The 230,686-nt window shown below is 58.0% G+C and carries 209 protein-coding genes, 2 tRNA genes and 1 pseudogene (2 of these 212 only partly in view); 139 read left to right on the top strand and 73 right to left on the bottom strand.

Annotation, left to right across the window (positions count from 1 at the left end; all coding sequences use genetic code 11):
* The 31 genes from AVI_RS03000 to AVI_RS03155 form a co-directional block, all read left to right on the top strand.
* Positions 1-1,027, top strand: the 3' portion of a protein-coding gene (locus tag AVI_RS03000) for a flagellar basal body P-ring protein FlgI (protein WP_015914949.1). Its footprint begins 89 nt before the window's first position; only the last 1,027 of its 1,116 coding nucleotides appear in the window; the start codon falls outside the window, past its left edge; it ends in the stop codon at positions 1,025-1,027.
* Positions 1,024-1,593, top strand: coding sequence for a MotE family protein (locus tag AVI_RS03005; RefSeq protein ID WP_015914950.1), 570 nt, complete (start codon positions 1,024-1,026; stop codon positions 1,591-1,593). Before AVI_RS03000 ends, AVI_RS03005 begins: the two co-directional genes overlap by 4 nt.
* Complete coding sequence (gene flgH / locus AVI_RS03010; protein WP_015914951.1) at positions 1,590-2,303, top strand: flagellar basal body L-ring protein FlgH; 714 nt, start codon at positions 1,590-1,592, stop codon at positions 2,301-2,303. The genes AVI_RS03005 and flgH overlap by 4 nt, the downstream gene beginning before the upstream one ends.
* A gap of 165 nt (positions 2,304-2,468) precedes the next feature.
* Complete coding sequence (locus AVI_RS03015) at positions 2,469-2,987, top strand: flagellar basal body-associated FliL family protein (RefSeq protein ID WP_015914952.1); 519 nt, start codon at positions 2,469-2,471, stop codon at positions 2,985-2,987.
* On the top strand, positions 2,984-3,721 hold the full coding sequence (gene fliP / locus AVI_RS03020) for a flagellar type III secretion system pore protein FliP (RefSeq protein ID WP_015914953.1): 738 nt from the start codon (positions 2,984-2,986) through the stop codon (positions 3,719-3,721). The genes AVI_RS03015 and fliP overlap by 4 nt, the downstream gene beginning before the upstream one ends.
* A gap of 264 nt (positions 3,722-3,985) precedes the next feature.
* A complete protein-coding gene (locus AVI_RS03025; RefSeq protein WP_015914954.1) occupies positions 3,986-4,948 on the top strand; it encodes a flagellin N-terminal helical domain-containing protein in 963 nt (320 codons plus the stop codon).
* Positions 4,949-5,234: 286 nt separating this feature from the next.
* Positions 5,235-6,197, top strand: coding sequence for a flagellin N-terminal helical domain-containing protein (locus AVI_RS03030; protein WP_015914955.1), 963 nt, complete (start codon positions 5,235-5,237; stop codon positions 6,195-6,197).
* 388 nt (positions 6,198-6,585) lie between these two features.
* Positions 6,586-7,548, top strand: a complete 963-nt coding sequence (locus tag AVI_RS03035; protein WP_015914956.1) for a flagellin N-terminal helical domain-containing protein — start codon at positions 6,586-6,588, stop codon at positions 7,546-7,548.
* Positions 7,549-7,961: 413 nt separating this feature from the next.
* On the top strand, positions 7,962-8,924 hold the full coding sequence (locus AVI_RS03040; protein WP_015914957.1) for a flagellin N-terminal helical domain-containing protein: 963 nt from the start codon (positions 7,962-7,964) through the stop codon (positions 8,922-8,924).
* 405 nt (positions 8,925-9,329) lie between these two features.
* Complete coding sequence (locus tag AVI_RS03045; RefSeq protein WP_015914958.1) at positions 9,330-10,292, top strand: flagellin N-terminal helical domain-containing protein; 963 nt, start codon at positions 9,330-9,332, stop codon at positions 10,290-10,292.
* 475 nt (positions 10,293-10,767) lie between these two features.
* Positions 10,768-11,418, top strand: a complete 651-nt coding sequence (locus AVI_RS03050) for a FliH/SctL family protein (protein ID WP_015914959.1) — start codon at positions 10,768-10,770, stop codon at positions 11,416-11,418.
* The gene (locus AVI_RS03055) at positions 11,415-12,749 is read left to right on the top strand and encodes a MotB family protein (protein WP_015914960.1); all 1,335 of its coding nucleotides are present in this window, start codon (positions 11,415-11,417) and stop codon (positions 12,747-12,749) included. The genes AVI_RS03050 and AVI_RS03055 overlap by 4 nt, the downstream gene beginning before the upstream one ends.
* Positions 12,750-12,753: 4 nt before the next feature.
* Entirely contained in the window at positions 12,754-14,205 is a 1,452-nt protein-coding gene (gene motC / locus AVI_RS03060; RefSeq protein WP_015914961.1) for a chemotaxis protein MotC, read from the top strand.
* Positions 14,202-16,061 (top strand): flagellar hook-length control protein FliK, encoded by a 1,860-nt coding sequence (gene fliK / locus AVI_RS28945; RefSeq protein WP_015914962.1) that lies wholly within the window; start codon positions 14,202-14,204, stop codon positions 16,059-16,061. The genes motC and fliK overlap by 4 nt, the downstream gene beginning before the upstream one ends.
* Entirely contained in the window at positions 16,027-16,575 is a 549-nt protein-coding gene (locus AVI_RS03075) for a transglycosylase SLT domain-containing protein (RefSeq protein ID WP_015914963.1), read from the top strand. The genes fliK and AVI_RS03075 overlap by 35 nt, the downstream gene beginning before the upstream one ends.
* Positions 16,576-16,911: 336 nt before the next feature.
* Positions 16,912-17,583, top strand: coding sequence for a transcriptional activator Rem (gene rem / locus AVI_RS03080; RefSeq protein WP_015914964.1), 672 nt, complete (start codon positions 16,912-16,914; stop codon positions 17,581-17,583).
* 130 nt (positions 17,584-17,713) lie between these two features.
* Entirely contained in the window at positions 17,714-18,970 is a 1,257-nt protein-coding gene (locus AVI_RS03085) for a flagellar hook protein FlgE (protein WP_015914965.1), read from the top strand.
* 24 nt (positions 18,971-18,994) lie between these two features.
* Entirely contained in the window at positions 18,995-20,449 is a 1,455-nt protein-coding gene (gene flgK, locus AVI_RS03090) for a flagellar hook-associated protein FlgK (protein WP_015914966.1), read from the top strand.
* Between the two features lie 3 nt (positions 20,450-20,452).
* The gene (locus AVI_RS03095) at positions 20,453-21,520 is read left to right on the top strand and encodes a flagellar hook-associated family protein (RefSeq protein ID WP_015914967.1); all 1,068 of its coding nucleotides are present in this window, start codon (positions 20,453-20,455) and stop codon (positions 21,518-21,520) included.
* Positions 21,521-21,554: 34 nt separating this feature from the next.
* Complete coding sequence (gene flaF / locus AVI_RS03100) at positions 21,555-21,902, top strand: flagellar biosynthesis regulator FlaF (protein WP_015914968.1); 348 nt, start codon at positions 21,555-21,557, stop codon at positions 21,900-21,902.
* A complete protein-coding gene (gene flbT / locus AVI_RS03105; RefSeq protein WP_015914969.1) occupies positions 21,899-22,348 on the top strand; it encodes a flagellar biosynthesis repressor FlbT in 450 nt (149 codons plus the stop codon). Before flaF ends, flbT begins: the two co-directional genes overlap by 4 nt.
* Positions 22,339-22,794, top strand: coding sequence for a flagellar hook assembly protein FlgD (gene flgD / locus AVI_RS03110; RefSeq protein ID WP_015914970.1), 456 nt, complete (start codon positions 22,339-22,341; stop codon positions 22,792-22,794). The genes flbT and flgD overlap by 10 nt, the downstream gene beginning before the upstream one ends.
* A 151-nt stretch (positions 22,795-22,945) precedes the next feature.
* Positions 22,946-23,212 (top strand): flagellar biosynthesis protein FliQ, encoded by a 267-nt coding sequence (fliQ, locus tag AVI_RS03115; RefSeq protein ID WP_015914971.1) that lies wholly within the window; start codon positions 22,946-22,948, stop codon positions 23,210-23,212.
* Positions 23,213-23,335: 123 nt separating this feature from the next.
* Positions 23,336-25,426, top strand: coding sequence for a flagellar biosynthesis protein FlhA (gene flhA, locus AVI_RS03120; RefSeq protein WP_015914972.1), 2,091 nt, complete (start codon positions 23,336-23,338; stop codon positions 25,424-25,426).
* Positions 25,423-26,175, top strand: coding sequence for a flagellar biosynthetic protein FliR (gene fliR / locus AVI_RS03125; protein WP_015914973.1), 753 nt, complete (start codon positions 25,423-25,425; stop codon positions 26,173-26,175). Before flhA ends, fliR begins: the two co-directional genes overlap by 4 nt.
* Positions 26,176-26,238: 63 nt before the next feature.
* On the top strand, positions 26,239-26,652 hold the full coding sequence (locus AVI_RS03130; RefSeq protein ID WP_015914974.1) for a hypothetical protein: 414 nt from the start codon (positions 26,239-26,241) through the stop codon (positions 26,650-26,652).
* Positions 26,653-26,684: 32 nt separating this feature from the next.
* The gene (locus tag AVI_RS03135; RefSeq protein WP_041697512.1) at positions 26,685-27,284 is read left to right on the top strand and encodes a rod-binding protein; all 600 of its coding nucleotides are present in this window, start codon (positions 26,685-26,687) and stop codon (positions 27,282-27,284) included.
* 174 nt (positions 27,285-27,458) lie between these two features.
* Entirely contained in the window at positions 27,459-27,824 is a 366-nt protein-coding gene (locus AVI_RS03140) for a hypothetical protein (RefSeq protein ID WP_015914976.1), read from the top strand.
* Positions 27,824-28,354 (top strand): flagellar basal body-associated FliL family protein, encoded by a 531-nt coding sequence (locus AVI_RS03145; RefSeq protein WP_015914977.1) that lies wholly within the window; start codon positions 27,824-27,826, stop codon positions 28,352-28,354. The genes AVI_RS03140 and AVI_RS03145 overlap by 1 nt, the downstream gene beginning before the upstream one ends.
* Before the next feature lie 257 nt (positions 28,355-28,611).
* Positions 28,612-29,541, top strand: a complete 930-nt coding sequence (locus tag AVI_RS03150; protein WP_234618000.1) for a WecB/TagA/CpsF family glycosyltransferase — start codon at positions 28,612-28,614, stop codon at positions 29,539-29,541.
* A gap of 153 nt (positions 29,542-29,694) precedes the next feature.
* Positions 29,695-30,594 (top strand): bifunctional methylenetetrahydrofolate dehydrogenase/methenyltetrahydrofolate cyclohydrolase, encoded by a 900-nt coding sequence (locus AVI_RS03155; protein WP_041696219.1) that lies wholly within the window; start codon positions 29,695-29,697, stop codon positions 30,592-30,594.
* A 1-nt stretch (position 30,595) separates the two neighbouring features.
* On the opposite strand, the gene AVI_RS03160 is transcribed toward AVI_RS03155, so the two are convergent.
* Positions 30,596-31,624 carry a LacI family DNA-binding transcriptional regulator gene (locus AVI_RS03160; protein WP_015914980.1) on the bottom strand — a complete coding sequence of 343 codons (1,029 nt, stop codon included), beginning with the start codon at positions 31,622-31,624 and terminating at the stop codon, positions 30,596-30,598.
* A gap of 290 nt (positions 31,625-31,914) precedes the next feature.
* On the opposite strand from AVI_RS03160, the gene AVI_RS03165 reads away from it, so the two are divergent.
* The 7 genes from AVI_RS03165 (at position 31,915) to AVI_RS28950 (ending at position 40,950) form a co-directional block, all read left to right on the top strand.
* Complete coding sequence (locus tag AVI_RS03165) at positions 31,915-33,273, top strand: ABC transporter substrate-binding protein (RefSeq protein WP_015914981.1); 1,359 nt, start codon at positions 31,915-31,917, stop codon at positions 33,271-33,273.
* 84 nt (positions 33,274-33,357) lie between these two features.
* Complete coding sequence (locus tag AVI_RS03170; RefSeq protein ID WP_041697515.1) at positions 33,358-34,368, top strand: carbohydrate ABC transporter permease; 1,011 nt, start codon at positions 33,358-33,360, stop codon at positions 34,366-34,368.
* A gap of 1 nt (position 34,369) precedes the next feature.
* Positions 34,370-35,515 carry a carbohydrate ABC transporter permease gene (locus AVI_RS03175; RefSeq protein WP_015914983.1) on the top strand — a complete coding sequence of 382 codons (1,146 nt, stop codon included), beginning with the start codon at positions 34,370-34,372 and terminating at the stop codon, positions 35,513-35,515.
* Positions 35,516-35,591: 76 nt separating this feature from the next.
* Entirely contained in the window at positions 35,592-37,244 is a 1,653-nt protein-coding gene (gene bglA / locus AVI_RS03180; protein ID WP_015914984.1) for a beta-galactosidase BglA, read from the top strand.
* Positions 37,245-37,321: 77 nt separating this feature from the next.
* Positions 37,322-38,410 (top strand): ABC transporter ATP-binding protein, encoded by a 1,089-nt coding sequence (locus tag AVI_RS03185; protein ID WP_015914985.1) that lies wholly within the window; start codon positions 37,322-37,324, stop codon positions 38,408-38,410.
* A gap of 138 nt (positions 38,411-38,548) precedes the next feature.
* Positions 38,549-38,956 (top strand): hypothetical protein, encoded by a 408-nt coding sequence (locus AVI_RS03190; protein WP_015914986.1) that lies wholly within the window; start codon positions 38,549-38,551, stop codon positions 38,954-38,956.
* Between the two features lie 608 nt (positions 38,957-39,564).
* Entirely contained in the window at positions 39,565-40,950 is a 1,386-nt protein-coding gene (locus tag AVI_RS28950) for a tlde1 domain-containing protein (RefSeq protein WP_015914987.1), read from the top strand.
* A 57-nt stretch (positions 40,951-41,007) separates the two neighbouring features.
* On the opposite strand, the gene AVI_RS03200 is transcribed toward AVI_RS28950, so the two are convergent.
* The 7 genes from AVI_RS03200 to AVI_RS03230 form a co-directional block, all read right to left on the bottom strand.
* Positions 41,008-42,339: a 2-hydroxycarboxylate transporter family protein gene (locus tag AVI_RS03200; RefSeq protein ID WP_139191383.1), complete on the bottom strand. Its 1,332-nt coding sequence runs from the start codon at positions 42,337-42,339 to the stop codon at positions 41,008-41,010.
* A 319-nt stretch (positions 42,340-42,658) separates the two neighbouring features.
* The gene (locus tag AVI_RS03205) at positions 42,659-44,881 is read right to left on the bottom strand and encodes a methyl-accepting chemotaxis protein (RefSeq protein WP_015914989.1); all 2,223 of its coding nucleotides are present in this window, start codon (positions 44,879-44,881) and stop codon (positions 42,659-42,661) included.
* A gap of 847 nt (positions 44,882-45,728) precedes the next feature.
* Entirely contained in the window at positions 45,729-47,546 is a 1,818-nt protein-coding gene (edd, locus tag AVI_RS03210) for a phosphogluconate dehydratase (RefSeq protein WP_015914990.1), read from the bottom strand.
* A gap of 143 nt (positions 47,547-47,689) precedes the next feature.
* Entirely contained in the window at positions 47,690-48,388 is a 699-nt protein-coding gene (pgl, locus tag AVI_RS03215) for a 6-phosphogluconolactonase (RefSeq protein WP_041697519.1), read from the bottom strand.
* A 13-nt stretch (positions 48,389-48,401) separates the two neighbouring features.
* Positions 48,402-49,871 carry a glucose-6-phosphate dehydrogenase gene (gene zwf, locus AVI_RS03220; protein WP_015914992.1) on the bottom strand — a complete coding sequence of 490 codons (1,470 nt, stop codon included), beginning with the start codon at positions 49,869-49,871 and terminating at the stop codon, positions 48,402-48,404.
* Positions 49,872-50,016: 145 nt separating this feature from the next.
* The gene (locus tag AVI_RS03225) at positions 50,017-51,300 is read right to left on the bottom strand and encodes an NAD(P)/FAD-dependent oxidoreductase (protein ID WP_015914993.1); all 1,284 of its coding nucleotides are present in this window, start codon (positions 51,298-51,300) and stop codon (positions 50,017-50,019) included.
* Between the two features lie 70 nt (positions 51,301-51,370).
* Positions 51,371-52,789 carry a glutamine synthetase family protein gene (locus tag AVI_RS03230; RefSeq protein WP_409065467.1) on the bottom strand — a complete coding sequence of 473 codons (1,419 nt, stop codon included), beginning with the start codon at positions 52,787-52,789 and terminating at the stop codon, positions 51,371-51,373.
* 146 nt (positions 52,790-52,935) lie between these two features.
* Here AVI_RS03230 and AVI_RS03235 point away from each other — a divergent pair, with 146 nt between their 5' ends.
* The 7 genes from AVI_RS03235 (at position 52,936) to AVI_RS03260 (ending at position 63,034) form a co-directional block, all read left to right on the top strand.
* On the top strand, positions 52,936-54,123 hold the full coding sequence (locus tag AVI_RS03235; RefSeq protein ID WP_015914995.1) for a BaiN/RdsA family NAD(P)/FAD-dependent oxidoreductase: 1,188 nt from the start codon (positions 52,936-52,938) through the stop codon (positions 54,121-54,123).
* A gap of 223 nt (positions 54,124-54,346) precedes the next feature.
* Positions 54,347-54,493, top strand: coding sequence for a hypothetical protein (locus AVI_RS30970; protein ID WP_156531447.1), 147 nt, complete (start codon positions 54,347-54,349; stop codon positions 54,491-54,493).
* A 332-nt stretch (positions 54,494-54,825) separates the two neighbouring features.
* Positions 54,826-55,686 (top strand): LysR family transcriptional regulator, encoded by an 861-nt coding sequence (locus AVI_RS03240; RefSeq protein ID WP_041697522.1) that lies wholly within the window; start codon positions 54,826-54,828, stop codon positions 55,684-55,686.
* A 258-nt stretch (positions 55,687-55,944) separates the two neighbouring features.
* The gene (locus AVI_RS03245; protein WP_015914997.1) at positions 55,945-58,473 is read left to right on the top strand and encodes a methyl-accepting chemotaxis protein; all 2,529 of its coding nucleotides are present in this window, start codon (positions 55,945-55,947) and stop codon (positions 58,471-58,473) included.
* Between the two features lie 429 nt (positions 58,474-58,902).
* The gene (locus AVI_RS03250) at positions 58,903-59,427 is read left to right on the top strand and encodes an HAD family hydrolase (RefSeq protein ID WP_187152374.1); all 525 of its coding nucleotides are present in this window, start codon (positions 58,903-58,905) and stop codon (positions 59,425-59,427) included.
* Positions 59,428-59,913: 486 nt separating this feature from the next.
* On the top strand, positions 59,914-61,569 hold the full coding sequence (locus AVI_RS03255) for an ABC transporter ATP-binding protein (protein ID WP_015914999.1): 1,656 nt from the start codon (positions 59,914-59,916) through the stop codon (positions 61,567-61,569).
* Positions 61,570-61,840: 271 nt separating this feature from the next.
* Positions 61,841-63,034, top strand: a complete 1,194-nt coding sequence (locus tag AVI_RS03260; protein WP_015915000.1) for a TCR/Tet family MFS transporter — start codon at positions 61,841-61,843, stop codon at positions 63,032-63,034.
* Between the two features lie 42 nt (positions 63,035-63,076).
* Here the strand turns inward: AVI_RS03260 and AVI_RS03265 are convergent, their stop codons facing one another.
* Genes AVI_RS03265 through aceA form a run of 3 tightly spaced genes read right to left on the bottom strand, consistent with a single transcriptional unit; the run spans position 63,077 to position 64,779 of the window.
* Entirely contained in the window at positions 63,077-63,337 is a 261-nt protein-coding gene (locus AVI_RS03265) for an SMc00767 family acetate metabolism repressor (RefSeq protein WP_015915001.1), read from the bottom strand.
* Between the two features lie 13 nt (positions 63,338-63,350).
* Positions 63,351-63,518 (bottom strand): hypothetical protein, encoded by a 168-nt coding sequence (locus AVI_RS30975; protein ID WP_156597001.1) that lies wholly within the window; start codon positions 63,516-63,518, stop codon positions 63,351-63,353.
* Positions 63,490-64,779 (bottom strand): isocitrate lyase, encoded by a 1,290-nt coding sequence (gene aceA / locus AVI_RS03270; protein ID WP_015915002.1) that lies wholly within the window; start codon positions 64,777-64,779, stop codon positions 63,490-63,492. The genes AVI_RS30975 and aceA overlap by 29 nt, the downstream gene beginning before the upstream one ends.
* A 248-nt stretch (positions 64,780-65,027) precedes the next feature.
* Here aceA and AVI_RS03275 point away from each other — a divergent pair, with 248 nt between their 5' ends.
* From AVI_RS03275 to AVI_RS03295, 5 genes are all read left to right on the top strand, one after another.
* Positions 65,028-66,437 (top strand): helix-turn-helix domain-containing protein, encoded by a 1,410-nt coding sequence (locus AVI_RS03275; RefSeq protein WP_015915003.1) that lies wholly within the window; start codon positions 65,028-65,030, stop codon positions 66,435-66,437.
* Between the two features lie 167 nt (positions 66,438-66,604).
* The gene (locus AVI_RS03280) at positions 66,605-67,675 is read left to right on the top strand and encodes a polyamine ABC transporter substrate-binding protein (protein WP_049777269.1); all 1,071 of its coding nucleotides are present in this window, start codon (positions 66,605-66,607) and stop codon (positions 67,673-67,675) included.
* Positions 67,676-67,777: 102 nt separating this feature from the next.
* Positions 67,778-68,926, top strand: coding sequence for an ABC transporter ATP-binding protein (locus AVI_RS03285; RefSeq protein ID WP_015915005.1), 1,149 nt, complete (start codon positions 67,778-67,780; stop codon positions 68,924-68,926).
* A 4-nt stretch (positions 68,927-68,930) separates the two neighbouring features.
* A complete protein-coding gene (locus AVI_RS03290; protein WP_049777130.1) occupies positions 68,931-69,860 on the top strand; it encodes an ABC transporter permease subunit in 930 nt (309 codons plus the stop codon).
* Between the two features lie 9 nt (positions 69,861-69,869).
* Entirely contained in the window at positions 69,870-70,685 is an 816-nt protein-coding gene (locus tag AVI_RS03295; RefSeq protein ID WP_015915007.1) for an ABC transporter permease, read from the top strand.
* Between the two features lie 9 nt (positions 70,686-70,694).
* Here AVI_RS03295 and AVI_RS03300 read toward each other — a convergent pair whose 3' ends face one another.
* Together AVI_RS03300 and AVI_RS03305 are read right to left on the bottom strand one after the other, a co-directional pair.
* The gene (locus AVI_RS03300) at positions 70,695-72,590 is read right to left on the bottom strand and encodes an AsmA family protein (protein ID WP_041696226.1); all 1,896 of its coding nucleotides are present in this window, start codon (positions 72,588-72,590) and stop codon (positions 70,695-70,697) included.
* 157 nt (positions 72,591-72,747) lie between these two features.
* Complete coding sequence (locus AVI_RS03305; protein ID WP_015915009.1) at positions 72,748-76,980, bottom strand: ATP-binding protein; 4,233 nt, start codon at positions 76,978-76,980, stop codon at positions 72,748-72,750.
* 234 nt (positions 76,981-77,214) lie between these two features.
* Here AVI_RS03305 and AVI_RS03310 point away from each other — a divergent pair, with 234 nt between their 5' ends.
* Entirely contained in the window at positions 77,215-77,664 is a 450-nt protein-coding gene (locus tag AVI_RS03310; protein WP_015915010.1) for a phasin, read from the top strand.
* A gap of 165 nt (positions 77,665-77,829) precedes the next feature.
* A tRNA-His gene (locus AVI_RS03315) sits at positions 77,830-77,906 on the top strand.
* A 63-nt stretch (positions 77,907-77,969) separates the two neighbouring features.
* Here the strand turns inward: AVI_RS03315 and AVI_RS03320 are convergent.
* The gene (locus AVI_RS03320; RefSeq protein WP_015915011.1) at positions 77,970-78,638 is read right to left on the bottom strand and encodes a HupE/UreJ family protein; all 669 of its coding nucleotides are present in this window, start codon (positions 78,636-78,638) and stop codon (positions 77,970-77,972) included.
* 242 nt (positions 78,639-78,880) lie between these two features.
* Between AVI_RS03320 and AVI_RS03325 the strand changes: the two genes are divergently transcribed.
* Genes AVI_RS03325 through AVI_RS03335 form a run of 3 tightly spaced genes read left to right on the top strand, consistent with a single transcriptional unit; the run spans position 78,881 to position 80,897 of the window.
* Positions 78,881-79,489: a HupE/UreJ family protein gene (locus tag AVI_RS03325; RefSeq protein ID WP_015915012.1), complete on the top strand. Its 609-nt coding sequence runs from the start codon at positions 78,881-78,883 to the stop codon at positions 79,487-79,489.
* Positions 79,489-80,280, top strand: a complete 792-nt coding sequence (locus tag AVI_RS03330) for a hypothetical protein (protein ID WP_041696231.1) — start codon at positions 79,489-79,491, stop codon at positions 80,278-80,280. Before AVI_RS03325 ends, AVI_RS03330 begins: the two co-directional genes overlap by 1 nt.
* Positions 80,277-80,897: a DUF1007 family protein gene (locus AVI_RS03335; protein WP_015915013.1), complete on the top strand. Its 621-nt coding sequence runs from the start codon at positions 80,277-80,279 to the stop codon at positions 80,895-80,897. Before AVI_RS03330 ends, AVI_RS03335 begins: the two co-directional genes overlap by 4 nt.
* Here AVI_RS03335 and AVI_RS03340 read toward each other — a convergent pair.
* Together AVI_RS03340 and AVI_RS03345 are read right to left on the bottom strand one after the other, a co-directional pair.
* The gene (locus AVI_RS03340) at positions 80,892-81,323 is read right to left on the bottom strand and encodes an OsmC family protein (RefSeq protein ID WP_015915014.1); all 432 of its coding nucleotides are present in this window, start codon (positions 81,321-81,323) and stop codon (positions 80,892-80,894) included. The two genes, AVI_RS03335 and AVI_RS03340, sit on opposite strands and share 6 nt — an antisense overlap.
* Positions 81,324-81,337: 14 nt before the next feature.
* On the bottom strand, positions 81,338-82,219 hold the full coding sequence (locus AVI_RS03345; RefSeq protein ID WP_015915015.1) for a LysR family transcriptional regulator: 882 nt from the start codon (positions 82,217-82,219) through the stop codon (positions 81,338-81,340).
* A 102-nt stretch (positions 82,220-82,321) separates the two neighbouring features.
* Here AVI_RS03345 and AVI_RS03350 point away from each other — a divergent pair, with 102 nt between their 5' ends.
* The 3 genes from AVI_RS03350 to AVI_RS03360 all read left to right on the top strand — a co-directional run bounded on the left by AVI_RS03350 (position 82,322) and on the right by AVI_RS03360 (position 85,346).
* Entirely contained in the window at positions 82,322-83,818 is a 1,497-nt protein-coding gene (locus tag AVI_RS03350; protein WP_015915016.1) for a CoA-acylating methylmalonate-semialdehyde dehydrogenase, read from the top strand.
* Between the two features lie 362 nt (positions 83,819-84,180).
* Positions 84,181-84,651 carry an iron-responsive transcriptional regulator RirA gene (gene rirA, locus AVI_RS03355; RefSeq protein ID WP_015915017.1) on the top strand — a complete coding sequence of 157 codons (471 nt, stop codon included), beginning with the start codon at positions 84,181-84,183 and terminating at the stop codon, positions 84,649-84,651.
* Between the two features lie 149 nt (positions 84,652-84,800).
* Positions 84,801-85,346: a gluconokinase gene (locus AVI_RS03360; protein ID WP_015915018.1), complete on the top strand. Its 546-nt coding sequence runs from the start codon at positions 84,801-84,803 to the stop codon at positions 85,344-85,346.
* Between the two features lie 16 nt (positions 85,347-85,362).
* Here AVI_RS03360 and AVI_RS03365 read toward each other — a convergent pair whose 3' ends face one another.
* The 3 genes from AVI_RS03365 to bglB form a co-directional block, all read right to left on the bottom strand.
* Positions 85,363-86,100, bottom strand: a complete 738-nt coding sequence (locus AVI_RS03365) for a CDP-diacylglycerol diphosphatase (RefSeq protein WP_015915019.1) — start codon at positions 86,098-86,100, stop codon at positions 85,363-85,365.
* A 108-nt stretch (positions 86,101-86,208) separates the two neighbouring features.
* Positions 86,209-87,456 carry an NAD(P)/FAD-dependent oxidoreductase gene (locus AVI_RS03370; RefSeq protein ID WP_015915020.1) on the bottom strand — a complete coding sequence of 416 codons (1,248 nt, stop codon included), beginning with the start codon at positions 87,454-87,456 and terminating at the stop codon, positions 86,209-86,211.
* A 133-nt stretch (positions 87,457-87,589) separates the two neighbouring features.
* Positions 87,590-88,714: a beta-galactosidase BglB gene (gene bglB, locus AVI_RS03375; RefSeq protein ID WP_015915021.1), complete on the bottom strand. Its 1,125-nt coding sequence runs from the start codon at positions 88,712-88,714 to the stop codon at positions 87,590-87,592.
* 229 nt (positions 88,715-88,943) lie between these two features.
* On the opposite strand from bglB, the gene AVI_RS03380 reads away from it, so the two are divergent.
* Positions 88,944-89,342 (top strand): (R)-mandelonitrile lyase, encoded by a 399-nt coding sequence (locus AVI_RS03380; protein ID WP_015915022.1) that lies wholly within the window; start codon positions 88,944-88,946, stop codon positions 89,340-89,342.
* Between the two features lie 70 nt (positions 89,343-89,412).
* Here the strand turns inward: AVI_RS03380 and AVI_RS03385 are convergent, their stop codons facing one another.
* Together AVI_RS03385 and AVI_RS03390 are read right to left on the bottom strand one after the other, a co-directional pair.
* Positions 89,413-90,801, bottom strand: a complete 1,389-nt coding sequence (locus tag AVI_RS03385) for a sensor histidine kinase (RefSeq protein ID WP_234895243.1) — start codon at positions 90,799-90,801, stop codon at positions 89,413-89,415.
* Positions 90,779-91,456, bottom strand: a complete 678-nt coding sequence (locus AVI_RS03390; protein WP_015915024.1) for a response regulator transcription factor — start codon at positions 91,454-91,456, stop codon at positions 90,779-90,781. Before AVI_RS03390 ends, AVI_RS03385 begins: the two co-directional genes overlap by 23 nt.
* A 345-nt stretch (positions 91,457-91,801) precedes the next feature.
* On the opposite strand from AVI_RS03390, the gene mqo reads away from it, so the two are divergent.
* Entirely contained in the window at positions 91,802-93,514 is a 1,713-nt protein-coding gene (mqo, locus tag AVI_RS03395) for a malate dehydrogenase (quinone) (protein ID WP_041696234.1), read from the top strand.
* Positions 93,515-93,632: 118 nt separating this feature from the next.
* Here mqo and AVI_RS31695 read toward each other — a convergent pair whose 3' ends face one another.
* On the bottom strand, positions 93,633-93,758 hold the full coding sequence (locus AVI_RS31695; protein WP_272481457.1) for a hypothetical protein: 126 nt from the start codon (positions 93,756-93,758) through the stop codon (positions 93,633-93,635).
* On the opposite strand from AVI_RS31695, the gene AVI_RS03400 reads away from it, so the two are divergent.
* The gene (locus AVI_RS03400) at positions 93,757-95,034 is read left to right on the top strand and encodes an NAD(P)/FAD-dependent oxidoreductase (RefSeq protein WP_015915026.1); all 1,278 of its coding nucleotides are present in this window, start codon (positions 93,757-93,759) and stop codon (positions 95,032-95,034) included. The two genes, AVI_RS31695 and AVI_RS03400, sit on opposite strands and share 2 nt — an antisense overlap.
* 63 nt (positions 95,035-95,097) lie before the next feature.
* A pseudogene (locus tag AVI_RS29490) lies at positions 95,098-95,250 on the top strand (IS3 family transposase); the annotation flags it as partial.
* 242 nt (positions 95,251-95,492) lie between these two features.
* On the opposite strand, the gene AVI_RS03410 reads toward AVI_RS29490, so the two are convergent.
* Complete coding sequence (locus AVI_RS03410) at positions 95,493-95,924, bottom strand: hypothetical protein (RefSeq protein WP_015915028.1); 432 nt, start codon at positions 95,922-95,924, stop codon at positions 95,493-95,495.
* Between the two features lie 476 nt (positions 95,925-96,400).
* Between AVI_RS03410 and AVI_RS03420 the strand changes: the two genes are divergently transcribed.
* From AVI_RS03420 to AVI_RS03515, 18 genes are all read left to right on the top strand, one after another.
* Positions 96,401-96,607, top strand: coding sequence for a hypothetical protein (locus AVI_RS03420; RefSeq protein ID WP_041696239.1), 207 nt, complete (start codon positions 96,401-96,403; stop codon positions 96,605-96,607).
* Complete coding sequence (locus AVI_RS03425) at positions 96,604-97,569, top strand: helix-turn-helix domain-containing protein (protein WP_049777132.1); 966 nt, start codon at positions 96,604-96,606, stop codon at positions 97,567-97,569. The genes AVI_RS03420 and AVI_RS03425 overlap by 4 nt, the downstream gene beginning before the upstream one ends.
* A gap of 297 nt (positions 97,570-97,866) precedes the next feature.
* Positions 97,867-99,003 carry a phage portal protein gene (locus AVI_RS03430; protein ID WP_234895242.1) on the top strand — a complete coding sequence of 379 codons (1,137 nt, stop codon included), beginning with the start codon at positions 97,867-97,869 and terminating at the stop codon, positions 99,001-99,003.
* Positions 98,993-99,397: a hypothetical protein gene (locus AVI_RS03435; RefSeq protein ID WP_041696241.1), complete on the top strand. Its 405-nt coding sequence runs from the start codon at positions 98,993-98,995 to the stop codon at positions 99,395-99,397. The genes AVI_RS03430 and AVI_RS03435 overlap by 11 nt, the downstream gene beginning before the upstream one ends.
* A complete protein-coding gene (locus tag AVI_RS03440) occupies positions 99,397-99,948 on the top strand; it encodes an HK97 family phage prohead protease (protein ID WP_015915031.1) in 552 nt (183 codons plus the stop codon). The genes AVI_RS03435 and AVI_RS03440 overlap by 1 nt, the downstream gene beginning before the upstream one ends.
* Position 99,949: 1 nt before the next feature.
* A complete protein-coding gene (locus tag AVI_RS03445) occupies positions 99,950-101,161 on the top strand; it encodes a phage major capsid protein (RefSeq protein WP_015915032.1) in 1,212 nt (403 codons plus the stop codon).
* 34 nt (positions 101,162-101,195) lie between these two features.
* Positions 101,196-101,582, top strand: coding sequence for a hypothetical protein (locus AVI_RS03450; RefSeq protein ID WP_015915033.1), 387 nt, complete (start codon positions 101,196-101,198; stop codon positions 101,580-101,582).
* A 2-nt stretch (positions 101,583-101,584) separates the two neighbouring features.
* Positions 101,585-101,947, top strand: coding sequence for a hypothetical protein (locus AVI_RS03455; protein WP_015915034.1), 363 nt, complete (start codon positions 101,585-101,587; stop codon positions 101,945-101,947).
* Positions 101,944-102,432 carry a hypothetical protein gene (locus AVI_RS03460; protein WP_015915035.1) on the top strand — a complete coding sequence of 163 codons (489 nt, stop codon included), beginning with the start codon at positions 101,944-101,946 and terminating at the stop codon, positions 102,430-102,432. Before AVI_RS03455 ends, AVI_RS03460 begins: the two co-directional genes overlap by 4 nt.
* Positions 102,433-102,435: 3 nt before the next feature.
* Positions 102,436-102,906, top strand: a complete 471-nt coding sequence (locus tag AVI_RS28955; protein ID WP_015915036.1) for a hypothetical protein — start codon at positions 102,436-102,438, stop codon at positions 102,904-102,906.
* On the top strand, positions 102,903-103,214 hold the full coding sequence (locus tag AVI_RS03475) for a head-tail connector protein (protein ID WP_015915037.1): 312 nt from the start codon (positions 102,903-102,905) through the stop codon (positions 103,212-103,214). The genes AVI_RS28955 and AVI_RS03475 overlap by 4 nt, the downstream gene beginning before the upstream one ends.
* A gap of 1 nt (position 103,215) precedes the next feature.
* Positions 103,216-104,133 (top strand): HK97-gp10 family putative phage morphogenesis protein, encoded by a 918-nt coding sequence (locus AVI_RS31385; RefSeq protein WP_015915038.1) that lies wholly within the window; start codon positions 103,216-103,218, stop codon positions 104,131-104,133.
* Positions 104,130-104,441, top strand: coding sequence for a phage head closure protein (locus AVI_RS03490; RefSeq protein ID WP_015915039.1), 312 nt, complete (start codon positions 104,130-104,132; stop codon positions 104,439-104,441). Before AVI_RS31385 ends, AVI_RS03490 begins: the two co-directional genes overlap by 4 nt.
* Positions 104,438-104,875: a phage terminase small subunit P27 family gene (locus AVI_RS03495; RefSeq protein WP_015915040.1), complete on the top strand. Its 438-nt coding sequence runs from the start codon at positions 104,438-104,440 to the stop codon at positions 104,873-104,875. The genes AVI_RS03490 and AVI_RS03495 overlap by 4 nt, the downstream gene beginning before the upstream one ends.
* Positions 104,856-106,448 (top strand): terminase large subunit, encoded by a 1,593-nt coding sequence (locus tag AVI_RS03500; RefSeq protein ID WP_015915041.1) that lies wholly within the window; start codon positions 104,856-104,858, stop codon positions 106,446-106,448. The genes AVI_RS03495 and AVI_RS03500 overlap by 20 nt, the downstream gene beginning before the upstream one ends.
* Positions 106,448-108,553, top strand: a complete 2,106-nt coding sequence (locus AVI_RS28960) for a methyl-accepting chemotaxis protein (protein WP_015915042.1) — start codon at positions 106,448-106,450, stop codon at positions 108,551-108,553. The genes AVI_RS03500 and AVI_RS28960 overlap by 1 nt, the downstream gene beginning before the upstream one ends.
* Positions 108,553-108,912, top strand: a complete 360-nt coding sequence (locus AVI_RS03510) for a phage tail assembly chaperone (RefSeq protein ID WP_015915043.1) — start codon at positions 108,553-108,555, stop codon at positions 108,910-108,912. The genes AVI_RS28960 and AVI_RS03510 overlap by 1 nt, the downstream gene beginning before the upstream one ends.
* 5 nt (positions 108,913-108,917) lie before the next feature.
* Positions 108,918-109,847 (top strand): hypothetical protein, encoded by a 930-nt coding sequence (locus AVI_RS03515; RefSeq protein WP_015915044.1) that lies wholly within the window; start codon positions 108,918-108,920, stop codon positions 109,845-109,847.
* 454 nt (positions 109,848-110,301) lie between these two features.
* Here AVI_RS03515 and AVI_RS03525 read toward each other — a convergent pair whose 3' ends face one another.
* On the bottom strand, positions 110,302-110,601 hold the full coding sequence (locus tag AVI_RS03525) for a zinc ribbon domain-containing protein (protein ID WP_015915045.1): 300 nt from the start codon (positions 110,599-110,601) through the stop codon (positions 110,302-110,304).
* Between the two features lie 76 nt (positions 110,602-110,677).
* Positions 110,678-111,202, bottom strand: a complete 525-nt coding sequence (locus AVI_RS03530) for an Arc family DNA-binding protein (RefSeq protein ID WP_015915046.1) — start codon at positions 111,200-111,202, stop codon at positions 110,678-110,680.
* Positions 111,203-111,304: 102 nt separating this feature from the next.
* On the opposite strand from AVI_RS03530, the gene AVI_RS03535 reads away from it, so the two are divergent.
* The 6 genes from AVI_RS03535 (at position 111,305) to AVI_RS03560 (ending at position 113,589) form a co-directional block, all read left to right on the top strand.
* The gene (locus AVI_RS03535; RefSeq protein ID WP_234895241.1) at positions 111,305-111,478 is read left to right on the top strand and encodes an Arc domain-containing protein; all 174 of its coding nucleotides are present in this window, start codon (positions 111,305-111,307) and stop codon (positions 111,476-111,478) included.
* A 43-nt stretch (positions 111,479-111,521) separates the two neighbouring features.
* Positions 111,522-111,872, top strand: coding sequence for a hypothetical protein (locus AVI_RS03540; protein ID WP_015915047.1), 351 nt, complete (start codon positions 111,522-111,524; stop codon positions 111,870-111,872).
* On the top strand, positions 111,869-112,126 hold the full coding sequence (locus tag AVI_RS03545) for a hypothetical protein (protein WP_041696250.1): 258 nt from the start codon (positions 111,869-111,871) through the stop codon (positions 112,124-112,126). Before AVI_RS03540 ends, AVI_RS03545 begins: the two co-directional genes overlap by 4 nt.
* Before the next feature lie 62 nt (positions 112,127-112,188).
* Positions 112,189-112,383, top strand: a complete 195-nt coding sequence (locus AVI_RS03550; RefSeq protein ID WP_041696252.1) for a helix-turn-helix domain-containing protein — start codon at positions 112,189-112,191, stop codon at positions 112,381-112,383.
* Positions 112,383-112,574, top strand: coding sequence for a hypothetical protein (locus AVI_RS03555; protein WP_041696254.1), 192 nt, complete (start codon positions 112,383-112,385; stop codon positions 112,572-112,574). Before AVI_RS03550 ends, AVI_RS03555 begins: the two co-directional genes overlap by 1 nt.
* Positions 112,540-113,589: a site-specific integrase gene (locus AVI_RS03560; RefSeq protein WP_015915048.1), complete on the top strand. Its 1,050-nt coding sequence runs from the start codon at positions 112,540-112,542 to the stop codon at positions 113,587-113,589. The genes AVI_RS03555 and AVI_RS03560 overlap by 35 nt, the downstream gene beginning before the upstream one ends.
* Before the next feature lie 59 nt (positions 113,590-113,648).
* On the opposite strand, the gene AVI_RS03565 is transcribed toward AVI_RS03560, so the two are convergent.
* A tRNA-Gln gene (locus AVI_RS03565) sits at positions 113,649-113,722 on the bottom strand.
* 305 nt (positions 113,723-114,027) lie between these two features.
* Between AVI_RS03565 and AVI_RS03570 the strand changes: the two genes are divergently transcribed.
* The 3 genes from AVI_RS03570 (at position 114,028) to AVI_RS03580 (ending at position 117,104) form a co-directional block, all read left to right on the top strand.
* Positions 114,028-115,839 (top strand): Ppx/GppA phosphatase family protein, encoded by a 1,812-nt coding sequence (locus tag AVI_RS03570; RefSeq protein ID WP_015915049.1) that lies wholly within the window; start codon positions 114,028-114,030, stop codon positions 115,837-115,839.
* 84 nt (positions 115,840-115,923) lie between these two features.
* Positions 115,924-116,709, top strand: coding sequence for an RlmE family RNA methyltransferase (locus AVI_RS03575; RefSeq protein WP_015915050.1), 786 nt, complete (start codon positions 115,924-115,926; stop codon positions 116,707-116,709).
* Positions 116,710-116,720: 11 nt separating this feature from the next.
* Positions 116,721-117,104 carry a VOC family protein gene (locus tag AVI_RS03580; protein ID WP_015915051.1) on the top strand — a complete coding sequence of 128 codons (384 nt, stop codon included), beginning with the start codon at positions 116,721-116,723 and terminating at the stop codon, positions 117,102-117,104.
* Between the two features lie 27 nt (positions 117,105-117,131).
* Here AVI_RS03580 and AVI_RS03585 read toward each other — a convergent pair whose 3' ends face one another.
* Both AVI_RS03585 and AVI_RS03590 read right to left on the bottom strand, forming a co-directional pair.
* Positions 117,132-118,499: a putative bifunctional diguanylate cyclase/phosphodiesterase gene (locus AVI_RS03585; RefSeq protein ID WP_041696256.1), complete on the bottom strand. Its 1,368-nt coding sequence runs from the start codon at positions 118,497-118,499 to the stop codon at positions 117,132-117,134.
* Between the two features lie 261 nt (positions 118,500-118,760).
* Positions 118,761-120,425 carry a response regulator gene (locus AVI_RS03590; protein WP_015915053.1) on the bottom strand — a complete coding sequence of 555 codons (1,665 nt, stop codon included), beginning with the start codon at positions 120,423-120,425 and terminating at the stop codon, positions 118,761-118,763.
* Between the two features lie 363 nt (positions 120,426-120,788).
* On the opposite strand from AVI_RS03590, the gene mutL reads away from it, so the two are divergent.
* Both mutL and AVI_RS03600 read left to right on the top strand, forming a co-directional pair.
* Positions 120,789-122,642 carry a DNA mismatch repair endonuclease MutL gene (mutL, locus tag AVI_RS03595; RefSeq protein WP_015915054.1) on the top strand — a complete coding sequence of 618 codons (1,854 nt, stop codon included), beginning with the start codon at positions 120,789-120,791 and terminating at the stop codon, positions 122,640-122,642.
* A gap of 116 nt (positions 122,643-122,758) precedes the next feature.
* Positions 122,759-122,989, top strand: coding sequence for a DUF2093 domain-containing protein (locus AVI_RS03600; RefSeq protein ID WP_015915055.1), 231 nt, complete (start codon positions 122,759-122,761; stop codon positions 122,987-122,989).
* A 17-nt stretch (positions 122,990-123,006) separates the two neighbouring features.
* On the opposite strand, the gene lpxK is transcribed toward AVI_RS03600, so the two are convergent.
* From lpxK to AVI_RS03630, 6 genes are all read right to left on the bottom strand, one after another.
* Positions 123,007-124,044 (bottom strand): tetraacyldisaccharide 4'-kinase, encoded by a 1,038-nt coding sequence (gene lpxK / locus AVI_RS03605; RefSeq protein WP_015915056.1) that lies wholly within the window; start codon positions 124,042-124,044, stop codon positions 123,007-123,009.
* 10 nt (positions 124,045-124,054) lie between these two features.
* Positions 124,055-124,795: an HAD family hydrolase gene (locus AVI_RS03610; RefSeq protein ID WP_015915057.1), complete on the bottom strand. Its 741-nt coding sequence runs from the start codon at positions 124,793-124,795 to the stop codon at positions 124,055-124,057.
* Positions 124,792-126,111: a lipid IV(A) 3-deoxy-D-manno-octulosonic acid transferase gene (gene waaA / locus AVI_RS03615; RefSeq protein ID WP_015915058.1), complete on the bottom strand. Its 1,320-nt coding sequence runs from the start codon at positions 126,109-126,111 to the stop codon at positions 124,792-124,794. Before waaA ends, AVI_RS03610 begins: the two co-directional genes overlap by 4 nt.
* Before the next feature lie 166 nt (positions 126,112-126,277).
* Positions 126,278-126,514: a DUF4170 domain-containing protein gene (locus tag AVI_RS03620; RefSeq protein ID WP_015915059.1), complete on the bottom strand. Its 237-nt coding sequence runs from the start codon at positions 126,512-126,514 to the stop codon at positions 126,278-126,280.
* 114 nt (positions 126,515-126,628) lie between these two features.
* On the bottom strand, positions 126,629-127,441 hold the full coding sequence (locus AVI_RS03625; protein WP_015915060.1) for a 3'(2'),5'-bisphosphate nucleotidase CysQ: 813 nt from the start codon (positions 127,439-127,441) through the stop codon (positions 126,629-126,631).
* A gap of 42 nt (positions 127,442-127,483) precedes the next feature.
* A complete protein-coding gene (locus tag AVI_RS03630) occupies positions 127,484-128,830 on the bottom strand; it encodes a TldD/PmbA family protein (RefSeq protein WP_015915061.1) in 1,347 nt (448 codons plus the stop codon).
* 211 nt (positions 128,831-129,041) lie between these two features.
* Here AVI_RS03630 and AVI_RS03635 point away from each other — a divergent pair, with 211 nt between their 5' ends.
* On the top strand, positions 129,042-130,868 hold the full coding sequence (locus AVI_RS03635; protein ID WP_015915062.1) for a monovalent cation:proton antiporter-2 (CPA2) family protein: 1,827 nt from the start codon (positions 129,042-129,044) through the stop codon (positions 130,866-130,868).
* A 150-nt stretch (positions 130,869-131,018) separates the two neighbouring features.
* Here AVI_RS03635 and AVI_RS03640 read toward each other — a convergent pair whose 3' ends face one another.
* The 3 genes from AVI_RS03640 to AVI_RS03650 all read right to left on the bottom strand — a co-directional run bounded on the left by AVI_RS03640 (position 131,019) and on the right by AVI_RS03650 (position 134,748).
* The gene (locus AVI_RS03640; RefSeq protein WP_015915063.1) at positions 131,019-131,897 is read right to left on the bottom strand and encodes a patatin-like phospholipase family protein; all 879 of its coding nucleotides are present in this window, start codon (positions 131,895-131,897) and stop codon (positions 131,019-131,021) included.
* A 169-nt stretch (positions 131,898-132,066) separates the two neighbouring features.
* Positions 132,067-132,627 carry a 16S rRNA (guanine(966)-N(2))-methyltransferase RsmD gene (gene rsmD, locus AVI_RS03645; RefSeq protein ID WP_015915064.1) on the bottom strand — a complete coding sequence of 187 codons (561 nt, stop codon included), beginning with the start codon at positions 132,625-132,627 and terminating at the stop codon, positions 132,067-132,069.
* A 6-nt stretch (positions 132,628-132,633) separates the two neighbouring features.
* Complete coding sequence (locus tag AVI_RS03650; RefSeq protein ID WP_015915065.1) at positions 132,634-134,748, bottom strand: pseudouridine synthase; 2,115 nt, start codon at positions 134,746-134,748, stop codon at positions 132,634-132,636.
* 72 nt (positions 134,749-134,820) lie between these two features.
* On the opposite strand from AVI_RS03650, the gene AVI_RS03655 reads away from it, so the two are divergent.
* Positions 134,821-135,270: a nucleoside deaminase gene (locus AVI_RS03655; protein WP_015915066.1), complete on the top strand. Its 450-nt coding sequence runs from the start codon at positions 134,821-134,823 to the stop codon at positions 135,268-135,270.
* Positions 135,271-135,325: 55 nt separating this feature from the next.
* On the opposite strand, the gene AVI_RS03660 is transcribed toward AVI_RS03655, so the two are convergent.
* On the bottom strand, positions 135,326-136,303 hold the full coding sequence (locus tag AVI_RS03660; RefSeq protein ID WP_041696258.1) for an MBL fold metallo-hydrolase: 978 nt from the start codon (positions 136,301-136,303) through the stop codon (positions 135,326-135,328).
* A gap of 398 nt (positions 136,304-136,701) precedes the next feature.
* On the opposite strand from AVI_RS03660, the gene AVI_RS03665 reads away from it, so the two are divergent.
* Positions 136,702-138,123: a DHA2 family efflux MFS transporter permease subunit gene (locus AVI_RS03665; RefSeq protein ID WP_015915068.1), complete on the top strand. Its 1,422-nt coding sequence runs from the start codon at positions 136,702-136,704 to the stop codon at positions 138,121-138,123.
* Between the two features lie 83 nt (positions 138,124-138,206).
* Here the strand turns inward: AVI_RS03665 and AVI_RS03670 are convergent, their stop codons facing one another.
* Positions 138,207-138,740 carry a PRC-barrel domain-containing protein gene (locus AVI_RS03670; protein WP_015915069.1) on the bottom strand — a complete coding sequence of 178 codons (534 nt, stop codon included), beginning with the start codon at positions 138,738-138,740 and terminating at the stop codon, positions 138,207-138,209.
* A gap of 249 nt (positions 138,741-138,989) precedes the next feature.
* A complete protein-coding gene (locus AVI_RS03675; RefSeq protein WP_041696260.1) occupies positions 138,990-139,886 on the bottom strand; it encodes an SMP-30/gluconolactonase/LRE family protein in 897 nt (298 codons plus the stop codon).
* Positions 139,887-140,645: 759 nt separating this feature from the next.
* On the opposite strand from AVI_RS03675, the gene AVI_RS03680 reads away from it, so the two are divergent.
* From AVI_RS03680 to AVI_RS03730, 11 genes are all read left to right on the top strand, one after another.
* Positions 140,646-141,386, top strand: a complete 741-nt coding sequence (locus tag AVI_RS03680) for a LuxR family transcriptional regulator (RefSeq protein ID WP_409050064.1) — start codon at positions 140,646-140,648, stop codon at positions 141,384-141,386.
* 93 nt (positions 141,387-141,479) lie between these two features.
* Positions 141,480-142,727, top strand: a complete 1,248-nt coding sequence (locus AVI_RS03685; protein WP_234895240.1) for a CmpA/NrtA family ABC transporter substrate-binding protein — start codon at positions 141,480-141,482, stop codon at positions 142,725-142,727.
* 586 nt (positions 142,728-143,313) lie between these two features.
* The gene (gene apbC / locus AVI_RS03690; RefSeq protein WP_015915073.1) at positions 143,314-144,474 is read left to right on the top strand and encodes an iron-sulfur cluster carrier protein ApbC; all 1,161 of its coding nucleotides are present in this window, start codon (positions 143,314-143,316) and stop codon (positions 144,472-144,474) included.
* A gap of 77 nt (positions 144,475-144,551) precedes the next feature.
* Entirely contained in the window at positions 144,552-144,839 is a 288-nt protein-coding gene (locus AVI_RS03695) for a hypothetical protein (RefSeq protein ID WP_041696262.1), read from the top strand.
* Positions 144,836-145,813 (top strand): magnesium transporter CorA family protein, encoded by a 978-nt coding sequence (locus AVI_RS03700; protein WP_041696265.1) that lies wholly within the window; start codon positions 144,836-144,838, stop codon positions 145,811-145,813. Before AVI_RS03695 ends, AVI_RS03700 begins: the two co-directional genes overlap by 4 nt.
* A gap of 15 nt (positions 145,814-145,828) precedes the next feature.
* Complete coding sequence (locus AVI_RS03705) at positions 145,829-147,733, top strand: potassium transporter Kup (protein ID WP_015915075.1); 1,905 nt, start codon at positions 145,829-145,831, stop codon at positions 147,731-147,733.
* A gap of 308 nt (positions 147,734-148,041) precedes the next feature.
* On the top strand, positions 148,042-148,389 hold the full coding sequence (locus AVI_RS03710) for an AtpZ/AtpI family protein (RefSeq protein WP_015915076.1): 348 nt from the start codon (positions 148,042-148,044) through the stop codon (positions 148,387-148,389).
* Positions 148,390-148,465: 76 nt separating this feature from the next.
* The gene (locus AVI_RS03715) at positions 148,466-149,218 is read left to right on the top strand and encodes a F0F1 ATP synthase subunit A (RefSeq protein ID WP_015915077.1); all 753 of its coding nucleotides are present in this window, start codon (positions 148,466-148,468) and stop codon (positions 149,216-149,218) included.
* A gap of 67 nt (positions 149,219-149,285) precedes the next feature.
* The gene (locus tag AVI_RS03720; protein WP_003588243.1) at positions 149,286-149,513 is read left to right on the top strand and encodes a F0F1 ATP synthase subunit C; all 228 of its coding nucleotides are present in this window, start codon (positions 149,286-149,288) and stop codon (positions 149,511-149,513) included.
* A gap of 79 nt (positions 149,514-149,592) precedes the next feature.
* Positions 149,593-150,177, top strand: coding sequence for a F0F1 ATP synthase subunit B (locus AVI_RS03725; protein ID WP_015915078.1), 585 nt, complete (start codon positions 149,593-149,595; stop codon positions 150,175-150,177).
* A 4-nt stretch (positions 150,178-150,181) separates the two neighbouring features.
* Entirely contained in the window at positions 150,182-150,667 is a 486-nt protein-coding gene (locus AVI_RS03730; RefSeq protein WP_015915079.1) for a F0F1 ATP synthase subunit B, read from the top strand.
* Positions 150,668-150,823: 156 nt separating this feature from the next.
* Here the strand turns inward: AVI_RS03730 and AVI_RS03735 are convergent, their stop codons facing one another.
* Both AVI_RS03735 and AVI_RS03740 read right to left on the bottom strand, forming a co-directional pair.
* Complete coding sequence (locus AVI_RS03735; RefSeq protein ID WP_417883371.1) at positions 150,824-151,486, bottom strand: ribonuclease HII; 663 nt, start codon at positions 151,484-151,486, stop codon at positions 150,824-150,826.
* Between the two features lie 575 nt (positions 151,487-152,061).
* Positions 152,062-153,219 (bottom strand): PA0069 family radical SAM protein, encoded by a 1,158-nt coding sequence (locus AVI_RS03740; RefSeq protein WP_015915081.1) that lies wholly within the window; start codon positions 153,217-153,219, stop codon positions 152,062-152,064.
* A 270-nt stretch (positions 153,220-153,489) separates the two neighbouring features.
* Between AVI_RS03740 and AVI_RS03745 the strand changes: the two genes are divergently transcribed.
* Positions 153,490-154,011, top strand: coding sequence for a glycosyltransferase family 2 protein (locus tag AVI_RS03745; RefSeq protein WP_015915082.1), 522 nt, complete (start codon positions 153,490-153,492; stop codon positions 154,009-154,011).
* Positions 154,012-154,090: 79 nt separating this feature from the next.
* Here AVI_RS03745 and moaB read toward each other — a convergent pair whose 3' ends face one another.
* From moaB to AVI_RS03765, 4 genes are all read right to left on the bottom strand, one after another.
* Positions 154,091-154,639, bottom strand: a complete 549-nt coding sequence (moaB, locus tag AVI_RS03750) for a molybdenum cofactor biosynthesis protein B (RefSeq protein WP_015915083.1) — start codon at positions 154,637-154,639, stop codon at positions 154,091-154,093.
* A 111-nt stretch (positions 154,640-154,750) separates the two neighbouring features.
* Positions 154,751-155,623, bottom strand: coding sequence for a 4-(cytidine 5'-diphospho)-2-C-methyl-D-erythritol kinase (locus tag AVI_RS03755; RefSeq protein WP_015915084.1), 873 nt, complete (start codon positions 155,621-155,623; stop codon positions 154,751-154,753).
* A gap of 47 nt (positions 155,624-155,670) precedes the next feature.
* Positions 155,671-157,530, bottom strand: coding sequence for a tetratricopeptide repeat protein (locus AVI_RS03760; RefSeq protein WP_015915085.1), 1,860 nt, complete (start codon positions 157,528-157,530; stop codon positions 155,671-155,673).
* 374 nt (positions 157,531-157,904) lie between these two features.
* A complete protein-coding gene (locus AVI_RS03765) occupies positions 157,905-158,921 on the bottom strand; it encodes a polyprenyl synthetase family protein (RefSeq protein ID WP_015915086.1) in 1,017 nt (338 codons plus the stop codon).
* A 326-nt stretch (positions 158,922-159,247) separates the two neighbouring features.
* On the opposite strand from AVI_RS03765, the gene AVI_RS03770 reads away from it, so the two are divergent.
* From AVI_RS03770 to AVI_RS03815, 10 genes are all read left to right on the top strand, one after another.
* Positions 159,248-159,478 carry a putative signal transducing protein gene (locus tag AVI_RS03770; protein ID WP_041696271.1) on the top strand — a complete coding sequence of 77 codons (231 nt, stop codon included), beginning with the start codon at positions 159,248-159,250 and terminating at the stop codon, positions 159,476-159,478.
* A 16-nt stretch (positions 159,479-159,494) separates the two neighbouring features.
* Positions 159,495-160,298 (top strand): tRNA1(Val) (adenine(37)-N6)-methyltransferase, encoded by an 804-nt coding sequence (locus AVI_RS03775; protein ID WP_049777133.1) that lies wholly within the window; start codon positions 159,495-159,497, stop codon positions 160,296-160,298.
* A 106-nt stretch (positions 160,299-160,404) separates the two neighbouring features.
* On the top strand, positions 160,405-161,271 hold the full coding sequence (locus tag AVI_RS03780) for a S49 family peptidase (RefSeq protein ID WP_015915089.1): 867 nt from the start codon (positions 160,405-160,407) through the stop codon (positions 161,269-161,271).
* A gap of 126 nt (positions 161,272-161,397) precedes the next feature.
* The gene (locus tag AVI_RS03785; protein WP_041696273.1) at positions 161,398-161,586 is read left to right on the top strand and encodes a hypothetical protein; all 189 of its coding nucleotides are present in this window, start codon (positions 161,398-161,400) and stop codon (positions 161,584-161,586) included.
* A gap of 356 nt (positions 161,587-161,942) precedes the next feature.
* Positions 161,943-163,127, top strand: a complete 1,185-nt coding sequence (locus tag AVI_RS03790; RefSeq protein WP_234617838.1) for a PAS domain-containing sensor histidine kinase — start codon at positions 161,943-161,945, stop codon at positions 163,125-163,127.
* 149 nt (positions 163,128-163,276) lie between these two features.
* Entirely contained in the window at positions 163,277-164,209 is a 933-nt protein-coding gene (locus AVI_RS03795) for a glycine--tRNA ligase subunit alpha (RefSeq protein WP_041697566.1), read from the top strand.
* 33 nt (positions 164,210-164,242) lie between these two features.
* Positions 164,243-164,983, top strand: coding sequence for a DUF4328 domain-containing protein (locus tag AVI_RS03800; RefSeq protein WP_041696275.1), 741 nt, complete (start codon positions 164,243-164,245; stop codon positions 164,981-164,983).
* Between the two features lie 123 nt (positions 164,984-165,106).
* Positions 165,107-166,378 (top strand): 3-phosphoshikimate 1-carboxyvinyltransferase, encoded by a 1,272-nt coding sequence (aroA, locus tag AVI_RS03805; RefSeq protein ID WP_015915093.1) that lies wholly within the window; start codon positions 165,107-165,109, stop codon positions 166,376-166,378.
* A 107-nt stretch (positions 166,379-166,485) separates the two neighbouring features.
* The gene (glyS, locus tag AVI_RS03810; protein WP_015915094.1) at positions 166,486-168,780 is read left to right on the top strand and encodes a glycine--tRNA ligase subunit beta; all 2,295 of its coding nucleotides are present in this window, start codon (positions 166,486-166,488) and stop codon (positions 168,778-168,780) included.
* 17 nt (positions 168,781-168,797) lie between these two features.
* Positions 168,798-169,289, top strand: a complete 492-nt coding sequence (locus AVI_RS03815; RefSeq protein ID WP_015915095.1) for a 2-thiouracil desulfurase family protein — start codon at positions 168,798-168,800, stop codon at positions 169,287-169,289.
* Positions 169,290-169,342: 53 nt separating this feature from the next.
* Here the strand turns inward: AVI_RS03815 and AVI_RS03820 are convergent, their stop codons facing one another.
* The 4 genes from AVI_RS03820 to AVI_RS03835 form a co-directional block, all read right to left on the bottom strand.
* Entirely contained in the window at positions 169,343-171,175 is a 1,833-nt protein-coding gene (locus AVI_RS03820; protein ID WP_015915096.1) for a methyl-accepting chemotaxis protein, read from the bottom strand.
* A gap of 209 nt (positions 171,176-171,384) precedes the next feature.
* Complete coding sequence (locus AVI_RS03825) at positions 171,385-171,804, bottom strand: plant virulence effector HPE1-like domain-containing protein (protein WP_049777134.1); 420 nt, start codon at positions 171,802-171,804, stop codon at positions 171,385-171,387.
* Positions 171,805-171,900: 96 nt separating this feature from the next.
* Entirely contained in the window at positions 171,901-173,181 is a 1,281-nt protein-coding gene (gene purD, locus AVI_RS03830; protein ID WP_015915098.1) for a phosphoribosylamine--glycine ligase, read from the bottom strand.
* Between the two features lie 53 nt (positions 173,182-173,234).
* Entirely contained in the window at positions 173,235-174,302 is a 1,068-nt protein-coding gene (locus AVI_RS03835; RefSeq protein WP_015915099.1) for an acyltransferase family protein, read from the bottom strand.
* 232 nt (positions 174,303-174,534) lie between these two features.
* Here AVI_RS03835 and AVI_RS03840 point away from each other — a divergent pair, with 232 nt between their 5' ends.
* From AVI_RS03840 to dmeF, 5 genes are all read left to right on the top strand, one after another.
* A complete protein-coding gene (locus AVI_RS03840; protein ID WP_015915100.1) occupies positions 174,535-176,847 on the top strand; it encodes a Tex family protein in 2,313 nt (770 codons plus the stop codon).
* Positions 176,848-177,081: 234 nt separating this feature from the next.
* Positions 177,082-178,338, top strand: coding sequence for an SAM-dependent methyltransferase (locus AVI_RS03845; protein ID WP_015915101.1), 1,257 nt, complete (start codon positions 177,082-177,084; stop codon positions 178,336-178,338).
* 72 nt (positions 178,339-178,410) lie between these two features.
* Complete coding sequence (gene ubiA, locus AVI_RS03850; RefSeq protein WP_015915102.1) at positions 178,411-179,364, top strand: 4-hydroxybenzoate octaprenyltransferase; 954 nt, start codon at positions 178,411-178,413, stop codon at positions 179,362-179,364.
* Positions 179,365-179,438: 74 nt separating this feature from the next.
* Positions 179,439-179,714, top strand: a complete 276-nt coding sequence (locus AVI_RS03855) for a metal/formaldehyde-sensitive transcriptional repressor (protein WP_015915103.1) — start codon at positions 179,439-179,441, stop codon at positions 179,712-179,714.
* Positions 179,711-180,778, top strand: coding sequence for a CDF family Co(II)/Ni(II) efflux transporter DmeF (gene dmeF, locus AVI_RS03860; protein WP_015915104.1), 1,068 nt, complete (start codon positions 179,711-179,713; stop codon positions 180,776-180,778). Before AVI_RS03855 ends, dmeF begins: the two co-directional genes overlap by 4 nt.
* Positions 180,779-180,899: 121 nt before the next feature.
* Here the strand turns inward: dmeF and AVI_RS03865 are convergent, their stop codons facing one another.
* Positions 180,900-181,481: a DUF6101 family protein gene (locus tag AVI_RS03865; RefSeq protein ID WP_015915105.1), complete on the bottom strand. Its 582-nt coding sequence runs from the start codon at positions 181,479-181,481 to the stop codon at positions 180,900-180,902.
* Between the two features lie 606 nt (positions 181,482-182,087).
* Between AVI_RS03865 and AVI_RS03870 the strand changes: the two genes are divergently transcribed.
* From AVI_RS03870 to modC, 4 genes are all read left to right on the top strand, one after another.
* Positions 182,088-184,271, top strand: a complete 2,184-nt coding sequence (locus AVI_RS03870; protein WP_015915106.1) for a DUF1217 domain-containing protein — start codon at positions 182,088-182,090, stop codon at positions 184,269-184,271.
* A 132-nt stretch (positions 184,272-184,403) separates the two neighbouring features.
* Entirely contained in the window at positions 184,404-185,222 is an 819-nt protein-coding gene (gene modA / locus AVI_RS03875; protein ID WP_015915107.1) for a molybdate ABC transporter substrate-binding protein, read from the top strand.
* 31 nt (positions 185,223-185,253) lie between these two features.
* The gene (gene modB, locus AVI_RS03880; protein ID WP_015915108.1) at positions 185,254-185,949 is read left to right on the top strand and encodes a molybdate ABC transporter permease subunit; all 696 of its coding nucleotides are present in this window, start codon (positions 185,254-185,256) and stop codon (positions 185,947-185,949) included.
* Entirely contained in the window at positions 185,949-187,043 is a 1,095-nt protein-coding gene (modC, locus tag AVI_RS03885) for a molybdenum ABC transporter ATP-binding protein (RefSeq protein ID WP_187152375.1), read from the top strand. The genes modB and modC overlap by 1 nt, the downstream gene beginning before the upstream one ends.
* A gap of 31 nt (positions 187,044-187,074) precedes the next feature.
* Here the strand turns inward: modC and AVI_RS03890 are convergent, their stop codons facing one another.
* Genes AVI_RS03890 through AVI_RS03900 form a run of 3 tightly spaced genes read right to left on the bottom strand, consistent with a single transcriptional unit; the run spans position 187,075 to position 189,930 of the window.
* Entirely contained in the window at positions 187,075-187,473 is a 399-nt protein-coding gene (locus AVI_RS03890) for a winged helix-turn-helix domain-containing protein (protein ID WP_015915110.1), read from the bottom strand.
* On the bottom strand, positions 187,473-188,903 hold the full coding sequence (locus AVI_RS03895; RefSeq protein WP_015915111.1) for an FAD-binding oxidoreductase: 1,431 nt from the start codon (positions 188,901-188,903) through the stop codon (positions 187,473-187,475). The genes AVI_RS03890 and AVI_RS03895 overlap by 1 nt, the downstream gene beginning before the upstream one ends.
* Positions 188,904-188,958: 55 nt before the next feature.
* Entirely contained in the window at positions 188,959-189,930 is a 972-nt protein-coding gene (locus AVI_RS03900) for an L-threonylcarbamoyladenylate synthase (RefSeq protein WP_015915112.1), read from the bottom strand.
* 208 nt (positions 189,931-190,138) lie between these two features.
* On the opposite strand from AVI_RS03900, the gene AVI_RS03905 reads away from it, so the two are divergent.
* From AVI_RS03905 to AVI_RS03920, 4 genes are all read left to right on the top strand, one after another.
* A complete protein-coding gene (locus AVI_RS03905) occupies positions 190,139-191,209 on the top strand; it encodes a GGDEF domain-containing protein (protein ID WP_015915113.1) in 1,071 nt (356 codons plus the stop codon).
* Positions 191,210-192,085: 876 nt separating this feature from the next.
* Positions 192,086-193,921 carry a methyl-accepting chemotaxis protein gene (locus AVI_RS03910; RefSeq protein WP_015915114.1) on the top strand — a complete coding sequence of 612 codons (1,836 nt, stop codon included), beginning with the start codon at positions 192,086-192,088 and terminating at the stop codon, positions 193,919-193,921.
* Positions 193,922-194,419: 498 nt separating this feature from the next.
* Positions 194,420-195,676, top strand: coding sequence for an aromatic ring-hydroxylating oxygenase subunit alpha (locus AVI_RS03915; protein ID WP_041696278.1), 1,257 nt, complete (start codon positions 194,420-194,422; stop codon positions 195,674-195,676).
* 2 nt (positions 195,677-195,678) lie between these two features.
* Positions 195,679-196,761 carry an FAD-binding oxidoreductase gene (locus tag AVI_RS03920; protein WP_041696280.1) on the top strand — a complete coding sequence of 361 codons (1,083 nt, stop codon included), beginning with the start codon at positions 195,679-195,681 and terminating at the stop codon, positions 196,759-196,761.
* Positions 196,762-196,929: 168 nt separating this feature from the next.
* Here AVI_RS03920 and AVI_RS03925 read toward each other — a convergent pair whose 3' ends face one another.
* Positions 196,930-197,535: a DUF6656 family protein gene (locus AVI_RS03925; protein ID WP_015915117.1), complete on the bottom strand. Its 606-nt coding sequence runs from the start codon at positions 197,533-197,535 to the stop codon at positions 196,930-196,932.
* A gap of 325 nt (positions 197,536-197,860) precedes the next feature.
* On the opposite strand from AVI_RS03925, the gene AVI_RS03930 reads away from it, so the two are divergent.
* The gene (locus AVI_RS03930; protein ID WP_015915118.1) at positions 197,861-198,319 is read left to right on the top strand and encodes a BA14K family protein; all 459 of its coding nucleotides are present in this window, start codon (positions 197,861-197,863) and stop codon (positions 198,317-198,319) included.
* A gap of 57 nt (positions 198,320-198,376) precedes the next feature.
* On the opposite strand, the gene AVI_RS03935 is transcribed toward AVI_RS03930, so the two are convergent.
* Complete coding sequence (locus AVI_RS03935; RefSeq protein WP_015915119.1) at positions 198,377-199,372, bottom strand: transporter; 996 nt, start codon at positions 199,370-199,372, stop codon at positions 198,377-198,379.
* A gap of 218 nt (positions 199,373-199,590) precedes the next feature.
* Here AVI_RS03935 and AVI_RS03940 point away from each other — a divergent pair, with 218 nt between their 5' ends.
* Both AVI_RS03940 and AVI_RS03945 read left to right on the top strand, forming a co-directional pair.
* Positions 199,591-201,366: an acyl-CoA dehydrogenase gene (locus AVI_RS03940; protein WP_015915120.1), complete on the top strand. Its 1,776-nt coding sequence runs from the start codon at positions 199,591-199,593 to the stop codon at positions 201,364-201,366.
* A 3-nt stretch (positions 201,367-201,369) separates the two neighbouring features.
* On the top strand, positions 201,370-202,128 hold the full coding sequence (locus AVI_RS03945; RefSeq protein WP_015915121.1) for a crotonase/enoyl-CoA hydratase family protein: 759 nt from the start codon (positions 201,370-201,372) through the stop codon (positions 202,126-202,128).
* Between the two features lie 108 nt (positions 202,129-202,236).
* Here AVI_RS03945 and AVI_RS03950 read toward each other — a convergent pair whose 3' ends face one another.
* A complete protein-coding gene (locus AVI_RS03950) occupies positions 202,237-204,324 on the bottom strand; it encodes a methyl-accepting chemotaxis protein (protein ID WP_015915122.1) in 2,088 nt (695 codons plus the stop codon).
* Positions 204,325-204,998: 674 nt separating this feature from the next.
* Here AVI_RS03950 and AVI_RS03955 point away from each other — a divergent pair.
* Positions 204,999-205,310: a hypothetical protein gene (locus AVI_RS03955; protein WP_015915123.1), complete on the top strand. Its 312-nt coding sequence runs from the start codon at positions 204,999-205,001 to the stop codon at positions 205,308-205,310.
* Positions 205,311-205,312: 2 nt separating this feature from the next.
* Here AVI_RS03955 and AVI_RS03960 read toward each other — a convergent pair whose 3' ends face one another.
* Both AVI_RS03960 and AVI_RS03965 read right to left on the bottom strand, forming a co-directional pair.
* A complete protein-coding gene (locus AVI_RS03960) occupies positions 205,313-206,569 on the bottom strand; it encodes a class I SAM-dependent RNA methyltransferase (RefSeq protein WP_015915124.1) in 1,257 nt (418 codons plus the stop codon).
* A complete protein-coding gene (locus AVI_RS03965) occupies positions 206,566-207,357 on the bottom strand; it encodes a TlyA family RNA methyltransferase (RefSeq protein ID WP_015915125.1) in 792 nt (263 codons plus the stop codon). The genes AVI_RS03960 and AVI_RS03965 overlap by 4 nt, the downstream gene beginning before the upstream one ends.
* Positions 207,358-207,853: 496 nt before the next feature.
* Between AVI_RS03965 and AVI_RS03975 the strand changes: the two genes are divergently transcribed.
* On the top strand, positions 207,854-209,803 hold the full coding sequence (locus tag AVI_RS03975) for a methyl-accepting chemotaxis protein (RefSeq protein ID WP_015915127.1): 1,950 nt from the start codon (positions 207,854-207,856) through the stop codon (positions 209,801-209,803).
* Positions 209,804-211,088: 1,285 nt separating this feature from the next.
* Complete coding sequence (locus tag AVI_RS03980; protein ID WP_015915128.1) at positions 211,089-213,032, top strand: methyl-accepting chemotaxis protein; 1,944 nt, start codon at positions 211,089-211,091, stop codon at positions 213,030-213,032.
* A gap of 124 nt (positions 213,033-213,156) precedes the next feature.
* On the opposite strand, the gene dxs is transcribed toward AVI_RS03980, so the two are convergent.
* The 3 genes from dxs to AVI_RS03995 all read right to left on the bottom strand — a co-directional run bounded on the left by dxs (position 213,157) and on the right by AVI_RS03995 (position 216,558).
* Positions 213,157-215,076 (bottom strand): 1-deoxy-D-xylulose-5-phosphate synthase, encoded by a 1,920-nt coding sequence (gene dxs, locus AVI_RS03985; protein WP_015915129.1) that lies wholly within the window; start codon positions 215,074-215,076, stop codon positions 213,157-213,159.
* A 292-nt stretch (positions 215,077-215,368) separates the two neighbouring features.
* Complete coding sequence (locus AVI_RS03990) at positions 215,369-215,620, bottom strand: exodeoxyribonuclease VII small subunit (RefSeq protein ID WP_015915130.1); 252 nt, start codon at positions 215,618-215,620, stop codon at positions 215,369-215,371.
* Between the two features lie 2 nt (positions 215,621-215,622).
* A complete protein-coding gene (locus AVI_RS03995; protein ID WP_015915131.1) occupies positions 215,623-216,558 on the bottom strand; it encodes a histone deacetylase family protein in 936 nt (311 codons plus the stop codon).
* 83 nt (positions 216,559-216,641) lie between these two features.
* Here AVI_RS03995 and AVI_RS04000 point away from each other — a divergent pair, with 83 nt between their 5' ends.
* The gene (locus AVI_RS04000) at positions 216,642-217,043 is read left to right on the top strand and encodes an acyl-CoA thioesterase (RefSeq protein WP_015915132.1); all 402 of its coding nucleotides are present in this window, start codon (positions 216,642-216,644) and stop codon (positions 217,041-217,043) included.
* Positions 217,044-217,045: 2 nt separating this feature from the next.
* Here AVI_RS04000 and AVI_RS04005 read toward each other — a convergent pair whose 3' ends face one another.
* From AVI_RS04005 to AVI_RS04020, 4 genes are read right to left on the bottom strand one after another with little or no spacing between them, the layout of a single operon-like run.
* Complete coding sequence (locus AVI_RS04005) at positions 217,046-217,921, bottom strand: aminoglycoside phosphotransferase family protein (protein WP_015915133.1); 876 nt, start codon at positions 217,919-217,921, stop codon at positions 217,046-217,048.
* 56 nt (positions 217,922-217,977) lie between these two features.
* The gene (locus AVI_RS04010; RefSeq protein WP_015915134.1) at positions 217,978-218,541 is read right to left on the bottom strand and encodes a biotin transporter BioY; all 564 of its coding nucleotides are present in this window, start codon (positions 218,539-218,541) and stop codon (positions 217,978-217,980) included.
* Between the two features lie 13 nt (positions 218,542-218,554).
* A complete protein-coding gene (locus AVI_RS04015; RefSeq protein WP_015915135.1) occupies positions 218,555-219,175 on the bottom strand; it encodes an energy-coupling factor transporter transmembrane component T family protein in 621 nt (206 codons plus the stop codon).
* Complete coding sequence (locus tag AVI_RS04020; RefSeq protein WP_015915136.1) at positions 219,169-219,849, bottom strand: energy-coupling factor ABC transporter ATP-binding protein; 681 nt, start codon at positions 219,847-219,849, stop codon at positions 219,169-219,171. The genes AVI_RS04015 and AVI_RS04020 overlap by 7 nt, the downstream gene beginning before the upstream one ends.
* Positions 219,850-219,985: 136 nt before the next feature.
* Here AVI_RS04020 and speB point away from each other — a divergent pair, with 136 nt between their 5' ends.
* The gene (speB, locus tag AVI_RS04025) at positions 219,986-220,942 is read left to right on the top strand and encodes an agmatinase (protein WP_015915137.1); all 957 of its coding nucleotides are present in this window, start codon (positions 219,986-219,988) and stop codon (positions 220,940-220,942) included.
* 60 nt (positions 220,943-221,002) lie between these two features.
* Complete coding sequence (locus AVI_RS04030; RefSeq protein WP_015915138.1) at positions 221,003-222,196, top strand: winged helix-turn-helix domain-containing protein; 1,194 nt, start codon at positions 221,003-221,005, stop codon at positions 222,194-222,196.
* On the opposite strand, the gene AVI_RS04035 is transcribed toward AVI_RS04030, so the two are convergent.
* From AVI_RS04035 to AVI_RS04060, 6 genes are all read right to left on the bottom strand, one after another.
* Positions 222,186-222,644, bottom strand: a complete 459-nt coding sequence (locus tag AVI_RS04035) for a cupin domain-containing protein (RefSeq protein WP_015915139.1) — start codon at positions 222,642-222,644, stop codon at positions 222,186-222,188. The two genes, AVI_RS04030 and AVI_RS04035, sit on opposite strands and share 11 nt — an antisense overlap.
* Positions 222,645-222,746: 102 nt before the next feature.
* Positions 222,747-223,052: a hypothetical protein gene (locus AVI_RS04040; RefSeq protein WP_015915140.1), complete on the bottom strand. Its 306-nt coding sequence runs from the start codon at positions 223,050-223,052 to the stop codon at positions 222,747-222,749.
* 238 nt (positions 223,053-223,290) lie between these two features.
* The gene (locus AVI_RS04045) at positions 223,291-223,869 is read right to left on the bottom strand and encodes a nucleoside 2-deoxyribosyltransferase (protein WP_015915141.1); all 579 of its coding nucleotides are present in this window, start codon (positions 223,867-223,869) and stop codon (positions 223,291-223,293) included.
* 89 nt (positions 223,870-223,958) lie between these two features.
* A complete protein-coding gene (ribB, locus tag AVI_RS04050) occupies positions 223,959-225,059 on the bottom strand; it encodes a 3,4-dihydroxy-2-butanone-4-phosphate synthase (RefSeq protein ID WP_015915142.1) in 1,101 nt (366 codons plus the stop codon).
* Between the two features lie 11 nt (positions 225,060-225,070).
* The gene (gene aroC / locus AVI_RS04055; protein ID WP_015915143.1) at positions 225,071-226,165 is read right to left on the bottom strand and encodes a chorismate synthase; all 1,095 of its coding nucleotides are present in this window, start codon (positions 226,163-226,165) and stop codon (positions 225,071-225,073) included.
* A 142-nt stretch (positions 226,166-226,307) separates the two neighbouring features.
* Positions 226,308-229,433: a bifunctional diguanylate cyclase/phosphodiesterase gene (locus AVI_RS04060; protein WP_234617837.1), complete on the bottom strand. Its 3,126-nt coding sequence runs from the start codon at positions 229,431-229,433 to the stop codon at positions 226,308-226,310.
* A 716-nt stretch (positions 229,434-230,149) separates the two neighbouring features.
* Between AVI_RS04060 and AVI_RS04065 the strand changes: the two genes are divergently transcribed.
* Entirely contained in the window at positions 230,150-230,410 is a 261-nt protein-coding gene (locus AVI_RS04065; protein ID WP_015915145.1) for a DUF1344 domain-containing protein, read from the top strand.
* A 10-nt stretch (positions 230,411-230,420) separates the two neighbouring features.
* Here AVI_RS04065 and AVI_RS04070 read toward each other — a convergent pair whose 3' ends face one another.
* Positions 230,421-230,686: the final stretch of a histidine phosphatase family protein gene (locus tag AVI_RS04070; RefSeq protein ID WP_015915146.1), read on the bottom strand. The gene runs 325 nt beyond the window's last position; 266 of the gene's 591 nt are visible here — the last part of the coding sequence; its start codon lies off the right edge, out of view; the stop codon is at positions 230,421-230,423.

Genomic DNA, 230,686 nt, shown 5'->3' on the forward strand with positions numbered 1-230,686 from the left:
GGACGTTGCCTCCCTCCAGGCCGGCCGTGATAACCAGTTGATCGGTTACGGTCTCGTCGTCGGTCTGCAAAGCACCGGCGACAGTCTTCGTTCCTCGCCTTTCACCGACCAGTCCATGCGCGCCATGCTCCAGAATCTGGGGATTTCCACCCAAGGCGGTCAGTCCTCGGCCAAGAATGTTGCTGCCGTCATGGTGACCGCCACTCTTCCACCCTTCGGCAGTCCTGGCAGTCGTATCGATGCCACGGTCAGTTCATTGGGGGATGCCACGTCGCTGCGCGGCGGTACGCTGATCATGACCTCGCTTTCAGGCGCCGATGGCCAGATCTACGCCGTTGCCCAAGGGTCGGTGGTTGTTTCCGGCTTTACTGCCCAGGGGCAGGCGGCCACGGTGACCGAAGGCGTCACCACCTCCGGCCGCGTCCCGAACGGCGCGATCATCGAGCGCGAACTTCCGTCCAAATTCAAGGATTCGGTCAATCTCGTGCTGCAATTGCGCAATCCGGATTTTTCGACGTCGCTCGGCATGGCTCGGCGTATCAACAATTATGCCACCGCCACCTACGGCGCTCCGATTGCCGAGGCACGCGACAGCCAGGAAGTGGTGATCCAGAAACCGCGCACGGCGGATCTGGCCCAATTGATGGCCGATATCGAAAACCTTGTCGTGGAGACCGACACACCGGCCAAGGTGGTGATCAACGAGCGCACAGGAACCATCGTCATCGGCGCTGACGTGCGTGTGTCCAAGGTTGCTGTCAGCTACGGCACGCTGACGGTGCAGGTTAATGAGACCCCTCAGGTCATTCAACCGCAGCCCTTTTCCAGCGGCACGACGGCGACGCAGCCGCAGACGGATATTTCCGCGCAGAAGACTGGTGACAAGGTTGCCATCGTTGATGGACCTGACCTGCGCACGCTGGTGGCTGGCCTGAATAATATCGGCGTGAAGCCGGACGGTATCATCGCCATCCTGCAAGGCATTAAGTCGGCAGGGGCACTTCAAGCGGAGCTTGTCCTGCAATGAGATCAACAGCCTCCCTCGCAAACTATGCCGCTTCAAGATATTCTGGTCTTGGCGCTCTGGCCCTGGCCTGCGCTGTTCTTGCTGTTTCGGCCCTGCCAGGCAGCGCCCAGCAGGCGGCTCCGGCGCGTGCCGCCAATAGCGGCTCCACCGGCACGACCAGCGCCGATGATATCCAGCGTTTTTGCACCAACATTGCCGATCCGGCCCGCGACCAGCGCTATCTGCTGCAAAAGCAGGATCTGGAAAAACTGCAATCGGATGTCAATGACCGCATTGCCGTGCTGGAAGCGCGCAAGAGCGAATATCAGGACTGGTTGGCGCGCCGAAACGAGTTTCTGCAAAAGGCAGAAGCCGGTTTGACCGATGTCTACAAGAATATGAAGCCCGATGCCGCTGCCCCGCAGCTGGAGAAGGTCAATCCTCTCTTGGCCGCAGCGATCATCATGAAGCTTCCGGCCAAGCAATCCAGTTTGATTCTCAGCGAGATGGACCCCGAAAAAGCCGCGCTCGTCGCTGGCATCATGTCCAATGCCGCTGATCCCAATACCTCGAAGGAACCCACATGATAAAGCGTAGCGCTGTGGTTCTCATGGCCGTTATCCTCACCGGCTGTGGGAACAAGACATTGGAAGAAGTCGGCAATGCTCCGGCCATGAGCCCGGTGGGCAGCGGCTTGCGTTACAATCAGGCGCCGCAGCTTGCCAGCTATCCGAAGCAGACCAAGGCTGTCAGCAACGGCTACTCCCTCTGGAACGACAGCCAGGCGGCGCTTTTCAAGGATTCGCGCGCCATCAATGTCGGGGATCTGCTGACGGTCAATATCTCGATTGCCGACAAGGCGAAGTTCAAGAACGACACATCACGCAGCCGTAAGAACTCGACATCGCTGACATGGTCGACGGTGATCAACCTGTTCGGCATCACACCGCCAGATTCGTCCGGCGACATGAGCACCGATTCGAATTCGAGTTCCGATGGCAAGGGATCGGTCGATCGGTCTGAAACGCTGACCTTGATGGTGGCGGCTGTGGTGACCAGCATTCTTGAAAACGGCAATCTGCTGATCAGCGGTTCCCAGGAAGTGCGCGTCAACCATGAAGTCCGCATTCTGAATGTCGCGGGTATTGTGCGCCCGCAGGATGTCGATGCCAAGAACACCATTTCCTATGAGAAGATCGCAGAGGCCCGCATTTCTTACGGCGGCAAGGGACGTTTGACGGAGGTGCAGCAGCCGCCGGTTGGCCAGCAGGTCGTCGACATGTTCTCCCCATTCTGATGATGTGACAAGATACTGCCTTTTACCAACGGCCTGTTTCTGTGGCCGTTGGTATGATGCGTTCCGGCTGATTACGATTGGCCGGCGAAATATGCCGATTTGTTTTTTGCATGCCCCTTCAGATCCAAGGCGATCGAAGGGCGATGCTGCAGGATGGAGACCACCATGGCAGATGCACCGGCGCTGGAAGGCCCTTCGAAAAAGGCTTCCCCCATTCTGCTCATTGCTGCACTTGCGGGACTGACCGTTGTCGGTGCCGGTGCCGGCTGGCTGGTCGGCACCATGGTAGCGCCCAAGGTGAAGGTGGCGAAGGAAGAACAAAAGGCGGCTGAAGAGGCCGGGGGCAAAAAAAAAGAAGGCGAAAAAGAAGAGACCGGCTTGCCGAAATTGCCAGCAGAGGCCAATGGTATCGTCCAGCTTGATCCTGTCACCACCAACCTTGCCTATCCCTCTGAAAGCTGGGTCCGGCTGGAAGTGGCTCTGGTCTTCAACGGTCCGGTCGATGCAAAACTGGCTGAGGATATTCATCAGGATTTGATGGCCTATATGCGCACGGTATCCCTGCAACAGATCGAAGGCCCACGCGGTTTCGATTATTTGAAGGACGATCTGCGCGAGCGAGTTGACGTGCGGTCTGAAGGACGGGTATCGAAGCTTTTGTTTAGGACGTTTGTCATCGAATGATTCGAACCCTTATCTTGATCGCCGCGATGATAGCGGCCCCGGAACTGGCCCAGGCGCAGCAGCTTCCGTCAAACTTCCTGACGGCGCCGGTCGACGGCTCCGTCGCGGCCTGGATTATCCGCACCTTCGGTCTGCTGACAGTTCTTTCGGTTGCTCCCGGCATCCTGATCATGGTGACGAGCTTTCCGCGCTTCGTGATCGCGTTTTCCATTCTGCGCTCCGGCATGGGTCTATCCAGCACGCCGTCCAACATGATCCTGACCAGTCTTGCCCTGTTCATGACCTTTTATGTCATGACGCCGGTCATGGATCAGGCCTGGCGTGACGGTGTGCGCCCGCTTCTGGACAACCAGATTACCGAGGCCGAGGCTGTTCCCAGGATTGCGGAGCCTTTCCGGGGCTTCATGTCCAACAATACCCGCGAGAAAGACCTCCGGCTGTTCATCGATCTGGCCAACGAGCGCGGGCAGACGACGGTCGTTGAAGGCAAGGTCGATTACCGGGTATTGATCCCGGCTTTCATGCTGTCAGAGATCCGGCGCGGCTTTGAAATCGGCTTCCTGATCATCCTGCCTTTTCTGGTCATCGACATGATCGTCTCGACCATCACCATGGCCATGGGCATGATGATGTTGCCGCCGACGTCGATTTCCCTGCCGTTCAAGATCCTGTTCTTCGTGCTCATCGATGGCTGGAACCTTCTGGTCGGTAGTTTGGTGCGCTCATTTTCCTGAAGCCAGACTATCCCCTAGAAATAGAGGGTTTATAAACCATAGAACAGCGTGTTCGCGCCTTGCGCCCCATCCTGGGCGTTTTTGGCGTTGTTAATGGTTCTTTTACCACTCCTGTTGAGCTAACCTTAAAGCGGTGCGTGGTTATGTGCTGATTAGAGGCGAGTTAAACAAACTCTAGTTAATTGACATGATGTCGATCGCTTCTGCCGGTATATAGTCCGGCATGTCCCTCTTTTGTATTGTGTAACCACAGGGACAGATCTGATGACAAGCATCATGACCAACAATTCGGCCATTTCGGCACTTTCCACGCTGCGCACTATCAGCTCGCAGATGGAAACCACGCAGAGCGCCATTTCTTCAGGCTACAAGGTCAAGGACGCATCCGATAATGCGGCTTACTGGTCGATTGCCACGACCATGCGCTCCGATAACAAGGCGATGTCTGCCGTGCAGGACGCACTCGGCGTCGGCGCTGCCAAGACGGATACGGCCTATACCGGCATGGAAGCCGCTATCGGTGTCGTCTCCGACATCAAGGCCAAGCTGGTTGCCGCCCGTGAACCAGGCGTGGACAAGGACAAGATCAACAAGGAACTGACCGAGCTGAAGAACCAGCTGAGTTCTGTTGCCAAGTCCGCGTCGTTCAATGGCGAGAACTGGCTGTATGACAACAGCGATTCCACTGGCACGACCCAGGAAATGGTTGGCTCCTTCGTTCGTGGGAATGATGGCAATGTCTCGATCAAGACGATCACCTTCGATACGACCAACTCGATCCTGATCAATGACGAGGCGGGTGACGGCGGTCTTCTGACAAAGGGAACGGTCGCAACCTATGCCTATGGTACAACGACGACGACGGCATCCTATTACCTGATTTCCTCTGTCGCGGGTAATACCAGTAGTGCGAGCGAAGTGACGCTGACCTCGTCCACCACCGACGACGAGATTGATGGCATGGTTGCCTCGGTTGACAAGATGTTGTCCAGCATGACGGATGCTGCTGCCACCATCGGTGCGACTAAGAGCCGGATCGAATCTCAGTCCAGCTTTGCGAAAGACCTCAGCGATACGATCGATGTCGGCATCGGCAAGCTCGTGGATGCGGACATGAACGAGGAATCGACCAAGCTGAAGGCGTTGCAGACGCAGCAGCAGCTGGGCATCCAGGCGCTGTCAATCGCCAATTCCAGCACAGAGAATGTTTTGTCGTTGTTCCGTTAATAGCCGACATAGGCATACGAAACCAAGAGGCCGGGCATTCAGTCCGGCCTTTTTAATTTTTCATTAATTTAACAATGTATTAACCAAGTAAAATATGGATATTTTTATATAAATTAATCACGTAATTCTCCATTAGGAGATTTTTAACTGTGTCTGAGTTAAAACGGGCTATCGAAATCGGCAGGTTAACCTGTTAATTGAATGTTAATCGCATGACGCGAGCCGAATTTCACCGGGGAATAGCCCGGAATGTCCCTTCCTATGTGTCATTCAAGGGGCAAGGCCTATGACGAGTATCATGACGAACACTGCTGCGATTTCAGCACTTTCCACGCTGCGGTCGATCAGCTCCGATATGGAGACCACCCAGAGCCGGATTTCGTCCGGTTACAAGGTCGAGAGCGCGTCGGACAATGCGGCCTATTGGTCGATTGCCACGACGATGCGCTCGGACAACAAAGCGCTCGGTGCCGTTGAGGACGCCATCGGCCTTGGTGCAGCCAAGACGGATACGGCCTATACCGGCATGGAATCGGCAATCAGTGTCGTCTCCGATATCAAGGCCAAGCTGGTTGCCGCCCGTGAACCAGGCGTGGACAAGGAAAAGATCAACAAGGAACTGGCCGAACTCAAGAACCAGCTGAGTTCTGTTGCCAAGTCCGCGTCGTTCAATGGCCAGAACTGGCTGTATGACAACAGCGATTCCACTGGCACGACCCAGGAAATGGTTGGCTCCTTCGTTCGTGGGAATGATGGCAATGTCTCGATCAAGACGATCTCCTTCGATACGACCAACTCGATCCTGATCAATGACGAGGCGGGTGACGGCGGTCTTCTGACAAAGGGAACGGTCGCAACCTATGCCTATGGTACAACGACGACGACGGCATCCTATTACCTGATTTCCTCTGTCGCGGGTAATACCAGTAGTGCGAGCGAAGTGACGCTGACCTCGACGACCACTGACGATGAGATCGATGGCATGGTTGCCTCGGTTGACAAGATGCTGACCAGCATGACGGATGCGGCCTCGACTATCGGTGCGACCACATCACGTCTGAAGTTGCAGGATAGCTTCATCAAGGACCTGAGCGACACGATCGACACGGGTGTGGGCCGTCTGGTAGATGCGGACATGAACGAGGAATCGACCAAGCTGAAGGCGTTGCAGACGCAGCAGCAGCTGGGTATCCAGTCTCTGTCGATCGCCAACTCCAGCTCCGAAAACGTTATGTCGCTATTCCGCTAACATTCAAGTTCCACAGCATCGAAACATCTATAGCCGGGTGATGAGCCCGGCTATTTTGTTTTTCGTATCTGGAATGTGCCGTTCTACAATTCTGGACTGCTCCCGTTTCCGATCATATGAGCACATGACGGCTTCGGTTTTGGTTATCCTTTTGAATAAAACTCAAGTTGCTCGTTATCGATCAACGAATCACCATTTCATAAAATTTTTTGAATAATTTTCTCTCCTGATTTAGCAAGAATTAACCTAACTGGGTTTAAATAAAAACATCAAAACGACGGATTAATCTCTTGTTTAAAAAGATTAATGGCATGAAGCGGAGCCGTCGTTCGCCGGGAAGGAGCCCGGGATGTCCCTTCCGTTTCCAGTTCCATAAGGGGCAACGCCTATGACGAGTATTATGACGAACAATGCTGCGATTTCAGCACTTTCCACGCTGCGGTCGATCAGCTCCGATATGGAGACCACCCAGAGCCGGATTTCGTCCGGTTACAAGGTCGAGAGCGCGTCGGACAATGCGGCCTATTGGTCGATTGCCACGACGATGCGCTCGGACAACAAAGCGCTCGGTGCCGTTGAGGACGCCATCGGCCTTGGTGCAGCCAAGACGGACACGGCCTATACCGGTATGGAATCGGCTATCAGTGTCGTCTCCGATATCAAGGCCAAGCTGGTTGCCGCCCGCGAACCGGGTGTGGACAAGGACAAGATCAACAAGGAACTGACCGAGCTGAAGAACCAGCTGGGCTCTGTTGCCAAGTCCGCGTCGTTCAACGGCGAGAACTGGCTGTATGACAACAGCGATTCCACTGGAACGACCCAGGAAATGGTTGGCTCCTTCGTTCGTGGGAATGATGGCAATGTCTCGATCAAGACGATCTCCTTCGATACGACCAACTCGATCCTGATCAATGACGAGGCGGGTGACGGCGGTCTTCTGACAAAGGGAACCGTCGCAACCTATGCCTATGGTACAACGACGACGACGGCATCCTATTACCTGATTTCCTCTGTCGCGGGTAATACCAGTAGTGCGAGCGAAGTGACGCTGACCTCGACGACCACTGACGATGAGATCGATGGTATGGTTGCCTCGGTTGACAAGATGCTGACCAGCATGACGGATGCGGCTGCCACCATCGGTGCGACCACATCACGTCTGAAGTTGCAGGATAGCTTCATCAAGGACCTGAGCGACACGATCGACACGGGTGTGGGCCGTCTGGTAGATGCGGACATGAACGAGGAATCGACCAAGCTGAAGGCGTTGCAGACGCAGCAGCAGCTGGGTATCCAGTCTCTGTCGATCGCCAACTCCAGCTCCGAAAACGTGCTGTCGTTGTTCCGTTAAGCCTAAGGGCATCGAGAATCACCAAATGCATAGCCGGGCGAAAGCCCGGCTATTTTTTTATCTTGTTAGCAAAAAGCACCTTGGCGGACGTCTTATCGATTGTGCTGGTTCAGGGAATGGCGAAGTTTCATTCATCGTGGGAATAATCCAACCGTATTTCAAGTGGTTGATAAATAAGGAAAATTAAATTTCCCTATGATGGGAATGGAAGGCGCAAGCCTGCATACATCCTCGTTGTATGGTTAATATTTTTTCAAATTTATGTTTCGTTAACCATGCTGGTGTTTTCTGTGTTCACGAAAGCACTGGGCCGGACGAGCAGATACAGATCCGGCGGGCATGAAGCCGACCAATGTTACCGGTCTTAATCCGGTCTGTCCCTTTCCAAAACAGTCACCTCAAGGGGCACTTTTATGACGAGCTTGATGACAAATACCGCTGCAATTTCAGCACTTTCGACCCTGCGGTCGATTTCCGACGATATGAATTCGACACAGAACAGGGTTTCGTCCGGCTACAAGGTTGAAAATGCATCCGATAATGCGGCCTATTGGTCGATTGCCACGACGATGCGCTCGGACAACAAAGCGCTCGGTGCCGTTGAGGACGCCATCGGCCTTGGTTCCGCCAAGACGGACACGGCCTATACCGGCATGAAATCGGCGATCGATGTGGTTACCGACATCAAGGCCAAGCTGGTTGCCGCCCGCGAACCGGGCGTGGACAAGGAAAAGATCAACAAGGAGCTGGTTGAGCTGAAGAACCAGCTGAGTTCTGTTGCCAAGTCCGCGTCGTTCAATGGCGAGAACTGGCTGTATGACAACAGCGATTCCACTGGCACGACCCAGGAAATGGTTGGCTCCTTCGTTCGTGGGAATGATGGCAATGTCTCGATCAAGACGATCACCTTCGATACGACTAACTCGATCCTGATCAATGACGAGGCGGGTGACGGCGGTCTTCTGACAAAGGGAACGGTCGCAACCTATGCCTATGGTACAACGACGACGACGGCATCCTATTACCTGATTTCCTCTGTCGCGGGTAATACCAGTAGTGCGAGCGAAGTGACGCTGACCTCGTCCACCACCGACGACGAGATTGATGGCATGGTCTCAGCCGTTGACAAGATGCTGTCCAACATGACGGATGCCGCCTCGACCATCGGTGCGACGACCTCGCGCCTGGAGTTGCAGGATACCTTCATCAAGAACCTGAGCGACACGATCGACACGGGTGTGGGTCGTCTGGTGGATGCGGACATGAACGAGGAATCGACCAAGCTGAAGGCGCTGCAGACGCAGCAGCAACTGGGTATCCAGTCTCTTTCGATTGCCAATTCCAATTCCGAAAGCATTCTGTCGTTGTTCAAATAAGACGAGGGTTCGAAGGCGTTTACGCCTTTCTCCTGAAAATGAAAAAAACAAGCCACAGCAATGGCTTGTAGGGTTCACAAAGCCAGAGACGACTACCGTTGGGAGGCCAGAAATGGTCCTTGCCCGATGTGGTGGACCGACGATGTTTATCAAAGCCGCAGCACCCGCTGCGGCTTTTTTCATGCGTGCTTTTGTTTGGTCTTGAAAAAATTAGGAATTCGTTTACCTCTATTAAAAGTTTGATAACCCCGTTAACCATTTGTTAACTAATTAAGGGTTAATAATCTGTGAACAACGTTGGGTTGGCTACCAGGGCAAGAGCGTAGCCAACGTGCATGAAGCAGACCAGCGTTGCCGGTGTCTTCCATAAATCCGGCATGTCCCTTCACCTTCATGGGGCACTCTATGACCAGCATTATGACCAATACCTCCGCTATGGCGGCTCTGCAGACTCTCCGTGGCATCGACCAGAACATGGAGACGACGCAGAACAGAATCTCGTCCGGCTATAAAGTCGACAGCGCCAAAGACAATGCCGCCTATTGGTCGATTGCGACCACGATGCGCTCCGATAACAAGGCGCTTTCCACGGTTCAGGATGCTCTGGGGCTTGCTGCTTCCAAAGCAGATACCGCTTATACTGGTCTGGATTCCAGTATTGACGTGCTCAGCTCTATCAAATCCAAACTGGTTGCGGCGCGCGAACCAGGCGTGGACAAGGACAAGATCAACCAGGAAATCAACGAGCTGAAGAACCAGCTCGCCTCCATTGCCGAATCCGCTTCATTCTCCGGTGAAAACTGGCTGTATAACGAATCGACCAATCCTCCCACCACCAAGGAAATGGTTGCTTCCTTCAACCGCGCCAGCGACGGTACGGTGTCGGTTACCACATTGAAGTTCAACACGTCCGAATCGACCTTGATCGATACTCAGAATGCTGAAAACGGCATCCTGACACGGACCACGACTGCGACCTGGGCCTACGGTACGACCACCACGACAGGCACCTATTACTTGCTGGACGCGGAGTCTGCGACGCCTGCCACCGGCACCGAAATCACCCTGACCACCGACATGTCCAACGACGATCTCGATGGCATGATTTCGGCCGTCGATAAAATGCTTCAGGATCTGACCGATTCTGCTTCGACCTTGGGTGCGATCAGCAGTCGTATCGATTCCCAGGATACGTTCGTTAAAAACCTCAGCGATACGATCGACAAGGGCGTCGGACGTCTGGTGGATGCGGATATGAACGAGGAGTCAACCAAGATCAAGGCGCTGCAAACGCAGCAGCAACTTGGCATCCAGGCGCTGTCGATTGCCAATACCAATGCCGAAAACATCCTGACGCTCTTCAAGTAGTTTTTCGACAACGGGCCGGAGTTACAATTTTCCCTTTCTGCCGTGCCGCCGGTCATCGGCATCTGGTGGAATCGTTGGACCGCGCAACTGCCCTGGCGCGGTCCAACATATTTTCAGGGGATGCAGCCGATATGACTGCAAAATCCGCCGGGGCATTTTCGTCCTAAACCTGCCCAATCTCGTTAAATTATGCAGGGTGAGTGCCAATCGGCATGCCTGACCGCCTTGAGAAAATCCTCGCGCAAGTTTGGCCGCCTAGCTTCGACATCATGAAACAGGTGTTTGTGTTTGCCGTCATGCGGGAGATCGGGCCGCCTGTGACATCCTGCATGTCCTGAAAGGGGCCTGGAAATGATCCCGGGTATCAGGTTGATGATTTAAGCTTTGGGCCTTACCCGGCCGAAGGTATTGTGCGTCGATAACGCCATAGGCGCGGTCTCGACGATAAGGGCCGTAAGGTCCGGGAGAAAATGACATGACGATGCCGCTCGCTCATTATCTGAAGGATTTTTCTGCACCGCGGCCAGCGCCGATGGCGGCGGAGCCTGTGAGTTTCAACGATGACGCGTTGATGTTCCCGGATATGCCGATGCTTGAGCTTCCTCAGCCAGACCCCGTGGATGTGGAAAAAGAGCGGCAGGACGCTTATGCGGAAGGCCATGAGGCAGCCGTCAAGGCGGCGGATGAACGTCACGCCGAAGCGCTCAGCATTCTCGAAAAGGCCCATGCCGAAGCGCTTCAGGAACTGACGGAAAAGCATCAGGCGGAGCTGGCGCGTGTGATTGCCGAAGGGCTTCAGCAGATTGCCTCGGATCTGTCGCGCATTGTGGGTAGCCAGACGGTCGAGACATTGGCGCCCCTGCTATCGGATCTGCTTGTCGACAAAGCCCTGGAGGACATTTCCAGCCTGTTGAAGGCTGCCGTCCTGGAGGGAGCCGCAGGTCAGATCACCGTGACCGGGCCTGCCGCGCTGTTCAAGCAGCTAGCCGAGCTGATGGAAGGAAAAGACCTGTTGCTTAAACATGTCGAGGCTGATGATCTCGACCTGACGGTCGATGTCGGTGGCGCGGCATTGGTCACCCGGATTTCCGCCTGGACGGCCAGTCTGAAGAAAGTTCTGGCATGAGTGACGCTGAAAATCACCACCACGGCAAGAACGAGATCATCGTTATCAAGCGGCATGGCGGCGGCGATCACGATGGCGCCCATGGCGGCGCCTGGAAGATTGCCTATGCCGACTTCATGACCGCGATGATGGCCTTCTTCCTGGTCATGTGGCTGGTCAATGCTGCCAATGAGAAGACGACCGCTTCAGTTGCCAGCTATTTCAATCCGATCAAGCTGGCCGATGAAAAGCCGACCGAGAAGGGCGTGAAAAAGCCGGTCGATCAGGCTGAAGGCGAGGAAAGCAAGGAACGCTCGAAAATCAAAGCCGAAGAGGAAACGCTCGGCAAGGCGGCGGCAACCGGCGAGGACATGACCTCGACCTCGGGTGATAAGCCTGTCTATTCGGAAGCGGACCTGTTCGAAAATCCCTATTCCGTCTTGGCCGAAATTGCCCAGGAAGTTGGCCAACAGGCCAATGTCAGCGCCAAGGGTGAAGGCGGAGCCAGCGAATCTGGCCCATCCACCGGCGCGTCGGGCGGCGAGGCTTACCGCGACCCGTTCGATCCGGATTTCTGGAGCCAGCAGATGCAGACGGCGCAGGGCAAGCCCGGCAAAGCAAAGCCTGACGAGCAGCAAACCGTGGCCGAGGCGGCGGCAAAGCCCGATCCATTCGCGCAAAAACCGGTCGATCAGCAGGCTTCTGCGGCGGCGGCCGCAGCCGCACCGGATGGAGCGCAGGGCACTCCCCCATCGAAGTCTCAGCCTGAGGCAAAGCCGCAGGTCGAAATCGACGGTCAGCAGGTAGCCATCGCCGTTCCCAAGGCGCGGCCTGATCCCAAGCAGGTTGCCCGTGAAGAGCAGAATGCATCGGCTGATAGCGATCAGACACAGCAGGCGGACCAGCTTAAGCAGCAGATCGCCTCTGAAATCGGCGGTGTCGCGGGTAAATTGGCCGAGGGGTTGATTGTGCAGCCGGCTGAAGGTGGACTGCTGATAACACTGACCGACCAATCCCAGGCTCCGATGTTCGATGTCGGCTCCGCCGTGCCTCGCAAGGAAATGGTTTTGGCGATGGAAAAGATCGGCAAGTTGCTGGCGGAGCGCCAGGGTGCCGTGGTTATCAGGGGCCACACCGACGCACGCCAATATAAAGGCCCTGATAACGACAACTGGGGCCTGTCGATGTCACGCGCCCATTCGGCCTATTACATGCTGGTGCGCGGCGGGCTCGCACAAAACCGGATCACCCAGGTGTCCGGCTTTGCCGATCGCCGGCTGTTGAAGCCGGAGGACCCGCTGGCCGCTGCAAACCGACGGATCGAGATCCTTGTTCAGGGAGACCAGAAGTAAGGTGATGACCGCGCGCAGATCCCTGGGTGCCAGATCTGGATTTTCCAGCTTCGCCTTCTATGGCGTGCTGCTGACCCTGGCTGTCGGCGGCCCTGTTGCCTGTGCGGGTCAGGCATATGCGGCAGGATCAACTCCCCCTGCAAGCAACGGGTCGGCTCCGGTTCCTGCTGCTGGCGCAACGGGGCCTGTTGGCAGCGCTGCCGTAGGCGGCGACAGTGATAACCTACCGCCTTATCTGATGTTGCGCTCTCTGCAATTTGTGCAGGATTCGGTTGTTCGCGGGGACCATTCAGCAGCCGATATGCAGCGTTTTCTTCTGACCCGGATCGACAAGCGGCTGCGGACGGCTGCGCCTTCGGATTTCGAAGACCCACGCAATGTCGATGCGGCGCTGATCTACACGATGAGCGGGGGGAATCCGGCGACGCTGGACTATCTCGTTGCCCGCGACGTTGATGGTCATTTCGATAACCGCGTCAGCGATATGTTGAGAAAATACTTGAGTGGTAAAGGCGTGCTGGTGGCAAGCTCGCTTGGCGAGATGGTACCGCTCTATCAGAACGGTCGGGTCGGGCCTTATATCGCGTTGGTGGCTGGGAATGTCACCCTCGTGAAAGACCCGGCAGGAGCCCTTAAATTCTTCGATATCGCCCGCCTTGTTGCGCCCGGCACCATCGTCGAGGAAGCGGCCCTGCGGCGGTCCTTCCAGATCGCCATGGATACCGGCCAGAATGGTCGGGCCATGGCCTATGCCAATCGCTATGCCCGCCGCTTTCTCTATTCGCCCTATGCCAGCCAATTTGCCGATCTGCTGGTGCAATTGGTTGTCGATCATTTCTCGGAGCTGGATAAGAACGATATTCTGGCGACATTGGCGACCATGGATCCGGATCGTCAGCGCGAAGTCTATCTGCGCATTGCGCGCCGCGCGACGATCAACGGCAATCAGGCTTTGGCCAGTCTTGCCTCCAGCCAGGCGCAAAGCCTGGCGGGCCTGCCAGATAAAAACGACCCTCAGGCGCTGCTTTATGGCGGCGCGGCGTTGATTTCGACCACCGACGTCAAAAACGCGCTCAACACGATCTCACAATTGCCAAAAGATCAACTGTCGGCTTCCGACAACGCCTTGCTGGAAGCTGCCCGGGCCGTCGCGCAGGAGATTATTACCCTGCCTACCGCGCCGCAAAGCCCATCGGCTTCGCCAAGCACGCCACCGCCGTCTGGAGACAATACTGCCCCAGAGAGTGTGGCCAATGTGTCCGATCAGCAGGACCCCGGCGTTCCAGCCAAGGCGACTGCAATGCCCGATGCTGGCAGTGGCACGGCGCCGGTTACTCCGGCCTCGGCAGATGCAAAGCAGAAGCCAGATCCGGAATTCCAGACATTCATGAGCGGTGGCCGATCTAAACTTGAAGAAATAGATAAAATGTTGAAGGGGGAGGGCGTAACGAAATGATCGATGCCACTATCACAGCAGGTTCTGCCGCTTCGCCAGCCTATAGCAGCAGCCGTTCCGACCAAGGCAAGGGCGCGGGCAAGGGGTTTCTGGACGCTCTGGCCGATACGGCTGACCGTAGCCAAGCGCAGGAGCAAAAAGCAGACGATGACGATGCTCCTGTCGATCAGGACCAGACACAGACCCGTTCGACTGCGTCTTCGTCGCCATCGGCCAAATCAACCACGTCCACAGCGACATCTGCTACAGCATATCAGGAGCGTTCGGCTCAGGCGGAGCAGTCGCAGCTTGGTAATGTGGCTGATGATGAAGCCACTGGCGCCAGCGATGACGGCAAAGCACCGTCGCAAACCGTCGGCAATGCGCCGATAGCTGCTGGCGACTCCAAGGCGGCTGCTTTGATTGCCAAGGCTTTGGCGAGCCAGACCAAGACACAAGCTCAAACCCAAGCTGAGGGCCAGACACAAGGGCAAACAGACACCGCATCTTCCTCCGGGGAGAAGACGGATGAGAGCCGGATGCTCGCAAAGCTTGTTGCGGCCCTGACCCAGCAGGATGATGCCACGACTGAGGCTGCTACTGCTGGCGCAAATGCAGAAGAAGCGACCGCTGCCGAAACTGACGGCGCTGGAGATGATACCGGCAAGATCGCCATCAAGGGCCGGCAGGAAAACAGTGCGCCTTTGCTCGCAGCCCTGGCAGCCCTCAAGTCGACAGCGACCGATGAGGAAGCCGCTACGGCGGCGGCTCAGTCAGACATGCCGGGGGTTACGAAAACCCAGACCAAGGACAGTTCCAAGACGGCAAAGCCTGCCGCAGAGGATACAAAAGACACTGCTGCAGAGCCAAAGGCAGCGACGGGCGCCCAGGATGCCTTGACATTATTGGGCGATTTGAGCGCCGGACAATTGCAGCACGCTGCCCGTCAAGCAGGCAGCCAGACAGCCGCCGGGTCGGCCACCAGTAACGGCGATACGGCATTGACTGCCGTCGCCGGCCAGGTTGCGTCGCAGGATGACAAGACGGGTAAGATCGGCCAGGGTACCGCAGCGGTTGATTTTGCCAAGCAGGCCAAGTCCGTCCAGTCGGGGCAGCAGGATGCCGTTTCACCGGCGAGCAAGGAAACGGTCAAAGATAGCAGTGTTGCGGATGCCCTGCATATGGTCACCAGCAGCGATGCCTCGGCGGCGTCGCCTGCCGATGATACCGCAAGCCAGCCAGCAACGACAGGTATCGATCCGTTGCAGAATGTCAGCGTGCTCGACAGCCGACGCATTATTGCCCCGGTCAACACCAGCAATGGCGCCAATATTGCCGCATCCATGGCTGGTGACAGTTCCTGGGCGCAGGCGATGCACAGTCATGCTTCCGATAAGCTCAGCGCCAGCGAACAGATCAGCACCGATCGAACGATGAACACGCTCAAACTGAAGATGACGCCGGAAAATCTTGGAGGTGTCACGGCGACATTGAAGCTGACGAATGGCGAATTGACGGTCAGCCTGGTTGTTGAAAACAGCGCGGCTTATCGAAAGCTGAACGAAGACCAGAACGGTCTTGTGGCGGCGCTGAAAAGCCACGGCTTCTCCGTGGACAACGTCCAGATCAGCATAGCCAGCACTGAAAAGCCCAGTAATGACGCCAACCAGACCAATTCCCAGAGCCAGAGCAGCAATCAGCAGAGCATGCAGCAGGGCGGTGGCAGTTCCAGCCAGGGCGGCAACCGCTCACAAGCGCAGCCGATTTTTGATGTTTATGGACAGACATCCGGAGGTCCAGTCGATGATGCGGCACGTTCTGCGACGGTGGGCACCGGCGGCAATGCTTCTGGCGGTAGCGGTCAGCTTTACCTGTAACGAGGGCTACGCTTCGGCTTCAGCGGGATTATGCGAGCGCGAAATTAGCAACGCTGCGGCCAAATACGGGATCCCTGAAGGGATCCTCTATTCGGTCGGCCTGACGGAAACCGGACGCAAAGGGTCACTTCAGCCTTACGCTCTCAATGTGGAGGGCAAGGCGCTGTTCCCCGATTCCATGACAGATGCCATGCAAACCTTCGCGCTCGCCAAGCAACAGGGCGCGAAATTGATCGATATTGGTTGCATGCAGATCAACCACTATTTCCATCACGAGAATTTCCACTCGCTCGAAGAGATGTTCGACCCGAAACGGAACGTCGAATACGCCGCAAAATTCCTGGTCGCGTTGCATGGAAGACACGAAACCTGGACAATGGCAGTGGCGCGCTATCATGCAGGTCCTAACAACGATCCAGCGCAAAAACGCTATGTTTGCAGGGTCATCGCCAATCTCGTTGCAACCGGATACGGCAACTGGACCGCGAATGCGCGGCAATTTTGTCAGCAATAACAACCTGGCACGCCGGAAATGATGGCTTCTCTGTCAGAGATCACAATGCCGTTCTGTCAGCAAAAACAATCTTTGGTTGATTGCCTGCCCCGATCTTGCCCACATTAGTATCGAATAATTTTTTCATGTGCTCACGGCTTTGCAAGCGTTTTGTTAACCTTTTTCACAGAAAAATAGTATGTGGTTAACGGCAGTGACACAAGATGTAGGTCAAATCACCCCTAAAATCTTAATCAACTATTAATAACTATCATTAACTTTCTACAGTTGTCGTTTTAGCCCCCGATTCGTACCCATTGTCGTGTTGAAACACCACACTGATTCGGAGGCGGACGAATGATCGTAGTGGTTGATGAGCGCGAGCTCGTTAAGAATGGATACACGTCTTTATTTGGACGTGAAGGAATACCTTCGACCGGGTTTGACCCGATCGAATTTGGTGAATGGGTTGCCTCGGCAGCCGATAGCGATGTTGCAGCCGTGGAAGCGTTTCTGCTTGGTCAGGGAGATCGCACAGGCGATCTGCCACGGGCCATCAGGGATCGTACGACGGCTCCGGTGATTGCGGTCAGTGACCAGCCATCGTTGGAAGCAACACTTGCCCTGTTTGACAGTGGCGTGGATGACGTGGTGCGCAAGCCGGTCCACCCTCGTGAAATCCTGGCGAGAGCTGCGGCTATTCGGCGGCGCCTGAAGGCTGTGGCCAACTATACCGAAATCGGCGCGATCCGCGTTTATTCGGATGGCCGCGATCCCGAGATCGGTGGAGAGATTTTCCCCTTGCCGCGCCGCGAGCGCCGCATTCTGGAATATCTAGTCGCCAATCGCGGCCGGCGAGTGTCCAAGTCTCAAATCTTCAATGCGATCTACGGCATCTTCGACGAGGAAGTCGAAGAGAACGTGGTCGAAAGCCATATCAGCAAGCTGCGCAAGAAACTGCGCAAGAAGCTTGGTGTCGACCCGGTCGATTCCAAGCGGTTCCTTGGATATTGTATTGATTGGAAATAACAATCTGGCGGCCACGCCGCCAGATTCTCAGGGCCTTGCAGCCAAATGTGCTCTTAAGCGTTTTTTCAAACAGCTTCACGCAAGGCCCACTTCATAATCTTCTCACACGACGATCGAATGGGGACGTGGTATGAGCCTTTCAGGCAGCATGAATACAGCCGTATCCGGTTTGCAGGCCCAGGCCAGCAAACTGAGCACGGTCGGCGACAACGTCGCAAACTCGGATACGACAGGCTACAAGCGGGTATCAACCGCATTTTCCAGCCTGGTTGTCGGTTCCTCGGGCAGTGGAACCTATAATTCCGGCGGCGTGCAAACGACGACGGTCAACAGCATTTCCGAGGAAGGCTCTTATCAGTCGAGCACGTCGGAAACCGATCTGGCGATCAAGGGCGATGGCTATTTCGTCGTTCAGGACGAAGCAGGCAGCGTTTTCCTGACGCGAGCTGGCGATTTCAAGGCCGATGACAATGGGTATATGGTCAATTCGGCTGGCTACACTCTGCTGGGCTACTCCTACGAAAATGGCGAACCGGCCTCGGTTATCAATGGTTTCGAAGGTCTCGAACCCGTCAAGATCCAGGATAACAGCATTTCGGCCAATGCCACGACCAATGCATTGATCGAAGGCAACCTCAAGTCAAGTGAGCCCATTGTCAGCGGAGATTTACCCGATAGCAACAGCGCTAGTGCGACATGGAGCTTCAAGAGTTCCATGGTTGCCTATGACAGCCTTGGTAACGCCAATCAGTATGACATTTACTATACCAAGACCGCTGACAACGAATGGCAGGCGGATATCTTCCGCACTAGCGAGGCAACCGACGAGACCAATTTCCCCTACACCAATGGTGTTCTTGGTAGCACGACCCTGACCTTCGATTCCGATGGCACGGTCTCCAGCGGCGGGACATTTACATTTACCGACAGCACGACCAGTGCGCCTCAAACGATTGAGGTGGATATGTCGACGATGACGCAGTTGAACTCAGCAAACTCCTCGGAAGGCGACGTCGACGGCAACGGCGCCAGCGCGGCATCCTCCGTCACGGTCAACAGCAGCGGTAATATCGTTGCGACCTATCAGGATGGCTCGACCGCCAATCTTTACAAGGTGGCACTGGCAACGGTTGCCAGCCCCGACAATATGAAATCGGTTAACGGCACGGCCTATCAGGTCACGGCGGATGCAGGCACGGTCGTGGTTGGTTTTGCCAATACTGGCAGCTTCGGCAGCATTAATTCTAAGACGCTTGAAACCTCCAATGTCGATCTCGCGACTGAACTGACCAACATGATCCAGTCCCAACGCAGTTATAGCGCCAATTCCAAGGTGTTCCAGACTGCGGCGGATATGCTGGATACGCTGATCAGTCTGAAGCGGTAATCCTATTCTTTTAAAGGCAGTGTCATGTCTCTTTCGTCAACGATGAATACGGCAACAACTTCTCTCGGCAATTCCAGCACCCAGTCGCAGGTTCTGTCGAAGAATATTGCCAACTCCCAGACGGAAGGTTACGTCAAGCGTGACGCTGCCACTATTTCGACCAGCACCGGAGGGGCGCAGGTCGTTACGACCCGCTCCGAAGATGCTGTCTTGCAAAAACAGATGCTTTCAGGCCAGTCCCAGGCGGAAGGGCAGGATACGCTCAATACCGGCCTGGACCAGTTGAAGGCACTTCTCGGCGGCAACGACTACGAGTCATCACCGTCGACCTATATCAACAAGCTTCGGGATGCGATGCAATCCTATGCCGCGCAGCCCAGCGAATTGTCCCTGGCGGAAACGGCGGTCAGCGCAGCCCAGGATGTCGCCACCTCGATTAACAATACTGCCGAGGGCATCAGTAACGTCCGGGCCCAGGCCGACGACGCCATCAAGGACGATGTCAGCAAGCTCAACGATCTTCTGTCGCAGTTTGAGACCGTCAATCAGTCTGTCGTCAAGGCGACAGCCACAGGGAACGATCCAAACGACGCCCTCGACCAGCGCGACAAACTCGTCTCGGATATTTCGAAGATTGTCGGTGTTTCGTCGGTCAAGCGCGATAACAACGACATGGCGCTCTACACCAATGATGGCACCGTGCTGTTCGATAAGCAGCCGAGAACGGTGACATTCGACTCCACCGGTGCTTATGGTGCTTCGACCGAGGGAAACTCGGTCTATATCGATGGCGTTCCCGTCAAGGCTGGTACGGGGGGGAACACCACGGCGGAAGGGTCGATCGCCGCCAATCTGCAGATCCGCGATTCGATTGCGCCGCAGATGCAGCAGCAGTTGGACGAGACCTCACGGTCGCTAATCAAGATGTTTTCGGAAACGGAGCCATCGACGAAAGACAATGACATGCCGGGCCTCTTCACATGGGAAGAGGGAACGACGCCGGAAGATGGAACGCTTGTTTCCGGTATTTCGGAATCATTCAAGGTCAACAGTGCTTACGTGACCGCGGAAGATGGCGATCCAACCCTTTTGCGCGACGGTGGCGCCAATGGCTCGAATTATACCTGGAATACAACGGAAGGTGTCAGCTATTCGGAACTGCTCGACGACTTTGTCACAGGTTTCGAAGATAAAATGGACTTCGATTCATCGGCAGGCCTCGGGGATACCTCCAATGTCCTTGACTATGCCTCGAACTCCGTCGGCTGGCTCGAAAGCTATCGTTCGACGGCGGATTCAGCCAATGAAACCAAATCCGCCCTGTCGCAGCGGGCCACGGAAGCCTATCAGAACAAGACCGGCGTCAATCTCGACGAAGAATTGTCGAAGATGCTCGATATCGAGCAATCCTACAAGGCTTCGACCAAGCTGATGAACGCTGTCGATGAGATGCTGAAATCCCTCTTGGAGATCGCATAAGCCATGAAGACATCGAGCATATCCAGTCTTACCATCCAGAACGCCATGCGTCTCACGATCAGTGATGCGCAAAAGCAGATGTCGGATGCTCAGACAGAAGTGACGACCGGCAAATACGCAGATGTCGGAACAGAGCTTGGCGCCAAGACCTCTTCGGCCGTGGATCTCAATCGGGATTCTCTGCGCTTGCAGTCACTGATGGACACCAATTCCATCGTTTCGACCCGTCTTGATGCATCTCAGACGGCGTTGGATACGATTGCGTCGGCAGCAACGACAATGCAGTCAACGCTGGTTGGTCTTGGTACCAGCACTGACAGTACGACGCTGGACTCAGCGCAAAAGACCATGAAAAGCGCAATGGACAGTTTCATTGACGCGGCAAATACCTCTGTGAACGGTGAATATCTGTTTTCTGGCATCAATACCGACGTGAAGCCGATTACCGATTACTATTATATCGATGACGACGGCAATGAAACGGACGCCAAGCAGAATTTCGACAATCTGTTTTCCGGATATTTCGGCATGTCGCCTGACGATGATGGCGTCAGTGGCATCAGCGCTGACCAGATGGACGATTTCATGGAGAACGTCCTTGAGCCATCCTTTGACGGGGCGGACTGGACGGACAATTGGTCGGCGGCCACCGATGAGACAATGACGAGCCGGATCAGCAAAAACGAAGTTATTCAAAGCTCATCCAGCGCCAACTCCGATGGCTTCCGCTATACGGGCCTTGTTTCGGTGATCGGCAGCGAAATGCTGAATGGCAATTACTCGACCGAAACCCGCAATGCGATGATCTCCAAGGCGATCGAATATTCCGGTCTTGCCGTTTCCGGCATCAATGACGAGCGCACACAATTGGGCCTTTCTCAGGAACGGGTCACCAATGCAAACGATTCCTTAACGTCCCAGAAGGACATTATTGAAAACCAAATAAGCGATTTGACCGGTGTGGATGCCTATGAAGCATCGACCCGTTTGAACAACCTGCAATCCTTGGTCGAGACATCATACACCTTGACCGCACGCTTGCAGAAGCTCAGCCTTGTGGATTACCTTTGATGATCAAGGGTGGGGTGGAGTAGAGGAAATCTAGATGTACCAGTTTTCCTACAATGAGATTATGGAGGATGGGGTTGCCGACGCTAAGGAGCGTGAGCGCCAGGTTCTCGACAGATCGATAGACTTGCTGAGCCAGGCCAAGACTGCCGGAAAATACGGTCGTGAAGGCATTGAGGCTCTGTACTATACGCGCCGCGTCTGGATCCGCTTCATTGAGGATCTCAAGCAGCCGGACAACCAGCTTGGCACGGAACTTCGAGCCAATCTCATTTCAATTGCCCTTTGGATATTGAAGGAATGTGACCGCATCAGAAAGCGGGAATCCGACAATTACCAAGGCATAATCGATGTAACCACCATCATCAGGGATGGACTTAAATGAAGAGCACCTTGCGAATCTCGCTGAAATCCGGGGAACGAATCTTTATCAATGGTGCCGTTTTGCGCGTCGATCGGAAGGTTGCCCTGGAATTCTTGAACGATGTGACATTTCTGCTGGAAAACCACGTGCTCCAGCCGGAAGACGCCAATACCCCGCTACGCCAGCTCTATTTCATCGCCCAGATGATCCTCATCAATCCGGAAGGCAAGGAACAGACGCTGACCATGTTCCGCAAGTCGATCGTGATGTTGCTGTCCTGCTTCCAGGATGATGAGATCCTGGCCGAATTGAAGCGGATCGATGCTCAGGTCGTATCGGGGCGCGCCTTCGATGCATTGAAGGCCATTCGCGGTCTTTATCCGCTCGAGGATAGAATCCTGAACAACCAGGAAATGGCACCGGCAACGATCGAACAGATCCGCAAGGAGATTGCGCCATGGCGGTAGACGCAACGACTTCAGCGACATCAACAAGTTCCTCGTCCTCTTCGAGTTCGGCGACTTATACCAATCCGTTCGCCAACGCATCGGCCAACTCGGATGCGGCAGACGCATCCATGGACTATAACAGCTTCCTTCAGCTTCTGATCGCGCAGTTGCAGAATCAGGACCCGACGGATCCGATGTCTGCCACGGAGCAAGTGTCTCAGCTTGCAACCTATTCGCAGGTCGAGCAATCCATTAAGACCAATACCTTGCTGCGCAGCATGTTGCAGGCGGAAGCCTTGACACGGGCTGGCGATATCGTCGGCAAGACGGTGACAAGCTCGGACGGCGAAACGACCGGTGTTGTCTCCAACGTCAAGGTCGCCGACGACGCCGTGACACTCACCACCAGCAGCGGTGGCACAGTAGAGTTGCAGACCGGCGTCAACTTCTCGAGCGGCTCCTGATCGGTCATTTCCATTCCGCCGTAACCGGTCGAGATGGAAAATGCAAAAGGCTTTAACGACTGTGAAATTCCTCAAATCGATTGGGATTTGAGGAATTTTGCTTTATCAATTGAGTCGTGTCAGGTGGCATGATGCCGCTGGAGGAATGCCGATGAATGAAGCAGATGCCCTCGATATCATGCGCGCCGCTGTATGGACCGTGCTGATTGCCTCGGGGCCAGCCGTTCTGGCCGCGATGATCGTCGGCGTCGTGGTCGCCTTGATCCAGGCATTGACCCAGATCCAGGAAATGACCCTGACATTCGTCCCAAAAATCGTTGCGATCATGGTGACGATCGGTATTTCCGCTCCCTTTGTCGGGTCTCAAATTTCGATTTTTGCCAATCTGGTGTTTTCCCGGGTCCAATCCGGCTTTTAAATCACTGTGCAGCCGTTCGTCCTGAGATAAGGGCATCCTCGCGCAAGCTTTGTCCGCTAGTCCTGTCGCCATAATGGCGGATTCTCGTTCCGCCAGCCTTCTCATGAAGAGATGGAACAGGACATGGCGCAAGCACCGACGACCTCACTTCCGACAATTGCCAATAATCGCGGCCGAGAAATCGGCTTTGCCATGGGCATTGTCGCTATTCTCTGCATTCTCTTTCTGCCGATCCCACCCTTCCTGATCGATATGGGGCTGGCGTTTTCCATTGCCCTTTCCGTTCTGATCCTGATGGTATCGCTCTGGATACAACGGCCGCTGGATTTCTCCTCTTTCCCGACCATTCTGCTGATTTCGACCATGGTGCGCTTGTCGCTGAATATCGCGACGACACGGGTTATCCTGTCGCATGGTCATCAGGGTCACGATGCGGCCGGCAGTGTCATTGCCGGCTTTGCCAACCTGGTTATGTCCGGCGATTTCGTGATCGGTCTGATCGTGTTTGCGATCCTGGTCACCGTCAACTTCATCGTCATCACCAAGGGTGCCACCCGTATCGCGGAAGTGGGCGCCCGCTTCACGCTGGATGCCATTCCCGGCAAGCAGATGGCGATCGATGCCGATCTCTCGGCGGGGATTATCGAGGAAAGCGAAGCTCAACGCCGGCGCAAGGAACTGGAGCAGGAAAGCTCCTTTTTCGGCGCGATGGACGGTGCCTCGAAATTCGTGCGCGGCGATGCGGTCGCTGGTCTGATCATCACCGCCATCAATATCGTCGGTGGCATTATCATCGGTTACTTCCGCCATGGCATGCCGATCAGCGAAGCAGCCGATGTGTTCGTCAAGCTCTCGGTGGGCGATGGCCTGGTCTCGCAGATCCCCGCTCTGATCGTCTCGCTCGCCGCCGGCCTGCTCGTCACCCGTGGCGGCAATGCCGGGTCCACGGACGAAGCGGTCATCAACCAGCTGAGCGGCTATCCGCGTGCGTTGTCGGTCGCTTCTGGCCTGATGTTCCTTCTGGCGATCATTCCGGGCCTGCCCTTGCTGCCCTTCGTGATCCTGGGTGGTCTCATGGCGTTCGGCAGCTGGTACATTCCCCGCCAGGTGGAAGCCGTGAACCTTGCCAAGCGCCAGGTCGAGGAAAAGAAGGTTATTCAGAACAAGGAAGCCGAAAAGGATTCGGTCAAGAGCGTGCTGAAAACCTCCGAGATCGAGCTGGCGCTCGGCAAGCTGGTTTCGACCCGCCTGCTTGGCTCGCATCAGGAACTGGCTTTCCGCGTCGGCAAGATGCGCAAGAAATTCGCCAGCCAATATGGTTTTGTCGTGCCTGAAATCAAGGTGACGGACGATATCGCCATCCCGGACAAGTCCTATCATATTCGGGTCCATGGCACGACCATCGCCTCGAACCTGTTGCGGGTTGGCGAAGTGCTTGTTGTCACCGGCAATGGCCGCAAGCCGCGCATTCCCGGTGACGAAATTCGCGAACCCGCATTCGGCATGCCAGCCGTCTCGATCATGGAAGCCTTTACCGAAGACTTGAAGCGCGAAGGCTTTCATCCGATCGACAATGTCTCTGTCGTGCTAACCCATTTGAGCGAGGTGATCCGCAACAATCTGCCTCAGCTCTTGTCCTATAAGGACGTGAAAATCCTGATCGATCGGCTCGATCCTGAATATAAGAAGCTGGCAGACGAAATCTGCTCCTCGCATATGTCCTATTCAGGTTTGCAAGCCGTGTTGAAACTGTTGTTGGCCGAACGGGTGTCGATCCGTAACCTGCATCTGATCCTCGAGGCCGTGGCCGAACTGGCGCCGCATGTGCGCAAGACCGAGCAGATCGTTGAACATGTGCGTGTGCGCATGGCTCAGCAATTGTGCGGCGATCTGACCGACAATGGCGTGCTGCGGGTTCTGCGATTGGGCAGCAAATGGGATCTGGTCTTCCATCAGGCCCTGAAGCGCGACAACAAGGGTGAGGTTGTCGAATTCGATATCGACCCGCGTTCGCTGGAAGAGTTCAGCGAGCAGGCAAGCCGGGTTATCCGTGAATTCATGGACCGCGGCCTGCCTTTCGTGCTTGTCACGTCGCCGGAAACGCGGTCTTATGTGCGCATGATTATTGAACGCTTGTTTGCAACCCTGCCGGTGCTGTCACATGTCGAATTGGCCAAAGGCATCGAAATCAAGATCCTGGGATCGATTTCATGATCACTGATCCGCAAGGATCGGTACTGGCGCTGTTTCTGGTGTTTTGCCGTATCGGTTCCTGTTTCATGACCATGCCGGGTTTTGCGTCCTCGCGCATTCCCACCCAGATCCGCCTGTTGCTCGCTGTCGCGGTCTCCATGGCCTGCACGCCGCTTGTCTGGGACACCGTGTATCCCAAGGTGAGCAGCGGCGGTTCGATTTTTGTCGCGTTGATCTTTACGGAAACGCTGATCGGCGCCGTCTTTGGGCTGATTACCCGATTTTTCACGCTTGGCCTGCAATTTGCCGGTGCTATCTTGACGATGATGATCGGTTTCAACAGCACGGCCACGGCGGATGTTCTGGAAGACGGTGCCGAAAACCAGATGACCAACATGATCAGCTTTTGCGGGCTGATGATGCTGTTCATGATGGATTTTCACCATGTCGTCTTCCGGGCGCTGATAGACAGCTATACCGTCATGCCGATGGGCGGCGTGCCCGATACCCAGAAGATGCTGATAACGCTGACGGATACCGCCTCGCGGACCTATATGCTGATGCTGCGGCTTTCCAGCCCCTTCATCATCTATGGCCTGATGTTCAATCTCGGCGTCGGCCTGGTCAACAAGCTGGCACCGCAGATCCCGGTCTACTACATCTCCACCCCCTATCTTATCACCGGGGGAATGCTGCTGGTTTATTGGTCGATCGGGGTGATGATGCGCCAGTTCGCCGATGCTTTCATACCGATCTTCCTGGGGCATTGACATGAGGGGCAACTGACATGACAGAGCCAGGGGTGAGTGCGATGCTCTCGAAGAGGCCGTGTCATGGGACCCGATAAGAAATCCAAGAAATTGAAGCGGCTGGTGGCCGTGCAGCGGCATTTGGAAAAGATCGCTGAATACGATCTCGTCGAGACCGCGCGCCAGCGCCAGGAAATCGCCGCTGGCCTCGAACGGGTGATCGAGGCGCTGGGGTCGATGGACCCGGTGCATAGGCTGTTTGCCCAATCCTATGCGGATCGCTTCGATCGGCTTTCCGGCGATGACCGGCGCATGGCCGATGTGCAGCGGGTGCAGGAAAACAAGGTTTTGCGCCAGCGCACCAAGGCGGAACGGCTGCAAGAAAAGATGCTCGAGGCGCGCGGACACGAGGATCGCGAGGCCGAGGACGAAACGCTTCAGGATCTGATCGACCTGACATTTGCCACACCAGCCTCCAGCAAGCTTCACGAGAGATAGTGGTTCCAGTTGATTTTCAGGGAACGAACACCGTGGCTATTTCTCCTCCAAGCGATCTTGTTATGGATGTTGTGCGGGCGGCCGAACCGTCTGCCATGGCAGAGGCCCAGCAAAGGCTGCAATCGGCACGCGCCAGTGTCCAGGCTGCCAGCCTGAACGAAAAAAGCGCCGGTTTCGAAGTGGCGATGAACACTTTGAACGACGGGGCTTCCACCAAGGCGGGGCTGGCCAATCGCGCCACCAATACGATCAAGGCGAGCGATATTCCCAAGCCTTACCGGCAATATGAAGGTATCGTGTTGCAGAATTTCATTTCCAACATGCTGCCCAAGGATAGTGAAGCTGTTTTTGGCAAGGGCAATGCTGGTGAAATCTGGAAAAGCATGATGGCCGAGCAGATCGGCAATACCATTTCCGAGCGTGGTGGTGTTGGCATTGCCAAGCAGATGTATGCCGATGAAATGGCAAAACTGCGCAACAAGGGCGCCCAGAACGCCACGACAGACCCCGCTCAGCAGAACATGGCGCAGATGCGGCTTGACGAGATCGAGCGCAAGTCACTCGGCCTTTCGGGTTCCGAAGAGGCAACTGACACGGTAAAGGCGCCCTTCTCTGGCGCAGCCACAGTCTGATCTTATCGCCGTGAGGCACGCAGTTTGTAGCAGTGCACGATTATCCCACATCCCTTGGGGTGCCTGCCTACCGACTGGGCTCAACATAAAAATATGCGCAGATTAAAAAGTGACATCAGCCCCAGCGCCACAGCGCAGGCGCTTGGCGGTCGGAATTCAAGGAACAGATTTTTCATGGAACATGTGTCCAACGACTACCGGATCAAGACCGTTCTCGGTCGTCTCGAAATGATTGTCGACAACGAAAATCATCGAATCGGCAATGATCCGCAGTTTGATTTCAAGGTCTCGAACGCCCACAAAAGTCGCTGCCTTTACGAACTGACAATGTTGTTTCGCGATACCGATCCCAAGGAAATTGCCATCAATTATGTCGAGCAGATGCATGGGCTGAAGAAAAAGCTGGCCTTGAACGCAAGACGGGTCGAGGCGCATCTGGATGCCGTGCGCGCGGTGGCCGATATTCTGCGCAGCGCCGTTCAGGATGCCGATAACGATGGTACCTATTCCCAGGAACAGTTTCTCTACAGAGAAAATTAATGGTCAAGATTGTCATTGCCGGCGTATGGGCCTGCATCGTCGCTCTCGTCGCCGTCTACTTTTCGATCCAGGTGGCCACCGCGCCACCACCGGTCGAAGAGGCCAAGGCGCCGCCGACTGAAGTGGTGCGCGGGGAAGCCATCACTGTGCCATTTCTTGAGAATGGTAAGGTGAAAGGCTATTTCATTGGCCGGTTCTCCTTCATGGTCGACAAGGAAAAAGCTGGCGCCATGCAAATGCCGATGACGGCGCTGATGACGGACCAATTGTTTACCCTGCTGGTTGGCAACTCGATGGTTGATCTGTCGAAATCGACCAAGCTCGATGTCGACGGTTTCAAGCAGGCCATCAAGACCGGCATCAACAAACGCCTCGGCAGCGATGTCATCAATGACGTGCTGATCGAGCAGTTGGACTTCCTCGGCAAGGACGATATCCGCGAAGGTGGTGGCGGCAAGCCGAAGCTGCTGCCAGCGGTCAAGATCGTTGAAGGAGAGAAGGCCCCGGAAGGTGCGGCGCCTGCGCATTGATACGAACGGCCATTGAAGAGGCGGTTGGTACTCCGGTTTCGAATATTTCAAGCGTTTGATGCATTTGAAATATTCGAAATCCTTTGAAGGGCGAGGATGCGGTTCACATCTTTGCGCCTTCTTATGAGAGGCATGGCTGGAACGATCACGGTAAACGAAGTATAAACGAAAAGCCTGTATTTCTAGCGGGCTACTTAAGTCGGATTTTATGCCTGCCTGCTAGTCTGGGCTTGGTTTCAATCTGGCTCGTCATATTTATGAACACCGTTAACAAGCGCAAAGCCCCCGTCGCAGATGCTGATGAGCAGATCAGCACGGCGCGCCTTATTCATAGGGTTCGCCAGGATCTGGCCGGAGACTGGGGTCGCCTCCATCATGATGATGAGTTCCACCCAATGAACCTGATTTCAACAGCAGAGCAGATTGCCCCAAAAAAGATCCTGTTCGGCATGCCGATCTTTGATCTCTCCTGGGTTTCAGGCCTCAGCCTGATCGCCCAATATGCGGCAACGCCTGGTGCGCATGCGCAGGTCTCCTTCCTCAATGCCAATAATATCAATATCATGCTCAAGGACTCAGCCTATCGCGATGTCCTTAAAGGACATATCGTCCTGCCGGATGGGATTGGCATGGATCTGGCGGCGAGCATCATCGACGGCGAGCCCTTTGCGGCCAATCTGAACGGTACGGATTTCGTGCCAGCGCTCTTTACCTATATGGAAGAGCCGCGCCGCATCGGCCTGATCGGCGCAAAGCCCGGTGTGCTGGCAGGTGCTGTCGCCCGCTTCCGCAAACATGCGCCATGGCACGAATTCGTACCGGTGGCCGACGGCTTTTTCGATAGCGAGGAGCTGCCGATCATTCTCGAACGGCTTGAGGACGCCAAGATCGACGTGCTGCTGGTCGGCATGGGCACCCCCTTGCAGGAAAAATGGATTGCCCAGCATATCAAGCCGCAGCATGCGCGTGTGGTGTTCGGCGTCGGCGCTCTGTTCGATTTTGTCTCCGGCACCATGCCACGCGCACCGCAATGGATGCGCAAGATCCGCTGTGAGTGGCTCTACCGTTTGACACGGGAGCCGAGCCGGTTGTGGCGCCGCTATCTGATCGGTATTCCGGTTTTTCTCTTTTATGTGCTGCGCTTCAAGCTGTCGGCCCGCCGCGACAAGGCGGACGCGCAACAATAACGGCCCCTCAACCCGCCTTCACGGATCACGATGATTTTTTAATGCCAGCCCGTGTTTTTACGTTTGAAAGCGCTGATGGCAGTGGTAGCTACCGTTGTCCCATGAGCCAGATTTGAGATGGCTCGTAAGCCTTTCAGCGAGAGGAAATCCAGCGTGGCAACGGTGATTGACGGAAAACAGGTTGCGGCATCGGTTCTTGACAGGGTCAAGGCATGTTCGGCGACATTTGAGGCGGACACCGGCGGCAAGATTGGTCTTGTCGTGGTGATTGTTGGTGATGATCCGGCCAGCCATGTTTATGTCAGTTCCAAAGGCAAGATGGCCAAGGAATGCGGTTTCAATTCCGTTCAGTATAAACTGCCTGAAGAGACATCGCAGCAGGAGCTTTTAGCGCTTGTTCAGACGCTGAATGGTGATTCATCTATTCATGGGATTCTGGTGCAACTGCCTTTGCCCAAGCATATTGATAGTGAACTCGTCATCCAATCCATTCTGCCAGAAAAGGATGTGGACGGGTTGCATGTCGTCAACGCGGGCAAGCTGGCGACCGGCGATTTGGAAACGGGAATGATTTCCTGCACCCCGGCTGGTTCCATGCTGCTGGTACGGCAAATTCATGGTACCGATCTCTCCGGCCTCAATGCGCTGGTCATTGGCCGCTCCAACCTGTTCGGTAAGCCAATGGCGCAGCTCCTGCTCAATGCCAATGCCACCGTCACCATTGCTCATTCCCGCAGCCGGAACGTATCGGTGCTGGCCCGCCAGGCGGACATTCTGGTGGCGGCTGTTGGCCGCGCAGAGATGGTGAAGTCCGATTGGATCAAGGATGGTGCTACGGTGATTGACGTTGGTGTCAATCGTGTTCCGGCCCCTGAGAAAGGCGAGGGCAAGACCAAGCTGGTCGGAGATGTGGCCTATGGGGAATGTGCTGTCAAAGCCGCTGCCATCACCCCCGTTCCCGGTGGTGTCGGCCCGATGACCATCGCCATGCTGATGGCCAATACGGTGATTGCGGCCTATCGCAGCGCAGGCAAGCAGCCGCCGAAATTCTGAGTCATTTTCCAGGTGCCGGGCCGGTCGAGGCCCGGATCACCAGTTCGGCCTGCCAGATTTCCTGGAGGGGAGGCCCGTTCGGGGGCTGGGCAATGTCGGCGATCAGCCGTTGCGCCACCCGCCTTCCAGCGTCTCGGAGCGATGAGCGTGTCGTGGTGAGCGGCACCCGGAAATGCTCCGGCTTTAGCAGCGGCAGGTCGTCGTCATGGGCGACCAGCGAAATATCCTGACCCACCGTCAGCCCGGCATCGTTGATGGCCCGCACAGCCCCCAGCGCCAGCACTGTACTGGCGCAGAGGACGGCGGTTGGACGCTCTGGCTGATGGAGCAGGGCGCTCATTTTCCGGTAGCCCCACTCATCAGTCATGAGTGTATGGCTGATTGCCTCCGGCGGCAGGACAAGGCCTGCGGCTGCAAGCGCCTTTTGCGTGCCTTGCAATCGGCGCAGGGCGAAATCGAGGTCTGCCGGGCCGTTCAAAAGCGCAAATCGGCGGTGGCCAAGCCCGATCATCAGATCCGTCGCCTGCCGGAAAGCGCCTTCATTGTCGATATCAAGATAGGGATAGTCCTCGGCAATGCCTTGAGAGCGGCCATGCACGATGAAGGGCACCGAAAGCGATTTCGCCATGGCAATGCGCGGATCATTGGCCCTGAGATAGGCGAGGTAAAAGGCATCCACCGCGCCGCTGCCGACCAGGCCGCGAATGGCCTGCTCTTCCGCCTGGGGATGGGCCGGAATGATGACGAAGTGAAATTCATGCTGAAGACAGGTCTCGGCAAGCCCACTCTGGAATTCCGCGAAATGGATGTCGGAGCTATGATCCGGGGAAATCGGCATGACCAGTCCTAGCGAACCGGCCTTGCCGGTTGCCAGCCGCAGGGCTGCGCGGTTTGGCCGGTAGCCGGTCTCAGCAGCGGCCTTGGCAACGCGCTGGCGGGTCTCTTCGTTGACCTCCGGATAGCCGTTCAATGCCCGGCTGATCGTCGTCTGCGACAGGCCGAGCATCTGCGACAATTGCTTCAAATTCACGAGGCTTCTCTCTCCCTATGCCTGGGTCTCCCGCGCCCAAAGCGCTTGCAAATTATCAGCAGGGGCGGGCGGTGCAAATCGAAAATCTATTTTTAAAGCTGATCCCTTTCCCAAACCGGTCGCTGCTCCATTTTGAACGGGACAGAATGGCTCGGTCTTTTTTGAAAAGGCTTGACTCTGTCGCGAGCAATAGAGATGTTTGCCCACCAAAGCGCTTTGGACGCTGGATAAAGGTGATGGCAGGATCGCCCCAGCGCGGGAAACAGGCATTGGATAAAGGGAGGAATTTTGTGAAAAAACATCTGCTTATGGGAGTGGCCGCTCTGTGCTTGATCGCAGGCGTGGCAAATGGCGCCGAATTGAAGTTCAAGCCCGGCGAAGATTCCAAGTTCAACTGGAAGAGCTATGAGGAGTTTTCCAAGTCTCACCAATTGAAGGGCCAGACGATTACGATTTTCGGGCCTTGGCGTGGTGAAGACCAGGCGCTGTTTGAAAGCGTGCTTGAGTATTTCCGCCAGGCGACTGGCGCAGACGTGAAATATTCCTCCTCGGAAAATTACGAGCAGCAAATCGTTATCGACACCCAGGCCGGCAGCCCTCCCAATGTCGCCATTCTCGCCCAGCCCGGTCTGGTCGCCGATCTCGCCTCCAAGGGTGCTTTGACGCCGTTGGGTGAGGAGAATGGACAATGGTTGAAGGACAATTTCTCCGCCGGTCAGTCCTGGGTCGATCTTTCCACCTTCAAGGGCAAGGACGGCAAGCCGCTGATCTATGGCTTTCCCTACAAGATCGATATCAAATCGCTGATCTGGTATGTGCCTGAGAATTTCGAGGATGCGGGCTATGATGTGCCCAAGTCGATGGAAGAGCTGAAGGCGCTGACCGAAAAGATCGCTGCTGATGGCGGCACGCCCTGGTGCATCGGGCTTGGCTCCGGTGGTGCGACAGGTTGGCCCGCGACCGATTGGGTCGAGGATATGATGCTCCGGCTCTATCCAGCTGATGTCTACGATAAGTGGGTGAAGAACGAGATCAAGTTTGACGATCCGCAAGTTGTCAAGGCCATCGAGGATTATGGCTGGTTCTCGCGCAATCCGAAATTCGTCGATGGCGGCGCAGCGGGCGTGGCCTCCACCGATTTCCGTGACAGCACTAAGGGTCTGTTTACCTCACCGCCGAAATGCTACCTGCATCATCAGGCATCCTTCATTCCGTCCTTCTTCCCGCAAGGAACGGTCGTTGGCCAGGATGTCGATTTCTTCCCAACCCCGAATTACGCCAGCAAGCCTGAACTCGGAAATCCGGTCGAAGGGGCAGGTACCCTGGCGATGATCACCAAGGATTCGCCCGGTGCGCGCGCCTTTATCGACTTCATCAAAACCCCGATCGCCCATGAGGTCTGGATGGCGCAATCCGGCTTCCTGACCGCCTTTAAGGCGGCCAACCAGGAAACCTATGCCAACGACCCCTTGAAGAAACAGGGCAAGATCCTGCTCGACGCCACGACGTTCCGGTTTGATGGTTCCGACCTGATGCCGGGCAAGATCGGTGCAGGTGCCTTCTGGACCGCCATGGTCGATTATGCCGGCGGCAAATCCGCCGACGAAGTCGCCAAGGGAGTCCAGAAATCCTGGGACGGCCTGAAATAACACCGCAATAGCCAGGTATCGCAGCCTCAATTTGCTGCGATGCCTGGCATGCATATCGATAAGATGGGTTGGGAGGCCGGGTCCGTGGAACAGCTTTTATACGCATTGATCACCATCGTTATCGGCGTGGGTGCGGCGCTGGCCTATTTCTTTGGGTCAAACTTCATTCTCGACCGGCTGTTTCCCTCCAATATCCCGGATCTCTCCCGCGCCTCGCGCAATCTGCGGATCGCAGGCCAGATCAGGCCTTGGCTGTTTTTAGGTCCGGCGCTGCTGTCTCTTGGTATTTACCTGGTCTATCCGCTGTTTTCGTCGATTGCCTATTCGTTCTACGACCGCACTGGCACCCAGTTCGTCGGTCTGGACAATTACCGCTGGATGATTTTCGACGGGGAGTTTCATCTGTCGATCTTCAACAATATCCTCTGGCTGATCGTGGTGCCGACCGGTGCCACTCTGTTTGGGTTGATCATCGCGGCGCTGACCGACCGGATCTGGTGGGGCAATATCGCCAAGTCGCTGATTTTCATGCCGATGGCGATTTCCTTTGTCGGCGCCTCGGTGATCTGGAAATTCGTCTATGATTACCGTGACGCGAATGCCGAGCAGATCGGCCTGCTCAATGCTGTTGTCGTCTGGTTCGGCGGCACGCCGCAGGTATGGATTTCTCTGCCGTTCTGGAACAATTTCTTCCTGATGGTCATCCTGATCTGGATCCAGACCGGTTTTGCTATGGTTCTGCTGTCGGCGGCACTGCGTGGTATTCCTGAGGAAACCATCGAGGCTGCGGTGATCGATGGCGCCAATCCCTGGCAGATTTTCATGAAGATTAAGGTGCCGCAGATCTGGAGCACGATTGCCGTGGTCTGGACGACGATTACCATCCTAGTGCTGAAGGTCTTCGATATCGTGCTGGCCATGACCAATGGCCAATGGCAGACTCAGGTTTTAGCCAATCTAATGTTCAACTGGATGTTCCGAGGCGGTGAAGATTACGGGCGAGGCGCGGTGATTGCCGTGGTGATCATGCTGATGGTGGTGCCGATCATGATTTGGAATATCCGCAATGCACGCCGCGAAATGGGAGGCAATTGAGATGCGCACACGGGCTCTCTCGCCACTGAATATCGCGGTCAATCTGACGGTGCTGCTGCTGGTCGTGATATGGACGATCCCAACGGTGGGTCTGTTGGTGACGTCCGTGCGCGACAAGAACCAGATTGTCGCCTCCGGCTGGTGGACAGCCCTGACCAGTTCAAGCCAGAAGGGGATCTACCGGGCGCCGGGACCTGAAGCGCAAAAGCAGGAGGGCGCGCTCTACGTGATATCAGGCAATGTGCTTGATGAGCCCCAAGGCAAGGTCAGCGCTTTCGGCACGTCCAGCCTCAAGGCGGAAGAGTTTGAAGCGGGTACAACGGCGAGCCTGAAGGATGGTCAGACGTTGACGGTCGCCGAAGATGGCACATTCAAGTTGACCTCGACGACCTCCTTTGACGGCTCGCGCGGCCAGCGTATTTTCTTCACCGCCAAACTGCCGCCACGCTTCAGCCTCGACAATTACCGAACCGTGCTGAATGCCGAGGGCATCGGCAAATCCTTCATCAATTCGCTGACGGTTTCCATTCCCGCCACCATTATTCCCATTCTGGTGGCCGCCTTTGCCGCCTATGCGCTGGCCTGGATGCCCTTTCCCGGACGCTCTCTCTTGCTTGCGGGTATTGTCGGCCTGCTGGTCGTGCCGCTGCAAATGTCGCTGATCCCGCTACTGCAGATCTATAATGATGTCGGGGAGTTTTTTGGGGTGCCGTCCAAGACCTATCTTGGCATCTGGCTGGCGCATATGGGTTTTGGCCTGCCGCTCGCCATCTATCTGCTGCGCAATTACATCGCTGGACTGCCGCGTGAAATCATGGAATCCGCGCGGGTCGACGGCGCTAGCGATTTTGAGATCTTCATCAAGATCGTGCTGCCACTGTCCTATCCGGCGCTGGCGTCCTTTGCGATCTTCCAGTTTCTGTGGACCTGGAACGACCTGCTGGTTGCTATGGTGTTTCTGGGGACTGGCAATGAGGAACTGGTGCTGACCGGCCGCCTCGTCAACCTGCTCGGCTCGCGTGGTGCCAATTGGGAAATTCTCACGGCATCCGCCTTCATCACCATTATCGTGCCGCTTTTGGTGTTTTTCGTGCTGCAACGCTATCTGGTGCGCGGCTTGCTGGCCGGCTCCGTCAAGGGTGGCTGATCGCGTTTTCGACGGCTTGTTTTTCCTTCCTCCCTCAATCTCCAACAGGCCAAAATTTCCAAGAGGACAGATATTCATGACTGCTGCTTCCGATAGTGTCGCAATGCCGGACAAGGACTGGTGGCGCGGCGCGGTCATCTATCAGATTTATCCCCGCTCGTTCCAGGATTCCAACGGCGATGGCATTGGCGACCTGAAGGGCATCACCGCCCGCCTGCCGCATGTGGCAGGCCTCGGTGCCGATGCAATCTGGATTTCGCCGTTCTTTACCTCGCCGATGAAGGACTTTGGCTATGATGTTTCCAATTACGTCGATGTCGATCCAATGTTCGGAACGCTCAACGATTTCGACGCGCTGATTGCCGAAGCCCATCGCCTCGGCATCAAGGTGATGATCGACCTGGTGATCTCCCACACGTCAGACCAGCATGCGTGGTTTGTCGAAAGCCGCTCGAGCCGCATCAATGCCAGATCCGACTGGTATGTCTGGTCCGATCCAAAGCCGGATGGCACGCCGCCGAACAATTGGCTGTCGATTTTCGGCGGGTCCGCCTGGCAATGGGACCCGAGCCGGATGCAATATTACCTGCACAACTTCCTGACCTCGCAGCCCGATCTCAACATGCATAATCCGCATGTGCAGGAGGCGGTGCTGGATGCTGTCCGGTTCTGGTTGAAGCGTGGCGTTGACGGGTTCCGTTTGGACACCATCAATTTCTACTTTCACGATCTGGCCTTGCGCGACAATCCGGCCCTGGACCCGGAACGGCGCAATGCGGCCACGGCACCGGCGGTCAATCCCTATAATTTCCAGGAGCATATCTACGACAAGAACCAGGCGGAAAACCTGGAATTCCTCAAGCGCTTTCGCTCCGTGCTGGATGAGTTTCCAGCGATTGCCGCCGTTGGCGAAGTCGGGGACAGCCAATACGGGTTGCAAATCGCCGGGCAGTACACGTCCGGCGGCGACAAGATGCAGATGTGCTATGCCTTCGAATTCCTTGCGCCTGACCCTGTGACACCGGCGCTGGTCGCCAATACCCAGAAGGCCTTCCAGGATGCCGCCCCTGAGGGCTGGGCTTGCTGGGCGTTTTCCAACCATGATGTTGTGCGCCATGTCAGCCGCTGGGGCGCCAACGTTGCCGACCGTGCTGCCTTCGCCAAGCAGATGGCCGCACTGCTGATGACCCAGCGTGGCTCGGTCTGCATCTATCAGGGCGAGGAACTGGGGCTGACCGAAGCCGATATCTCCTTCGAGGATCTGCAGGACCCCTATGGCATCCAGTTCTGGCCGGAATTCAAGGGGCGCGACGGCTGCCGCACGCCGATGGTCTGGGATACGCTGGCCAAGCAGGCCGGTTTCAGCGCCGCCGACAAGACCTGGTTGCCAATCCCGGTCGAACACAGCCTCAACGCTGTCCATGTCCAGGAAGGGCATGACGATAGCGTGCTGGAACACTATCGGCGTTTCCTGCATTTCCGCCGCACGCTGCCAGCGCTGATCAAGGGCGAGATCGCCTTCCATACGGTGACGGAGACCGACCTCGTCTATTCCCGCAGCCTGGACGGCGAGACAATATTGTGCGGCTTCAACATGTCTGCCGAACCGGCAGAACTGTCTTTGCCGGATGGAAATTGGCAGGCTCTGGAGGGCCATGGTTTTGCCGGGAGTGTCACAGGTGGCAAGATCAGCCTTCCAGCCTGGGGCGCCTGGTTCGGTCGCGGTTAAACGCTGAAACTAACAAACGGTTATCTGTCCGGCTCATGGCGAGCCGGACAGATCCAAAAACGAGGAGGGGGAGGACAATGGCAAGCTTGGTCCTGAAAGACATTCGCAAGGCCTATGGACAGGTCAAGGTGCTGCACGGCATCGACCTAGACATCGCCAAGGGCGAGTTCGTGGTGTTTGTCGGTCCGTCCGGCTGCGGCAAATCCACGCTTTTGCGGATGATTGCCGGACTGGAAGATATTACCAGCGGCGAGATGCGCATTGACGACCAGATTGTCAATGACGTGCCGCCCTCCAAGCGCGGCATTGCCATGGTCTTCCAGTCCTATGCGCTCTACCCGCATATGACCGTCTATGACAACATGGCTTTCGGCATGCGGATCGCCGGTGAAAACAAACAGGAAATCGAGCGGCGGGTGCGCGCCGCCGCCGCTATCCTGCAATTGGAGCCCTATCTCGACCGCTTGCCCAAGGCCTTGTCGGGCGGCCAGCGCCAGCGTGTGGCCATCGGACGGGCGATCTGCCGCGATCCGAAAGTCTTTCTGTTCGACGAACCGCTCTCCAATCTCGATGCAGCCCTTCGCGTCGCCACCCGGATTGAAATCGCCCGTCTGCACGAACAGATGTCCGATACCACGATGATCTATGTCACCCATGATCAGGTCGAGGCGATGACGCTGGCCGACCGGATTGTCGTGTTGTCGGCGGGCCGGATCGAACAGGTCGGCGCGCCGCTGGAGCTTTACGAGCGCCCCGCCAATCTGTTCGTTGCCCAGTTCATCGGCTCGCCCGCCATGAACATCCTGCCGGCCACTATCGTCGAGGCCGGGTCTGAAACGCGCATTGCGCTCAAGGATCGCTCAACCCTGTCGGTGCCGATTGCTGTGCCTACAGAAGATGCAGGCAAGGCGGCCAGTTTCGGGGTAAGGCCGGAGGATTTGACCATTGCCGCCGAAGGTCCGGCGCTGTTTGAAGGCACCGTCTCCCTGGTCGAGGCCCTGGGCGAGGTGACAATGCTCTATGTCGACGGCCCGGTCGAGGGGCAGCCGGTGGTGGTGAAACTGCCGGGCATTGCCAAGGTTGCCAGGGGCGACCGGCTGCGCTTTGCCGCAGAGGGTGAAAAGCTACATCTTTTTGATGCGCAGGGGCAAAGCTACAAGCGTTGATCGGGTTTGATTTCCCATGCATTAACTATGGTAAAAAAGGCAGGCTCGCCAAGGGGGCGGGCAGGCCGGTTTATCCATTTTCTGTTAAGTTCGTTCCCCTAGCCTGTGTCCAGTGAGGGCGTGAATGGGGTAAGCGTTATGAATACGGCAGCTGGTCAATCAAATTACCTGCGCAGGGAAGAGTCCTTCATGTATGACCGGGAAGGCCGGTTTCGCATGGAAGACACCATGAATTCCGGGCGCCTGGAATATACCGAAAAAGGCATGAGCCATATGGCGTCGCGCCGATGCGACATCATCCGTATTTCTCAGAGTGGCGCCGTCATTTCCCTGCTGACGCAGTTCAACCTTCCCAAGCAATTCTATCTTGACATTCCCGATGCCCGCATCAACAAGGTGGGCGGGTTGTTGATGAAGACCTTCCCCAACAATACTGCCGAGATTCGTTTCTTGCGGTTGTTGACCCAGAAGGAACTGGATCGGATCTTCGTGTTCAGCACCCATCCGGCCCATCGTGACCGCGTTCTGGATGTCCGCACCTGGTAATGACAGCAGGCGAGGCAGTTTTGGCCAGCCAGCGCTTTGTACGGTAGCGTACCAAACATTAAATATCAGACGCATTGGCGGGGAGCATCAAGCTCCCCGTTTTGCTGTTCGCCGGGGAGCTGCTTTGGGCCGCGGGATGGTGTATCCCTTCCTTTTCTTATCTTGCAAATATTTGATAATATTGAAGATCAGGCGCAGGTCCATGTCGATGCGCTGGGCGTCCTGACGTTTTGGTCCTACGCCTTATCCGGTAGTTTCGCGCAGTTCCGTCTGAAAGGCTTGCGCCTGCGCGCAGTGCTAAAAATGCCGTAAATCCGTGGCGTTTCCTCTATTCGCGTGAATATGAGACATTGCGATGATAAAAACCGGGTTTTGTAAACCCTTTGGTTACCAAGTTTCTTCATCCTTTAAAGACAGTCGGCGCTTGTTGCCGATGGACTGGGTCTTCTGGACCGGATCTTCAGGGCAATTGTCTCAGGCGCGGCATGCATTTGGGACAGTTGCACTCTCTTGAAGGCGGGGATGCTTGGATATCCTCCAGCCTTGGTAAAAAGTTGCGGCGTTGAGCCGCCAGCCGCTGACCGGCTGTTTGGGTACGAGTTGTGAGTATGGCGTTCGCGGTCGATTTCTTTCCCAGCACTGGCAGAACCGTTACTGGTAGGCCCGGGCGCGCAAAATCCGTCCTGGTTCCCAGGCTGATGTCCGGCGCGGCGCTCGTCGGCGGTAGCCTTGCCGCCGGTCTTTGGGTCGCCGTCACATTCAGCACTCTGCACGGTGTCGGGTTTTCACAAGCCTCTGTCTCCTCTCCCTTTTCGAGGGATATGGCCGCGGAATTCCGCAACAGCCTGGTCTTGCCAAAGCCGCCTGTCGCGGCTGTAAGGCGGGACGAAGTCCGATCTGCCCAGGTGGTGAAGGAAAAGATGGCGCAGGTCCGCCACGAGATCGCGGCCCTTTCCACTCCGGTTTCCAGGCCGCTTGACCTCGCAGGACGCGCTATCCTCGAACAGGCGCTGGCCGTCTCCATTGCCGAGCGGGCGTTGGCACAGCGCTGGAGCAACGATACCGGCAGCCAGGTCGCCGAAGCCGTGGCGGCAAAGCCGCAACCAATTCAAGCAACCGCAATGCCGCCACAGCAGGTTGCCGAGGCGATCCTGAAGACGGCGCCGCCCCTTGGACAGATAAACCAGCCGTTGTCTGCACAATTGCAGCCGGTCGCTACCGCCCTGGTCGCCGACCGCGGTCGCGATCCCGTCGCTCCGCCACAAGCTGGCCCCGTGACGATTGCTTCGGTTGAACCGCCAGCCGCCGCCAAGTCAATGCAGGTGGCCATGCTGCCGGATGTGGTGCCAGCGCCGATCAACCGGCCCAAGAGCGATCCTTTCCGCGAAGTCCTGGTTGCGCCCAAGCCTGAAACAGAAGCCGACACAGACACCTCTGCCCGGCCGCAACCGAAGACCATTCCGCTGAAATCAGCGCCGGAAAAAACCGCGCCGAAGACAGTGATGGCCTATGCCCGCTCACAGGAGGTGATGGACGACGATGAAAGCCCGTCGATCTTCCGCAAGCGCGCCTCATTGCCCGGTCGCGGCAGCGGTGTTGCCGTCTATGACATTTCCAGCGCTACGGTCTATATGCCGAATGGTGAAAAGCTGGTGGCGCATTCCGGCCGCGGCGAAAATCGCGACAATCCGCGCTCCGTTCACATCAAGAACCGTGGTGCGACTCCGCCGAATATTTATCGGCTGACCCTGCGCGAAAGCTTGTTCCATGGTGTCGAGGCCTTACGCATGACGCCGGTTGGCGGCAACAATATGTATGGCCGCGATGGCTTCCTCACCCACACATTCCTGCTACGGGTGCGCGGCGATTCCAGTGGCTGTGTGGTGTTCCAGGAATATCCGCGCTTCCTGGCCGCCTACAAGCGCGGCGATATCAAGACGCTGATCGTTGTGCCAACAGTGGCTGAACTGCCGAAATACATGGCAAAGCTGTAACACGAAGATATCTCGATATGATCACGCCGCGCTGGCAACAGCGCGGCGTTTTCGTGTTTAAACCAGATGCTGGAAAGCCAGGATGGCGCAGGTGACTGTGATGGCGCCGCCGATGCGCGTGGCAATCTGCGAAAAGGGCATCAGGCTCATCCGGTTGGCGGCGGTCAGAATGGCGATATCGCCGGTGCCGCCCTGGCCGCTGTGGCAGCCAACCACCACGGCGACATCGATGGGAAACATCTTGACCAGACGGGCGGACAGAAATCCGGTGCCAATCAATGTCAGCACGGTGCTGACCACCGTGACCACCGTTTGCAGGGTAAAGGCGCTGATAAAGGATTGCCAAGGCGTATAGGAAATGCCCATGGCAAACAGCAGGGGCCAAGTCACGATGCGCGAGAAAAACGCGTAAACTTCCCGTCCGCCGTCTTCCAGGCTTGGCGAGACCAATTGACCCAGTTTGGCAATCACGACCAGAAACAGCATGGTGATTGGGGCTGGAAAATCCAGAAGCCGCTGGGCGAGAACACCGACCAGATAGAAGGTGACGATGGTGACGCCTGCCGTGGCAATCATCGCGCGGTCCACCGGCTGTTCACCCGGCTTTTTGCCGTTGATGTCGATATTCAGCAGGCCTGCCTGTAACCGGCCTTCACCAGTGAGGTGAGGATAGCGTTTGCCGAGCACATTCAGCAGGCCACAAATCACCACCGCTGTGAAGCTGCCCAGCATGACGACGGGAATAATCTGCGCGAAAATCTCGTTCTGCGGCTGAGACAGAACGCCGGAATAGCCCATGGACAGCGGGATTGCGCCTTCGCCCAGGCCTCCGGCCATGATGGGCAGCACGACGAAAAACAGGCTATGCTCGAAGGTCATTCCCATGACGACACCAACCAGGGTGCCAACCAGCATGGCGGTTATCGAGCTGATTGCCAAAGGCACGAAAATCTTGAAAAACCCGGCAATCAGCACGCTACGATCCATGCTGAGGATGCTGCCGACAATGATGGCGGCAATATACATGTAGAGGAAATTGGAGCTCTTGACGAAACTGTCGATCGCTTCAGCGACCGGCGGCGGGATGAGGCCATAAAACACCATGGCGGACGGTACGACGAAACACAGGATCGCCGCTCCCCCCATCATGCCAAGCCATGGCAACCAGCGACCCAGTTGCATGAAGAAGAAGCCACCAAAGGACAGAATGGCAATCGACATGGTCAGGTCTGAGGGGACTTTGCCGGTGGCGGCGAAAGCGGCAATCAGCACGAATAGAAGAATATAGATTGGAACGGGAACGACGCCGATCTTCATGTCGACGATCCGCCACCATTGTTCACGCCAGCCATTGGCCGAGCCTGGTTGAAGAGGCGTGTTATCTTGCAATCTTTCGTTTTTTTGACCGGTCTGTGAAGACCCTGAATGATGATCGCTATCTGAAATTGATGACACTATGAACTCCTGTCTACTGCATAATTCCTTCAGTCGAAATCGATTTAAGGAGAAAATTATGCAGAAAATTTAATGTGTTACAGCATCGTGTGGTTGATAAAATGCACGACCCTGTAACGTCTGGGGTTCGTTTTATAGGAGCTGGCACAAAGGTAAATTAAAAAAAACCGGAGGTGTGAAGGGCGGTTATTTCATCGGAATAACCGGGGAGCGCTTGTCCCCCCCGGCATATCCTTTGAAACATATCTCCCGATCAGGCGGCGCGACGCATGCCGTGGTCGGCCTTGTGGACCTTGAACTGCGAGATCAGATTGAGCAGGTTGACGGTTTCCTCGGCCAGTTTCGATGTGCTGGCAGCAGCCTCCTCGACCATGGCGGCATTTTGCTGGGTCATCTGGTCCATCTGGTTGACGGCGGTGTTGACCTCGCTGAGACCGGTCGATTGCTCGTTTGCCGCCGTGGCAATGGATGTGACCTGGCTGGAAATGCCAATCACCTTTTGCTGAATTTCCTTCAGCGCCTCGCCGGTGCCGGTCACAAGTCTCACGCCCGTCTCCACTTCATTTGAGGACTTGGTGATCAGGGCCTTGATATCCTTGGCAGCGGTTGCCGAGCGTTGGGCCAGTTCGCGCACTTCCTGGGCCACGACCGCAAATCCCTTGCCGGCCTCGCCAGCACGGGCAGCTTCTACCCCGGCATTGAGGGCCAGAAGGTTGGTCTGGAAAGCAATCTCGTCAATCACATTGATGATCTGGGTGATTTCGTTGGAGGCTTGCTCGATGCGGCTCATGGCGGCTGTCGCGTCCTGGACGACATTGGCGGATTGCTCGGCAAATTGACGGGCTTCGGAGACCATTTTGCTGGATTCCTGCGCCCTTTCGGTCGAGGTTTTGACCGCCACGGTGATTTCTTCCAGGGCTGACGAGGTTTCTTCGAGCGAGGCCGCCTGGGTCTCTGTCCGGCGAGACAGATCGTTGGAGGCCTGGCGGATTTCATCGGCACCGCCATTGATGACATCGGCGGATTGGCGCACCTGCTCCATCAGCAGCCGCAGCTTGGTCATGGTGTCATTGACATTGGTTTGCAGCTCGGCAAACACACCTTGATACTTGCCGCTCATGGCTTCCGTCAGGTCGCCATTGGAAAGGGCGGACACAACGCGCCTGGTTTCCGCTATGCCCTTGTCCACGGAGTCGACCAGCGTGTTGACGTTATGGGCAAAGGCGTCCAGATCCGGGTTGTCGTAGTGCTTGGTGATGCGGCTTGTGAAGTCACCGGCCACTGCTGCCGAAACGACTGTGGCAATATCGGATTGCAGATCGGCATTCTTCTGCTGCAAAGCCGCTTCCTGGGCCGCCAACTGGCGAATTTTGAGGGCATTCTGCTTGAAGACATTGACGGCCTTGGCCATCAGCCCGACCTCGTTATCGTATGCGAGGCCTGGAATATCCGTTTCCAGCTGGTTGTCGGCCAGCTTGCCCATGGCCGAGGTGATCGCAAAGATCGGGCGGCTGATGCTGCGGGCGATTATGAAAGCCAGCACGGTGGCGACGACAAGGGCGAGTGCGGCGACAATAATGGCGGTGGTGATCGCATCGCGCATTGTCTCATCGATGCGAGGGCCGAGCGTGTCCTGCTCTTTTTTCAGAACCAGCTTCAAATCCTCGGCTTCCTTGCCCAGTTTGGGGCCAACGGCATTCATGACATTGTTGACGATGGAATCGCGCTTGGCGATGATCGCCTGCGTCTTGGTGAGATCTCTAATATAGGCGTTGAGATCATCCAGAGTGGCGTTGAACCGTTGAGCGCGCTCGGGAATGACGATGGCGGCGCTAACCTCTGTGCTGCGGGCCAGCGCATCCTGTGCCGCTGCCATCGCGGCTTCGAAATCCTTACTCTCGTTGTTCAGCAGATATTTGGTGGCCGACAAGCGCATCACGAAGGTCGAGATTTGGAACAGGGTGGCTTTGTACGCTGCGACATTATTGCCACTGCTGTCGAAATCAGCGAGCAATTGTGAGGTGGATTTTTGAATTGCGGGTCCAAGCCGGTCGAGGCTTTCACTGACGAGTTTGTCGCGTTCCGTCTGTGCCGCAACGACGGCCTTGAAGCCATTTTCATAGTCTGCAACGGCTGTCGTGAATCCTGCGGACGCGGATTTTTCGGCATCGGTGCGGGCCATGGACGAAAGATTGGCAGCACTCTCCTTGGTCGTTGCTATTCGCTTTTCAAAACTGGCAAGATTATCGGCAGAATGATTGTCTTGATACTTCAGGTAGGCCAGCCGGGCCTCCAGCATATTCGCCTGCACGCGGCCCGCTTCGTTGGTCAGCCGGGCAATGCTGCGATAATCCGAGAAATCGGATTGATTGCCGGTGTTCGAGTACACCGACATCCCTGCAATTGTAATGAGTATGGCAATGATGATGCCAAAACCACCATAAATCTTGTGGTTAAGTTTCATATTGTCGAGCATGGCTCAGTGTCCTCGTTTCGTTTCAAGATCATTTCCCATCATTTTGGGTTGTAAATTAATAAAATCTAATGTAGAGAAAAATGAATTAAATAATTGTGAAGCAATCAGGCATCGAGATTTATCGGCAAGTAAAACCGGCCGATAAATAGAAATACTGTCATTGCCGTTCCGGCCTGGAATACGGAATGAAATCAATTCTGGCCGTGCAAATGGCGAATATTTGTATTTATTTCTAATAATCTAATAAAAAAACTAAAAATTTATGAATAATAAAAAAAGGAAAGCAAAATTCGAAGATTAACGAAAAATTGTAATTTTTATATTCAATTTTCGATTGAAAATTGAATATGAAATTAAAATGATTTTGGTAATGCAAAAACTATTAAAAGCCGGGCTTTGTATTTCATTTGCAAAAAAAATCTAGTCTATTTGAATCTGAGATAGCCAGTGTTTTCAACGAGAGGATGCAGCACATCTTCGAGCTTTCGTATAATATAGGTGGCAGTAACGCTCTCGCATTCTAATCGACGCGACTGCATCGTAATTGCCATGGCTCTTTGCCAAGAGCAGCATGGCATATATCATTATTGGTTGAATTGACTGCCTATGAAAATCACCTAGGGTTGTGAAGTCGTTCGGCTTATAGAACATGATGCTATGAGTTCGCCGGTCATGCTCCCATGATGTTCGCCCACAGGGTCATTGCTTCTGAATGCTATTCGCGATGATGGCTGCTGCACATAAAGTGCACGGTGCTGTCGAGTCTGTCAGATTCAGGTTGAACCAGGCAGACTCTAACGTCTCTTGTTTTCGGAAAAACAGGTTTCTACTTTTCCTAAGATAAATTCTAGAACAGCACGCTGGCACCCTGGTCTGCCGGGCCTGCAATGCGGCGCAGCGGGGCAAACAGTTCACGTCCCATGCCGAAGTCATTATCCGCCAAGTCGATGACTTCAGGGCTGCGGCTTGCAAATTCCGCGGCATTGACAAGCACTTCCAGCGTTCCAGCCACGGCATCGAGACGGATCATGTCGCCATCGCGGATCTTGGCAATTGGTCCGCCGTCGACGGCTTCCGGTGTGACGTGGATGGCAGCAGGCACCTTGCCAGAGGCACCGGACATGCGTCCATCCGTCACCAGCGCCACCTTGAGGCCACGGTCCTGAAGCACGCCAAGTGACGGGGTCAATTTGTGCAGTTCCGGCATGCCATTGGCTTTTGGGCCTTGAAAGCGCACCACGGCAATGAAGTCGCGGTTCATCTTGCCGGCCTTGAAGGCATCCTGCATGTCCTGCTGGCTGTGGAACACCATGGCAGGCGCCTCGACAATGTGGCGTTCCGGCTTGACGGCGGAGATCTTGATCACGGCCTTGCCCATATTGCCAGTCAGCATTTTCAAGCCGCCATTCGCCTGGAACGGCGCTTCGATCCGCGACAACACTTTCGGATCGGCGCTGTCTTCGGGCGAGGGCTGGCGGTCTACGGTGCCGTCGGCGTTCAGATGTGGCTCGATCGTATAGGCGGCAAGCCCCTGGCCATAGACGGTGCGCACATCGTCATGCACAAAACCGGCGCGCAGCAATTGCTTGATCAGAAAGCCCATGCCACCGGCGGCGTGAAAATGGTTCACATCCGCAGAGCCGTTCGGATAGACGCGGGCGAGAAGCGGAATGATGTCGGAGAGGTCGGAAATATCCTGCCAGCTGAGCAGAATGCCTGCCGCCCGTGCCATGGCGATCAGGTGCATGGTGTGATTGGTGGAGCCGCCCGTGGCATGCAGGCCGACCACGCCATTGACGATGGAGCGCTCGTCGATCATCTCGCCTGACGGCGTATAGTCATTGCCAAGCGCGGTAATCGCCAGCGCCCGCTTGGTGGCTTCGCGGGTCAGCGCATCGCGCAGCGGCGTGCCGGGATTGATGAAGGAGGCGCCGGGCATGTGAAAGCCCATGATTTCCATCAGCATCTGATTGGAATTGGCCGTGCCGTAGAACGTGCAGGTGCCGGGGCCGTGATAGGATTTGGACTCGGCTTCCAGCAGTTCGGCCCGGCCTACCTTGCCCTCGGCATAGAGCTGGCGAATGCGGGTCTTTTCGTCATTCGGCAAGCCCGTGGTCATCGGCCCAGCCGGAATAAACACGGAAGGGAGATGACCGAATGTCAACGCAGCAATCATCAGGCCGGGGACGATCTTGTCGCAGACGCCGAGAAACACCGCCGCATCGAACATGTTGTGGCTGAGACCGATGCCGGCCGCCATGGCGATCACATCGCGGGAAAACAGCGAAAGCTCCATACCGGGCTGGCCCTGCGTGACGCCATCGCACATGGCGGGCACGCCGCCTGCCACCTGTGCGACGCCGCCCACTTCGCTGGCTGCCTGGCGGATCAGCGCCGGATAGGTTTCAAACGGCTGATGCGCCGAAAGCATATCGTTGTAGGCGGTGATGATGCCGAGATTGGGGACGGTGTCGCCAGCAAGTGCGGCCTTGTCCCCGGGGGAACAGACCGCAAAGCCATGGGCAAGATTGCCGCAGGCCAAAGAGCCACGGTTCACGCCCTTGCCAGCGGCCCGGCGAACGCGATCCAGATAGGCCTCGCGGGTTGGCTTGGAGCGCTCGACAATGCGCTTGGTGATGGTTTCGATACGGTGATCGGCACTCATGGAAAGCATCCTTCCTGAAAAGGGCAGGGGCGGCGACCTTGGCGCTCGCTAGAGCGCTGCGGTCGCCCGCGCTATTGGGCCTCGTTCGTCAAGGCCGCATCGCTTTTGATACCAGCCTGGCTATCAGGGCGTTCTGATCGAGATCAGGGCGCCCAGTAAATATCGACAGGTGTTTCAGCCCGGGCCAGTACGGCGCGAACAGGCATTTCCGTCTCGTCCGTCCCCGCCAGCGCCTTGTCCAGCACCGCCTGCTTTTCCGCGCCCTCGATATGGACAATCAGCAGACCGGCATCGGCGAGGCTGGAGAAAGACAAGGTCAGGCGCGGCTCGCCAGCACCCGGCGCTTGCATGGTGATCACCCGGGGCGGGAGGGTCAGGTCAAGCGCGTCTTCCAGATTGTCGCCACCGGGGAAGAACGAGGCGGTATGGCCATCGGTTCCCATGCCGAGGATAACCACGTCGAGCGGCGTGCCAAGGTCGGACACCGCATCGCTGGCCACCGCAGCCGCAGCCTCGATGGTCTCTTCCGGCGCATAGAGCGGCACGAATTCGGCCTCGGCGGCCTGGTTCTTCAACAGATGCGTGGCAACCAGCAAATGGTTGGAACGCGGATTATCCTCAGGCACGAAGCGCTCATCGACCAGCGTCACCGAGACCTTGTCCCAATCCAATTCCTTTTGCGACAGTGCCTCGAAGAAGGCCTTTGGCGTGGAGCCGCCGGAGACAGCCAGCGAAGCTGCACCGGAGGCGGTAATTGCCTCCATCAGCGCTGCGGCCACCCGGTCGGCTAGCGCTGTTGCCAGCGCCGCGCCAGTGTCAAAGCTATGCAATGTATGCGCCATGATGCCGATGCCCTCAGTCATTCTCGTGCCAAGTGCGACCGTCACGCTCGATCAGCGCGATGGCCTGGCTTGGTCCCCAGGTGCCCGATGTATAGCCCTGCGCCCGCTGACCAATTTCTTCCCAGCTCTTCAGGATCGGATCGACCCAGTTCCAGGCCGCTTCCACTTCGTCGCGGCGCATGAACAGCGTCTGGTTGGAACGGATCACGTCCATCAACAGGCGCTCATAGGCATCGGGATTGCGCACGCCGAAGGATTCGGCAAAGCTCATATCCAGCGGTACATGGCGCAGACGCATGCCGCCCGGACCTGGATCCTTGATCATCAACCATTGCTTGACGCCTTCGTCCGGTTGCAGGCGGATAACCAGCTGGTTGGCCTCGATGCGACCGACATCGCCGAAGATCGAATGGGGGATCGGCTTGAACTGGATGACGATTTCCGAAACGCGGCCTGCCAGACGCTTGCCGGTGCGCAGATAGAACGGCACGCCCGCCCAGCGCCAATTATTGATCTCGGCCTTGATGGCGACGAAGGTTTCCGTGTCGGAACTATCGCCCAACTCTTCCGTGTAGCCCTTCACCGCGCCACCCGCCGAAGCACCGGCCTTGTACTGGCCGCGAACGGTCATTTTTTCAACATTGGAGGCGTCGATTGGCTTCAGTGCCCGCAGCACTTTCAGCTTTTCATCACGCAGCGCCTCTGAGTTCATCGAGGATGGGGCTTCCATGGCAACGAGGCAAAGCAATTGCAGGATATGGTTCTGCACCATGTCACGCAGCGCGCCCGCCTTGTCGTAATAGGTGACACGGCCTTCCAGCCCGACGGATTCGGCCACGGTGATCTGCACATGGTCGATATGGGCGGAATTCCACAGCGGCTCATAGAGCGCATTGGCAAAGCGCAGCGCCATTAGGTTCTGCACGGTTTCCTTGCCGAGATAATGGTCGATGCGGAAGATCTGCTCTTCCTTGAACACCTTGCCAATGGTGTCGTTCAGCGCCTGCGCCGAGGCCAGATCGCGGCCAATCGGCTTTTCCACCACGATGCGGGTGGATTTGGTGATCAGCTTGTGATCGCGGATCTTGTCGGCGATATCGCCGAAAATCGACGGAGACACAGCGAGATAGAAGGCGCGCACGATGTCCTTGCCGGTGTCCAGCAGCTTTTTCAGCGTGTCCCAGCCCTTGTCGTCCTTGGCATCGACAGACACATAATGCAGCCGGTCGAGAAAGCGCTTGACCTGGCTTTCTTCCAATTCGTCTTCTTTCAGGAATTCTTTCAGGGCCTTATGGGCGAATTCACGGTATTCCGCATCCGTCATCGGCGAGCGGGACGCCCCGATGATCCGGGTCGGCTCTGTGAGCTGGCCGGCCAACTGGCGGTGATAAAGGGCCGGCAGAAGCTTGCGCTCGGCAAGATCCCCGGTGCCGCCAAAGACGACATAGTCAAAGGGTTCGACAGGAATAATCTGGCTGCTCATACGGGCATCTCTCATTCATGGCCATTGGCAAAGCCAATGGGCAAGGCTGTTGGATCGGGTTATAATTCAATCGATTTAAAAAAGCCAGTCCTAGCGTTTCTAAAACGCCCGACCCTTCTAAAACGAAAGCGTGAATAGCGTTCCTTCAAAAACGGTCGCGCAGGGCATACCAGCTGAGCGCCAGGAACAGAAGCGGCGAGCGCAGCCGGGACCCGCCTGGAAAAGCCGGAACCTTTAACTCCTTCAACAGGTCCAACTCGCTGGTTTCTCCCAGAACCGATTTGGCAAACAGCGTACCGCAATAGTTTGACAACATCACGCCATGACCGGAATAACCCGCGACGGAAATCACCCCAGGCATCACCTCGCGGGCAAAGGGCTGGCGGTTCATGGTGATGCCGACCGAACCGCCCCAGGCATGGGTCATCTCGATGCCTTTCAAGGCCGGATAGATCTCGCTGATCTGGCGGCGGATATGGTCGGAAATGTCGCGCGGGCTATCGGCGGTATAGGCTTCGCGGCCGCCAAACAGCAATTGCCCGTCGCGGGTCTTGCGGAAATAGCGCACCACGAACCGGCTGTCGGCGACCGCTTCCGAGCCGGGCAGGATGTCCGGAAAATCCTTGAGCGGCACGGTGGCACCAATGAAGGAGCGGATCGGCATGACATGGGCCGCCGTCACCGGCTCCAGATTGCCGATATAGGCATTGGTGGCGATCAGCACATGGCGGGCGGTAATCGTGCCTTTCGGCGTTTCGATCATGGTTCTGCCGCCGCTTTGGGCAATCGATGTGGCCTTGGTCATTTCATGCAGGCGGGCACCGGCATTCTTCGCCACTTTCGCCAATCCCACCAGCAGTTTCAGCGGGTGGATATGGCCGGTGCCGATATCGCGGATGCCGCAGTAATAGGCGGAAGAGCCAAGCCGCGCCGCCGTTTCCTCGCGGTCCATGAACTGCATATGCGGATAATCGAACCGGGTCGCGGCAATCTCGACGCTCTTGCGATACTCCTTGTCCTTGCCGCGCTTGTGCTCGACATTCAGCTGGCCGGGCATGAACTCCATGTCGATCTGGTGTTCACGGGCAAAATCCAGAATATAGCGTTTGGCGTGTTCGGCCATATCGAACAGCGCCTTGGCGCGCTCAAAACCAAATTCGGCTTCAAGCTCCTCCGGCCAGGCGCGCTGGCCGGTGCCGAACTGGCCGCCATTGCGCCCTGAGCCGCCATCACCAAACCGCCCGCCCTCAATCAGCACTACACTGACACCGGCGCGCGCCAGCGTGTAGGCTGCCTGCAAGCCGGTATAGCCGCCGCCGACAATGGCGACATCGGTGGTGGTCGAACCATCCAGCGGTTCGTATTCAGGGCGTTCGCCCACGGTGGCCTGGTACCAGGAAAGGCCGGGTGCAATCGGGCTTTGCCACATGCGAAGCTCCTTTTTGAATGCTGCAAGGCGGCCCGCCTGGGACAAGCGGGCACCATGACAGCTGTATGGATCAGACGTTCAGCAGCAGGAATTCACGCTCCCAGGGGCTGATAACCTGCATGAAGGTCTCGAATTCGCCGCGCTTGACGCCTGCATAGATATCGATGAAGGCGCGGCCAAACACGGTTTCGAAATCCGGTTCGCTTTCCAACAGGGCGACCGCCTCCAGCAAGCCGCGTGGAAGCTCAATGGAGCCTTCATTGGCGGTATCTGCCGTCGGGGCTGTCGGCTCGATGGCCTTGCAGATGCCGAGATAGCCGCAGCCAAGCGAGGCGGCCAGCGCCAGATAGGGATTGGCATCTGAGCTTGGCAGCCGGTTTTCCACCCGCCGCGCCGCTGCATCGGAAATCGGCACCCTGAAGGCCGTGGTGCGGTTGTCATAGCCCCAGGCATTATTGACCGGGCAGGCCATGTCGGGCGTCAGGCGGCGATAGGAATTGACATAGGGCGCCATCATCACAAGCGCAGTCGGCACGTATTTCTGCATGCCTCCGATGAAGTGGAAAAATTCTGACGACGGCGAGCCATCAGCCTTTGAAAAGATATTGCGCCCAGTTTCAATATCCACCACCGATTGGTGGATATGCATGGCAGAACCCGGCTGGCCCTGCATCGGTTTTGCCATGAAGGTCGCAAAGATCCCGTGTTTCAATGCCGCTTCACGAATGGTGCGTTTGAACAGGAAGACCTGGTCGGCAAGCTCAATCGGATCGCCATGCCGCAGGTTGATTTCCAGCTGGGCCGGGCCTTCCTCATGAATCAGCGTGTCGATTTCCAGGCCCTGCTTGGCCGAGAAGTGATAGATATCGTCGATCAACTCGTCGAATTCGTTGATCCCGGCGATGGAATAGCCCTGGCCGCCGATGATCGAACGGCCCGACCGGCCTTTCGGCGGATGCAGCGGGTAATCCGGGTCCTCGTTCTTGGCGACCAGGTAGAATTCGATTTCCGGGGCGACGACCGCCTTCCAGCCCTTTTTCTCGTAGAGGCTGAGGACGTTTTTAAGCACGTTGCGCGGCGTGTAGCTGACATCCTCGCCTTCGGTGCCGACGATGTCACAGATCACCTGCGCGGTCGGATCGGTCTCCCAGGGCACGACCGACAGCGTCGAGAGATCCGGCAAGAGTTTAATGTCGCTATCGCGGCTATCATAGCGGAAATTGCCGGTTTCATCGGGATATTCGCCTGAGATCGTGTGGCGATAAAGCGCTGACGGCAGGGCAAGCGATGTGTTGCTGGTGAATTTCGAGCTTGGCATCATCTTGCCGCGCGGCACACCGGCCAGATCCGGCGTGATGCATTCGATATCCTCGATACCGCGGGAGCGCAGCCAGGAGGCCGCTTCTTTCCAGGTCTTGACCCCGCGCGTCGGGCTGATATCTGGGGGTATGCCTGCTTTTTTGGACGCCGCGCCCTTGGGTCTGAGCATTGTCTTTTTTGCAGGCATGTCTCACCGGATCTGTGTTGATAATGATGCCATCATATCCGCCTCGCTGGAATTGGCGAGGGTGAATATGCAATTGACATCGCTTTGCCGATCTAAAACACAACAGGCATGGCGATGATGACGAGGACATGACATTGGACAAGCGGGTGGATGTGGTGGTGATCGGGGCCGGGGCCGCCGGCATGATGGCGGCGATCCGGGCTGGCCAGCGGGGCCGGTCTGTGGCCGTGCTTGATCACGCCAAGGCGCCGGGCGAAAAGATCCGCATTTCCGGCGGCGGGCGCTGCAATTTCACCAATGTCAATGCCGGACCAAAGAACTATCTCAGTTCCAATCCGCATTTTGCCAAATCGGCGCTTGCCCGGTTCACCCCTGCCGATTTCATCGCCATGGTCGAGCGCCACCGGATCGGCTGGCATGAAAAGACACTTGGGCAATTGTTCTGCGATGACAGCGCCAAGGATATTATCCGCATGCTGCTGGAAGAGATGCGCGCCGCCGGTGCAAAGCTGCATATGCAGACCGACATCCGGGCTGTCGAGAAGACACTGGACGGTTTCCGCGTCGAGACCTCTGAAGGTGCGATCGCCTGCCAGTCGCTGATCGTCGCCACCGGCGGCAAATCCATCCCGAAAATGGGTGCGACCGGCTTTGCCTATCGCCTTGCCGAACAATTCGGCCTCGCCCTGCTCGAGACCCGCCCGGCCTTGGTGCCGCTGACGCTGGAGCCTGGACTGCTGGAGGAACTGGCGCCGCTATCCGGCATGGCCGTTGATGCGCTGGTGCGTCATGGCAAGACCGAGTTTCGGGAGGCGCTGCTGTTTACCCATCGCGGCCTAAGCGGCCCGGCCATCCTGCAAATCTCCTCCTATTGGCGCGAGGGCGACGCAATCACCCTCTCTCTGCAACCGGAGCTGGACTTTCTGGATCTGTTGAAAACCGCCCGGCGCGACAATGGCCGTCAGGCGGTGCAGACGGTTTTGGGCCAATATTTGCCGAAGCGGCTAGCGCAATACTGGACGGAACGCCATGGCCTGGAAAAGCCGCTGGCCGACCTGTCCGACAAGGTCCTGGCGGGCATTACTGATGCCTTGCGCAACTGGCAGATCAAACCGGCGGGATCGGAAGGCTATCGTACCGCCGAAGTAACCCTTGGTGGGGTCGACACCCAGGCGCTGGACTCCAAGACCATGCAGGTCAAGACGGTGCCGGGTCTCTATTTTATCGGCGAAGCCGTGGATGTCACGGGATGGCTGGGTGGCTATAATTTCCAGTGGGCCTGGGCGTCTGGCCATGCGGCGGGCCTTGCGGCATAGTCATTTCCTTCCAAACCCGACGATACGATTTGTTTACCGCAATTGTGTCCTGCCGCGCCAAGTCTTGCTTCATGCCGCATTCCCGCCACCATCTTTCAATAGTTGTTAATATACCTCAGTCATCGTGATCTTCCGCCTCGTTGTTTTGCTGTTTTTCGGGACGGGTTAGGGTTACGATCAAGGTCGGGGTGATTCCCCGCTTAACTTTTGGAAAGTGCTGCCAATGAACAGACCCATCCGGAAGGCCCGCGCCATTGCTATTACCAAGGCGCGTGACGATCAGAACAAGCTTATCCTTCGCAGCGCGGGTCTCGGCCTGATGGCCTGCTTCATGGTCTATGGCCTGATGCTGATCGGCGTTATCGGCTGATCAGACCTTGGCGCCTGCGGCAAAGCGGCGATTGTCGCTTCCGCCTGCGCATCCATATCTTCCGGCGCACACCTGCGACGCTTTCCCATGCCGAAAAGCTTGGAAAAGATCCTTCTTAGGCGCGGCCAGGATGGCTCACTGTAAAACGTGTAAAACGCATCCTCTTGCTGGGCTGGCGTCAATGCATGGCGGTTGATCGCCGCCCGTCGTATGGTCTCCTGAAAGGCAAGCAATCCGATAAAGTCCATGACCGTCATCTCCAGTGTTCTGGAGAAGGCTAGCGTTTCATGGATGATGGATATATCGCCGAGTTTGCGCTATATCGTTCACTCATGAAAAACCTGCCCTGGGATACCTACCAGCTCTTCATTGATGTGGCGCGAAACGGCGGGCTGACCGGGGCTGTCCAGTCCACCGGCCTCAGTGCCGCCACCCTTGGCCGGCGGATGGTGGAGCTGGAGCAAAAGCTGGGCCGGATTCTGTTTCATCGCGCCCAGACGGGGTATACGTTAACGGTAGATGGCCGTGCCCTGCTCGATCACCTGAAATCCTTTGAGGCGGCGGAGCGCGGCATTGATCTCTGGCGCCAGCAGACGTCGCAGCCAGCACTGGTGCGGGTGACAGCGGGAACATGGATTTCCTGGCTGATCGCCCAGAACCTGCCGAAGCTGTGCCGGAGCAATGATCGCTTTCGGCTCGATCTGCATATTACCGAAGAGCGCGCTGCCCTTGCGCATCGCGAAACCGATATCGGTATCCGGGCTTTCGAGCCACAGGAGAGCAATCTTGCCAGGGTCCCGCTCGGCGAGGTTGCTTACGCGGCCTATCGCCACCGCCTTGCCGACGAACTGGAAGGGCAGCCCTGGATCGCGGTCGCGCAGGATGCGGCAATCTCGGCCTATTTGAAGTGGCCGCATCAGCATAAGGCCGAACAGATCCTGATCACCGTCAACCGCCCGCGCTCCCTCAAGGATATGGCAGTCTCGGGCATGGGCCTTGCGGTCCTGCCGTGTTTTGTCGGTGATAGCCATCCGCAGCTTCAGCGGGTCGGTGATGAGATTACCGAATTGCGCCATCGGCAATGGCTGGTCACCAATAATGACGACCGGCACAGAAGCGAGATCCGCGATTGCGCCGGGCGTTTGGTGACCCTGATGAGAGACTTCTCTGATGCTTTCGCCGGGCGGCGATAGAGGGCAAACCACATGCGTTCGAATGAACGCAAAGGGATTTCAACTCAGTAAAAGCAACTTAAGGTTTATTTTCTTGTGCCGAAAATAGAATCTTATACAGAGTCCGTTGCTTTTTAGAACGAAGTGATCGTGCATAACTATAAGTCGAAATAGAATATTCAGAATTTCTTCAGACCCCCATGCAAGAAAAGAAAGGCGGCAATTATATTCGTTTATTCGAATTAATTAATTTCGCCCTTTGTTTTCGGGGGTTTGGCTATGCTATTTGATCGTCTACTTTCTCGGTGCAAGATTCAGACCAAGGTTCTGGTCTTCATCGTTCCGTTTGTTCTCAGTATTTCGGCCGTTGGTCTGACCGGCTACTACGCATCGCGTATCCTGCAAGGGCAGATGGAAGTCACCAATAGTGTGGTCAACACGCTGAGTGGTTTCAAGAATGTCTATGCGGCGATGACGGCTTTTCTGCAAAAGACCACGGATGCATCGAAAACGGCGCTGGATCAGGAGCTGGATGCACAGTTGACGAGTTTGAAGGCCATGCGCATCTCGCTTGACGGTCTGGGCGGAGCAGCCCAGGTCGATGCGGCGATTGCCGGAACGGAATCGATTGCCGGTCAGGTCAAGCGCCTGTGGGATTTGGATCATGGCGCGGCGGATCTGCGTGCAGCCCTGGAGGCCGATACCCAGCAACTGTCCAGCCAGCAGAGCGATCTGCTCACCTATTCCACCCATGTCCGTGAGGCGCTGGCCAAGGATGAAAGCCAGGCCAAGACCATGCTGCGCGATTCCGACCGGTTGACGCGCGGCGCCAACCTGATTGCCGATCTGGTCACAGACTTCAACAGCGCCACCGCCCCGGAGGCGAAGATGGAGCTGGTCAAGACGCGGATGCCGGAGCTGAAAAAGGCCGTTGCCGATATTGCCGCCGCGCTGCCAGCGGAACAGGCCGTGCTGGGCACATCGCTGACCGACAATATTCAGCAGTTGGCCGCCCAGATCGAGATCGGTGTGATCAATGACACGACAGTCAGTGCGACTGAACAGGCGATCAACCTGATGCGGCCGGTGTCCATCCGCTTGCAGGGGGCGTCTACTCTCAAATCCCGGCAGGCGACGGCAGTGTTTGGTACCCTTGATCAGCCGATTGCCGAATCGACCGCTTTGCTCACTGCCACACGTCAGCTGGTGGATATCAGCAATGGGGTTGAACTGCGCAGTTCACGCTTCATGGCGGCAGCATCGGCGGATGGCCTGCAAAAATTGCAGGCGTCGCTCGGCACACTGAAACGCCGTGCCGCAGCCATGGCCAAGGACCCCAATGTTAGCGCCGACATCAAGGCAAAGCTGTCGCAGATCGCCCCATTGACCGACGCTATGGCCGATAAGGCGACCCGGCTGGTGGCCATGGATGGCCAGAAAACCGCCGCCTTCCTGGCCGCTGCCCGGGATATCGACACCATCTGGTCGCAACTGAGCGATTTTGCCGCCTCCCAGCGCCAGGTGGCCGATGAACAGAGCGCCTCTGCCGATACCATGTCGGCGCTGGCTCTGCTGGCTGGTGTCGTTATCGCCATTGTCGCTGGTATCGGCCTGATCGCCACCTTCAAGGGGCCGATCAATCAGATCACCGCTGCCATGCGCCGCCTGGCATCCGGCGATCTCGAGATCGAGATTGCTGGCGGCACGCGCCCTGATGAGATCGGCGATATGGCCCGCGCCCTTGGCGTGTTCAAGGACAATGCCGAAGCAAAGATTCGCGCCGAGGCCGAGGGGGCGCGGGTTCGCGCTGAAAGCGAAGCCGAGCGCGCCCGCAATGATGCTGAAAAGCAGCAGGCCGACCAGGACGTGCAATTTGCGGTGACGGAACTGGCCGCCGGGCTGGAGCGCCTCGCCAATGGCGATGTCTCCGCCACGCTGGACCATCCCTTTGCCGGGCGCATGGAACAGTTGCGCAGTGACTTCAACCGCTCGCTGACCCGGTTGAAGGAAACCATCGGCCTGATCCAGGGCAATGTCACGGCCATTCAGGGCAATGTGCAGCAAATGGCCCATTCCACCGACGATCTGTCGCGCCGCACGGAAACCCAGGCTGCCTCGCTGGAGGAAACCGCCGCTGCCGTCAACGAAGTCACCTCCAATGTTCGCCAGGCCGCCGACAGGGCGCGTGAGGTCAATGACATCGTGGGCGAAACCCGGGGGAATGCCGAGAAATCGGCTGTCGTGGTCGGCAATGCCGTCTCCGCCATGGCCCGGATCGAGGATGCCTCAAAGAAGATCGAGCAGATCATCAGCGTCATCGAGGAAATCGCCTTCCAGACCAATCTTCTGGCGCTGAATGCCGGTGTCGAGGCCGCCCGTGCGGGCGAGGCGGGCAAGGGCTTTGCCGTCGTTGCCCAGGAAGTGCGCGAACTTGCGCAACGTTCTGGCCGCGCCGCAAAAGACATCAAGGCGCTGATCAACACCTCCACCGAAGAGGTTAATGCCGGGGCGAGACTGGTGCAGGAAACCGGTGCGGCGCTGACCGTCATCAGCCAGCAAATCGCCACGATCAGCACGCATGTTGAAGGCATCGCTAGCACCAGCCGCGACCAATCGGCAGCCCTTGGCGAAGTCAACAGCGCCGTCGGCCAGATGGACAGTCTGACCCAGCAAAACGCCGCCATGGTCGAAGAAACCTCCGCCGCCAGCCGCATGTTGGCCGACGAGGCGGATCAACTGGTGGGTCTGTTGCAGCAGTTCAAGCTGGAAAGCGGGACGCAGGCCGGGCGGTGGGACCGGGCGGCTTGATGGATATGGTATGAGGTGAGAGGCGCCCGGTTGAGAGACCGGGCGTTTTTTATGAGCGTTTGATATGAGATGATAAGCGGCATATCTGAGAGCAAGAGCCGTTATTGATTACGTTCGCCGTTTTATGGCTTCGCCCCCCTCATCCGGCTGCCGCCACCTTCTCCCCGCTGGGGAGAAGAGGGAAAGAGCCGCAGCGCCTGTTGTTTCCTCGCCCCAGCGGGGAGAGGTCCGCCGAGTTTCGCTTTCGATTGATTGAGGCATGCGTTCATGACAAGATCTTTGTCTGAAAATTAGCGTGTTGCGTGAGTAATGCCGGGAGGCGTAATATTAGCAATATTCGATTGGCTGCGTTTGATGTGGACGGGACGCTGCTGCGAGGCAGAAAATATCTGCGGCTGTATTGGCAGACATATCGGGCGCTCAACGGAGATGGATGCCTTCGAGCTGCTGCGATCTCGCGAGGACATGACGACGGGACGGGAGGCTATGATCGAATGGTACCTTCCTTTCAGCAAGGCTCAGTTGATCGAGCATCTGGCAGACCTTCGTCTTGCTCCAGGCGTCACACAAGGTTTCGCCCGGCTGAAGGCCGCAGGGGTAAAGATTGCCCTTGTCTCTATAACTTGGCAATTTGCCGTAGAATGGCTCGCCGCTGAGTTGGGTGCCGACTATGCAATCGGTACGGGCTGGCGGGAGGACAACACACTCAGTCATTTCTGGCCTGAAGATAAGGCCGTTTATCTGAACTCTCTACTCGCCGAACTTAAACTAGAGCCGAGGGCTTTGGCAGCGGTTGGCGATTCGCATGGTGATATTCCAATGCTTAACCTCGCCTCTCGAAGCTATTTCGTTGGCAAAGCCCGGCCAAATGAACTGCTCCATGCTGAGCACTGGCCTGACGCAAATATCGAAGAAATAGTCTTGGACATGCTCTCTCGTGTTGACATCCTATGACCGCTTCGGTCCAAAAGTGGATGTGACCTGCCACATGTTCGAGGCTTATTTCCCCTTGCCCACCCCGTCAAAGTGAATAACCACCATAGCACAAAACGACAGCTTTCCCTTCTTCTCCGGTTAGCTCAAAATCGTTAGAATAAAGCTCTCCTGAGCGGTCAAGTATCTGGTTTAAAACAGCGAGCGATCATCGTTTCCCGAAAAGAGAAATGCGTGAGCCTTATCTGGCCGAGCCGCAAGCTAGCTGTGCCTTCTTAGCGCTATCAACTCACCCGCTCTTTGTTTTACGCATTTTTGGTTGGCAAAACCGGTGCCCACTTTTTCTGGAAATGCTTTAAACGCAACACTGCTGTGAACCTCGAACCCTCCGCAATGAAGAAAAAGTTGACGAAAAAATTCATCTATTGCAATGAGAGGTGGTAACGGGCGCATCTTGCCGTCAGACGGGATGGCCCGACGCCAATGATGTGCCAGCCGGAGCCGTTCATGTCAGAAACACGCCCTGCGATATTGCCGATCTTGCGGCTGCTTTTGGTCGAATACTGGCGGGACGCGCGGCTTACCACGATCATGATCCTGGCTGCATCGCTGGTCGGCTCGGTGGCTTCGATCACCGCTCCCTATCTGTTTTCCCGCGCCGTTGACGATTTGACAGAGCGGACGGGCAATGCCTTCCAGATCTTTCTGCTCTATGCCGTTTTATTCGGCGTCGCCTCCGCCTTCAGCCAGGCATCGCGGTTCCTGATTTTCCTGTGTGCCGAAAAGCTCTGCTATATCGCCAATCTGGCCTTCTTCGCGCGTCTTTTGAGGAAGACGCATGGATTTTTCCTGGATCACAACCCGGCGGATATCGGCGCGGCAATGCAGGAAGGGCAGCAGACCCTAAACATCATCACCCAGCTTGGGATGGGTGGCTTTTTGCCGGGCATTGTCCAAATCGCCTTGAGTGCGCTGCTGCTTGGGCAACTCGTCAGCTGGGACATCGCCCTGATCGTCCTGACCTATGGAGCCGTTGTGGTTGGCCTCGACTACATGCGGACCGGGCGCGTCAATCCGTTTCTCGACAAGGCGATAGCTTGTAGCCAGGACAATGCGAGACTTGTTGGCAATGCGGTTGCCGTCATCGACACGCTTCGTCAGACACGCGGGGAAATATGGATCGCGGGCCAGTTTGCCAGAAGTGCAGGGGAGGCCTTCAGCAATTGGCGGCGTTATGTGCTGGCCAGCAGCACGTTTGCGACCGTTCTCGGCGTTGCGGCGATGGTTCAGCTTGCCGTGACCTTCCTGCTTCTCGTGCCGCAATATCGCGCCGGCCATCTCTCGATCGGCGATATCGTGCTGTTCAACACGCTCTTGATCCAGCTAAACGAGCCTTTTCACCTAATCGGCATGGCGATCAAGGAAACGGTGGAGGCAGCGGCGCGGTTTCGCCCTTTCGCCGCCATGTGGGCCGCGCCGGAAGCGATCCGGCCTGCTGATCCCATTGCCTATCATCGCTCGCAGGGATCGCTTGTGTTTGAGGACGTGACCTTCCGCTATCCGAATGGCCGCGGGATTTCCAAATTGTCCTTCACGGTTGAGCGAGGCACGCCGACATTTCTGGTGGGTGAGACCGGGTCCGGCAAATCCACTGTCCTGCGGTTGCTGCTGAAAAGCCTGGAGCCCGCCGAAGGCCGCATTCTGGCGGATGGAACTGATCTCGTGCGGATCGACAGTGATGATTGGTTTGCCCATGTCGGCGTGGTGCCGCAGGAGGTTGCGCTGCTCAATGACACGCTTACGGTCAATATTGTGCTCGGACGACCATTCGATGCACAGCATCTGCGCGAGGTGGCAAGGCAGGCATCCATTCTGTCGCGCATCGAAGCCATGCCCGACGGCTTTGAAACGGTTGTGGGCGAGCGCGGATTGAAACTCTCGGGCGGAGAACGCCAGCGGATTGCCATCGCCAGAGCGCTTTACGGCAATCCCGCCATTCTCGTTCTGGATGAGGCGAGTTCGGCACTCGATGAGGACACCGAACGGCAAATCATGGATGGGCTGCGCGATCTGGCGCAGGATCTCACCATCATCGCCGTGACCCACCGCCTATCGTCCATTCGTCCATCTGACCAGGTTGTGCGCCTTGCAGCAGGTGAATGAGCATCGCCAAAGCAAAATCGATCCGGTTCTTATTCCGTGCTGGATGCCATGCTTATAAATTCCGGCGTTGTACGGTCGATGTTCGTGCGAACCATGTGGTTGACCGCAACCAAGACCGCTTTGCCCCATCGTTCTCACTGTCGTAAACACGTGCCTGCGCGAAATACACCGCCCCGCGTTTCCTGAAATATCATGGCCGATCCCAATCGGAGTTAACCGCTGAACCGCCGGGCTGTTATGGTGCCGAAAATCCGTGTAACCGGAATGCGCTATGAACAAAGCTCTCGTCGTCATTTTCGCCACCGTCGCTCTCGATGCGGTTGGGTTTGGCCTCATCTTTCCCATTTTGCCGGCTTTGTTGCGGGAGGTGACGCATATCCAGAATGTGGCGCCCTATATTGGAATGTTGGTGGCGCTTCATGCTGTCATTCAGTTTATCTTTGCGCCGATCCTGGGATCGCTCAGTGATCGGCTCGGTCGCCGGCCGATCCTGTTGATTTCGCTGGCGGGGGCGGCGGTCAATTATCTGTTTCTTGCTTTTGCTGACAATCTCTGGCTGCTGCTGCTAGGGCGCGCCATTACCGGGTTGACCAGCGCCAATATGTCGGTGGCGACGGCCTATGTGACGGATATTTCGCGGGAAGATCAGCGGGCGCGGCGCTTTGGGCTGTTTAATGCGATGTTTGGTCTGGGCTTCATCTTCGGGCCGATTATCGGCGGCGCGCTGGGGGATTATTGGTTGCGGCTGCCCTTCATTGCCGCTGCCGTGCTGAATGGCGGCAATCTGCTGCTGGCGTTTTTCGTCCTGCCGGAATCCCGCATTCCGACGCGGGAGAAGATCGATCTGGTGGCCATCAATCCGCTGCGGCCTTTGAAATGGGCGTTGTCGCTGAAAAATCTGCTGCCGATGGTCATCCTGTTTTTCATCTTCAGCTTGACGGGTGAGGCCTATGCCACCTGCTGGGCGCTGTGGGGTGGCGATGCGTTTCAGTGGAACGGGCTGTGGATCGGCCTGTCGCTCGGCGCGTTCGGCATCTGTCAGGCGCTTGCCCAGACCTTTCTTCCTGGCCCGGCGGTCAAGCTGTTCGGCGAACGGATCGCCATTCTGATCGGCGTTTCCAGCGCCTGCTTTTCGTTGACCGTCATTGCCTTTGCAACCGAAAGCTGGATGGTGTTTGCGATCATGCCGGTTTTTTCCCTGAGCGGCATTGGCGTTCCGGCCCTGCAATCGCTCGCAACCGCCCAGGTCGATGCGGATAAGCAAGGCCAATTCCAGGGCGTGCTGGCTTCCGCCCTCAGCCTTGCCGCCATTATCGGCCCCCTGATGTTTTCAAGCGTCTACTTTCTCATCCGGGACTATTGGCCGGGCGGCATCTGGATGGCGGTCATTGCCGTTTATGCCGTGAGCGTACCCTTGGTTCTGGGCCTGCGTCTCAAGACTAAAACCAGCGGGAAAGCAGTTTAGCCCGACCTTCCAGCCGGGCTAAACACGCTCGTTATGTGTATCTCAGGCGGCCTTGATGCCCTGAGCCGCAATCCCTTGCGTAACCACGACCGGGATCAGCAGGTCGCCCCAGTTTCCATCGCCACCATGGTGGCGGGCGGAGCGCACCAGCTCGACGGAAACACCGGCCTCCACGGCTTTCAGGACGGAATGGTTCAGCCGATGCAGATCATTGGCCAGCATCCGGATCAGCGCCTGCTGGTCGGCATTCATGGCGGTTGCCTGTTCTTCGGCACGTTCTTTAACGCGGGTCTGGGGTGTCATGGCATTGCTCCTCTTATGTCTGGGGTTTTTGAAAGGCCTGGAGGTTTTTAAGAGTTTGCCCCGCCCGAGACCGGGCGGGAATTGCGATAAAGGCAGTCGTCAATTTTTGACTGGCCAGGGCGGTGGATATCAGCAGGACAAAGGCCCAGAACTCATTCAGCAGCAGGGCGGAACTGGTCATGTTCGGTCGACTCCTTCATGGCCGTGGTTGAGGACGTGCCACCGGAAATCGCCATGGAAACCGCATCGAAATAGCCGGTGCCAACTTCGCGCTGATGCTTGGTGGCGGTGTAGCCATTGGCTTCTGCGGCAAATTCCGCCTGTTGCAGCTCGGAATAGGCGGACATCTGCCGGTCCTTGTAGCCACGCGCCAGTTCAAACATGCCGTAGTTCAGCTGATGGAAGCCCGCCAGCGTGATGAACTGGAACTTGTAGCCCATGGCGCCCAGTTCCTTCTGGTACTTGGCAATGGTCGCGTCATCGAGGTTCTTTTTCCAGTTAAAGGATGGCGAGCAATTATAGGCCAGCTTCTTGCCCGGATGCACCTTATGCACGGCCTCCGCGAATTTGCGGGCCTGTTCCAGATCCGGCTTGGAGGTCTCCATCCAGATCAGATCGCAATAAGGCGCATAGGAAATGGCGCGGGCAATGCAGGGCTCGATGCCGTTTCGTACCTGGTAAAAGCCTTCGGCAGTGCGACCCGCATCATAGTCCACAAAAGGCTGGTCGCGCTCATCGATATCAGAGGTCAGCAGCTTGGCGGCCTCGGCATCGGTGCGGGCGATGATCAGCGTTGGCGTGCCCATCACGTCGGCGGCAAGCCGGGCGGCGGTCAGGTTGCGGATATGGGCGGCGGTCGGGATCAACACCTTGCCGCCCAGATGGCCGCATTTCTTCTCCGACGCCAACTGGTCTTCGTAATGGACGCCCGCCGCACCCGCCTCAATGAAGGCTTTCATGATCTCGAAAGCATTGAGCGGCCCGCCAAAACCAGCTTCCGCATCGGCAACAATCGGTGCAAACCACGTCTCGACCGACAGGCCCTTGCCTTCCTGGGTTTCGATCTGGTCGGCCCGTTGCAGGGTCTTGTTGATCCGCTTGGCCAGTTCCGGGGCCGCATTGGCAGGGTAGAGCGATTGGTCGGGATACATGGAGGACGCGGTATTGGCGTCCGCGGCAACCTGCCAGCCGGAAAGGTAGATCGCCTTCAACCCGGCGCGCACCATCTGCATGGCCTGATTGCCCGATAGCGCCCCCAGCGCATTGACGAAATCCTCCTGGCCGATCAGCTGCCACAACCGGTTCGCCCCCATTTCTGCCAGCGAATAGCGGATATCCACGGAGCCACGCAGCCGCTTGACATCCTCTGCCGAATAGGTCCGCTCAACGCCATCGAAACGGCCTTGTGGCGCGGAGGGAACGAGTTTGTAAAAATCAGTCATGGCAGTCTCCTCTTGTCGTTTTCATGCAGGAATACCGCGCTCCTCTTGCTGCTTTCCTGCTGGTCTGATGTGACTTGTTTTACAATGCGTTGCAAAATTTCCCAAGAAAAAACGATAAAACAACGGCTTGAAAGAGGTTAGGATGTCTTGTTGTTTACAAAAGAGCGATGTAACATTGTAAAAATTGTAAATTATCGACGTCGCGCCTTAAAGCGTAAGTTTTGTAAATTTCTGTCGGAGGGACTGACATGGCCGACCACAAGATCTTTGCCGGGCCACGGGTGCGGCGGGTGCGCAACGGCCTGGGCCTGACCCAGACGGCGATGGCCGAGGCGCTTGGGATTTCGCCGTCCTACCTCAATCTGATCGAGCGCAACCAGCGACCGCTGACCGTACAATTGCTGCTGAAACTGGCCTCGGTCTACAAGGTTGATCTGGAGGAATTGCAGGGCGATGCGGGCGGCGGCTCGGTGCCGCTGCGCGAAGTGTTTGCCGATCCGCTGCTGGCGGGCGAAATTCCCGGCGATCAGGAGTTGATTGAGTTTGCCGAGGCGGCCCCCAATGCCGCCAGCGGCGTGGTCAAGCTTTACCGCGCCTACCGGGAGCAGGCCAAGCGTCTGTCGGACCTTGCGGAATTGCTGGCCCGCGAGGGGCATGAAACGGCACTGGCCGGGGCGCGGCTGCCGATGGATGAAGTGCGCGACGTGCTGGAGCGCCGCAGCCTGCATTTTCCCCTGATCGAGGCGGCGGCGGAAGCCTTTCATGCGGCGCTCGACCCGGGCGATGGGCTGGAAGCGGCGCTGAAAACCTGGCTGCGCACCCAACACGGCATTGTCGTGCGGGCGCTGCCCGTGCATGTCATGCCGCATCTCGGGCGGCGCTATGACCGCCATTCCATGCGGCTGTTCCTGTCAGAGCGGCTGTCGCCGTTCGACCAGTTGCGGGAAATGGCCATGGAAGTCTGTCTTCTTGTCATGGGCGAGGAAATCCGCGCCGAGCTGGAAACCTTGGTCCTGACCTCGAACGAAGCACGCCGCATCGCCCGGTTTGAACTGGCGCGCTACGCCGCCCACGCGTTGATCATGCCCTACGGCGCTTTTCTTGCGGCGGCGCAGCGGGCGCGTTATGATGTGGACGTGCTGCGCGCCCGGTTCCGGGTGTCATTCGAGCAGGCGGCGTCGCGGCTGGTCACATTGCAGAGGCCGGGCGCTGCGGGCATCGGGTTCTTCCTGATGGAAATCGATCACGCCGGTAATATCATCCGCCGGGCTGGCGGACAGGGTTTCCCCCGCGCCACGTTCGGCGGCCAATGTCCGAAGCTGAATATTCATGCGGCCTTTTCAGAACCGGGACAGGTTCTGGTCGAGCCTGTGGTTGCCCCAGATGGCGCCGGTTTTCTCACCGTGTCGCGCACCTTGGAAGGGCCGCAGGCGGGCTTTCAGCAGCGGGTCCGCCGGACAGCCCTGCTGATCGGCTGCGATCTCGCTCACGCACAGGACACCGTCTACGGCGAGGCGCGGATGGCGCCGGTGGAGATCGGACAGGCCTGCCGGATCTGCGAGCGGCAGGCCTGTCTTTCCAGGGCCGAACCACCGATGACCCGGCCACTGGGACTGGACGAAATGACGGCGGGATTAAGCGCCTTCGATTTCCAGTAAAACAAGTCTTTGCTGTGCTGCGGAAAATTACGCTTGTCGCCCGCATTTTTCCTTTCTAGTCTGGTGAAAAATAATGGGAACGTCGGGCCGTGTCCCCCAACGGCCTGGAAACAGGAGACGTGATGACATCCACCGGGATTCGCTTTGCTGCCGCCGCCTTTGCGGCCATGTCCATCACTGCATCGACGGGCGCGCTGCCTGCCGGTGCTGCCGACCGGGAAGTACATGTCTATAACTGGTCGGATTATATCGATCCGCAGATTCTTGAGGATTTTACCAAGGAAACCGGCATCAAGGTCGTCTATGACGTCTTCGACAACAATGACCTGTTGGAAACCAAGCTTTTGGCCGGTGGTTCCGGCTATGATGTGGTGGTGCCGACCGGTCCGTTCCTGGCCCGGCAGATCCAGGCGGGCGTGTTCCAGAAGCTCGACAAGTCGAAACTGCCGAACCTCACCAATATGTGGCCGATGGTCATGGAGCGGCTCGCCAATTACGACCCCGGCAACCAATATGCCGTCAACTATATGTGGGGCACGACCGGCATTGGCTACAATGTCAAGAAGATCAAGGCGATCTTCGGCGATGACGTCAAGGTCGACAGCTGGGACTTCATCTTCAAGCCGGAAAACGCCAAGAAGCTCAAGCAGTGCGGCTTGAACATCCTCGACGCCTCGGATGAAACCTTCGCGATTGCCATGAACTACATCGGCAAGCCGGCTGACAGCAAGAAAACAGCCGATCTGGAAGCGGGCGCCAAGGTCTACCAGGCGATCCGGCCCAGTGCCAAGACCTTCAACTCCTCCTCCTACCTGAATGATCTCGCCAATGGCGATATCTGCGCCACCATCGGCTGGTCGGGCGATGTGATCCAGGCCAAGAAGCGGGCGGAAGAGGCCAAGAACGGCGTGGAAATCGCCTATGTGATCCCCAAGGAAGGAACCTATATGTGGTTCGACAACCTGGCGATCCCGGCGGATGCCAAGAATGTCGAGGAAGCCCATGCCTTCATCAATTACCTGATGAAGCCCGAGGTGATCGCCAAGGCGTCTGATTTCGTCTCTTACGCCAATGGCAATCTGGCCTCGCAAAAAATGGTCAGCGCCGATGTGCTGAACAATCCCTCCGTCTATCCCGACGAGGCGACCATGAAGCGGCTGTTCACCATCTCGCCTTACGATCCCAAATCGCAGCGCGTCCTGAACCGGCTCTGGACCCAGGTCAAGACCGGCAAGTAAACGAGATGAGGCGGGGCAGAAATGCCCCGTTTTCTATTGATGGGATGCAGCAAAAGCACCGCTGAACCTTGCAAAACAAGAGGTAGGCGGGAAAGGGGACCGATGGCGAAGACTCTGGGGCCGGTGAAACGCAAATTCGCACCTTGGACGGAGCGGGGGCAATTGCCCTTCATCCGGTTTGAAAATGTTACCAAGCGGTTCGGACCGTTCACGGCGGTCGATAACCTTACCCTGAACATTTACGAGCGGGAATTTTTCTCGCTGCTGGGGCCATCGGGCTGCGGCAAGACCACGCTGATGCGGATGCTGGCCGGTTTCGAGGAGCCGACCGAGGGTCGCATCCTGTTGCAGGGCCGCGATCTCGCCGGTGTGCCACCCTATCGTCGTCCGACCAATATGATGTTCCAGTCCTATGCGTTGTTTCCGCATATGTCGGTGGAAAAGAACATCGCCTTCGGTCTGGAACAGGACAATCTGCCCAAGGCCGAAATCAAGGCGCGGGTCGAGGAAATGCTGAAACTGGTCAAGCTGGAGGAGTTTGCCAGGCGAAAGCCCAATCAGCTTTCCGGCGGCCAGCGCCAGCGGGTCGCCCTGGCCCGGTCGCTCGCCAAACGTCCGAAAGTGCTGCTGCTGGATGAACCGCTCGGCGCGCTGGACCGCAAGCTGCGCGAGGAAACACAGTTCGAGCTGATGGATCTCCAGACAGAGCTTGGCCTGACCTTCCTGATCGTCACCCATGACCAGGAAGAGGCGATGACGGTGTCGGACCGGATCGCTGTCATGGACAAGGGCGAAATCGTCCAGGTGGCGACGCCCGCCGAAATCTATGAGGCGCCGAATTGCCGTTACGTGGCGGATTTCATCGGTGACATCAATATTGTCGAAGGCCGGTTGCTGCGAAGCGATAGCGCTGGCGGCCCTGTGGCCATCGCCTGTGACGGCTTCACCAGCATCGTCGATCAGCCCTGCGATCTCGCTGACGGCGCCGAGGTTGCCTTTGCCATCCGCCCGGAAAAGGTTCGTATCTCCATCGATCCTCCCGCCGATACCAGCGTCAATGCGCTTTCCGGTGAGGTCTGGGATATCGGCTATCTCGGCGATTTTTCGGTGTTCATCATCCGGTGCGAGGATGGCTTTACCTTCCGGGCAGCTCAGGCCAATGTCGCGCGCCTGGTAGACCGGCCGATCACGTTCGGCGATCAGGTCTGGTTTTCCTGGACGCCGGATGCCGGCCTGTTGTTGACGAGGTAGCGCCATGGCCGAGCCCGCAACCCTTCCACAAGCCGTTCCTCCGGTCGTTCGCCAGGCAAGCCGCGCTCGCTGGTTGATTGTCGTCCTCCCCTACCTCTGGCTGGGTTTGTTTTTCCTGGCGCCGTTCTTCATCATCGTGAAGATCGCGCTATCGGATACGGCCATCGCCATGCCGCCCTATACACCGGTCTTCCAGGGCTTTTCGCAATTGGGCGATTTCCTGTCACAGCTGGATTTCGAGAATTTCCAGATCCTCGGTGAAGATCCGCTCTATATCGAATCCTATCTGTCGTCGCTGAGGATCGCGGCGATCTCCACCCTGCTGCTGCTGTTGATCGGCTACCCGATGGCGCTGGCCATGGCACGCGCCAAGCCGGAACTGCGCCCAACCCTTGTGATGATGGTGATCCTGCCGTTCTGGACCTCCTTCCTGATCCGCGTCTATGCCTGGATCGGCATCCTGAAGCCGGAAGGGCTTTTGACGCTGCTGCTGCAAAGCCTGCATATCTACGGTCCCGACCAGCAGGTGCATATTTACCAGACCGACATCGCCGTCTTTATCGGCATCGTCTATTCCTACCTGCCCTTCATGGTCCTGCCGCTCTATTCGGCTCTGGAGAAGATGGATGGCAGCCTGCTGGAAGCGGCAAGCGATCTCGGTTGCCCGCCGATCACGGCCTTCTGGCGGATTACCTTTCCGCTGTCCCTGCCGGGGGTGATTGCCGGGTCAATGATCTGCTTCATTCCGATCACAGGGGAATTCGTCATTCCCGACCTGCTGGGCGGTGCCGACACGTTGATGATCGGCAAGACCATGTGGACGGAGTTTTTCGGCAATCGAGACTGGCCAGTGGCCTCCGCCGTCGCCATCGTGCTGCTGCTTCTGCTTGTGGTGCCGATCATGATTTTCCAGAACCAGCAAAGCAAAGTGTGAGGGACCGTGATGAAATCTGGCCGTTTCGATCCCGTTTTTCTCACTTTCGGTTTCGCCTTTCTCTATGTGCCGATCCTGATCCTGGTGATCTTCTCGTTCAATGCGTCGAAGCTGGTGACGGTCTGGGGCGGGTTCTCCCTGCGCTGGTACCAGGAGATCTGGCAGAACGACAGCCTGATGGATGCTGCCTGGGTCACGCTCAGGGTCGGCCTCATCTCAGCCAGCCTTGGCACGGTGCTCGGCACCATGGCGGCGCTGGCGCTGGTGCGGTTCGGGCGGTTTCGTGGCCGCATGCTGTTTTCCGGCATGGTCTATGCGCCGCTGGTCATGCCCGATGTCATCACCGGCCTGTCGCTGCTTTTGCTGTTCGTTGCGCTGAATGTCGATCGCGGCTTGATGACCATTACGCTGGCCCATACCAGCTTTACCATGTGCTATGTGGCCATCGTCGTGCAATCGCGGCTGGTGACGTTTGATCGCAGTCTGGAAGAGGCGGCGCTCGATCTGGGTTGCCCGCCGGTCAAGACCTTCTTCCGCATCACCCTGCCGCTAATCCTGCCAGCCGTCGTTTCCGGCTGGATGCTGGCCTTTACCCTGTCGTTGGACGATCTGGTGATTGCCAGCTTCACCACCGGGCCGGGCGCGACGACGCTGCCGATCAAGATCTATTCGCAGGTGCGTTTGGGTGTGACCCCGGAAATCAACGCGGTTTGCACCATACTGATTGCCGTTGTGACGCTTGGTGTGATCATCGCCTCCATCGGCACCAAGCGGCGTGAATTGCAGCGTCAGCGCGATGAGCATATTGCCGCTGCCGGACGGTGATGTGAACGATCAAGGCCGGGCTGGCGACAGGATCAGATCCGGCCAGGAACCGCCGATAAACATCCGCAGCGGTGCAAAATTGCCAGCGACATCACTGGCACTGTTGGCATAAGCAGTGCCGGGGCGGACTTCCGTCGAGAGGGCCAATCCCTTGAAATTATAGGGAATGACACCGGAGAAAGAGGAGGACTGCACACTGCCCAGCAGATCACCCTTGCCAATATTGATACTGCCATCATCAAGCGTTGCTGACACAGTCAGATTGTCAAATGGCAATTCACCCGTGCCAGCATCCTGCAATCGGAAAAACTTCTGTTCCGCCGCCTTGCGCCGGATGCCCTCCGGGTTGACGCCGGTGATCCGGCCCGGTCCGGCACTGAGGTCCAATGTGCCGGTAATATCCGCTGCACGGGTCTCCCACAGTGCCCGGTTGGTCGCGGCCGAGATCGTCAGGGAGCCGGGCCCCAGCGGCAGGGGGCCATTCAGCGCCAGTTTGCCTTCGATATCGGAAAGATCGGCATTGGTCAGCGACAGGTCCAGATGGCCGCCTTCGTCGAAGCCGCCATTGCGGCCTTCGAGATGGGCAATCAATGTTCCATCGGCCAGCGTGCTATCGGCAATATCGAACACGACGGTGCCATCGGTGGCCAGAATGCTGGCACCCATATCGGTGAGTGTGAAGGGCGCATAGGTCGCCTTGCGGGCCGAAAGCGTAAGGTCGAATTCTAGCCAGTCCAGCAGTCCACTTTTCCCGTTATTATGACTGGTGTCGGGCGCCGAGAGCGAGAAGGCACCAAGAAAGGTCGGAATATCCATCTGCTCAAAGGCCAGTGTGCCACTCAGCTTCGGCTTGCCGCTTTTCGCCTGGGCCATTTCCATCAGTCCGGTTGCACTGGTATCGTTGGCCGTAAAGGACAAGCTGTCCAGCCTCACCTTGTCGGTCTCCGCCGTCACTGTGGCGTTGACGGAGACTGTGTGCAGCGCTTCCGTGCCCGGTAGCGTCGCGCCTGTCCAAGCCAGAAGCCCCGGCACGTTGGAAATCGTTAAGCTGAGCTGGCCGGAGGCAAAACGGGCGGGCGCAAGCCCTGTCTTGCCGCTGAAACTACCCTTCAGGGTCGGTGCGGTCAGGGAAAATTCCGCCTGGCCAACCCCGCCGCCCAGCAGGATCAAGGGCTGGGTGGAGGCAAAATCCAGCTGGGTGGCAACACCGCCGATGATCATATTGGCATTGCCGATCGCGGGTGCCGACATCACTGGCCAGAACAGATGGGAAAAGATGCTGTCGATCACCACCCGGCGCTGTAACGGTTGATCCTCGATGTCGATCCGGCCGTTTTCAATGGTGATCGATCCGATCCGGGCATCATAGGCCTTGTCCAGGCTTTGTCCGCCCTTGATGCTCTCCTGGACATGAGAAATGGCATCGGAGAGCAGGCCTTGTCCCGCCCAATCGAGATGGCCTTGCGTGTTGCGCCGCATGTAGATGTGGGGCCGGCTGAGATGGAAATCGTCAAAGACCGGATTGCCCATGGCTGCATGGACCAGTCCGAACGAAGCCGACAGCACGTCGATATGGGCAAGAACGCGCTTGGCCTTGCCAGCCGTCCCACCAGATTGAGCGGGATCTCGGTCGGTAATGGTAACATCGGGCAGGGTAATGCGCGGCTCTGGCCAGAATTGCAGGCTGGGCGTTCCTGCGATCTCTACGTCATGGCCGCTCCAGCGGCTGATGGCTTTTTCGATGCTGCCCCGCACCAGGCTGCTGGACACGATATAGGGTGCCGCCAGCCGGGATGCGACAAAAACGCAAAGTGCAACCGCGATGACGGCAATCGCTGTGCGGGCCAGCCGGGGACCGCGCCAACGCCCGGGCCCTGACCATTTCCGTTTTGAACCGAGCGTCACATCAGGCCTTTCACATCCGGCGCGAAGAATAAGTCCACTGCCGCCGTTCCGATACAGCAAAGGTCTTTGCCTGGCAATTTCCTTGGCCAATCATCGAGTGGCAATCATGGAGAGCCCACGCAGCATAGGAAATGTCCGGACTGGGATGCCTTGCCGATCATCCCGCCAGAACTCTTGGCGATGGGAAGGTGATTTCCACCAGCGTTCCCTCGTTCGGTGTCGATTGAATGGCAAAGCTGGCGCGATTGGCATCCACCATGGCCTTGGTCAGCGGCAATCCAAGACCGGTGCCGTCGCCGCGCAGCCGTGCGCCGCCGGGAGACACTTGCCGGAACGGCTTCATCGCCTGTTCCAGTTCCGCCCGCGTCATGCCGATCCCGGTATCGCGGATGCGGAGGGTTACGCTGCCATTTGGCTCGTAATTGGTGGAAACGATGATCTGCCCACCTGAAGGCGTGAACCGGATGGCATTCGACAGGATGTTGAGCACGATCTGCTTGATCGACCGCATGTCGGCCACGACATTCGGCACCGATTGCGACAGCGCCGTGCGGATGATCACGCGTTGGCCATTTGCCTGCGGCTGGACGATGGCGACGGCTTCCGACACCGTCTCGTTCAAGCCAACCGCGATGAAGTCGAGATCCATTTCGCCCGCCTCGATCTTGGAAATATCCAGGAGATCGTTGACGATATCCAGCACATGCCGGCCGGAACGGCCGATATCGGCGGCATATTCAGCGTAGCGCCCATGGCCAATCGGCCCGAAGCGCTCATCCGCCATGATATCGGCAAAGCCGATAATGGCATTCAGCGGCGTGCGGATTTCATGGCTGACCCGTGCCAGGAAATCGGTCTTATGGGCATTGGCGGTCTCGGCGGCGCGTTTGGCGCTGCGCAATTCCTCTTCGGTGCGCTTCCATTGGGTAATGTCGCGGATAACAGCGCAAAAGCCGTTGGAAGAGGAGAGGCGACCAATGGTCATGAACAGCGGAATGAAACCGCCGGAGGATTCCCGGCCGATCACTTCGCGTCCGTCGTTGAGCACGCTGGCAACGCCATGACCGGTCAGCCCGCCCAGATAATCGAGGATCGCCCGCTGGCTCTCATGGGCAAACAGCGTCACGAAGGGCTTACCGCGAATATCGTCTTCGTCATAGTTGAACAGCGCACTTGCCGCGCCGTTCACCGTGCGGATCTCGCCATCGGTGCTGATAGTCACCACGCCATCGGTTGCCGTTTCCAGGATGGAGCGCAGCTCCTCCACCTCGATGCGCAGGCCGGTATGTTCCACCGCGTCAAGCCGGGTCGGATGGTCCAATCCAGGCTGTGAGCTGTCACCCGCATCGGCAACCGAACGAGGCGTATGGTCCGCAATGACCGCCTCAGAAGGCTTTGTCGCAGCCTGCGGCACCAGCGCCAGCAGCAAGGCGCTTGCCTCCTCCCAGCGGATCGATTGCAGCCGCGCCGAGACCGGCACCAGCGCATCATCGGCCCTGACCACGACGAGCCTGCCATCCCGGCGCGCGTCGCCCGTTCCAGGCTGATCGTCTTGCGGATTGTCGCCTTGCACCACGTCGTCACGCTGTAAAAGCGCATCCAGCCCACCGGACTGAGCCAATGCGTCGAGATCGGCATAGCCGGTCAGCGCCAGAAATTCCGGATTGGCATGGATCAGGGTATCACCGCGATGAGCGAGCAATGCCACGGGCAGCATGTCCAGCACATCAGGCGAAAACACCACATCGCGCGGCGGACGTGGCAGTAGAGCGCCAGGCACGGATGCGACCGGCAGGATCATCTCGTCCGCAGCGTTTTTTCCATCCTCTGCGTCATCGTTTGTATTGGCGGAAACCTCATCACCAGCAGAGGGAGCAGGGAAATCGACGACGGTCTCATCCAGCTCGTCCCCTTCCTGTTCAGAAACGACGTCAGTCAGATCGTCGCCATCTTCGGCGCTTGTTGACTCGTCGCTTACCTCCGCATTGGCCTTTTCACTGGCCTGCGATGCCGATAGATCGGTGTCTGGATCTGGTTTTGTGTTGTCATTCTCAGGCAGGCTGTCGCGCTCGGCACGTGGCGAAGGCACTGTTGTATCCGTCGCTTCGGGTGTCGCATGGTCGGCGCTGGCATCCGGCGTCTGCGTTTCGGCATTTGCTGCGTCAACAGGGGATGGGTTTTGGTCTTCGACAGTGGCTTTGTCGTCACGTCCCGTGTCGGTATGTCCCTTTTTGGACGATAGATCGCGGCTGCCGTCAGCGGATTTTGCACCGAGTGCGTCCAATCGGCGGGCAATTTCCTGAAAGGTCGCATGTTCAGCGGGGCTCAAGCCTTCGCGGCCGAAATGGCGAGGCTTGAGTTGAACGATGTTTTCCGCCTGAGGAAGGGGGGCTGGAGCGCTGATGACCAAGGCCGGCACCTCTTCCCGTTCCGGCTCCTGTTCTTCCACCCGTTCTGGCGCAGGGATGGTATCAGCCTTTTCGACCTCTGCCGGAGCAGCGGGGGCATCGTCACGCATGTCTTCCTGAGGATCGGCTTGCGCCGCTTGCTCGGTCGTGCCGGTCTGATTGAGAGGGGTGCTTAAGGTCAGTCCCACCTTGTCGGTATCTTCGATGCAATCGGCCAGACGAACGACGCCAAAGCCCCGGAAGCCATCAAAATCGCGATTGCGGGTATAGGTCGGCAAGGCGGCCAGATCGACCGGCACTTTCAAGCTGGTGCCTTCAATCGGCCAGTAGATCGTTTTGCCGGACCAGGTATCGCGCTTTTTCAGCAATTCGACGATCTTGCCATCGGGATCGAGATTGAACAGGGCAGCAAGATCGGCAAAGGTCTGGCCTTCGATGGCCGCCGACCGCGGGCCGACCGCCTTGCCAAATTCCGGCGAGACTTCGCTGAAACAGCCGAGTGCATCGACCTTCCAGACGAACCGTGCCGCCCGCATGGTCGGTGCGAAGGCGAAATCCTCCTCGGTGTTCTCCTGTTGCCGTGCGGCCTGTCCGCTACCGGTTTCCGGCCGTTCGGGCGTTTCTTCCTCGGAATGCGGCGCGTAGTCCGTCTCGCCCTCTTCGTCCTGCTCAAAAGCGTCCGAAGAGGATGTGCTGGTCTCGGCTTGGCTCTCCTCAGACTGATCAGCGGGGTCAGCTGTGGCGGCGATCGCCTCCGGTTCTGCGGGCTCCTCTAGGTGGGTATCGTCCTCGGCTTCGATCTCATCCTGTTCGACACCGGCATTTAGATCCGAATCTGGCAGATCCGCGCTGGCTTGACGATCCTCTGTCAATGTCGCGTCGGACGTGGCAGGAGGCTGTTCCGCTTCAGGATGGCTTTCCTCGGGAACGGACAGTTCTTCAGGCAAGTCCTCGTCTTCAGGGAAGGGCTCGTCTTCAGGCGCGGGCTCGCCAATGGCATGATCGTCCGGCTGCGGGCTCAGCGCATCCGCTTGGGACAGGTCTTCCGGCTCAGGTTCCAACTCGTGGATGCTGCCCAGGGCTTCGACCACATCCTCGAAAGTCTCTGTGGGCGTTGTTTCCTCGGACTTGGCTTCCTCGTGCTCGGCCTCTTCAACCTCAACAGCGATTGTATCTGCGGCTGGAAAAGTCTCAGACGGGGGAGGCTCAGCAGCGGCCACCGCTGGCTCTGTTGAAACCTGCGGTTCGTGGACCTGTGGAGCGGTTACGGAAGCCGGGGTGGGCTGCTCCTCAGTAAACCCATCCGACGCATCCAGCGTTCCCAGCAGGGTTTCCACTGCAAACAGCAGGAACATTGCTGGGTCGTCGGCAATTCTGCCCAGTGCAGCTGGCAGGTTGCCGCGTGCTGTCGGAATAGGCCGCTTCATCAGGCCGCCGGGCTGGACTTGCGCCATCTGCACGATGGTTTCAATGGTGCGTGGCGTAATGCCGAGCCGGTCGAAATTGCCGGATGCACGGATCACTGCGCCCTTGCTGTCCAGAAGAGCCATATGGGTATCAGGGTCCTCGAAGCCGCGCAGCAGTGCTTCGCTGCGGGCCGAGGCGTCCCGGTAGCTGACCGGCATGGAAAACAGGATGACCACTTCGCCGGGGCGGATCTCGAGCCGTTCCAGCTGGGCTTCGACAGGCACAAGACGAAAGCCCGAACCGGCTCGCACCACCAACCGGCGCGCTTCGCCCGTTGTCTTCAATTGCCGGGCCATGGCGGCGATCTGCCGGAAGGTGACATCCTGGCGCGGTGGCCCCTGGTCGAGGAAATCGTAAACAGAAGCCGTTCCGAAGAAACCTGCTCCGGCGCCATTGGCCCAAAGCACCCGTTCCAGATCCAGTGAAAACAGCGCAAGTGCATCTCCACGCGCAAACCTGGCCCTGACCGCGCTGTGCACGGCGATATCAATGAAAGGGTATTGGATAGCGGGCATGGTCAACCTGTCGAGCTTTTTCGCCGGCACTGTTCTGAATTAACAGATTTTTAATAACTTCGCACCCCCTCCGGGTCCAGCGAAGAGCGCCTCTATCGCTAAACAGGGTTAATCTCGACAATTATTTTATTGTGCATCGCAACATAATATTGCAATGCACAATAAACGCTGTTATATGGCCTTTATCGAAAAACACCGGGCTGCAACGATCGGCCCCTTCCAAGGAGTTCCATCATGGCTACCAATTCGAAATCCACCCCTTTCTCTGCTGCTGCCTTCGACCCTGCAAAGATTTCCGACAGCCTGCGCGACTTCACCGAGAAGGGCGCTGCTCAGTCCAAGGAAGCCTATGCCAAGATGAAGACCGCTGCCGAAGACGCCACCAAGACGGTTGAAGCCACCTTGCAGAGCGCCCAGAGCGGCAGCATGGAACTTGGCCTCAAGGCAATCGACGCCCTGCGCACCAATGCCGAGTTGTCCCTGTCGCACATGGAAGCCCTGATGGGCGTCAAGTCTGTTGCTGAGCTGGTCGAATTGCAGACCGCCTTCATCCGCAAGCAGGCTGAAGTCACCGTCGAGCAGGCCAAGGCCATGCAGGAAACCGTCAAGAAGGTTGCCGAAACCGTGGCAAAGCCCGGCAAGGAAGCCGCTGAAAAGGCAATGTCCAGCTTCAAGGTCTCCTGATCTTTTCGGTCACATATTGATGAAGATGAGAGGGTCGGTTCGTCCGGCCCTTTTTATTGCCGTCGCGGCCAGTGATCTGTAAATAAATGGGGAAGCGCAAAAAGGGGCTTGAAAAATTCTCCCACGCCCCGTATGTGACCCCTCGAAAGCGCTAGCGCTTGATGTGCGGTTGTAGCTCAGTTGGTTAGAGCGCAGGTTTGTGGCACCTGAGGTCGGAGGTTCGAGACCCCCCAACCGTACCATTTCTTCCACAATATTTTCAGATCATCTGCTTGCGGACCGTTTGTTCGGTTTCGTTTTGAATATTACATCTGTCCCGTCACCAGATAATACACGCCCGCGACCACGATGAGCCCGCCCAGCGCGCGGACCACCATGCCGTTGTAGAGCCGGCCCAGCCCGTAGCCGATGGCGATGCCGAGGATGTGGATCATGCCGGTGGCGACGACGAAGCCGACAGTGTAGGCGGCGGGGTCGGTGGCGTTGGGGGCCATTTTGCCATGGGGATAGCCATGGAACAGCGCAAACAGTGCGATGATCGCCAGGGAGGCAAATTCGGGGGCTTTCCAGTTGGCGGCGATGGCAGCGCCCAGCGCCAGTAGCGAGAGCGCTATGCCGCCGGAAATCACCGGGTCGGGAATGTCGGCCAGCATGCCAATCACGCCGCCGATGCACATGATCAGCGGGAAGGTGGCGGGCAGGGTCCAGACAGAGCGTCCCCCCATTTGCGCACCCCAGAGACCGACGGCCAGCATGGCCAGGAAGTGATCGGCCCCCAGCAGCGGATGCTCGAACCCGCTGCCGAAGCCGCCCATGGGGCCACCCAGAACATGGGCAAAGGCCGGCGTGGCGCTGCCTGCAAAGCCCAGCAAGGTGATCATCAGGCGCAAGGGTAATCCGTTGATTGCTCTGAAACGTCTCAGAAAATGCTCTTGGAAATGGCCCGGAATTTTCCTTGGATGAAATGGGGTCATTGTCGCTTTGCCCTTGCCGTTTTTGTAAGATTGGCCTGTAGCTGTAAAATATGGGGTATAAGTGACGGCCAGAGCGCTGACAACGCCCGGCTGTTATCGTCGAAGCTTTCTTTCTGGCTTGATCAGGTGCAAACAGGTTCCATGCATTTCGCGACCACAATTTGGTCGCAGAAACAGTCTGCATAAGGTGGCAGCCAAGGCAGGGCTGAAGCAGGGCAGGCATTCAATTCGGGAGATCGGATATGCAGGAAAACTTTAAACGTCAGATCGTCGGGGCGGGGCGGCTTGCCGCTGTCGCAGCCCTTGTTGCCTTAATGCCGGGCATGGCCGAGGCGCACATCGTCCAGGGCGGTGCCGGTGGGTTCCTGCAAGGCTTCGAGCATCCACTGTCGGGTGCCGATCATCTTCTGGCGATGTTTTCCGTCGGTCTCTGGGGCGCGCAACTGGGTGGCCGCAATGTCTGGGCGCTGCCAATCACCTTTCCGCTGATCATGGTCCTGGGTGGCATTCTCGGCATTGCCGGCGTGCCGCTGCCGGCGATTGAAACCGGGATTGCGCTGTCCATCGTCGTGCTGGGCGCAGCGATTGCGCTGGTCTGGCGTCCGCCAGAATGGCTGGCGCTGACGGTCATCGGCCTTTTTGCCATCTGCCATGGTTATGCCCACGGCGCCGAATTGCCAATTGCCGCCGATCCCGCCGATTTTGCCATCGGCTTCGTGATTGCCACCGGCCTGATCCATCTTGCTGGTATTGCCGTTGGGCTTGGTGTGTCGCGGGCCTTGGGCGAGCGCATGGTTCGTATTCCCGGCGGGCTGATCGCCATCGGCGGCCTTTATTTCCTTGTGACCTGATGGCAAAGCCGGGCACGCCCCTTGCTGGTCATCTGACGACGGGTCTAGCCCTTGTGGCGCTGCTCGGAGCAATTGGGATAGGCGCGTCGGCAGTGTGGACCTGGCTTGACCAGGAGACGCTGGACCATTGGCTGCTATCGACCACGTTTACCATTGAACGCCTGCTGCCCTTGATCGGCACGGGCTTCATTCTGGGGCAATTTCCGAGACGGCGATTGCCGCTGGCTCTGCTGGTGCTGGCGGCAGGCTTTGTCGCCGGTTTTGTCTGGCGCGATATGTGGATGCAGCTTCTGGCGCCTTTGCCCGCAGCGCCCAGCCATTTCTTTCTGGTCGGTCCCTTGGCCTGTCTGTTGGCGGGGATAATGCTGGTTTTGCCATTGCCGCTGCGGTTCTGGTCCGGTCTGGCGCTGTTGCCGGTGCTTGGGATCGCTCTTTCGCTGGCGATCTCTTTTTCCGATCCAAGCCTGCATGACCGGCTCTATCTGCCCTTGGCGCTGTCTGCCGCGTTCTGGCTGCTGCTGGTGTCTGGTCTTGTCGCTGGTATCGTCACTGCCGCCTGGACCAGGATTGCCTCGCGGGTTTATGGCAGCTGGTTGCTTGCCATCGGCATGCTGTACGGCGGTGCTTACGTGGCCTCGAAACAGACCACACTCACCCCGCCGCCCTTCGCGGAGCCTCCTGCTGCCAGCGATGATTTTTCAGGTTTTGAGCCTCTGTTCAAATCCCTGGACCGCTATGGTCCCCAGAGACCGGTGCTGGGGCCGGATGCGGGTGAGGGGAGGTTGCCATGAGCCGTTTGCCACTTGCCTTTCGCCGGAAGACCGCGCTTGCAGCCACGCTGGCGCTCTGTCTGCTGTCGGCTTCTCCGGTGTTGGCGCATCCAGACATCGCCATCACGCTGAGGGTGCTGTTCGATATGCATCATGGGGTGTTGACGGGGGTCGGTGAAAGCTGGTCCTTCGATGCGGCCTATAGCCGCGTTCTGCTGGATCGCTATGACCGCGACCGCAATAGCCAGTTTACCGCGGAGGAGGCCTCGGCCCTGCGCGACAAGCTGATTGCCGATCTTGGCCGCAAGAGGTTTTTCACGGAATTGTCGGTGGATGGCAGGCAGGCGGCGCGGTTGCAGCCGGTGGGCTTTACCGCTGAGATCCATGGGAATGTCGTGACTGTCACCTTTGCTTTCAGCCTGGCCGGACCGGTGGATCTGCGCGGCAAAAGCCTTGATCTGGAGGTCAAGGACAAGGACTATGTCGCCGCGTTCCGTCTGGCCGAGACCGGTGGGCTTCAGACTCGCGGCGATGGTGGCCAGTGCCGGACCAGCCGCGCACCAAACCCGGCCCATGCCTATTTCGCCGGTCTGGTCGTGCCGGAGCGGATAACCTTGACCTGCGGTCCGTCTTTATGATGGAAGTAGAGTGGTCACAAATTCCGGGCTGCCGGAAAGGGTGTTGCTAACGGTGCAGATCTCGTGCTCGGCCCGGTCGGCAATCGCCTTGCGGGTCTTGGCGTCGATCTCGCCCGTAATGGTCAAGGTGATTTCGAAACGCTCGACCCGCGACAGACCTTCCTTGGCCTTTTCACCCGTCACTTTGGCGGTAATTTCGCTGATCCTGTCCATCACCCCCATTTCGCTGGCGGCAAGGCGCGCACTGATGGTGAGGCATCCAGCCAGCGAGGCGTAGAGCAGGTCCAGCGGGTTGAAGCCTGCTTGCGACGGGCCGGTGACGATGGACAGTTCACCGCCGGTGGCCGAGGTGATCTGCGGAAAACCGGTGCGGCCGATTACGGCGGTGGCGCCCATGGGGCGGGCTTTCATCTTGATCTCGGCCATGATGCTTATCCTAGTTATAAAAAGATACCGCGATCCTGATCGACCCGCTCGCGTAAGTAATCCACCACGGTGCGAATGCGGGCCAGATCGCGCAGGCTCTCATGATAGGTGGTCCAATAGGCACGGTGCAAGGTGATGTCGGGCAGAATGCGGACTAGGTCACGGTGCTGTCGCGCGATGTAGCTGTGCAAAATACCAATCCCAGCGCCTGCCAGCACCGCTTCCGTCTGGCCAATGGCGGAGGAAATCTCAAAGCTGGCGTTCCAGTTGCGCATGATTTCGCCGGTAAAATTCAGCGATGGCGTGAAGATCAGGTCTTCCACATAGCCAATGCGGTGATGATCCTTGAGGGCTTCCACGGTCTCCGGCAACCCGTGGCGCTCAATATACTGGCGGGAGGCATAAAGCGCCAAGCTGTAATCGGTCAGATGCGCCGAGACGAGGCGCCCCTGATCGGGCCGCTCCAACGTTACGGCAATATCGGCCTCGCGTTGCGACAGCGAAAACGAGCGTGGCACCGGCACCAGCTGGATTTTCAGTTCCGGGTGTCGCTCGATCAATCCGCCAAGCCGGGAGGCCAGAAAGAACACTCCAAACCCATCCGGCGCACCAATCCGCACCGTGCCTGCCACCTTGGCATCGGTGCGTCCAAGGCGGGCTTGGGCTTCCAGCATTTCGGTTTCCATCCGCTCGGCAGAGGCCAAAAACACCTCGCCCTCGGCGGTCAGTTCGCAGCCATTGGTGCGGCGAATGAACAGCCGTGTTTTCAGCGCATCTTCCAGCGCCGTCAAACGGCGTGAGAGCGTGGCGTGGTTCAGCCCCAACCGTTTTGAGGCGGCCAGAATTTGTCCGGTGCGGGCAATGGCCAGAAAAATGCGAACGTCATCCCAATTCATAGTAACATCCATTTATGCACAACGGATGCGTAAATCATCGCGTTGCGTTGTGCAAATTAAAGCGCGATAGTGGCCTATCAAAAACACTCAGGAGGATCACCCATGTATCAGATCGGGCATTTTATTGGCGGCAAGGCCGTGGCTGGCACCTCTGGCCGCAAGCAGCCGATTTTCAATCCGGCAACCGGTGAAGTGCAGGGCGAAATCTCGCTAGCCAGCGCAGACGAGCTGAATGCAGCGGTGGAAAACGCCAAGGCCGCCCAGCCAAAATGGGCCGCCACCAATCCGCAGCGCCGCGCCCGCGTGTTCATGAAGTTCGTGGAATTGCTCAACACCCATATGGACGAGCTGGCCGAAATGCTGTCGCGTGAACATGGCAAGACCATTGAAGACGCCAAGGGCGATATCGTCCGTGGTCTGGAAGTCTGCGAATTCGTCATCGGCATTCCGCATCTGTCGAAGAGCGAGTTTACCGAAGGCGCAGGCCCGAACATTGATATGTATTCCATCCGCCAGGCTGTCGGCGTTGGCGCTGGCATTACGCCGTTCAATTTCCCGGCGATGATTCCGATGTGGATGTTTGCCCCGGCCATCGCTTGCGGCAATGCCTTTATCCTCAAGCCTTCCGAGCGCGATCCGTCAGTGCCGATGCGTCTTGCCGAACTGATGATTGAAGCGGGCTTGCCTGCTGGCATTCTGAACGTCGTCAATGGCGATAAATCAGCTGTCGATGGCCTGCTGACTCATCCCGATATCGGTGCAATTTCCTTCGTGGGCTCCACCCCGATTGCCCGTTATGTTTATGGCACGGCAGCAGCCAACGGCAAGCGCGCCCAATGCTTTGGCGGCGCCAAGAACCACATGATCATCATGCCCGATGCCGATCTGGATCAGGCCGCCAATGCGCTGATGGGCGCGGGCTATGGTTCGGCCGGGGAACGCTGCATGGCGATTTCGGTGGCCGTTCCTGTTGGTGATGAAACCGCTGATCGCCTGATTGCCAAGCTGACCCCGATGATCGAGAGCCTGCGCATTGGCCCTTATACCGATGACAAGGCCGATATGGGTCCTGTCATTACCAAGGAAGCCCGCGACCGCATTCTGGGTCTGATCGACAGTGGCGTCGAAGCCGGTGCCAAGCTGGTCGTCGATGGCCGTGACTTCAAGCTTCAGGGCTATGAAAACGGCAATTTCGTCGGTGGCTGCCTGTTCGACAACGTTACCCCGGATATGGACATCTACAAGACCGAAATCTTCGGACCGGTTCTCTCGGTAGTGCGCGCGAAAAACTATGAAGAAGCGCTCGATCTGCCGATGAAGCATGAATATGGCAATGGCGTTGCGATCTATACCCGCGACGGCGATGCGGCGCGTGATTTTGCCAGCCGCATCAATATCGGCATGGTCGGCATCAATGTGCCGATTCCGGTGCCGCTGGCCTACCACTCCTTCGGCGGTTGGAAGGCGTCTTCCTTCGGCGACCTCAACCAGCATGGTACGGACTCGATCAAATTCTGGACCCGCACCAAGACCGTCACCAGCCGCTGGCCTTCCGGCATCAAGGATGGCGCTGAATTCGTTATGCCGACGATGAAATGATGCCTGCGGTTTTTCTGTCTGCGCGTCCTCGCGGCACTCCGTTTGCTGCGGTTGCGCGGGCAGGCATCAAAGACGGTGCCGAGTTCGTCATGCCAACAATGAAGTGATGACGTAAGACGTCGCACCAAAAATTATCACCAAGGCGGGTCTCCAACGGCCCGCCTTTTTTCGTGATAAAAAGCCAAAATCAACACTCCAAGCATGAAAATCTTTTCTGGAGAAACACGCTCAAAAAATGTTAATTTGGAATTGTTCAAAAGTACAAAAGCCATTATATATGCTGATATGGACGGACAAAATTGGCGCTTTGCCAAGGACCGCCAAGCGGCTAAGGTTCGCTGGACCAGCTTAAGGAGTGGCGCATGCGCTTGACGAAGCAGACCAATTACGCGGTACGCATTCTGATGTATTGCGCGGCGAACAAGGACCACCTGAGCCGTATTCCGGAAATTGCCAAGGCCTATGGTGTCTCTGAACTGTTCCTGTTCAAGATCCTTCAGCCGCTCAACAAGGCAGGCCTGGTGGAAACTGTGCGTGGCCGCAATGGCGGCGTGCGCCTGGGTCGTGCGCCTGAAAAGATCAGCCTGTTCGATGTGGTCAAGGTCACGGAAGACAGTTTTGCGATGGCCGAATGCTTCGAGGATGATGGCGAGGTCGATTGCCCGTTGATCGACAGCTGCGGCCTGAATTCGGCGCTGCGCAAGGCGCTCAATGCTTTCTTCGCGGTGCTGGCGGAATATTCCATCGACGACCTGGTCAAGGCCCGCCCGCAGATCAACTTTTTGCTGGGTATCGAGGATCTGCCTCGTCTGGCAGCTGCACCGGCTGCCTGAGCCTGTTTGTTTTAAAAGTGATGATGTAGAGCCCCCTGACCTCCGGTCCGGGCGTTTTTCGTTTGTGGTGAGGCTGGGATGAGGCGGTTGACCAGGGACGGCAATACGCTACTTGAAGGTAAGTGATGTAGCCGCCCGGAGAGATCAGCATGACCGCCCATCAGACAGCCGACACCGTTGCTACCAGACCTTGGGCGATCATCGTCATGGGGGTCAGCGGCTGCGGCAAAAGCTCGATTGGCGAGGGCCTGGCGAAAAAGCTTGACGCCCCCTTCCTGGAAGGTGACAGCCTGCATCCCGCCGCCAATGTCGAGAAAATGGCCAAGGGCACGCCGCTGAACGATGAAGACCGTTGGCCCTGGTTGCAAGCGATCGGCGATAAAATGGCCGCCGCCTTGCAGGAGGGCCAAACCATTATCGTGTCCTGCTCGTCGTTGAAGAAAAGCTATCGCGACCTGCTGCGCGAAGCGACTGGCAATCGCACCGCGTTCATTTATCTGGAAGGCTCGAAAGAGCTGCTGACCCGCCGCATGGGTGAACGCACCGGACATTTCATGCCGGTCAGCCTGCTGGAAAGCCAGCTTGCAACACTGGAAAGCCCGACCGGTGAGCCTTGTGTGGTGACAGTTGATATTGATCGCAGCATCGACGCCATTGTCGAGGCCGCAGCAGCCGGGCTGTCGGAGCTGGAATAACAACGATTTGCGGTGATCAGGCCGGATCGATCTGGCAGCTGTGATCTTGCACATCTTCACCGCCGGAAAAACCGATGGTCGCGGCAGGGGCAATGTCGCTGAGAATGATGAAGCCAGGGCCGCTGGCGAAACTGGCACCAACCACCACCAGATTGTGGCTTGCCATCTCCGTTGACGGGTCTTTCAGGGTCTTCGCCAGCGCCAGAAACGGATTGTAGCCAGCCAGCGTATCACCCTCGACCTTCATGGCGATGAAATGGTGTCCGGCCACTGTGCCCGGCAGGGGCGCCCAGTCGGTGCCGATGTCATTGGCCATCTTGGTCAAAAGCGCATGGGCATCCGGGCTGAGGCAATCGATATGGATATGCAACTGGTTTTGCGAGCGGGCGTTTTGTGCGTTGACCGCCAGGCTGAGCGCATCGCGTGACAAGGGATGCGGCAGCTTGGCATCGACGGCGGCCCGCTCATTCCAGGCATCGGCAAAGAAATTCGGCGTCTTGTCATCCAGCAGAGCAGGGCTTTCGATGCCGGTGATCTTGTCGGTCGGGATCAGCAGATGTTGCGCCACGCCACGTTGATCCTTCAGCAGCGCATAATGTTCGCCGGCATTGACATGGACGCAAGGCGCTGTCGCGACAACACATTTGTCATGGACGATTTTCCACAGCGCGTCGGGATCGGCATGGGCAATCGCGCTGGCGGCAAGCAGGCCGATGAGACCAAGGGCGAGGGAGGAAAGCGGGCGGCTGGTCATAGTGATCCCTTGAGCAAATCATTGACTTCAAGCACCCGACTGTAAGGTCCGTCTGCCGATTTCCTGTGACGCCCGGTTCGTCCGCATATCACATTTTCGGGATCTGTATCAGGCCCTGAACCGCTCCGGACGAAAGGCCGAGATATCCAGAAACGGCGTTTTGCCGCTCATCGCCTCCGCCAGCAACCGCCCCGTCACCGGACCCAGCGTCAAGCCATGATGGGCATGGCCAAACGCCAGCCACAGCCCTTTGTGGCGTGGCGCCTGGCCAATCACCGGCATCATATCCGGCGTGCAGGGCCGCGCGCCCATCCAGGGTTCCGCGTCCAGCCGCTCGGCCAGCGGAAAGATGGTGCGGGCGACTTTCTCGGCCCGCGCCAATTGTACCGGGGTTTTCGGCGCGTCGCGCAAGGCAAATTCCGCCCCGGTCGTCAGCCGTATGCCCTGGGTCATCGGGGCGAGAAAATAGCCACGCTCCTTGTCCATCATCCAGTTGTTCAGCACTGCATTGCCGGTGCTGGCATAGTGCATGTGGTAGCCGCGCTTGACGCCGAGCAGGAACCGGTAGCCGAGCTTGGCCGTCACCTGATCCGACCAGGGGCCGAGGGCGACCACGACCTGTTTGCCATCGATCACGCCATCGTCGGTGGTGACCTGCCAGCCGCTGCCTGCCTGTTTCAGGCTCAAGGCATCACCATGCACGAAGCGTCCGCCAAGCTTTTCGAAGGTGGTGAGATAGGCCTTGGTCAGCCCGAGCGGATCAAGCACCGACCAGGGATCGTTCCATTTCAGCCCGCCGATGAAATCCTGGCTCAGATGCGGCTCTTCGCGGGCCAGATCGGCTGCCGTCAGGGTTTGAAACTGAATACCGTATTCACGCCCCAGTCGTTCGGCCTCAGCCACTTCCTTGTCGCGCACGGCCTGGGTGCGAAACGCCTCGACCCAACCGTCCTTGCGGATCAGCGCTTCGGCCCCCGATGCCTCGATCAGCTCTTTATGTTCGGTGATCGAATGCTCGATCAGTGGCGCATAGGCCCTGGCGATCACCTCATGGCGCGGCTTGTTGGAATGCCACCAATAGGAGGAGAGGAAAGCGGCAAGCTTCGGCAGAGCCTTGAGATGATAATGCGCATCGATCCGGTTGTTGAGACCGTAGCGCAGGATCAAGCCAAGATCCTGCGGAAAGCCGTAGGGCACGACGCCCTCGCGCTGGATCAGCCCGGCATTGCCGTAGGACGTTTCCTCGCCCGCGCCCCGCCTGTCCACCAGCACCACAGATTTGCCGCGCCGCGCCAGCTGAACAGCGGTGGACACGCCGATGATACCGGCGCCAAGAACAATTGCATCGACAGACATGAAAAGACCCACGGTCAAGGATTACTGCCGTGACCATGCAAAAGCGCTGGGAAATGCGCAAATGAAAACTTTCTGAAATGGCAGGATTTTTATCCTGCCATTGCGGTGCTTCGGGCTTTCTCTACTCGCGGTTTCAAATAAAGGATCTCAGATATTCAGAAAGACACAGAATGGCCATCGCCTGCCCATAGGGCATCGAGGTCAGCTTGATAGTGCGATAGAAATCGAGATCCGAACCCATGGCGGTGCCGAAGGACACCTGGTTCAATTCGCCCTTGGCGTCGATATTGGCAATGACGCCGCGCACCGCGCGTTCCGCCACGGGCCGATAGTCCGCGCTGATATACCGTTTGCGCACCGCCTTCATCAGCCCATAGGCAAAACCGGCGGTGGCCGAGGCTTCCAGATAGCTGCCCTCGTCATCGACCAGCGTGTGCCAGAGGCCGGAAGGGTCCTGATATTTGGCAAGGGCTGCGGCCTGACGGTCGAGCGTAGAGAGTAGATGACGCCGCACCGCGTCGCCTTCCGGCAATTGCAAGAGATCGATGAATTCCGGAATGGCAATGGTCACCCAGGAATTGCCGCGGGCCCAGAGTGCGCGGGCAAAATTATGATTGCCATCGAAGGTCCAGCCATGGAACCACAGGCCGGAGGCGCGGTCGGCGAGGTATTGGCTATGGATCAGAAACTGATACTTCGCCTCTTCCAAATAGTCCGGGCGGTTCAACAGCAGGCCGATCTTGGCGAGCGGCATGACGCTCATCATCAGCGTATCGTCCCACATCTGCTGGTCGTTGACGCTGTTATAGACGATATGCTGCAAACCGCCTTCGCGCGTGCGCGACATCTCATGCATCACCCACTCGGCCCAGGTTTCCAGATAGGGGATAAAGGCCGGGTTGGGCGCATGTTCATAAAGGCAGGCGAGCGTCAGAAACGGGCAGACCGTGTTGATATTCTTGGTCGGGGTTCCCTCGGCAAGCCGTGCCGAGAACCAGTCGGTGATAACAGTCATCGCCTTGGCATCGCCGGTCTGCTGCCAGTATTTAAACAGACCGTAAAGCCCGATACCATGGGTCCATTCCCACCCGGCCCAGCCCTTGGTATCGATCACCCGCCCATCGTCCAGCCGCAGCAGGAATTCCCCTGTGGTGTCCGTGATGTTGATCAGATTGTCCGTCAACCGGCCAATCAGCTCGACAACCTCATTGCGCGTCACAAAACGCTCCGGCTGCGCCAGCAAAGGATGCATGGTCATGGTTACTCCTCCTCGACGCCCTCCACAGCGTCGGGGTGAAGGGAGCATAGACAGGAGGGGATTGCAAGCAGGAGGCGCGTCAGCTGGAGTTCGGCGGGTGAGGCGAACACGCTTTCGACATTGACTTTATCTTTTGGGTGGGATGGTCTGACGAAAGATGATCATTGCCATACAGCATATGGGCACCATCTATTTGGCAGAATCTCTCAAAATAAAAGGGGTTGAGCCCATGGACATCAAGAGAAACGGCACCCAGCCTTCCACCAAAGGTCCATCGGACTGGTTTTCCGGCACGGTCCGCATCGATCCGTTGTTTTCGCCCAACGATGCCCGCCGCGCCGCCGCAGCCTGCGTGACATTCGAGCCCGGCGCACGCACCGCCTGGCATACGCATCCCCTCGGCCAGACACTGATTGTCACCGCTGGCCTCGGCCTCGTGCAGCGCGAGGGCGGCCCGATCGAAACCATCAATCCGGGTGACGTCGTCTGGTTCGAGCCCGGCGAAAAGCACTGGCACGGTGCCTCCGCGACCACAGCCATGACCCATATCGCCATTCAGGAGCAGCTGGATGGAAAGGTGGTCGACTGGCTGGAGCAGGTGACGGACGAGCAGTATCGATCCGTGTGATTGGGTTTACGCTCCGCCACAACAATGCGCCGCATTCGAGACGCCCGGGCGCATACCTGTGACGGCGACGTCATTGGTCCTTGTCGTGTGCATTTTGTGGAAAGGTGATCTCTGTCGTGAAGCCCTTGGTTGGCAGCACGTCGAACCGGAAGCCATGCAATTTGGTAATCGCGGCCACCAAGGTCAATCCCAACCCCAACCCTCTTGTGTGGCGGCTTCGGTCTGAGCGGTAAAAGCGCTGAACAAGGAGATTTCTCTCGCTCTCAGGCACGCCTGGGCCAGTGTCGCTCACGCGGAGCGCTTTTCGCTCGTCTTCCACGACAAGGCAAACATCGATCCTGCCGCCCTCGGGCGTGAATTTTATCGCGTTATCAACGAGATTGGCGACGGCCTCGAAAATCAGATCCCGATCTCCATGAACGACAATGTCGGCATTTGCCCTCACTGTCAGTGTCAGCTGCTTCTCTTCAGCAATGGGCTCGTAGAGGTCCCCGACTTCCAGCACGAGCTCCGCGAGTTCCACTTTGTCAAATGCCTGAAGTCGGCGCGCTTGTTCAATCTCTCGAACACGCAAAATGGCTGTGACGATGGAGATCGCGTGGTCAATTCCTGAAATCGCCCGATCCATGGCGATCTGCATGTCCTCAACGGAGGTCGCATTGCGCCGAGCCCTTTCCAGGCCGAGGCGCACTCTGGCCAGAGGTGTTCTCAAATCGTGGGCTATATCGTCACCGACGGCGGCGAGGTCCTCGATGAAGGCCTGCATCTCGTCGAGCATGCCGTTGACGATTTGGGCAAGGTTGTCGAGCGGGTCCTGCACATTGCGGTAGGGAAGGCGCTGTTTCAAATCGCCCGCAACAATCTGTGCGATCCGGATTTGCATTTCGTTGACACGCCTGTGGGCGTTCAAGCCAAAAAACACCGCCGCCGCCAGGCCAAACGTCAGCACCGGAACCAGGCCAAACAGCAGCCCTCTTTCCACCATGGATGCGGCCTGCTCATTATCGGCCGTGCTCCAGCCAACGAACAGAATATTGCCATCTGGCAGGCGTCGCGCAACCGCGCGCGCCCGCTGTTGTTGCGGTGGTGTTTGGTCGGTGCGAACAATGGAGACCTGTCTGGGCGGCATATCCAGCGCCAGACCCGACGGAAATTCCTGGACAGTTCCCGACACACGGTGGCCATCGGCTGTGAAAATACCCGTTGGCTTCACCCGTCGCGGGTCTTGCCTCACGCGTTCCTCATAGGCATCCATCCGCCCCAGAAGAGCACCTTGCGTGATGACGCTTGCTTCTTGCAAAACCAGCTCATCCAGTTGATTGATCAACTCGCGGCCAGTGGTCTGGACATAGGCAAAGCTAAAGCTCAGCACCATGGGAACGGTTATCGCCGTCACCAACACCACCACATAGCGGAAACGGGATTGCCGGACCCATTCAATCGGGCGCGCGAAGTACAAAACCTTCTCCACGAACATTGGAGATCATCGGGTGATCTCCCGGATGATCAATTTTTCGCCTGAGCCGACCCATATGCACATCGATGAGGTTTGAATCGGGAACGAATTTATATTTCCAGACTTCCTCAAACAGCATTCCTCGCGTCAGAAGCTGTTCGCAATGGCGCATCATATATTCGAGCAGCTTGAATTCACGGGGAAGAAGCTCAATCTCTCTTTCGCCGCGGCAAGCGCTGCGCTCCAGAAGGTCAAGCTCAAGCGGTCCAACCCGCAGCACTTTTGCCGACATGTCAGCGGGGCGGCGAAGAAGGGCTTCCACGCGGGCGACAAGTTCGAGGATCGCAAAGGGCTTGGTGAGATAGTCGTCGCCACCGGCCCGCAGGCCGCGCACACGGTCGTTGACGGCGCTGAGGGCACTGATGACAAGCACAGGCGTGCGAACCTGTTCGCGCCGCAATGTATCAATCACAGCAAGGCCATCCATACCAGGCAGCATACGGTCAACGATCAGGATATCTGCCCCGCCATTCCTTGCGCGTTCAAGGCCCCTGGCACCATCGGATTCCCAGTCAACGGCGTATCCGTAATCTTTCAGCTCAGCGCAGATATCTTGTGCCGTATCTTCATCATCCTCAATAAGGATAACTTTCGCCATGGCCTATTCCTTGGTGCGTCGGTCCCTCCATAGATGTTGCAGGTCATCCATTATTGCCAGAGCACACGCGCGTTTCAAATACCGGTTTGCTGTTTCACTCCTACGGTTTTTCAAAAAATAGCGCAATTGTGCGGTGTGTGATTCAACGCGCGGATGCACATAATCAGGCTTGCCTCCGGGGCGGGATGGCCGTTCTTAAATTTCTATTTAATGGCTTTTGTCATTTCACTGCGTCAAACCCCAGCACCTGCGCGACAGAAAGTCGCGTGCTGACTTGTGACTATATGGTGCGATCGTCAAAGCCCACGGCAATCGCAGTCGCCCTTAAACTCAATTAGGTGCCAGATGCCCGTTCATCGTAAAGACAACCCATCCATTGCCGCAGGCATCCAAGGCCCGGTTTTGAGCCGCCGTCAGCTTTTGGGATCGGCAGCCACCGGGGCGGTCGTTCTCGGTGCGACCTCTGTGCCAAGCTGGGCGCAAGCACCGGAAAAAACCGTGGATGTCCTGTTGATCGGTGGCGGCATCATGAGTGCGACGCTGGGTGTTTTGCTCAGCCAGCTTGAGCCGAACTGGACGATTGAAATGCTTGAGCGGCTCGACGCCGTGGCCATGGAAAGCTCCAACGGCTGGAACAATGCCGGCACGGGGCATTCGGCCCTGGCCGAGCTGAATTATTCGCCGATGGATGCGAAAGGCAATGTGCATATCGAAAAGGCGATTGAGATCAATTCGGCCTTCCAGATCACCCGCCAGTTCCTCGCCCATCAGGTTGATGTTGGCGTGTTGAAAAATCCGCGCTCGTTCCTCAACTCGACACCGCACATGAGTTTCGTCTGGGGCGATGAGAACACGGCGTTTCTTGCCAAGCGGTTTGAAGCGTTGAAAGCCAGCCCGCTGTTTTCCGGCATGCAGTTTTCGACCGATCATGACAAGATTGCCGAATGGGTGCCGCTGATGATGGACGGGCGTGATCGCGCCCAGAAGCTCGCCGCCACCTGGAGCCCCCTTGGCACCGACGCCGATTGGGGCGAGGTGACCCGTCAGTATGTCACGCATCTGAAGAGCCATCCAAACTTTGCGCTGCGCACCTCCACCGAAGTGCAGGCGATTGAAAAGACCAGCGACGGATCGTGGAACGTCAGCACCTCCAATCGCAAGGATGGATCGTCGACCACCGTCAAGGCGAAGTTCGTGTTCATCGGTGCGGGCGGTGGTGCGTTGCACCTTCTGCAGATGGCCGGCATTCCTGAAGGCGATGACTACGCGGGCTTCCCCGTGGGCGGTTCGTTCCTGGTCTGCGACAAACCAGAGATCGCAAACCAGCATTTTGCCAAGGCCTACGGGCAGGCTTCCACCGGTGCGCCGCCAATGTCGGTTCCGCATCTCGACACCCGCGTGTTTGAAGGCAAGCGCCACTTGTTGTTTGGCCCCTTCGCAACCTTCTCGACAAAGTTCCTGAAGGAAGGATCGCTGTTCGATCTGCCTGCGACAATCACGCTCGAAAACATCTGGCCCATGCTGAAAGTTGGCTATGATGAGTTTGATCTGGTCGAATATCTGGCCGGGCAGCTTTTGCTGTCAGACGCAGATCGGCTGGAGGCCCTGCGCGCCTATTTTCCCAATGCCAAGGCCGAGGATTGGCGCCTTTGGCAGGCCGGCCAGCGCGTTCAGATCATCAAGAGAGACGCCAAAAAGGGCGGCATTCTCAAGCTCGGAACAGAAATTGTGGCGGCCAAGGATGGCAGCATTGCCGCCCTGCTCGGCGCTTCTCCGGGCGCGTCAACGGCTGCACCGATCATGCTGGATCTGCTCCAGAAAGTGTTTGCCGAGAAATTGGCGACACCGGAATGGCAGGAGAAGGTGCGCACCATGGTGCCAAGCTATGGCGTCAACCTCAATGAGAACCCCGACATGCTGGCCAAGGAATGGGCGGCGACGGCAGAGCGCCTTCAACTGACGCTCGCACCACCAGCAATCGACATGTCCGCAATAACAAAGCCAGGCGTCAGCGCACCGGCGGCAGACATCAAACGTGTGCCGGACATGGCGCTGTAAATTCTGGCCTTACGCGAGAATGAATGCGCGCCTTGGCGTGCATTCGGCTGATCCTGGCAAAAATATATGTCCTCGCATGCAGTATTGTGTGTTTTATGAAGCGCACAATACTGTAGCATCAGCGCAAAGGTGATGAGTTGCGTGCCAGACCATCGGCCAGAATTTCAACTGTAATTTTCTGCACATGGTCTGCGTTTACATTGAGCTGAATTTCACCCGGTATAAAAAGAGAAAGATCGATCATGAGTGATCATCACGTCGTGGTTGTTGGTGGCGGCTTTGGCGGGCTTCAGCTGGTCCATGATCTCAAAGGCAGCGGAGCGCGGATAACGCTGATTGATCGGCGAAACCATCATCTTTTCCAACCTCTTCTCTATCAGGTTGCAACAACCATTCTGTCCACGTCGGAAATCGCCTGGCCAATTCGCCATCTCTATAGCGACCGGCAGGAGGTTTCGACATTGCTGGGTGAAGTCGGCGGCGTCGATGTCGCTGCAAAGCAGGTCATGTTACGCAGTGGGGCATCCATATCCTACGACACGCTTGTTCTGGCCACCGGAGCGACCCATGCCTATTTCGGACGCGATGAATGGGAGCCTGTGGCACCGGGCCTGAAGACGCTTGAGGATGCCACGACAATTCGCCGCCGCCTCCTTCTTGCCTTCGAGCAGGCAGAAACCACCTCTGACCCGGCGATGCGTGAGGCGCTTCTGACCTTCACCATTGTTGGGGCCGGCCCAACAGGCGTCGAACTTGCCGGTATTATCGCCGAGCTGGCGCACAAGACTCTCCCCAAAGAATTTCGCGCCATCGATACCCGCAGGACAAAAGTGATCCTGGTCGAGGCGGGCCAACGTGTGCTGCCAAGCTTTGCGCCGGAACTGTCTGTCTATGCACAAGGCGTGCTGGAAAACCTCGGTGTTGAGGTTCGTCTTGGACAGCCCGTCACACAGTGCTCAAGCGACGGCGTTCAGATTGGTGAACAGTTCACTCCAAGCCGGACGATCGTCTGGGCGGCTGGTGTTCAGGCATCAGCCGCTTCGCGTTGGCTTAGTGTTCCCGCCGACAGGGCGGGTCGCGTGGTTGTAGGGAAGGACCTTACCGCGCCAGAAATGCCGGATGTTTTTGTGATCGGTGATACGGCGTCGGTTATGCAAGGCAATAACACGCCCGTACCAGGTATTGCGCCTGCCGCCAAACAACAGGGCGCCTATGTCGCCAAAGTGATCAAGGCTAGACTGAAAGGCAAACCCGCTCCCGCGCCATTCCATTACCGGCATCAAGGGAGCCTTGCCACCATCGGCCAGAGCGCGGCCATCGTTGATTTTGGCAAGGTAAAGCTAACAGGTAGTCTCGCATGGTGGATATGGGGTCTCGCCCATATCTATTTTCTTATCGGCACGCGCTCAAGACTCGCCGTTGCATGGAGCTGGTTGTGGATTTATCTCAGCGGCCAGCATAGTGCCCGCCTGATTACTCAAAAAGAGACGATGAGGGATGAAGGGCAGGCGAGAAAATAAAATTAATAAATGATATCGTAATTTTAAGAAGCGTAGCGACCAGACCGAGATTAAGGTTGCGGATGGAAGGGCTTCGAGACAGTGGAATTCGCCACTCTTGAATGGGTCGGCTGGTTCAACCACCGACGACTTCTCGAGCCGATCGGGAATATACAGCCAGCCGAAGCCGAAGAGCGATATTACGCCATGCTGGACGAAGCAGCCATGGCCGCATAACTTAAGCAAAATGGCCTCCGGCAAACCCGGCGCGGTTCAATCTGATCAGCAAGCGCGATAACGTAAATTGCCTCTTCTTTAATCGCAAAGAGTCTGTAACCTATCCCCTCAGCGGACACTACTGCGCCGTCGCTCTCGTCGCCAACCATCAGCATTCCGCCACCCTCTCGAATGCGGTCTATTCTGCGCTTCGCTGACTTTTCTTCCGTCATGAGCCTACGTTTAACGACTAATCGGCGGTGCTATCGTATCCCGTTCTCAAGAAAGACCGCGTCCAACCTGTCTACAATTCCTTGTATCCAAGGGGGTATGCGTGACGCAGTGATGCGCCATTCCTGAAAATCGCGAACTGCTTTGTCCCAATCGGGAAAGCCACTCGCTGTAGCAATTTTCGTTTTATTGTCTTCGGTTGTCTTGAGCATTGTCAAAGCAATCGCTTGCTGCTCATCCAGAAATTTCACGATGCTAAGATGTAACTCAGGGTGTTCGCTTGCGATCTGTGACGCCAGCCGTTTGAGGCGCGGTGAAGCCATTGCGAGGATATCAAGCGCTCTGCCGACCTCACCGGCGACTTCGGCGTTCAATCGGGATACCTCGGCGCGTTTATCGCTTCGGCGCATCGCTTGATCGCTACCCATGCCGATTAGCGTAAGCAGCCACGAAATAAAATCCATGCGCGCCCCCTGGAATGTCCCATTGCCAAGTTGCGCAGATTATAAGGGATTCGCAAGGGAAAGAATATCGCGTGCTGATCCGCAAGAATGACCCGGAAAAGTGTTCCGGTTACTCTTTTCAGATCTTCTCTAAGTAATTGATTGCATTGATAAAAGAGATATTGGCTGGGGAACCTGGATTCGAACCAAGATTAACGGAGTCAGAGTCCCCGTCCTATTATTGTAATACCAGCGCATTTTCTCCAACTTTGGAGAAAACGCAAGATGAAAGATCAATGCGTTACCGTAGAATTTCCAACTGGAAATCGGATAAACGACGAACTGCTTGCTGAAGTTTCGGCGTGGCTGAGCGAGAACCGTGATCGGTGCGGAACTCGCCTTATCCCCACGTTGAAAGAGAAGTTCGGCCTCTGCAATCTTGAGGCTATCGAAGCGGCAAAGCGCGCCCATGCTCTCCAGTACGGGAGGGCGGTGTAATGGGGAAGGCATCTAACCAGCGCTACAAGGCGCGTAAGCAGGCCAATAAGAAGGCCGCCATCACGTTCGACAATGCGACACCAAGCCAGATGGCGGCTTTGCTTGCAGAGCGTGAACAGCTGATCGCGAATGCTGAGAAGAGGCTTCCAAAGCATAAGGCGGCCCTGTACGCCCGGCCAAAGGGTGGGGAGGGTCGCAACAAGTGAGCGACGATTACACGCGCCTTCGAATGACCTGGCTTGATCAGGTGTACAGCGATGAACGGTTGAGCAAATCAGTGGCGACGAATGTCGCCTTTTTCATCTCTCAACACTTCAACCGAAAGCGGTTCAATGAGAGCGGCGACTTTAGTGCATGGCCGAGCTACGCCACGCTTGCTGAGAAGGTTGGATGCTCTGAGAAGACGGTCCAGCGGGCCGTCTCGCTCCTGAAACAATGCGGACACATCCATACGAAGGGCAAGGGCGGGCGTCATTGCTCGTTGGCATACTATGCCGTTCTGGTGTCGCAATCCGCTCAAAACGTGGAAGAAAAAGGTGGACACCGGAGTCCACGTTTAAAGGATAAAGCGGATTTCGAGGCTGAAAAGGTGGACACGGCTGTCCCAAAAGGTGGACATTCTCGTCCTCAAAAGGTGGACACAGATGTCCTACTAACCTCTTTGAATAAATCTTTGAAGAACCTCTCTGAAGCACCGACCGCAAAGCCTGAGCGCAAAGCCCCGGCTGAAGTGTCAGGGGTAGACCCGCTCAAGGCCGCTGGATCGGTCGCTGTTCTCTCGGTGCTGATGACTGGACCGGGTGAGCTTCCACCATTGCCACCGTTCGTGAGACAGAACCCCAAGCACGAATGGGTTATGGACCATCAAGCGAAACACGGTTGGCCTGACCTGTATTCGGTGTGCCGAGACCCGCAACGCTGGTACCGCGCCTTTGATGATTTTGCTCATGAGATGGAAGCCGTTGAAGCGTCGAAAGACAATCCAAAGTGGTGCGCTTGGCGTGATGAGTATCGGGCAAGAGGATGGCCTATGCCGCGTCCTGATGGTCAGTTGATGCATTTCCCCGATTGTGGTCCGAAGCTGTTAGACGTGTTCTTGGTGCGATTGTTGCGAGCGATGCAGGCGGTCAATATCGCGAGGTCTGCCAACGTTGTTCGGTTCGGATGATTGAGCGGGTGCGTCGTCGCGGGCCAGGGGGGTGGTCTGGAACTTTCGACCTATCCTGGGGACCGGCGCGGGGAGGTACGCTCTATAATTTTCTCAATTAGAGAAATTTTCTTAATGTTTGGAATGGTTTAGGCCTATCATGGGTCGCTATTTGCTGTCAACATTTGTGGAATTCACGCATAAAAAAATTTCGGGCATACAATCGGAATGAAGATATTTTCTTTTTTCCGACCTGAAAAACTTGAAACACGCGACACGTCCATTTCAGACGTAGCCTTGGCGGCGCTCTTTTCTGGGATGTCATCGGGGGCGGGTGCTGTCTCCGGCGCTGAAGCGCTTCGGGTTCCCGCTGTTGCCAGTGCTGTCCGGGTGATCTCGGAAGCGGCGGCAACGCTTGAAGTGCGGATCATGGAGCGGGATGCAACCGGCTCCGAGTCCGAGGATAAAAACCATCCGGTCGGCCTGCTGTTGCGCGGCGATGCCAATCCCTGGACCTCCGGTTTCGAGTTGATCCGCGATCTCGTGGCGGGCGCGCTTACCAATGATTGGGGCGGCCTCGCCTACGTCAACCGGGTTGGTGACGAGATCCGCGAAGTGATCCGCTACCAGACAGCGGCGATTTCCGTGCAGCTCGATCCGTTCACTGGTGAACCGACTTACAGCCTGAATGGCAGCGTCGTATCGGCCCGAAACATCGTGCATGTGCGCGGGCCGTTCGACCGGTCGCCCTTGACCCTTGCGGCGGAAGCCATCGGCGCGGCGAAGATCATGGAAACCCATGCCTCGCAACTGTTCAAAAACGGTGCGCGTCCAGGCGGTGTGATCCAGACCCCGAAATCGCTTGGCGATGAAGGCGTCAAGAACATGCTGAAAGCGTGGCGTCTGGCGCATGAAGGCCCACAGAATGCCGGTCGGACGGCGCTGCTTTATGACGGCGCGACCTTCAATCCGATGACGCTCAACTCGGTAGACAGTCAGTTTATCGAGCTGCGCAAGTTCCAGATCATCGAGATTTGCCGGGCCTTCCGCATCCCGCCGTCCATGCTCTACGAGCTGGACCGTGCGACGTGGAGCAATTCCGAACAGATGGGCCGCGAGTTCCTGACCTACACCCTGGAGCCGTGGCTTCGCGCTATCGAGGCGGCGCTTGGTCGGGCGCTGTTGTCGCGTGAAGATCGCAAGCGGTATCGCATTCTGCTTGACCGCGACGACCTGACCCGCGCCGATCTCACGGCCCGCGCAACGGCGATTTCCAGCCTGATCAGCGCCAAGGTTTTGAACCCGAACGAGGCCCGTCAATGGCTTGACCTCGGCCCCTACAAGGGCGGCGACGAGTACGGAAATCCACATATCAATCCCAGCACACCCGGTCTCGGACACAATGACGGGCCGGTTCTTGACGACGAAAAGGAGCCACCGGTTGATGACGCTTGACGATATTCACTCGAACCTAGCCGATCAGGACCGGGGCCGATGGCTGGAAGTGCGCGACCCGTGGCAGGAAAAGCCCGTGGGCCTTCGCCTGCTGATTGCCGGTCCTGATGGCGACGTGCAGCGCAAGGCGCGTGTCGAGATGATGGACCGGCTTTCCGATGCTGCCGACTTAGACGGCAAAGTCTCATTTGAGGAACGCGAAAAGGCGCGGGTCTATTGCCTGGCGCGGTGCGTCCTCAGTTGGGATGTCGCGGCCTCATTCGGCCTTGATGCGACATTCGGCCAAGTCGCCATCATCAAGCTTTTGCGCATCGCATGGTTGCAGCAGCAGGTTGACGCCTTCGCTGGGGACCGTGGGAACTTCCCGATAAGCTTCAACAGCGAGGTGGCGTGATGGCCCGCCTGGAGTTTGCGGATATTGCTGTCCGGTTTGCGCCCTCAGATAGCGGCGAATTTTCCGGTTACGCTGTGATCTGGGCCGAAAAGAACCGGCATAACGAGCTTTATCGGCGCGGCGCTTTCAAGCGCTCCCTCGATCACCACAGTCTTGAAGGCACACGGCCATTGATGTTGTGGAGCCATAACCCTTCCGAGATCATCGGAGTTTGGACGGAAGTCCGCGAAGATGACAAGGGCCTGTTTGTTCAAGGCCGGTTCCTGACCGAGATTACCAGCGGGCGGGAAGCCTATGAGCGGGTGAAGTCCGGCGCGGTCAACGGCCTGTCCATCGGCTTCCGCGTTCCGCCAGGGGGCGAAACGCGCCAGGCGGGAACCCGCATTCTCACCAATCTTGATCTGGCCGAAGTTTCCATCGTGGGCATGCCATCGGCTGGCCGCGCCCGGATCACCTCTGTTCGCAGTTCTGGCCGCTCTGTCGAGAGCGTGGCGGCCTTCGTTGACGCTTGCCGGAAGGCACGATGCGCTCTCATTTCAAAAGGAAAATAACATGACCAAAAAGCCTGCTATGGCACTGTCTGTGCTCGATGCTAACATCGGAACAGTCGTTGCGACCGATACGCTTGGTGAGCGTTTCGTAACCCGCGCCGATCTGCTCGAAACCCGTGAAGAGCCGAACGACGATCCGATGGAACTGGCGACCCGCGCCGTCGATGAAATGCGCACGGCGTTCACCACCAGCCTTGACGAAATGCGCACCCAGATCACGGACCTCGAAACCCGCATGAACCGTCCGGGGGGCGTGGGCGCAATCCAGACCACGGGTGAAGTGACCCTTGAGCGCCGCGCCTTCACCAATTTCTTGCGCCGGGGCCGTGAGGCCATGGAAGCCGAAGAGGTGCGGGCGCTGGTGGTGGGTGACGACACCAAGGGTGGCTATCTCGCCCCTGCCGAGTTTCAGGCGGAAGTGATCAAGGGCGTTGTCGAGCTGTCTCCGATCCGCCAGGCCGTCCGGGTTGGTTCGACCGGGGCCGGTTCCGTGATCCTGCCCAAGCGTACGGGCCGTCCCACAGCGTCATGGGTTGGCGAGGATGAAGAGCGCGAAGAAACCACGATGTCCTATGGGCAGCTCGAAATCCCTGTTCATGAAATCGCCTGCTACATCGACGTATCGCAGCGCCTTCTTGAGGACAGTGCCATCAACGTTGAAAGCGAAGTTGCCACCGATCTTTCGGAAGAATTCGCCGTCAAGGAAGCGTCTGCATTCTCAAATGGCAACGGTGTGAAGAAGCCGCTCGGTCTCCAGAATGCCCCCGGCATTGCCGAAATCATCAACGGCAACGCCGCCAATGTCAGCGGCGATAAGTTGATTGCGCTCATGTATGCGATGCCAGCGCAATATCGCAACAACGGCTCCTGGCTGATGAATGGCACAACGCTGGGCATTATCCGCACCATGAAAGACGGGAATGGGAACTACCTCTGGCAGCCATCCTATCAGGCTGGCCAGCCTTCGACCCTGTTGGGCCGTCCGGTGATTGAAGATCCAACCATGCCGGATATCGCCGCCAATGCTTTCCCCCTGATGTATGGCGATTTCTCCAAGGCCTACCGGATCTATGACCGGGTGGGCATGTCGATTTTGCGCGATCCCTTCACCCAAGCCACCAAGGGCCTTGTCCGGTTCCATGCCCGCCGTCGCGTCGGTGGCGGCCCGGTTCTGACCGAGGCGCTGCGCAAGCTCAAAATGGCCGCCGCCTAATCGGCCTCAACCCCTCAGTTTCAAGGTGAAAGACATGCGAGACATTGTGCATAACATCAAGGCCGTCATTGCCGTGCCGCCTGCCACGCGCTCGGCAAGTATCGATGGTGCGGCGGTTGACCTACTGGGCTTCGATAGCGTGGCGCTGGTCGTTGCCACGGGTGCCGTTACCGGCGCTGGCGACATGTCGGTAAAGCTTCAGGAAAGCGACACCACAGTCGCCGGTGATTTTACCGATGTTGACGCCGAACATCTGCAAGGCGCAATCGCTGGCAGCCTTGCGACCGGTGCCACGGCTAAGGTGGGTTATCGCGGCTTCAAGCGCTACCTGCGGGCGGTGATGACCTTCAACGGCGGAACGAGCGTCACAACGTCGGCTCTGTTCATTCTCGGCAACGCTGCTGATCGTCCGGTGGCCTGATCATGCCGGTTCGCGCTCCCTCGGTCTGTGGCTATTGCGGCAAGGCTCATTCGAAAGCCGAACCTTGCGCTGCCTTAGCCCGCATGGCGAGGGAGCGCAAAGCCCGCTTTGACGAGAAGCGCCCAACCGCAAGACAGCGTGGATATGACCGCGAATGGGAGAGCGGGGCGAAGGAATTCTTGAGCCTTCCGCATAACCAGTTTTGCCAGTGCGGTGCGAAAGCAACGGTGGTCAGGCACATCAAGAGCATTCGCGCCCGCCCCGAACTGCGCATGGATAAATCAAATTGGCGTCCCGGCTGTCAGCGCTGCAATGCGCTCGATGCAGCGGAAGAGCGCCGCAACGATCAAGGAAAATCGAAATGACAATTTACGCTTCAGCGGGTTCGCGGCTGTTCATCGGTGTGGTGAAGGAACAGAAGTCTGAGGATTTTGTTCGGGCCGACTTCTCCGTCGCCAATGCTGTCACCTGGGTTGAAATCGATGAAATCGAAGGGCTTGGCTCGGTTGGGGATACCAGTGAAGATGTCAACTTTACCGGCATGAAAACCGCCCGCACCCGCACCCTCAAAGGCCCGCGTTCTGCCGGAAAGATGGAAGTGGTGTGTGGCCTGGACGGTGACGACGCCGGGCAACAGGCAGCCATTGCCGCCGAGAAAACCATTCACGATTACGAGTTTCGATTGATCCTGAATGATGCCCATGAGGGTGGCACACCTTCGGAACGCTACTTCATTGCCAAGGTCATGAGCCAGTCGGAACAGTTCGATCAGGCCAACAACGTGATGAAGCTGAATATCAGCCTCGGCGTGAACAGCAATATTGTTCGCATCGCGCGGTCGGAAGCATAACCGATGTTTTTCACGGCTGCTGGCTCAACCTTCGATATTGGAGACCTCCGCGCAAACTGGGCTGCGCGGCAGGTTTCCGCTGCGGATTTCAGTTCTGAAGTCTGGGTGCCGGTTGAGGGGGTGAGCAGCCTTGGCCGCATTTCCGGTGAATGGCAGACGGAAGAAACGGCAAGCCCCGATGCGGACGATCCCGACAACCCGCAAATGCCGACTGTGTTGAAGTCGGCGCGACCGGCCAAAACCATGCAAGTGGTCGCGGCCATGGTGGCAGGTGATGTCGGGCAGATGGCAATGCTTGCGGCGGAAGGCATCGTTCATCCAGTCACTTTCAGGCTTACGGCTGCGGATGGTTCTGTCCTGCGTTTCGTTGCCTTGGTGCTGGGGGCGGATCACGTCTTTGATGAGGCCGCCAATGTGATGAGCTGGTCCTTCTCCCTCAAGCTTCAATCCAACATTCTGCGAGAGGCATCATGATTGTCACCGTTGCGCAAATCAAAGAGCAATTGAACATCGTCGCGGAAGATGGATCGGACGATGCATTTCTAGGTCGCAAACTGGCGGCGGCCCAAGACCATATTGAACGCGGTCTCGGCTTCAAGATTGAAGCAGCCTATGGCGGGGAGGGGCAAGACCCTATCCCGCCTTCGCTCATTGAGGCCGTCTGCCAGCTTGCCGCCCATTGGTATGAGAACCGCGAGGCGTCCGTGGTGGGCATGGGCGTCAACACCATGCCCTTCAGTGTGCAGGACATTATCCGCGAATACCGCAATTGGAGCTTCTGACATGGCAAATGACGGCGGCATTTCCAGACTGCAACAGCGCATGAACGCCATTCCCAAGGCGGTGCGCGACGGTGTGAAGCCCGCCATGGAAAAGGCAGCGGGCGATATTGTCGATCTGGCAAGGGCGCTTGTCCCGGAAGATGAGGGCAAGCTGAAAAACTCTATCGGCTGGACATGGGGAACGGCCCCGGCTGGTAGCATGGTGTTGGCGCAAAGCGTCAGTGGCGAGCTGACAATTACAATCTATGCCGGGGATGATGAAGCGTATTACGCCCGCTGGGTGGAATTCGGCACACAAGCCGGCGTCTTTAACCAGCGGGTTTCCGAACGCGGAGCGGGTATCCATCAAAGCAAATCGAAGGGGCGCAAGAGCTACCGCACACATCCCGGCACGGCTGCGCAACCATTCTTCTTTCCGGCCTATCGCCTCGGCAAGAAGCGCGCCGCGAACCTGATCAAGCGGGCGATTGTCAAATCCGTTCGCGAAAACTGGGGGGAAGGGCCAATGAGCTTGGAAACAGCGCTACAGGTTGCCTTGCGGGGAAGGCTGATCGCCACGGCGGCAGTAACCTCGCTTGTCCCGGCTGTAAACATTGTCGATCGCACAAGCGCGCCGCCGCTTGATCCATCTATTGTGCTGGGCGAGGTCCAGGTTGTCGATGAAGGTAGCAGCCTGAAGCGAGACCGCTTGCGGGTGTATTCGACCATCCATGTGTGGAAACGCGAAGAAAGTCTGAGTGGTATCCGCGCCATTGGCTGGGCGATCCGCTCTGCGGTTCGTCCTGGTCGCCTGGATCTTGGCCCGGATTTTCAATGCGGTGACTGCTTCATTTCCTCGACACGCCATTTGCGCGACCCGGACGGGGCAACGGCGCATGGCATCGTCACGGTTGAAACGCTGGTGAAGGTGCTGTCATGAGGTCTGGAAAACTCGATGCCCTGATCACATTGCAGGTCGCGACCAATGCAACGCAGCCTGACGGCGCAGTGATTTCCGAATGGTCCGACTTTGCCAAGGTCCGGGCCGAGATCATCGAATCAGGAACGGAACGGTTCTTCCGCGCTTACGGCGCCACGGATGAAGACTTGACGGTGTTCCGCATCCGCTATGTCCCGGGTCTCCTGATGGCGCATCGTATTCTGTTCAATGAAAAACGTTTCCGCATTGAACATTTAACCGAGATCCGCCGCAAGCGCGGCTGGGAAATCAGGGCGGTGTCGATATGAGCACACGCGGACGAAAAGCAGATTTGCGGGTCATTGAGGGCGGCGGCATGGAGCAAGTCCCGGATGGTGTCCCGTCGCATATCCCGGACGAAATGCGATCCGAATGGTTGGCTGTCGCCAATGATTTGAAGCAGCGGCGCATGCTGACAGAAGCGATGTTTGGCAGCGTTGATGCTTATGTCATGGCCATGTTCAACGTCCGCAAGGCGCAAGAGGCCATCGATAAGCATGGCCTGCTGATCGACAGCGGCAAGGGCATTCTCAAGCAAAACCCAGCGGTCAGCCTGCTGGGCAAAGCGCAATCGGCAATCCTTCGCCTGTCGGCAGAACTGGGCCTGACGCCCGCCTCACGCTCCCGCTCGAAAATGAAGGGCGGCGACGACGACGACGTTCCTGGACAAAAGGACATGTTCGATGACGTCATGGATTTTTGACGATAGCCCGATTGACGATCCGTTCGGTTATGGCGAGCGGGCGGTGAAATTCCTGCGGCTTTTGAAGCATCCAAAATCGACAATGCCTGGAAAGGCGTTCCAGCTTGATCCATGGCAGGAACGTATTGTGCGTCGGATCTACGGCCCGCGTCATCCTAATGGTCGCCGGATCGTGCGCACGGTCGCCATGCTGCTGCCACGCGGCAACCGCAAAACCTCGCTGGGCGCGGCACTGGCTCTTCTCCATACCATCGGCCCGGAAAATCTGCCCGGTGGCGAATGCATGGTTGCGGCCTCGGATAGATCGCAGGCCCGGATTGCCTATCAGGAAGCCTATAACATCATCGGGGCGGAACCTCGGATGGATGGTCGGCTTCACCTGACGGACTCGAAGAACCGCATCCGCAATCCCAAGACCGGCGCATTCTTTGAAGCCATCAGCGCCGACGCCAGAACGGCCCATGGTCATACACCTGTCTTCGCCCTGGTGGACGAATTGCACGCCTGGCCGAAACGCGACCTGTGGGAGGCCATCCGCTCCGGGCTTGTGAAGGTTGCCGGTTCGCTGCTGATGGTAATCAGCACGGCGGGCCGTGGCCAAGAGAATGTTGCATGGGAGTTTTATGACTATGCCCGCAAAGTCCAGCGCGGCGAGATCATTGATGAAAGCTGGCTGCCGATCTTGTTTGAAACGCCCCGCGATGCGGACTGGCAGGATGAAACCGTCTGGTACGCTTCCAATCCGGGCTTGGCCTTTGGGTATCCCGACATAGCGGGCATGCGCCAACTGGCGCGAGAATCCGCCGAAATCCCGGCAGAGCGGGAAGCGTTCAAGCAGCTCAACCTCAATATCTGGCTTGATCATTCCCTCGATCCGTTCGTGGATATGATGGTCTACGATGAAGGTGCCTATCCCGTTGACCTTGATGACCTTGAGGGCAAGCCCTGCTGGCTTGGCGTTGACCTGTCATCCAACAATGACCTGACAGCGGTTGTCGCTTGCTGGGGCGACAGCGAAAGCGGCTATGCCGTCCACCCCTGGTTCTTCTGCCCTGCGGATAACCTTCGCGCCCGCACGGATCGCGACAAGGTGCCTTATGTGGCATGGGCGGAAGAGGAACATATCATTCCGACACCCGGCAATGTGGTGGATTACCGTTCGGTTGAGGATCATATCCGCGAATTGTGCGCCCGCTTTGATGTGCGCGAAATCGCCTTCGATCCGCACATGGCCCGCAACATCATGAACAACCTGCTGGACGATGGCCTGCCAGCCGTGGAAATGCGGCAAGGCTGGGTGACGATGGCTCCGGCTGTGAAAGAGTTGGAACGGGCCATTCTTGGCCGTCGCTTCCGCCATGGCGGCCACCCCGTCTTGCGGTGGAATTTCGATAACATCTCGGTTCACACCGACACGGCGGGCAATCGTTCGTTTCACAAGGGCAAGAGCAAAGACCGGATCGACGGCGCTGTGGCGGCTGCCATGGCCGTGGCCCGGTGTGCGGCCGGTGACAGCAACGTTTCCAGCTACGACCATTTCGAAGGCAATCTTGAAGAGTGGAGCTACGCATAATGGCTGATGATGAAGAACGGCTTGTGGTGCTTCTCGAGGCGCGGATTAAAGACCTTGAGCGCAATATGGCGAAAGCCTCCGGGACCACAGCGAAGCGCTTCCGGGAAATGTCACTCTCTTCCAAATCTGCGACAAAGCAGATGGAACAGGACGCGATCCGCTCCACAACACGGATCAATCAGGCCATGGCGACGGTCGGCACGAAGATCGGCGCGGTTGGCAAGGCTTTTGCTGGTGGAATTGCCGGTGGCATCGCTGGGCTTGGGGTGGCGGGTGCGGTCACGGCAGTACGTGAAATTACGTCCAGCCTTGCCGAGATGAACGCGGAAGCGCTCCGGGCGGGTCTCAGCACCCAGGCGTTCCAAGAGCTGAAATATGTCGCGGATCAAAACAAGGTCAGCGTTGACGCCCTGACGGACGGCATGAAGGAATTGAGCCTGCGGGCCGATGAATTCATCATTACCGGCAAAGGCTCCGGGGCGGAGGCCTTCCAGCGCCTCGGCTATTCTGCGCAGGAGCTGAAGGAAAAAATCAAAGATCCGGTCGCACTGTTTACCGAAATCATCGGCAAGTTGGGCGAATTGGACAATGCTGCGCAAATCCGCATATCGGACGAACTGTTCGGCGGTACGGGCGGCGAACAGTTTGTGCAGCTCATCGGGCGCGGTGAACAAGGCATCCGCGACCAGATCAAAGCCGCGAATGATCTGGGCATCGTCATTGACGATAGCGTCATCAAAAAAGCGGTTGAGGTCGATGCCAAGTTCAACATGATCGCGGCCACCATCGGCGGCAACCTGAAATCGGCAGTGGTTGAAGCGTTCGAATATCTCGTGAGTTTTGTTGACAGCTATCGCGATTTCCAAAACCAGACGGACGCGACCCTTGAACAACGGATTGCCGAGCTGGGGCAAAAGCGGCTGGATCTCGAAACCAAGATCCTAGAGACCCAAGACCGTCAACGCCAGGGCATGGAAAAGCTGTCCTCCGTCGCGAAAGACCTTGGGTTTGAGGATTCGAAGAATTCTATCGTTGCAGGTGATACCGGCCAAATCGAAGAATACCGGCGACAACTGGCGGCGGTGGCAGAAGAGGAACGGCAGATCGTAGAGGAACGCGCCCGCCGTCCGACGATCAGCACCCCCACGCAACCGACCGGAAGTTACAGCGGCGGTCAAACGGTTCCGTCCAGCAGCTCCAGTTCCAAAAAAACCAGCAGCCCCGATGAGTACCAGCGGGCGACGGAATCCCTTCGGGAACACATCGCCGTCATGCAGGCCGAACAGGAAGCGCAAGCCGGGTTGAACCCTCTCATTGACGACTATGGTTTTGCTGTTGAGAAGGCCGCTGCTCAACAGGACTTGCTTAATGCCGCCAAGGAAGCGGGCATCAAGATCACGCCAGAGCTATCCAGCGAGGTTGATAAGCTTTCCACGGCCTACGCCAACTCGGTTGTGCAGGCGAAAAAACTTGGCGATACGCAGGACGAAATCCGCCAACGGGCGGAAGAGGCAAACCAATTCAACAAGAGTTTTACACGCGGCATTGTTGACGGGTTCATTGAGGGCAAGAATGCCGCCGATGTCTTCTCAGATGCCCTGAAAAAGATCGGCGACCGGCTTCTTGATATGGTCTTTAATGATCTGTTCGCCTCGCCAACCCAAGGCGGAAGCGGCGGGGGGATCAGCGGAATCATTAGCGGTTTCGGCAAGTTGCTGGGCTTTGACAGCGGCGGCTATACTGGGCCGGGTGGGAAGCATGAACCGGCTGGCATCGTCCACAAGGGGGAAGTCGTCTTCAGTCAAGCCGATGTCCGCCGCTTTGGTGGTGTGGGCCGGGTGGAAGCCTTGCGGCGCGGCTTCGGTTACGCCGATGGCGGGCCGGTGGCCGTGACGCCTGCGCCCATGGTCAACAGATCGTCTGGCGGTGCCAGTACCAGCGCCACGCCAATCCAGATCACCTTCAGTCCAGTGATTGATAATCGCGGTGCCTCGGTTGAGGCCGTAGCGCGCAACGAACAGGCATTGGCGAAATTCCAGAAAACCTTGCCTGCACAGATCATCGCCACGATCCGGGATGCAAGAGCCAGGGGGATGAAAGTCTAATGAACCGGTTTCACGCCCGCCTTTGTACCGAGCTGGAAAGGCAACTGGCCTCCCCCGGCTGCATTCCTCGCCTTCCTGTTGGCTCCGAACTCCTCTGGTCCTGGTTCCTGGATCTAAACCAAACGCGGTCCTTTGGCTTTTCCGCCCCCAATGCAATCACCTATGGCGAGATCGATGCTTATGCCCGTCTGACAGGTGCGCCAATCGCTCCCCGTCATGTCGCGGCCCTTCTGGCCATGGATGCCGCCTATCTGCGTTTCCACCAGAAACGCCAGTCCGTCCCGGATGGCGTGAAAACGCTTCCGCCTGTTTCCAAGGTTCCGCTGTCTGCGGGCCTGATCGACGCAATGTTTGGGTGAATGCCATGGCATATTTGGACCATTATTTGAAAGACCGGATTAACGCGAACCCCAAAGGCAAGAAAATTAAACAGAAAGGCCTTTTGAGCGCTGGCAGGCGTGAGCATGTTTTGAACAGCGTTATGGATCAGCTCAAGGACTGGAGATTTACCCCGTTTGAAAGTGAGGGCGCGGTGCGTCATGGCCTTCGATCCGCGCTGTGCGCAGACGGTAATCGCTGGGCAAGATCTGACCTGGAGGCAGAAACCATCATCAATCAAGCCTTCCGTCTGATGGGCGTTCAAAGGCCGACGTGGGAGCAAGGTCAACCGGAATATGTTGAGCCGCGAGAAAACTGCAAATGGTGTAGCCGCCTGCTGCCTGATGATCTTCAGCGGGGTGGGTCAAGGAACATGTATTGTTCTGAGCATTGCGCACGTGCGGCTATGGTTCATAGGGTCGAAGGTGCAAAATCTAGCACCAATAAGACTGCACAAGCCATCTATGACGCGACACGGCGGTTGCGTGCAGAGCCAAAGCCCTGCGCTGCCTGCCAAAAGCTTTTCAGGCCAAGAAGTGGAACAGAAAAACTGTGCTCTGTGGATTGCCGAGCGGTGGCCAGGATCGTTGTTTTGACTAAGATTTGCGTTCAATGCGGTATTCAGTTTCGCCCCAGATCATCGCGCAACATGGTGCAGGAAGAGGGCAGAGGTAAATTCTGTAGTGTTGCCTGCAAAGGAAAATTTCAGGCGGCACAGGCGTTTGAAAAAACATGTTTCCATTGTGATGCGTTATTTATTTCTGCTTCGAAGGCGGCAAAATATTGTAGTTCGTCATGCACAAATAGGGCATTTCGACTTAAGCGCACTACTATAGCTGAAAATGTAATCGCTTTCCCTATTTTGCGACCGATCACGGCGGAAATCTTCGACGGGTGGTTTAAACAGGCGGCCTGAGAGTGTCCAAGGCGCGGAAAACGGTCCAATGTGATGGACCGTATTGTCTTTAGGGAGAGGTAATCAAGTCGCAAATTTTGCGACTTGAACCGGAAGGCGGCAAATCGCAAACTTTGCGGTGCTACTAGCGATCTAGGTCCGGCGCGCCTGAGAGCTTAAAAAGGGTGTTGCTGTAGGGAAGCCGAGCAAGGATTTTGCTGTTATTCGCGATGGCCGCGGCTGTCATACCTCGGCATAACAGGCTAACGCCTCCCATTCGCCGCAAGCATATTGCGTCTGGGCTATCAATAAAATTGACGTTTTCAACTCCGGCAACAATTGCTGTAACGCCTTTAGGGATAGCGCCAATTGGCTGTATTACGACAATGCGGATGCCTGCGACATATATAGTCGCAGCGCAGGCAAGAGCCACGGCAACAGAAATCCATATGTACTTCATTTGCAGGGCCTCGGATCAGACAGGGCGTCTTTGTGGGGTTCCATCAAAGCGGAAGCCGCAATGTTTGCAGACATTGGCAACGTGCAGGATGGTTTCTCCGCAATCCGGGCATGATTTGGTGGGCTGGATGCGGGTTGTCTCCGTGGCAGATGATGTTTCCGTCTCCTTCACTGATGGAAGGCAGGCAACAAGAATAATGCCAAATATGGAGATGAGCATGCCGACAAAAAACCAGCCGACGCCGCTACGGCCCTTCGATGTGGCAATGATTGCGGTCACAGCTCCGCAAATAATCCATAATACGACCAGTTCCACAGACGCCCCCGGCTTCCCTTACGTGTTATTTGTTTGGCTTGCAGTGTCGGGAGTGTCAACTCAGAATTGTCGATAATTAGGATTTTCTTTGATTCTTGGGTTTAAATTCGACCTTTCCGGCTTCTTCGTTGGAAGAAGTAAAAGTGTCGAGTTTCTTCGCTTGTTCCAAAATATGCTTCATTGGTTCGTTGTCGGGATCAAGATTTTTAATTTCATCTTCATATATTTTCAAAACCCCATCGCAATAATCAGCGACATTTTTCGGGAGATTGTCGCGTAAAAGCAGTATTTGCTTTATTGAAAGTATGAAATTATTTAGATTTAACTGTCTGATTTTTTCAAGGGATGCAGCTAAATCTATCATAAGCTTTTCGCTCTGAAGGGCGTCATCGAGTCTTTCTCTGATGGAAAAATAATCATGCCGCAATTCGTCAATTAAATCCTTGTCTCTTTTCGCCTCATCGCTGTGGGCATACGTCAAGTTTTCAATTATTTCAGCATTTATTGACCGCGTGTGCTCCCCGGCGGAATTCTCCACAAGAGTGTAGATCCACCTGGGTATTCTAATTGTGTACCGTACATAATCATCTTGCTTTGCCATGACGCCTTCTAGCACTAAAATAGTGAAAAAACCAATACCGTCCTATTGATCACCAATTTGGTGCATGTTAGCTTGCACCAAATTGGTGAAAGGGGCTTTAACATGAATACATCGCATAAACAGCTGAAAATCAATCTGCCTGAAGACGTGAAGTTTTGGCTTGAAGAACGCGCTCGAAAGAACCTGCGGTCTCAGTCGTCTGAGATCGTGATGGCTTTGAGGGAAAAAATGAGAAGCAATAATGAGAATGAAAAAGCCGACGCAACGGCCTCGTAAACCCGCGTCGGCTTTTTGAAAAACAACCCCGAAAGGATCATTTATGACCACGGTACATACACCACAAAACCCTGATGGCGCAAGTGTCATCAGCATTGAAGCGCTTATGGATGTGGCGGAAAAAATCAACAGCCTGGCATCTGACGCGCAGAACTTTACCTTCTTCGCGCAAGGGAGCGTGGACCGTACGCTTTTTCGCGGCACGACTGCGGAAATTTTGACAAACATTCCCGCAGCTCGTGAGTTTTATCATTTTTCGGCAGACGAAAAGAGAACACTTGAGTTCATCGTGAGCGAACTCGATTGCCGCATCAAAGCGCTGGTCGAATTGTCGGACGACTTTGTCGAGGAATTCAACACCTTTCGCCGCAGCCTGAAGGGCGGTGCGGCATGACGCTTCCAGACAGACAGCAGGTAGTTTCCGCTGTTAATGGCTATCTCAACGCTTCTTCATTGATTGGGATGACTGTGTTCGCGGCCCGTGAAATCACGACAATGGAAAGCTGCGCGTTTCGCGAGATGGCGATACGCTCTCTTCCCCGTATTCTGACGATGATCGAAGAGCAATTGGAAGAGGTTGGCGAGATCATCATGGATCTTGAAGACAAGCTTGCCATCGAAGAGGCGCTCAAAACCGATGCGGAATAACAACCATAGAGTCGCCAGTCTGGCGACTCTTCTTTTTGGTTTCTCGACAAGAGGGGTTTCCCGTGAGCAATGACAACGACACCCTTGGCATTAAGGAAATCGCCTCTGAGCTTGGATGCTGCGAACAAACCGTGCGCCGCTACCATGCCAAAGGCCTTATCCCGTCCCACCAGATCGGCGGCAAGTACAGCCCCATCAAAATGAGCCGCGTAGACCTGCGCAATTTCATGAAGAAAAAGATGAGGGGGAAGCGGTGATGGCAAAGCTTCAAGCAACATGGCGCAAGGTTGACGTTACGCGCGCCATTACGGCGGCAATGGCCGGTGGGCTGAATGTGAGCCGCGTAGAGATTGAAAACGGAAGGATCATTCTGATTTCAACGCAAGCGGTTCAAGCTGCTGAGACTGAATTGGATGTATGGGAGCGGGATCGTGCGCGTAAAGCTTAAGGGGCTGAATAAGGTCAAAAAGAAGCTGGCAGACGGAACGCCCGTTACATACTTCTACGCCTGGAAAGGCGGCCCGCCGTTACCAGGAAAGCCGGGTGATCCTGAATTTATGGCCGCATATAATGCGGCCATTTCTCGCAAGGTGGAGCCTCAGGCTGGAACATTGCAATCGATCCTGAATGCATTCCAGGTGAGTTCCGATTGGGATGATTTGGCCCCGCGCACGAAGTCGGACTATGTGAAGCTGATCAAGGTGATCGAAAAAGAGTTCGGTACATTTCCAATTTCCGGCCTCAAGAACAGACGTGCAAAGTCAATCTTTCTCTCATGGCGGGATGAGCGGGCAAGAGCGTCTCGCCGTCAAGCTGATTATGGTTGGCAAGTTCTGGCGCGTATTCTCTCATGGGCGCTTGGTCGCGGTCTCATTGAGGCGAACCCCTGTGAAAAGGGTGGGCGGCTCTATCAGGGTTCGCGGGCCGAATTTGTTTGGACGGGTGACGATGAAGCCAATTTCCTTGCATCTGCACCGCCGCACCTTCATTTGGCGCTAATACTTGCTCTTTGGACTGGGCAAAGGCAGGGCGACCTATTGGCCCTGACGTGGCCGCAATACGATGGTGAGCGGATTCGGCTTAAGCAAGGAAAGACCGGGGCGCGGGTGGTGATACCTGTCGGCGGGCCGCTTAAGGCAATGCTTGACCCGATCCGGCAAAAGGTGGGCCATGTGCTTCTTACGCTTGATGGTACGCCATGGACTTCGGGCGGCTTTTCATCGTCGTGGCGCAAAGCCTGCGCGGCGGCTGGCGTCGTCGGTGTAACGTTCAACGACCTACGAGGAACAGCCGTCACGCGCCTTGCGCTTGCCGGATGCACGGAAGCTGAAATTGCGACTATCAGCGGCCACAGCCTGCGCGACGTTCGCTCAATCCTTGATTCCAACTACCTGAACAGAGACCCAGAGCTTGGCGAAAACGCTATTCGGAAGCTCGAAGGGAGAACAAAGTTTCCCAACTGAGTTTCCAACTGACCATAAATGTTCTGAGATAAAACGAGGGAATACGCTGTAAAAACAATTGGCTGGGGAACCTGGATTCGAACCAAGATTAACGGAGTCAGAGTCCGTCGTTCTACCGTTGAACTATTCCCCAGCAGGGGCGGCGTTGCCGTCTGATGGATGCGGCTTATAAACAAAAGCTGGTTGATTGCAACTGTCTTTTTGCAAAAAAGTGAACCGGTTCAGACAAATCGGTTTTGCAGCGGTTCCGCCCTTTGAGTGAAGCTGGTTTCGGCCTTGGTTGGTCGGGGAGGGGGGCTTAAAAAGCATTTGGAGAAGCTTGCCGGGCCTGCTACAATTTTACCAACGAAAATCTAAGGATCGCCAGCGGCATATCTGAAACGGAATTTCCTCTCGGGTTTTCCCATCAGACTTTGCGCGGCGCTATGGAAGACATCAGTGGTAGACCCTGGCAATGGCGGATTTCCGCCAGAAAACGGGGCGTCAACGTCAAACCGTACCGAGGGCAAGCCCTCGAGGCGCGGTAGGGGCAAGCGGAAAGGCCGGAAATCCGGGCCGCCAGCTAACCCCGTGACGCAAGACCGGACGGCTTTGGCCGAGCCGGATCGACGTCCCATACAACAAGATCAGCAGGCGGCCCAGCAGGCGCCGGGCCGAAAGCGAAAGCGTCGCAGGAAAGGCCGCGGCAACACATCGCCGGGGCAGGGCCAGGCGGTGCCGCATCAGGGCGTGGAAACGCAAGAGACAGTGGCTCAGGCTGAACGGCAGGCAGAGCACCATCACCGCGATCAGGGCTCTGCCGGGCATGCGCCTCGCGAGGCAGGTTTATCCAATACTCAAGGGCCTAATGCTCAGGGGCATCATACCAAAGAATCCCATATCCAGGGAAATGCCCTTGCTGGCGAAACTGGTGGTGCGGCCAAAAAATCCACCAGGAAGCGGCGTAAGAACCGGGGCCGGCAGAACGCCCAGGTGCGCCCCTTGCAGCCTGGCCGCAGCGTGGAAGCCAAGCCTGCCTCTGCCAGCTATTGCCCGCCTGCCGTGGAGGGCCAGAAGTCGGTTGCCGGCTCAGGTGAGGCACCACATGGCCGCAGCCGCCATGGCCATGGCGGACATTCCCATGGTGGACATGCTCATGGTGGACAGGGCCATCACCCACATCACGGACAGCATAAAGGGCATCATTCCAGCCATGGGCCTTCCGACGACCATCCCGCCGATTTCTACGCGGCGCTTGATCTCGGCACCAATAATTGCCGCTTGTTGATTGCTCAGCCGACCCGGCCCGGCCAATTCCGGGTGGTGGATGCCTTTTCGCGCATCGTGCGTCTGGGCGAGGGGCTGGCTGCGACGGGGCGGCTCTCGCAGGAGGCGATGGACCGCGCCATTGAGGCGCTGAAGGTCTGCGCCTCCAAACTGCATGGTGTGGAACTGCGCGGCAAACGGCTGATCGCCACAGAGGCCTGCCGGGCCGCGGAGAATGGCGAAGCCTTTCTGGAGCGGGTGCGGGCGGAGACCGGGCTTGAGCTGGAAATCATCAACCGCGAGACGGAAGCGCGGCTGGCGGTGTCCGGTTGCTCCTCGCTGGTTGGACGCGAAACCCGTTCGGTCGTGCTATTTGATATCGGCGGCGGGTCCTCGGAAATCGCGGTGATTCGCATCGGCGACAACCGTTCCAGCCGTCTGGCCAATCACATCACCCATTGGACCTCGCTGCCGGTCGGGGTCGTCACCCTGTCGGAGCGCCATGGCGGTCGCGATGTCTCGCCCACGGTCTTTGAAGCGATGATTACCGAAGTGTCGGGCATGCTCGATCAATTCGATTGCCCCTCGGTCGAGGCGCTTGGTCATTCTGCCGCCGATGTCGATTTCCACCTGATCGGCACGTCCGGCACGGTGACGACATTGGCTGGCGTACATCTCGATCTGCCGCGCTATGATCGCCGCCGGGTGGATGGGTTATGGTTGAGCGATGACGAGGTCTCGGCCATGCAGGCCAAGTTGCTGTCCTGGGATTACCAGAGCCGTGCCGCCAATCCCTGTATCGGCCCGGACCGGGCGGATCTGGTTCTCGCTGGCTGCGCCATTCTGGAAGCGATCCGTAGACGTTGGCCCTCCAGCCGCATGCGGGTGGCGGACCGGGGTTTGAGAGAAGGGCTGTTGACGGACATGATGGCCGATGATGGTGTCTGGCGACGCAATCGCACCCGTCGTCCGCCGAGCAGCCGGGATCGTGTCCCGCATTTGTGACCGGACGTAATATTGAGGCATAAAAGTGTTACAGCGGATCGAAGTGCGGATGCACAGGGCGCTGTCAGGAGTTGAGCAGCAAGCATGACCAAACCACCTATTGGCGGCAACCGCACCGGACGAAAACTGGGCCAGAAGGTCAAGAAGGGCAAGTTGAAAGCGTCGTCGCGGCGCTGGCTGGAGCGGCATATCAACGATCCCTATGTGCAGCGGGCCAAACTGGAAGGCTACCGCGCGCGTGCGGCTTTCAAGCTGCTGGAGATCGATGAGAAGCACAATATTCTCAAAGGTGCCCGACGCATTATCGATCTGGGTGCTGCACCCGGCAGCTGGTCGCAGATTGCCGCGAATGTTACCGGGTCCACCGATAGTGACATCCGGGTTGCGGCCATCGACTTTCTGGAAATGACCCAATTGCCGGGCGTGAAGATCCTGCAACTCGACTTTCTCGACCCCCAGGCGCCCGCCCTGCTGATGGAAGCGGTCGGCGGCGTGCCGGATGTGGTGATTTCCGACATGGCGGCGCCCACTACCGGCCACCAGAAGACCGACCACATTCGCACCATGCATCTCTGCGAAGTGGCCGCTTATTTCGCCGTGGAAGTTCTCGCTGAAGGCGGGCATTTTCTGGCGAAAACCTTCCAGGGTGGCACGGAAAAAGACCTGCTCAACATGCTCAAGCAGAATTTCAAGCAGGTCATCCATATCAAGCCCGCGTCTTCACGTCAGGAATCGGTGGAAATGTTCCTGCTCGCCAAGGGCTTCAAGGGCAGGCGGTCCGGCAATGCGCTGGGTCATGAAGTGGAGGACGATGGTCCTATGCCGCATGATCCGCGTGAGGATGCAACGGCTGACGAGGATCAGGATTGAGCGGGGACGCAATGCTGCTCTATATAACGCTTGGCTCCAACGATTTAGAGCGGTCTGGGCGTTTTTATGATGCATGCCTAAACGCGCTTGGCTTCATCCGTCGGGTGACGGAAAAAGACGAAATTGGATACTCTGCGCCATCGGATGTACGGTGCCGGTTCTGGCTCGTCAGCCCTTATGACGGCAGGGCCGCCAGCTTCGGCAATGGTTCCATGGCGGCGCTGGCAGCCGGAAGCCGGTCGGATGTCGAGGCTTTTTATGCGGCAGCGCTGGCAAATGGCGGTTCAGATGAAGGTGCGCCGAGCCTGCGGCCTTTTCATGCGCATTTCTATGCCTGTTATGTCCGTGATCCCGATGGCAATAAATTATCGGCCGTCTGCGAGCGGCCTGAATAATTGGCCGCTGATTATAATTCCATCGACTCAATAGCCTGAAAACGGCCCCGTCTGCCTGCGAGCGGCGAAGTCGGAATATTGGCGCGATAGATAGCGCAGCGTGGCCATCGCATCGGCGGGCCTGCCGAAATAATAGCCCTGGCCCATGGTGCAGCCGAGGGCCAGGAGCCTTGTTGCTTCGCTTAGGGTTTCTATGCCTTCGGCCACTACTTCCAGCTTCAGGCCTTCGCACATGGTGATGATCGCCCGGACGATATGTTCGGAGGTGGTGTCGGTGGTGATCGCCGAGACGAAGGCTCGATCGATCTTGACCTTGTCAAACGTAAATTCCCTTAAGCGCCCAAGGCTGGATTGGCCGGTGCCAAAATCGTCGAGCGAGATACGCACGCCTGCTGCGCGCAGTTCGGCGATGATCCGCCCGGCCATGTCGGCGGAACTCATCACAGCGGTCTCGGTAATTTCCAGTTCCAGCCGCGACGGGTCGAGGCCGACGCTGTTGATGATGGACAGCGTGCGTGAGGCCGTGCCGGAATCGGTCAATTGCACCGAGGAAAGGTTGAACGACAAAAACAGTTCTCGCGGCCAGGTCAGTGCCGCTTCCGCAGCCTTGCGCAACAGGGTTTCCGACAGCGTGTCGATAAAGCCCCTATCCTCGGCCAGTGGCACGAAGATCGCTGGCGAAACAAAGCCGAGATCTGGATCGATCCAGCGAGCGAGCGCTTCGAAACCCAGAACCTTGCCATCGACAAGCGAGACGATCGGCTGGAAATGGGTATCGACGGCATCGTTGATGATCGCATTGCGCAGGGCCTGCTCCAATTGGGTGGAGCGGCGCATTTCCTGGGCAATTTCTCGCGAATAGACGGTTATCTGGCCGCGTCCGCGCCGTTTTGAGCGATAAAGAGCCGTCTCCGCACTCTTCATCAGCGTCTCGAAATCGTCGCCGGCAAAGGGAAAGATTGCAAAGCCCAGCGAAGCCGAAAGCCGGACATTGCGGTCGCCGAGGTCGTAGGGCGCCGATAGCACGTCCTTGATCAGATTGCCGATTCGCTCGGCGCTGATCTGTTCGAAAATCAGCGGCAGGACCACGGCAAACTCGTCGCCATCGTGACGGGTAACAATGGCGCCATCGGGAATACAGGCTTTGAGACGATGGGCGACCTGGCACAGAATTTCATCCCCCGCCAACGACCCGAATAGGTCGTTGATTGGCTTGAAACCGTCCAGATTGACCAAAGCCACGGTAAATGGTGCGGGATCGGCGGCGCGCTCCGCCGATAGGCTGCGGATTCGCTCCTGCAGCCTATGGTGATTGCCAAGCCCCGTCAGCGGATCGGTGAAAGCCTTGGCCTCTCCCTGATCGATGTCTGGCACTATGGTGTTGGCCGCACCCATTCATTATCCCAAAAAAAGTCATAGATCACGGAATTACCATGCGCATAAAAAATTAATAAAATTCTAGCGTTTAGCCGAGGAGGACTGTGGATTTTTACCCGTGATTTACTGCATACAACTCGAATGCGTTAGGTTCACATTAAACCCGTCAGACGGTTGCTATCCTCAATGCGGTTTGTCTTTTCGTCATAATCAGCATTGGTGTCGAACACAGCGGACTGCCTGTCTCTTCCCCAGCCGCTTCAGCTTTCGACGAGGCCATTACGCCGTTGCATGGCGGCTTGTTTCGAGATGGCGGTCCAGAAGCTGTTCGATCATGTCAGGGCTGAGCGGCTTGACGATGACATCGTCCATGCCCGCGTCCAGGCACCGGCCACGGTCATGGTCGAAGGCTGGCACCAGCACGCCGATAATGGCCGAGCGGGGATCTCCGGCCCGCTGCCTTTGCCGCATCAGACGGCAGAGATCCATGCCATTGATGTCAGGCAGCGAAATGTCCATGAGCACGATGGCGGGACGTTCGACCTGCCAGATCGCTAAGGCATCCGCACCGTTGACCGCCAGCCTGTAGCTGCGGCCAAGTCCTTCGAGGATTTGCGAAAACACGATCTGGTTGACTTCATTGTCCTCGACAACAAGGATTTCCACCGTCTTCTTAGGCGCGCGGACGATGCCTGCCGGGTGAGACCCTGTCCGCGCCGACGTCGCGGCCCGTGGCTGAAAATGCTGGGTCAGGCGCTCTGCGACGCTGTTGCGATCAGCGACGAGGGTTCGCGTCGTATCATCGAGTGCAAGCTGCTCCCGGCTGACAGACATGGCTCTGTCTGTAATGATCAGGTCAATGGACATGGCCAGCGATCTGGCAAGTTCAATGACGGCGCGCAATTCGTAAGGGCTATGAACGATGCAGCGATCGCTTGCCTGTTGCGGCAGTACGCCCACGGCATTTGCGAGGAAAATCGGATCGCTGCTGGCAATCAACACACGTTGCCGCAGGCTGTCTTCTCGTGGAGGCTCGGTTGCCGGGTGCGGTTGTTTTTGCGGCGGAGATAGCGGTGAGGTGATGTGGGCTGCCGGGCCTGGTGCGTTTCTGCTTTCCGCCCGGATCGTCGGGCGAAGCAGATGGGCGGCGCCATCGACGCTTGCAAAGGTCACCACGCAAAAGCTGCGGTCGGTCTTGCCGATCCGGTTGATATAAGCGGCGGGTGTGGCTTGCTGCGAGCCGGGATCGGCAATCCGGATGAAGCGCTCGCGAATACCGACCTGTTGCTCAGCCTGCTGCAAGCTGGCGAGGAAGCGGCTTTCAAGCAGATCTGCCGCAGGGCGGCCCAGAATGGCGTCTTCACTTGTCCCCATCATGGCGACGAATGCCTTGTTGATACCAACCACGATATGCTGGCGATCCCAGACCATGACCGGTTGCGGTAGGCTGTCGAGAATATTTTCCGTGACTTCGACCCGTTCCAGATCGGTGCGCCATTGTTCTTCGCGCTTTTTCTGTTCGGTAATATCGGAAATCGCGCAAATGCCAAAGCCATTGGCGAGCCGTCGATTGAGCTGGCGCACTGTGCGCTTCTTGACGGTTTTGTCGAGTGTTTCGAACCGTTCGCGCCAATGGGCGGCAACCCGCTCGGCCAGCCACTCTTCTCTTGACGGCGGGTTGGGGGACAGGATGGCGCGGATGCAGTGATCGTAAATTGCGCCCAGGCAGTCCCGCAGCCTGGTGCCTGCTTGCAGGTAGAATTCCGGAATTTCGAAGAAATTCAGCAATTGCGGGCTTGCATAGACGATAATATCGTCGCTATCGACAACGAGAATCGCGCTGCCCTGCGCATCGCAGACGGCATCGAGAAGGCTATGCTCCAGAACCAGGGCGCTTGCCCAGGTCCGGTCCGTTACCTGCCTGTCGCCCGGTTGCTTATGCATCTTCGCCTCCAAGGCGTTGCATCTCGTTCAAGATAAGCATCGGCCGCATTATCCTACCAACCTATGTTTACTGCATGGCCAGCCGGATCGGAATCGACTCCCGGTAGAAACATGCAGCCTATAGAACTTTCTTGCGTTTTCGTCGTGCCTCGATGATACCAAACAGTGCAGGAGTGGGTCACGCCAACCGGAGCAGCGGGTTTTCTTCGGCGACCACGATCAAAAACGATTAAAGTTGAATTAAGCCTATTGGTATTCGATTAATGCCCCCTTAATGAAGGGGGCAAGAGGTCGGGAAAGATCGCGGTGAATTGCGCCCTTGCCGGGCTTTCTTCTTGGCCGACAATTGGCGACAATAAGCGTATGAGCATCAAACAGCTTTCGGAAACCTTGATCAACCAGATCGCCGCTGGCGAAGTGATTGAGCGCCCGGCCAGTGCCGCCAAGGAATTGATCGAAAACGCTATCGATGCCGGGGCAAGCCGCATCGAGATCGCCACGGCGGGTGGCGGCAAGGCCCTGCTGCGCATCACCGACAATGGGTGCGGCATGGATGGGCAGGACCTGGCGCTGGCGGTTCGCCGTCATTGCACCTCCAAGCTCAATGAGTCGTTGATGGACATCAAGAGCCTTGGCTTTCGCGGTGAGGCGCTGCCCTCGATCGGCTCGGTGGCGCGCCTGACCATTGCCAGCCGCAGAGCAGACAGTGCCAGCGCTTTCCAGATCGCGGTGGAAGGCGGCAAGGTTGGAGAGGTGCGCCCGGCACCTGGAAATCCTGGCACGGTGGTCGAGGTGCGCGATCTGTTTTTTGCCACGCCAGCCCGGCTGAAATTCCTGAAAACCGAAAGAGCCGAGGCCGCCGCGATTACCGAAATGGTCAAGCGCATGGCCATCGCCTTTCCGAAGATCCGCTTCGTGCTGTCCGGCTCTGACCGCTCGACCCTTGAACTGCCAGCGACCGGCGACGATCATCTCGCCCGAATTGCCCAGGTGCTCGGCCCCGATTTTCGGGACAATGCCATTGCGCTCGACGCTGAGCGCGAGGATGTGCATCTGGGCGGCTTTGCCGGTGTGCCGACCTTCAACCGTGGCAATTCCGCCCATCAATATGCCTTCGTCAATGGCCGTCCGGTGCAGGACAAGCTGATCCTGTCGGCCATTCGCGGCGCCTATGCCGAAACCGTGCCGCATGGCCGCTATCCGGTGGCGGTGCTGGCGCTGACGGTCGATCCGGCTCTGGTCGATGTCAATGTCCATCCGGCCAAATCGGATGTGCGGTTTCGCGATCCCGGCCTGGTGCGCGGCCTGATCGTCGGGGCGATCCGCCAGTCCTTGACGCGCGAAGGCGACCGGTCATCGACGGCGGGGGCCGGTGCCATGCTGCGGGCCTTCCGCCCTGGTGCAAATGGCGGTTTTTCCGAAGGCGCGCAGGCGGCTGCGAACAATTCTTATGCGCCCGCCTATGGCGCACGGCCGCCGCAGCCTTCAGCATGGAGCGTCGATACGTCCCCCCATCGGCCACTTGATGATGGTCAGAACCGGTTCGATGGTCTGGCGCTGCCGGCGGCTCGGGCGGATGCGCATGTCTCGCCCTCGCAGATCTCCGAGCCTGTGGCGATGGCGATGGAAAGCGGTAGGTTTCGCCTCGGCGCGGCGCGGGCGCAGGTTCACGCCAATTATATCGTCGCCCAGACGCAGGACGGACTGGTGATCGTCGATCAGCATGCCGCCCATGAGCGTCTGGTGTTTGAGGATATGCGCAAGGCGCTATCGGGTCGCAGATTGCCCAGCCAGGGCCTGCTCATTCCCGAAATCATCGGATTGCCGGAAGAAGACTGCGACCGTCTGATGGATCACGCCGAAAACCTTGACCGGCTGGGCCTTGCCATCGAGCGGTTCGGGCCGGGAGCGATTGCGGTGCGCGAAACGCCTGCCATGCTGGGCGAAGTGGATGTGCCGGGACTTGTGCGGCAATTGGCTGATGAAATTGCCGAATGGGAAACGGCGGGCAGCCTGTTTGCCCGGCTGGAACATGTGGCCGCCACCATGGCCTGCCACGGATCGGTGCGCTCTGGCCGCCTGCTGCGGGTCGAGGAAATGAATGCATTGCTGCGAAAAATGGAGGAAACGCCGGGTTCCGGCCAATGCAATCACGGGCGTCCAACCTATATTGAACTGAAACTGTCGGATATCGAGCGGCTGTTCGGTCGCAGTTGACGGTTGATTGCAAGGGCAGTTTGTGTGCATTTATAGACGGCATGCTACCGCCGGTTCGGCACGCAACGGCAAGCAGTACAAAACGACAAGAACAAGAAGAGAGTTAGGACCACTCCATGAATCGCTTCGAAAGCCGTGGAAATCGCGAGGCCACGGTGAAATATCTGGATGCGGATTTCCAGATTACCTTTCCCGGCTCCTACGTGGTCTGCGCCATCACCGGCCGACCGATCACCATTGATGAGCTGAAATACTGGAGCGTTGATCGTCAGGAAGCCTATGTCGATGCGGCGGCCTCACTGGAAGCGGAAAAGCGCGCCGGCAATCTGCCGAACCAGAAGCGGTAAGGGCAAGCGCCGCGCCATTACCGAGACCTGCGAAAACGATCCTGCGCCTGGTCTATCACGCGTGCTGGCACAGCCGGATCGTCGAAGATCATCTCGATCTCGATCACGGTGGATTTGGCCAGAAGTTCCTGTGCCCGGTCTTGTCCTGCGCCACCCCGACGTGAACCCCGTAGCCGGGCCTGATCCTTGGCGGTGGTGACCAGCGACAGGTTTTTGGCCTCAGCCTCTTCGATCAGCTCGGCAATTGCCGCAGCCGACAAGGGCTGGTGATCGCCAAACCCTCTGGCCACGACGATGTCTGCACCCAGTTCGCGCAGGGTGCGGTAGAATTTTTCCGGATCGGCAATGCCTGCATAGGCCAGCACCCGCTGACCTCTAAGGTTTGGGCCGGGCAGGGGGTGAAGCTGAGCGGTCAATACCGGCTTGCCCATTCGGGCCCCCCGCCGCACCATCGGAATGGCGGCATCGCCCTTGCCGACCACCAGCAGCATGTCCAGCTTTTGAAACTGGATTGCCAGCGGTGCCCGCAATGGCCCGGCGGGAAAGACGAAACCATTGCCGTCGCCTTTGTAACTGTCGGTCACCACCACGGCACAATCGATGCGGATCTGCGCGCTTTGAAATCCGTCATCCATGATGATCAGGTCTATGCCTTGGCGTTCCAGTTCCCTGGCTCCGTCGCGGCGACGCGATGCCACCACTGTCGGTGCCACCGAGGCCAGCAGCAGCGGCTCGTCACCGACATCCTTGGCGGTGTGGTGGCCCGGATCGACCAAGGTCGGGCGGCGGACCGTTCCACCATAGCCACGGCTGAGAAAGCCGGGCTTCAGGCCCATGGCAAGGGCGGCCTTGGCCAGAGCCAGGGCCGTCGGCGTCTTGCCAGCGCCGCCAAGCGTGACATTGCCGATACAGATCACCGGTACCGCGGGAGCATAGGCTGAAGACCCGCGCATGCGCCGGGCGGCAATTCGGCCATAGAGGAAAGACAGTGGCCACAGCGCCAGGGCAGGAAAGCTGGCTTTTTGCCACCAAAAGGAGGGTGCATGCAGCTTCATCGGCTGCCCCTCAACCCAGGACCTGTTCAAGTTCGGTAATGTCGTTCAAGCAGTAATCGCTTCCGGCTTCCAGCGTCAGGCGCGATCCGGTGCCAGTCAGCACGGCAATTGAAAGCCCGGCGCCTGCATTGCGGCCCATCAACAGGTCGTGATTATTGTCGCCGACCACGGCTACGTTTGCGGGGGCAAGGCCGGTCGCCTGGCAAAAGCCATGCACCATGCCCGGCTCCGGCTTGCAGCCGAATCCGCTATCGTAACCAGCAATGAAATCCACATGCGGCTCAAGCCCGAACCGCTGGACGATGGCACGGATCGAGCGCTCGTTGTCGGAGGAGGCGATACCGAGCTTCAGGCCGCGCTGTCGCAGCTTTGCAAACAGCGCACCAAGATCGGTCACCGGCACGGAAAGCTCGGCGGCATTGGCGAAAATCGCATCCAGCGCTTCGGTGAGATAATCGGCATCGAAGGGCGACCCCGCCTTGGCCAGTCCCTCGGCGATCTCACGGGCATTGCCCGCCGCCAGCAGGCTGTCGGGAACCACATAACCGCTTTCGGGGTCCATGCCGCAGGCGCCGAGCAATTGATCGGCCAGCGTCTGGTCGCCATCGGCGGCCATCAGTGCCAGTTGCCGGTTCACCGGCGCCCAACTGGCGTCGTAATCCAACAGCGTGCCATCCTTGTCGAACAGAATTCCGCCAATTTTAGGGGCTGATCGGGCAAGGTCATCAGTCACAGTGCCGCGTCCTATCATTCGCCCGCTGCCGTCTTCGGTTCGAGGCGTGCCTTGACGGTCAAGGGATTGATATAGGGTTCCATCGCCTTGATGGTCGCCGTCAGCGCGCCGCGCATGTCCTGCACGGCTTCCATGCCGGAATCGGACATTTTGTGACGCGCCAGATGGTTATTCATCAGGAAATGTACGGCTTTCGCCAGGGTTTCGGCGTCGCGCACCACGCGGGCGGCGCCGTGGCGCACCAGGCGCTGGTAGCTTTCGCGGAAATTTTCCACATGTGGGCCACTCAGCACTGCGCAGCCCAGCACGGCAGGCTCCATCGGGTTACCGCCGCCGCCTTCCTTCATCATCGAGCGACCGACAAAGGCGATATCCGTCAGCCGCAGATAAAGCCCCATTTCGCCGATCGTATCACCCAGAAACACATCGGTCTGCGGCGTGATCGCATCGTTGCGGCTGCGGCGGGCAACCGTCAGCCCCTGTTCGATCATCATTGCCTCAATGGCATCGGCCCGTTCGGGATGGCGGGGCACAACGATGCTGAGCTGGCCCATATGGGCTTTCAAAGCGCGGTGGACCATGGCAGCGATCTTTTCCTCGCCCTCGGCAGTGGAAATGGCCGCCCAGGTCTTGCGATGACCAATCTGCCGCTCATAGCTGGTCAGGAGGCTGCTGTCGCAGGGGGGGGCGTCCGTGTCCACCTTGATATTGCCGGAGACGCTGACCGGCCAGGCGCCGAGATCGCGGAACCGTTCGGCATCGACATCTGATTGCGCCACGACCATGGCAAGCTTGGAAAACAGCGAGGCCGCCACAGCGGGATGGCGCTGCCAGCGGGCAAAGGAGCGGTCGGAAATTCGGGCATTGACCAGGATCTGCGGGATCTGCCGGTCATGCAGATCTTGAAGCATGGTCGGCCAGATCTCCGATTCCACGCCGATCATCATGTCCGGCTGCCAATAATCGAGAAACCGTCGCACGGCGGGCAGGGCATCGATTGGCACATATTGGTGGATGACGCCGTCCTGAAGACGGTCGCTGGCAATCTGGGCCGAGGTGATCGTGCCAGTGGTCAGCAGAACATTGATCTCGCAGCGACGCAGTTCCCGCATCAGGGCCGTTACCGCCATCATCTCGCCGACGCTGGCGGCATGAACCCAGACCAGCGGCCCGCGCGGTCGGTTAGCGGCGGCATAGCCGACCCGTTCCAGCCGCCGGGTGCGATCTTCCTTGCCTTTGGCGGCGCGAATGGACAGGAAAAGCCCTGCACACGGAAAGGCGACGATCCCTGCCCAGCGATAGGCGGTCAGTGCGATGCGTGCCAATGCGCTCATCCTTCTCCAACCCTCAATACGCCAGAGGGTCATGGCTATGAGGCCGCGATCCGTCATCAGGCGTGTTTTTATCCGCAAACCGTCATGGTCCGTGGCGGCACCAAATGTCAGTCAAGTCTACGCTTCATCCGAAGCGCCATGGAAGATGACGCTTCGAGCCTTGGTATTATTGTTCGCCAGGGGTCAGCAGGCGATGCATATGCACAATGAAATACCGCATATGGGCATTGTCGACTGTCTGCTGCGCTTTGCTTTTCCATGCGGAAAGCGCTGTTGCATAGTCAGGAAAGATCCCGACGATGTCCAATTCTTTCAGATCCCGGAATTGAACCTCAGCCAGATTGCTCAACTCACCACCGAACACCAGATGCAGAAGCTGTTTCTTGTCGCTTGTCTCGGTCATCTCATCTTTCCCATCATCATTCTCCCGCAGATGTCATCTGCTTGATTTTTACAGCAAGGTCAACCGCCGCCGCTCGACCTGCCATGCCGAGCGTTGGGTTGTTCATCCTGCATCTTATCGGCCCTTGTCGGATGCAGTCTCCGGTCCTGCCGAAAAGGCGGTCAGCAGTTCAGGCAGGACGGCGTTTGATCCGGCCAGAAGATGGCCATGGCGCACCTGTGGCCGGTTGTAGAGCAGCGGCTTGCCGTGGATGTCGGTCAGCGCTCCGCCAGCCCGTTCAAGAATAAGGTCGGCTGCGGCCAAGTCCCAGTCATGGGAGTTTTTCATCACCAGCGTCGCATCGATGCGGCCGTCCGCCACCAGTGCCAGCCGATAGGCGAGCGAGGGAATATGAGAGACCCGTTCCAGCCGCTCGCGCACGCCGTCCCGAAAGGCCTTGAGCAATTCGGCAGGTGTGGCCACCCGCAGGCTTTGATGGGGCAGGCGGTCGGCGACTGTGATCGCTTTGCCGTTCAAACGTGCCTCGCTCTCGGCGGTCGCCAGAAAGGTTTCGCCAAGGGCAGGGGCGACCAGGGCAGCCGCCACCGGGCGGCCACGATGCACAACCGCGACGGAGACGCACCAGGTCTTTTCTCCGGCCAGAAAGGCGCGGGTGCCATCAATCGGGTCGATGACGAAGACGCTATCGCGGCTCAGCCGGCTTTCATCGTCGTCATTTTCCTCCGAAAGCCAGCCATAGGAGGGGCGGGCTTCGCGCAGGAGCTTTTCCAGCAGGCTATTGGCAGCATAGTCTGCGGCGCTGACCGGTGATTGGCCCTCGTTTTTCCACCAGACATCCGGATCAGCCCCGAAATAGGTCAGCGCCACCTCGCCAGCCTGTCGTGCGGCCTCGGCAATGAGGTCGAGATCGGCTTGAAGATCTGGCATTTGACTTGTGCTGCTCACCCTTTACGGTCCTTGTCGATGTAGTTATTTCCCTGCAATCGTCAGGCCTTCGATGGCAAGTGTAGGAGCTGCGACGCCGAATTTGCGGTCGATGTCATTGGCTGGCGTCATCGCCATGAACATCTGCTTCAGGTTGGACGCAATCGTCACTTCCGAAACCGGATAGGTCAGTTCGCCATTCTCGATCCAGAAACCGGAGGCCCCCCGGCTGTAATCGCCGGTGATCATGTCAACCCCATGGCCGATCATGTCGGTAATGTAAAATCCACTGGAAATCCCTGAAATCAGCGCCTCCGGCGTGATATCGCCAGGCTCCAGCGCCAGATTGGAGGAGGAGGGCGAGACGGACGTGCCGCCGCGCGCGCCGCGTCCATTGGTTTTCAAGCCCAGTTCGCGCGCCGCCGAGGTCGATAGGAACCAATGGCGCAAAACACCATCCTCGATCATCGTCAGGGGCTTGCCCATCACGCCTTCGCCATCGAAGGGACGCGAGGACGAACCACGCACCCGGGTCGGATCGTCGGTGATGCTGAGACCGGATTTCAGCACCTGCTGGCCCATGCGGTCGCGCAGGAAGGAGGTTTTACGGGCCACGGCAGCGCCATTGATAGCACCGGCGATATGGCCGACAAAGCCGCGTGCGACGCGCGGATCGAGCACAACCGTCAGGTTTTTGGCGGTGTCGGCCTTGCGCGGATTGATCCGGCGCACCGTGCGCTCGCCTGCGCGCCTGCCGATCTCTTCAGGACTGTCCAGTTCAGCGAAATAGAGGCGGCTGTCATAATCGTGGTCGCGCTCCATCGACGTGCCTTCGCCAGCGATCACCCCGGTCGAGCGGGAAAACCGCGAGGCCTGGTAGTGGCCTGAAAAGCCGTGCGAGGTGACGAGGACCAAGCCGCCCATGCCTGCTGATGCGCTGGCCCCCAGCGAATTGCTGACGCCATTGACGGCAAGAGCTGCCTCTTCCATGGCAAGAGCTGCGTCGCGCAGCGCATCGCTCGACACTTCGGTTGGATCGTAAAGTTGCAGATCCGGATAGGTCTGGGCCAGATCCTCTTCATCGGCAAGGCCGGTATAGGGGTCTTCCGGCGAAACCCTCGCCATGGCAACGGCGCGTTCGGCCAGCGCCGTCAGGTCGAAGCCCGGATTGGCCGAGACGGAGGCGACGCGGTTGCCGATAAACACCCGCAGCGAAAAATCGTCGCTTTCCGAGGATTCGGTCTGCTCGACCTTGCCGAGGCGCACACTGACCGAATGGGCGCGGGAGCGCACCACGACGGCATCGGCCCGTTCGGCCCCGGCTTTGCGGGCCAGATCGACCAGTTGATGGGCGCGCGACAAAAGATGTTCGGGGGAATTTTCAGATGACATGGCTTGGCCTTTCTCGTCACCTTCCTTTACTGCATAATTCCGTAAACCGGAATCGGTTTGAGCAGAAAATTATGCAGCAGGGATAAAGTGCTATAGCGACCTGATTGCACTCGATAGGGTGCGATGACGTCGCTATAGTTTGCATTCCCTTCCGCATCAAGGGCAGACCAGTCGAACCCTGCGATAGAAGGCTTGCACCGGAAAGGCTAAGATGAGCACCGCACCCACCCTGTTGTTTACCGAGGCTCTCGTACTTTTGGGCGGCGCCGTGGTCGCGGCACCGATTTTCCGCAAGCTCGGCCTTGGCACGGTGCTCGGCTATTTGGCGGCAGGTGCCGTCATCGGTCCTGTCGCCCATGTCATCACCGGGGCGGAGGAAATCCTCTCGGTTGCCGAGCTGGGCATCGTCTTTCTGCTGTTCGTCATCGGGCTGGAGCTGAAACCATCGACCCTGTGGAAAATGCGCGCCGATATTTTCGGTCTCGGCACAGCTCAGGTAGTGTTGGGCGGTGCATTGTTGACAGGGGTGGCGCTGGCCTTTGACCTTCTTGACTGGCGTGGTGCGGTGATTGCAGGTTTTGGCCTGTCGCTCTCTTCCACGGCGTTTGCCTTGCAGATCCTCAATGATCGCAGCGATTTGAACAGCCAATATGGCCAGCGCACCTTTTCTGTCCTGCTGTTTCAGGATCTGGCGATCGTGCCGTTGCTGGCGTTGATTTCCATTCTCGGCGCTCAGGCGGCGCCTGCGCCCGGCTCACTGTGGATCGATATCGGTGTGGCCGTCACGGCGACGCTGGCGATGATCCTGGCAGGGCGCTACCTGCTCAATCCGCTGTTTCAGGTGATGGCCCGCACCGGCGCTCGTGAGGTGATGATTGCCGCGGCTCTGTTCATCGTACTCGGATCGGCGATGCTGATGCAGGCGGTCGGCCTGTCCATGGCCATGGGGGCCTTTCTGGCTGGCGTTATGCTGGCCGAATCCTCCTATCGTCATGAGTTGGAAGCCGATATCGAGCCATTTCGCGGCATTCTCCAAGCTTTGTTTTTTATGGCGGTGGGCCTGTCCGTGCAATTTGACGTGATTTTTGCCAATCTCTGGCTGTTGGCCGTGGCCGTGCCGGTGGTGATGCTGATCAAGGCGTTGAGCATCTATGGCCTGTGCCGGTTGGCAGGCTCCCGCCATGATGACGCCATTCGTATTGCCGCCATCCTGCCGCAGGGTGGTGAATTCGGTTTCGTGCTGTTTACCACCGCCGTTTCTGCGGGCGTGTTTTCCAGTGCGACGTCCTCGCTGCTGATTTCCATCGTCACACTTACCATGGCGCTGACGCCGGTGGTCGCGGCGCTCTCCTCACGGCTGTTGTCGCGCGACCAGCACGAGGAACTGGACGAGGATTTCGATGGTGCCGGTTCGGATGTGTTGATGATCGGCTTTTCGCGTTTTGGCCAGATCGCCGCCCAGGTCTTGCTGGCCAGTGGCCGGGACGTGACGATCATCGACGATTCCGCCGACCGTATTCGCCAGGCCGCCTCCTTCGGGTTTCGCATTTATTTCGGGGATGGCACGCGGCTGGACATGTTGAGGGCCGCTGGCATCGAAAAGGCCAAGGTGGTCGCGGTCTGTACGCAGAAGCGGGAGGTTACCGACCGGATCGTCGAACTGGTCGCCTCCGAATTTCCCCAGGCGCGGCTGTTCGTGCGCTCCTATGATCGTGTTCACAGCCTGTGGTTGCGGGCGCGCAATGTCGAATATGAACTGCGCGAAACGGTGGAATCAGGCTTGAAATTTGGCCGCAAGACCATCGAGGCCCTGGGTGTGGATGAGGACATGGCCGAGGCCATCGAGGCCGATATCCGCCGCCGCGACGATGAGCGTCTGCGCATTCAGGCGGTGGAAGGCATCAAGGGCGGCGCCCATATGCTGTATAACAGGCCTGTCCAGCCGGAACCGCTGATCAAACCCAAGCGGGGACATGAGACGGAGAAAGATCAGGACAAAGACAAAGAGAGGGAAAAAGACCGGGATACGGCTGCTTAGAGTTTGCCTCAGGAAAAATGGAACCCGGTTTTCCCGAAAAGGCGGACTCTAAAGCGCGACGCGTTTTATTGGATTCGGCTGAGCCGCGCTTTATCTTTTTTTGCGCATGTACGTTATCGTTCAACTGATCCCAGTTGAACGCGACATGCACTAGCGCTGGGCGAGAAGCGCAAATTGCGCCTCCAGCGCCCGCTTGACCTCGTCTTTGACAGGGGCTGACACCTCGAAGATCTGTTTGGCCTTCATGAAATCCATCACGCCAAACCCATTGACTGGCGGGCGCAGGAAAATTGCCGGTGGGCCAAGCTTCAGTTTCAGGGCGAGATGCGATTGCATCATCAGCTGAGAGGCGCCGAACAGGCTGTCGATGCGGTTCGGGATATCGTCCACTCCGACCGGGCCGCCGACGATGTCGATGCCGATGACGATATCGGCAAGGCCCATCAGATGTTCATAAGGCACGGGATTGAAAATGCCGCCATCGATCATCAGCCGCCCGTTCAACATGACAGGCATGAACAGGGCGGGAATGGCGGCGGAGGCGGCCAGCGCCTGATAGAGATCGCCGTCTTCGCTGACCTGTTCGCAATGGCCGTAATAATCGGTGGAGATCACTTTCAGAGGAATGCCAAGGCCGGAAAAATCATCGGGAATTCGAGATGGCAAAAAGGCGCGCAGAATACGCTCCAGGTTGAACTGTCCGAGCCGGAAACCGCCGATGGCATGGCGCATGGTCGGCGGGCGAAGGCCCCAGATCCGCTTGAACACTTCATTGCGCTTGCCGACGGTTTCCAGCGCATGGTCGCGCATTTCGGCTGCCGACATGCCTGCAGCCTTGCCAGCCCCGATAATCGCGCCAATGGAGGAACCGGCAATCGCCACAGGTTCGATTCCCATTTCCTCAAGGGCTTCCAGCACATGAATATGGGCAAGGCCCCGCGCGCCGCCAGCCCCCAGCGCCACGGCAACCGTCGGCGTGCTGGGTCCTACCTCAACGAGGGATTTTTGGGATTGGACATCCTGCGGCATGATTTCAAACGGACCTTTTGGAGCATTTCCAACACAAGCATCGATTGGCTTTCTGTCGGATATGCAAGAAAAATGCGAGAAAGCAGCCCGAAGCGTCTTGTGACATCGGAGACTGCTTTTCTCTGACAAACTCTATATCGCAGCGGATTTAAGAAATCGCGCTGCCGTTTCAACCCGGTCTATAGGTAAAGAATGAAATTCTTGTATCGCCAAAGATCCGCTCTTCCAGCAGAGCGAAAGCTTCGGGCGCCTGGACCAGGACATCGGCGCGCTCTTCCAGGAGAGCCAAAGCTCCAGGCACCAGCCAGCCGCCCTTGTCGGCAGCGGCAAAGGCCTTTTCGCCCAGGCCCTTGCCATAGGGCGGGTCGGCAAACAGCAGATGGAACGGTTCCATCGTGCTGACCGAACCGAGGTCGGTGGCATCGCGTCGCAAAATCTTGGCGCGGCCATGCAGGCCAAGATTGTCGATATTTTCCCAGAGCAGGCCACGGCCCTCGACGCTGTTTTCGACAAACAGCGCCGAACGGCAACCCCGCGACAGGGCTTCCAGCCCGATGGCACCGGTTCCCGCAAACAGGTCGAGAACCCGCGTGCCATCAAGACATTCGGGATGGGCATGCATCAGGATGTTGAACAGGCTTTCGCGTGTCCGGTCGATGGTCGGCCGGATGGCGTCGGTCTTGGGCGCGGCAAGGCTACGCCCCCGAAATTCTCCACCAACGATCCGCATGTCGGCTTACCTCTTGCCTTTGGGGCCAGAGGAAGGGCCACGCGATGGGCCACGCCCTGCATCTGATCTGGTAGAGCCGGGTCTGGCAGAACCGGGCTTCCCGCCCGGCTTGCCACCAAAGCCAGGCTTTCCACCGGAAGACGGTTTGCCACCAAACGAGGATTTGCCCGCCGGTTTTCCGCCAAAGGATGGCTTCCCACCAAAGGACGGCTTGTCGCCGGAAGCGGAACGGGATTTTGGCCGTCCGTCATAAGGCCGGTCGCCGGTTGGCCGCTCGGCTCTTTCTCCGGTGGGGCGACCGGAATAGGGGCGATCACTGCGGGCCGGAGCATCGCTGCGAGCAGGTCTTTCGCCCCGGTCCGGGCGATCTCCACGTGCGGGCCATTGGCCGCGCGAAGGCCGGTCACTGGGCGCTGCACGCTCGCCACGCGCTGGCCGATCACCATAGGCAGGTTTGTCACCATATGCGGGACGGGCACCACGATCTGCGCCATCCCGCTTGCCGCCAAAGCCTTCGCCAGAGCGTCCGCCACGTGCCGTCGGTTTGCTGTCGGGGCCTTCGGCGCGAATCCATTCGCCCTCGGCATCACGAGCGCGGCTGACCTTGACGCGCAAATCTTTATCGTCACTGCCGGCATACTGTCCACGATCCGGGTCGTGACGTGAAAGGCTCTTGGTCGGCGCGCCGTCCTTGGTGCGGCCATAACGCTTGGTCTGCGGTGCGCCATCGGGGCGGGCGCGAGGTCCGCTTTTGCGGGCCTCATCACTTGCCGTCTTCTTTTCAGACACTGGACGTGCGCCCGGTGCCATCCAGACATTGGCGGTGCGGCTCTGGCCAAGTGGCATGCGCTTTGGCTTGCCATCGCGGGCTGCATCGTCACCGTCACGGCCAGCCGCAGGTTTCCCCTTGAAGCCGGGCTTGCCGCCAAATCCAGGCTTGCTGCCGAAGGCAGGCTTTGCACCGTCGCGGCGGGTGTCGAGCCGGCTGAGTGCCTTTTCGCGGGCGTCCTCACGGTTGTCGAAGCCGCGCGGCTTGGCTGGCCGTGTGTCCTTCTTCCAATTGCCTTCCTCGGCTTTCGCCTTGGCTTTTGGCGCAGGCGCATCCTCTTCCTCGGCGGGGGCGTTGGAATAGAGCGGCGCGTCGAAATTGGCCTTGGATTCCTCGATCAGGCGCGGACCGAGCTGGTCGCGCAACATGCGGCCACGCACTTCTTGCACCTGGGATTCCGGCAGGTCGCCCAGTTGGAAAGGACCGTAGGAAATGCGAATCAGCCGGTTGACCTCAAGGCCAAGCGCGCCGAGCACATTCTTGATTTCCCGGTTCTTGCCTTCGCGCAAGCCCATTGTGATCCAGACGTTATGGCCCTGGCTGCGGTCCAGAACCGCGTCGATGGCACCGTAGAGCACGCCGTCGACCGCGATGCCGTCCTTCAGCGTGTCAAGCTTGGCCTGATCGATCTCGCCATAGGCGCGTACGCGGTAGCGGCGCAGCCAGCCGGTGGTCGGCAGTTCCAGCACCCGCGCCAAGCCGCCATCATTGGTCAGCAGCAGCAGGCCTTCGGTATTGATATCGAGCCGTCCGATCGACATCACCCGCGGCAATTCCTCCGGCAGGTTGTCGAATACGGTCGGGCGTCCTTCCGGGTCCGAATTGGTCGTCACCAGGCCGGACGGCTTATGATAGAGCCAGAGCCGTGTGCGCTCGATGCCGCGAATGGGCTCGCCATCCACTTCGATCCGGTCGGCCAGCGTGGCGTTCAGCACCGGGCTGTCCAGCACCTTGCCATTGACGGCCACGCGGCCTTCCATGATCATGCGTTCCACGTCGCGGCGCGAAGCGATACCGGCACGCGCCAGCAGCTTGGAAATCCGCTCGGGCTTCAGCGTGTCCTCGCTGCCGGTCTTGGCAGCAGGTGTTGCGCTCTTTCGCGGTGCCGCATCAGGTCTAGGGCGCGGTGCCGCATCCGATTTGTCACGCGGTGCCGCATCGGCCTTTTCGCCAAATTTTTTCTGGGCACCAAAGCTTTTTGGGCCGGATTTGCCGGGTTTTTCGGCAGATGTCTTGAAGGGGCGGCCAGCGGGCTTGCTGCCCGGCCGCTTGAACTTTTCTTTATCGGTCATTTTTTGCTTGCCTGTCGTTTGCTGTGTCCTATCAGTTCGCGAAGGCTTGGTTAAGTGGAAAGTTCATGCATCATGACGCTGACAATCCGTTTCATGGATGTTGCCCTGGAAGAAGCCCAGCTGGCTGGCGCGCGCGGCGAGGTGCCAATTGGTGCCGTGCTGGTCAAGAACGGGGTCATTCTGGCCCGGGCTGGCAATGAAACCCGTGCCTTGCAGGACGTGACAGCCCATGCGGAAATCCTGGCGATCCGCCGTGCCTGCGCCATTCTGGAGGATGAGCGGCTGGCTGGCGCCGATCTCTATGTGACGCTGGAACCCTGTACAATGTGCGCGGCGGCAATATCCTTTGCCCGTATCCGCCGCCTTTATTATGGCGCGCCCGATGAAAAGGGCGGGGGTGTTGACCATGGTGCGCGTTTTTACAGCCAGCCCACCTGCCATCATGCGCCGGATGTCTATGCCGGGATCGGCGAGACTGAGGCTGCCGCTCTGCTAAAGGACTTTTTCACCGCCAAACGGTGACGGAAATATCGCCGCGCCCCGAATGGGCGCGCGGCGGGCGGCGCGGCGCAAGCGATCAAAGATCGAACTGGTAGCTCTTCGGCACGAATCGGTAGCCGGTATCGAGCGTTTCCACATAGCCGACCGAGGGGAAGGGCATGTGATAGCCCAGGAAGGCGACCTTGTCGGTTGCTGCCATGTCGAACACCCGTTTGCGAGTGGCGGCGGCCTGAGCCTTGTCCATGTCGAATTTCACTTCCCAATCGGGACGTTGCAGCGACAGCACGAAATGGTTGGCGGTGTCTGCGGTCAGCAGCAGGCGCTTGCCCTTGGATTCGACATGGAAAATCATATGGCCGGGAGAGTGGCCGAAAGCCGCCTCGCCGCGAATGCCGGAGACCACATCGCCACCTTGATCGCCGAGGAAGGTAATTTTTTCAGCCAGCGGCTTCACATTGGCCAGAACCGCTTTTTGCGCGCCTTCTGCTGGTGTTCCAGCCCGGGCGGCATTGGTCCAGAAATCATATTCGCGCTGCCCGGCGATATAGCGGGCCTTGGCAAAGGCCGGTTTGCCCTTTTCCATTAACCCACCGATATGGTCGCCATGCATATGGGTGAGGACGACGATGGTGACATCTTCGGGCGAATAGCCTGCGGCCATCATGCCTTCACTGAGCCTGCCCATACCATTGGCGCGGCCCTGTTCGCCCATGCCGGTATCGAACAGGATGACATCAGAGCCGGTATTGATGAGCACCGGCGAAAAACCGTTGACGAATTTGTCGGTCGGCAGGAAATTCTTTTCCAGCAGCGCTGAAACCGTTTCCGGGCTCTGGTTGGTGCCAAAGGTCTCGCCCGGCTTTTCGGAAACCCGCGTGCCGTCCTTGATGACCACGACTTCAAACCCGCCGAGCTGGAACCTGTGGGTCTCCGGGGGCATGGCATGATTGATATCCATCGATGTCTCCGCTTGCGCGAAAGCTGCCCGCGCCATCAGCGCTGGGGCCGACAAGGCGCCCAAGGCAGCCCCCGCGATCATTGTTCGCCTGTTCATTGAAACCATTACAACCTCCTCGTCCCCATTTTCATCGCTTACAGCCTCAACAGGTAGCGGCGGGTCTGTGCCGTTTCAATGGCGTCGGGGATGTTTTCTCCGGCTCGCCAGATTTTCGGGGAAAAATTATCCAGCAAACAGAATGAATTGCGACGAAGTTGACGGCTTGTAAGCGATGAGTGGAAATGCGTAACGTGTACGTGATCGGCAGGCTTATCGGGACGATAACGATTGTCAGGTATGGGATGAGAGGACTAGAAGGACGCGCCGGGTGAGGCTTTTCGTCGGGCCTTGATATGTACGCCTGGTGGTCTGTTTGTGACATTTGATCTTCGATGATGCCGCAAGGGGATATCAACTTCATTTCCAATGGCCGCCATCTTTAAAGAGTGTTCTTCATGAATCGCATCGTTCCGCTCATCCTGGCCGTGGCCCTGTTCATGGAAAACATGGACTCCACGGTGATTGCGACCGCGCTGCCCGCCATTGCCAACGATCTCGGCGTCGGGCCGATCACGCTGAAACTGGCTCTGACGTCTTATATGGTGGCGCTTGCCATTTTCATTCCGGTCAGCGGCTGGATGGCGGATAAATTCGGGGCCAAGCAAATCTTCCGGGCGGCGATTGGGGTTTTTATCGTCGGGTCCGTTTGCTGCGCGATGTCCGGTTCGCTGGTGGAATTCGTCGCCGCCCGGTTTTTGCAAGGCATGGGCGGCGCGATGATGACGCCGGTCGCCCGTTTGGTTCTGCTGCGCACCAACAAGCGCGAGGATCTGGTCTCGGCCATTGCGCTGCTGACCATTCCCGGCCTTGTCGGTCCGCTGGCCGGGCCGCCGGTCGGTGGTTTTATCACCACCTATTTCACCTGGCACTGGATTTTTCTGATCAATGTGCCGATCAGCGTGCTGGGTGTCGTCTTGACGACAATTTTCCTGCCGGAAATCGAGCGGGTCGAAACCGCGCCGATCGACTGGACCGGATTTGCCCTGACCTCGCTGTCGGCGGCGGGCGTCGTTTTCGGCCTGTCGGTCATGAGCCTGCCAGCCTTGCCGCCGATTGTCGGTACTGCCGCAACTGTTATCGGCCTGTTGTGCGGCGTTCTTTATATAGTGCATGCCAGGCGCCATCCTGCACCGCTTCTGGATCTCACCCTGTTTCGCAAACCGGCCTTTCGCGCCGCCCAGATCGGTGGGACGCTGTTTCGGATTTCGGCGGGTGCCATTCCCTTTCTGATGCCGCTGATGCTGCAACTCGGCTTCGGCATGACACCGTTTGAATCCGGGCTGACCACCTTTGTCGGCGCCATTGGGGCGATCAGCACCAAATTCCTGGCGCGCCGGGTGTTTGCCGCCGCCGGTTTTCGCAGTGTGTTGATTGTGGCGGGCGTCTGCGGCGCCGCGACCACCTTTCTCAACGCGTTTTTCACGCCGCAGACCCCGCATGCGCTGCTGATGTTCTTCCTGCTGATGGCTGGTTTCTGCCGCTCGTTTTTCTTCACCGGCACCAATGCGCTGGGCTATGCCAATATCGACAATAACGAGGCCAGTCAGGCAACCTCAATTGCCTCGGTGTTGCAACAGATCAGTCTGGCGCTCGGCGTTGCTTGCGCGGCCTTCGTTCTGGAGATCAGCACCATGCTGACCGGTGGTCATCTGGATCTTGCCGATTTTCATGTGGCCTTTGCCGTCGTGGCGTTTTTGTCGCTGGCCGCGGTCATTCCCTATATCTTTATGGACAAGAATGCCGGTGCCGATGTGTCCGGCCATCGGCAGCCCTTGGCAGGTGGGGCCGCCACTGCGGAAAACCTTAGCGCCAAATAACGTGTGGGCAATAAAAAAGGCGGGAGCCTTTCGGTCCCGCCTTCTCTCTATTAACGCTGGCCTGTGGGGCCACTGTGAAATGCTTACTTGGTAACAGTTGCCGGTGTGGAGGCAGTGGTGCCTGAATCGGCCTTCTGCTCTTCCAGCGTCTTGAATTCCGGAGCGGACTTCAGCGTCTCAGCCGTTTCCGTCGTTGTCAGACGCAGCTTGTCTGCATTCTGCGCATCACGGGTCACTGTAATCTTGCTAACGGGAACGGCGACATTCTTTTCGCCGATGCCCAGGAAGCCACCAACGCCGATCACAGCTGCGACAAGGCCGCCATTCTGCTGCATGATCAGGTCCTTGATCTCACCGATGCTCTTGTCACCGGCATAGACGTTCTGGCCGACATAGTTGGATGCGGCCAACTGGTCGCTACCCTGCTGGGTCAGATAGGTATCCATGGCAGCCGACGCGCCAGGCGTGGTCATTGCAGGGGCGGTGCCGGTGCTTGGAGCAGTTGTGGTGGTGCCGGGCGTTGTTGGTGTCGTTGCACTCTGCGCAAAGGCCATTGGCGCGACAACAGTGGAACCCATGAGTACGGTTGCTGCTACAAAATTAAGGGTCTTGTTCATCTTAAACCTGCCTTTCGGTCTTTGTTTCGTGTCGGACTGAGGGAGAGCTAGTCGCTCATGAAAAGTGTGTTTTCATGAGCGTGAGTGACTGGCTCTCTGCTCGGCTCGGTAGTGAAATGCCCGAAAGAGGCAGGAGTTCCGATCATATTCTGCATTTTATTTCTGCAAATTGACGGAACTTTAGGCATAAAAATGAGTTTGGGCGCGCCTCGTTCAAAGACCAAGGGTTGAGGAGTGTGAGGCTGGGCTTTACAAGCGGAAGCTTGGCTCGTGTCTGCCCTTGACCGCGATATCGAGGACGAAGGTCTTGCCACCATGGGGATCGGCGGCCAGGCCATCGGCGTCGAGCCCTTCGGTGGCGGAGGTGACCAACAGGCGGTCGGCCTTGGCACCGATAAAGGCCGGGCAGGTGGTTTGGGCAGCGGGAAGCCGGTAGCGCGCCAGGTGCTGTCCTGTTCTATCGTAGTGATCGACGGCGCCAACGCCCCAACGGGCATTCCACAAGCCGCCCTCGGCATCGCAGACCGCACCGTCGATGCCACCATCCTTGCCGCGTCCGTCGATATGGACGGATGGCGTCCCGGTCGGAAGGCCGGTTGCCGGATCGAGACTGACCTTCATCAGCGTATTGACCCGCGTGTCGACATAGTAACCGAGGCTTCCATCCGGCGAAAAACAGATGGCGTTGGGAATGCTGATGCTATCATAAAGACGAGTCACCTTGTCGCCCGCCACATGATAGATCGCACCAGCCCCATCGGCTGCCGTCTTGCCCATCGTGCCTATCCACAGTGCACCGCAAGGATGGACCCGCCCGTCATTGGAGCGATTGCCGGGCCGTTCCGGTTCCAGCGCAGTCAGCAAAGTCAGTTCGCCGCTGGCAATGGCGCGGATGAAAATACCCTGTTCCGTCGCCAGCATCTGGCGTTCAGCATCGATCGTCGCCAACGCGCTGGCCATCATCGGCAGATCGTGGCGGATCGTCTCGCCCGTGGCAAACCGATGCTCGATCAGCCCCTTGCCGAGAATGTCGAACCACCAGGCGGTGTCACGCGCGACGTCATAGGTCGGGCCTTCACCCAGATGCAGGCGGGTATCGACCAGGACGGTGCCGGAATACGCTGTTTGCAAGATGGTCTCCTTCATCCAATCGCTGTGGCTCTCTTGTCTACTGCATAATTTTTGAAATCGGAATCGATTTAAGGAGAAATTATGCAGCGGATATAAAGCACTACAGCGAACCTTTGTCGCCATATAGGGCGCACGGCGCTGTAGTGCCTTCCAGGGAAAGTGGAAACCGGTTTTGCCAATCGCGTTTCATCTAGACCGCAGAGAACGCGATTCGAGCCGCTCGGATGGTTCCACGACAGCCGATTTGGTACGAATGACAATGCCAGGCAAAATAAACTGCGTGCGATGACGGCGGTTTCACATCCAGGCCGGCATGGCCGTCGTATTGGTCAACGTCGCGCAAGCAAAACAGGGAATACTTGATGTGCGAACCTGTTTTGTGGCGTTGGCCTATTTCGCGGCTTAGACGATAGAATTTTCTAAAAACCTGGTTTCAGGCCTTGGTATTGGCAGGATGGTCGATCTATAGGATGGGCAATTGCGTTCGGGTGGGCATCGTTATCGCCAAACGATAAGACCGGGAGCCTTTTTCTGTTACGGCAGGACTTAAATAAATGACCGGAAGATAAGTGAATGGATAGAGGGCTTCGTTAAATTATTCAGGACTGGCTTTTTTAGTTATCAATGTTTTTGGCTGTAACTGCCGGAATGCAGTCGGCATTCAATTTTCGCAATGTCCGGCTATAGCAGGTCTGCAACGGGTTGCGACGCGGTCGCGATATGTAAAGAGAACAAGGCTTTTTATCGATGGGTGACGATCTGGTCCATATGGCAATGGTTGCCGAAGATGCGGCCTCGAAATTTGCGACGGCAGAACGCTATGTGCGCGAATTAAGTGGCTATAAGACCCAGTTTGACGTTTTCAGGCTGATGAAGCGGTTGACTGACTTTTTCGGCGCCAAGGGTTTCATGGTCATGAATGTGCCTTCGGCTGGTGCAAAAACTTTGACCGGCAGCTCGGTCATCACCAACTGGCCTGCTGATTTTCTCAGCGAATACGACATGGCGTCCCTGCTGTCGTCCAGCCCGATGTTCAACCGGTTGCGCAACACCTCTATACCCGTTGTTTTCGATGTGCATGTGGTCGCCCGCGAACGCGATCCCAAGACTGTCGAGCTGGCGACGGACCTGTTTTTGCGGTTCGGCATGCCGCGCGGCGCCTGTTTTCCGGTTCATGATGCCCATGGCAACCGGGGCGCTGTCAATATTTGCGGTGAAATGCCAGCCTTTTCCTTCGTCGACATGGTGCTGCTGCAATATCTGGCCGGGCATGTGTTCAACCGGCTTGCCGAAATTCGCGAACTGGATGCACGGGTCACCGAAACGCTGACGGAGCGCGAGATCGAATGTCTGACCTGGACGGCGGCGGGCAAGACCTCCGTTGAAATCGCTGAGATCATGGGCCTGTCAGAACATACGATCAATCATTATCTCAACCGCGCCACCCGCAAGCTGGATACCGTGAACCGCACCCAGGCGGTCGCGAAGGCGCTACGGTTGAGCCTGATCAAATAGGAATGCGTGAGACATCTTCGATGTCTTGAATAATGCATCCGAAGGACGGCCTTCTCCGGCAGGTGCAACTTGCCTGAGGCAGCGGTTTGCGGCATGTATGCTGCAATGGGTCAGCACATCTCTTTGCATGTCACTCTTGGCTACATGCCATGTCTCGATAGCGCCCCACTGGTTGCGGCGGTGGAAAAAGGCTTTGCCTCCGACGAAGGCCTGACCCTGCGCCTGGTGCGCGAAACCTCCTGGACCCAGATCCGCGACCGCCTGACGGTCGGTCATTTCGATGGCGCGCATCTGCCTGGCCCCTTTGCGCTGGCCGCCAATCTCGGTTTTTCGCCGCTGGGCCCCGCTCTGCTGGTCCCCATGGCTCTCAATTTGGGTGGCGGCGCGCTTACTGTGTCGAATGCGCTTGCAACAGCCATGCAACGGGCAGGCTGGGAAAGCCACCTTCTGGAGCCGATGGCGGCGGGTGCCGCACTGAAACGAGTGGTGGAGAAACGTCGCGCTAAGTCCCTGCCGCCTTTGCGGATTGCCGTCGGCGATACCCATTCCAGCCAGGCCTATTATCTGCGCTACTGGCTTGCTGCCTGCAATCTGGACCGTGGCAGTGAGGTCGAAATGGTCTCATTGCCATCGCCGCTAATGGCGGATGGGCTTAGTGCGGGCGTGCTCGACGGATTTTCCGCGGCGGAACCGTGGAATAGTGTTGCGGTGGACCAGCAGGTCGGACGCATTGTTGCTGTGGCCGCTGCTATCTGGCGCGGCGGTCCGGACAAGGTTCTCGGCATTAGCAGGCAGTGGGGCGAGAACAATCCCGCCGCGCTCGATGCGCTGATCCGAGCGCTTTACCGCGCCGCGCAATGGTGCGGCAATCCCGGCAATACCGAGGAACTGGCCGGTATCATGGCGGCCCCCCGCTATCTCGGTGTCGAAGGCCGGCTTTTGTTACCCGGCCTGACCGGCGATCTGGTAACCGCGCCGGGAGAGGTTCAGCCGCTTGAGGATTTTCTGGTGCTGGAGCGCAAGGCCGCCAATTTCCCCTGGGCCAGCCATGCCCTGTGGTTTTATAGCCAGATGGTCCTTTGCGGTCACGTTGTCCATGCCCGTGAGCGGATTGCCGCGGTGCTCGAAACCTATCGCCCGGATCTTTATCGCCGCGCCCTCAGGCCGGTCTTCGCCGCCATGCCAGGCGCAAATATCAAGGTGGAAGGGGCGATGGCGGCAGCTGATTATGTCGGCGCTAGCAATGGCCGTTTGCTGCTTGGCCCGGACGGATTTTTCGATGGACGGGTCTTCGACCCTGACCGGCTGGAGGACTATCTTGCCGCTTCGCTAGTGGAATGAATTTGACATTTGATACCCCCCTTGCGGCACCCTCGAGGATCAAATGTCAAATTCTTAAATTCCACTAGAAACAGAGACTTGCTCGTGGTCCTGACGATTCCGACATTTGCTCTCGAGGGTGCTGCAAACGGATGCAAATGTCGGAATCGGGCCACTAGCGGTTCCGAGAAATTAAGATTGCAGCACAGAAACCCTATGACGTGAATGTTCAAAGCGTTGGCGCGGCTGTTTTTTAAGCAATTGCCGGAATGGCGCGGCTGGATTGTGGTGATTTCTTCAGCCAATTGGCGGCGTCTCCGGTGATTTGACAGGATTTACCGGGTGAAAAGCCCAATCTTTCGAGTTGGCACGGTTTGTGCTTTCAATACAGCAACAGGGTCCAGAGGGGACTTGGAGAAGGGCGGTCTGGAAATCGCCCTCACAAAACGCCGCCTTAACCGTGCCTCAGGGCAATGGTTTTGGCGGCGTTTGTTTTTGGCTCTTCCGTTGCAGGCGATAAAACCTTATTTGAGCGTCACTCACACGTTTCGTCGGGCGCGGACAATTTCCAGTCGAGTCTCCCGGCCTTCACCAAGGAAGCGGATCCATGACGCTCGATAAAAACACTGTTCTTGAAGCTCTGAAGACGGTGCGCGGCCCCGATCTCGAAGGCAATATTGTCGATCTGGGCATGGTATCGGACGTGTTCATTTCCGACGCCAAGGTCTATCTCTCCATTAATGTTCCGGCGGAGCGCGCCCGGGAGCTGGAGCCTTTGCGCCAGGCGGCGGAGCGCAGTGTCAAGGCGCTTGCCGGCGTCAAGGGAGCGCTTGTCAGCCTGACAGCCGAGCGCAAGGCCGGATCGCCATCGACGCCGCCTGCACCCTCGGCCACCAGTCCTTCCCATTCCCATTCACACGGACATTCTCATGCACCAGCTCCAAGCCAGCCGGCCCGCCCGGCCAAGGCTGGCATTCCCGGCATCGGCGCCATCATCGCGGTGGCTTCCGGCAAGGGTGGCGTCGGCAAATCCACCACGGCGGTCAATCTGGCTCTGGCCTTGCTGGCCAATGGCTTGAAGGTCGGCATTCTCGATGCCGATGTCTATGGTCCGTCGATGCCGCGCCTGCTTGGCATTTCCGGGCGACCGCAGCAGATCGATGGGCGCATTATCGTGCCTATGGAAAATTATGGCCTGAAGGCGATGTCCATCGGCTTTCTGGTGGATGAGGGCACCGCGATGATCTGGCGCGGCCCGATGGTACAATCGGCCCTGATGCAGATGTTGCGCGAAGTGGCCTGGGGCGAGCTGGACGTGCTGGTGGTCGATATGCCGCCCGGCACGGGCGATGCGCAATTGACCATGGCCCAGCAAGTGCCGTTGAGTGGTGCGGTGATCGTCTCCACCCCGCAGGACCTGGCGCTGATCGATGCCCGCAAGGGTATCAATATGTTCAAGAAGGTCGAAGTGCCGGTGCTCGGCGTCATCGAGAACATGAGCTATTTCATCGCTCCCGATACCGGCGCCCGTTACGATATTTTCGGTCATGGTGGCGCCAAAGCCGAAGCCGAAGCCATTGGTGCGCCATTCCTGGGTGAAGTGCCGTTGACCATTTCCATCCGCGAACATTCCGATGCAGGCACCCCGGTCGTGGTTTCCGAGCCGGAGAGCCCCCAGGCGCTGGTGTACCGTGAGATCGCCACCCGCGTCTGGCGCGAGGTCGAACGGCATTCAACAAGACAGGCGCCGACCATTACCTTTGAATGAGGTCAGCACAGAATAGAGCCGCCGTTGCAGATTGATACTGCAACGGCGAACCGCACCGTTGTAGGGTTCCGGCGGAAATGCAACAGGATCTCGCTACCCTGGCGGAGGCTTTGTCGGGGAAATTTCTTCAGGTTGCATTGATCAGGATCAAATGCCTGCGCGCAATTGCCCTTGCCATCCTCACGGCAGGTGCTATTGCTTGCCCGCTGAGCATGGATCATGGGCAGGAACATGTCTTCCCGCTATGGGAAATGATAGTCACGCGCATGGGCAAGGGTAAATCATCGCAGGTTTTCATGGGTGTCCATGAAAATGCTGCGGCTGGCGGCACTGTCCGTCATCGGGCAAAGGTGTCGAACGTTTGATCAAAGCTTACAGGTGTGACGGGACGGCAGATATGATCCTGCCCAGCGATGCGCCAGCGGTGCTGGACAAAGATGTTCTATGGCTCGATCTTCTCAATCCTGACAGGACAGAGGAGGCTTTGGCCGAACGCTTGCTGGGCCTGCCGCTTCCCACCCGTGACGACCTAAAGGATATCGAGCCCTCCAGCCGATTGTATATGGACGATCATGGCGTTTACATGACCGCATCGCTGCTCTGTAAGGCCGAATCGGACCTGCCGCATCTGGCGGATGTCGCCTTCATTCTGGGCGGAGGGCGTCTGGTCACCGTGCGCTACGCCGAGCCCCGTGCCTTTGGCCTGTTTACCGCAGCCCTCAGCCGCAATCAGGCCCATTGCACCTCCAACGCTGTCATGCTGGCGCGTCTTTTGGAAACGGTGGTCGACCGCACCGCCGAAATTCTGGAAATTGCCGGTATGCGGGTCGATGCGCTGTCCGGCGATGTGTTCGTCGATCGCAGCCGGACCAAGCGCCGGGCGGCGCGCTTTCTGGAGGACCGGCTGTTCGATATCGCCAGCCATCATCGGCTGGTCAGCAAGACGCGCGACAGCCTGGCATCGCTGTCGCGGCTGTCGTCCTTCCTGCTGTCGGTGGAACCGGTCAAGTCCAATGCGCAAGCCCGCGACCTCTGTCAGGTCGTCGCCCATGATATTCAATCCCTGTCCGAACATGCCGGTTTCATCGCCAGCAATATCAGTTTCATGCTTGATGCCTCGCTTGGTCTGATCAATGTCGAACAGAATTCGATCATCAAGATTTTCTCGATTGCATCGGTGGTGTTTTTGCCGCCGACGCTGGTCGCTTCCATCTATGGAATGAACTTTCAGGTCATGCCGGAGTTGACGTGGCTGCTTGGCTACCCATTTGCTCTGATCGTCATGGTTCTGTCCGCGATCATTCCCTTCCTGTTCTTCCGCTCGAAAGGCTGGCTCTGAGAGCCTGTAAGATTGATGTCCCAGGAAAACACCCACGCAGCACCGGCCGAAAAGAAAGACCTGCGCAGCCTGATGCTGCTGGCGCTCGGTTCGGTCGGCGTCGTCTACGGCGATATCGGCACAAGCCCGCTCTATGCGTTTCGCGAGGCGCTGAAGCCAATTGCCCATGACGGCATTACCCGTTTCGAGGTGATCGGCCTGACTTCGCTGATCGTCTGGACGCTGACGATCATCGTCACGCTGAAATATGTGCTGTTTCTGCTGCGCGCCGACAATGACGGCGAAGGCGGCACCCTGTCGCTGCTGGCCCTGCTCAGCAAGTCGGCCGGGCGTCATACCGTCGTGCTGATGGTGCTGGGCCTGGTCGGGGCGGCGCTGTTTCTGGGCGATGCCATGATCACGCCTGCACTGTCGGTTCTGTCGGCGGTGGAAGGCTTGAAACTGGTGGCGCCGCAATCCTCCGGCTTTATCGTGCCGATCTCGGTGGTGATCCTGATCGTGCTGTTTGCCGTGCAGTCGCGCGGTACGGGCGCGGTCGCCAATTTCTTCGGGCCGATCACCGTGGTCTGGTTCCTGGTGATGGCGGCAGGCGGTATCGGCCATATTTTCGACGATCCGGCGATTTTCCGGGCCTTCAATCCGATTCATGCCGTGACCTTCCTGTTTCAGGAGAAATTTCTCGGTTTCGTCGTGCTGGGCGCGGTTTTCCTGACCGTCACCGGCGCCGAAGCACTCTATGCCGACCTTGGCCACTTTGGCCGTCGTCCGATCCAGTGGGCGTGGTTCGTGCTGGTGTTTCCGGCTCTGGTGCTTAACTATCTCGGCCAGGGCGCGCTGGTGCTGAAGGACCCGGCCATGGCATCGGACCCTTTCTATCTGATGTTTCCAAGCTGGGCCATCCTGCCGGTCATCATCCTGGCGACGGCGGCCACCGTTATTGCCAGCCAGGCGGTGATAACAGGGGCGTTTTCCATGGTGCGTCAGGCCATCCATCTAGGCTTCCTGCCGCGCATGGAGATCCTGTTCACCTCGGAAACCAATACCGGACAGATCTATCTTCCTGCCGTCAACACGCTGCTGCTGCTTGGCGTTCTCAGCCTGGTGCTACTGTTTGAAAGCTCCGACGCGCTGGCCACCGCCTATGGTATTTCCGTCACCGGCGCCATGGTCGTCACGACAATCATGGCGTTTGAATTCGTGCGCAAGAAGTGGAAATGGTCGGTTTTCGTGGCGCTGCTGGTGATCGTACCGCTTCTGGCTCTGGAAACGGTTTTCCTCGGCGCCAACCTGCTGAAGATCCACGATGGCGGCTATATTCCGGTGCTGTTCGCGGCTGGCTTCACCATCGTCATGTGGACATGGCGGCGTGGAACGGCCATCCTGTTTGCCAAGACCCGCCATGCCGATATTCCGCTGTCCTCGTTCATTTCCTCGGTGGAGCGCAAGAGCGAGCATGCGCCGGTCTGTGTGCCGGGGACGGCAATTTTCCTGACCAGCGACCCGGAAACGGCGCCTGCTGCCCTGCTGCATAATCTCAAGCACAACCACGTTCTGCATGAGAAAAACATCATCCTGACCATCAAGACCGTCAACCGGCCCCGCGCCAGCGAAGCGGAACGCTTCGTGGCCGAGAGCCTGTCGGAGCGGTTCAGCCGGGTGGAGATCCGCTTCGGCTATATGGAACAGCAGAATGTGTCGCAGGCGCTGGCCAAACTGCGCAAGGGCGGCCTGAAATTCGACATCATGTCCACCTCCTTCTATCTCGGCCGCCGCAAGCTCGTGCCGGACGCCAAGGCAGGCATGCCAAACTGGCAGGACAGGCTGTTCATCGCGCTGGCCAATTCGGCAACCGACCCCTCGGATTACTTCCGGCTTCCGGCCAATCGTGTCGTCGAACTTGGCTCGCATGTGATCATCTGAGGGTTATTTGTGGCGGTGTTTCGCGCGACGGGCATCGCCACAAAGCCGCACCGATTCCGGGAATTCACCGCCCGGAACGCGGCTTTTTCATGCCACTTTCTGTGGGGAATTCCAAAATTTCGGCTAACAAACTGATTTTATTCGGTTAATTTGTCGTGAAACAACCCTTGGCAATGCCTTGACTATCAAAGCTCGCAAAATTATGGTGCGGCCAAATTCAGAACCGGTCGGACCATGTGTAAATCCGAGCTGTTTGCATACTCGGACAAGGCTTTAGCAGCCGGACCGGGATCGGACGGGGAGGGCGCATGGACGATCAGGAAAGAGAATTGGAACGGCGTCGCAGCCATCTCGGAGCCAAGCTGGCTGCGAAAGATCTGCGGACGGGGGAAGAGGCCGCACAGGACGAGCGGGCACAGGCAAGCCGAAAAGGTTATGCTCAGGCCATGAAGCTCTCCAGCGAATTCCTTTCCGCCATCATCGTCGGTATCATTCTGGGCTTCCTGATCGATCATTTTGCCGGAACCTCGCCTTGGGGGCTTATCGTCCTTCTGTTGCTGGGGTTTTGCGCCGGTGTGCTGAACGTGCTGCGTGCGGCGGGAAAGGTGGCTTCGCCTCATCCTGCGGATCGCAGCTCGGACGGCAAAGGGAAATAACACGGCGGATGCCTGCATCCGGCGGACGAGGTAAGGAACGCTGCCTGAGGGTGGCAAAAGCGAGAGAGATCACCAGGTGTCAAACGATCCGACCCATCAGTTCCAGATCCACAAGATTGTTCCGATCGAGATTGGCGGCATTGATTTTTCGTTCACCAACGCCTCGCTGTTCATGGTGGCGACGGTGGCCTGCGCAGCTGGCTTCCTCTACTTCGCCACATCCAATCGCGGCCTGATCCCCGGTCGGGCGCAGTCGGTCGCGGAAATGTCCTATGAATTCGTGGCGTCGATGCTGCGGGAAGGGGCGGGCAGCCACGGGATGAAATTCTTCCCCATGGTGTTCTCGCTGTTCATGTTCGTGTTGACCGCGAACCTTCTCGGCATGATGCCCTATTTCTTCACCATCACCAGCCAGATCGTCGTCACCTTTGCGTTGGCGATTTTTGTGATCGGCACGGTGTTGGTCTACGGTTTCTATAAGCACGGCCTTGGCTTCCTCAATTTGTTCGTGCCCTCTGGCGTCCCTGGCGCTCTCTTGTTACTCGTGGTGCCGATCGAGGTGATCTCGTTTCTGTCGCGCCCGATTTCTCTGTCGATCCGGTTGTTTGCCAATATGCTGGCAGGCCACATCACATTGAAGGTGTTTGCGGGCTTCGTTGCCTCGCTTGGCAGCCTTGGCGCCCTTGGCGTCGGTGGCGCGCTCCTTCCTCTCGCTATGACCGTCGCACTGACCGGTCTGGAGTTCCTGGTTGCCTTCCTTCAGGCTTACGTCTTCGCGGTACTGACTTGCATGTACCTGAACGACGCAATCCATCCCGGTGGGCACTAAGGATATCGACATTGGCGTAACAAGCGTCAGTCATTCGCCGCAATAACCATTTCAAAGGAGTACTCTCATGGAAGCGGAAGCAGCAAAGTTCATCGGCGCAGGTCTGGCTTGCTTTGGCATGGCCGGCACGGCTCTCGGCCTTGGCAACATTTTCGGCAGCTACCTGTCGGGCGCACTGCGCAACCCGTCTGCCGCTGACAGCCAGTTCGGCCGTCTGGTATTCGGCTTCGCCGTTACGGAAGCTCTGGGCATCTTCTCGCTGCTCGTAGCCCTCCTGCTCCTGTTCGCTGTCTGATTTCAGCGCAATTCAGGATCACGGCCGGCCTTCGATGTCGGCCGTGATCTTTTGTATTAGCAGGATACTGGAGGCGAGTATGTTCGTTACCCCCGCCTATGCCGAGGAAGTCCCGGCAGCGGCTGAGACCCACACGGAAACCGGCGTTCCCGCGGAAGCCGGACATGGACGAGGCGTATTTCCGCCCTTCGACCATTCTACCTTCCCATCGCAGTTGTTGTGGCTGGTCATCACTTTTGGCCTGTTCTACATTCTGATGCAGCGGGTCATCGTGCCACGCGTCGGCGGTATCCTCGAAAATCGTCACGACCGGATCGCCAAGGATATCGACGAGGCCAGCCGCCTGAAGGCGGAAGCGGATGCCGAAGTCGAGACCTATGAAAAAGAATTGATCGCCGCCAAGGCGAAGGGCAACCAGATAGCCTCTGCCGCGCGGGAAGCCGCCAAGGCCAAGGCTGCCGCCGACCGCGCTGCTGTCGAGGCTGAGCTGTCCAGCAAGGTTGCTGCTGCGGAAGCCAGCATTGCAGCAATCAAGACCAAGGCTTTTGCCGAGGTTGACACGATTGCTACGGAAACCGTTGCCGCCATCGTTGAGCAACTGACCGGTGCAAATGTCACCGTAGCAGATGCGCAATCGGCTGTTGCCGCTGGCAAGAGGGGCTGAGCCGATGCAATATGATGCAACTTTCTTCGCTTTTGTTGGCCTGGTGCTGTTTCTGGCACTGATTGCCTATCTCAAAGTCCCGGGCATGATGGCGAAGTCGCTGGATGCACGTGCAGACAATATCCGTGACGAATTGGCGGAAGCCAAGCGCCTGCGGGAAGAAGCCCAGCAATTGTTGGCGGAATATCGTGCCAAGCGCAAACAGGCTGAAGCGGAAGCTCAGGCCATCGTTACCGCCGCCGAGCGCGAAGCAGCCGCCCTGACGGAAGAAGCCCGTCAGAAGACCGAGGAATTCGTTCAGCGCCGCAATGCGCTGTCGGAACAGAAGATCAAGCAGGCCGAAACCGACGCCATCAATGCGGTTCGCTCGGCTGCTGTCGATCTTGCAATCTCGGCTGCAGAGACCCTGTTGAAGCAGAAAGTCGACGCCCAGTTGCAGTCAGGCCTGTTTAATTCGTCTGTCAGCGAAGTGAAAAACCGTCTGAACTGAGATTGTTCATCAAGGATGAATTGAAAGCCGGGTTCAGCCCGGCTTTTTTATGTCTGGGTGTTTGCAGTGTTACTCAGACGACTATCGAACCCGTTTTTCGAAAAGAAAAATGGAAATATCTCTGTTGCAATTTGTACCGAACATATTCCCATTTCTTCACCGTTCATCCTGTAGGCGCAGAGGACTAAAACTCATCCGGTGAAGGGGGCAGGGACCATGATCGGCGATGGCTTTCTGGTGGACCTTGGTGCCGTAGCCCGCATGGGCATCAAATCCGTATTGGGGGAAGACCAGGGCGGCGCGCGTCATCATCCGGTCTCGCATGACCTTGGCGACAATCGATGCGGCGGCAATGGAGAGCGATCTTGCATCGCCTTTGATGACGGCAGTGCCTCCGCAGATTAGGCCTGGGGGAACGTCCCGGCCATCGCAAAGCAGATGGGCGGGGGCGAGTGAAAGCCCGGCTGCGGCCCGGCGCATGGCGTCGAGGCTGGCTTTGCGAATATCCCGCCGGTCGATATGATCGGAGCCTGAAGAGGCGATAGAGACCGTTGCCGTTGCCAGGATCTGAATAAAAAGCGCCTCGCGTTTGGCAGCGGTAAGCTTTTTCGAATCGTTGAGACCATCAGGAATGGCGTCGGGGTCAAGAATGACCGCTGCGGCCACCACCGGCCCGGCCAGTGGGCCGCGTCCGGCCTCATCCGTGCCCGCCACTGGCCAGCAACCTTTGGCTTTGAAACTCTCTTCCAGCGAAAAATCCGGCCCGGTCAGGGGCAGGGTGAAAAGATCGGGCATGTCGGATGGAGAACGTTTTGGCATGCCGCAGACCTCGCACATCATCCGCCCGGCTTGCAAGCCTGTTGCATAATTCTTGAAACCAGAATCGGCTGAAAGAATTATGCAACAGGCATAAAGAGCTACAGCGGCATTTCTTATTGTGACAGCCATGCCTGCCATGGCGACATTATTGCATCGGACCGAGGTCGTAACAAGCATAGGTAGGGGCAGGCTATGACAACTGCCAATGTTGGAAGAACCTCATGCATCCCTGCTTTGGCGGCCAGTAAGATTATCTCAAATGGACAAGACGGCAGAATACCAACAGCCACTGTTAGTGGCTGTTGGTAAAAGGCTTCGGCGTCGCCTTGATGCAGATGGATCGAAAGGGGTCGATCCTTCTACCCGAGACGCGACGCCGCGCCGGACAAGCGGTCAAGGAAACCGCTTCCGGCATTTCCGAGGGCCGCCCTTGCGGTAGGCGGTGTGGCCTCGGAAAGAGAAGGTTGAAATTTTTGTGCGTGGTGCCGGGTTGGATGGATAGTCCGAGGCCAGGGGCGGAGACGCCAAAGCTTTCACTTTCTTGCGCCCGCGCTGCCAAGCCGAACAATGGTTCGTTACAGCAGCGATAGCTGCACACCATTGCCCATAGGCGGGATGAACAGATCGTCGCGCAATTGCATGCTCCGACGGCCCATGCCGAGACGTTTGGTGGCTATCTCGAAACGGCGGCTGATCTGCCAGGCATAGGGGCCGGTGCCTTTCATCCGCTTGCCGAATTCCGCATCGTAATCCTTGCCGTCGCGCATTGAGCGCACCAACGACATGACATGGCGATAGCGGTCAGGATAATGTTGCAGCAGCCAGTCACGAAACAGCGGGCTGACCTCCAGCGGCAGGCGCAACAGGACATAGCTCGCCTCCGAGGCTCCGGCTGCCTTGGCGGCATCGAGGATACGCTCAATTTCATGATCATTCAGGGCGGGAATGACCGGCGACACCAAGACGCTTGTCGAGATGCCAGCCTCGCTCAGGGCCTTGATCGCCTCCAGCCGACGGCTTGGGGTCGAGGCGCGGGGCTCCATGGTCCGGGCCAGTTTGCGGTCCAGTGTGGTGACTGAAATACCGACCTTGGCCAGGCCCTTTTCGGCCATATCGGCCAGAATATCGATGTCCCGTAGCACCATTGCCGACTTGGTCACGATGGCAACCGGATGATTGGCCTCTTTCAGCACCTCAAGCAATTGCCGCATGATCCGCCATTCCCGCTCGATGGGCTGGTAAGGATCGGTATTGGTGCCGATGGCGATGGTGCGAGGCTTGTAGCCTGGCTTGGACAGCTCCCGCTCCAACAGCTTCGGCGCATCCGGCTTGGCAAACAACCGGGCTTCAAAATCAAGCCCTGGAGACAGGCCCATATAACTGTGGCTCGGCCTGGCAAAACAATAGATGCAACCATGCTCACAGCCGCGATACGGATTGACCGAACGATCGAAGGGAATGTCCGGCGAATCATTGCGGGTAATCACCGTCTTTGGCCGCTCTACCTGGACTTCAGTGCGGAAAGGGGGCATGTCTTCGAGGCTTGCCCAGCCATCGTCTTCCAGCTGCCGCTCCAGCGTTTCAAAACGCCCGGAGGGATTGAGACCCGCGCCGCGTCCGCGCCTGCGTGCGCCATCCACCCGAAGCCCTGAGGCGACCAGCAGCGCGTCGGCAATATCCGCCGTATTGGCAGGCTGAAAGGCAGCCTGCCTGACATCAGACAGTACGGTCATTTGGAACTCCTGACGGGCCAACCGGCCCTTTCATGAGCTCAGATCTAACGCTAAAATGAGAACAATGCAAGAACAAAATACCAATCTCGAAAACGTAATCCCGGATTGTGTAAAATCACAAATACACCAAAAAATATATTAAATCGTCGCAATGAGAAGTAAAAAACAGCATGTCCTGCTCTATCCACTTGCCGATCTGTCCTCGATCAAATTCCAGTCAAGCACGGTTCACCCGTGGTAAAGCATGATGCATTGCGGTATGAGTAACGCATGTTGACTGTTATTATCGAATGCCGCGATCAGGAAAGCGAATTGGCGCAAACCTTGACCACCCTTGTCGCCGGGGCGGTGCAGGGTATTATTTGTGACGTGGTTGTTCTGGATCATGGGTCCAGCGATGGGACGTCGCGGTTGGCCGATGCAGCGGGCTGCCGATTTCACATGATCTGGGATTTGCGAGAGGTGGTTGCGGCAGCCAGGGGCGAATGGTTGCTCCTGGTCGAGCCAGGCGCCCGGCCATCCTCTGGATGGATCGAGGAAGTAGCGGAATATGTGGCACTGAACAGCGCGCCGGCCCGGTTTTCACCTTCACGGCATCATAAGCGTCCGTTTTTTCGGCGCTTCATCCGGCGCGGTCCGCCGTTGGAACATGGATTTCTGCTGCGAAAGAGCCAAGCTCAATCCCTGGTCAAGACGGGCATGAAGCTCGCTGATCTGGTCGCTGGGCTGAGGGGCAGGGCGCTGTCCAGTGAAATGGTGCCAGCTTGGGCTGTCCGTCAGGCACGGGCTTAACATTGCCAGTTAAGGGCCTGCGGGCTTTAAGTCTTGGTGCTCGGCTTGCCCCCATATCGGTCCAGCCAGTGTTTTTGTTTTACGCCTTGGCCCGCTTCAGATGCTCGGCCAGCCGGGGCATGATTTCCACGAAATTGCAGGGCCGGTAACGATAGTCCAACTGTTGCGCAAGAATACCATCCCAACCATCCTTGCAGGCACCGGGAGAGCCGGGTAGGACGAAAACGAAGGTGCCGTTGGCAAGTCCGGCTGTAGCGCGCGACTGGATGGTCGAAGTGCCGATTTTATCATAGGAAATCCGGTGAAACACGGCGGAAAATCCGTCCATCCGCTTGTCGAACAGCGGCTCCACCGCCTCCGGCGTCACATCTCGACCGGTAAATCCGGTGCCACCGGTGGTGATGATCACGTCGACATCCTGCGATTGGCTCCAGGCGCGCACCTGGTTGGCGATCCGATCGGCATCGTCGGGGACGATGGCGCGGTCGATGAGCTGATGCCCAGCCGTCTCGATCCGCTCGACCAGCACATCGCCGGAGCGGTCGTCGGTCAATGTTCTGCTGTCCGACACCGTCAGAACGGCGAAGCCGAGGGGAATAAAAGCGCGTGTTTCGTCCAGTCCGGGCATGTCGGGTCTCCGATACAGCATGTTTTCCGAAAGCGTGCAGCGGCCTCGGGAAAAGACATGCGAAAACACAAGTCTATAGCATGTCAGGTGAATTCCGAAATACGCGACAGGCTATAGGGTCTGGCTCGCCTGAAAATACCAATCCGGCCGCGCCGTGAGAAGCGCTTTTTCAGCGGCAAATGCAGCGTCATAGGTGGGGTAAAGGCCAAAACAGGTGGCGCCGGAGCCGGACATCCGGGTGACAAGCGCGCCGGTTGCTTCGATCATCCGGGAAAGCTCGGCAATGTGCGGACACAAGGTTTCGGCGGCGGGTTGCAGATCATTACGCAATCGGCGGAGCGTCTCTATCCATGGGTCTTGGTCCATCAGCGTTGGCAGCGGGCCAATCGGTGGATTGTCGCGCCTGGTCATCGCCTTGAAGATCGCTGGTGTGGACACCGCCTGCAACGGATTGCCGAGCAGGAGGCCAAAGCGTGGCAAGGCCGGCAGGGGTGTCAGGTCTTCGCCAATGCCTGTGGCGCGCAAGGATGTGCTTGCAAGGCACATCGGCACATCTGCTCCCAGCTTTAGGGCCAGATCCTCCAAGGCGGCTGGCTCAAGATGGCTTTCCCATAGGTGCTGCAAAGCCCTCAGCGTGGCTGCGGCATCGGCTGAACCGCCACCAATGCCGGACGCAATTGGCAGATTTTTTTGTAAGGAGATGGCAACGGACGGGGCAGGCAGGCCCTTGGCCAGAGTGGCTGTTCGCAACAGATCCCGCGCCCGAATAACCAGGTTTCCAGCCGGATCCTCCGACTGAAGCTGGCCTGCGAAGCGCCCCGACAGGGTAAATTCATCCTGTCGGGCCGCTTCAACGGTGATCACGTCGCCATGTCCGGCAAATGTCACGAGCGTATCGAGAAGGTGGTAGCCATCATCCCGTCTGCCCGTGACATGCAGGGCAAGATTGATCTTTGCCGCTGCAATTTCACGAAATACGGTCATTCGGGTTCCTGCCTCGCCCTGCTTGAAAACCAAGGCGTTGACGATGCTCAGGATTTCTTTTCAGGTTGGTCCGGGGTCTGCGGCGTGGGTGTGGGCGCCGGGGCGACTGGCGGCGTGGCTTCGGCTGCCCCCGGCCCGGCGGGCAGGTCAGGCAATCCCTTTTCCAGCTTTTCCTGCACCGTGGCGATCAGTTCCGGTTCCGGCTTGAACGCCAGGACCTGACGCCACTGGAAGGTGGCTTCCAGTTTGCGGCCAACCCGCCAATAGGCGTCGCCCAGATGGTCGTTGATCGTCGCGTCACCGGCCTTCAACTGCACTGCGCGCTCCAACTCCTCGACCGCCTCGTCATATCGGCCCAGCCGATAATAGGCCCAGCCAAGCGAGTCGACGATATAGCCATCATCAGGTTTCAGCTCGACGGCTTTCTTGATCATCTCCAGGCCCTCCTGGAGATTGCGGTTCATATCCACCCAGGAATAGCCGAGATAGTTGAGAACCTGTGGCTGCTGGGGATTAAGCTCCAGCGCCTTGCGGAAATTCGGCTCGGCCTGGTCCCATTTCTTCAGGCGTTCATAGGCAATGCCGCGCTGGAAAAACACCGGCCACTGGTTCTTTCCGGGGGCCGAACCAAGAATCTCCGCTGCCTTGTCGTAATTGGCGGCCATTTCGGTGTAGTCCTTGGCATCCGACAGCACGCTGCCATAGGCCAGATAGGAGCGGATATCCTGCGGATCGGAGGCGATCAGCGATTTGAGATGGGCCTTGGATTCCTCGACCTTGCCGGTTTCGGCCAGCGCCAGACCCAGCTGCATTTCGGAAATCCGCCGCATCGGCGATTCGGCCGGCACCTGCTTGTAGAAGGAAATGGCCAGATCAGTCTGCTTGTTGCCCTCGGCAATGCCACCCAGCATGATCAGCGTATCGGCACTGTCGGGATCGAGCGCCCGCGACAATTGCAGATAGAGCGCAACGGTGTCCTGGGTTCCCTGGCGGTTCAGGGCGCCACCGATCGAAAACAGCACTGAGGCTGCTCCTTCATCGGCGGTGGCCACCTGCGGCTTGGGAACCTCGCCCTTTTCGATCCGCTCGCGCATCGCCTTGAAGGGCGGATAATTGTTCAACACTTCGTCGCCAGCCGCCAGCGCATCGAGCGCTTTCTGCTTGTTGCCGGTCTTGGCTTCCAGCGTCGCCAGGGCCATGACAGCCCGCAGGAACGTGTCGGGCGCGGTCGCGCCGCCCTCGCGGTCGGTGATAACGCCGCTCAGATAGCTGCGGGCCTTGGTCTCGTCGCCAATGGCGGCAGCCATCACGCCCGCATTGTAGTTTTTGAAAATGCCGTACCAGTCCGGGCCTTTCATCTTGTCGAGATCGGCAAGGGCTTCCTTGCCACGCCCGGCGCCCATTTTCGCCCAAGCGGTCAGCAGCGCATTGGTCAGCCGGTCGAGATCGTTCGGCCCCTTATAGGCAAGGACTTTTTCCGCCGTGCGGTATTTTTTGCCTTTGATAGCCTCCAGACCGCGGACAATGGCGGTAATGCGCTCAACGGCCTGATCCTTGCGCAGCTCGTTGGCGTATTTCGCGCCTTCCTCGAAGCGGCCAGCCATCAGCAGCGACAGCATCAGGCTTTCGCGGATTTCCAGATCCTGCGGTTCGAAACGCAGCGCCTTCTCGTAAAGGGTCACGGCGGTCGTGAAATCGCGGTCGGTATTGGCCGTGCGGGCCGCCAGATACGCGCCGGACAGAGTATCGACCTCATCAAGATCGAAGCCATCGACCGGCTGTTTTGCCGTTTCTGCCGCCATCGCTACCGGCGGAGCCAGGAAGGACGGGAGGACGCCCCCGCTGAAGGACACCAGAAGCAGGAGCGCTGTGCCCGAGAGGAAGCGTTTGGCAAAGATCTGCCGCATGAAGAAGCCTTTCAACCAAGATCACCGGTCATTCGACCGGATCGGGCAACCAGGGTCACCGGCCATTCTGGCCGGATCGGAAAATTCAACATCAGGCCAGCGAATCAGAAGGCTGCGAGGCTCGCTGCCAGCCAGGTCGCTGAGACCGGAACATGATATGTAAGAGCCTTGCCCCCACGTGACCAGTCAATGTGATGGCAACAGAATGGCTTTTTTGCGTAAGTGACATAAAAACCTCCCGGAACGTGTTAGCGGCAATGGCTCCCGGTTTTCCGGAGGAACGTCGGAGCATTTCAGCGTTTCAAGAAAACCGGGTGTCTTTGGTGGATGTATTTCCAGATGCCAAACCGCAACATGGTCTGGCTGGAAATGTTTTAACTGACCCGTTCGATGCAGAAATCGATCACGTCCATCAAGGCATCTTTCCAGACGCCGTCAGGCACCGGCGCCAGGGCATCGCGGGCGACGTCGCCATAGTGAATGGCCCGCGCCACTGTATCGGAAAGACCGTTATATTTGGTAATCAGCCCCATGGCCTTTTCCAGATTGGCATCGTCATGCCTGCCGCCTTCCAGCGCTTCGCGCCAGAAGCCCCGCTCGGCCTCGTTGCCGCGCCGGTAGGCGAGAATGACTGGCAGGGTGATCTTGCCCTCGCGGAAATCGTCTCCGGTATTCTTGCCGAGATCGGCGACCTTGCCGCCGTAATCCAGGGCGTCATCGACCAGCTGGAAGGCCAGGCCCAAATTCATGCCGTAGGATTTGAGCGCGTTGCGGGCTGCCTTGTCCGTTCCCGCCACGATAGGGCCGACTTCGGCGGCGGCGGCAAACAGCGCCGCCGTCTTGGCACGAATGACCGCCTGATAATCGTCCTCGGTGGTTTCCATGTTCTTGGCGACCGAAAGCTGAAGCACTTCGCCCTCGGCAATCACCGAGGCCGCCGTTGACAAGACATCCAGCGCTTCCAGCGAGCCGACTTCGACCATCATTCGAAATGCCTGGCCAAGCAGGAAATCGCCGACCAACACGCTGGCCTGGTTGCCCCAGATCATCCGGGCGGTGGATTTGCCGCGCCTGAGGTCGCTCTCATCCACCACATCGTCATGCAGCAGCGTGGCAGTGTGCATGAATTCGACGCTGGTGGCGAGCTTGATATGGCCTTCGCCCTCATAGCCAAACATCGCGGCGGAGGCCAGCGTCAGCATTGGGCGCAGGCGCTTGCCACCAGAGGAAATCAGGTGATTGGCCACTTCCGGGATCATCTGGACATCGGAGCCTGCCTTGGACAGGATCAGTTGATTGACCCGCTCCATGCCGTTGCGGGTCAGGTCCACCAGAGGTTGCACCGAGGCCTGTTTGTTTTTCTTGTCACCAAGCGGTATCACTGCGCCCAACTGTCCGGACTCCTGTTTATTCCTGTATCAGGACTGCGATAGCGTGTGGATTAACACACCACAAGACCGCGTTGGCCCCTTATATCCAAGGCTCAATGTCATCTCAATCCCAACCGCGCCTAGCCCAACCGGATTTGGCCTAACCGGATCGGGCAATTGTCGTCGCTTCGACCCAACTTACGGTTTTTTTGCCTGACTGTCGCGTCATCAAGCGGTGTTTGCGCGAAAATTCGAGACATAATGCTCAAACAAACATAAAAAGCCGTTGGCGACCCGGCAAGAGCGGAATTTCTCTATCCCGCAGATTTGATAGGACTCATCATCGCATGCATGAACTCATTCGCACCAATGACGCCGTTTTACTGTCCTTTGCCCAGAGCCTGATGAAGGATGCCGGTATCGAGAGCCTGATCGCCGACCAGTCGATGAGCATTCTGGAAGGATCGCTTGGGCTTTTGCCACGCCGTTTCCTGGTCGAGCCGGGCCGGGCAGAGGAAGCGCGGCGCATCCTGATCGATGCCGGTCTTGGCGCAGAGTTGCGCGACGGCGCGGCATAATCAAGAGAGAAAGCCCATGGCGTTTGAGGGGACTGCCTCCGATATCATCAACGAAACCGTCGATGCCTTTCATCGCGGCGGCTTTTTCCTCGTGCAGCCAAAAGGCCGTGGTCATCGCGCTGGCATGGATGCCATGCTCTTGGCAGCGTTGGTGGGGGAGGGTGGCACGGCTGCAGATCTGGGCGCTGGCGCCGGTGGCGCCGGTTTGGCTGTTGCCTCGCGTCTGCCAACGGCCATGGTGACTCTGGTCGAGCGCTCCCCTGACATGTTGTCCTATGCGCAAAAGACCCTCGACCTGGCGGAGAACGCCCATCTGGCCGGACGGGTCCAGCTGGTCGCGGCGGATGTGACGCTGACGGGGCGGGCGCGCCGGGCGGCGGGATTGCCGGACGATGCTTTCGATCATGTGATCATGAACCCACCCTTCAATGACGGGCGCGACCGGACAACGCCTGACAGCCTGAAGGCCGAGGCGCATGCCATGGATGGGGATATGTTTGAGCGCTGGCTGCGCACCGCGGGTGCAATCATGAAACCCGGTGGGCAATTGTCGCTGATTGCCCGACCGCAATCGGTGGCCGAGATCATCGCTGCCTGCGGCAAACGCTTTGGCGGCATCGAGATCACCCTCATCCATCCAAGGGAGGGCGAAAGTGCGATCCGCCTGCTGCTGACGGCGATTAAAGGCTCGCGTGCCCGACTCACCTTCCGCAGCCCGCTGATCATGCATGGGCCTGAAGGCCACGCCTTCCTGCCGCAGGTCGATGCGCTCAACAACGGTCGGGGGGGCTATCCGAGGCTGGACATCAAGACGATCTGATAGATTGCTGCGGCTGGGTCGTCAGGCAAAAATGAGCCCTGCCATTGCGTTTACGCCTTCAAGACTTACATGACTGTTCTGTTCGAAGCAGCAAAGGATGTGACGCATGGCGGGTCTATGGAAGCGGTGGGTGCCGAAGCGGTTTCGCAAGCAGGAAATCGTCATTCCAGTCGTGCGGCTGCATGGCGCGATCATGAGCGGCGGCAGCCGGTTTCGCCCGGCGCTGAACCTCGCGGCTATCGCACCACTTCTGGAAAAAGCCTTCAAGTTGAAGGACAGTCCGGCTGTGGTGCTGTCGCTCAATTCGCCAGGCGGCTCGCCGGTGCAATCGCGGATGATCTTTCAGCGCATCCGGACACTGGCCGATGAACACAGCAAGACCGTGCTGGTGTTCGTGGAGGATGTGGCAGCCTCCGGCGGCTATATGATCGCCCTTGCCGGCGATGAAATCATTGCCGACCCGACCTCGATTGTCGGCTCGATCGGCGTCGTGTCCGGCGGTTTCGGCTTTCCTGAGTTGCTGAAGAAGATCGGCGTCGAGCGGCGTGTCTATACAGCGGGCGAAAACAAGGTGATGCTCGATCCGTTCCAGCCGGAAAAGCAGAGCGATATCGAGTATCTCAAGACCCTTCAGCTGGATATTCACGATGTTTTCATCGACATGGTCAAGACACGGCGCGGCATCCGGCTTAACGACAATCCGGAGCTGTTTTCCGGCTTGTTCTGGACGGGCCGCAAGGGTTTCGAACTTGGTCTGGTGGACGGACTGGGCAGTATGCGTGAGGAGATCAAGGCGCGCTACGGCAAGACAGCCCGGCTGGAATTGATTTCGGGTGCCCGCGGCCTGTTCGGCAGGCGTCTGTCTGGGGTTGATACGGCGTTTTCTGCTCCCAGTGATATCGGCAGCGCCGCCGCCGCCGGCCTTGTGGAGACGCTGGAAGATCGGGCGCTCTGGGCGCGCTATGGGCTTTAGATATCCTTGATGTCCTTCGTCTTTTGGGAAACCCGGGGCTTTCGGACATGCGGGTGACCTGATAAAGGAGAGTGATGTCCTGTCGGTTTTCCAACGGACGTGGTAATCCGTGGGCGAGCAGGCAGCATGACGCGCATTCTCTTTTTTATCATCCTGATCGGCCTTGCCGTCTGGTATTACCGGCGCTGGACGGCGTCGGTGGCGCAACGCAAGGCGGTTAATGCCCATCGCCGGAGCGGGCGCGACAGCGATGCGGTCACCACTCTGGTCAAGGATCCGAAGACCGGCGAATACCGGGTGAAGCAGGACGACTGACAAGAAGGGGCGAAGGTGATCCCCCCTATTCGGGAATCGGTATGAAATGCCAGCCTGTATACATGGTGCGTTGACGGCGACCTTGGTGCAGGGACACTTATCGACCAAGATAAAGTGTGCCAAAAACAGGTCGGTTGTGCAGCTCCGCTTGCATCATGCTGGAATTATGATTTTATAATCGGGAACAACCTGTTGGTGAAACCTGTTTCACTGCCTTGGCGGTGCGTCTGCCTGATCCCCTATGGGTCAGGACAGGGATTATACAAAGCCTATAAACTGTTACAGTGAGCCGGAATGCGCCCGAAGAGCGCTCGCCACTGTAATCCTATGATGTAATACTATGAACCTGGGGGATCTTGGCATTGTCTTTTCCGGAGGCGAAACACGCCTGGCCATCCTCTCATGTCTCTATCAGCACCGATGATTTTCTGGCTGGCGGCGGCAAAATTGGCGAGATGATCCGTCATTTCGACTGGGCAGCGACCTCGCTCGGTCCGATCAACACATGGCCGCTATCGCTGAAAATCACTATGCGAATGGTGTTAGCCTCTCGCCAGCCGATGTGCTTCTGGTGGGGACCGGACCTGCTACAATTCTATAACGATGCCTATGAGCCGATACTGGGCCTGCGCAGAGACAAGGCACTGGGCCTTCCGTTTACCGAAATCTGGGCGGATGTCTGGGACGGGGTCCTGCCCTATGTGCGCAGCGCCCTGGCCGGCAAGGCGACATGGGAAGAAAATATGCCGCTGGTGATGACCCGCAACGGTTTTGCCGAACAGACCTATTGGACATTTTCCTATAGCCCGCTTTATGGCGATGATGGTGCTGTGCATGGGCTGCTGAACATCGTCACGGAGACCACGCAGGCCGTGCTTGACCGCCAGGCACTGGAGACGAACCATGAGGAAACCCGCCAGCATCTTCGTCAAAAAGAAGCATTCGAGCAGGAATTGCGCCTGCTGAACGGCGAACTCGCGCATCGGGTGAAAAACATGCTGGCCATGGTGCAATCCATAGTCGGCCAGACCATGCGCGGCGCGCAATCGCTGCCGCAGGCGGCGAGCCTGGTTTCGGCCCGCATTCAGGCCTTGTCCAAGGCGCAGGATTTGTTGACCGGCAAAAGCGTGGCCTCGGCGGATATCGCCGAAGTGGTCGAAAATGCCATCGAGCCGCATCGTGACAGGCCTGACCGTTTTCAGGTTGTTGGACCGTCTTTACAAGCGTCTTCGCGCCAGGCGCTCGGCTTGTCGCTGGCCCTGCATGAGCTTGCCACCAATGCCACAAAATATGGATCGCTATCGGTGACGGAGGGTCAGGTGCGAGTGGAATGGGGCAAGGATGACGATGGCCGTTTCTTCTTGCGCTGGAGCGAGCGCGGTGGGCCGCCGGTGTCTGAGCCGGAGCGTCGTGGCTTCGGCTCCAAGCTGACGGAGCGCGTTGTGGCGGATCTGTTTCGCGGCGAGGCGAAGATTGATTTTGCGCTTGAAGGCGTGGTGTTTTTGCTGCGCGGACAATTGGATCAGGTCGCCAGCCACTGAGCGACCGGACTGATGAGTAGCTCCTGCCAAACAACGCCACTCTTGACCGCAAAGGCCGCACATGGCAGGTCAGACTGACCCTTTGACTTCGATGATAAATGCAGGTTCCCATGACGCTTCCTCTCGCTCCTTCGGCTTCCGCCCCGCATATGGACCCGAAGCGCTCCTTTCAGGCGCTGATCCTGACGCTGCACAATTACTGGGCCGACAAGGGCTGCGCCGTGCTGCAACCCTATGACATGGAAGTCGGTGCTGGTACGTTTCACCCGGCAACGACGCTGCGCGCGCTTGGCCCCAAGCCCTGGAAGGCTGCTTATGTTCAGCCCTCGCGCCGTCCGTCCGATGGCCGCTATGGCGAAAATCCCAATCGCTTGCAGCATTACTACCAATATCAGGTGATCCTGAAGCCGAACCCCTCCAACCTGCAGGAGCTTTATCTCGGCTCGCTAAAGGCTATCGGCCTCGACCCGCTGCTGCATGACGTGCGCTTTGTGGAAGACGATTGGGAAAGCCCGACGCTGGGCGCCTGGGGTCTTGGCTGGGAATGCTGGTGCGACGGGATGGAAGTCTCGCAATTCACCTATTTCCAGCAGGTCTGCGGCATCGAATGCTCGCCGGTGGCGGGTGAGCTGACCTATGGTCTGGAGCGTCTGGCCATGTATGTGCAGGGCGTCGACAATGTCTATGACCTGAACTTCAATGGCCGCGAAGGCGAGGAAAAGATCTCCTATGGCGATGTTTTCCTGCAAGCCGAGCAGGAATATTCCCGCCATAATTTCGAATATGCCAATACCGAGATGTTGCTGCGGCATTTTACCGATGCCGAGAAGGAATGCCAGGCGCTGCTGGATGCCGGTGCGCCGGGCGAAAGCGCCAATCAGGTGCTGCATAAATGCGTATTTCCGGCCTATGACCAATGCATCAAGGCAAGCCACGTCTTCAACCTGCTTGATGCGCGCGGGGTGATTTCCGTCACCGAGCGCCAGAGCTATATCCTGCGGGTGCGCACGCTGGCCAAGGCCTGCGGCGAGGCGTTTTTGCAGACCGATGCCGGTGGCGCGAATTTCGGCAAGGCCGCGTAAGAGCTTGGAAACGGCTGGGGAGAGGGCAAGGGCATGACGCTGGACACCCTTCTCCGGCGAATGACATGGATGCGGCGCGGCTGGCTGATTCTCGCAGCTCTCTGCGGGGTGCTTTATTTCATTCTGGTGCCGTTTTTTCTCTACACCGCCTGGGTTCAATATGTGGTGGCTGCCACCGGCTTTGCGACCTATACCGGCGTCACCAGCTGGCTGGCGCAGGGTATTGGTCGCTGGGCGGCTTTCATCGAGATTGGCGCTTTCGTCTTTCGGGTTGCCAGCGCCTGTTTCTGGTTGGCCTGGCTGTGGTTTGCCGTTCACTTCGCCATCCGTCTTTCACCTGATGCGCCGCCACGACTTGGCCCCTGGGTCTCGGTGATCTGCTGGTTCGTGCCGATCATCAAATATATATTTCCCCAGGTGGTGATGATGGAAATTGCCCGCATCACCATGCGCGATGACCACGCTCCGCCGGAAGGACAAGCGCCGGATCATGATCTGCCAGCCCTGAATGTTCGAGACTTGTACTGGCTCGTCCCATCCATTCTGGTCTGCAATCTGGTGAGCCTGACGGTGATGAATGTCGTATCGCAGGCTGTGGCCGACCGGTTGCAGTTCTCGGCCCATAGTCAACACATCCTGCATCTTGCCGCTGCCGGTGGTGTTGCGACCCTGCTGTCGCTTTTGGCCATGGATGCCTATGCCCGTACGATGGCGAAAGCCCAGGAAACCCGGTTGGCACGGTTGTTTCTTGATCGCGATCTGCCTGAAGCTTGAAGCTTGGCACATTGAAGATTGCAATGGAAACGGCGGCGCGCTACTTGCATAAGCCCTTAAGCCGGAAACGATTTGAGGAATTATGCAGCAGGCAAAAGCCCGGTTAAACCCACGGACATGCTCATGACCCTTACCGCCCAGACCGCCGACGCCCTCACCATCCTGCCGCCCGCAAAGCCGCTAACCGGCCATGTCAGCCCGCCCGGCTCGAAGTCGATCACCAACCGTGTGCTGCTATTGGCGGGTCTGGCCAATGGCACCAGCCGGTTGACCGGCGCGCTGAAAAGCGATGACACCCGCTATATGGCGGATGCGCTGAGGGCCATGGGCGTCACCGTTGAGGAGCCGGATGAGACCACCTTCGTCGTGACCGGCACAGGCCTGTGGCGCGCCCCTGAGGAGGCGTTGTTTCTCGGCAATGCCGGTACGGCGACCCGCTTCCTGACGGCGGCGGTGGCGCTGGCCAATGGCCGATTCACCATCGACGGCGACGAGCATATGCGCAAACGGCCGATCCAGCCGCTGGTCGATGCGCTGCAATCTCTGGGCGTGGCGATTGCCGCCCCAAGCGGCTGCCCGCCGGTTGCCATTGATGCCAAGGGTGCGTTTACCAAAAACCGGGTGGTAATCGATGCCGGTCTCTCCAGCCAATATGTCTCAGCGCTGCTGATGGCCGCCCCGATGGCGGGCGCGGCTTTTGAGGTGGAACTGGCCGGTAGCGAGATCGGCGCGCGCGGCTATATCGACCTGACACTTGCGGCCATGCGCGCTTTCGGCGCCCGCATTGAGCAACCGTCCCAGACAATCTGGCGGGTTGAGCCGACCGGCTACAAGGCAAGCGATTTCCACATCGAGCCGGATGCCTCCGCTGCCACCTATCTCTGGGCCGCCGAAGTATTGACCGGTGGAAAGATCGATATCGGCACGCCAGCCGGACAGTTTACCCAGCCCGATGCCAAGGCCCATACTGTCATTTCTGCCTTCCCGACCATGCCCGCTGTGATCGACGGCAGCCAGATGCAGGACGCCATTCCGACAATCGCCGTGCTGGCGGCCTTTAACGAAACGCCAGTGCGTTTCGTCGGCATCGCCAATCTGCGTGTCAAGGAGTGCGACCGTATCCGGGCGCTCTCGACCGGCCTCAACGCCATCCGCCCCGGCCTTGCCACGGAAGAGGGCGACGATCTGATCATCGCCGCCGATCCGGCGCTTGCCGGTCAGACCCTGCCCGCGAAGATCGACACCTTCGCCGACCACCGCATTGCTATGAGCTTTGCGCTGGCTGGCCTGAAAATCTCCGGCATCACTATTCTTGATCCCGGCTGCGTGGCGAAAACCTATCCCGGCTATTGGGACGCGCTGGCCTCGCTTGGGGTGGACTATCAGAACGACTGATCCGCTTAAGATGGCAGTTTGCCATTGTAAGCCCCCGGAAAATTTTGCTAGCAGGTGTCTACCTGTAAAATCGCTCGCCTCGTTCTGCTGAGGCAAGGAAAGTCAATATGCCCGATCTTCTGCTTGAACTTCGCTCCGAGGAAATCCCTGCCCGCATGCAGCGCAAGGCGGCGGGTGATCTGAAAAAGCTGGTCACGGATGCACTTGTCGATGCGGGCCTGACCTATGAAGGTGCGCGGGAATATTGGACGCCGCGCCGGCTGGTGCTGGACATTCGCGGACTGACGGCCCGGTCTGCCGATGTGAAGGAAGAAAAGAAGGGGCCGAGCGTGTCGGCGCCAGAAAAGGCCATCGAGGGCTTTTTGCGCGGCGCGGGGCTCGCCTCCATCGATCAGGCCGTGGTCAAGACCGATCCCAAGAAGGGCGATTTCTACGTCGCGATGATCGACAAGCCGGGCCGGTCAGCCGAAGAGATCATTACCGAGGCGATGCCGGGCATTATCCGCAGTTTTCCGTGGCCGAAGTCCATGCGATCAGGTGCGGCGTCCATGCCAAAGGGTTCACGCTATGGCGGCATCGAAGGCAAGGGGTCGGAAAGCCTGCGCTGGGTGCGGCCGCTGCAATCCATTCTCTGCACCTTCGGCTCCGAGCACGACGAAGTGGCGATCATTCCCTTCGACATCGACGGGATCACCGCCTCCAACATCACCTATGGCCACCGTTTCCACGCGCCGGAGGCCATCACCGTGCGGCGCTTCGACGATTATGTGTCGAGCCTGGAAAAGGCCAAGGTGATCCTTGATGCCGAGCGGCGCAAGGATATCATCCTTCACGACGCTCGCGACGTGGCCTTTGCCAATGGGCTGGACCTGGTGGAAGACGAGGGTCTGCTGGAAGAAGTGTCCGGCCTGGTGGAATATCCGCAGGTCCTGCTTGGCACGTTTGAGGCCGATTATCTGTCGATCCCCTCGGAAATCATCCGGCTGACCATCAAGACCAACCAGAAATGCTTCGTCACCCGGCCAATTGGCGAGAGTGAAAAGCTCTCCAACCATTTCATCCTGATCTCTAACATCGCCGCCCATGACGGCGGCGCGGAAATCATCCACGGCAATGGCAAGGTGGTCCGCGCCCGCCTGTCCGACGCCCTGCATTTCTGGAAGCGTGACCAGGGCAATCTGCCGGATCTGGAAACGCTTGAAGCAAGCGCTGCAAAATTCGGCCTCGACCTGAAAAAGCCGCTCGACCAGCGGATGGCCAAGCTGGATGCGCTGAACGTGACCTTCCACGCCAAGCTGGGAAGCCAGGGTGAGCGTGTGGCCCGCATCCGCGATTTGGCTAAGGTTCTGGCTCCTGTCGTCGGAGCCGATGAAGCTTTGGTGGACCGCGCCGTGGTGCTGGCCAAGGCCGATTTGCGCACCGAAGCCGTCGGCGAATTCCCCGAACTGCAAGGCCTGATGGGCCGCAAATATGCGACGCTTCAGGGCGAGCACGAAAGCGTCGCCGCAGCCATCGAAGATCACTACAAGCCACAAGGCCCATCGGATCGCCTGCCGGAAGACAAGGTGGCGATAACCGTGGCGCTGGCCGACAAGCTGGATACGCTGGTTTGGTTCTGGGCGATTAATGAGAAGCCGACAGGGTCGAAGGACCCGTTTGCGCTGCGGCGGGCGGCGTTGGGCGATGTCCGTATTTTGCTTGAGAAGAATATACGTCTGTCCTTGCTTGATGTTTTTGCTCATTCGTTGCTAGGCCGTTCACTTACGAGCGAGGAGATTGAGCGAATTATTGATGCCGCTATTTACGAAAGTGTTGCGGGTGGAGCGCCCAAAGACAGTACTTCTTCAAAGTACTCGCAGGAGTTTGCGTCGGTATTCTTGGGCGGGTCTCTCCTCTCCTTCTTCCACGACCGTCTGAAAGTCTATCTGCGCGATCAAGGCGCCCGCCATGACATTATCGACGCCGTGCTGACGCCTGAGGCCGACGACCTGCTGATGGTCGCCCGCCGCGCCGAAGCACTCACCGCCTTCATCACCTCCGAAGACGGCAAGAACCTGTTGGCGGGCACCAAGCGCGCTACGCAGCTGCTGGCGGCGGAGGAAAAGAAGGGAACGGTGGTGGCCGATGGCGTGTCCGAGGCGCTGCTGACACTCGACGCCGAAAAGGCGCTTTACGCCGCCATCGTGCAAGCCACCCAATCCGCAGCCGAGGCCGTCGCAAAAGAGGATTTCCGCTCCGCCATGCAGGCGCTTTCCACCCTGCGCGCCCCGGTCGATACATTCTTCGAGGATGTGTTGGTCAATGACGAGGACGCCGCCATCCGCGCCAATCGCCTGGCGCTGTTGAAGGCCATCCGCGAGGCAACCGGCACGGTGGCGGATTTCTCCAAAATTGCCGGGTAAGGAAAGCAGGCGCAGACATGGATAAAATCCTGATCAGCGCCTGCCTGATGGGTCGCCCGGTGCGCTATGATGGCAAGGGCAAGCCGTTGCATCATTCTGCTATTGCCCGCTGGCAAGACGAGGGGCGGCTGGTGGCGTTTTGCCCGGAACAGGCCGGTGGCTTGCCGACGCCGCGTCCGCCAGCGGAAATAGAGCAGGGCGGCAATGGCGAGGATGTGCTGCAAGGCCGCGCCCGGGTGCTGGAAGTGACCGGCGGCGATGTCACCGCAGAGTTTATCGCCGGGGGCAGCAAGGCGGTGGATGTGGCCTTGGAACAGGGCTGTCGTTACGCGCTGCTGATCGATGGCAGCCCGTCCTGCGGCTCCGGCTTTATCTATGACGGTTCGTTTTCAGGCACCCGTCATCCGGGCTTCGGCGTGACAGCGGCCCTGTTGAAACAGGCTGGTTTTGCGGTGTTTTCAGATAGCGAAATCGATGCCCTGGAGGCCGCGCTTTCAAGCGGCTCTTAATAGCAAAAGCCGCCGGATTGCTCCGACGGCTTTTGTCTCGGGAGTGATCTGTTTCAGCCAGCCCGGCGCATCTGCTGGGCCATGCCGCCAAGAGCCGCGCCATCACCCTGCTGGTTGACGCGAAAACCCTGGATCAGGTTGAGAAGGTCGCCGGTGTCGTTGGCGAGAACCTCGGCTGAGGCGGTGGTTTCCTCGGCCATTGCGGCATTCTGCTGGGTGGTGGTGTCGAGCACGTTGAGCGCGGAAGAGATCGAGCGGAGCGTGGTATCCTGTTCCTGGGCACTGGCGGCAATCCGCGCCACCACCTCGTTGGCCTCGGTGATCTGGGTGGAGATCCGCTTCAGGGCTTCGCCGGTGCGTCCCACCAGCTGCACGCCTTCATTGACCTGGGCCGACGAGCGAGCGATCTGCGCCTTGATTTCCTTGGCTGCTGCCGCCGAGCGTTGTGCCAGTTCGCGCACTTCCTGGGCGACGACCGCAAACCCCTTGCCGCTTTCACCGGCACGCGCGGCTTCCACACCGGCATTCAGGGCGAGAAGGTTGGTCTGGAAGGCGATTTCGTCGATCACCCCGATGATCTTGGTGATTTCCTCGGAGGATTTTTCGATGCCACTCATCGCCTCGATGGCGTGGCCGACAATGCCGTCGCTCTGCTGGGCTTCCTGGCTGACCGATTTCACCCGGCTTGCCGCTTCGCGGGCGCCATCGGCGGTCTGGCGGATCGCCACGGTCAATTCGTCCAGCGCTGCCGAGGTTTCCTCCAGATTGGCGGCCTGGCGCTCGGTGCGGGTCGCAAGCTCGCCGGAGGCGCGGCGGATTTCTTCCTTGCTGACGCTGATATCGTTGCCCTTCAGGTTGACGCGGGCCATGGCCTGCTCCAGCCGGGTCAGGGCATCGTTGAAATTATGGCGCAGATCCTCGTATTTGGCGCCGAGATCGGCGCAGCGCACGGTCAGATCGCCGGTTGCCAGCTTTTCCAGCGAGGCGCCGATGGTGGCGACCACATGCGCCTGGGCGCGGGCTTCTTCAGCCTGCCGGTCGGCATTTTGCTGGCGCTCGCTGTCCAGTTCGCGCTGCTGTTCTTCCTGGCGGGCTACCATGGCATGGCGTTCCCGCACCTTTTCCTGCAAGGATTTGGTGGCCTTGGCCATCATGCCGACTTCATTGCTCATATTGGTGTGGGGAATGGTCAGCGTGACATTTTCATCGGCCACGGCCCGCAGCGCATCGTGAATGGCCGTCAGCGGCCGCGAAATGCCACGGATCACCACATAAGCGGCGGCAAGACCGATGACGAAAACGATCAGGCCCATGGAAATGGCCTTGAAGATGGCCGCATTCACTTCCGCATCGAGATCGTCCATGTAAAGACCTGTCACGACGACCACACCCCAGGGCTCAAAGGCCTTGGCGTAGGAACTCTTGCGGAAATCATTGCCTTCCAGGCCAGGCTTTGGACCGTAGAAATCGGTGCGCCCGCCGCCTTCGCGGCCAAGCTTGACCAGTTCGTCGCGATAGGCAAAGCCCTTGCTGTCGGCTTTGCCTTTAAAGTTCTGCCCGACCCGTTTCGGATCGGGATGAAACAGCATGTTCACATCATAGTCGTAGCCGAAGAAATAGCCGTCCGGGTCGAATTTCAGCGCATTGATCGTCTCATAGGCCTGCTTTTGCGCATCGGCCCGCGACAGGGTGCCCGCCACTTCCTTGGCATTGTAAAGCTTCATCACCGAAATGGCGGTTTCCACCTCGGTGCGCAGCATTTCATAGCGTTGGGTATAGATGGTTTGCTCTGAGGAGCGGATCTGGAAGAATGTCGCGATTGCGAAAGCCGCCATCAATCCGCCAACCAACAGGAACAGTTGCAGCGAAATCCTGAGATTTTTCATAGGTGTCTTCCAGCCCCGATCAATTTTCAAGGAGTATAGTGGCATTTGCTAAAAAAAGCCTAAAGACAGTCCCTTGGCAGTTTTTTGGTTGTATTTTATCAATGGCTGACGAGTGGGTTGTGGGTCTGCGTTATGTCGCAAATGGCAAACGCAACGTCACAGTCTCAGATTGTCGCCTCATCAACACCAAGGGGCCGGTAGCTGAGGGATTATTTCAGGCGCAGTTGCATTCTATCTGCATCGAGAGGGTGATGATCATCGCCGACGGCGGCGGTGGTTGCTGCCGTGTCGAGCCCGTCTCCGGCCAGCCCCACCAATTGGTTGTCGTGGTCCAGCCAGCCATCCGCCTTCTGGACGTAAGTGACGGGCGAGCCGCCCAGCCAGGCTTCGGTGCGTACCAGCTGTTTATGGCCGTTGCTATCGCGAAGCTCGATCCGCTGGGTGCCTTCCGCTAGGATTTCCTGGGCCTGTTCCGGCGCTTTTATCGGGACGCTGGGCGGGCAGGTTGTGCAGGCCATAGCCGAAATACTGGGTGTCGCCACGTCGCCACCACGGATTATTTCGATGGACGAGGCCTGCGCCGTCTGTGACAGCAACAGGGTGGCAAGAGTGGCGATCACGGCACGCATTGACTGGCTCCTCAAATTCATAGGGAGAGATTAGCCAAAGGATGTTGTCGCGCCGTAATCTGGAATGTTCAAATTTTATCGATTGCTCGTTTTGGATCAGGATTCCGACGGCTTTTCGCGGGCAATCGCCTGCCAGCCGATATCGCTGCGGCTGAAACCATTGTCCCACTCCACCTGCCGGGCCAGCGCATAGGCCTTTGCCTGGGCTTCAGCCACCGTCTTGCCGCGGGCCGTGGCGTTCAGCACGCGTCCGCCGGTGGCAATCAATTGGCCGTCCTTCAGGGCGGTGCCGGCATGGAAAACCTTTGCCTCGTCGCTGGCGGCAGGGATGGCGGCGATGGGGGTGTTCTTTGTGAAACTGCCCGGATAGCCTTTCGATGCCAGAACCACAGTCAGCGCCGGATCGTCGTGCCACTCGGCTGAAACCTGATCCAGCGTGCCTGACGCGCAGGCATGCAGCAGCGGCAGGAGATCGCTTTTCAGCCGCATCATCAGCACCTGGCATTCCGGATCGCCAAAGCGAACATTGTATTCGATCAATTCGGGGCCTTTCTCGGTGATCATCAGCCCTGCGAAAAACACGCCGGAAAACGGCATGCCCAGTTCCGCCATGCCGCGCATGGTCGGCTCGATGATCTCGCGCAAGGTGCGCTCCACCATATCAGAGGTCATCACAGGGGCCGGGGAATAGGCGCCCATGCCGCCGGTATTGGGGCCGGTATCGCCATCGCCAACCCGCTTATGGTCCTGGGCGGTGGCCAGCGGCAACAGCGTCTTGCCATCGCAAAGGCAGAAGAAGCTGGCTTCCTCGCCATCCAGAAACGCTTCTACCACCACCTCGGCGCCTGCGGCCCCAAACGCGCCTTCGAAACAATCGTCAATGGCCGACAGCGCCTCGTCCAGCGTCATCGCTACGGTCACGCCCTTGCCAGCCGCCAAACCATCGGCCTTGATGACGATGGGCGCGCCCTGCTGGCGCACATAGGCCTTGGCTTTGGGCGCATTGTTGAAGCGCTGGTAAGCGCCGGTCGGAATGTTGAAGCGGGCGCAGACATCCTTGGTAAAGCCCTTGGAGCCTTCCAGTTGCGCGGCTGCCGCCGATGGCCCGAAAACGGTGAGGCCCGCGGCGCGAAGCGCATCGGCAAGGCCTGCCACCAGCGGTGCTTCCGGTCCGACCACGACGAAATCCACCGCCTTGTCCTTGCAGAAGGCGATGACGGCGCTGTGATCGTCGATATTCACGTTGACCAGTTCGGCATGTTCGGCAATGCCGGGATTGCCGGGCGCGGCGTAGAACGCGCCGATCAGCGGCGATTGGGCAAGCTTCCAGGCCAGCGCATGTTCACGTCCACCCGAACCGATCAGCAGAATATTCATGGCACAGCCCTCTGGAAAACCTGCCCGGCGGTTAAGGCGGGCAGCCGAAAAGGTCAAGAGGAAAGGTGCGTGGCAGCGGGAATGTCCGCTTTGCCCGTTGCGGAGGACAAGGCTGGAAAACGTGCCTTCCACAGGCCGAGAAAGAAGCGGCGCGAGGGTTTTTCAATCACGCTATAGCTGAGTGTTGCCGCTGCAAGGCTGGCAAAAATCATCACGAGGCCGGTAAGCCAGCCGGGCAGGGTGGGGCCAAACGCAGTGCGTAGCACTGTGAGTGTCAGGAAGCTGACCGGCATGTGGAAGAGATAGAGTGAAAAGCTGATCCGCCCCGCAAAACGCAGCGGAGCCGAGGCCAGCACCGTCTTGGAGAGCGGGGCTTCGCAGGCGGCCAGATAGACGATGATGGTGGCGATCAGCGCCGTTGACGTCCCCCAGAAGGCATTGGCAGCGGCATAAAAGCTTTGGCCGAGAAAGAACAGGGCGATCAACCCAAGGACCACGAGACCGGAAAGCATCGTTGCGGGCCGGCAATAGCCAGCGGAAAACACCCGGCCTGCCAGAGCACCGAATAGAAAATAGGGAATTTTCGACAGCAGCACGATGCCGGGGCCGGGGAAGCCGAGATACATGGCGATGGCGAATCCGCCAGCGATGGCCGCGCAAAGGCCGGGACGCTTGGCCGGATTTTCGAAACACAGCCAGAGCAGCAGGAAAAACAGATAGAACTGGATTTCCGGTGGTACCGACCAGAACACGCCGCTGGAGCCGAGCATGGCGATATGGCGGAAGATCTCCACCAGACCTGTGACCGGCTGGATATAGTGCAGCGCCGGAATGGCCGACAACAGGATGACCAGCAGCACAGCGACCAGATAGACCGGATAGATCCGCACGAAGCGATGCACGAGATAATCGGCCACACTGGCACGGGTGAAGGGCTTTGTGCCGTAAAGATGGGCCATCAGAAAGCCGCTGAGCGAAAAGAACAGCGCCACCGAGGGATCGCCGACCAGCATGGCTGGAAGGCTGATGCCAAGCAGCAAGGGCATATGCGAGAGCACCACGGCAAAGGCCGCAAGGCCGCGCAACCCGTCAAGACTCTGGATATATTGGCTTTTATTCATCGCTGACCTGTTCCTGGCAGGGTGCGCCTGCTCCATTTTGAACTATAGGGGCAGCGGAGAAAAAGTGAATGGTCATAAATGGTTAACCTTGTTCGGTTGGCGATTTCCTGACGGAATGGTTAACCTGCCGGTTGATCTTCTGGCGGCTTTCCTGTGGAGTCGCATCGCTTGGCTGTTGTGTTGCCCGATTGGCTGGCTACAGTGCGCGCCGCACGATCAAGAAGGAAGTTTCATGGCCGACGATATCAAATCCATTGCCGCACTGATTGCGAGCGAGATCAATGCCCGAGCCGATCAGGTGATCTCCGCGGTGGATTTGCTGGATGGCGGTGCCACGGTTCCCTTCATCGCCCGCTACCGCAAGGAAGTCACCGGTGGGCTGGATGATACGCAATTGCGCAATCTGGCCGAGCGCTTGACCTATCTGCGCGAGCTTGGTGCGCGCCGCAAGGCGATTGTCGAGAGCATCACATCACAAGACAAGATGACCGATGAACTGGCCATCAAGATTGCCCGCACCACCACCAAGGCGGAGCTGGAAGACATCTATCTGCCCTACAAGCCCAAGCGCCGCACCCGCGCCGAGATTGCCCGCGAAAAAGGCTTGGAGCCGCTGGCCAATGCGATTTGGGAAGACCGGACCAGCGATCCGGCCAGGCTGGCAGAGGCCTATGTGAAGGGCGAAGTGGCAGACGTCAAAGCGGCACTGGAAGGCGCGCGCGATATCGTGGCCGAAGCCATGGCGGAAAATGCCGACCTGTTGAAGAGCCTGCGCAATTATTTGAAAGACAAGGCCATTCTCTATGCCAAGGTGGTCGAAGGTAAGCAGGCGTCTGGCGAGAAATTCGCTGATTATTTCGACCATTTCGAGCGCTGGGCCACCGTGCCGGGTCATCGGGCCTTGGCCATGCTGCGTGGCTGGAACGAAGAGATTTTGACGCTGACCATCGAGGCGGACAAGGACGACACCTCACTGATCAAGCCAACCCACCGGATGATTGCGTCAGCCTATCAGATTGGCCAAAAAGGCCCCGCTGATCAATGGCTGATGGAGGTAGCGGGCTGGACCTGGCGGGTGAAACTGTCCATGTCGCTGTCACTGGACTTGATGCGCGATTTGCGTGAGCGGGCCGAAGAAGAAGCGATCCACGTTTTTGCCCGCAATCTCAAGGATTTGCTGCTGGCGGCCCCCGCCGGTTCGCGCCCCACCATGGGACTTGATCCGGGTATCCGCACCGGCGTGAAAGTGGCGGTGGTGGATGGCACCGGCAAGGTGCTGGAAACCACGACGGTCTATCCTTTCCCACCGAAAAACGACATTCGCGGCACCCAGGCCGAGCTGGCGGGCCTGATCCGCAAGCATGGCGTTGACCTGATCTCCATCGGCAATGGCACTGGCAGCCGCGAGACGGAAAAGCTGGTGGCCGATATGCTGACGCAATTGCCCGCGACCGGCAAGAAGCCCACCAAGGTCATCGTCTCGGAAGCAGGCGCGTCGGTCTATTCGGCGTCAGAACTGGCCGCCAAGGAATTCCCCAATCTCGATGTCTCCTTGCGCGGGGCCGTGTCCATTGCCCGTCGCTTGCAGGATCCATTGGCGGAATTGGTGAAGATTGATCCGAAATCCATCGGCGTTGGCCAGTATCAGCATGATGTCGATCAGGGCCGTCTAGGCCGTTCGCTGGATGCCGTGGTTGAAGATGCGGTGAATGCGGTGGGTGTCGATCTCAACACCGCATCGGCTCCGCTTCTGGCGCGAGTGTCGGGGTTGGGCGGCTCGATAGCCGAAGCAATCGTTGCGCATCGTGACCAGACCGGGCCGTTTTCCAGCCGCAAGGATCTGTTGAAAGTGGCCCGGCTGGGTGCGCGCACGTTTGAGCAATGCGCCGGATTCCTGCGCATTCCCGATGGCAAGGAGCCGCTGGATGCTTCGTCTGTTCACCCGGAAGCTTATGGGGTTGCCAAGAAAATCGTTGCGGCCTGCGGGCGAGATCTGCGCACGTTGATGGGCGACAGCAGCCTGTTGAAAGGGTTGGACCCGCGCCAGTTCGTTGATGAGCAATTCGGTCTGCCCACGGTGAAGGACATTCTGGCTGAGCTGGAAAAGCCGGGCCGTGACCCACGCCCCAGCTTCAAGACTGCCATCTTTGCCGATGGGGTGGAGGAAATCACCGACCTGAAACCCGGCATGTTGCTGGAAGGCACGGTCACCAATGTCGCGGCCTTCGGGGCCTTTGTCGATATTGGCGTGCATCAGGATGGCTTGGTGCATGTGTCGCAATTGGCCGACAAATTCGTCAAGGACCCGCATGAAGTGGTGAAAGCCGGTGATGTGGTGAAAGTCCGGGTGGTGGAAGTGGATGTGAAGCGCAAGCGCATTGCGCTGACCATGCGCAAGGATGGTGGCGAAGCGCCGCCGCCATCGGCTCGTGACAATCGTGGCCCGGCGGTGATGCGCAATGTCAATCCGAAACCGGCCCGTGATGAAAAGCCCGCGATGGGTGGCTTGGGTGCGGCACTGGCCGAGGCGATGCGTAAGAAATAACGCCTCACCAGTATTAGCCAGCAAACCGATGTCCGTTTTTCGATCCGATGGACCGTAAACTATTGCGGGAACACAAAACACGCGCACATCCTGAGGTGAGCGCGTGTTTTGCTTTTCGGAAAAGTTCCCTGGGTTTTTGAAGATTATGTGACAAAAGCATACTTGTCAGCGCCATTGGAGAGGATAGGGTTGCCGTTAGCGGACAGGCAATCTCTTTCCTTTCAGGAGGTGTCAATGGCATCGTCTCTTCGTGGCATGTTGATGAGAATCATCCGAAAAGGCACGCTGGAGGTCATCGGGGCCGATGGCAAGATGCAGCGTTTCGGTGATGGTTCGGGACCGCCGATTGCGATCCATTTTTTCGATGACGAGGCGGAAGACGAGATTTACCGCGATGCGCAGCTGAAGCTGGGTGAGATCTACATGCAGGGCCGGATGGCCTTCGAAAAAGGCGATATTTACGACCTGCTGGCGCTGGTGAAAACCAATACGCTGGTGTCTGACCTGACCTTTCCGATGCTCTGGCGCGGCTTGCTGCGGGTGGCGGCGGCGAAAGTGCGGGGGGCTTTGCCGGTCAATCGCAACCAGCGTAATGTCGCCCATCATTACGATCTCAGCGCCAAACTGTTCGACCTGTTTCTGGACGAGGATTGGCAATATTCCTGCGCCTATTTCAATCCGCCGGGCATTTCGCTGGAAGAGGCGCAACTGGCGAAGAAACGCCACATCGCCGCAAAGCTGATGGCGGAGCCGGGCCAGCGGGTGTTGGAGATCGGCTCCGGCTGGGGCGGCATGGCGATCTATCTGGCGGAAACCTGCGGGGTCGATGTCAGCGGTATCACGCTTAGCGAAGAACAGTTGAAGGTGTCGCGCGAACGGGCGCGCAAGCGCGGTCTCGGCGACAGGCTGCGTTTCGACTTGCAGGATTACCGCAGCCTGAAGGCGCGGCCTTTTGACCGGATCGTTTCGGTCGGCATGTTCGAGCATGTCGGCCCAACCCATTACCGGCATTATTTCCGCAAGGTCCACGAGCTGATGCAGGATGATGGGGTGATGATCCTGCATTCCATCGGCCAGCCTTATCCGGCGCTCTACAACAATCCGTTTTTCGAGAAATATATCTTCCCCGGCGGCTATATTCCTTCGCTTGCCGAAGTCCTTCCGGCCATCGAAAAATCCGGCCTGCTGGTGGCCGATTGCGAAATCCTGCCGATGCATTACGCCCATACGCTGCGCCATTGGCGAAACCGGTTCATGGCACGCCGCGATGAGGCGGCGCGGCTTTATGACGAACGCTTCGTGCGGATGTGGGAATTTTACCTCGCAGGCTCCGAAATGGCCTTCACCCATGAGGATTTTTTCATTTTCCAGCTGCAAATCACCAAGAAGCGGATAAGCGTACCTGACAATCGCGACTATATCGCCGCACGTGAAGAGGCGCTGAAGGCGGCGGAAACGTTGCGCGCACCCTTGGAAAAAGTGCTGTTCTGAACGAGCCGGTGTCTGTTGGCCAAGGCTTAAGGACAGTTTTCTTGGATACGAATTTGGGCTATCACGTCAGACATGAGCACCGCCAGCGACACCACCGCCCGCGTCCAGGACGCGCTTTCCGATAATTGGGTCTACCGCCTGCTGCCACGGGCGGTCTGGCCCTATGCGCAGCTGGCGCGCTGGGACCGGCCAATCGGCTGGGAATTGCTGATGTGGCCGTGCTTCTGGTCATCGGCGCTGGCAGCCAATTTTCTTGCCTCCAGGGACGCGCTGCTGGTCTGGACCTTCATCGCCCACCTCCTGCTGTTCTTTGTTGGCGCCGTTGTCATGCGCGGTGCTGGCTGCACCTATAATGATCTGGTCGATGAGACGATCGATATGGAAGTGGCCCGCACCCGTTCGCGCCCCTTGCCTTCGGGGCGGGTGACGCGGGGCCAAGCCAAGCTGTTCATCGTCGCGCAGTTGGTGGTGGGCGCTGCCGTGCTATTCTGCTTCAACGGCTTTTCCATCCTGCTTGGCCTGGCGTCGCTGGCCATCGTGGTGATCTATCCCTTCGCCAAGCGGTTTACCGATTGGCCGCAGTTTTTCCTTGGTCTGGCTTTTTCCTGGGGTGGGTTGATGGGCTGGGCCGGGTTGACCGGGTCGATGTCTATCGCCGCCGTGCTGCTCTATATCGCTGCCGTGGTCTGGACCATTGGCTATGACACGATCTATGCCCATCAGGACAAGGAGGACGACGCCCTGATTGGCGTGCGCTCCACCGCAAGGCTGTTTGCCGAGGACACCAAGATCTGGCTGACCGGATTTTACGGCGCGATGGGCCTGTTGCTGGCCCTGTCCTTCGTGCTGGCCGGTGCCGGTTTCCCCGCCTATCTCGGACTGCTGGTGGCGCTCGTTCTGCTCGGCTACCAGATCAAAGTGCTGGATATCCATAATCCGGTTCAGTGTCTGGCGCTGTTCAAGCTGAATGGCAAGGTTGGGCTGATTCTGTTCATCGGTCTGGTTGCTTCTATTCCCTTCGCCTGATCACTCGGCCCGACAGCTGCGGAATATAAGAATATTCTTGTGTTTCGTCTCAAAATAGGGTACCCCCCTATATTATGAGCCATACAATCAAACACCAGGCCAAGCTTCTCGCCCGCATCCGCCGGATGAAGGGACAGATGGAGGCCATCGAAACCGCGCTTCTGGCGGAAAAGCCGTGCAGCGATATCATGAACCTGACGGCCTCGGTGCGGGGAGCCCTGACCGGGCTGATGACCGAACTGGTCGAGGAGCATATCCGCGAGCATATCGTTGCCGAAAATCTCGATGCATCCGAGCGTCATCACGGTGCCGACGAACTCATTGACGTGATCAGGAGCTACCTGAAATGATCCCGGACCCGACGTCTCACGGCCACGATTCGCATCAGCATCACCCTCATGACCACCATCCTCACGGGCAAGGCGGTCATGCTCATCCGCATCATCATGGGCCGGGCAATCGCCACAGCCATGTCTTTCTTGGCCGGAACCATCAACGCAATGAGCGTCGCACCTGGGCGGTGATTGGCGTCACCACGGTGATGATGGTGGTGGAAATCGTCGCGGGCAATCTGTTCGGCTCCATGGCGCTGACGGCGGATGGCTGGCATATGGCCACCCATGCGGGGGCGATTTTTGTGTCGGCGCTGGCCTATAGCCTGGCGCGGCGCCATGCTGATAACAGTGGTTTTACCTTCGGGACCGGCAAATTTGGTGATCTGGCCGCCTTTTCCAGCGCGATCTTTCTCGGCCTCGTGGCTGTTATCATTGCCTGGGAAAGCCTCTGGCGGGTGTTTCAGCCGGTCGCCATCGACTTTAGCGAAGCCATCGTCATCGCGATTATCGGTCTGGCCGTTAATCTGGTCTGTGCGCTGCTGCTTCAGGAAGATCATCATCATGGACACGGCCATCAATATGACCATGACCATGACCATCACGAGCACGGCCATCACGCTCATTCCGAAGCCATCGGCAGCCATGCTGGCGGCGACCGTAATTTGCGCGCTGCCTATATCCATGTGCTGGCGGATGCGTTGACATCGGTGATGGCGATTGCAGCCTTGCTGCTCGGCAGTGTTTTCGGCTGGCTCTGGCTCGATCCGCTGATCGGCGTTGTCGGTGCGCTGGTCATCGGCAGCTGGGCCTTCGGCCTGATGCGCGATAGCGGCATGGTTCTTCTCGATCATGTCTCGGATGGCGAAGATCTCTCCGGCACTATCCGCCGGGTGATCGAAGCGGAAGGGGCCGATATTGCCGACCTTCACGTCTGGCAATTGGGCCCCGGTCATCACGGTGCCATCGTTTCGCTGGTGGCACGCGAGCCGCAATCTCCTGCCTGGTACCGCGAAAAACTGTCCCAGATTGCCGCTCTATCCCATGTGACTGTCGAGGTTGAGCGCGCCGAGGCAGCATAATTGCCGCCAACGTTCAGACATGGCGGAGGACATTTTCCGGGGTGCGTCGCCTCAAAACGAAACATGGCCCGCCTTTTCCGGTGAGCCATGTTAAAATATTCGCGTATCGACAACCGCTCTGTTAACGGCGGGCGATGATTTCCTTGCCGGAAATTTTCATCGCAACACCCAGCGAACCGGTTGTGCGGCGGACCAGGAAGCGCGGACGGCGCTCTGCGAAATAGGAATGGCGGCGGCGGCTGCGCGGCGGTTCGGCGCGCAATTCGCCCAGATGCTCTTCCAGCGGCCGGGCAACCCCATCAGCCTCGACCATCAGCATCGGAATGCGGAAGGTTTCGGCCCAGCTGCGCCAGTCGGCGGCAATGTCACAGAGATCATGGGCAACCAGCAGCGGAATGCACAGGTCCGGATCAGCATGATGCAGTTCCAGCGTCACGGTCACTTCGCCATTGCCATGGTCGATGGCGCGGGCAGCAATCCCTTTGAAAGCCCGGGCCGGAAGGGCAAAGGACATCGGCAAGCCGCTGGCCGGCAGGATCTTGCGCAGCACGGCACCGCGCTCGTCGAGTGTAACGGAGACATTTCCGGAAGCACCAGGGCCGGAAGCATCGCGCAACGTATAAGTCACATGTTGCGGAAACCGTGATGGTTCCAGTCGAAACGTTGCTCCAGCCCAGACGGGCTTCATAACCGTGTTCGTCATCTTACTACCCTTGTTTTACCTGAGAGCCGTTATTGCATCTGCTCTTTTCACTGGGACTTTTCGTCCTCTGAGGCCAAAGATAGCCTTGCCGGGTTCCGGACCGCTTAAAAATCGCGGTTAAGAAAACTTTGCCGTTCCAGATGGTTATCGAATTGCCAGCGCTAACGGTTTCGATTTGGTGAACGGCTTTTGTAAAATTGTGAAGGATTAGTTAAGAGTATTCTACTATGTTTGAATGATAATGCTACGACAACCTGCGTCGGTCACCAACCTTTATTGGTATGATCGGTGAATTTCACAATACGTGTAGAACTGCTGGAAAATTGCTTTTGGGTTGTGTTTGGCAGGTTGTAGTTTGAAGGCCGCGAATGGAATGCGGCGGGCGCCGGGCTTGTGAGTATCTCTTGTGAGTATCTCTGGCTTGACGCCATTCTGCCTTGCGGCAAAAGCCAGGAGCAAGGCAGGTAGGCCATGATGGGTTACCCGACATTCGCATGACGCAACCGGCCAGGGGTGGTTAGGGGCAGGGTTATGCGGTGATTGAGGGCGTTGCAGCCAGGGACGTGGCGGGCGGCGCTTTTGGAGCTTATCGAGGAACGCAGTGCCATGGTGTCTACTTATATCGGTTATGATCTTGTCAATCGCGATATGAAAGCGAGCCTGAAGCGTGTGTCTCAGGAGCCTGAGGTGGCCCGCGAGCAGAAATATTACCAGGAGAATATCGGCAAGGTCAAAACCGTCGACGACTTCATGAACGACGACCGGCTCTACCAATATACGATGAAGGCCAACGGCCTGGAAGACATGACCTATGCCAAGGCCTTCATGAAGAAGGTGCTGGAAAGCGATCTGTCCGACGAAGACAGCTATGCCAACAAACTGGCCGACGACCGTTACCGCGATTTTGCCCGGTCCTTCAATTTTTCCGCCGAGACCGCCGATATCCAGACCGACAAGCAGGAAGAGGATGTGATTGGCCTTTACAAGCAATCGCTTGTCACCGAAGGCGACGATGCCAAGGAAGAGGTGCAATATTACGATTCCGCTATCGACAAGGTCACCAATGTCGATGACCTCTTGAAGAACAGTCGCCTGACCAAATTCGTGCTGGAATCCTATGGGCTCGACACCAAATATTATTCCACCGACCATTTGAAAAAGGTCCTGACCAGCGATGTCAACGACAGTACCAGTTACGTCAATACGCTGACCACCAACAAGTCGGATTACGTGAATATCGCCAAAGCATTTTCCTTCAATACCGACGGTTCGCTGAAAAATGCCACGGCCCAGACCTCCGATCAGAAAACGGCGATGGAAGATCTTTATCTGGAGGAAGTCCCCAGCACCGAGACCGCCTACCAGGCCGAGCGCGAAGCCGCCTACTACAAGGAAAAGATCGCCACTGTCACCAAGGCCTCGGATATAACAGGGGATTCGCGGCTGTTCAGCTATGTGAAGACAGCGCTGGGCATGGACAAGAACACGCTGAAATCCACCTTTGAGAATATCGTCACCAGCGATCTCAACGATGCCAACAGCTATGCCAATACCCAGGGCAAGGTGAAGGGAGAGTACGCCAAGATCGCCGCGATGTTTAACTTCGACACCAGCGGTAATGCCACCGCGGGTAACGCCCAGAGCGAGACCCAGCTTTCCCAGACGGCGACTGCCTACATGACCAATTACGATGACGAGGACCAGGCCAATCTCAGTTCCCTGACCACCTATTATTCCACGCAGATGAAATCCATTACCAAGGTTGATGACCTGCTCGGCAATGAGAAAATCTACGATATGGTCATGAAGGCCTATGGTATCGAAACGGACGAGTTTTCCAAGGCGGACCTGAAAAAGGTTCTGACCAGCGATATGAATGATCCCAAGAGCTATGCCAACAAGACCAGGGATGAGCGGCTGATCAGCCTGGCTTCCGCCTTCAATTTCAAGGAGGATGGGACCGCTGACGTGCCGCTTCTGGCCCAATCGGAGCGCACCATTACCGAAGTGGCCAAGGATTATATCGTCCAGAAGACCCGCTTTCTCGAAGGCAAGGAGCAGACCGACGCCAAGACCGCGGCGGAGGAGGATTCGAAATATTACCAGGAAAACATCGTCAAGGTGTCATCCGTCACGGATTTGCTCAAGGATCGCAAACTGGTGGATTTTGCCCTGACAGCGCAGGGGCTTGACCCGAAAGATGTCAGCGACGACATGCTCAAGCAGTTGTTTTCATCTGATCTCACCGATCCGAAGAGCTTTGCCAACACCCAGGCCGACGAGGGCTATGCGAAATTCGTCGCCTCCTATAATTTTGACAGTAGCGGCAAGATTTCCCAGGAAAATGCCGATGGTGTGCAGAACCGCAGTGAGACCTTTAACACCGAAAATCTCTATCTGCACCAGACCCTTGAAAACGAACAGGGCGAAAGCGATCAGGGTGTGCGCCTTGCCCTTTACTGGGATCGCATGTCGTCGACCATTACCTCGGCCTATGACATTCTCGGCGATACAGCGCTGCTGGAAGTGTTCCGCACCGCCTATAGCCTGCCCAGCGACATGAGCAATATGGATATCGAGCAGCAGAAAAAGGTCATTGAGAAGAAAATGGACCTGAAGGATCTGAGTGATCCTGAAAAGCAGAAGAAATTCCTGCAACGCTTTACGGCCATGTACGATCTGGAGAACAATACCGGCTCCTCGGCCAATGCCGCGCTGACCATTCTCGGCGGCAGCTCTTCGACCAGCGGTATCAGTGCCAGCCTGCTGGAATCTGTCAACAGCCTGTAAAGACTACGCTATCTGTTATCTAAATCCCCTAGATCCTTCCGATTTAGGGGATTTATACAGTCGTTCCCGCTTGCTCTCGTCTGTCGCACTCGATATATCCCATCAGATATATGGAGTAAAAGGGAGCATGAGATGAAAGTGGGTTGGGAAATGATGGCCAAAGCCAGAACAACAATCATGGATCGGCTGCCAGCAATCTTGACGGCTTTGATGCTCTTTGTCGCTCCCCAGGCGTTTGCCGCCGACCGTAGCCTGACGGTATTCGCCGCCGCCAGCCTGAAAGAAACGATGAGCAAGATTGCCGATGACTGGAAAGCCGAGACCGGTCGGGAGGTCAAGCTGTCCTTCGCCGCCTCCTCGGCGCTGGCAAAACAGATTGATGAAGGCGCCCCCGCCGACTTGTTCATCTCCGCTGACCTCAACTGGATGGACCATCTCGACAAGGGCGGCGAACTTGTGCCGGGCAGCCGTGTCAACCTGCTGGGCAACCGGATCGTGCTGGTGGGGGCGTCTTCTTCCACGGTCACGACAAAAATTGCCCCCGGCTTCGATCTGGCCGGGCTTTTGGGGGATGAGCGGCTGGCCATGGGCAATGTTTCCTCGGTGCCCGCCGGTGTCTATGGCAAAGCGGCGCTGGAAAATCTCGGCGTTTGGGAAAGCGTCAAGGACAAGGTTGCACAGGCCGATAATGTCCGCGCCGCATTGCTGCTGGTGTCGCGTCAGGAAGCGCCGCTCGGCATTGTCTATGAAACAGATGCCAGGGTTGATCCAGGCGTGAAGATCCTCGACCGTTTCCCGGAAAATTCCCATCCGGCCATCGTCTATCCAGCCGCGGTGCTGAAGGCCTCCACCAATCCCGATGCCAAGGCGTTTCTCGCCTATCTGCAATCGGTGACAGCTTCGAATGTGTTCCGGACTGCTGGGTTTACGGTGTTGGCGAAGATCAATTGACAAATCCTGTCGATCTGTGGCCCGTTGAGCCATGATTGACGCGCTCTCCGCTGATGAAACCACCGCGATCCTGCTCAGCCTGAAAGTGGCGCTGACGGCGGTTGCCGTCTCGCTGCCGCTTGGTATCGGCATGGCCTGGTTGTTGTCGCGCACCTCTTTCCTAGGCCGCAGCCTGCTGGATGGGTTGGTGCATCTGCCGTTGATCCTGCCGCCTGTTGTCACCGGCTATCTGCTGCTGATCACCTTCGGGCGGCGCGGCGCGGTCGGCGCCTTTCTGGATCAATGGTTCGGCCTGGTGTTTTCCTTTCGCTGGACAGGGGCGGCGCTCGCCTCGGGCATTATGGGCTTTCCCTTGATGGTGCGCGCCATCCGCCTGTCATTGGACGGGGTGGACCGCAAGCTGGAAACGGCAGCAGCCACGCTCGGCGCATCGCCGATCATGGTGTTCTTCACCGTGACCCTGCCGCTGATCCTGCCTGGTATCGCGGCTGGTGCCGTGTTGGCCTTTGCCAAGGCAATGGGTGAGTTTGGCGCGACGATTACCTTCGTGTCGAATATTCCCGGCGAAACCCAGACCCTGTCCGCCGCCATCTATACCTATACCCAGGTGCCGGGCGGCGATGCCGGGGCTTTGCGGCTGACGCTGGTCTCTGTCGTCCTGTCACTGCTGGCGCTGCTTGCCTCCGAGCTGCTGACCCGGCGGTTGACCGTGCGGATGGCGGGCTGATGCTGGAAATCGATATCCGCCACCGCCAGGGAATGTTTGACCTTGAAGCCGATCTTCAACTGGGGCCGGGGTTGACGGCACTGTTTGGCCCATCCGGATCGGGCAAGACCACGATGATCAATGCCGTCGCTGGGTTGATCCGCCCCGATCACGGAAGGATCACCTTCGATGGTCGGATCTGGAGCGATGCGCAAAACGGCACTTTCCTGCCACCGCATCGCCGCCGGATCGGCTATGTCTTCCAGGAGGCGCGGCTTTTCCCACACTTGAGCGTGCGGGCCAATCTCACCTATGGCCGGTATTTCACCCCGAAAGCCGAACGGCGCGAAGACTTGTCCCGGATCTGCGATCTGCTCGGGATTACCGATTTGCTGGACCGTGCGCCTAATGGGCTGTCGGGTGGAGAAAAGCAGCGGGTGGCCATTGCCCGCGCCCTGATGGCCAGCCCGAAACTGCTGCTGATGGACGAACCCCTGTCGGCGCTGGACGCCGCCCTCAAGGCACAGATCCTGCCTTATATCGAGCGGATTCGCGATGAGGCGGGGGTGCCAATCCTCTATGTCAGCCATGCGGTTGAGGAAGTCACCCGGCTGGCCAGCCGGGTGGTGACAATGACCAAAGGCTGTGCTGCAAGGGTGGACGCGGGCGAGGGGGCTTTGCTTCATCTGCCAAGGCTCGGCGACAGCCGCCCCGGCAGCTTCCTGCATGCAGAGGTCAGCGGCCACGCCCGCGAGGAAGGCCTGACGCTGGCGACAAGCCCTGCGGGTCCGCTCTACCTGAAATATGCCGATCTACCCATTGGCACCCCGATCCGCCTGTTCGTCGCCGCCAGCGATCTGGTGTTGGCGACCGGTGAGACAGGTCAGCTTTCCACCCTCAATCGCTTGTCAGGCAGGGTACAGGCGATTTTCGAGACAGGCCCCGGCATCGTCGTCAGGGTCGACTGCTCCGGCCAGGTCATCGACGCCGAAATCACCCGCCGCTCGCTGGCCGCCCTGGATCTGGCACCCGGCAAGCCGGTTTCGGTGCTGTTCAAGGCGGTTTCGGTGGAGGCGGGAGGTGTTTATCGGCTGCGGACGGAGCCTTTGGGTTGAACCAGGGGCCTTCGTATGAGGGCCTGCTACATCACTCAGGTGGCGCCAACTCTTTCGCCGCCATCGCCTCCAACCAGGCGAGATCCTCGGCCAGTGTGTTACGGATAGTGGCATCCATAGCTTGCGCCCGCGCCAGCAAAGCCTCGCCAAAGGGTGTAAGAACTGCGCCGCCGCCGCTTTTGCCGCCGTGGCGGGTGGCGATGGAGGGCTCCCTAAACATCCGGTTGATTTCGTCGGCCAAAAGCCAGGCACGGCGGTAGGACATGCCCATCGCAGCGCCCGCCGCGCGGATCGAGCCATGCTGGCCGATCAGCTGTAGCAATTGCACCTTGCCCGGCCCAAGCCGCGCGCCATTGGCCAGATCGATCCTGAACAGCACCTTGTCTGATGCCGGGCGCGGATCGTCGTGGGAAGGCACTGTGTCTGCCATCAGCCGGGCACCACTTTGCCCGGGTTCATGATGCCGGCGGGGTCGAAGGCCTGCTTGATGCGGGTCATCAGCACGGTTTCGATGTCCGGTCTTGTCTGCGCCAGTTCCTGGCGTTTCAGCTGGCCGACGCCATGTTCGGCCGAAATCGAGCCGCCATGGGCGCGGACGATATCATGCACGACCTTGTTGATTTCGCGCCAGCGGCCAATAAATTGCGCCTTGTCGGCGCCGATGGGCTGGCTGATGTTGTAATGGATATTACCATCGCCCAGATGGCCGAACGCGCAAACCCGTGCGCCGGGCATGGCGGCGAGCACGGCTGCTTCCGCTTGCCGCATGAAGGCTGGAACCTGGGCAATTGGCACGGAAATATCATGCTTGATCGAGCCGCCTTCCGGCTTTTGCGCATCCGACATGCTTTCGCGCATGTGCCAGAGCGCCTTTTGCTGGGCGACCGAACCGGCGACCACGGCATCTTCGATCAGCCCGGCCTCTACGCCCTGTTCCAGCACGTCATGCAGCATGGTTTTCGCCGTCTCTGCCGCATCGGAGGTGGAAATATCGATCAGCACATACCACTCATGGGCAGAACTCAGCGGATCGCGCACGCCTGGAATATGACGGCTGGTGAAGTCGATGCCGATGCGCGGGATCAGCTCGAAGCCGGTCAGCGCCGGACCGCAGAGCGCACCGGCCTTTTCAAACAGCGCCAAGGCTTCCACCGGCGATTTCAAGCCGACAAAACCCACTTCATGGCCAAGGGGTTGCGGATAGAGTTTCAGCACGGCTCCGGTAATCACCCCAAGCGTGCCTTCCGCGCCGATAAACAGGTCGCGCAGGTCGTAGCCGCTATTGTCCTTTTTCAATCGCCGCAAGCCGTTCCAGATCTCGCCGGTTGGCAGCACCACTTCGAGGCCCAGGCATAGTTGGCGCATATTGCCATAGACCAGCACGGCGGTGCCGCCAGCATTGGTGGCGAGATTGCCGCCGATCCGGCAGGAGCCTTCCGAACCGAGCGACAGCGGAAACAGCCGGTTGACGTCGGCGGCTGCCTTCTGGATGTCGGCCAGGATACAACCCGCATCGGCGACGATCACATTGCCGACCGGATCAACCTCACGAACCTTGTTCATACGCTCCAGTGACAGAAGAATATCGCTGGAATTATCGCGCGGCACCTGTCCGCCGACCAGACCGGTGCCGCCACTGACCGGCACGATCGGGCTTTTCGTCTCGCTGGCCAGCGCTAGGATCCTGGAGACCTCTTCGGTGGAGCCGGGTTTTAGCACCAGCGGCGAGGCACCATGGTAAAGGCCACGGTTTTCGGTGAGATAGGGGGTGATATCAGCCTGATCGGTCAAGGCATTTGTGGGGCCGACAATGGCGATGAACCGCTCGAGCAGAGCGGCGGAAAGGGGCATGTCAGTCATGGCGTCTCGTCCTTGTTATTCTATCGCCGCACACCATCATCACGTGGTGCAGCGATCATCGTGGTGCAGCGGCCCGCTCCAGCCGGTCATTGATCGCGTCTCCCAATCCATGGGTGGGAATGGCGGTGAAGGCAATGCGGGCAGCGCCGCTGGCATCGGCCCGCTTCATGAAGCTGAACAGATTGGCGGCGGCTTCAGTAAGGTCGCCGCTAGCACTCAAATTGAGCACGAGGGCAGCCTTTTCAAGCCCTTGCGGGACGGCGGAGCCAAAAGTGATCACCGCCTCATCGGCATAAACCGAGGTTACATTCAGCCGGACAGCAGCCTCCGGGGCATAATGGGAGGCCAACATGCCCGGCGCCTCGATGATCGCACCCGCCTTTTGCGGGCGGATCACCCGCAATCCTGTCGCCTCTTCCACCGCCTCTACTGAAAGCCCGCCGGGCCGCAGCAGCTGGATCTGGCCGTCTTCTACCTTCAGAATGGTGGATTCGACCCCGACACCCGCCGCTTCGGCATCGAGGATCAGCGGGATTTTCGCCCCCAGATCCTCCTCGACATGGGCAGCCGTGGTCGGGCTGATCTTGCCCGACGTATTGGCGCTTGGGGCGGCCAGCGGCTTGCCGAAGGCGGCAATCAGCTCTGCGGCAAAGCCCAGGGGCATGCGCAGGCCAACCGTGTCCAGCCCGGCCGTTGCCAGCGGATGTATGGCGCAGTCTGGGGCAAGCGGCACGATCAGCGTTAGCGGCCCCGGCCAGAACCGCTCCGCCAATTGCCGCGACAAGGGATCGAAGACGCCGTAGTGCTCGGCCATGGCGAGATCGGCGACATGGCAGATCAGCGGATTGAACTGCGGGCGGCCCTTGGTCTCGTAAATTCGGGTGATGGCCTGCGGATTGGTGGCATCCGCCGCCAGCCCATAGACGGTTTCTGTCGGCATGGCGATGACTTCCCCGGCCTCTAGCAGGGGCAGGGCGGCGCGGATGGCCGGTTCGGGGGATGTGATGACGGAGAGACGCTGTGCCATGCCTGCCTAATTACCGCTGTTTCCCCGGTGAAATAGCCTGACGCGGCCCCCGGAGCAAATGACTTTTATGAACGCGCCTCCATCTTGCAGGCCTGCTTTTCACAGTCTCTTCACCAATCCATAAAATTTTAAATACAGCTGTAACCGAAAGAAAGAAGTGTCGCGCTACTCTGCGTGCAATCAATGATTCGATGTGGGGAAGCATCCGATGCAGCCTATGAAAAATCCGGCCTCCAGCATTGCGCTGCGTGTAGCGACAGCCATGCATCAGATGGGGATCGAGGGTCTGCCGCGCAATTACGAGCTGGTCTATGAAGCCTATTCCGGTAGCAACCCGGATCTGGTGCGCGAGTTCATTGCGCTCGGCAAGGTCAAGACCCAGGATGCGCTGGACGCGCTCGGTCGCAAATATCTGCCCCATCACCATGAAGACGGTCTTCTGGCCCGTCACAATAACAAGGTACGTGCCGAAATGAGCAGCTTCATCAGCCTGCTCAACCAGGAAAAACTGTCGCTGACCGATTATGGCCGCCTGATCGGCGACGCCACCAAGGGCATCCTGACCGACACCGACCTTGGCAACCCGGAACTGAGCCGCTCCATCCAGGCGCTGAAAGCCGCCACCGACCAGCGCGTTGCCGAAAACAGCAATGTCGTCAAAACCGTGGTGGAAAAGACCGAGCAGCTCGCCGATGTGCAGCGCGAGGCCGATCAGGTGGAACAGGCGAAATTCGTCGATCCGCTGACCGGCATGGGCAGCCGCCGTGCCTTTAATAAAGCCTTGGCAAAGGTCTATGCCAACCCGGCCCTGCCGACGCTGTGCGGCCTGGCGGTCGGTGAAATCGACGATTTCGCCAAGCTCGCCGATCATCTTGGTCCGACGGTGACCGAGCGCTTCATCAAGCAGATCGCCAAGGTGGTAAAGGCCGTGGCCGGTAAGGACGACCTCGCCTGCCGCTTCGACGGCAGCCGTTTCGGCCTGTTGTTCTACACCTCCGACCAGGACGAAATCAGCCGCATCGTCAACGCGGTGCGCGTCAAGCTGAAGGCCACCGCCGTGGTCAATGCCGGCTCTAACGGCTCACTCGCCGCACTCACCATGTCCTTCGGCATCTGCCTTTCCGAACAGGCCCCCAACGCCTTCGATCTGATGAGCTATTCCGAACGCGCCCTCACGGCCTCCAAATCCTCCGGCGGCGATACCGTGACCCTCTATGGCGTGACAGAAAACAGCTATGTGCCGAAGGATTGGCTGATCTACAAGCCGCATGTGGTGTGATGTAACAGTCTATCCAATAATCGCCGCTGGCCGTCTGCAAATGGCAATTTCTCCGCTTGCCTGCTTCATTCGCATTTCCAAACGAAAAACCGCTTCGCACTTTTCCTGGAATGCTTGTACTCACGTACATTAAGTACGCTCCGTTCCGGTTCTCAAAATCACCATTTTCGCCAGGCCAGCAGTAATTCTTGAACAGACTGTAAAACCCCCGCTTAAACGGCGGGTGACAGAGCAATTGTCTATAGCGCCGGGCCGAAAAATCGATGCGTCAACCTAAAGTCTGTCAGGTTCAGATTGAACCTGACAGACTTTAGGTTTCTTTGTTTTCGATTGTCTTTTCGAGAAGACCGGTTGCCAATTTTTCCCGGCGAAACTCTATTCGCCCGCTTATTTGCGGCTTGTTTCTTCTGTATCGCGCTACGTCCTCATTTCAGAGGGTATTCAGTTTGCTGCGCATCGCTCCCGCAGCAAATAACGTTATAAGTGCAAAATAATTTAGCATCTCCTGTTTTGAGTGCATTAAATTAAGAGATGCTTAAGTTAATGTTTCCAATATTGGGTTGTTGCAGATGCATCTGCACGTTTTGAGCGTTTCTTGAAATTGAGTGGCCTGCTTTATGACAATGCAGGCACCCTGTTGTCCGGATGGAATGAGAGCCAGCCCGCAACGGCAAATCGGCAAAGAGGCTCTATCGGCCTTGAACCATCATGTGCGTTTGATGATCCGTTTGGCTGGGGGCCAGCGGATATCTCTATGCTGTGATTTTCTGATTTTGCGGGTCTTTCACGCATCGCACCGTTCGTCTGTGGTCGCAGTCGCGGGGCTAGCTTTTGTCATCATGGGTGGGGGCGGAAAGCCCTATACGGGGAGAGACAATGTCGTTTTTATCAAATATCACCATCGCAAAGAAGATCTACATTGCCTCGGGGCTTGGCGTGGCCATGGTTGTGGGCATGGTTGCCAACCAGCAATGGACGAACAGCACGATCAAGGCAGCGCAGGACATTGTCGCGCGTGAACAGACGGTTCTCGATGGTATTAGTGCCAGCGAGAAAGCATTCGTAGAGATGAAGAGCGGTGTACGCAACATCATGCTCGCACCCACCGTCAAGGAGGTGGATGACGAGCTGGCCGCGGTCAATAAATCAGCCCTCAACGGTCAAAACAGTCTGAAAGAGGCGATGCGCGTTGCTGAAAATCCGAGTGCGTTGCAGGCCATTTCGACAGGTCTCGGCGACTACGCAACGGCTTCCATCAAGATCAAGGATTTCGTCAAAGAGCAGCGGGCGCAGCAAAGTCAGGACCTTGTCGCGCTGACCGCCCGCCGTGACCAATATACCAGACCAATCACCTCGAAACTCAACGAGTCCATTCAAAGCGCGGTTGCGGCGTCCCGCAAGGTAACGACGGATGCCCGCAGCTCTCTTCAGGCGACGGAAGCACGCTCGGAGACCATTAACGGCACGATCCAGATCCTGATTGTGCTGGTGCTGATTGCAACGGCTTTCGTGCTGCGCAGCACCGTGGTGATACCGATCAAATTGCTGGTTGAAGCCATGAACAGGCTCTCCTCGGGCGATACAAGCCGTAGGGCGGATTTTGGCCCACGGGGCGATGAAATTGGCCTGATGTGCGATGCCGTTGAGGTTTTCCGCGAAGATGCCGTTGCCAAGCGCCAGCTGGAGGCCGAGGCGGAAACCAACCGCCGCCGTGCCGAACAGGAGCGGATACAGACGCAGCTGAAGGCCGAGGAAGACGCCCGCGAACGCTTGATGATTGCAACCTCCGGTCTGGCCGCAGGTCTGCGGCGCTTGGCCAGTGGCGATCTGACGGTTGAGCTGCGCGAAGCCTTTTCAGAAGAGTTTGAAAGCCTGCGGCAGGACTTTAATCAATCAGTGCGCACGCTGGGTGAAACCATGGGCGCTATCCTCGACTCTGTCAGCAACATTAATAACGGTTCCACTGAGATTGCGTCTGGCGCAGGTGATCTCTCTAAACGCACGGAACAGCAGGCGGCAGCCCTTGAAGAAACCTCTGCCGCGCTGGATGAAATCACCGTGAATGTCTCCAACTCGGCCAAACGCACCCAAGAAGCCCGCGCCGTGGTGATTGAGGCCAACAAAGCCGCGCGGCAATCTGGCCAGGTGGTGGCCAACGCCGTCGATGCCATGCAGCGCATCGAGGCATCTTCCAGCCAGATCTCCAACATCATCGGGGTGATCGACGAAATTGCCTTCCAGACCAACCTTCTGGCCCTGAACGCCGGCGTTGAAGCCGCCCGTGCAGGCGAAGCGGGCAAGGGCTTTGCGGTGGTGGCACAGGAAGTGCGCGAACTGGCGCAACGCTCGGCGCAGGCCGCCAAGGAAATCAAGGAGCTGATCCGCAATTCTTCCGAGGAAGTGGGCAATGGCGTCAACCTCGTGCGCGACACCGGCAGCGTGCTCAAAACCATCGAAGACTACGTCTCCACCGCAAACGGCCATATGGATGCCATCGCCACCTCGGCGCAGGAGCAATCCGTGGGCCTCACCCAGGTCAACAGCGCCGTCAACCACATGGACCAGATGACCCAACAAAACGCCGCCATGGTCGAAGAAACTACTGCCGCCAGTGCATCACTGGCCGGTGAGGTCAACAAGCTTCGCCAATTGCTGGGGCAATTCCAGATTGGCCGCGGTGCCGGGAATTCCGGCATGTCCTATGCGGCGTGAAGGTCGTGTGAAGGGCGGAAACGTCGGGGCGTTTTTTGATGCGGCTATAATGCGCTGATGACGTTCCCAAAAATGGCAACAATTGACTCGCTATCCGATGCTATCGGATTGGCGGGTCTTGTCGTTGCGGGTAGCCTGCCGATATTTGCCGGTCTCGTGATGTCTATCCTGCGGATGTTACGGCGGCCGCAATCTCATGACCCCGTGTTTTGCAGTCTGACGACCAACCGCGCAATCGCTAGCACCCAAATCACCCCATGTCGCAATCCATATCTGCGATGTCGTAGGCCAAGGCGGCGTGGGTGGTGCGCTTGTGGCTAGATGGGAAAAAGCTCACATCCTCTGAAAAACAATGGTTCTGAACCGAGTGATGGTTTAGAATCGAGGTTTGAAGGTATGGGCGGGTTATGAGGCATAGGTCGCGCTGTGCTGTCGCAGGTAGGCGGGTATCTCCCCTTTCTTTCGATGCTCCCGCGCCGGTTGGAAAACGAGGGTATCATGGATATTCACAGCACCGTTCTGCGCCAGCTGAAAAATCGCCGCGAAGGCTATAGTCTGGAACAGCCCTTCTATATCGACAAGGATTACTTCAAGCTCGATATGGAATTGATCTGGTATCGTGACTGGCTGTTCATGGGTCATGATTGCGAAATTCCGAGAGCCGGCAATTATTTTACCGTGCAGATCGGTGATTATCCTGTCGTGGTCGTGCGCGGGCGCGATGGAGTGATCCGTGCTTTCCACAATACCTGTCGTCACCGCGGCCACCGGGTCTGCACGCAGGAGCGTGGCGCGTCGGCCAAGCTCGTCTGTCCCTATCACCAGTGGACCTATGATCTGGATGGCTCGCTGGTGTTTGCCCGCCAGATGGGCGAGGATTTTGACAAGAGCCAGCATGGCATGAAGCCGGTCGCCTGCGAAAGCTTTGGCGGCTATATCTTCATCTGTCTGGCAGAGGTGCCGGAGGATTTCGCCAGCTTCCGCGCCACAGCCTTGCCCTATCTTCAGCCGCACCGGCTCAGCGAAGCCAAGATTGCCCATCGCAACACCATTGTCGAAAAGGGCAATTGGAAGCTAGTTTGGGAAAACAACCGGGAATGCTACCATTGCGCCGGCAATCACCCGGAACTGTGCCGCACCTATCCGGAAGCACCAAGCGCCACCGGCGTGCAGGGCGCGGGCGACGATCCTGTGATTACCGAGCACTGGCAGCGGTGCGAGGCGGCTAACCTGCCCAGCGCCTTCACCATGCATCAGAGCGGCCAGTTCCGTGTTGCCCGCATGCCGCTGGTGCAGGATGCTGAAAGCTATACGATGGACGGCAAGCGGGCCGTCAAGCGTCCGCTGTCGGATGATGTGACCATCTCCCATATCGGCACGATGCTGATGTTCCACTACCCGACCACCTGGAACCATCTGCTTGGCGACCACGCTATCACCTTCCGCGTCCTGCCCTTGAGTGCCGAGGAAACCGCCGTCACCACCACCTGGCTGGTGCATAAGGATGCGGTGGAAGGCGTGGATTACAATCTCCACGACCTCACCCATGTCTGGAACATGACCAACGACCAGGACCGGTCGATTGTCGAGGAAAATGCCTTCGGCATCCGCTCTCCCGCTTACGAGCCCGGTCCCTATTCGCCGGATCATGAGGGCGGCGTCATGCAGTTCATTGAATGGTATGCGAATTTCATGGTTGACCGTCTGGACGGCGAAACCGCCTCGCGGAAATCCCCCCTGTCGGTCGTGGCCTGATCATGGCGGTGGACAAGATCTATCGGCATGTCGATGAAATGCGGCCCTGGTCGGACCGGGAGCATCTGCTGGAATGCGTCGCCTGGACGCCGGAAGCCCCCGATGTCATGACCTTCACCTTCAAGTCGGATAGGCCGGGCCATTGGTTCCGCTACCTGCCCGGTCAGTTCGTGACGCTGGAACTGCCGGTTGGACCGGAACCTGTGATGCGCACCTATACGCTGTCCTCCAGCCCGTCGCGGCCCTATACTGTGGCTGTCACGGTCAAGGCGCAGAAGGACAGTATCGGCACCCGCTGGATGTTTGAAAACCTCAAGCCGGGCATGAAGATCAAGGCCTTCGGACCGCTTGGCGATTTTTCCTATGTGAAGCATCCCGGCGAGAAATATCTGTTCATCTCGGCAGGCTCCGGCATTACCCCGATGATGTCGATGACCCGCGACATGGCCGACCGCCAGCCCGATAGCGACATCGCCTTCATCCACTGCGCCCGCTCGCCTGACGACATTATTTTCCGCTGGGAACTGGAATATAAGGCCCGTTATCTGCCCTTCTTCCAGCTTGGATTCATTGTTGAGCAATTGCAGCGCTCACAGCTCTGGTCGGGCCTGCGCGGCTTTATCGACAAGGCGAAAATCGGCCTGTTGGCACCGGATTTTCTGGACCGCACGGTGTTTTGCTGCGGGCCGGAACCGTTCATGGCAACGGTCAGGGAATCGCTGGCCGGTGCCGGGTTCGACATGAGCCGTTACCACGAGGAAACCTTCCAGCCGGTGGCGCCGGAGCCGATGGTGGTGGTGGCCGATCCCACGGGCGAGGTGAAGCCGCATAAGGTTGCCTTCACGCTGGCTGGCAAGGAAGCGCTGTGCGAGCCGGGCTTTACCGTGCTGCAAGCCGCCCGCTCCATCGGCGTGCGCATCGGCGCTGCCTGCGAATCCGGCCTGTGCGGCACCTGCCGGGTGATGAAGTTGTCGGGCGACGTGGAAATGAACCACAATGGCGGCATTCTCGATGACGAAATCGAGGAGGGCTATATCCTCGCCTGCTGTTCGCGCCCGACAGGCGATGTTGAAATCGAGGTCTGATCCGAAGGATCGGTCCTCGCTTGTCTTACAGTCTGTTCAAGAATTGCTGCTGGCCCGGCGAAAATGGTGATTTCGAGAACCGGAACGGAGCGTACTTAAGGTACGTGAGTACCGGAAGCGCAGAAATTGCCATTTGCAGACGGCCAGCGGCGATTATTGGATAGACTGTTACATGCTGGCGATGATCTTGCGCAGTGCCGAGGTGCGTGCGCCCAAGAGCAGCACGTTTTTCAGCGCCACTTTCGGATCGCTGGTGCGAAACAGCAGGCCATCTTCGCGGATCGAGCGATCCACGGTCATTGCGCGTTTGGCCCTGTCGGGCTTCAGCGCCACGGCAAAATACATCCGGCCATATTGCGGGGTGATCTTGCGGAAGAAACTATCCTCGCCGCCTACCTCGGCATTAAAATTGGCGAAGTAGAAAGCCCATTTCACATCGGCATATTGGGCGAAATTTGACCGTGATGCCGTGACATGACAGTAACCCAGATGCGGAATATCCTGAAGTGTCTGATGAAACAGCAGTTTGGGAAAGCGGATGGACTTGTGAAAACCGTTGATGCGCTGATGGGTGGTCTCTGCCGCCACTTCCAGCCGCCGTGCGGTGCGCACTGCCACTTCCTCGTGGGTCAGATAGCGCTTTTCGTCGGCCAGCCAGTCATCCTCGTCGCGGATGATCTTGCCGGTCCGCAGGAATTCGCTGTGGACGGCCTTGGGAGGCTTGTTTTCGAGAGCCGTCGCTTTGGGGGCCGCATAATATCTCAGTTTGGACATCGAACGCACTCTCCACACAAAGGATGACGAGCTGCCGCATTGGCTGTCGCCCAAGTGAATGACCGGATACAAGTAAATTACCGGATGCTTGTTAAAAGAAACTTTCCCAAGCTTTAGGCCGGCTGCGTTTCGCGAGGCTTGTCTGACAGCGGACAGGCGAGTGGCAGATGTATTAATCGCCGGTTCATCCGCACCTGGCTAGGGTGAGGGCAATAAGGGCAAGTATTGCCGTTCCGTATCATGTGTCCAACAAGTGTGATGAGACGTGATCTGGACAGGCGAGCTTCCCCTCCCTATCTCTATTGATCATATGGAGACGACGATCATGACCCTTACCAAGCGCATTGCAGTGGCCGGTACGGCATTGGCAGTTCTGGCAACCTCTTTTATATCCGCCGACGCCATGCCTCTGAACACTTTACAGCCGACGGCGCAATCTGCTGTTCCAGTGGAACAGGTTCAGTGGCGCGGCTATGACGATGGTTATGGACGAGGCGGTGGCTATTACCGTGGCTACCGGGGTTACGATGGCCCGCGCCCCGGCTACCGCCGTCATCATGACGGTCATTGGTATCCGCTGGCAGCCTTTGCCGCCGGTGCGCTGATCGGTGGGGCCATCGCCTCGCAGCCACGCCCGGCACCCGCTGCGCCCGCCTATAGCAATGGCATCAATCCGCGCCATTACGATTGGTGCGCCGGTCGCTACCGCAGCTATGATTCCTATAGCAATACGTTTGTGACCTATAGCGGTGCGCGTCAGCAGTGCTATTCGCCTTACTATTAAGCGTTATTGTTCATTGATGAAGCGCCCGGTGCTGATTGTGCCGGGCCTCTTGCGTTTTCAGAGAATTCTGGCGCGCTTCAGGATAAACCAGGCGAGAAAAATCGACCCGAGGATAAAGGCAATCGCATAGGCCGATCCTTCCGGCCCGCTGGTAAAAGGCAGATGCGAGGTATTCATTCCGAAAAAGCCTGTGACCAGCGAGGGCGGCAGCAGAAAGGCCGTCATCAGCGACAGGATGTAGAGATGACGGTTGGTCTCGGAGGAGAGCTTGCTGTCGATTTCTTCATGCAATAGCCGGGCGCGCTCATGCAGCGCGTAGACATCATGGTCAGCGGCTTCCAGCCGGTTGGTCAGGCGGCTCGCCACATCTTCGAAACCAGCGGGCATTTCATCCTCGTCCACAGCGTTGGCGCGCCGCATCATGCTCAGCATACCTCGTAAATGCCGATGCAGTCGCACGATCACCCGGCGCAGCGGGGCAAGCTGGGTGCGCTCGTCGCGCATGTCCTCATCATAGACGACGTCTTCGATGCGGTTGATCTCTTCCATCAGTTCCAGCACCAGCGCCATGATACCGCGCTGAAACTCCGCCACCAGCACTTCATAGACCTGCATGGGGGAGGCGAATTTCGCCGGATTTTTCTCGATTGCACCGCGCAGAATATCCACCGAGCGGATCGGTTGCAGCCGTGTGGTGATGATGAACCGATCCGAAAGCGCAAAATGTAGCCAGCCGATGTCCCGGGTGGCGGCGGCAAATTCGCGCTGAAAATCCACCAGCGTCCCATAGATCAGCTGCTCGTCCACCGAGAGCGCCGCGTGATGTTCGTGATTGATCAGGGCGGCGCGGGCCGCTTCGCTCAGGCCCGGAAACTGTTCGATAAAGCCGGGCACTCGCACGTCGGCAAGATTGAGGTGCAGCCAGAGAAACCCCTTTTCCGGCATCAGGCCCGTTAGTGTCGCATCCATCGGCAGGCGGGTGGCGCTCTGGTGGCGGGCGTCGATATGATAGGCCCAAACCAGACCGGGAATAGGGGTCGTCGCTGTCAGCATGGTACCGAACTTCCTCGCATCGCGTCTCATACACTTTTGGCCACCGGCTGTGCCTACGCTATATGCGCCGATTGTGACGCCCGGATCAACAGCGCGTATGGCCCGAATGAGCTTGCGATTTATTGACGTTTACGTAAAAATCAATTAGCTGAAGTATCAGGAACTATCCGGGTCGGGAGTGGCCCGCTGCAAGCCGGGATTTGACGGAGGAGAACGCGATGTACAAGGCCCCCGTGGAGGAGATTGCCTTTACCCTGAAACAGGTTGCCGGCATGGCGCAGGCGTTGGAAGAGGGCCGGTTCGGCGACCTTTCCGAGGATTTGACCGATGCCATTCTGGAAGAGGCTGGCCGGTTTGCCGCCAATGAAATCGCGCCGCTGGCCGCAAATGGCGACCGGCAGGGCGCGAAACTGGTGGATGGCAAGGTGCAATTGCCGGATGGCTGGGCGGATCTCTATCGTCGCTGGGCCGAAGGCGGCTGGAACGGGTTGGTGGCCGAGGAGCGCTATGGCGGCCAGGGCCTGCCACATCTGCTCAATGTCGCAGCACTGGAAATGTGGAATTCCGGCTCCATGGGCTTTGCACTGGGCCCAGTCCTGACCATGGGCGCTTCAGAGGCATTAACGGCCCATGGCAGCGAGGCCTTGAAGGAAAAATTCCTGCACAGAATGGTCTCCGGTGAATGGATGGCCAGCATGAATCTCACCGAGCCCCACGCTGGCTCTGATCTGGGTGTGATGAAAACCCGTGCCGAGCGCCAAAACGATAGCACCTATCGGATTTTCGGTCAGAAGATTTACATCACCTGGGGCGAACACGACGCCACAGACAATATCATCCATCTGGTTCTGGCACGGCTTCCCGATGCGCCTGCGGGTACACGCGGCATCTCGCTGTTTCTGGTGCCGAAATTCCTGGTGAATGACGATGGCTCGCTTGGTGCGCGCAATGACCTGTTTTGCCATTCGCTGGAGCATAAGCTGGGCATTCACGGCTCTCCCACCTGCACGATGATTTTTGGCGATGGCCGGTTTGGCGATGATCCGGGCGCGATTGGCTATGTGATCGGTGAGGAAAACAAGGGTCTGGCCTGCATGTTCACGATGATGAACAATGCGCGGCTGGCCGTCGGCATGCAGGGTGTGGCGATTGCCGAAGCCGCCACCCAGCTGGCGACCGCCTATGCAAGAGAGCGCACCCAGGGCAAGGCGCCGGGCTGGACGGGTGCGGGCATGAGCCCGATCATTGAACATCCGGATGTGGCCCGCACGCTTTTGACCATGAAGGCGCTGACCCAAGGGGCGCGGGCCATCTGCTATTCCTGCGCCCATGCCATCGACATGAGCCACCACAGCGAAGGCGATGAGGCCCGCCACTGGCAGGCGCGTGCTGCGTTTTTGACGCCGATTGCCAAGAGCTTTGCCACCGATATCGGCGTCGATGTCGCCTCGATGGGCATTCAGGTGCATGGCGGCATGGGCTTTATCGAAGAGACGGGCGCTGCCCGCCTGCTGCGCGACGCCCGAATCGCTCCGATCTACGAAGGCACCAACGGTATCCAGGCGATTGATCTTGTGGTGCGCAAGCTGCCGCTGGCCGAGGGCGCGCATGTGCGTGGCTTCCTCAGCGAGTTGAAAGCTCTTGCCGTGGCTGTCGATGCCAGCAATCGGCCCGGCTTCGGCGAAACGGCGACCCGGCTGCTTGCCGCGATCCGCGATCTCGAAGATGCGACGGAATACCTGTTGGCCCGGCTAGGCGAGGGTGCGCAGGTTGACGCCTTGGCTGGTGCAACGCCCTATCAGCGGCTGTTTGGCCTGACCCTGACCGGCGCCTATCTGGCCAAGGGGGCTTTGGCGCAGGGGGAAGACGACAAGCGCGTGGCGCTTTGCCGGTTCGTGGCCGAAAACCTGCTGGCGGAAAGTTCCGGCTTGAAACAGGCGGTGGTCGGCGGTGGGGCTAGTCTTGCTGCTGCCCGCACCGTGCTGGAGGCCTAAATCATGAGCGAGCATATCCTTGTCGAGCGGCCTGAAACCCATCCCGGCGTGTTGGTCATCCGCTTCAACCGTCCGGATAAGAAGAATGCGATTACCGAGGCGATGTATCACCGCATCACCGCCGCCCTGAATGAGGCGCAGGGTGACGACACGGTGCGTGTCGTCGCGTTCCTCGGCACCGAAGGCTGCTTTACCGCAGGCAATGACATGGGTGATTTCCTCGCCTATGCCCTGTCTGACGGAAGCAAACTTCCGGCGGCGGCCCTGGTGCTGCGGGCTTTGGTGGCAGCGGAAAAGCCTCTGGTATCCGGCGTTGATGGTCTCGCCATCGGCATCGGCACCACCCTCAACATGCATTGCGACCTGACGATTGCCTCCAGCCGCAGCCTGTTCAAGACGCCGTTCGTCGATCTGGCGCTGGTGCCGGAAGCGGCTTCCAGCCTGCTTGCACCGCTTGCCATGGGCCACCAGCGCGCCTTCGCACTGTTGGCGCTGGGGGAAGGCTTTTCAGCCGAGCAAGCGCGCGAGGCCGGGTTGATCTGGAAAGTGGTCGAGCCGGATGCGGTCGAGCGCGAAACCCTGGCGCTCGCCGCAAACCTTGCCAAAAAGCCGCCCCAGGCCCTGAAAATCGCCAGAGACCTGCTGCGCGGCGATCGCAGCCTGGTCCTGGCCCGCCTGGACGAAGAGCTGGCGCATTTTGCCGCCCGGCTGAAAAGTGCCGAGGCACGGGCGGCGTTCGAGGCGTTTTTGGCCAGAAAGTGATTGCCTGATATTGATTGCGGAAACGGCACCCGGTTTAAAGCCTATCGCATAACACCTTATACAAAGGCATCGAAGATGCTTATGCATCCTCGCCTTGGTAACGTCCCGTCAGGCGGCGCGCCGTTGTGTAAGGTTTGCAGGCTCCCGGGCCAGTCTGAATTGCGCCAGCAATTCGGTCAGAGCAGCCGCTTCCTGCGCCAGTCCATGGCTTGCCGCTGTTTGCTCTTCGACCATGGCGGCATTTTGTTGCGTGCCCTGGTCCATCACATTCACAGCGGCGTTGATTTCCTGCAATCCCTGTGACTGTTCACGGGAGGCGACAACAATAGCATTGATATGCTTGTTGATTTCCTGAACCTCATTGATAATGCCGTCCAGTGCCTCACCGGTCTGGCTTACCAGCGATACGCCATTTGCCACCTGCTCTCCCGAGACCTGGATCAATTGCTTGATTTCCTTGGCGGCCGTTGCCGAACGTTGGGCCAGTTCGCGCACTTCCTGGGCGACAACGGCAAATCCCTTGCCAGCCTCACCAGCACGGGCTGCTTCCACGCCAGCGTTCAAGGCCAGGAGATTGGTCTGGAAGGCGATTTCGTCAATCACCCCGATAATGTTGGAAATCTGGTTGGCGGATGTCTCGATGGCTTCCATGGCATTAACAGCATTCTGAACAATCTTGCCGGATTTTTCCGCCCCGCTGCGGGCGCGGGTCACGATCTGGCCAACCTCTTCGGCGCGATGAGCACTATCTCTGACGGTCGTTGTCACCTCTTCCAGCGCCGCTGCGGTCTGCTCAACCGAGGCGGCCTGCTGTTCTGTACGGCGTGCAAGATTATCAGCCGAGGCGCGGATTTCCATGGCTCCGCCATCAATCTGTCTGGCGTTTTGGCCAACGGCGGCCATGGCGTCGTGTAGTTTGGCCAGCGCCGCATTGAAGTCGAAGCGCAGCCGCTCAAGATCACCGGCAAAAGGGGTCTCGATACTATGGGCCAGATCACCATCGGCAAGCCTGCCAAGTCCATCAGCCAGCGCATGTACCGCAAAGGACACCTGTTCTGCTTCACGTGCTTTTGCGGCTTCTCGCTCGCGGCGTTCCTGTTCACTCATCGTGCGGGTCGAGTCAGCCTCGCGTTCCAGACGAACCCGCTCGATAGCGTTATCACGGAATACAGCGACCGCCGCACCCATCTGGCCGATCTCATCGCCGCGCTGCACGTCGGGAATGGCGGCGGACACATCACCACCGGCCAGCTTGCTCATCGCCGTGGTCATCTGCACCACAGGACGTACCACCAGGGTCGAGAGCACCAGAGCGAGAATACCGATCATGGCGATCACGCCAATCACCGTGGCAATCACGGCAGCAAGACGGAACTCGCCTATTGCGGCATAGGCCTTTGCCTCATCCACCACCAGTGCCAGATACCAGCCATCGACCGGCAGGCCCTTGATCGGCAAGAAGTTGACCAGCACCGGCTTGCCGGCGAACTGGCTTTCCACCAAGCCACCACCGATTTTCGGTGTTTCAGCCGGAAAGACATCCGAAAGCGTCTTTGTGACCAGCGCCTGATCCGGATGAACCAGAATCGTGCCATTGCCGTTGACCAGAAAAGCCGAACCCTTGCCGCCAATATCAACCGCCTTGATCAGGCCCACCAGTGTTTTCAAGGAGAAATCGCTGGCAGCGACGCCATACAATTGGCCCTCTCTTTTCACCGGCACCGCCGCACTTAGGATCAACTGCCCTGTTGATGCGTCGGTATATGGCTCTGTCAGCACGACCTTATTGGCCTTGACCGCGCCTTGATACCAGGGACGAATGCGGGGATCATAGCCTTCCGGCAGAGGCTGGAACGGAACCGAGGTAAACTTTCCATCCGCTTGATGGCCGACATAGGTGGACATGAATTCGCGCAGCAGCACCGGATTGTCAAACTCGGTCAAAATTCCCTCTGGCGTGCCGATCTTGCCGGCAGCCTGGCCTGCGAATTCCGTCAGCATCACGCGGGCGTTCAGCCAATTGGCAATGCTTTCAGAGGCTTGCAGGCCGGAAGAATTGATTTCGTCCGCCACAGTCTTACCAATGGTCGAGCGCTGAAGATTATCAATATAGAACGAAAATCCACACAGCACCAAGACAACAGCCGCACATGCGGTGATCAGAATCTTGGACATCAGATTCAAATTTCTAGCCATCCGAAATATATCCTGACACCGAAATTGCGCATGTGAAGACACCCCATCGCCCCACGCGGTCGGCAGTTTAAATTGAGTTTATAGCAATGTGCACAAAGCCGGATCGGCACGTTGCTATCGCGTTTGTTTCTGCATCGTTTGTTCAAAAACCGGTTTCCACTATGCGGTCCGGTACGACATAACCCCACATCATCACAAGCCCTGAATAGATTGGTAATGACACCGGGTACAATTGGTCTCGAAACTGTCTCGAAGGATCTAAAATTCTCTTAAGACAACATGACAGTCCAATAAAGATTTAGGCGACGGCACTTTGAAGATGTCTATTTGCTGTCCATCTTCGATGGCTGTGAAATATTCATGAAATTCTATGTTAAATAATTTTAAGTATTGCTGAATTTTTTTAATATAGCGTTATTTCCATATTTTTAAGAACGATTGACCTTATTTGTGCCAGTGTGGCCGCAGGCTTGCGGGTCGTTCAGTGGATATTCATAGGTTTCTGTTAAGGGCTTATGCAGCAGTTCTCTTGAGTCTGTCAGGTTCAGATTGAACCAGACAGACACTAAGTTTTCTTGTTGTCGTTTGTCTTTTCGGGAAAATTGGGCTCCACTTTTCCCTGACAAACTCTAGAGAATTTCACTGTTTTGCGGCTATCTGCTCGGGAGGGAAAGATGCGAAGCTTATTGATTGCCATGGCGATGATCGCGGCGGCGCCAGCGGCTCATGCCGCAGATTGGCCCGGCCCGGCGCGTTCCACCACGGCACCTCTCCTCCAGCTTGCCCAGGCGCAGCCGGATACGATCAACCGCAATATTCCGCAGCAGGGCGGCAATGTCCGTCCGCCGCGCTATGTCTGCATCATCAAGCCACCGGCCAGCGATGCGGGTGCGGGGCGGTATTCCTGCCCGGCCAGTCCGGGCCGGGTCGGGGAAAGCTGCCGCTGCGCCAACGCGGTTGGTAGCGGCAAGCTGCGGCAGTATTAATCTCAGCCCTTGGTGAGCGCCACCACCACCTCGACATGCGGCGACCAGAGGAATTGGTCGATGGGTGTGACGGCGGTAATGCGGTAGCCGCCGGCCATCAGGATCGACAGGTCGCGTGCCAGCGTCAAAGCATTGCAGCTGACGGCAACGATGGTTTTCACCTGTGAGCGGGCGAGTTCCGCGCACTGTTCCTCGGCTCCGGCCCGTGGCGGATCGAAGACCACGGCGTCCAGCCCCTTCAGTTCCGAAACCATCAGCGGACGGCGGAACAGGTCGCGCTTTTCGGCCTTGATCGGCTTTAAGCCCTTGGTGTTGCGGGCCGCCAGATCCAGCGCCTTCACCGCCTTTTCATCGGATTCGACGGCGAGAACCTGGGCCTGGCGGGCCAATCTCAGGGTAAACGTGCCGATCCCGCAAAACAGATCCGCTACCCGCTTGGCCTTGCCGACATGGTCGAGGACCAAGGCTGTCATGGCCTCTTCGGCCTGGCGGGTTGCCTGGGTAAAGGTGCCGGGCGGCATGGCGACCAGCGCTCCGCCGAAATCCAGCATCGGTTTATGCGGCTCAATGACGATTTCGCCATTGACGGAAACGCGGGCCACGCCGCGCATCTTCAACACCACTTCGGTGATCGCCCGACGCTCACGGTCCGGCAGGCCACCCCGCACACCGTCAAGCGAGACGTCCAGTCCGGTGGTGGTTTCCGTCACCGTCATGCGGAAATGATCCGATCCGGTGGCAATCGCCGCTCCAATGGCGCGCAGGTCATCCAGCCGGGCGAGAATGCCCGCGGATGTGACGGGACATTCCTCCAGCTCGACAATATGGCGGGATGCGGCTTGGTTGAAGCCGATCAACAGGCCCTTTTCGCGCTTGCGGGCCGTGAACACTAGCCGCCGCCGTTCGCCGGGAAAGGCCTCGACCAAAGGGTTTACTTCGGTCTCGATGCCCTTGGATTTCAGCGCCGCGATCAGCGTCGAGCGCTTGAATTCATTATAGGCGGATTTTTCCATATGCTGGAGCGAACAGCCACCGCAGGTGCCGCCGGCCCCGTCAGGGCCGAAATGCCGACAGACCGGTTCGATCCGCTCCGGCGAGGCCGAGGCAATCGACATGATCGTGCCCTGGTCCTTGACGCGGGCGACCGCCACCCGCTCGCCGGGCAGGGAAAACGGCACATAAACCGGGCCTTCCGCGCCATTGGCAATGCCATCGCCCTGGGCGCCGAGGCTGTTGATCGTCAATGTCTCGGTGCTCATTCTGCATCCTCAGGCTGTTCTTCCGGCTTTCGCCCTGCCAGCAGGAATTCCACATTGCCATCGCCACCGGCAATCGGCGAAGGGATCAGGCCAAGGCTTGTCCAGCCCATGTCTTCGCTTAACCAACGTTCCAGCTCGGCAGCCACCAGCGGCGCGGTTTCCGGTTCCTTGAGGAGGCCTGCCTTGCTGATGGCCTCGCGACCCGCCTCAAATTGCGGCTTGACCAGCAGCAGGCAATGGCTGCCCGGCTCGGCCATTTCGAGAGCAGGCACCAGGGCCAGTTTCAGCGAAATGAAGGAGACGTCAGAGACCAGGAAGGTAAACTCTTGATTGCCAATATCCTCCGGCTCCAGATAGCGCGCATTCAGCCCTTCGATATTGGTAGTGCGGGGATCGCTTTCCAACCGGGGATGAAACTGTTCATGGCCGACATCAATGGCAACCACATGCGCTGCGCCGCGATGCAGCAGCACTTCGGTAAAGCCGCCGGTGGACGCACCGACATCGAGACAGATATGGCCGGAAGGGTCGAGCTTGAAGTGATCGAGACCAGCCACTAGCTTCAGCGCGGCGCGCGACACGTAATCCTGGGCCGGATCGTCGATTTCGATCGTCACATCAGGGGAGAAGGTCAAGCTTGGCTTTGTCACGGTGCGGCCATTCACCTTGACGCCACCACGCTGCACGGCGTCGCGGGCGCGCGAGCGGCTGGCGAACAGATTGAGAGCAACCAGCAACTGGTCGAGACGTTGGGGTTCCAACGATTGGGGGCTTGGCGATTGGGTCATACCCCCGTCAATGCCGGTTTATGCTGCGACTTGCAAGCCTCTTGCCCTTGTCAGGCTAGGTCGTAGGATCGCCGCCATCGCTTTGCGCGTCCCATAAGAGGAAAACTGCGGCAATTGGGCAAGGCTCGAACAGGGGCAGGAGGCTCACTCTCATACTTTCGGACAGGTGGTTTTGACACTCGTCAAATCTACACAGGCCCTCGGTTCGGAATTTGTGGTCAAATGTGTACATGTGCTTATTCACGGTACAGCTGTAACACTTTTTTAGACCCACTGCGGCAATACTCGCCTCGAATGAAAGCCAGGGATGGTCTCCGGGGTCTGAAAAGGTCTTGGCAAGGACGACGCCGAATAGCCGGATCGTGACATCCACGCCTGATGGGTTTGGATCGCTTTTTCGCGGCTTTGTGACGTTTCCTACCTGAGTATCGGGCTTTCATATGGCGCGTGGCAATCGCTGCCGCCCAAATGCAGTGAGAATAGGAAGCAGGCCCCCATGTCTTTTCAGGATTTGTCCCTCAGCAAAAAACTCTACCTGACCTTCGTCGCGATCATGGCGGGGTGCTTCATTGCTTCTGCTGTCGTTTTTCTCCAGGGTCGGCAGGTCAAGGCGGCGCTTGAGGAACATGCTCAGATCGAACAGGTCGGTTATGCGCTGGATTTGACGCTCCAGGCGATGCTGGAAGAGGCGGTCAATCAACGGGGCTATCTGCTATTGGGGTCCGACAGCACCTATAAGGCCGTCTTCGACAGCCGCGACAAAATGTTGAAATCCCTGGACGATGCCCGCACTGCCGCTGCCGGTCATCAGGCCGTTCAGTCCATGCTGGACGATATCAAGACGGCGGCCGACAGATTTCACACGCAATTGGTCTTGCCGCAACTGGAAGCCCGCAAGAGCGGGAAGACGGTGGAAGAGATCACCCGTGTCTATGCGTCGAAAGGCGAGTTGGATGCGTTCCGCGATGCTGCCGCCAAGGCAAAGACCGTTGTGGTGGCAATGGGCAACGAGCAAAGGGGAATCCAGCGCGATGCGCAGTCGCGTCTTGAACTGGCGCTGCTGGCCGGTTGCGCGCTGGCCGGTGGCTTGGCTGTCTTGCTGATCTGGCTTCTGGCGCGCTCTATCGTCAACCCGATCACCGGTATGACTGTCGCGATGAGCAAACTGGCGTCCGGCGATCACGGGGTCGATGTCCCCGCCATCAACCGGGGCGATGAAGTGGGCCGGATGGCAAAGGCCGTTTTGGTCTTCAAGGATGCGGCGATTGAAAAACTGCGCCTGACCCAGGAAACCGATAGCATGCGCCGCCGCTCTGAGGATGAGCAGCAGGCCGCCCAGGCCCAGAAGCAACAGGAAGCCGACGAGATTTCGTTTGTCGTCGTGCAATTGGCGGAAGGGCTTGCGGCGCTCGCCAATGGCAATGTTGCTCACCGCCTCACGGTACCCTTTGTCGAGCGGCTGGATGGGCTACGGGTGAATTTCAACGAATCCCTTTCCAAGCTCCAGGCGGCCTTGAAGACGGTGGGTGCCAATGCCCAGGCGATCAATGCCGGGGCGGCGGAAATTCGCGCCTCGGCGGACGATCTGGCCAAGCGGACCGAGCAGCAGGCGGCCTCGGTGGAAGAGACCGCAGCCGCCCTTGAACAGGTTACGCGCACGGTGAAAGACAGCGCACGGCGCGCCGAAGATGTCGGCCAGCTGGTGGCCACCACCCGCACCGGCGCTGAACGCTCCGGCCAGGTGGTGAGAAACGCCGTGGCTGCCATGACCGAGATCGAGAAATCCTCCGGCGAAATCGGCAATATCATCGGTGTCATCGAGGATATTGCCTTCCAGACCAATCTTCTGGCGCTCAATGCCGGCGTGGAAGCGGCCCGTGCTGGCGAGGCAGGCAAGGGATTTGCCGTGGTAGCACAGGAAGTGCGGGCCTTGGCCGAGCGCTCTGCCAAGGCCGCCAAGGAAATCAAGGTTTTGATTAGCGCATCCTCCGCCCAGGTTGGGGCTGGCGTGTCGCTGGTCGGAGAGACCGGTCGCGAACTGGAGCAGATCGTCACCGCCGTCCAGCACATCAGCGAAAATGTCGCGGCCATCGTCACCGCCTCGCGGGAGCAATCGACGGGTCTCTCGGAGATCAACGTGGCTGTCACCGACATGGACAAGGGCACACAGCAAAACGCCGCCATGGTGGAAGAACAGACCGCAGCCAGCCATACGCTCGCCACGGAGGCCGATGCACTGATGGATCTGTTGCGCCAGTTCAAGCTGGAGGATGGCCCGGGGGTGGCCCAATATACCGCCTCGGCGGGTCCGGCTCATCCTGTCTCCAGCGCTGCATCGCAGCGTCCGGTTTCCTCTCCGGCTCGCTCGCTTGTTTCCAAGCTCGGCAAGGCCTTTGGGGGCGGCACAGCGGCAGCCGCCGTCAAACAGGAATGGTCGGAATTCTAGAATTTGTCTTACAGTCCGTTCAACAATCGCCGCTGACGGGCTGCAAAAGGCAATTTCTGCGCTTGCCTGCTTGATTCGCATTTCCAAACGGAAAACCGCTTCGCACTTTTCCTGGAATGCTTGTACTCACGTACGTTAAGTACGCTCCGCTCCGGTTCTCGAAATCACCATTTTCGCCACGCCAACAGCAATTCTTGAACAGACTGTTAGGAAAAATGGGGCCTACGTTTCCCGAAGAGACAAACTGAACCCAAAAGATAGAGGATGACGAGTTCAACCTCCTCGCTACTTTTATACGAAGAGTCATTGAAGATGACTCTTCGTATTCCTTTTGCAAATATCTCAAGCGGTGCAAGCATTTGAGATGTTTGCAATGCGTTCAAGGCGAGGATGCGTCAGCATGTCAGCGCCTTGATATGAGAAGGTGGAGGGGAAGTCCGAAACGCTGAGGGTCTTTCTCCTTTCAGCTCGGTTCAACGCAGCGTTGAGCGGCGCAGCCAATGCGGTCGAGCCACCGCAATTGCCACCGAGAAAATCACCAGAACTAAAGGTTTGAAATCTTCGCTATCATTTTACAGTCGGGAGTTGAGGGCGAAGGGGAAAGCGCTTTTCCCTGGCTTCGACGATGAAAAGCCTTTGCCTGTCGTCCAGGAGTGTAAGCATTTTTCACATCGATACTTGTAACACGCATCTTTTGAGAGGCGTCAATTTCGCAGAGATAGGATCACTCTCTTATTTGCCAGAGTGTTTTTAAAATGATTACAATAATTTACTGGTCAAAAATGCAAATTATAAGTGGCTTAATATACATCGACACGCACATCATAAAATTGATTTTTGTCAAAAATTCAGCATAAAGCGAAAGCAACTAAATGAGCATAAAGAAATATTCAGGCAGGAATAATATTCTATGTTTCAACTTGGAGATGTTGAAAATATGTTTCATGTATAAGAAATGCGGCATATCTAAAAATTAAAACAAAAACCATTATTCGCGCCTAGGTAGATTTTATACTAGGTCTTTTCACATGTATTTTCTTCAATGTTTAAAGGTTGTGCTTCGTGAGGAGGCGAATGTATTTATATTATTATAGATTTTTTAATGCATATACAATAAAACAAAAAACCGAGTGACGAGTTGCAATCAGGGGAGAGGGATTCCCAAGATTGTGTTTATCCCGGCATGATGCTGGACTGTCGCCGAATTAATCATGTTTTGAGATAGCAACGGCTCGCCTCTTGAAAGAATTCATCTCTTCAAGTTCGCGAATGAGGGAACTGGACGATGAAAATTCTGGATAATATACGGATCGTAGCAAAAATTGGACTGACATTTGCAATCTTGCTTGCTGTTAGTCTTGTTGTGAATGCGGTCAGCTGGCGTTCGCTCTCCAATCAGGAGCAATCGTCTGGATGGACTGAGCACACTTATCAAGTGCTGCAAAAAATGGATGCCATTGTCGCGTCCATGGTCAATCAGGAAACCGGCATTCGCGCTTATCTTCTGTCGGAAGCTGATGAGAAATTTCTCGATCCGCAAAAGGCTGGCTTAAAGAATTATACTGATGCCTATGCAGCTGTTCGCAGCCTGACATCTGACAATCAGGTCCAGCAGAAGCGTCTCGCCGATCTCGATGCCATGGTTCAGGATTGGCAGACGAAAGTCGTTGCCAAGGAGCTTGCCCTGGCGAAAGACCCGGCGACCCGCGATCAGGGCCGCCAGTTGGAGATTTCCGGTGCGGGCAAGACCTATATGGATGGCATTCGCGCCAAGGCCAAGGAAATTGCCGATGAGGAAAGCGCGCTTCTCAGCGTGCGCCAGAAAGCTGCTGACGCCGCCGCCTATGATGCCCGCCGCAATATTCTGCTGGGCAGCGGTACGCTTGTCTTGCTGATCGGTTTGTCGCTTCTTCTCCTCAACAAGGGCATGATTGCGCCGCTGACCCGGATCACGGCGTCAATGCGCAGCCTTGCAACTGGTGAAACGGCAATCGACATCCCCGGCATTGGCCGCCGCGACGAAGTCGGTCATATGGCCGATGCGGTTGAAGTGTTCCGCAAGAACGCCATTGCCAATCGCGAGTTGGAAGAGCAGGCAACGGTCAACCGCCAGCAAACGGCACAGACCCAGGCTGCCCATCAACAGCGCGCTGAGCAGGAAGCGGCCAATCTGCGATTTGCAACGCAGACCCTTGGCGAGGGCTTGAAGCGCCTGGCGCAGGGCGACGTATCCTTCCAGCTCAACGATGCTTTCGCCGCTGAATATGAATCGCTGCGCCAGGATTTCAACGCCTCGCTGGAACAGCTTGGAACAACGCTCGGCTCCGTCCTCCAGACCGTCGAAGGCATGGAAAACGGCACCCGTGAAATTGCCGATGGCACGAATGATTTGTCCAAGCGGACCGAGCAGCAGGCAGCAGCCCTGGAAGAAACGGCGGCGGCGCTCGACCAGATCACCGTCAATGTGACCAATTCCTCGCAGCGCACGGAAGAAGCCCGCTCTGTGGCGATTACCGCTAACCAGAACGCCGTGCGGTCGTCGGAAGTCGTCAATCAGGCCGAAAACGCCATGAAGCGGATCGAGGAAAGCTCGCAGCAGATTTCCAACATCATCGGCGTGATCGATGAAATCGCCTTCCAGACCAATCTTCTGGCACTGAATGCCGGTGTCGAAGCAGCGCGCGCCGGTGAAGCCGGTAAGGGCTTTGCGGTTGTCGCCCAGGAAGTGCGTGAACTGGCGCAACGGTCTGCCCAGGCTGCCAAGGAAATCAAGGGTCTGATCCAGAACTCCTCTTTGGAAGTCGATAGCGGCGTCAAGCTGGTGCGGGAAACCGGTGTTGCCCTGAAGTCGATCGGCGATCACGTGGTCCAGATCAACCAGTTGATGGAGGCAATCGCCACATCGGCACGGGAACAGTCCACCGGTCTTGCCGAAGTCAATTCGGCGGTCAACCAGATGGACCAGACGACGCAGCAGAATGCCGCCATGGTCGAGCAATCGACCGCCGCTGCTGCAGCTCTTGCCACCGAAGCCAACCGTCTGAAGACGCTTGTCAGCCAGTTCCAGCTTGCGGGCCGGAGGTCATCATTTGCCGGACATCCGGCAGTTGCCAGCGCATCGCAGCGTCCAATTGCCTCACCCGCCCGTGCGCTGGCCTCCAAGATCGGCAAGGCCTTCGGCGGAGGGGCATCGTCTGCCGCCGTCAAACAGGAATGGTCGGAATTCTGATCGAACTGTCCACCATATCTGGTGGGAGTATGACAACAAAACGCCGCTGGCTTTCTGGCCAGCGGCGTTTTGCTGTTTCAGGCTGTCTGGTTTGTCGTCCGCTGAAGGGCCGCCGAGCCTCTCTTTACGCCAAGCTGTCTTGGGCCAAAGCATCGCGCGACAGCGCTGTGAACACCGTTGAAACAATGCCCTTGGCGTCGAGGCCTGCCTTTTCATACATGACGTCAGGCTTGGCCTGATCCATCCACAGATCCGGCAGAACCAGGCTCCGGACTTTGAGGCCGTGGTCGAGCAGGCCCTCATTGGCCAGCATATGCAGGACCTGAGATCCGAAACCGCCGACCGCACCTTCCTCGACCGTGATCAGCACGGCATGGTGGCGGGCAAGCTGGCGGATCAGGTCGAGATCGAGCGGCTTGGCAAACCGGGCATCGGCAACCGTGGTCGGCAGGCCGGCGGCATCGAGATCTTCTGCCGCGACAAGACATTCAGCCAGCCGCGTCCCGAAGGACAGCAGCGCCACTTTCGAGCCTTCCTTGATGATCCGGCCCTTGCCGATTGGCAAAATCTCGCCGCGCTCCGGCATCTGCACGCCAACGCCTTCGCCGCGTGGATAGCGGAAGGAAATCGGACCCTCATCATAGGCGGCGGCGGTGCGCACCATATGCTTCAGTTCGGCTTCATCAGCCGCCGCCATCACCACGAAACCGGGCAGGCTGGCGAGAAAGCCGGTATCGAACGATCCGGCATGGGTTGGCCCATCGGCACCGACGAAACCGGCGCGGTCGATGGGAAAACGCACGGGCAAGCCTTGGATGGCGACGTCATGCACGACCTGATCGTAGCCGCGTTGCAGGAAGGTCGAATAGAGCGCGCAGAACGGCTTGTAGCCCTCGGCGGCAAGGCCAGCGGCAAAGGTCACGGCATGCTGTTCGGCAATGCCGACATCGAAGGTCCGTTCCGGGAACAGGTTTTGTAGCTTATCAAGCCCGGTGCCTGATGGCATGGCGGCGGTAATGCCGACGATCTTGTCGTCAAGGCGGGCTTCTTCCACCAGCGCGTCGGCAAACACGGCGGTATAGCTCGGCGCATTCGGCTTGGCCTTGGCCTGGGTACCGGTGATGACATCGAAGGTGTTGACGCCGTGGTATTTGTCGGCGGCGGCCTCGGCGGGCGCATAACCCTTGCCCTTCTGGGTCACCACATGGATCAGCACCGGCCCCTTGGCGTTGTCGCGCACATTGCGCAGCACCGGCAGGAGATGATCAAAGGAATGGCCGTCAATCGGGCCGATATGGTAAAAGCCCATTTCCTCAAACATCGTGCCGCCGGTTACATAGCCACGCGCATGTTCGACGGCGCGGGTGATGGCCCGGTCGATATTCTTGCCGAGATAGGCGGTCAGTTTTTTGCCGATCTCGCGCATACCCATATAGGTGCGCCCGGAGGCAAGCCGCGCCAGATAGGCGCTCATCGCGCCGGTTGGTGGGGCAATCGACATGTCATTGTCGTTGAGAATGACGATCAGCCGCGCGTCCAGCGCGCCGGCGTTGTTCAGAGCCTCAAATGCCATGCCCGCCGACATCGCCCCGTCGCCGATCACAGCGATGACCTTGCGGTCGGTCTGGCCAAGCTCGGCTGCCACGGCCATGCCAAGGCCTGCCGAAATGGACGTGGAGGAATGGGCTGCGCCGAACGGATCGTATTCGCTCTCAGCCCGTTTGGTGAAGCCCGAAAGCCCATGTTCCTGGCGCAGCGTGCGGATGCGCTCTCGCCGCCCGGTCAGGATCTTGTGCGGATAGCATTGGTGTCCGACATCAAAGATCAGCCGGTCTTCCGGGGTGTTGAAAACCTTGTGGATGGCGAGCGTCAGTTCCACCACGCCAAGCCCGGCGCCCAGATGTCCGCCCGTCACCGACACGGCATCGATCATCTCGTCGCGCAGTTCACGCGCCACTTGGGGCATGTCCTTATCTTCGATCTTGCGAAGGTCGGACGGAAACACGACCTGATCCAGCAACGGCGTGTTTGGCTTCGATGTCACAGGCTCCAGCCTCTTTTTCTCATCACTCGGTCTATCGGCTGCACAAGTTTCCTCCCGAATGCATTGCACGGCCTGAATGGTCCATGAATGGGGAAATCATACAGTATTCAATGTCATTTGCCCGCGACCCCTGTTTGTTTCCCAGGCGCAGTGCGCCGCTGTCAATCAGGACGTTCAGGTCAATGATAGGGCAGATCCAGTAAAACTGCCCTGTTGATGCATATAGGACTTAAATGCCCCTCGGCAAAGGGACAAACGCATCTTCCTTGCTGTGGGCGTGCCAGGATCAGGCCTAGTCCTTGTCCAGCGGCTCGGCACCAACAGGTTTGCCAGCCCGGTCCAGCCGGATTTTCTCGATGCGGTTTTCGGCTGCCGACAACAGTGCCTCGCAGTGTTTCTTTAGCAACTCGCCGCGCTCGTAAATCGAGATGGATTCGTCGAGCGCCACATCGCCGCGCTCCAGCCGGGCCACGATGCTTTCCAGCTCGGCCACGGCCTTTTCAAAGGAATAAGCGGCAATATCGGTGGCGGCAACGTCGGTCATACTCAACCCTTCATCAATCTCGAAATATGCATGCCAGCCGACTCGGCCAGACCTTCCAGATCATAGCCGCCTTCCAGCAGGCTGACGACCCGGTTTTTGGCAAAGCGGTCGGCCACTTCCATCAGCCGCCCGGTTGCCCAGTCAAAATCCTCACCGACCAGATTGATCTGTGCCAGCGGGTCGCGGTGATGGGCATCAAACCCGGCGGAAATCAGGATGAGATCCGGGGAAAAATCATTGAGCGCCGTCAGCACCCGCGATTTGAACGCCTCGCGGAAATGGTCCGAGCCGCTATTGGCCGACAGCGGCGCATTGACGATGGTGTTGTGCGGCCCGACCTCATCCTTCTTGCCGGTCCAGGGATAAAGCGGCATCTGGTGGGTGGAACAGAACAGCACGGATGGATCGTCCCAGAAAATATCCTGGGTGCCGTTGCCGTGATGCACATCCCAATCGACGATGGCGACCCGCTCGACGCCATAGACCTGCTGGGCATGGCGGGCAGCGATGGCGATGGTATTGAACAGGCAAAAGCCCATCGCCTTGGTTTTTTCCGCATGATGGCCGGGCGGACGGCCCGCCACGAACACATTGTCGGCAGCACCGGTCATCACGTCGTCCACGGCGGCCATCGCCCCACCGATGGCGGTCAGGGCGCATTGCAGGCTTTTCTGCGAGGCATAGGTATCGGCCTCCAGCTGGTTGATCCGGTCGTCCTCCTCCGGCACCTGCCGCATGACAGCGATGAAATGCTCTTCCGGATGGGCCAGCATGACAGCATCCTCATTGGCCTGCTGCGCCTGATGGCGCTCCAGGGCGGAAAAATTCGGATGCTCCAGGGCGATATTCAGCGAGCGCAGCCGGTCGGCCCGTTCAGGATGGCCTTCTGGCGTGTTGTGTTCCAGAAAGATCGGGTTCTCATAGAGCCGGGTTGTCATGACGCATCCTCCTGCCGCGCCAAACTTGCGCGACCAATCTCTTTTCCATTACATGAGCGATCACGGCATGGAGGGCAAGGGCAATGGCGAAAAGAGAACGGCTTGATGTAACCGAAACGCTGATCGGCCTGCGCGATGTCGGCATCAGCGGACGGCTGAACAACAGCGCGCTGCTGGCGCTGTGCGAAGAAGCGCTCCACCGCTTCTGGCAGGCCCGGCCCGCAGAAGAGCAGGAGCCGGACTTTCGCGCCACCAAATTCGAGGCGCGTCTTTATGAAGCCCTGGGACCGGGCGACGCGCTGCGCTTCACCGTGCAGGTGGACAAGATCGGCGGCAAATCCGTCGGCTTCGCCATTGCGGTCGAAAGCGGCAAAACCCGCGCTGCCGATGTTGAGATCACTTGGACGGCTGTGAACAAGGACAGTGCCGAACCGGTGGCGCTATCTGAAGCGCTCAGGGATTGGCTGTATCAGTGGCTGCCGTGAAATTATCTGAGGATACGGTCGAGTATGGTTCGGGTTTCCGCTGCTTCAGGTTCGCTGGCGTCTCCCTGCTTTTGCAGGGTAATCAGCGTCTTCCATAGCGCCCAGCCACGCGCCCGGTCCCATGTCGCTTCATCATGGACAACGGTTGCGCGAAACACTGTAGCGGTTACGGCATCCATGAAGGTCCAGGCGATAGCGAGGTCGCAGGCCGGATCACCCGTGCCGCAGCCGCCGAAATCAATCACGGCGGAGAGGCGTCCGTGTTTGAACAGCAGGTTTCCCGGAGCGACGTCGCCGTGCAGCCAGACCGGCGGTTTCTGCCAAAGGCTGGCAAGCGCACGGTCCCATAGTGCGGTCGCGCCGTCAGTATCAATGCTGGTGCCGAGTTTGAGTATGGCCGTGCGGGTTTCATCGTCATAGGTTGCGAGCAAGCCGCCGCGATAGAAATTATGAGGTCCTGCTGGCGGGCCGTTGGCACCATCGAGACCGTGAAGGGTCTTTAGGAAATCACCGAGATCGGCCGCAAATCGCCCGCTGTCGACGACCTTCGCCGACAAGGCCGTCTCACCGTCGATCCATCGATAAATGCCCCAGGCGAAAGGATAGTCATGGTCCGCACAGCCCATTCCAACCGGTTCGGTAATGGGAAGCGGCAGATGTGGCGCAAGCATCGGTAAAAAGCGTTGCTCCTTTTCCACCTGCTGTTCATAGCGTTGCGCGCTCGGCATGCGGATGATCATCTCAGAGCCAAGGCGGAAACTGCGATTGTTCCAGCCGCCCGGCACGACAGGTTCGATGGGCAGCGATGAAAATTGCGGAAACTGGTCAGCGATCAGGCGCTGCACCAGCTCCACAGAGATCATCAGTCTGTCATCCATAATCGCGCCCACCGCTCTGCTTTGCGGCGGCTATACGCGGGAATGATGACAGAAATTTACGCCCGCTTCGGCAGCAGCGGATAGCCAACCATCACGGCGCGGGCGGCAAGGGCGGCGATGGCGGCCTTGATCAGGTCGCCGGGCAGGAAGGCCAGCGAGCCGATCAGCACCTTGTCGATCGGGGTTCCAGCCACAAAGCTCCACCAGGGCATGCCGCAGGCATAGACCACGCCGATGCCGCCGAGGATGCTGGCGGCAAAGAAGCCGATTGTCTGGCCGCTGGCGGTGGAGGAGGCGCGGGCAAAGCGTTCAGCGGCAAGGCCGGTGACGAAAGCGCCGATAATCCAGCCGAAAATATAGCCGCCGGTGGCGCCAAACAATGCGTTCAGGCCGCCGTGGCCGCCCGCCAGCACTGGCAGGCCCATGGCGACCAGCAGCACGACCAGCGCATAGGCTAAGGCCCCGCGCTTGGCGCCGAGAATGCAGCCGGCCAGCATGACGCCCATCGATTGGGCGGTGATCGGCACTGGAATGAAGCCGAGCGGCACGGGCGGAATAAGCCCGAGGACAACAACGATGGCAGCAAACAGCGCAATCAGAACCAGGTCTCGCGTGGTCATGGTGATCTCCTCATCAGTCTGTTCTCTTTTCGTGACGGCGAATGCCGCGAGCGTCAATGGCCTCGGCGATGGAATCGGCCTCTTTCAAGGCCAGAATAAACAGCGGCCCCAGCATCCGGTGCAGCCGCACGGGAATGCCACGCGCCTGATGCGCGGCCTTCAGCGCCTCATAGCGGTCGGCGATATCAGGCACGAAGCGCAGCGTCAGCCCCAGCGCCAGGCTGATATCGGCGGCCCGGACCAGACCCAGCCGGTCGAGCGGGGCCAGCAGCCGGTCGAGCGTCTCCATGAAGGCACCAAGCGAGGTCGTTGCGGTGATGGCGGAGGCGAGAAACAGGATGGCGAGCAGCCTCAGCGTCAGCGTTGCCGAGGTGATAAGATCCAGCGCATAGATGTTGAACAGGCCAAGCGCGGCAATGCTGATCAGCATCGGGCGGATGCGCCGCAAGGCCGCCCGCGCACCAAGCCCCAGGCTGAAATAGAGCGCGCCGGTGGCGCAGGCTGCCGAGGCCTGGAGCGGCATGGACAGGCTGAAGGCAAGGCCAAGGCCAAATACCAGCAGAATGGCCAGTTTCGCCCCAACCGGCATCCGGTGCAGCCAGCTATTGCCCTCGACATGCAGGCTGTTCACCATGCGGCGATCTCGCGGTAGCGGGCAATGGCCTCGCTGGCCGGACCATCGAAGGCAAGCTTGGCACGGTGAAACACCAGCACCCGCGAAAATCCGGCGATCAGGTCGAGATCATGGCTGATCACCAGCGCCTGTTCCTCCAGCGCCTCGATGGTGCCAGCCACCAGCGCCCGGTTTTTCAAATCGAGCTGGTTGGTCGGTTCATCGAAAATCACCAGACCGGGCCGGGTGACCAGAACAGCGGCCAGGGCCGCCAATTGCAGCTCGCCACCGGACAATTCATGCGGGCGGCGGCGCAGCAGATGGGTTATGCCGAGCCGGGCGGCAACGCTGTCCACGGCCTCGTCCAGTGCCTTGCCTTTCAGCCCACGTGCCTTTGGCCCCATGGCAATATCCTCACCGATCAGCGGCAGGATGATCTGATTGGCCGGGTTCTGGAAGATGAAGCCGGTGCGTGCCTGCACGGCCTTGGCGTCTTTTACCGTGTCCAGCCCATCCAGCGTCACATGGCCAGCACTCGGCTTGACCAACCCATTGATCAGCCGGGCAAAGGTGGATTTGCCTGATCCATTCAGGCCGATGACCCCAATCCGCTGTTCGCCGAAGGTGATGGTCAGCGGCTCCAGGGCCACATGGCCGTCGAAACTGGCGCTGGCCTGATCGAAATGGATCTGCACGATGTCGTTACCCTGCGTTGACTGCCCTGTTCTATAGCCCGCAGACCGACAAAGGCAAATCCGGGTTTTTACCATTTACAGCCGCCTTGCGATTTGATCGGATGGGCTATCCGACCCATTCCCGAAGGACCCGCCCGTGACCTCATCCTTTCATCAGCCTGTCGATGCCGCTGAAGTGCCGCGTTTTGCCGGACATGCCACCTTCATGCGTCTGCCTGCCGTGACCTCGGCGGAAGGGCTTGATATTGCGCTGATCGGCATTCCCTGGGATGGCGGCACCACCAACCGGGCCGGTGCCCGCCATGGGCCGCGCGAGGTCCGCAACCAGTCCAGCCTGATGCGCCGGGTGCATCATGTCTCAAAAATCGAGCCGTTCATCCTTGCCAATATTGCCGATGTGGGGGATGTGACCGTCAACCCCATCGACCTGATGCTGGCGCTTCAACAGATAGAAGACGGCGTGGCGGCGGTGGTTGCAGCGGGAGCCCTGCCGCTCTGCGCCGGGGGCGATCATTTGACGACACTGCCGGTGCTACGGGCGGTGGCGAAATCTCAGCCAGTCGGGCTCATTCATTTCGATGCCCATTCCGATACCAATGACAGCTATTTCGGCGGCCAGCGCTTTACCCACGGCACGCCCTTTCGCCGCGCCATTGAGGAGGGCCTGCTCGATCCGAAACGCATGGTGCAGATCGGCATTCGCAGCTCCAATTACGAAGTCGATGAACATCAATGGGCCAAGGACCAGGGCATCCGCATTATTTATATGGAGGAATTCGTCGCCCGCAGCGTGGCAGACGTGATGGCGGAAGCCCGCGCCATTGCCGGTGATGGCCCGACCTATGTCAGCTTCGATATCGACTGCATCGACCCATCGATGGCGCCTGGAACCGGCACACCGGAAATCGGCGGCTTCCTGACCCGCGAAGTGCAGGCCATGGTGCGGCTGCTGGAGGGCGTCAATATTGTCGGTGCCGATGTGGTGGAAGTCGCGCCACCCTTCGATGTCGGCGGTATGACGGCGCTGGCCGGTGCTACCATGATGTTTGAACTGCTCTGCGTTATGGCGAAAGTGGTGGCGGATCGGCGTTGAACGCACTTTTTAAGAGAAAACCATCTTGAACAAAAAGAGAACATACCCTATCGTCAGCTTATGGCGATAGGGATAGACAACAGGACGGCACGGCGGATTTTTTTGGAGCGGCAGGGGCTTTCCCGGCCACCGGGGCGAGCGTTGAACCGCCAGGGCCTGCTGGCGCTGATCACCGATCTCGGCTTTGTGCAGGTGGATAGTATCGGCACGGTGGAGCGGGCGCATCACCAGATCCTGTTTTCGCGCCATCAGACCTACCGGCGCGAAGATCTGACGGCATTGCTGGAGCAGGACCGGCTGCTGTTCGAGCATTGGACCCATGATGCCTCGATCCTGCCTTCCGCTTTTTTCCCCTATTGGAAACACCGGTTCCGGCGCGAGGAAAGCCGGATTCTGGAGCGTTGGCGCAGTTGGCGCGAGCCGGGCTTCGAGGCAGCTTTCGAGGAAACCCACCGGCGGATTACCGAGGGCGGCCCGGCCTTGTCGCGGGACATGAAGGAAGGCGACCATAAATCCGGCGGCTGGTGGAACTGGCATCCGTCGAAAACCGCGCTGGAATTTCTGTGGCGCACCGGCAAGCTATCGATTTCCGGTCGGGACAATTTTCAGAAGATCTATGACCTGACGGAGCGCTGCATTCTTCCGGACCATTTGCAGGCCGAGGTTACGCATGAAGCGTTCATCGATTGGGCCTGCCGCGAAGCGCTGATCCGGCTGGGTTTCGCCACGTCAGGTGAAATCGCCGCTTTCTGGAATCTGGTCAGCCCGCAGGAGGCAAAACTCTGGCTCGAGACCCATCGCGCCGAGCTTGAGGAGATCGAGATTGCCCCTGCCGATGGCGGAAAGCCGCGCTCTTCCTTCGCGCTGGCGGATCGGCTGGAAACACTGACCACTCCACCAGAGCCACCCGCCCGCATCCGCGTCCTCAGTCCTTTCGATCCTCTGATCCGCGATCGCGCTCGCACCGAGCGCCTGTTCGGCTTCTTCTACCGGATCGAGGTGTTCGTGCCGGAGCCGAAACGGCAATATGGCTATTACGTCTTTCCGCTGCTGGAAAGTGACCGGCTGATTGGCCGGATCGATATGAAGGCCAATCGCAAAGCTGGCACGCTGGATGTGAAACGGTTATGGTTGGAGCCGGGCATCAGGCCCTCAACCGGACGGTTGGAAAAGCTCGATCAGGAACTGGCAAGACTTGCCCGCTTTACCGGGGTGGAGACGGTGAGCTACGGGGAGGGTTGGCTCAGTCCTTGAGCGGCTTGCCAGCGCGATCCGTGAGGATCTTCACAAAATTCACCTTGGTCATCATCATGTCCTTATCGGCATAATGGACAATCTCATCGGGAGAGCGGGTGCCGACCACCAGATAGACGCAATCCGCATTGGAGCGGTTTTCCAGGCAATGGCCAAGGGGAACACCGGCCTTGAACGTCGCTGCATCGCCCGGCATCATCTCGGTGACCACGTCGCCCTCAAGCAAGGTGGCAGTCCCCGTGAGCATATAGATGAACTCGTCTTCCTGCTCATGCCAGTGTTTGTGAGACGAACGGGAGCCGGGCGGCAATGTTTCCAGGAGCGCGCCGAATTGTGTCAGGCCGCCCGCATCGCTTAAGCGCCGTGCACTGTAGGGGCCAAGTTCAGCGTTGATGCCCTCGGCGGTGCCAATATCCAAGGCGGCGTTTTCAGCTTTGATAACAGGCATGGTTTCCTCAACCGTTTATCAGTTGTTCCATACCGAGAGATAACGCAAAAAAGGGTGTGCCGCCACACACCCTTCTTTCGCATAGCCATGGCAAAGCCGTGGCTACTCCTCGTCCGTATCCATATATTCCAGATAATGCGCTTCGACCTGCTGGATCGGAGATGCTGCTTTTGCCTCGTCGATGGCCGCCGAGGCGCCGGTTTTCACACCAGCTGTTTTCTTGGTCGAATCCAGGCTCCAGAGCGCGTTGGCCAGGGAGGCAGACAATAGCGTGCTGGTGGAATTTCCACCGGCAGAGCGCGAGCGGGGCGTGGTCGCAGACTCTACGGCAACATCTTCGACGCTGGACGCGCCATGAATGTAGCGGCTCTGATACTGTGAATTGCCAAGGCTGCTGTCGATCCTCATCGCAGGCCCTTTCTGTTCGCTTCGTTAACCCTTTATTAACGAACGAAGCTTGCGCGAGGCTTGCGTCAGATCCGGTTTTTCCGAGAAATTGTGGAGCCGGTAGGCATTTGCACTAGATCTAGTTTTATCAACATTTTCTACTGAAGAAAATACGAATTTCCCCACAATTTTGTTAGAATTTGTAAAGATCAATTCGAATTATACAACTATTCGGCGCGTGAGACCTGCAAGACTTGAACTATACTACGGTGGGAAGCTTCGCCGACAGTGCCTTCAGGCAAAGCTCGAAAGCCGTCAGGTCGCTATAGAGCTGATCGGCTTGCGCCTGATGGGTAAAAATCGGCCCGCCACGGCGTTCGACCCCGCCATGCAGCATAAGATTTTCGATCATATCGAAATCCTCCAATGACAGACCATCCGGCCCGCGCTTGCGCTGATCAGGACCGAGCGTCACCTTGCCCTGATAAAATCCGGCGGTGCGGGCATAGTGATTGTCGGTGATGTTGGTATAGGCAGCGACGAGCTTGCCCTGCGCGCACATATAGCCCAGCTCGAAAGCCGTGCCGGGATCGGCGGCAATGCCACGAAATGGGGTGAGATTGGCGATCACCCCATCGGCCCGGTTCATCATATCCTCATCGACGGCACTGATTTTCAACCCGAACGCATGCAAGGTCGGGGCCGGTTCAATGGAAATATCGCCGGGGCAGATCGGCTCGAACCCATAGGCCCGTGTCATCGCCGCCTTGGCATCGAGCACTTCGCGGGCATCGGCCAGAAACACTTCGGGACCGGCGAGATAAAGCTTCAGTGACATGGATTGGGTTCCTGAAAAACTCATTTCTCCGCGCAACCTTGCTGTGCGAGACCTTATGATGCGCGTATAATCATGGGTATGGCTAGGCTTCAGGCGATCTCGGTTTCCGAAATCTTGATGCCAAAGCCCTCCAGGCCGACGTAATGGCGTTCACGCGAGGCCATCAGCCGGATCGAGGTGACGCCGAGATCTTTCAGGATCTGGGCGCCGAGGCCGATTTCCAGCCATTCGCTTTCGCGCGTCTGGGCTTCCTGATGGGCCTCGCGGTCATGCATGCCTCCCCTGGCCGTCGTGGAGGCGCCAACCCCGACGGAGCCTTCGCGCAGATAAACGATAATGCCGCGGCCTTTTTCTGCGATCCGTTTCAGCATGCTATCGATCTGGCGGGCGCCGCCGAACACATCGGCACCAACATTTTCCAGATGCAGACGCACTGGAATATCGACGCCGTCGCGGATGTCACCGAACACCACCGCCAGATGCTGCATCGGATCCCAGGGTAGGGAATAGGCATGGGCCTTGGCCGGGCCATAAGCCGTCTGGATCTCGAATGTCGACATCAGCTGGATCAGGGTTTCCTTGCGCTGGCGATAGGCAATCAAGTCGGCGACCGAGATCTGTTTCAGCTTGTGCTTTTCGGCAAAGGCCGAGACCTGCGGGCCGCGCATCACCGTGCCGTCGTCATTGACCATTTCCGAGATCACGCCGATCGGCGGCAGGTTGGCCAGCCGGCAGAGATCGACGGCTGCTTCCGTATGGCCTGACCGCATCAACACGCCACCTTCGCGCGCCACCAGCGGGAAAATATGGCCGGGGCGGACGAAATCGGCGGGACCGACATTGGGATTGGCGAGATTGCGAACTGTGAGCGTCCGGTCATCAGAGGATATGCCGGTCGTGGTTCCATGCTTGAAATCGACGCTGACCGTAAAGGCTGTCGTATGGGCGCTGTCGTTTTCGGCGACCATGGCCGACAGGTTCAGCCGCTTGGCTTCCTCCTTCGGCATTGGGGTGCAGACGATGCCTGACGTATGGCGGATGATGAAGGCCATCTTCTCCGACGTGCAATGCACGGCGGCAACGATCAGGTCACCTTCGTTCTCGCGGTCGTCGTCATCGGTGACGATAACGATTTCACCGGCTTCAAAAGCCCGGATAGCGTCAACGACACGGGTCTGCTCATAGGTCATGATCGATTTCCTTACTTCAAACGACCGGTTTGGCCACGGTCGCGCAGATAATGATCCGCCAGCGCACACGCCACCATCGCCTCGCCAACCGGCACGGCCCGGATGCCGACGCAAGGGTCGTGGCGGCCCTTTGTGCGAATATCGACATTCCGGCCTTGCGAATCGATCGACTGGCGTTCGGTGAGGATGGACGAGGTCGGCTTGATGGCAAACCGCGCCACAATGGGCTCGCCGGTGGAAATCCCGCCGAGAATGCCGCCGGCATGGTTGGACAGGAAAATCGGCTGCCCGTCATTGCCCATGCGCATCTGATCGGCATTTTCCTCGCCGGTGATTTCGGCGGCACCAAAGCCATTGCCGATTTCAACACCCTTGACGGCATTGATCGACATCAGCAGCGCGGTAATATCCTGGTCCAGCTTGGCATAGATCGGTGCGCCCAGCCCGGCTGGTACGCCTTCGGCCACCACCTCCACCACGGCACCAACCGAGGAGCCCTGCTTGCGGATCTGGTCGAGATAGTCTTCCCAGACGGGGACGATCTTCGGGTCCGGCGCAAAGAACGGGTTATTATCAACCTCGCTCCAATCCCAGTTGGCGCGATCGATCTTGTGGGTGCCGATCTGCACCAGCGCGCCGCGGATGGTGACGCCGGGCAGAACCAGGCGGGCAATGCCGCCCGCTGCCACCCGCGCTGCCGTTTCGCGCGCCGAGGAGCGTCCGCCACCGCGATAATCTCGAATGCCATATTTCAGGTCGTAGGTATAATCGGCATGGCCGGGGCGATATTGCTGAGCGATTTCGCCGTAATCCTTGGATCGCTGGTCGGTATTTTCGATCATCAACGAAATCGGTGTGCCGGTGGTGATCATCGAGCCATCGTCCTGCGGCATGACGCCGGAGAGCACTTTGACCAGATCGTCTTCGCGCCGCTGGGTGACGAACCGCGACTGGCCGGGCTTGCGCTTGTCGAGCCAGACTTGCAGGTCTTCGAGTGTGAATTTCAGGCCGGGGGGACAACCGTCCACCACTGCGCCAAGGGCTGGACCATGGCTTTCGCCCCAGGTGGTGACACGGAAAAGGTGACCGAAACTATTATGCGACATATGCTGAAACCGGGTCCGCTTTGCCAGGGGATAAGCCCTGCCTTTTACAAGGCCCCACTCTTAGTAGAAAAGCTGCGAGCGTGAAAAGCCTTTCTTTGCGGCAATGGCGCAAAAACCGGAAAAGCTTTGCGTGAATTGGGGCTTATGACGCCATCTGGCGGTCTGTCTGCAAGGCGAAACGGCCGAATTCCTCGAAGGGGAGTGGTTTTGCAAAAGCGTAGCCTTGCAAGAGGTCGCAGCCCAATTCGCGCAGGATCTGGGCATGGGCGGTGCTTTCGACGCCCTCGGCCACGGTTGCCACTCCAAGAGAGCGGGCGATGTCGATGATCGAGCGCACCATGGCCCGTTCCCGGCTGGAATTGAGCAGGGGCATCACCAATTGCCGGTCGATCTTCAGCCGCTTGGGTTGCAGTTTCAAAAGGCTGATGATCGAGGTGTGGCCCGTGCCGAAGTCGTCGATCTCGATGTCGATGCCCAGCGCCTTGATCCGCTCGATATTGGTGGTGGCAATATCCTCGCTTTCATCGAGAAAGATCGATTCGACCAGTTCGAAGGAAATTTCGCCGGGTGAAATGCTGAGACTTTCCAGCGTCTCGATCAGCCCGGCATCATGCAGGCGGCGGGAAGAGACATTGACGGAAATCTTGGGCAGTTTCACCCCCATGGCGGCCCATCGCATCTTGTCCTTCAACGCCAGTTCCAGCACGATCTGGTCGATCCGCGCCATGACATTCAGGTCTTCCGCCACTTTCAGGAAGCTGTTGCTGGGCAGGATGCCGCGGGTTGGATGCTGCCAGCGGACCAGCGCCTCGGCGCCGACCAGTTCCATGCTGTTGGCGCAGAATTGCGGCTGGTACCAGGCGGTGATCTCGTCATTTTCAAGGGCATGCAGCAATTCGTCGGCAATGCGCTTCGAACTGACAATATTGGCCTGGAGATTGTCCGTGAAGAATTGGAAACAGTTGCGGCCCTGCCGCTTGGCCTCGTAAAGCGCCAGATCGGCATTGATCAGGATCTTGCGGGCATCGGTTCGCAGTCCCTTGGCCTCGGCAATGCCGATGGAAACGCCGCAGCGACAGATGAAGCCCTCGAAATCCACGGGTATGTTGATGTCCTGGATGATGCGTTCGGCAAGCTCGGCGGCGGCCTTGGCATCGATTGGCCCATGCAGGAGAACGACGAATTCGTCTCCGCCAATCCGCGCCACCAGATCGCCGCTGTTCATGTGGCGTGACAGAACCCGTGCCGCATTGACCAGCATGGCATCGCCAGCGGCATGGCCCAGCGTGTCGTTGATTTCCTTGAACCGATCCAGATCGAGATGCAGAATGGTGAAGCGGCTTCTGTTTGCCTGGGACTGCCGCGTCAGGCTATCCAGGGCGATATCCAGCTTGCGACGATTGGCAAGGCCGGTCAGTGGATCATGCAAGGCATTGAATTCGATCCGGTTCTTGGTCAGTTCAAGCTCGATATTGCGCGCTTCCGCCTCGGCCTTCGCCGTGCGCAATTCTTCTGTCAGCAGCACGTCGGCCGTCACATCGAAGCTGATGCCGATCAGCTTTTTGCGTCCGTTACGGTCGACATGCACCTGACCAACGGAGCGCACCCAGCGTGTGCCGCCCTGGTCCAACAATACCCGCTGGCTGGTGTTGAGGCGCGTATGCTGCTTTACCGCGTTGCGTGCGGCCTCCATCAACATTTCGTGGTCGTCTTTATGGATCTTGCTCAGCCACAATGCGTCGGTGATATGACTGCTGGTGGCCGGAATATTATAGAGATAGCACATGCGTTCGTCCCAGACGGTGTGGCCTGTGGAAAAATCATGTTCCCAGACGCCGCAGCCATAGGAATCCAGCGCCAGTTCAAACCGATAGGACAGGCTTTCCAACTGCTGCTCTCGGATGGACAACTCGTCCAGGGCCAGTTCCAGCTCCGCATTCTTGATGTCTGAGCTCTCCTTGGCAGCTCGGAGGTCATTTTGCATGGCGACATCGGCAGTAATGTCCCAGACGAGACCCGTCACCCGGTTATGCCCGGAGGCATCCGCATGGCTGCCGACGGAGCGCAAGGTGCGGATCACGCCGCTCTCCAGCACGACCCGGTAATCCTGGCTGTTTTCGCCTTGCTGGCAGGCCATAACATGGGCTTTCGCCTTGGCGCGGTCTTCCGGATGCACGGTTTCCAACCAGCGGGTCATGTCCTGATCGAGATCGCCGCCGCTGCCTGATCCATGCAATTGTGCGGCACGGCTGTCTTGATGGAGGGTCGGATTGCCGGTTGCAAGTTCCCACATGCCGATATTGGAACTGTCCATTGCCAGTTCGAAACGCCGGGTCAAGGCCCGGTACTTGTCTTCCATCTGCTGGAGCGCACGCCGGCGTTTGGCACGGGAGATGAAAAGCATTGCTATGCCGCAAAGCGGTGCTGCAAAAGCCAGATCCACGGCAACCAGCGTCATGACGAAATTACTGTGATCCTGCGGCTTCTGCTGCCAGCCTGCCCGGGGGCGGCCATACACTTGCAGCGTCCCGCCTTGAAGCGCCATGGTCAGTATTTCCGGGTTTTCCCCGGTGATGTTCTGCTTGACCAAATCCGGCCTGGCCAAATCCTCAGTCGCGAGCGACGGGCTACCAAAAACAGTGCGCGTACCGGATGCGGTCTGCACCATGACGGCAATCTCGATAGCCGGTCCGTTGCCGACCGGAGCGGTGGCGCCATCGGCGATGGCGGACTGGATGAATTTGGCGGTATCCAGAATGGCACGGACATGGATAGGGGAGGGCGTCACATCGGCGGCGGTGAGATCCAGTTGCAATTGCCCGTCATCCAGCAATAGCATATCCGTGTCCGAATCCGAACCGATCGTCATGCTGGTCCGGGGGGAGAGCCCTTGCTGCGTCCACACCTGTTCTATGACAGTGCCGCGGGCCAGCGCCAAAGCTCGAAATTCCGGACGTTCCCTTAGAATACCGCGAACAAGCCCCTCCGTTTGTGGCGAGGCCAAAGCGCCTTCAAGCGGTGACAATGCATGGACAAGATGCCGAAGCGCGAAGAAATTCTCCTCGGTTCTTTGGGTCATCATCCCGCTGACCCGCTGCAGGTCCGCTTGGACTTGCCTGCGCAATTGGCCGCGGTAGTCGGTGATATTGAGATAACCGATATAGGCAAGCAGGCTTGTCAGCAGGACAAACGCCAGGGCCAATAACGCCATCGCCACATTGCTGGAACGGCGTGTTTGGAGATCGGCGGGATTTACGAATTCTGTCATTATCCTGCCATACACATTATACCGAGGCATCGAAGATGCTCACACATCTTCGGCTGATAAGAATTTCTGATATCTCACATACATCTGAGACGTTGTACTCGGCTATTTATTCTGCCTGAAACATCTGATGCTATGCTTTGATCTTAGGTAATATGATATTGTAACGGTTGTTAATTTAGCATTTATATTAGTTGAAATCAGTGGGATTTAAAAGGTATCGTCAATAAAACGTGAGGGAGGGGATGGTGCTGTTCATGACTGAAACATTGGTGCAGGACAGTCTGCTGTGTTCAGTGGTGGGAATGCTTGCATCCGCCTTTGTGGATGGCTTTTGATCTGTTGTTTGCCGTTTGTCTTTTCGAAAAAAGTATGCAGTAGAATTTGCGTTGGGAAAAGTGGATACCGGTTTTCTACCCAATGCTGTAGAGCCTTGCGATACAATGAAAATTCTAGGCGTGACGCTATCCTCGAATATCGCGCTGCGCTTTAATGCCAAGTCATCGAAGATGCCCGTGCATCCTCACTTGACAAGAATTTCGAATATTTCAAATGCGGCAACGACTTGAGATATTCGAACACGGAATCCGAGCTGTCATCTTCAATGACAATTAGGACAAGTGCCGGGGATAAGTGCCGGCGAGGGGAAAATTCTGCCACATTCGGAGGCTTATTTGCAAGTACGTGACGATTCTAGACCGAAAGCAGGGGCAAAAACCATGCGCTTCCTTATCGCTATGCTGTTGCTGGCCGGCAGCCTGTTTTCGCCAGTGGGTGCGCTTGCGCAAAGCGATGACGTGGAATCGATCATCAAATCGATCAGCACCGAAAAGCTGACCCTGACGCTGGAGGATGGCAAAACCTATTCGGTGCCAGCGGAATTCAATTTCGACGGCCTGACGACCGGCGTCAAGGTTGTGGTTTATTACACCATGGTCGATGGCAAGCGCGTTGTGGACGATTTGCAGGTCGTGAACTGACGCCGATCTGTCAAAGCCAATTCAGGCTATTGTTTTCAAGGTCGATCAGGAGAATTTTGTCCTGGGGGATTGGCATGGCGCAGGCCTCGTTGGCATCGACATTGCCAATCAGCCGGAACAGGCTGCGGATAACGCCGCCATGGGTCACGGCCACGGTTGGCTGGCGGACTGAGGCAAGCCAGGCACCGGTGCGCCAGGACAGGATCTCATAGCTTTCAGCCCGTTGGCCAGGGGCAATGAAGTCCCATTTGCCCTGGGACCGCTGTTTGACCCGCT

The sequence above is a fragment of the Allorhizobium ampelinum S4 genome, assembly GCF_000016285.1.
Taxonomy (GTDB): Bacteria; Pseudomonadota; Alphaproteobacteria; order Rhizobiales; family Rhizobiaceae; genus Allorhizobium; species Allorhizobium ampelinum.

What these genes read in the sequence shown, in the direction of transcription:
- AVI_RS03005 (WP_015914950.1), top strand. Translation starts at nt 1,024, where the DNA reads ATGAGATCAACAGCCTCCCTCGCAAACTATGCCGCTTCAAGATATTCT.
- flgH (WP_015914951.1), top strand. Translation starts at nt 1,590, where the DNA reads ATGATAAAGCGTAGCGCTGTGGTTCTCATGGCCGTTATCCTCACCGGC.
- AVI_RS03015 (WP_015914952.1), top strand. Translation starts at nt 2,469, where the DNA reads ATGGCAGATGCACCGGCGCTGGAAGGCCCTTCGAAAAAGGCTTCCCCC.
- fliP (WP_015914953.1), top strand. Translation starts at nt 2,984, where the DNA reads ATGATTCGAACCCTTATCTTGATCGCCGCGATGATAGCGGCCCCGGAA.
- AVI_RS03025 (WP_015914954.1), top strand. Translation starts at nt 3,986, where the DNA reads ATGACAAGCATCATGACCAACAATTCGGCCATTTCGGCACTTTCCACG.
- AVI_RS03030 (WP_015914955.1), top strand. Translation starts at nt 5,235, where the DNA reads ATGACGAGTATCATGACGAACACTGCTGCGATTTCAGCACTTTCCACG.
- AVI_RS03035 (WP_015914956.1), top strand. Translation starts at nt 6,586, where the DNA reads ATGACGAGTATTATGACGAACAATGCTGCGATTTCAGCACTTTCCACG.
- AVI_RS03040 (WP_015914957.1), top strand. Translation starts at nt 7,962, where the DNA reads ATGACGAGCTTGATGACAAATACCGCTGCAATTTCAGCACTTTCGACC.
- AVI_RS03045 (WP_015914958.1), top strand. Translation starts at nt 9,330, where the DNA reads ATGACCAGCATTATGACCAATACCTCCGCTATGGCGGCTCTGCAGACT.
- AVI_RS03050 (WP_015914959.1), top strand. Translation starts at nt 10,768, where the DNA reads ATGACGATGCCGCTCGCTCATTATCTGAAGGATTTTTCTGCACCGCGG.
- AVI_RS03055 (WP_015914960.1), top strand. Translation starts at nt 11,415, where the DNA reads ATGAGTGACGCTGAAAATCACCACCACGGCAAGAACGAGATCATCGTT.
- motC (WP_015914961.1), top strand. Translation starts at nt 12,754, where the DNA reads ATGACCGCGCGCAGATCCCTGGGTGCCAGATCTGGATTTTCCAGCTTC.
- fliK (WP_015914962.1), top strand. Translation starts at nt 14,202, where the DNA reads ATGATCGATGCCACTATCACAGCAGGTTCTGCCGCTTCGCCAGCCTAT.
- AVI_RS03075 (WP_015914963.1), top strand. Translation starts at nt 16,027, where the DNA reads ATGCTTCTGGCGGTAGCGGTCAGCTTTACCTGTAACGAGGGCTACGCT.
- rem (WP_015914964.1), top strand. Translation starts at nt 16,912, where the DNA reads ATGATCGTAGTGGTTGATGAGCGCGAGCTCGTTAAGAATGGATACACG.
- AVI_RS03085 (WP_015914965.1), top strand. Translation starts at nt 17,714, where the DNA reads ATGAGCCTTTCAGGCAGCATGAATACAGCCGTATCCGGTTTGCAGGCC.
- flgK (WP_015914966.1), top strand. Translation starts at nt 18,995, where the DNA reads ATGTCTCTTTCGTCAACGATGAATACGGCAACAACTTCTCTCGGCAAT.
- AVI_RS03095 (WP_015914967.1), top strand. Translation starts at nt 20,453, where the DNA reads ATGAAGACATCGAGCATATCCAGTCTTACCATCCAGAACGCCATGCGT.
- flaF (WP_015914968.1), top strand. Translation starts at nt 21,555, where the DNA reads ATGTACCAGTTTTCCTACAATGAGATTATGGAGGATGGGGTTGCCGAC.
- flbT (WP_015914969.1), top strand. Translation starts at nt 21,899, where the DNA reads ATGAAGAGCACCTTGCGAATCTCGCTGAAATCCGGGGAACGAATCTTT.
- flgD (WP_015914970.1), top strand. Translation starts at nt 22,339, where the DNA reads ATGGCGGTAGACGCAACGACTTCAGCGACATCAACAAGTTCCTCGTCC.
- fliQ (WP_015914971.1), top strand. Translation starts at nt 22,946, where the DNA reads ATGAATGAAGCAGATGCCCTCGATATCATGCGCGCCGCTGTATGGACC.
- flhA (WP_015914972.1), top strand. Translation starts at nt 23,336, where the DNA reads ATGGCGCAAGCACCGACGACCTCACTTCCGACAATTGCCAATAATCGC.
- fliR (WP_015914973.1), top strand. Translation starts at nt 25,423, where the DNA reads ATGATCACTGATCCGCAAGGATCGGTACTGGCGCTGTTTCTGGTGTTT.
- AVI_RS03130 (WP_015914974.1), top strand. Translation starts at nt 26,239, where the DNA reads ATGGGACCCGATAAGAAATCCAAGAAATTGAAGCGGCTGGTGGCCGTG.
- AVI_RS03140 (WP_015914976.1), top strand. Translation starts at nt 27,459, where the DNA reads ATGGAACATGTGTCCAACGACTACCGGATCAAGACCGTTCTCGGTCGT.
- AVI_RS03145 (WP_015914977.1), top strand. Translation starts at nt 27,824, where the DNA reads ATGGTCAAGATTGTCATTGCCGGCGTATGGGCCTGCATCGTCGCTCTC.
- AVI_RS03150 (WP_234618000.1), top strand. Translation starts at nt 28,612, where the DNA reads ATGAACACCGTTAACAAGCGCAAAGCCCCCGTCGCAGATGCTGATGAG.
- AVI_RS03175 (WP_015914983.1), top strand. Translation starts at nt 34,370, where the DNA reads ATGCGCACACGGGCTCTCTCGCCACTGAATATCGCGGTCAATCTGACG.
- bglA (WP_015914984.1), top strand. Translation starts at nt 35,592, where the DNA reads ATGACTGCTGCTTCCGATAGTGTCGCAATGCCGGACAAGGACTGGTGG.
- AVI_RS03185 (WP_015914985.1), top strand. Translation starts at nt 37,322, where the DNA reads ATGGCAAGCTTGGTCCTGAAAGACATTCGCAAGGCCTATGGACAGGTC.
- AVI_RS03190 (WP_015914986.1), top strand. Translation starts at nt 38,549, where the DNA reads ATGAATACGGCAGCTGGTCAATCAAATTACCTGCGCAGGGAAGAGTCC.
- AVI_RS28950 (WP_015914987.1), top strand. Translation starts at nt 39,565, where the DNA reads ATGGCGTTCGCGGTCGATTTCTTTCCCAGCACTGGCAGAACCGTTACT.
- AVI_RS03205 (WP_015914989.1), bottom strand. Translation starts at nt 44,881, where the DNA reads ATGCTCGACAATATGAAACTTAACCACAAGATTTATGGTGGTTTTGGC.
- edd (WP_015914990.1), bottom strand. Translation starts at nt 47,546, where the DNA reads ATGAGTGCCGATCACCGTATCGAAACCATCACCAAGCGCATTGTCGAG.
- pgl (WP_041697519.1), bottom strand. Translation starts at nt 48,388, where the DNA reads ATGGCGCATACATTGCATAGCTTTGACACTGGCGCGGCGCTGGCAACA.
- zwf (WP_015914992.1), bottom strand. Translation starts at nt 49,871, where the DNA reads ATGAGCAGCCAGATTATTCCTGTCGAACCCTTTGACTATGTCGTCTTT.
- AVI_RS03225 (WP_015914993.1), bottom strand. Translation starts at nt 51,300, where the DNA reads ATGTGGCAAAGCCCGATTGCACCCGGCCTTTCCTGGTACCAGGCCACC.
- AVI_RS03230 (WP_409065467.1), bottom strand. Translation starts at nt 52,789, where the DNA reads ATGCTCAGACCCAAGGGCGCGGCGTCCAAAAAAGCAGGCATACCCCCA.
- AVI_RS03235 (WP_015914995.1), top strand. Translation starts at nt 52,936, where the DNA reads ATGACATTGGACAAGCGGGTGGATGTGGTGGTGATCGGGGCCGGGGCC.
- AVI_RS30970 (WP_156531447.1), top strand. Translation starts at nt 54,347, where the DNA reads ATGAACAGACCCATCCGGAAGGCCCGCGCCATTGCTATTACCAAGGCG.
- AVI_RS03240 (WP_041697522.1), top strand. Translation starts at nt 54,826, where the DNA reads ATGAAAAACCTGCCCTGGGATACCTACCAGCTCTTCATTGATGTGGCG.
- AVI_RS03245 (WP_015914997.1), top strand. Translation starts at nt 55,945, where the DNA reads ATGCTATTTGATCGTCTACTTTCTCGGTGCAAGATTCAGACCAAGGTT.
- AVI_RS03250 (WP_187152374.1), top strand. Translation starts at nt 58,903, where the DNA reads ATGGATGCCTTCGAGCTGCTGCGATCTCGCGAGGACATGACGACGGGA.
- AVI_RS03255 (WP_015914999.1), top strand. Translation starts at nt 59,914, where the DNA reads ATGTCAGAAACACGCCCTGCGATATTGCCGATCTTGCGGCTGCTTTTG.
- AVI_RS03260 (WP_015915000.1), top strand. Translation starts at nt 61,841, where the DNA reads ATGAACAAAGCTCTCGTCGTCATTTTCGCCACCGTCGCTCTCGATGCG.
- AVI_RS03265 (WP_015915001.1), bottom strand. Translation starts at nt 63,337, where the DNA reads ATGACACCCCAGACCCGCGTTAAAGAACGTGCCGAAGAACAGGCAACC.
- AVI_RS30975 (WP_156597001.1), bottom strand. Translation starts at nt 63,518, where the DNA reads ATGACCAGTTCCGCCCTGCTGCTGAATGAGTTCTGGGCCTTTGTCCTG.
- aceA (WP_015915002.1), bottom strand. Translation starts at nt 64,779, where the DNA reads ATGACTGATTTTTACAAACTCGTTCCCTCCGCGCCACAAGGCCGTTTC.
- AVI_RS03275 (WP_015915003.1), top strand. Translation starts at nt 65,028, where the DNA reads ATGGCCGACCACAAGATCTTTGCCGGGCCACGGGTGCGGCGGGTGCGC.
- AVI_RS03280 (WP_049777269.1), top strand. Translation starts at nt 66,605, where the DNA reads ATGTCCATCACTGCATCGACGGGCGCGCTGCCTGCCGGTGCTGCCGAC.
- AVI_RS03285 (WP_015915005.1), top strand. Translation starts at nt 67,778, where the DNA reads ATGGCGAAGACTCTGGGGCCGGTGAAACGCAAATTCGCACCTTGGACG.
- AVI_RS03290 (WP_049777130.1), top strand. Translation starts at nt 68,931, where the DNA reads ATGGCCGAGCCCGCAACCCTTCCACAAGCCGTTCCTCCGGTCGTTCGC.
- AVI_RS03295 (WP_015915007.1), top strand. Translation starts at nt 69,870, where the DNA reads ATGAAATCTGGCCGTTTCGATCCCGTTTTTCTCACTTTCGGTTTCGCC.
- AVI_RS03305 (WP_015915009.1), bottom strand. Translation starts at nt 76,980, where the DNA reads ATGCCCGCTATCCAATACCCTTTCATTGATATCGCCGTGCACAGCGCG.
- AVI_RS03310 (WP_015915010.1), top strand. Translation starts at nt 77,215, where the DNA reads ATGGCTACCAATTCGAAATCCACCCCTTTCTCTGCTGCTGCCTTCGAC.
- AVI_RS03320 (WP_015915011.1), bottom strand. Translation starts at nt 78,638, where the DNA reads ATGACCCCATTTCATCCAAGGAAAATTCCGGGCCATTTCCAAGAGCAT.
- AVI_RS03325 (WP_015915012.1), top strand. Translation starts at nt 78,881, where the DNA reads ATGCAGGAAAACTTTAAACGTCAGATCGTCGGGGCGGGGCGGCTTGCC.
- AVI_RS03330 (WP_041696231.1), top strand. Translation starts at nt 79,489, where the DNA reads ATGGCAAAGCCGGGCACGCCCCTTGCTGGTCATCTGACGACGGGTCTA.
- AVI_RS03335 (WP_015915013.1), top strand. Translation starts at nt 80,277, where the DNA reads ATGAGCCGTTTGCCACTTGCCTTTCGCCGGAAGACCGCGCTTGCAGCC.
- AVI_RS03340 (WP_015915014.1), bottom strand. Translation starts at nt 81,323, where the DNA reads ATGGCCGAGATCAAGATGAAAGCCCGCCCCATGGGCGCCACCGCCGTA.
- AVI_RS03345 (WP_015915015.1), bottom strand. Translation starts at nt 82,219, where the DNA reads ATGAATTGGGATGACGTTCGCATTTTTCTGGCCATTGCCCGCACCGGA.
- AVI_RS03350 (WP_015915016.1), top strand. Translation starts at nt 82,322, where the DNA reads ATGTATCAGATCGGGCATTTTATTGGCGGCAAGGCCGTGGCTGGCACC.
- rirA (WP_015915017.1), top strand. Translation starts at nt 84,181, where the DNA reads ATGCGCTTGACGAAGCAGACCAATTACGCGGTACGCATTCTGATGTAT.
- AVI_RS03360 (WP_015915018.1), top strand. Translation starts at nt 84,801, where the DNA reads ATGACCGCCCATCAGACAGCCGACACCGTTGCTACCAGACCTTGGGCG.
- AVI_RS03365 (WP_015915019.1), bottom strand. Translation starts at nt 86,100, where the DNA reads ATGACCAGCCGCCCGCTTTCCTCCCTCGCCCTTGGTCTCATCGGCCTG.
- AVI_RS03370 (WP_015915020.1), bottom strand. Translation starts at nt 87,456, where the DNA reads ATGTCTGTCGATGCAATTGTTCTTGGCGCCGGTATCATCGGCGTGTCC.
- bglB (WP_015915021.1), bottom strand. Translation starts at nt 88,714, where the DNA reads ATGACCATGCATCCTTTGCTGGCGCAGCCGGAGCGTTTTGTGACGCGC.
- AVI_RS03380 (WP_015915022.1), top strand. Translation starts at nt 88,944, where the DNA reads ATGGACATCAAGAGAAACGGCACCCAGCCTTCCACCAAAGGTCCATCG.
- AVI_RS03390 (WP_015915024.1), bottom strand. Translation starts at nt 91,456, where the DNA reads ATGGCGAAAGTTATCCTTATTGAGGATGATGAAGATACGGCACAAGAT.
- mqo (WP_041696234.1), top strand. Translation starts at nt 91,802, where the DNA reads ATGCCCGTTCATCGTAAAGACAACCCATCCATTGCCGCAGGCATCCAA.
- AVI_RS03400 (WP_015915026.1), top strand. Translation starts at nt 93,757, where the DNA reads ATGAGTGATCATCACGTCGTGGTTGTTGGTGGCGGCTTTGGCGGGCTT.
- AVI_RS31695 (WP_272481457.1), bottom strand. Translation starts at nt 93,758, where the DNA reads ATGATCGATCTTTCTCTTTTTATACCGGGTGAAATTCAGCTCAATGTA.
- AVI_RS03410 (WP_015915028.1), bottom strand. Translation starts at nt 95,924, where the DNA reads ATGGATTTTATTTCGTGGCTGCTTACGCTAATCGGCATGGGTAGCGAT.
- AVI_RS03420 (WP_041696239.1), top strand. Translation starts at nt 96,401, where the DNA reads ATGGGGAAGGCATCTAACCAGCGCTACAAGGCGCGTAAGCAGGCCAAT.
- AVI_RS03430 (WP_234895242.1), top strand. Translation starts at nt 97,867, where the DNA reads ATGTCATCGGGGGCGGGTGCTGTCTCCGGCGCTGAAGCGCTTCGGGTT.
- AVI_RS03435 (WP_041696241.1), top strand. Translation starts at nt 98,993, where the DNA reads ATGACGCTTGACGATATTCACTCGAACCTAGCCGATCAGGACCGGGGC.
- AVI_RS03440 (WP_015915031.1), top strand. Translation starts at nt 99,397, where the DNA reads ATGGCCCGCCTGGAGTTTGCGGATATTGCTGTCCGGTTTGCGCCCTCA.
- AVI_RS03445 (WP_015915032.1), top strand. Translation starts at nt 99,950, where the DNA reads ATGACCAAAAAGCCTGCTATGGCACTGTCTGTGCTCGATGCTAACATC.
- AVI_RS03450 (WP_015915033.1), top strand. Translation starts at nt 101,196, where the DNA reads ATGCGAGACATTGTGCATAACATCAAGGCCGTCATTGCCGTGCCGCCT.
- AVI_RS03455 (WP_015915034.1), top strand. Translation starts at nt 101,585, where the DNA reads ATGCCGGTTCGCGCTCCCTCGGTCTGTGGCTATTGCGGCAAGGCTCAT.
- AVI_RS03460 (WP_015915035.1), top strand. Translation starts at nt 101,944, where the DNA reads ATGACAATTTACGCTTCAGCGGGTTCGCGGCTGTTCATCGGTGTGGTG.
- AVI_RS28955 (WP_015915036.1), top strand. Translation starts at nt 102,436, where the DNA reads ATGTTTTTCACGGCTGCTGGCTCAACCTTCGATATTGGAGACCTCCGC.
- AVI_RS03475 (WP_015915037.1), top strand. Translation starts at nt 102,903, where the DNA reads ATGATTGTCACCGTTGCGCAAATCAAAGAGCAATTGAACATCGTCGCG.
- AVI_RS31385 (WP_015915038.1), top strand. Translation starts at nt 103,216, where the DNA reads ATGGCAAATGACGGCGGCATTTCCAGACTGCAACAGCGCATGAACGCC.
- AVI_RS03490 (WP_015915039.1), top strand. Translation starts at nt 104,130, where the DNA reads ATGAGGTCTGGAAAACTCGATGCCCTGATCACATTGCAGGTCGCGACC.
- AVI_RS03495 (WP_015915040.1), top strand. Translation starts at nt 104,438, where the DNA reads ATGAGCACACGCGGACGAAAAGCAGATTTGCGGGTCATTGAGGGCGGC.
- AVI_RS03500 (WP_015915041.1), top strand. Translation starts at nt 104,856, where the DNA reads ATGACGTCATGGATTTTTGACGATAGCCCGATTGACGATCCGTTCGGT.
- AVI_RS28960 (WP_015915042.1), top strand. Translation starts at nt 106,448, where the DNA reads ATGGCTGATGATGAAGAACGGCTTGTGGTGCTTCTCGAGGCGCGGATT.
- AVI_RS03510 (WP_015915043.1), top strand. Translation starts at nt 108,553, where the DNA reads ATGAACCGGTTTCACGCCCGCCTTTGTACCGAGCTGGAAAGGCAACTG.
- AVI_RS03515 (WP_015915044.1), top strand. Translation starts at nt 108,918, where the DNA reads ATGGCATATTTGGACCATTATTTGAAAGACCGGATTAACGCGAACCCC.
- AVI_RS03530 (WP_015915046.1), bottom strand. Translation starts at nt 111,202, where the DNA reads ATGGCAAAGCAAGATGATTATGTACGGTACACAATTAGAATACCCAGG.
- AVI_RS03535 (WP_234895241.1), top strand. Translation starts at nt 111,305, where the DNA reads ATGAATACATCGCATAAACAGCTGAAAATCAATCTGCCTGAAGACGTG.
- AVI_RS03540 (WP_015915047.1), top strand. Translation starts at nt 111,522, where the DNA reads ATGACCACGGTACATACACCACAAAACCCTGATGGCGCAAGTGTCATC.
- AVI_RS03545 (WP_041696250.1), top strand. Translation starts at nt 111,869, where the DNA reads ATGACGCTTCCAGACAGACAGCAGGTAGTTTCCGCTGTTAATGGCTAT.
- AVI_RS03555 (WP_041696254.1), top strand. Translation starts at nt 112,383, where the DNA reads ATGGCAAAGCTTCAAGCAACATGGCGCAAGGTTGACGTTACGCGCGCC.
- AVI_RS03560 (WP_015915048.1), top strand. Translation starts at nt 112,540, where the DNA reads ATGTATGGGAGCGGGATCGTGCGCGTAAAGCTTAAGGGGCTGAATAAG.
- AVI_RS03575 (WP_015915050.1), top strand. Translation starts at nt 115,924, where the DNA reads ATGACCAAACCACCTATTGGCGGCAACCGCACCGGACGAAAACTGGGC.
- AVI_RS03580 (WP_015915051.1), top strand. Translation starts at nt 116,721, where the DNA reads ATGCTGCTCTATATAACGCTTGGCTCCAACGATTTAGAGCGGTCTGGG.
- AVI_RS03585 (WP_041696256.1), bottom strand. Translation starts at nt 118,499, where the DNA reads ATGGGTGCGGCCAACACCATAGTGCCAGACATCGATCAGGGAGAGGCC.
- AVI_RS03590 (WP_015915053.1), bottom strand. Translation starts at nt 120,425, where the DNA reads ATGCATAAGCAACCGGGCGACAGGCAGGTAACGGACCGGACCTGGGCA.
- mutL (WP_015915054.1), top strand. Translation starts at nt 120,789, where the DNA reads ATGAGCATCAAACAGCTTTCGGAAACCTTGATCAACCAGATCGCCGCT.
- AVI_RS03600 (WP_015915055.1), top strand. Translation starts at nt 122,759, where the DNA reads ATGAATCGCTTCGAAAGCCGTGGAAATCGCGAGGCCACGGTGAAATAT.
- lpxK (WP_015915056.1), bottom strand. Translation starts at nt 124,044, where the DNA reads ATGAAGCTGCATGCACCCTCCTTTTGGTGGCAAAAAGCCAGCTTTCCT.
- AVI_RS03610 (WP_015915057.1), bottom strand. Translation starts at nt 124,795, where the DNA reads ATGATAGGACGCGGCACTGTGACTGATGACCTTGCCCGATCAGCCCCT.
- waaA (WP_015915058.1), bottom strand. Translation starts at nt 126,111, where the DNA reads ATGAGCGCATTGGCACGCATCGCACTGACCGCCTATCGCTGGGCAGGG.
- AVI_RS03620 (WP_015915059.1), bottom strand. Translation starts at nt 126,514, where the DNA reads ATGACCGAGACAAGCGACAAGAAACAGCTTCTGCATCTGGTGTTCGGT.
- AVI_RS03625 (WP_015915060.1), bottom strand. Translation starts at nt 127,441, where the DNA reads ATGCCAGATCTTCAAGCCGATCTCGACCTCATTGCCGAGGCCGCACGA.
- AVI_RS03630 (WP_015915061.1), bottom strand. Translation starts at nt 128,830, where the DNA reads ATGTCATCTGAAAATTCCCCCGAACATCTTTTGTCGCGCGCCCATCAA.
- AVI_RS03635 (WP_015915062.1), top strand. Translation starts at nt 129,042, where the DNA reads ATGAGCACCGCACCCACCCTGTTGTTTACCGAGGCTCTCGTACTTTTG.
- AVI_RS03640 (WP_015915063.1), bottom strand. Translation starts at nt 131,897, where the DNA reads ATGCCGCAGGATGTCCAATCCCAAAAATCCCTCGTTGAGGTAGGACCC.
- rsmD (WP_015915064.1), bottom strand. Translation starts at nt 132,627, where the DNA reads ATGCGGATCGTTGGTGGAGAATTTCGGGGGCGTAGCCTTGCCGCGCCC.
- AVI_RS03650 (WP_015915065.1), bottom strand. Translation starts at nt 134,748, where the DNA reads ATGACCGATAAAGAAAAGTTCAAGCGGCCGGGCAGCAAGCCCGCTGGC.
- AVI_RS03655 (WP_015915066.1), top strand. Translation starts at nt 134,821, where the DNA reads ATGACGCTGACAATCCGTTTCATGGATGTTGCCCTGGAAGAAGCCCAG.
- AVI_RS03660 (WP_041696258.1), bottom strand. Translation starts at nt 136,303, where the DNA reads ATGAACAGGCGAACAATGATCGCGGGGGCTGCCTTGGGCGCCTTGTCG.
- AVI_RS03665 (WP_015915068.1), top strand. Translation starts at nt 136,702, where the DNA reads ATGAATCGCATCGTTCCGCTCATCCTGGCCGTGGCCCTGTTCATGGAA.
- AVI_RS03670 (WP_015915069.1), bottom strand. Translation starts at nt 138,740, where the DNA reads ATGAACAAGACCCTTAATTTTGTAGCAGCAACCGTACTCATGGGTTCC.
- AVI_RS03675 (WP_041696260.1), bottom strand. Translation starts at nt 139,886, where the DNA reads ATGAAGGAGACCATCTTGCAAACAGCGTATTCCGGCACCGTCCTGGTC.
- AVI_RS03680 (WP_409050064.1), top strand. Translation starts at nt 140,646, where the DNA reads ATGGTTGCCGAAGATGCGGCCTCGAAATTTGCGACGGCAGAACGCTAT.
- AVI_RS03685 (WP_234895240.1), top strand. Translation starts at nt 141,480, where the DNA reads ATGTATGCTGCAATGGGTCAGCACATCTCTTTGCATGTCACTCTTGGC.
- apbC (WP_015915073.1), top strand. Translation starts at nt 143,314, where the DNA reads ATGACGCTCGATAAAAACACTGTTCTTGAAGCTCTGAAGACGGTGCGC.
- AVI_RS03695 (WP_041696262.1), top strand. Translation starts at nt 144,552, where the DNA reads ATGCAACAGGATCTCGCTACCCTGGCGGAGGCTTTGTCGGGGAAATTT.
- AVI_RS03705 (WP_015915075.1), top strand. Translation starts at nt 145,829, where the DNA reads ATGTCCCAGGAAAACACCCACGCAGCACCGGCCGAAAAGAAAGACCTG.
- AVI_RS03710 (WP_015915076.1), top strand. Translation starts at nt 148,042, where the DNA reads ATGGACGATCAGGAAAGAGAATTGGAACGGCGTCGCAGCCATCTCGGA.
- AVI_RS03720 (WP_003588243.1), top strand. Translation starts at nt 149,286, where the DNA reads ATGGAAGCGGAAGCAGCAAAGTTCATCGGCGCAGGTCTGGCTTGCTTT.
- AVI_RS03725 (WP_015915078.1), top strand. Translation starts at nt 149,593, where the DNA reads ATGTTCGTTACCCCCGCCTATGCCGAGGAAGTCCCGGCAGCGGCTGAG.
- AVI_RS03730 (WP_015915079.1), top strand. Translation starts at nt 150,182, where the DNA reads ATGCAATATGATGCAACTTTCTTCGCTTTTGTTGGCCTGGTGCTGTTT.
- AVI_RS03735 (WP_417883371.1), bottom strand. Translation starts at nt 151,486, where the DNA reads ATGCCAAAACGTTCTCCATCCGACATGCCCGATCTTTTCACCCTGCCC.
- AVI_RS03740 (WP_015915081.1), bottom strand. Translation starts at nt 153,219, where the DNA reads ATGACCGTACTGTCTGATGTCAGGCAGGCTGCCTTTCAGCCTGCCAAT.
- AVI_RS03745 (WP_015915082.1), top strand. Translation starts at nt 153,490, where the DNA reads ATGTTGACTGTTATTATCGAATGCCGCGATCAGGAAAGCGAATTGGCG.
- moaB (WP_015915083.1), bottom strand. Translation starts at nt 154,639, where the DNA reads ATGCCCGGACTGGACGAAACACGCGCTTTTATTCCCCTCGGCTTCGCC.
- AVI_RS03755 (WP_015915084.1), bottom strand. Translation starts at nt 155,623, where the DNA reads ATGACCGTATTTCGTGAAATTGCAGCGGCAAAGATCAATCTTGCCCTG.
- AVI_RS03760 (WP_015915085.1), bottom strand. Translation starts at nt 157,530, where the DNA reads ATGCGGCAGATCTTTGCCAAACGCTTCCTCTCGGGCACAGCGCTCCTG.
- AVI_RS03770 (WP_041696271.1), top strand. Translation starts at nt 159,248, where the DNA reads ATGCATGAACTCATTCGCACCAATGACGCCGTTTTACTGTCCTTTGCC.
- AVI_RS03775 (WP_049777133.1), top strand. Translation starts at nt 159,495, where the DNA reads ATGGCGTTTGAGGGGACTGCCTCCGATATCATCAACGAAACCGTCGAT.
- AVI_RS03780 (WP_015915089.1), top strand. Translation starts at nt 160,405, where the DNA reads ATGGCGGGTCTATGGAAGCGGTGGGTGCCGAAGCGGTTTCGCAAGCAG.
- AVI_RS03785 (WP_041696273.1), top strand. Translation starts at nt 161,398, where the DNA reads ATGACGCGCATTCTCTTTTTTATCATCCTGATCGGCCTTGCCGTCTGG.
- AVI_RS03795 (WP_041697566.1), top strand. Translation starts at nt 163,277, where the DNA reads ATGGACCCGAAGCGCTCCTTTCAGGCGCTGATCCTGACGCTGCACAAT.
- AVI_RS03800 (WP_041696275.1), top strand. Translation starts at nt 164,243, where the DNA reads ATGACGCTGGACACCCTTCTCCGGCGAATGACATGGATGCGGCGCGGC.
- aroA (WP_015915093.1), top strand. Translation starts at nt 165,107, where the DNA reads ATGACCCTTACCGCCCAGACCGCCGACGCCCTCACCATCCTGCCGCCC.
- glyS (WP_015915094.1), top strand. Translation starts at nt 166,486, where the DNA reads ATGCCCGATCTTCTGCTTGAACTTCGCTCCGAGGAAATCCCTGCCCGC.
- AVI_RS03815 (WP_015915095.1), top strand. Translation starts at nt 168,798, where the DNA reads ATGGATAAAATCCTGATCAGCGCCTGCCTGATGGGTCGCCCGGTGCGC.
- AVI_RS03820 (WP_015915096.1), bottom strand. Translation starts at nt 171,175, where the DNA reads ATGAAAAATCTCAGGATTTCGCTGCAACTGTTCCTGTTGGTTGGCGGA.
- AVI_RS03825 (WP_049777134.1), bottom strand. Translation starts at nt 171,804, where the DNA reads ATGCGTGCCGTGATCGCCACTCTTGCCACCCTGTTGCTGTCACAGACG.
- purD (WP_015915098.1), bottom strand. Translation starts at nt 173,181, where the DNA reads ATGAATATTCTGCTGATCGGTTCGGGTGGACGTGAACATGCGCTGGCC.
- AVI_RS03835 (WP_015915099.1), bottom strand. Translation starts at nt 174,302, where the DNA reads ATGAATAAAAGCCAATATATCCAGAGTCTTGACGGGTTGCGCGGCCTT.
- AVI_RS03840 (WP_015915100.1), top strand. Translation starts at nt 174,535, where the DNA reads ATGGCCGACGATATCAAATCCATTGCCGCACTGATTGCGAGCGAGATC.
- AVI_RS03845 (WP_015915101.1), top strand. Translation starts at nt 177,082, where the DNA reads ATGGCATCGTCTCTTCGTGGCATGTTGATGAGAATCATCCGAAAAGGC.
- ubiA (WP_015915102.1), top strand. Translation starts at nt 178,411, where the DNA reads ATGAGCACCGCCAGCGACACCACCGCCCGCGTCCAGGACGCGCTTTCC.
- AVI_RS03855 (WP_015915103.1), top strand. Translation starts at nt 179,439, where the DNA reads ATGAGCCATACAATCAAACACCAGGCCAAGCTTCTCGCCCGCATCCGC.
- dmeF (WP_015915104.1), top strand. Translation starts at nt 179,711, where the DNA reads ATGATCCCGGACCCGACGTCTCACGGCCACGATTCGCATCAGCATCAC.
- AVI_RS03865 (WP_015915105.1), bottom strand. Translation starts at nt 181,481, where the DNA reads ATGACGAACACGGTTATGAAGCCCGTCTGGGCTGGAGCAACGTTTCGA.
- AVI_RS03870 (WP_015915106.1), top strand. Translation starts at nt 182,088, where the DNA reads ATGGTGTCTACTTATATCGGTTATGATCTTGTCAATCGCGATATGAAA.
- modA (WP_015915107.1), top strand. Translation starts at nt 184,404, where the DNA reads ATGAAAGTGGGTTGGGAAATGATGGCCAAAGCCAGAACAACAATCATG.
- modB (WP_015915108.1), top strand. Translation starts at nt 185,254, where the DNA reads ATGATTGACGCGCTCTCCGCTGATGAAACCACCGCGATCCTGCTCAGC.
- modC (WP_187152375.1), top strand. Translation starts at nt 185,949, where the DNA reads ATGCTGGAAATCGATATCCGCCACCGCCAGGGAATGTTTGACCTTGAA.
- AVI_RS03890 (WP_015915110.1), bottom strand. Translation starts at nt 187,473, where the DNA reads ATGGCAGACACAGTGCCTTCCCACGACGATCCGCGCCCGGCATCAGAC.
- AVI_RS03895 (WP_015915111.1), bottom strand. Translation starts at nt 188,903, where the DNA reads ATGACTGACATGCCCCTTTCCGCCGCTCTGCTCGAGCGGTTCATCGCC.
- AVI_RS03900 (WP_015915112.1), bottom strand. Translation starts at nt 189,930, where the DNA reads ATGGCACAGCGTCTCTCCGTCATCACATCCCCCGAACCGGCCATCCGC.
- AVI_RS03905 (WP_015915113.1), top strand. Translation starts at nt 190,139, where the DNA reads ATGCAGCCTATGAAAAATCCGGCCTCCAGCATTGCGCTGCGTGTAGCG.
- AVI_RS03910 (WP_015915114.1), top strand. Translation starts at nt 192,086, where the DNA reads ATGTCGTTTTTATCAAATATCACCATCGCAAAGAAGATCTACATTGCC.
- AVI_RS03915 (WP_041696278.1), top strand. Translation starts at nt 194,420, where the DNA reads ATGGATATTCACAGCACCGTTCTGCGCCAGCTGAAAAATCGCCGCGAA.
- AVI_RS03920 (WP_041696280.1), top strand. Translation starts at nt 195,679, where the DNA reads ATGGCGGTGGACAAGATCTATCGGCATGTCGATGAAATGCGGCCCTGG.
- AVI_RS03925 (WP_015915117.1), bottom strand. Translation starts at nt 197,535, where the DNA reads ATGTCCAAACTGAGATATTATGCGGCCCCCAAAGCGACGGCTCTCGAA.
- AVI_RS03930 (WP_015915118.1), top strand. Translation starts at nt 197,861, where the DNA reads ATGACCCTTACCAAGCGCATTGCAGTGGCCGGTACGGCATTGGCAGTT.
- AVI_RS03935 (WP_015915119.1), bottom strand. Translation starts at nt 199,372, where the DNA reads ATGCTGACAGCGACGACCCCTATTCCCGGTCTGGTTTGGGCCTATCAT.
- AVI_RS03940 (WP_015915120.1), top strand. Translation starts at nt 199,591, where the DNA reads ATGTACAAGGCCCCCGTGGAGGAGATTGCCTTTACCCTGAAACAGGTT.
- AVI_RS03945 (WP_015915121.1), top strand. Translation starts at nt 201,370, where the DNA reads ATGAGCGAGCATATCCTTGTCGAGCGGCCTGAAACCCATCCCGGCGTG.
- AVI_RS03950 (WP_015915122.1), bottom strand. Translation starts at nt 204,324, where the DNA reads ATGGCTAGAAATTTGAATCTGATGTCCAAGATTCTGATCACCGCATGT.
- AVI_RS03955 (WP_015915123.1), top strand. Translation starts at nt 204,999, where the DNA reads ATGCGAAGCTTATTGATTGCCATGGCGATGATCGCGGCGGCGCCAGCG.
- AVI_RS03960 (WP_015915124.1), bottom strand. Translation starts at nt 206,569, where the DNA reads ATGAGCACCGAGACATTGACGATCAACAGCCTCGGCGCCCAGGGCGAT.
- AVI_RS03965 (WP_015915125.1), bottom strand. Translation starts at nt 207,357, where the DNA reads ATGACCCAATCGCCAAGCCCCCAATCGTTGGAACCCCAACGTCTCGAC.
- AVI_RS03975 (WP_015915127.1), top strand. Translation starts at nt 207,854, where the DNA reads ATGTCTTTTCAGGATTTGTCCCTCAGCAAAAAACTCTACCTGACCTTC.
- AVI_RS03980 (WP_015915128.1), top strand. Translation starts at nt 211,089, where the DNA reads ATGAAAATTCTGGATAATATACGGATCGTAGCAAAAATTGGACTGACA.
- AVI_RS03990 (WP_015915130.1), bottom strand. Translation starts at nt 215,620, where the DNA reads ATGACCGACGTTGCCGCCACCGATATTGCCGCTTATTCCTTTGAAAAG.
- AVI_RS03995 (WP_015915131.1), bottom strand. Translation starts at nt 216,558, where the DNA reads ATGACAACCCGGCTCTATGAGAACCCGATCTTTCTGGAACACAACACG.
- AVI_RS04000 (WP_015915132.1), top strand. Translation starts at nt 216,642, where the DNA reads ATGGCGAAAAGAGAACGGCTTGATGTAACCGAAACGCTGATCGGCCTG.
- AVI_RS04005 (WP_015915133.1), bottom strand. Translation starts at nt 217,921, where the DNA reads ATGGATGACAGACTGATGATCTCTGTGGAGCTGGTGCAGCGCCTGATC.
- AVI_RS04010 (WP_015915134.1), bottom strand. Translation starts at nt 218,541, where the DNA reads ATGACCACGCGAGACCTGGTTCTGATTGCGCTGTTTGCTGCCATCGTT.
- AVI_RS04015 (WP_015915135.1), bottom strand. Translation starts at nt 219,175, where the DNA reads ATGGTGAACAGCCTGCATGTCGAGGGCAATAGCTGGCTGCACCGGATG.
- AVI_RS04030 (WP_015915138.1), top strand. Translation starts at nt 221,003, where the DNA reads ATGGCGATAGGGATAGACAACAGGACGGCACGGCGGATTTTTTTGGAG.
- AVI_RS04035 (WP_015915139.1), bottom strand. Translation starts at nt 222,644, where the DNA reads ATGCCTGTTATCAAAGCTGAAAACGCCGCCTTGGATATTGGCACCGCC.
- AVI_RS04040 (WP_015915140.1), bottom strand. Translation starts at nt 223,052, where the DNA reads ATGAGGATCGACAGCAGCCTTGGCAATTCACAGTATCAGAGCCGCTAC.
- AVI_RS04045 (WP_015915141.1), bottom strand. Translation starts at nt 223,869, where the DNA reads ATGTCACTGAAGCTTTATCTCGCCGGTCCCGAAGTGTTTCTGGCCGAT.
- ribB (WP_015915142.1), bottom strand. Translation starts at nt 225,059, where the DNA reads ATGACCTATGAGCAGACCCGTGTCGTTGACGCTATCCGGGCTTTTGAA.
- aroC (WP_015915143.1), bottom strand. Translation starts at nt 226,165, where the DNA reads ATGTCGCATAATAGTTTCGGTCACCTTTTCCGTGTCACCACCTGGGGC.
- AVI_RS04060 (WP_234617837.1), bottom strand. Translation starts at nt 229,433, where the DNA reads ATGACAGAATTCGTAAATCCCGCCGATCTCCAAACACGCCGTTCCAGC.
- AVI_RS04065 (WP_015915145.1), top strand. Translation starts at nt 230,150, where the DNA reads ATGCGCTTCCTTATCGCTATGCTGTTGCTGGCCGGCAGCCTGTTTTCG.